Origin of the sequence: uncultured Shewanella sp., from assembly GCF_947501225.1 — a bacterium.
Classification (GTDB): Bacteria; Pseudomonadota; Gammaproteobacteria; order Enterobacterales; family Shewanellaceae; genus Shewanella.
The window spans coordinates 288,358-453,756 of the sequence record NZ_CANMUW010000002.1; the positions used below are offsets into that span (position 1 = coordinate 288,358).

A 165,399-nucleotide genomic window follows, 5' to 3' on the forward strand; every position below is an offset into this window, starting at 1 on the left:
AAAATAGACATAGGACCCCAAATTAATATTTTGAGATCCGGCAACTGGAAAAGCGAGAAAGGTAGTACAAATACAGCTGTACTTATTGGCCCATTCCTACGCCGGTATTAGCCGGATCAGGTTCAAAGGGTTTGTCACAGGACATCTCAGACACAGCACTGGAAAATTTCAGCGCTGGATCACCCCTTGGCGCCGGCAAGTATACATGAGATAAACGAGTGATTGACATACTTATGTCATCATTAAGTGAATTTTCATAAAAAAACGTCAGCTATGCTGACGTTTTTTGTGAAATTTTTAACCGTTCGAGTACAATCGACAAATTACAATTGAGCTTAATTAGAGAAAGCCTTTCTCACATAAAGTTCATATCGTACCGCATTGGCATTGGGGGCAAGCGCCGTCACCTGCATGCGTTGCTTTCCGTGAAGCTTTAACGATTTCCAGGCACTCGCTTCATCCTCTATGGTAAATCCGCTGGCATCATACCAGGTGAATTTATATTGAAGACGAAGATCGGTGGCCACTTTACTCTGTATTATCCCGGCGCCCTGCAGCAGTTCTCCCTGCTGGCGAGCCTGTACCTGCTCGATACTCACTTCGCTGCCAAAGCTTCTGTTATCGACTCTCACCTCACCGGTGGAGCTTCCCATTATGCCCGAGGTATGGGGAGCACAGGCGGTGAATAGGAATGCGGCGGCCAATGCCAATATTGTTTTTCTCATCATTAATATCTCTCTGTCACAGAAGCAGTAGGACTCAGGTCGAAATTTTCAGTACCGATATCAGTCAATCAGGAAGTGGGCACGCGCCGTAGCGATCAGCTTCTTCCTGCTTGTTTGCCAACAATCTATGCTAACGTTAGCAACCCTGCGTCCCTGTCGCGTGATCTTACACTCAGCAAAGGTATCTTTATGATAACCCGCCCTTAGGTAATCGATTGAAAAATCCACCACCTTAGGTACCTTAGAGGTGTTCATAAATACCATAAGCTGCACTATGGCTGACATCTCCATAAATCCGGCAATCACCCCCCCATGAATAGCGGGCAGGGTTGGATTACCGATGTTGTCATCTTTCGATGGCAAGCGGAACACTAATTCGTCACCGAAACGCTCGACAGCCATACCGATAAAGTTGGTGTATGGCACGTGGGCTAACAGATGACTGAAATCATTGAGCTCGGTAGCCTGCTTAACGATTTGTTTAACATCCAATAATGCGGGACGTTCAGGAACTATGACCTCCGCCTGCTCAGCCCCCTTGGACGAAGAGGAAGCGGTATCGGTATAAGCTGTTCCCTTTCCTAACAGTACCTGACGAAAGTTATCACCTATCATCTCGGGGCTTATCCGCATAAATGAGCCAACCGCATGAGCTATCGGATCATCGATAGAGTCCTGATAGGCTATTGCGCGTGTAAAGGCCACACTCGATGATATTTTATAGCACTCGGCAAAGCCATAAACAGGCTTATTCGGCTCGGCAGGTTTCATGTAATCGACACGCAGGTCCAGGGTCGGTGACAACTCCAGGCTCTGATACTCCTCATAGATAGAGCAGACGACAGCACTACCGCTGGCCGTATCCATTAATGTTGTGATCACGCCACCATGGATGACGCCGGTATCGGGATAACCGATCAATTCACTGTTATAGGGTAACTCTATCAATACATGATGCTCACTCGCTTCATGAACCGTTAATTTAAGACGGCGGCATTGAGCAAGCTGATCGACAAAACGTGTCGCTATTTGCGTCAATGGAAAAAACTCAGGATTAACCTTCATGACTCCATACTCACCATTATCTGTCAGGATTTAACATGCGTCCCAAAGGTTCACCGCCAAGCAGGTGCATATGGATGTGAAACACCTCCTGTCCCGCGTGTTTATTACAGTTCATAATCAGACGATAGCCATCCTGAGCTATGCCCTCCTCCTCGGCAAGCTTGGCCGCTACCGTGACCATACGGCCCAATGCCTTCTCATCTGACGCTTTTACATCATTGACGGTCGGTATAAGGTGGTTGGGGATAATAAGGATATGGCTCGGTGCTTGAGCACTGATGTCACGAAAAGCGGTGACGAGATCATCCTGATATAAGATATCAGCCGGGATCTCACGACGAATAATTTTACTGAAAATGGTTTCTTCGGCCATTTTTATCTCCTCGAGTAAATGGGAATAGTTGAAGTATACCCATAATTTAGCGATTTATGTCCATATAGAACAATAGATTCCACATTATTAGGCTAAGCCGGATATTAGCCGCACTCATATCCGGTTAATTTTTCCCTTCACCGAAGGCTTAACGGTCCGTTTACCGCTCACATACTTACGAGTACAACAAAAAGCCAACAGTTATACAATTGTATATACATTTAAATTGACAATAGAACCAACAGGGCATTTAATGGAAAAAATTTTTCCACGGATAACGCCATGCTCACGGATAAAGAAACCGCACTGCTCGACGCCGCCACCGACTTAATTAAAGAACATGGAATGATCGCGCTGAACATGTCTGATGTTCATAAGAAAGCCGGTTATTCACGTGCGGCTCAATATCAATCTTTCAGCGATAAAAACTCTCTGCTCGCTGCGCTATGTATGCGTGAACTTGTGCAAAATATCACTGCAATTGAAGAGCAAAGGTATAAAGAGTTAACCGGTGACTTTACCGTGGTGCTCAGGCCCATAGTCTATAATTATCTGAAACTTGCCGACAGACTCATGATAGATTCCGCCTTCGAACAGATGCTAAAATCTGTGCAAAGTCTACCGGCTACTGATGAGTTTTCTTTTCTCAAGCAAGGTTTTGAATTCTTAAATACCGAGAGACACCAAAAAGCCTAGCATCCGTTTTTGGGGCACGCATCATGCTGTGCCCTTGCATACTTTACTTCCAAATGAATGGCACTAACCAAAAGCCTGCCACAAGGCTAAATCATAGCGTCTAACCCCTTTAGTTTGACTAAGATATGTTGGCACGCCGAACAGACATACCTGCCATCCAGGGTATTTTTGGTCTCATACTCATCACAGCACGAACATAGGCCAAAACTTTTGACCTTGATGATCTTAAGCCTGGCTTGAGCTTCCGTCCTGTCACCTCTTTCCTGGCTCACCGGCGCCGAATTATCAGCTATGGTAATCAAGGTTGTTGCCATGCCAAACAGCATGACCTTTATGATGTATAGGCTAAAAGATAGAGTCAGCAACGCTAAGATGCTCCACGCAGAATCCTGATAGCCATAGAGAGACAGTAGCGTAAATCCACCAGCAATGGTCAACACCGCCAACGACATAGTGAGCAGCGTATCCTGGGCCCCGAGAATACGCTTAAACTCATTGGTACTTTTCATCTAATACCAATCAGTATAAAGATGTGATCGCTCAGCGAGAGTTTAGCGCTTCTGAGGCAAGGCAACGAGTGAAGAGCATAGTTGTTCTACGTTTAAGCTCGTTAACATAGCATCAGAAGCGCTAAAACTCGCCTTTCAGGAGTGTTTTTGGCTGCCTAATTCTGCGTTGAATAGCTTCACAAGGGATCACCATTGCATCATCCATTCGCCTTGAATTTGTTTGCCAAAAAGAACTCTGAGTAGATCACTTTCTTATACTGATTGGTATAACTCCTAGGCTTTAATCAGATAAACAATGCCATCTTTTTCATATACATTACTGACCTCATCTCCCTCACCCAGTACCACAACCTGCTGACCCTTTTCCGTGACCGCATTACCCGCCGCATCCAATACAATAGCGATGCCCATTGCCGTCAACATGGGAGAGTGAAAGGAGTGATAATGTCTGTGCGTCTTAGGGACAACGATCACGGCGCCTCTCTTTACACGTTTAGGTCCCACATGTTGACACTTAACCCCGCCTGCACGTTCACAACCTACTGTAGCGGCATCAGATTCGGTAGATACCGATACCCCGAAACCGAGTATCAATGTGCTGCATATTGCCGTAAGTGATTTAATCACCTTCATAAAACCTCCTATTGGGCGGTGAAGTTCGCTCCTGAAGTAAACAGGAGCGTGCAAATATACAACACAACTACACACATGTATAGCGACATGCTCAGCCAACAGCCTACTCGACAGACAAGCACCATCTGCCAGCGGTTTTTTCAGAGAGCTTTCAATAACCAGAGGGCAACCCTACCTAAGTCAATTCAGCACAGCTTCTCCAGTTTCAAATACGCTTCAGACAAAAAAAGCAGGAGGGTCATCACCCTCCTGCCTTATTACCGATATAATTTTCAGCCCTGCTTATCTGTTACTACAATCCCATTACATATCCCACTGCGAACCTAGGGTATGTAAGGTTCATCAAACATGTACCTCATGGAGGTGTGTCTGAGCCCAGGCAATAGCCTGCCCCCTGCTTGACACGCCAATTTTTCTGAATGCACGATATAGATGAGTTTTTATAGTACTTTCACTGACAAACAGTTGATTGGCAATATCCACATTGGTACTACCTGAAAGCAGTGCTTGTAACACCTCACGCTCACGGATGGTCAGGCTCTCACTCTCTTCACTATTCTGTTCCTCTTCAATGCTTCCGACATTCAGCTCAGCCGGTATATAGGATCTCCCTCTGAGGATATTATTCAGCTCCTTGCCAATAACTTCGAGGGAAAGATCGTTATAGAAAACTCCAGCTGTCACCGCTGGGTTAATCAAAAACTTAATGTCTACCTGTTTAGGAAAGTGGATAAAAACCACTTTCAGCCCGGTGTATTCACGCTCGATATGCCGCTGCAGTTGATACGCCACCTGCACATCTATCGAAGCCAGGTCGAAGATGACCAGTGATGGTTGAATGTTTTTTAGCTGTCGCTCGAGTGACTCCGGCCGGCTACTGTACAACTTAACTAAAAACTCCTGCGGCCAGCGGGTTTCAAGCAGGTCATATAAGAATTGAGAACGGGAAACGACAACCCAATGGGTAACTTTGAACATTAATCGCACTCCATGCAACAAACCAAATGGTTAACAAGGGGTAAGCATACAGTTCACAACCTACATTAAGGCAGCATATCTCGCTACAACTTTCGCATAAAAAAGTAGAGATTTTGGCCACTGCCATCAATTTAACTATCAGTATCTCTTGAACAAAGTGCGACAACATCCACCGGGAGTATGAAACAAAGGTAATCGAAAGGAGCGTTCTGCATCCCAGGGCTAGACTAAAGCGCTATACCGAAAGAAGTAGTAAACAGCACAGATGGCAAATATTGACGTTTTAAAACAAGTGGATGAGTAATAAATCATTCGATAACACTCAGCCGGGCTCAACCATTAGCATGACCAGGAAAGGGCTCAGCCATTGTCTGAACCGGTACACTTGTTATGTCATATCTCTGTTGTCGTGCCTGATTGACTTAAGTTATTACGGCATGAATCAATCTCGGTTTAACCAAGCCAGTTTGGCTTGATATAACCTCTGTTTTTCCGGTAACTCGGTATAAGATAATGCCATAGATAAAGAGGCTTTGGCCGCAGTCGACTCACCCAATGCATATTGTGCCTTAGCCAGATCGAAATAGGCCCTGTGGTAATAGGGGGTGTTTTTGAGAAACTTTTTCAGATAAATCTCGGCACTCTGGTTATCTCCCTCACCCAGAGCCTCCTTTCCCATCAGGTACCAACCATAAGGAGTGGAATCTTCCAGCGCCAACAGTTTCAACTTAATCCGGTGTGCAGCCTCCTCCTCACCCTTCACACTTAACAGATAGTGATAATTGTTAAGCAGAGTTATCTTAGATGACGCAACGTCCAACCCGTACCGATATAAACGTTCAGCCGTATCATCATCCCCAGCCCGGCGATGAATGATTGCCAGCATATTCAGCAGCGGCGCGTATTCCTGAGTGTACTGAGTTCCGGTTTTTAGCAGGGAATAGGCCCTATTTAGTTCACCATTGAGTAGCGCATCGGCTGCAAGATTTCGATAGAGCATACCGATAAATTGCGCCTCATCAATCTTCCTTCCCCCCCTGTCGTATCTATCCGGGAAATAATCCAAAATGACATAGCTACGCCCTGAAAAATAGAATCCCTGATTATCTGTATCATCTTCATAGAGAAAAGTACGAACATGGTCTGATGTGACAGCAAGATCTGAAGTTACCTCCAGTAACATAGGTGGAGTATGCATCACCTGAAACACTGATTTGACTCCGAGTTCCGTGGCGATCGCATAGGTCAGGAGCGCCAGTGACATACAGTTGCCACTCCCTTTTTCAAGCGCAACACTTGCAGAGTAGTTCTCCCCCTCATAATCAAAATTGACCAGCTTAGTGAGCAGATACTCACGTATCTGTTTATTTTTGGGTAATTGCGCGATATCGTCACGATCAACAAACCGATGAAGCTCCTCTATCTGCGCGGGTGTGAGCATCAATAAATGCTCAAGTGTGGGGACACTTTCCGCTATGAACAGAGTATCATTCAGTTGTGGCATGACAGTCCCGGCCGAGCCGGCAGATGAACTATGACTCGAACACCCTGTCATTATCATTAAACCGGCAATGACCGGAACGAGACGATGTAAACTCCATTTCATGGAAAACTCCTTATTCCATTTTCATACAAATGCTTTCCTCAAAGAGATGAGTGCTCACTCAAAGAAGCCACTGAGTGATTCAAATGCTTATAACCCGCAGGTAATAAAGCATCAGCTGATATTGCTTTTATTACAATATAGTAAAGCCGGTATCGATTCAAACCTGACCAGGCGCAGTTCGCTTATGGCTCTAAACGGCCATTAACCTCAACAGATCTCAACTATATTTAAATCAGACGATATCTGTTTCAACAAGCGAAAAGGACAATATGATGGGAAGTTGTTACAACAAGATAATGCTGGACGTTCCAATTCAAACCGTATGGAAAACTGTGTCTGATTTTCATGACATGTCCTGGGCACCGGAGGTGATCACTAAGGTCACGAAAGTCGGCGATAAGCGTGGAGATGAGGTAGGTGCCATGAGAGTGTTGAATGAGATGTTTCATGAAACATTAATGACTCTGGATGCCGGGGCGTTTACTTTCAGTTACCGTATCGACGATGGACCCGGCCCGGTATCTAAGGATTCGGTTGAGAGTTATATCGGTGTCGTAAAGCTTACAGAATCCGAAAGCGGAACATTAGTGGAATGGAGCTCGAGCTTCGAATCTGAAAACGAGAATGAAGTAGCCGATTTCTGTAACCCAATCTATGGCGCACTGCTGTCAGGCCTAAAGAAAACATTATCAACCAGTTAGAGACGACTTAGAGGCTTATCAGCCAAAATCAATTTTACACTCCGGCACCTCAGACAGGCATTACATGAGGTGCTATTTCCAAAATTATGCCTTATCACCTCTGCGCATTCTCGTGACGGTATCAAAGATTCTCGCGACTAAAGCCAGCTCCTACAGCCGTAGCTCGTAGCTCGTAGCTCGTAGCTCGTAAAACTCTACGTCAATAACAGCAACATACCGATAAAAGCCAAAAAACGATAGTCCCTGCCAGAATCTATGCGGATCTCTTTCGAACAGAGATACTCAAGGTTTGCTCTGTCACAGGGGCCATCGAGTGCGGAATCAGAGGATTGAGATCATAACAGGGAGTGTAGATTACATTATGATAGTCACGCCGGGTGCGACACTGAGCCAGCTCTCCAGGCATGAAACTCTCTATATAGGCGGCGTCATCTACATAGTTCACCTAGGGCGTTTAATACAAGCATATTCGCTCCCGGCTGACAGCGGAAACAAAAACGCCAGCTCCAGGCTGGCGTTTTAACAATGATTTTCAGTAGAAAAACTTAAGTGTATTACTTAAGTGTAGATTCTGCAGTACGGCCATCATCGTGACAGCTGTCACAACCAGGCTTGTCACCCACGTTCATGTCATGTGGAGCATGACAATCGGCACACATAAGGTTTCCTTCGTGTGGCTGATGAACGGCATCCATCTCTTCTAAAGTACCGTGACAGCTCTGGCACTGCTCGAACTCATATGCACCATCTGCTGAAGGCTCGCCATCGGCATGACATGCTTCACAACCATCCATCTCAGCGTGCATCTCTGCAAGCTCTTGTGACTCAGCCATAGCCGCCGGAGATAAAGCCAAAGCGGCTAAACCGGCACCAAATAACGCACTTAAAATTTTCTTGCTCACTATAAATATCCTCTTTAAGAGACAACATAGTGGAGTTTTATTCTTGATCTAACCCCATCTTGCTATCAAAAGTCTTAGCACGACCTTGCATAAAATAGCTAAGGAACTGCAAAACCGCAACTTTTTCTGCTTATAGTACTTTAGCAACTGGTGCCACAAGAAAATGTGCGCTCCATCAAATAACTCCTTGCTTAACCGAACAATAAGCCCATTAAGGTGACTTCGGTCACACTGGCATTATGCAATAGTGAATAGCGTTGAAACAGTTGTATTCCCCATAGAAATTCATCAAAAATCCAATAAATATTCAGAAATTGTCAAAGATGAAACTACTGTTCTCCCCTTTTTAAAGTGTATGGAAGCTTCGAGCAAGCAGTGAGGAAAGGTGATTATAGAGAACACACCTATTAAAAAATAAAAACGGGAGCCAAGGCTCCCGTTTTTCTCTATTCGCCAGACCTTAAGCCTGTACGATTGACTTAGCTAGTATCAATTAGCTAGCTCTTAATGCAGCGATACGCTTCTCAAGTGGTGCAAGTGAGATCCATCATCATCTCAACTCACATCAACTCACAAAGAGTTAGCTCGCTCTTAATGCAGCAATGCGCTTCTCAAGAGGTGGGTGGCTCATCATCATTTCCGCCATCGACTTCTTACCGTTAATACCAAAGGCCGCCATCTGAGCCGGCATAGCACCGGTTTCCGGTCCCTGACGCAGGCGATCCAGCGCTGCAATCATCTTCTCTTTACCCGCCAGACGAGCTCCGCCTTCATCCGCCTTAAACTCACGAATACGTGAGAAGTAGGCTACGATCATAGATGCGAGAATACCGAATAGCATATCCAACACGAACACCACGCCCATGTAAGCAAACATACCCAGACCTTCACCCTCTTCATCGTTACTGGCGACGAAGTTGTCGATGATACCGGCAACGACGCGCGCGGCGAAGATAACGAAGGTATTTACCACACCCTGTATCAGAGTCAGGGTCACCATATCACCGTTAGCAACATGGCTGACTTCATGGGCAAGAACAGCTTCGATCTCATCCTGGCTCATGCCATAGAGCAGACCACTACTGACAGCGACCAGCGAGTTATCTTTACTCGGACCGGTAGCAAAAGCGTTAAACTCGGGAGATTGATAGATAGCCACTTCCGGCATCTTGATACCCGCTTGCTCCGCTTGACGGGCAACGGTTTCAACTAACCAGCGCTCTGTGTTGTCACGTGGTGTTGCAATAACCTCACAACCCATGGTTTTCTTCGCCATCCACTTAGAGATAGCCAAACTGATAAATGCGCCACCAAAACCGAAGATAGCAGCAAACACCAGTAAGCCCCCCATGGTCGATGTGTTAACCCCCAGAATCGACATCACGATAGAGGCCACGAGTAAGATTGCTAAGTTAGTTGCAATCAATAAAAAAATTCGCTTCATTTAAGCTCCTGTAGAGTACCTGAGTACCAGATTTTGCGTTCTTTAAGACATAATATGTCTTAAAAGTGAGAATTCAAGGGGAGAAGAGTAAGAATATGTATAATCGAACAAATTCAACTCAATTCAGGCTCACGACAAAATCACTATTTTTAAAGAATGTGCAGTCTAGGAGGCTTACATTAAGCTAATCTTAAAAATAGAAGCCCTGTGCCGGCAGCAGGTGCAGATAGGCATTAATCTTTGTTAATATGGTTTTAATTTAGTTCACAAGGGATTGAATATGAGTATAAACGCCTTACTTCTCTCCAGCTCACGTGTTGGAGACACGCCATATCTTGCCCACGCCATCCCCTTTATTAAGCCCTTGATTGCCGAGTTGGCTAAACGCATAGAACCGCAAAACCAGAAATGGTTATTTATCCCTTATGCCGGCGTCAGCATCAGCCATGACGCCTACCTGACGAGGGTGATATCCAGTTTAGCCGAGCTCGATATTGAGATCAGCGGCATCCACCAATATGAAGATCCGAAACAGGCGGTTATGCAGGCCGACGGAATATTAGTGGGCGGCGGGAATACCTTTAACCTGTTACATAAGTTATATAAACACGACCTGGTTAAACTCATTACCAATCAGGTGAGTGAAGGCAAGCCCTACATAGGATGGAGTGCAGGTTCAAATATTGCCGGCCTCAGCATTCGCACCACCAATGATATGCCAATTGTTGAACCCAGCTCCTTCAATAGCCTGGGGCTACTCCCCTTCCAGCTCAATCCCCACTACACCAACTACCAGGCTCCGGGCCACAACGGCGAAACCCGCGCACAGCGCTTACTCGAGTTTACCTGTGTCGACCCTGACACTCCCGTCGTCGCCATCGAGGAGGGAAGCGCATTATGGAGACGGGGAGACAAGTTATCTCTTATCGGCGACAAGCAAGCCTATCTGTTTTGCGGCCTGCAACAGGAGATACCGATACCGGTTGGCAGTGAGCTTTCACACCTGTTGCATACTGAGTAGGACCCGAAAATGAAAAAGCGCATTCAAATGAATGCGCTTTTTATTATTCTGCAAGTAAATAAGATCCTATTTACTCTTTATCGCTCACCCTCGTCGACTCAAATGAAAGTGTCTCTAACACCTTCCTATGATCTGCATAATCGATGAGATTCGATGACGCGTAGAAAATGCCTAACGGGCTCGTTTCAGCGGGCCGATATCCAGATAAGCGGCGGCGGTCTCTACACTCGACTCCTGCAGATTAGGCACCACACCTAAACAGGGAGCACTCATCAAGGAGTGCAGGCTATCCAGGTTCTCCTCCAGACAGGCGGTATCGCCATCGACAATATTAGCAACCCAACCGGCTATCTCCAGGCCGTCGGCTTGAATGGCTTCTTGTGTGAGCACAGCATGATTCAGGCAACCTAGCTTAACCCCAACCACCAGAATAACAGGCACAGAAAGCTGCTGAACCACTTCTGAGAGAAAACGCCCCTCCCCTAAGGGTAAACGCCAGCCACCCGCGCCTTCGATGATACATAGCTCTTTTTCATCACGACCACTTAGTACGGCGCTCAACCGGTCCAGTATCGAGGCGGGAGAGATATCGGCACCGGTTTGACTTGCGGCTATATGCGGGGCGATCGCAGGCTCAAATGCTACAGGGTTAACGTCATTGTAATCGAGCTTAACGGTCGACTCAGCCATTAAACTCAGCGCGTCACCGTTTCTGAGCCCGTGGTCCGTTTCCTCACAGCCCGAAGCTATGGGCTTAAGGCCCAGAGTCTGAACACCACTCTCTTTGGCCCGATTAAGCAGCGCAGCACTGACAAATGTTTTACCGCAATCGGTATCGGTCCCCGTAACAAAGTAGATCATGATTTTCCTTTTATCGCTTCACTGCGCGAATGAGTGCTATCTGATAGGTCAATGGAATGCCCTGTGGCGTCCTCATCAGTTCCGCTTTCCCGATGAGTTTCATCCAGTCGCCTCGTCCGCGTATACCATGATGAACCATGGACCTGGACTGGCCTCTCACCTTAGCATCGGCATGAATCGAGGCCCCGACCCCCTTGATGGAATAGAGCAGGCTCTTGAGGTCATCAAAATATACCGTCATAGACTCGAGAGTGGATGATTGAACCTGCCACTCCTGCTTATCAAATTGCGAAGTAATCTCAGGCAAGGAGCGAAACTCATTAATCCTGAATCCCAGCTGAGTCAACTCGGGTAAACTGCCCTGCGCCACCATGGTCAGATGGTACTCTCCGGATGACCTAAGCGCTCTGGCAGTACTTTGAAAAGACTGCGACAGATCATCACACCACTGCAGGGCCAAATTTGAGTACACACTGTCGATACTGTTTTGTGGCAGTGGAATGGCTTTAGCGTCGGCACATACCGTCTCATAGTTCGGGTAGCTTTTCTTTAGCTGCTCAAGCATACCCGGGGCAATATCCAACGCGATCACAGAGGAGACATCTGCAAACCGGCTGAAATCGGTGCCCGGCCCCGCCCCGATATCGAGCAAGGTCCCACTTGGCTTCATACCATTTAACAGGGCTTCACAGGAGAGTTGCTGTAAGCAGTTATGGCGATGATAGCTCTTGGCCGCGGCAGAGAACCGCTCTGCAATTACACTCTCATCGGCCATAAGTTTTTCCCCATGATTCATGACTTCGGGTTTCATCAATCTACTCGCTCACTCTCATACAACTGTGATTATTCCATTTTCATCTTTTTTACTGTGATTCATTTGTCTGACTTACACTCTGACCTGACTAAGCAGCTGGCCTAAGGCACTGACAAGCCTGCCTATCTCATCACGTGTATGTGATGCCGTAATGGTTATCCGCAGTCGGGCGCTGCCCTTAGGCACCGTCGGTGGACGTATCGCGCCTACCCAGATCCCTGCCTGCTTTAACTGACGGGCAATCGACACCGTTTTATCGACGTCACCTATGATCAGCGGTTGAATGGGTGTCACCGACTCAGTCAGCTTGATACTTGCCAGCGAGCAGCTCCGTTTAAAGTATTCGATGTTATCCGCAAGGGCCTTTGCACGACTATCAGAGCCCCGGCTCAACTCTACCGCCGCCAACGCGACACAGGCATTAGCGGGAGACAGCGCCGTCGAATAGATATAGTCTCTGGCATTAGACACTAAGAAGTCGATTAACGCCTGACTGCCCAGAATCGCAGCCCCCTGGCACCCCAGTGCCTTACCGAAGGTCACCACCTGCACATCGGCAAGCTCGGCGCTGGCAGGAACATAATTGCCAAGAGCGGCCTGAATACCAAAACCATGGGCATCATCGACAATCAACCAAGTATTATTGCGCTTGCAGGAGCTTGATAGCGCCTCGAGCGGCGCCATATCACCATCCATGCTGAATATGCTCTCGGTGATAACGGCCTGGGGAGCGTATTTAGCGATTAATCGATCGGCGCTTTCAATATCGTTATGCAAAAAACGTTTAAATGTCGCTTTGCTGTCGCTCAAGCCGTCGATAATCGAAGCATGGATAAGCTTATCGGCAATCACGGTATCGCCGTGACCAAACAAAGTTTTCATCAATGCCGAATTGGCACTGAAGCCGGAGCAGAACAGCAGCCCAGCCTCATGTCCTGTTACCTGGCAAAGCGCCTTTTCTAACAGGGCATGGGCATCGCTGTAGCCCGTGACCAGAGGTGATGAGCCACTTCCGACGCCATATTTCCGGGCTCCGGCATTTAATGACTCGAGAAGCTGTGGTGCACGAGATAGCCCAAGATAATCATTGCTGCTGAAGTTAAGGTATTGCCGGCCATTCAGGGAAAAATCAGCCCCTCCCCCTTCAAGGGGAGATAAGGCTTGCCTGCACCGCAACAGGCCGGCATCGTTAAGCTCAGCCTGTCGTGTCGCAATCTTTTCGGACAGCGAGTGCTTTTGGGGTTCTTGTTCGGCACCAACAGTTGAGACAGTCACTTCAGCCCTTATGTTCAACTAACTCAGAGTGCGCCGGCATCGTAAAATGCACCGCTTTGTTTATCTTTAATGGCATTGGCCTTAGCACTCGCCTTAGCCATCACCTCTTTATCATCCTCAACGGTGGCGTACTTGCCCTGCTCAGGGTGCAGACCCAGACGCTTAAACAGGGTCATATCTTCGTTCTCCTCCGGGTTATTGGTGGTGAGTAGCTTACAGCCATAGAAGATAGAGTTGGCACCGGCGAAGAAGCACATGGCTTGCATCTCATCGGTCATCTTCTCACGACCCGCCGACAGGCGAACTCGGGAGAGAGGCATAATGATTCGGGCCACGGCGATGGTGCGAACAAACTCGAGCGGGTCGAGATCGTCTAAGTTCTCAAATGGTGTCCCGGCCACCTTTACTAACATATTGATAGGCACTGAATCGGGGTGCTGCTCCATATTGGCCAGTTGCTGCAACAGACCTGCGCGATCTGTAGCCTGCTCTCCCATGCCCACGATCCCGCCGGAGCAGACCTTCATGCCTGCGGCGCGAACATTGGAGAGGGTATCCAGCCTGTCCTGATAGGTACGGGTAGTGATGATGTCGCCGTAATACTCGGGCGAAGTATCCAGGTTATGGTTATAGTAATCGAGTCCGGCCTCGGCCAACTCTTCCGCCTGACTACCGGTCAGCATGCCCAGTGTCATACAGGTCTCCATCCCCATCGCCTTCACTTCACTCACCATATCTTTAAGATATGGCATATCACGTGCGTTAGGGTTTCGCCAGGCGGCGCCCATACAGAAACGTGAAGCGCCGGCGGCTTTGGCGCTACGGGCCTCGGTCAGCACCTTCTCGATCTCAATCAGGCGTTCTTTCTCCAGACCTGTATCGTATCGGGCACTTTGCGGACAGTACTTACAATCTTCCGGGCAAGCACCGGTTTTAATCGATAACAGTCGGCTGATCTGAACTTCGTTGGGATCGAAAACCTGACGATGCAATGAATGCGCCCTGAACAGGAGGTCATTCATAGGTAAAGCAAAGAGTGCTTCAATTTCATCACGCGTCCAGTCGTGGCGCAGCTGTATATCAGACATTTAACTTACCCTTATTACTCAATATCTCTTTTTATGTTGCTTAGGATACCCGTAGGTCGTAATCTGTCAACGCCAACCAGATAAACAGGTTTACTAACGGTTAAAATATGAACAAGAATAACGTATCAAAAAATCACGCTGAAACCGCATCTATCGACTTTGAATTTGATAAACAACATATCTGGCACCCCTATACCTCGATGACCCAAGCGCTGCCGACTTTCGGCGTCGTCTCGGCTCAGGGCTGTGAGCTCACACTTGACGACGGCAAGGTTCTGGTCGACGGCACCAGCTCATGGTGGGCCTGTGTACATGGATACAGTCACCCTGCCATTCTCGATACGATGCAGCATCAACTCTCTATCCTGAGCCATGTGATGTTCGGTGGGATCACCCACAGCCCCGCAGTGGAGCTATCTAAGAAGCTGGTCGGGATAACCAGTTCGAACCTGACAAAGGTCTTCCTGGCCGACTCGGGCTCTATCGCCGTTGAGGTCGCCCTTAAGATGGCGCTGCAGTATTGGCAGGGGCGGAATCAGAGTCAGAAGCAACGTATCCTCACGGTTAAGTGTGGCTACCACGGCGATACCTTCGCCGCCATGAGTGTCTGTGATCCCGAAGGCGGCATGCATACTATGTTTGGTGACAGCGTTACCCAACATGAATTTGTCTCGGCCCCCCAGAGCAGGTTTGACGAGCCGCTGTTGACTCATGATCTCGATGAGATGCGCGCCAAGCTCATCAATCACCACGATGAAATCGCCGCCGTGATAATAGAACCTATTCTTCAGGGTGCGGGCGGCATGCGCTTCTACAGCCCCGAGTATCTTATCGGCCTGCGCAAACTCTGTGATGAGTTCAATGTCCTGCTCATTCTCGATGAAATTGCCACCGGCTTTGGCCGCACCGGGAAACTGTTCGCCTACGAGCATGCCACTACCGGTGAAGCGCACGTAGAAGCCGATATTCTCTGCTTGGGTAAGGCCCTGACCGGAGGCTATATCTCACTGGCTGCGACCATGTGTAGTGATGAGGTCGCACAGGGGATCAGCGACTCCCCTGCCGGCGTGTTTATGCACGGTCCTACCTTTATGGGTAATCCGCTGGCCTGCGCCGCCGCCTGTGCCAGCCTGGATCTTCTGGCTACAGGGGATTGGCAGGAGCAGGTCAGACACATAGAGCGCCAGATGAAGATAGAGCTTAAGGACGCCATCGATTATCAGGAGGTCAAAGATGTGCGGGTGCTTGGTGCTATCGGCGTCATCGAAATGAACTCGACGGTCAATACAGCAGAGCTTCAGCAGGCATTTGTCGACCTGGGTGTTTGGATCAGGCCCTTTTCTAACCTCATCTATATCATGCCCCCCTATCTCATCACCTCGGCTCAGCTCACCAAGCTCACATCGGCGATGAAACGTGTTGCCAAAGGGATAACCGGTGGCAATAAGGAGACCGGCTTTATCAGTCATGGTTAAGGATTCACCGGTAACTGCTTAGCCGGGCTCTCATTGAGGCCCGGCAGTTTAAATACCGACGGCAGGCTGCAAACCGGAGTTAGCAAGCTTATCGGGACTGAGTTGCCACTAATGCTTCCGCCACTGCGCCCAATCAGATGCCTCCCCTGCCGCAAACATGTATCTTGCTGTGTTATATCACCTATAGCCAGAACAGTCCTCTGCATCGCCGCGCTATACATTTCGTTAACAGAATTCAACCAACTGTAGAAAAGCCCAACCCAGGTCACAAAAGTAGCTGGCTAAACCAATATTTTGTGCATAAGCACAAAAACCTCCCGAATAAAAAGATAAATTCCGTGAGCTGACACGAAGCCAGATTGTACATATCACAGGATAATAGCGTCAGCCTGAAATACCTTAGGGAAAAGCGCCTGTATTGCTCCTGAGTTAATACGCTGCTTCCTCTACATCATGGCCAATAGAACATAACTAATAATACCCAATACAGGGACACCCTATGAGCCAAGTCATCATATTGCTGGCAGTGATTCTTTTCATTGTCATCGCTACTTCAAAATTCAAACTACATCCGTTTCTCACCTTAATCCTCGCATCCTTTTTGACCGCCTTTGCCTACGGTCTGCCGAGCGCAAGCATAGCCAAAACCATCACCTCAGGTTTCGGCGGCATCCTGGGTTATATCGGTCTGGTTATCGTACTGGGTACGATCATCGGCACCATACTGGAAAAGAGCGGCGCCGCCATCACCATGGCTGATGTGGTGATAAAGGTGCTGGGAAAACGATTCCCGACACTCACCATGTCTATCATCGGCTACCTGGTCTCTATCCCGGTATTTTGCGACTCAGGCTTTGTCATTCTTAACTCGCTTAAACAGTCGATGGCAAACCGCATGCAGATATCGAGCGTCTCCATGAGCGTCGCACTGGCAACCGGTCTATACGCAACCCACACATTTGTGCCGCCGACACCCGGACCCATTGCAGCCGCGGGTAACTTAGGACTTGAATCTAATCTGGGTCTGGTTATCTTCGTCGGTATCTTTGTCGCGGCCACTGCGGCCCTGGCCGGAACGCTCTGGGCAAACCGATTCGCCAATACAGAACCTGATGGTGAAGGAGCTGAGGAGCTCAAGAGTAGCGTCGAAGACTTTGAGAAACTGAAAGACACCTACGGTGTACTACCCAGTGCCAAGCGCGCCTTCGCCCCGATATTCGTGCCAATTCTTTTAATCTGCCTGGGGTCAATCGCTAACTTCCCTACCTCTCCGTTAGGTGATGGCTTACTGTTCGAGTTGCTGGCTTTCCTGGGTCAACCTGTTAACGCCCTTATGATAGGTCTGTTACTGTCGCTTTCACTGCTTAAGAGCAATGATAAAATCAAAGAGTTCAGCGAGCGTATCAGCCAGGGACTTGTCGTTGCCGCACCAATCCTGTTGATCACAGGTGCCGGTGGTGCATTTGGTGCTGTCCTTAAGGCTACGGATATCGGTACCTTCCTGGGCACCTCGTTGTCGGCGTTAGGCATAGGTATCTTTATGCCATTTATCGTGGCTGCGGCACTGAAATCTGCTCAGGGCTCGTCGACCGTTGCACTGGTTGCAACCTCTGCGCTTGTCGCACCTATGTTAGGTGACATCGGCCTTGCCAGCGATATGGGACGAGTACTGACAGTGATGGCTATCGGCGCGGGCGCGATGACGGTATCTCACGCCAACGACAGCTTCTTCTGGGTTGTGACGCAGTTCAGCCGCATGAGTGTGAAGCAGGCGTACAAGGCACAAACCATGGCAACACTCATTCAGGGGCTGACGGCCATAACATTAGTGTATATTCTAAGCTTAATACTCCTGTAACGCATTTTTAAACCCCAAACCTGGTTTCTGAATATCGATACCGGTATTCAGAAACCACTGACATAACAGTCCTTCTTTTCGATATCGATCCACAAGCTCTTGATAGGAACGCCCATGAAAATAGTTATCGCCCCCGATTCGTTTAAAGAGAGCCTGAGTGCGATGGAGGTTGCCATTGAGATTGAACGCGGCTTCAGGTCAGTTATGCCCGACGCCGAATTCGTTAAGGTTCCCGTTGCCGATGGCGGTGAGGGAACGGTGCAATCTATGGTCGATGCGACACAGGGCGAGATCATCGAACTCGAGGTCACCGGCCCTCTCGGCAACAGAGTAAAAGCACACTATGGCATATTAGGAGATGGCATTCTGGGTGATGACAATTCAGATGACGTTTCGTCTCATAAAAAAACAGCCATCATAGAGATGGCCTCCGCCTCGGGTCTGCACCATGTCGGCCTTGAACACAGAGATCCACGACTCACCACCAGCTATGGCACCGGAGAGCTTATCTGCGATGCCCTCAACCGTGGTATTCAACGGATTATAATAGGCCTGGGTGGCAGCGCCACTAACGATGGGGGCGCCGGAATGGCCCAGGCTCTGGGCATCCATCTTCTGGACAGTAACAATAAGGTATTAAACGTGGGCGGCGCCGCGCTCAGCCAGCTACACAGCATAGATCTCACCGATCGCCACCCTTTGATTGAACAGTGTGAGTTCAAGGTCGCCTGCGATGTCAATAACCCGCTGTGCGGAGAAAAGGGGGCCTCCAGTGTATTCGGGCCTCAAAAAGGGGCGACACCCGAAATGATAGTCACTCTGGATAACGCACTATCACAATATGCCGATGTGATAGCACAGTCGGGTATAAGTGACAGAAGACACAGCCCTGGCGCCGGCGCTGCAGGCGGTATGGGGCTAGGTGTGATGGCATTTCTTAATGCGTCACTCAGACCCGGCATAGATATCGTCATGCAGACCGTCAGTCTGAATGAGAAACTCCAGGGCGCCGACTTAGTGATAACAGGTGAAGGACGACTCGACAGCCAAACCCTGCACGGTAAGACCCCTATGGGGGTTACCCGCCTCGCCAATAAGCAAGGCATTCCGGTCATCGCCATCGCCGGTTGCGTCAGTGATGATGCCAATGTGCTGCTGGAGCATGGAATGAAGGCGATTTTCTCCGTCACGCCCAGAGCCATGCCTATAGAGGATCTGCTGGCCAGCGCCAAACATAACCTCTACACAACGGCTCAAAATATTGCGGCCCTGTATGCCATGAATTTGTCAGATTAAAATTAAACATGTGGTTTCCTCAACATAGAGGAAACCACTACATAAGTTACATCCTCCAGCAGAAGATGAAATGGATTTCACTTTTCCCCTTGATGCGCTATAAATCATAAAGTAAAGTGACCTCCCATTTTGGCATTCGGCATTCAATAGATACGTCTATAGAACAAGCACGCTAGGTAAGAGACACACCCCCGATGACAGCAAGACAAGCACAAGCTTCCGAAGAGGCGTTACTACGTATTTTCACTGTCCCCGAAGCCCCGGGTTCCACCCTGAGCGTCATTGAACAAAACATCTCTGAAAACTTGATGGGATTCCTGCAAGAGAGCGTCGTGGCGGTCGAAAAGCCGTTAACCGAGATAGAACGCGATTTTCAGGAACATCAGATCCCCATGGCGCCTAAGTTCGTCTCCGATTACGCCGATGAGATGATGAAGACCTTAGTCGCGCACTCTGTGCATACCTCCGCTCCCAGCTTTATCGGTCATATGACCTCGGCACTGCCCTATTTTGTACTGCCACTATCCAAGATGATGGTGGGACTGAACCAAAACCTGGTAAAAATTGAAACCTCTAAGGCATTCACACCGCTGGAACGTCAGGTTTTAGGCATGATGCACCACCTCATCTATGATGAGAGTGACGCTTTCTATAAGAGCTGGATGCACAGTGCAAATGTCTCTCTCGGTGCATTCTGTTCCGGTGGAACAGTAGCCAACATCACGGCACTATGGACCGCACGTAACCAACTGTTAAAAGCCGATGGCGACTTTAAGGGGATTGCGACTCAGGGATTGATGAAGGGGCTGCGCCACTATGGATACGATGATCTGGCCATTTTAGTTTCAGAGCGTGGCCACTACTCTTTGAGTAAGACGGCCGACCTGCTCGGCATCGGCCGGGAAAACATCATCCAGATCCCCACATCCGCCGACAACCGGGTAGATGTGGATAAGATGCGTAACACGGCCCAGGCACTCGAACGCGATAAGATAAAGGTGATGGCGATTGTAGGCGTAGCCGGCACCACAGAGACAGGTAACATAGACCCCTTAGATAAGCTGGCCACGTTAGCCCAAGAGCTGAACTGTCACTTCCATGTCGATGCGGCCTGGGGCGGCGCCTCCCTGCTCTCTAAGAAATACCGTCACCTGCTCAAAGGGATCGAGCGCGCCGACTCGGTAACCATAGATGCCCATAAGCAGATGTATGTGCCCATGGGGGCCGGCATGGTGATATTTAAAGATCCGACCTTTGCCAATGCCATCAAGCATCACGCCGAATACATTCTGCGTAAAGGCTCGAAGGACTTAGGCAGCCAAACCCTCGAGGGGTCTCGTCCCGGCATTGCGATGTTAGTCCACGCCTGCTTACAGATCATAGGTCGCGACGGCTATGAGATACTGATCAATAACAGCCTGGAAAAAGCCCGTTACTTTGCCCAGCTCATCAAGGAGCAGGAGAACTTCGAACTGGTATCTGAACCCGAGCTGTGTCTGCTGACCTACCGATTTGTACCGCAGGCGGTACAGAAGGCGATGCATGAGGCGAGAGCGAACGGCGATACAGAGAGGTTGTTGCAGTTTAATCATCTGCTCGATGGATTAACTAAGTTTGTACAGAAGCGGCAACGTGAACAGGGGACCTCTTTCGTCTCCCGTACCCGAATTAATCCTGAAAATGCCTATGGCTCAGATATCGAACTGAAGTCGGTGGTATTTCGTGTTGTGCTGGCAAACCCTTTGACGACCAATGACATCCTGCAGCAGGTCCTTTCGGAGCAAACCCGGATCGCCTCACGAGATAAAAAGTTCCTGCCTCAGTTATTAGAGCTGGCAGACAGCTGATAGATACAGTAAAGCTGTGTTGATGAGTAACCGGGTTCACCGGCACTAAATCTGGCTAAACGGCCAAAGTTAGTGGCCGTACTGTTGGGGGGAGTCCCCCCCGACCCAAGAGGCGCTACAGCTTTGGCTTCATATGCTGATGCCTGTGTAACTGGTGGGCTGCAAACTCTTCGCTATTAATTTTGCCATCGCCATCGAGATCGATATCAGTAAAGGAGGGGGCGTGGCTCATGTTCTTCATCTGCCTCCCCTGCCGCCCCATCTGCTTCATGCGTTGCGACCTGGCCTCAGTAAACTCTGATTCGACGATGCTTCCGTCTCCGTCGATATCAAAGTCTGCAAAAGCGGGCATATTTTTGCCCATTCCCATACCTCTTCCCATTCCCTGCCCCATGCCTTTGCCCTGTCTCATCATCTCGCGGCGCGCTTGCATGTTCACATGTTGGCCATTCTCAAGCTCTTCCTTCGTAAGTTTTCCATCACCATCTTTATCTATCTGCGTAAATGAACACCTGCATGCTTTTCCATGCATCGGACGATTTTCACTGGCTTTCATCGCCATTCGTGCGTTTCGGGTAGCATCAAACTCCTCGGCGGTTATGAAACCACTGTTATCTCTATCGAAGACAGCAAATGGTATGGGCCCATTTACAGGTAGCTCTTCATGTTGCTCCGCCTGAATATCCGTGGCCATGACCTTAACAGGTACAATGGCTGCAATAACAGCAGCAATCAAAGCAAGGCGCATCGAGCCTGTGATAATTTCCATGATGAATCTCCATATGAATTTTCGCAATCGGCAGTGTTTGTAAACAAAAAATGTATGTGAGGGGGTCCGCCCACGATTTTTGCAGTGTGGTTTTTTTAATCAACAGGAATATATCACCCGGTACATGGCGTCATCGTGATACACAACACAAATTTAAGTTAAACGGGATCTTCAGCAAATGCTGAAATAGATAGGCCGGAGAGTATAACCATCGGCTGACACTGCACCGAATTTTTAAATTTCATGAAAGTAAGCGCTTGAACTAATCGCTCACTCTCTCAGCAAGAGCTGAGATAAACATACTTTAAAATTACAGTTCAGGATGTGAAAATCCTCACCAACAACTCCAAAGTTCGTCAACTAACACCCAGAAAATAATAGGCTTTAGTAATTAAAGCTGGTTTTACACTTCGCCTGCATAGAAATAACAAGTTCACACATCACAGATACAGAAGCCGACAATTGTGCAACCAGAAACAGCCAGATAGAATCCACTGCTTTTTTTATTTTCACCAGTCAAAACTGTGGGGGCAGAAGACACAATGAAAATGACCATAAAGGTAAAACTCATAACAACGGTTTGCGTTGCACTAATAGCCATCAGTGCATTTTTTATCACCAACCTGATAAATACCGAACTTGCGGTACTCGAGGAGCAGGAGATAAATGTCACAGATAAGGTCGAAGAGCTCGTCAACGATAAGCTCAAGGGCCAGGTAGACAGCATCACCCTTTCGATATCCGGCCTGTACGAACAATCTAAAGTCTCGAACATCAAATCGACCTTGCAAGGTGAACTGAAAACCTTCACAGACACCATTAAAAATATCTATAACAGCAGTGCTTCACATGAAGAAGCCGAAACAGCCATCTATGCCTTTATCAACGAATACCGCTGGGATAAGGGCCGTTATATCTTCGCCTATGACGCAGACACCGTAGATAATATGGCTAATGGTGCCGACAAAACTAAAGTGGGAACCAGCGCCTATAATGCCACCGACAAGAAGGGCAACCATTTTGCCCGGGAGATTGTCAGCGCGGCGAAGCGCCAGGAGTTTGGTTTTACCAGCTACTATTTCCTTAACCCTGCATCGGGCAAGGTTGAAGAGAAGATCTCGGTCTCCTTCTATTTCAAGCCCATGAACCTGGTCATAGCCACCGGCGAATATGTCAGCACCCTAAAGCAAGACAAGATCGAACAGGTGCTTAAGAATATTACCGCCTCTAAGTATGGTAAGAATGGTTACTTCTGGATCCAGGATAATCAAGGAAAGATCCTTGCTCATCCAAAGCAGGAGTTTGTCGGCAAAACGGTTGAGAGTACCAGGCAATCTGTAGCCAACCTCAGGGGTAAAGATGATGCGTTTGTACGCATGGAGTTTAACAACCCGCAGACAGGCAAGACGGAGCAGAAGATAGGCTATGTGCGCCGCATCCTGCCGGAATGGGGCTGGATTATCGGTACGGGCGCATACCTCAGCGATGTCACCGAGATCCAAGAAGGCCTGACCAATGCAACCGAAGAGATCTTTACCGAGAAGGTCATTGAGAGCATTATCTTTGCCGCCGTGCTGTTCATCTTTGCACTGGTGGCATCGGTATGGGTCGTCAGCCGCATCATCAAAGAGTTGGTGATACTCAAGGATAGAATCGATACCCTATCAACCGGTGAGGCAGACCTGACCTCGCGTCTGGATATTCACTCCAAAGATGAGGTGGGCGATATCAGCCAATCGGTCAACAACTTCATCGGCTACCTGCAATCTATGATGCTGGAGATCTCTCAGGCAACGGTTCAGATCACCGATGATATAATGCATCTAAACGCGCAATCTGAGCGTAACAGCGTCGCCCTGACCACCCACTCATCTGAGACCGAGCTTGCGGTTACCGCTATCACAGAGATGAGTTCGACCGCCGACACCGTAGCCCAGAGCGCGGTTGAAACCGCTTCAAACACCCAAAGTGCTAACGAAGAAGCCATGGCAGCGAAGCAGATCGTCTCCGATGCCTCAGACAGTGTGATGGCCCTTGTCAGTGAAGTCGATGAAGCATCTACCCGCATCCACACCATGAATACCAATACTCAGCAGATCGTATCTGTGCTTGGTGTGATTGGTGGCATCGCGGATCAGACCAACCTGCTGGCGCTTAATGCCGCAATCGAAGCCGCCCGGGCCGGAGAGCAGGGCCGCGGCTTTGCCGTAGTTGCTGACGAGGTACGCACCTTGGCGGCAAGAACTCAGGACAGCACCGCGGAGATCGATGTTATCCTATCGCGCCTGACTCAAGATGCCACCAGCGCCGTAGAGGTGATGGAGAGCACTAAAAACAGTTGTCAGGAGGCGGCAGAGAAGACCTCAAGAGTAACCGAAAGCCTGGATATCATGTCTGACTCTGTGGTTGTCATTAACGATCTCAGCTCACAGATAGCCACCGCGTCGGAAGAGCAGAGCTCGGTCACCGAAGAGATCAACCGCAACATGTGTACGATTCAGGCAACGGTACAGGAGCTAACCCAAAATGGTGTAGAAGCTGCCGAGAGTACCCGTAACCTGGCTGCGGCTAACGAGCAGCTCACGGCGCTGGTAGGAAAGTTTAAGCTGGTATAAGCTCGATCAAAGCACTGGCGGGTTGCTGTCATCAGGACACTCCCGCTGGAAATGCACAGGTAACAGATAAAAAAGGAGGAGGTGTGAGCCTCTTCCTTTTGTCTATCTGCCGTTAGCTCAGCTTTACTGGCGATACAAGGCCAACCCAAAGAGATGAGCAGGCACCACATTCTGTAAAATAGTGCCATTGACCCGCTAACTGTAGCAGTACAACTGATTTACAGAGCGAGACTCATCTTAAGCCACAACTTATTGCCCTCAGGTCTGTTTTTAACCCACATCTCCTCCTGATACTTGGCTTCTATGCTCAAACCGGCAAGGTCATATTTCACGCTCGGCCCCACGGCCAACACGTGGCCCTTGTTTCCGTCCGGGTCAATTACACCCGCCCCTGAATCTGAGGTGATCTGTTTGTAAACATAGCCACCGATACCCCATGTCCAGGGGCCTGAGTGATACGCCATGGCGTAATCGACATGAAACTCCTGTCCGGACCTGTAGTTGGTATCGCTATTTTCGGTGTTGAAGTCGTACATAAACTTACCCGACAACTCCAGGCCATAGTCAGTGATATAGGTCGCTGCAAAAACAGGCTCAACTGTCCAATAGTTTCGACCCAGATTGGCCAGCGTGTGCTTGTCATAATCTCCGGTTGGAACGACAAACTCCAGGCCTGTGGCAACATGCCAGTTTTTTGAATGCCAGGCGAGAACAAGCGGCGAAAATGCAATGTCACCCAAACCACTCTCAGTGCTGCTGATGATGCCGGCAGGTGAATGGGTATCGAGCTTTGCGCTGACATGGAGCAGTGGCACAACCATGTAGGTTCCGTAATCGGCACCGAACAGCTTATGTTCTGTCATATAAACAAAGCGGGACACGTTAGCTGTCGCATCGAGTTTCAGATCCACAGGCAGTTGCGCGCCATCGGCATCATAATGAGTCGAGTAGTTAACATAATAAAACCCCGGGGGCGGCAATGCGCCGGCCATGATGCCCTCTGCACCATTAGGGTAAGCGCCACCACCGCCTTCGGTGGCACAGGCGTCTCCACTTAACGCTCCCCCGATCCCGACACAGACAAGCAATACATTACTGATATTTTTAGCAAAATTGATATGCATTTTATTATTCCAGGAAAATATATTTAAGGGAGGGGAACTCCCCCCCTTGATGATGTGATTTGACGGTTTATTTAAGTGCTTTCAGTGCGCTCTCGCCGGCCATGCGTCCGGAATAGACGGCGAAGGCATAAGCATGGCCCGAAGCCCATAGGGTATAGGTATCGCCATACAGGCCCCCGACATCACAGCCACCGGCATAGAGCCCTGAAATGGCTTTGTTATCGTGTCCCAACACCTCCATCTGCGTATTCACGCTAAGCCCACCGATAGAGGTAAAGTGATATGGCATCATTTTGACCGCGTAGAGTTGACCTTGGTTAAGCGGAGTAAGCCATCTATGCTCTTTGACAAACTCAGGGTCATAGTGATTTTCAGCATAGCTGTTGTAGTTGTCATAAGTCTTCTTTAGCGCATCGACCGGCACGCCTATCTCTGTTGCAAGTGCCTCGATAGAGCTCGCCGTCTTAAACCCGTCGCTGTTTACAGCCAGTGCGTTTTTAATTTCATCTCTAAGCCCGGTTAACTTTGTGGTTACAGGCACAATGACACCGACCCCATTATCGACACCCTTGAGTGCAGCATGGTCGACGCTGGCATCATCGAAAATGGCCCAGGCCATATCGCCATACTCCCGCCCCACTGCATTAGCCGCCTGAGCAAAGCTGAAGGCTACCGCCTCATTAGTGAAACGCTCGCCGGAGCTGTTTACCCAGAGATTATTTGGCTGCCATGTCATGGTATTGATCCCCTGTAGCGGGATAATGCCTTTGCCTCTGGCTCCCAGGAATGGCATCAGAGTCTCGCCTTCGGTATCGGCGCCAACATCTTTTGCCATCTGTATGCCGTCGCCGGTCTTATTCAGCGGCAGTGCGGGTAAAAATGTCTCCGGGTTATATTCCGTCCACTTGGCAATTTTCTCCTTGCTGTTGCCAAAACCACCCGTGGCTATCACAACGGCCTTGGCATTTAGGGTGATCTTATTGCCCTTATGATCTACAGCCTCCACACCGGTTACTTTATGGTCTTTATAGATCAGACTCTTAGCCGGTGTACGCAACATAAACCGCACGCCCAGTTTTTTCGCTTTTTGCTGCAGTGTAGAGATGAGTACACCGCCATGAACAAACTGATCTTTTTCTTTGATGATATGCCAGACTCTGGGCTCTGTTGGTGAGATTTGAATAAGCTTGAAATCCACTCCCCGTTTATTTAACCAGTCGATATTGTCGGCAGAGTTATTGACAAAATCCCTGATCAACGGCGCATTGAGCTTGTAATGGTTGAACTCAACAATATGTTCAAATGCTTCATCCTTGGTTAACCCATAGGATGTCGCACGCTGATACTCGGACTCAACGGCAAACAGACCCTCGGCGAAATTTGAAGACCCTCCCAGATATGGATTTTTTTCAAGAACGACAACATTTGCCCCTCCCTCGGCAGCAGTTAACGCCGCCGAAAGCCCCGTTGAACCGCCACCCACTACGACGATGTCGGTGTTGATAAGCTTGTCGGCAGCATATGTGCCTGCAGACAGAGTAGAGAAAAGCATGAAAACGGTGTACGTCATCAATCTAGTACATTTTTTCACAGATTAGATTCCTTTTTGATGTTAGTTGTTACTTTGTTTCGTGTCTTGAAATTGGACCGTGACAGTCCTGACAGAAGTTTTGAATGGCATCATGTCCCTGATGGCATGAGGTACATTCAACATCCAGAAAGTGCGGACTCATGTGGGGATTGTGGTGCATGTCAGCAGTTTTTTTACTCAACTGGGAGTAGGAATCATGACAAGCCAGGCACTTCTCATTTTGGATAATTTCTTTTTTATCGTCCCCATGACAAGACCGACACTCCCCCCCCTGCTGCTTATGGGTCTGTTTAAAATTGTAAGCATAGAGCGGGCTGCTCAGGGTTAACGTGGAGATGAAAACCATTGAGCCTGCTATTAATACTTTTTGGTTTAAAAACTTTCGCGTTTTCTTCATTGATATCTCGCTTTGGCTAATACCTTTAAATGTATTGGTTGATGAAAATACTCATCGTTTGCCATAAAGCAGGTTATATGCCAACTACCCATAACTGGGTATCTTAGTGTTAACTAACTGATATTGTGTTTTTTTATCAAGTTCTAATATTGGGAGGTATTTTCTGAATTCTATTTTTTGTAAACTCAATTCCATTTTTTAGAAATCGATCCAAGTTTAAATCGTCACTATTAAGTAAGATTTACACATCTTCCCAGGTACTAAGTGGTCGCTAAATAAGGCGTTAATAATGAAAGCTTCGGAGTTGAATTTAGAACACGTTTTCTCCTTTAATCCCAAAGGAGGCAACATGCAGTTCATGGGACACAGAGCCCTGATATTGGACGCCATAGCCATGGGGCTGTTACGCAAAGAGCTCATAGAAAATATAGGGAGTTTCGCTGCACGCAATATTTTAACCAGAATGGGATATGCCCATGGATGGAGCACTGCAGATAGTCTTGACAGGGAATATAGCGATCTACTCAAAGATCCTGACTTTGGCCCCAGCCTGCATCAACTGCAGGGACTTGTGAATATCGCCAAATGCGATTGGACCTTTGAGCCCAAGTTTAACGCTGACATTTTTTGGGAAGACTCCTACGAGGCAGAGCAGCATACTTTGCACCTTGGTATGGCCCATGAGCCAGTTTGCTGGACCTTAACCGGCTATGTCAGCGGTTACTGCTCCCGCATGCTGGGTGAAGAGATCTACTGTATCGAACATCAGTGCCATGCCAAGGGAGACGCATTGTGTCATGCCCGGGCACGGACCAAAGATGAGTGGGGTGAGCAGATTGAGCCCTATCTACCCTATTTCCAGGCAGACACCATAGATAAAGTCCTTCACGAGGTCACAACCAAGCTAACCAGTGTCGAAAAGAAAATAAACTTACGTACAAGATTTGCTGAGAGTGAGAGTGCCGGCGGTATTGTTGCCAGAAGTAAGACAATGAGCAAGACTCTGGACTTTGCCAGACGCATCGCTAAGGTTGAGTCGGCTGTTATTATTTCCGGTGAAAGCGGCGCCGGTAAAGAAAAAATTGCCAGATTAATCCACGGTGAATCGGCGCGGGCACTGAGATCATTTGTAGCAATAAACTGCAGCGCAGTAACTGAAACCCTGCTTGAAAGTGAGTTTTTCGGTCATGCCAAAGGGGCATTTACCGGCGCGAACAAGGAGAGAATTGGCCTATTTGAAGCCGCAAATGGCGGAACCCTGTTTCTGGACGAGATAGGTGAGCTGTCTGCCGGTATGCAGGCAAAACTACTGCGTGTGCTACAGGAGAGGGAGATCAGAAGAGTCGGAGAGAATACTCCCCGAAAGGTGGATGTCAGAATCGTGGCCGCAACCAACCGAAACCTTGCTAAAGAGGTTAAAGAGGGTAATTTCAGGGAAGATCTCTATTATCGCCTCTGTGTATTCGAGCTTGTGGTGCCACCGCTTAGGGAGCGAGCCGAAGACATTTTAGTCTTAGCACGCCACTTCCTTGAACGCACATCAAACAAGATCGGCAAGGAGGTTATTGGTTTTTATCCTGAGGTCATCCAGCGATTGACTCAATTTGGCTGGCCCGGCAATGTCAGGCAGTTGGAAAATACCATAGAACATGCGGTAGTCATGTGTCAAAGAAAGCGGATCAAGCTTGAGGATCTCCCCAGAGGCCTGGAGATAGCGGACACCGTTTCGTCCACAAATTCAACCATCAGCCCCATGGAGGAGGTCGAAAAGGAGCAAATACTCAGGGCGCTAAAACTACTCGACGGAAATAAGCATGAAGCAGCCAAACGCTTAGGGATCAGTCTCTCCTCCCTGTACCAGAAGATTAAACGATATGGATACCAGAAAAAGGGCTAACACAAGAGAGAAGGAGGAAGGTTGACACCTTCCCCCATCTACCGACCGCTAATCCCTCCGATCATGGTGTAGCTTAAGCACCGACAATGAATCATGCTTTGCCGATGTCACCAGCAGGTAGCTGTCATCTTTCGAAAGATAGAGCGAGGATACTCCCTCCAAACCATTCCTCCCTGCGGCTGTCATATCGGTTGGAGCGCCGTCGGCTTCACTATTTATGAGTTTCGATTCCAGAAGTAAGCGGCCATCATCTTCTTTTTTAAAAACCAGTACACCGCTGTCGGCCTCAGCGGCAACAAAGAGCTTATTTCCATCTGCGCTTACGGCTAAACTGCCAACCCCTTTCAAGCCTCCGTCGACATCCTCATCAATGATAGTCTGGAACAGGGTGTATTCTCTATCCCCGGCCTCCGTCTCTATTCGATTAAATATAACGACGGCATTACTCCCCGCACAGGCGACATAGATGTGATCTCCGTCCGGCGAAAATCTGACGACTTGAGGATTAATCAGGTGATGGATCCCGCTCTCCCCTCCTATTAAGGTCTGACTTAACCTCAGCTCACCATCCGGTGTGCGGTTATACAGTGTCAACATATGCTCATCGAAACCTGTAACAGCAAGCAATGAGTTATCCGCCGACAAAGCCAGACCAACGGCGCCGCCTAACCCAACCTCATCTCCCTTGACCAGACTCGGTACCGGCCTGTCAGCCGAACTGTCGCTATTTGAAGCATCGAGCCCTGAAACATCAGGGTTAGCTACGTCAAGCTCTGGCACATCAAATACGGAGAGCCCATTACTCTTATAACCTGTAACATATATCTGCTGGCCATCATCAGATACGACGAGATCCCAGGCCCCCAATAACCCAATAGTATCTAAGGCCCCAACAGGCTCGGCACTGTTAAAAATTCGCTCAACACTCAAGCCGTCACTCACACTGCGCCTGAAGTTATATCGATTAGCTTCATCCCGGTCTAAGACCACCAGCGCACTATCATAGAAGCTGGCAACAAATAAGCTGTTCCCGTCGGGGAGAAAGGCGACCTGTGATGCTCCCTCCAGACCGGTAATGCCTGGGGTATTATTTTTAAATACCCGGTTAAAACTCAGGTTAAAATCATCGGAAATATCAAAAATTGCCAATGAATTATCGTCACCGCTGACAACGGCGACATGCGTGCCATCGGGAGAGACTCTTACAGACCTGGGATTATCCAGCCCATCGACGCCCGCTTCGTTATCTTTTAATACCTGAACCAGTGTCATAACCTTAGACGCTGTAAATTTATTCTCTGAATTGACTTCGTGAATACTATGGGAACATCCCGATAGTACGAGGCACATCAGCAGGGGCAAGATACTCGATATAAACTTTATTGATGGCATGGTCCCATCTCCTTTCCTCTACTTTCTCAATTGTGCCGATCAAATAATAGCCAGCTCAATACTCAAATTCAGACAGGCATCTACCGGATCCCCTCAACATCTCTGGCCCCCGAGAATTGCGCAGAATCGACTAACAAAACCTTTCCCAGCCAAGCGAACCACAAGATCTGACCTAAACCAAAAACCTCTGTCAGTATCTCGGCGGGATAGAGAGTAAGGATACCGACCAAGCCGATAAACATCCCAAGGTAATTAAGTATCTTAGGGAGTTCATTCGCTCTTAAGGCCGCAACACTCAACAGAAGTACCCAGAGCCCGCCAACAATTTCATTCCCGCCGCCCAGGGCCTCGACTATGGTGTTAATAATCAACAGGAGCGTCATAGCCTGTTCGGGATCCTTCGCAGAGATCTCAATCGCCGCTTCTAAACCGATATTTGCGATCATTCCGCTGGCTATGACTAAACCAACCCAAACTATGCCAAAAAGCGAAGCTAACTGTGCAAGAGTCGGAGCTCTATCTTTAACGCGCTGATAAAGCGCCAAGACCAGCACTGCCAGAAATATCCCGAAAAGAACATACATAGCCAAATTGAGCAGGGATAGGGTTAATTGGTTGTCGGAGAGAAAAGTAAACTCCTGTACTGCATTAACATTTGCAGGGTATTCCCATATAGCGCCAAAAAACACAAAAGCCGATATATAGATGACAGCCTCAAAAAGTGCTGCAACTCCCCCCATCTTCTGTAAATTATTCATCACTCAATTCCCTATGATTTGAAAACCTATCAAAGCTAACACGGAAATACGTAGTAAACCTTTATGTATATGTAACAAAACCTAACGTCTCGAGCCCAGGTGACGCTGGTCCGCTATTGACGAATAATGCACCTGCTTCGGACTTGAGCCTTAACAGAGTAACAACCAGTCAACCTTTCTAATAAACCTCTATTCTTCCTATACTCAATATTGATTGGGTTATACCAAAACCCTGCGGGGGAGCGCGCTATGGGTAAACTAGTATTTATGTTTATTACCCTTTTCATATTCGGGCAGCAGAGCCTTACGGCATCAGCCGCTGAGGATGCCGACAGATATCTGCGTGCCAGAGAGAATATGGTGCAAGAGCAGATCAGCATGCGTGGCATTAAAGACAAGAGAGTGCTGACGGCAATGAGAGAGGTCCCCAGACACCTCTTCGTACCGGGCCTGCTGACTTTCAGAGCATATACAGACTCTCCCCTGCCGATCGGTGAAGGACAGACCATTTCACAGCCCTACATTGTCGCCCTGATGACAGAGTTACTGGAACTCACCGGCAGTGAAATCGTGCTCGAGATTGGTACCGGCTCCGGATATCAGGCGGCGGTGCTTTCCAGGGTCGCCAAAGAGGTCTTCAGCATAGAGATCAAGGAGAAGCTCTGCAGTAGTTCCGGCAGACTTCTGGACTCGCTGGGTTATACCAATATTGAGACCCGCTGCGGTGACGGCTACTTCGGCTGGGAGAAACAGGCTCCCTTCGATGCAATTATGATCACCGCCGCCGTAGATCATGTCCCTCCTCCCCTCTTAGCGCAACTCAAAGACGGTGGACGACTGGTGCTTCCCCTGGGCAACCCTTTCAGTTATCAAAACCTGGTGCTTGTCACCAGGAAGGGAGACGATTATAGGGTTTGGCAGATCTCCGGCGTACTCTTCGTTCCCATGACCGGACATGCAATGAAGGACAGCGGGGAGAGATAATGGTTCTTGCGGCCGTCTTCCTGGTATCCCTCTCCTCTCTTGCCTTCGAGGTACTGCTGGCAAGGGCCTTCTCGATCAGCCAGTGGAATCATCTCTCCTTTATGGTGATAAGCATCGCGCTTTTCGGCTTTGCCGCCAGCGGCACACTGCTGAGCATTCTCGACTCAAAACAGAGAGAGTGGAGAAGACGGCTGGCCGCAGAGGAAGCGACATCGACTTTGGTGCTCCTCTATAGCTGCTCTACACTGCTGGCCTTCATCATTTTAACCAAACTTCCCCTCGACTACTTCAGGCTTTCACTGGAGCCTACTCAGGCCCTATATCTCTTTATCAGCTATACCCTGCTGGCTATTCCATTTTTCTTCACAGGTTTTATTGTACTGGCAGCCTATCTGCAGCGGCCGGAAAAGACCGGCATCATCTACTTTGCCAGCATGACAGGATCGGCGGTGGGAACCGTTATTCCCTCCCTGTTACTGCCTTTTATTACAGAGGGAAAACTCGTCGTCACCCTTGCATTAGTCCCCTTGTGTTATCTATCTGCAGCCGCTTGTATAAAGCGCAGAAAAGGCAGTCGCACCGACTTTAGCCCCGCAAGAGGGCTTATCCCGTTGCTAAGTGTCAGCACTATAGTGCTAACTTCCGCTCTGCTTCTTACCCCATGGGGCACAGAACAGGTGACCGTCGCCCCTTCACCCTATAAATCGATAAGCCAGCTGCTGCAGTTTCCCCACTCTACTGTCACCGGGTCGGTAAGCAGCATCACCGGCAGAGTAGATACCGTCACCAGCCCCTATATCCGTTACGCACCGGGATTGAGTCTCAAATACAGCGGTGGACAGCCCGTGCAGAAATCGATTTTCCGGGACGGAGACGAGCAGCTGGTGCTCTATGGAGAGAGGGGCAACGCTGAGGGGTTCACCTTTGCAGGCTTCACCTTGCCGGCGCTAGGCTATCAGCTTGTCGCTCAACCCCAAAGTGCACTGCTTATCCTCAAAGGCGGAGGAAGCAGCATACCCACCGCACTGTCAGCTAAGGTACCGGAGCTGACAGTGATTCATGAGAGCCAGGCAATAGCCCGGGCCATAGGCCAGCATTACAACCTGTCTGCAACGGCCGAAAATCCCCGCATATTTCTCAGTCAGTCGCAAAGGAAATACGACATCATCCATCTTGAGAGTTGGGGAACATCTCTGCCCGGATCTGCGGCGCTCAGCCAGGAGTACCTGTTCACCACACAGGCCTTCGACGAATACCTTAACCATCTCTCTGATAATGGAGTTATCATTATTTCGCGCAAGCTCCTTCTCCCCCCCTCCGACTCCCTCCGCCTCTTTGCCACTGCGATGCAAGCCCTGGTAGAGAGAGGCGTGACAAAACCACAGCAGCACCTGATGCTATTAAGAAACTGGGGGATCTTTACTCTGCTGATCAGTAAAAATCCCATTCAAAATGGGGAGGCTGCGATAGCGCTTGCTGAAAGGCTGAATTTCGACCTTGTCTATATCCGGGATATGCCACCGTCTGCTGCCAATCGCTTCAATATTTTTGAGCTCCCCCATCACTACCTTGCCGTCAGGCAACTGCTTCGGCATTACGGTGAGGGAAGCGAGCAGGATTATTTCGATGATTACCTGCTGGATACGGCCCCTCAGAGTGACCACCGGCCGTTTCCCGGTCGCTATATCAAGTGGGATCGATTGGAAGAGCTATATCTCAGCATGGGAAGCAGACCCTATTCAATGCTGCTTTCAGGCGAGGTCGTCGTGGCGGTAGTCTTTGTCGAGGCGCTGGCTGTCGCAGCCCTGCTTTTGATGCTTCCCAGGCTCCTTTCCGGAAGGAGGAAAGAGAGAGTCCCTACGGCGCAGAAGCTCTATTTCTTCTCCATCGGGGCGGGGTTCATGTTCGTGGAGATCTATTTTATCAAGGCTTATATCCTGATATTTTCCAGCCCGGTGATAAGTTTCACCCTGGTCCTGGCCGGTATTCTGCTCGCTTCCGGCATCGGAGGGTGGTGGTCTCAAAAAATGAGCAGAGACGCGGTTATCTACTCTCTTGTCGGCCTCTGTCCGTTGCTTCTTGGTATTGTAATCTTAATGGAGCCGCTGCTCACCCTCCTGCTGGGCTTACCTGTGCTGCTCCGCTATCTATTTGCGCTGCTTTTACTCATTCCACCAGGCATTTTAATGGGGATACCATTCGCTCTGGGGATGCGCAGCCTGCTTACGACCCCTCTGCAGCGGGCCTACGCCTGGGCTATGAACGGCTGTGCCTCCGTCCTCACCTCCATTGCCGCGGCAGGTCTCGCCCTCTATAGCGGCATCCCATCCGTCATGCTCTTCGGGGCGGCATTTTATCTGCTGGCGGCGGTTTGTTCGAAAGGGGCCGGAGCCTGCGATAGAGTAGAGACGTAACTTAAGAGAGTTAATTTTACCGCCGCGTGTAGATATAGCAGCTGAGCCACTTACGGCAAGCTAACCCTCACCCTCTTGGTTGTTAAGCAACCAACGCTCTTGTTTGAGTTCATATTTAAGCCACTCCTCACCCGATTCGATAAAGCTTGAATCAAGCTGCATGCCCAGCTTTTGAATCAACCGCTGTGACGCCAGGTTATTTTTCATGGCTCGGGCTATCACTGTGTCGACACCATAGCGGGTAAAGGCTAATTCCAATGACGCTTTTGCCGACTCTAACGCATATCCCCGGTGCCAGAATCTTCGCATCAGGCGAAAACCGATATCCACCTCACCGGTTTCGGGTGACTGTCTAAGCCCGCAAAAGCCAATATATTCACCTGAACTTTTCAGATACAGAGACCAGCGACCGAAGCCATACTTGTCATATTGGTCATATTCTTCAATAAACCTAACAACTTCACTGCGACTGCTGAACGGCTTATCGCCGGTAAACTTGAGCACCAGAGGGTCGAGGTTCAGCCCGTAGAAGCCGGCAACATCATCTAAAGAGAACCGCCTGAACAGTAACCGCTCTGTTTCTGTTTCAATTTTTGTTTCCTCTGTTTCCATTTCCATCCCCTCTCCTTGTGGTCCTGTATCAATAAAAGCTACCCAGCCCCTAACGGCATGGATTATGAGAGGCTCAAGCCTTTCCAGTAGTCATATAGCCCCTGAATATCCGACGAACAGATCAAGCCCATCGCTCTCTTAACCTGTTCATCACTCCACAGCCACCACTTCATCTCAAGCAGCTGAGCCACCTCATCTTCACCGAAACGAGAACGTATATGTCTGGCGGGATTTGAGCCCACAACCGAGTAGGGTTCGACATCTTTTGTCACAACTGCACGACTGGCAATGATGGCACCATCTCCCACTGTGACACCACTCATGATCATGGCTTCGCTGCCAATCCAGACATCGTTTCCTATGACGGTGTCGCCCGAGCGCTCGAAGCCATCTTTTGCATCAGCGAAGTTTTCATTATCCCGGTAAAAAAACGGAAAAGTGCTGACCCAAGAGTTTTGGTGCCCCTGGTTACCCGCCATCATAAACACGGCCCCGGACCCAATTGAGCAATAGCTGCCGATGATTAACTTATCGACATCGTCTCTGTCAGGCATTAAGTAGCGGGCACAGTCATCGAAGCTGTGATTGTGGTAATAGCCGGAATAATAGCTGTGATCACCCACTATGATATTCGGGTTTGTCACTTGCTCTTTCAGTGATTTGCCCTCGAAAGGACTGTCAAAATAGTTGTTCAATTTACATCCTCATGGGTTTATTGAGCCGACCGCAACTGCCATCTTTTGCTACACCCTGTAGTGTTCAGGGGATCCATAACCAGTTGCTGAAAAAATTTAAGCGCTATATTAATTTCATTTGACCCGTCTATAGGTTCAGGGTTATTCAGTGCCTCTACGCAATAGGAGTTACCTTCCCGAAAAACATTCAGCCCGGCCAGACCAGCAAGATCTTCATTGTCATGTTTTTGTCCTAGGAATATCTATTAAAGGCTATGCCTGGATATTACCGTTTTCCGCCGTAATTTCGGCCATTAGTTCATAATGAAACTTGTCAATCGGGTGCTTAAACTTCATTGAAACCTCGAACACACGCTTAATTGAGTTGGCGCGCAAATACCATAAGAGGTATTTGCTACCCTCGATTTCAACTTTAAACCAAGACTCTATCTGAACGTCTTCATCTTGCAACGTTGCCGCAGCTTCATCCAGGCGAGAAGAGATCGCGCTTTTCCACTCTTCAACTTTCCCCTCAGTTTCAGGTTTTAGTTTAATTAACCCAGATGCGTATTCCATGCTCTAATCCCTTGAAAAACATGCCTGATTATGGCGCATATTAACCTAGTCAAGAACAAACTCAGTTTAAGCTATTCCAGCCATGAAGCAGCGCCATGACGCACTCATTTAATTTCTTTTAACTCAATCACTTGCGCACTTAACTGACTGACCTGTTTTATATGCCTTACTTAAAAATGAAGCAATCTATCGATAAGTAAAACAATATGTTTGTAATCATTGTTTGATACAATTTCTGCCCTAAGAACAATTAACTCATGAACTAAATCATTAGACTGCTCAGATTCAATGCGGGGGTCACTCTAGTATTTTTTCGAAGATTAGATTTAGCTGTGGGAATCTTTCATCTTGAGAAATAAGATCGAACATACCTTCTTTCCAGTGTTCAATCGATGCCCTCTCATCCTTGATGTATAGACCGAATGCCATATATCTCCCGAAATGTAACGCCCGGTTATTTGGCGGTTTAAGCTAGGCTAAAATTAGCAAATAATGGGCAAAAGCCAAGCGTTATTCTTCCTTTTGAGTTATTTGTGTGGCGTTGGCCGAGTCGGGTCTCTACTTAACTCCAAAAACATCCGGCTCCCCCAAAGTCCTCATGCGCAATCTCGACATCCGTAGGGTGCAGACCATCAATCATCCGAGCGTTGATACCCATAGCCGGGTATTTTTCATTCAAGGGCAACCAATGGGTAACGCAACCACAAATCTTGCAACGGTGAAATTCAAGTGTTTTATCGCCCCAGGCATACGTTGATGTTGCACCTTGCGCATAGAAGAGCGAAACATCTTCAACAGCACAGTAAATCCATAGGGCACCAAGTCTTCTACAAATAGAGCAATTGCACTCGGTGACCTTCTCGGGTACACCGGGAAACTCAACAACAATTGCGCCACAGTGACATGTAGCTTTAGATCTCACTCTAGATTGATCGCATTTCTTCACAGCTGTCATCCTGACGTCTAACGCCCCAATAAGAGTACGGATAATGCTTGGCTAAACCATCAAACGAAGTGGCACTGAGCCAAGCCTAGCAGCCCCTCACTTTACTGGCTCTGCCAGCTCTACTTTACGCGATAAAATCTGTAGTGGGCAATGTGACTTGGCCACTACACCGGGCTCATATCATCCTTAATCCTTAATCCTTAATCCTTAATCCTTAATCCTTAATCCTTAATCCTTAATCCTTAATCCTTAATCCTTAATCCTTAACTTTAACCCTTAATCTATATAGCAATACGATTAGTAATAATATCCAATAAAAACTAATTGCACCGCCTCCACTAGTTTTTGAAGAAGGCTGAGTAACAATAACAGTAACGATTCCATGAGCAGTTCCTCCAACACCATCACTAACCAGATACTCAATAGTATCAGTACCTATAAAAGTATCTGATGAAGTATAATTCAATGTTTGATCTTCATTAATACTGACTGAGCCAAACTCAGCGGTAGCTGAAAGTATTGTGAGTTGATCACTATCCGTATCAGTATCATTTGCCAAAACATTAACAGTTATCGTTACCCCAGGTTTTGTATAAACAGATTCATTGTTGACTATTGGCGTTCTGTTTCGTATTAGAACAACAACCTTAGCACTGTCATTGCCACCATTATTATCAGAAATAACATAGCTAAGTTCATCATCGCCTAAATAGCCTTCAGGAGCCGAATAGATTAATGCATTGTTACTAATTTCCACATTACCATGCTGAGCTATTGCACTCAGTATACTCAACATATCACCATCATTATCAGTATCATTTTCAAGTACTTCTATAGTAACCGTTTCATTCTTGCCAATTTCTACCGTATCATCATTAGCAATAGGGAAACTGTTAGCGGAAGTATAAATAACAACCCCTCCAGGATCTCTGATCTCACCATTTGCAACACCATCTGCATCATTAGGCCCACCATCTTCTAACATCAAACGAACACACCAGAACCCCTCAGTTAAACCAAGTTGGTACTTTTCACTGTCAGGTGAAGGGCAATACCCCTCTTCACCTTGAGTGCTGGCTATTTGGTTATTGGCATCTTCGACAAAATTAGTCCAGCCAATATCGGGAAGGTACTTTCTATAAATAGCATCGGTGGGAATTGGTTGTAACTGCGGCAAAGTAATAAGGTATACCTGCCCTTTGGCTATTTGAGAAATAGTAAAATCAAAAATGCCTCCAATATTAGTTGTCTCGCTATCTTCGGGAATCGAATTACTTTGTGCGCTGCCATCGTACAGAGTGGCTCCACCACTTTCTCCTCCCATAGCAGTCGCACCCAAAGATAAGCAGCCACTGAGCTCTCCCTCTATTAAGAAGCTTGAGTTTTTATCAACTTGCTCTAGCAAGATATTACAAGCTGCAATATTATCCAGGTAATCAGGGATACCATCGGCATCAACATCTCCAAAACCTTCGATAACATCTTGAATACCATCTCCGTCAGAGTCATCATTGGTCAATACTGGCAAGCTGTCTACAACTTCAATAAACATGCTAGTTTCATTGCTTAGTGGCTGTACTCCATCATCACTGACTAAAAGTCTGACTTCATAGGTCCCCCCGTTTAATTCGAGAGGAGAAAAGGTAAAGCTTCGCTCATCCGTATCTAAATCTATTAACTCTTCCGAAACGCCACTCCAGTCGTATATATGATTATCATTTTTATTACCATCAAACAGTGTCGAAGTAACAACTACGTCTCCTCCGCTTTTTAAAAGTAATATACTTGAGTCACCACCCTGCTGAATATCAAGTGAAATAATAGGGGCAATATTCTTCTCAGTAATGATGACATTATGAGTTGGCGAGTTTGAATTAAGTAACGGATCTAAAGTCAGTTGTAATAATTCATCCCCTTCTGAAACACCATCATCCAGAGTACTGAATTCAATACGCCCCTCAATGCCAGATTCAATAACCAAAACCGTATCGGTTAAATCGTGGTCATTGGTACCCGCACTACCCGATAAACTGTAATTGATCTCTAAAGGGTAATCTGGAGAGCTTCCATTAAGAAGAACATCGACTCTAACACTTTGACCTTCTGCAACCGTTTGTTCCTGAGACAAATGAATCAACGGGTTTACTTTTACCGTTTGTGTGGCTGTCACACTGTTTCCATGAACATCAACGGCCTGCCAATATATAAAATGCCTACCTGGAGTAAAGTAGTCGTTGTCATCCAGTAAAGTCACAGGAACTGGGTTCCCACTGCTATCAACAGCAACGGCTACCCCCAAGTCAACCTGAGTTTGGAATCCGCTGGCATTAATTTCAATATTCTCTGGTAGAGTGATAACAGGAAGGCTTTCATCATTCATAGCCAATACATGGATCAATATTTCTGCCGTTCCGCTACCATCATTTCCATCGGTAATTCCGTATTGAACGACTGTATCACCTACAAACCCGGCTAATGATTGATATAAAACGGTACTCTTATTTTGGACCGTAGCAACACCTAGATCAGCTGAAGATACAACAACTGTTAATGTGTCCCCGTCAGCATCGGTATCATTGTCTAACACCGATATCTCTATCGATTCACCTGACTGTATGGTGACCTCATCATCAAGAGCCACCGGGTCATCATTATTATTTCTGACAGTGATGCTTACTGTTCCGTTATTGGAATCCAATTTGCCATCGAAGGCTTTATAGGTAAAGCTATCTTCGCCGGCAAAATCCATATTCGGTGTATAGGTTAAACTGGGAGCTTTACCGCTGAGTACACCACCAGACGGTTGAGTAACAACAGAATAAGTTAAAGCATCACCGTCAGCATCGGTTCCCGATAATATAACAGCCAACGCCACCTCTTCATCAGTACCTACAGCTTGATCAATAACAACTGGCGCATCATTAGCATTGTTGATAGCAATACTAATTGTTCCTATGCCGGAATCAACAGAGCCATCATTGGCTTTATATGTGAAACTGTCTACACCGGCATAATCTGCATTAGGCGTATAGGTTAAACTGGGAGCATTACCGCTAAGAACACCATGAGATGGTTGACTAACAACAGAGAAAGTTAAAGTGTCACCATCTGCATCGGTACCTGTTAATGTAATCGCCAGTGCTACATCCTCATCAGTACTCACTGCTTGAGCAATAACAACCGGTATATCATTCGAAGGAGCGATAGCAACATTGACAGTAATATCATCACTCAGGCCATTGCCATCATCTACCCTTACAACAAAACTGTCACTACCGTTAAAATCTCGATTTGGGATGTAACCGATATTTTTAGATGTCCCCGTACCTGAAGCACTTGCTGTACCATTAATCGCCGGAGTCGTAATGCTCCATGTTAAGGTATCTCCTTGATCATCGGTTGCATTTAAACTAAGAGAAAAGCTGGTAGGGCTGCCATCTTCATCCATATTTACGAGTGTTGAAATGCCTTGAGTTATTACTGGTGCGGTATTATTAGTAGAAACCGTAACTAAGCCACTTTCCACATTTAAGCTCGTTGAATTTGCATCAATATTGATTGCTGCAATGGCGCTATAGGTCAAATTCGCCCAGGAGACTTGTCCTGCCGTCGCGGCAACAGCAAGACTGTTGCCGTTAGAAGTCGTCGACAGCGTGCCCGGCGCATCTGTCTCTGCCCCCTGATTCTCATCGGTTAACGTTATGATCTCAATGAAATCGGTATCGACATTGCCCGCCGCATCCTGAGCCTGCAGAGTAACGGGTCCCATATTGGCACCTTGAATCACTGCAGTTAGAGGTTGAATCGTAAACACCAGCTGAGTCGCAGTGACGGCAACCGTTGTCCCACTGCCATTGTTTACGGCCGTGGTTGCCCCCATGGTGGTTCCTCCGCCGCTGGTGACATCGGTATCACCGTCAACCGACAGAATATAAGTTTGCCCCTCCGTTAAACCGGTATTGTCTCCGTAATACGCATTAACCGTATAGATCTCAGAGAGACCGTCGGCGACGGATATCGCCAGGCCACTGAAGGTGATGGTATCCACACCAACGCTGCCGACCACATTGGTTGCATCCGGGCCGTTTAAACGAAATACCACTTTATTTTCGTCACCGGTTCCGGTGACATTGACCACGATTTGGCTGATATCCATCGCCAAGGCGTCACTGCTGCCACCATCGGTTAAAGTAAAGTCAAAGATATCAACCGCCGCCCCAGTGGTAGTGGCTGTCGTCGGCAAAGCGACCGGCTCGGTTACGCCGGCGCTGGCCGTTAAATCCCCATCGGTATTGCCCGTAACCGCAACGTTACTACTTTCAACATTGAAGCTCGTTGAATTTGCATCAATATTGATTGCTGCAATAACGTCATAAGTCAAATTGGCCCAGGAGACTTGACCCGCCGTCGCGGCAACAGCAAGACTGCTGCCGTTAGAGGTCGTCGACAGCGTGCCCGGTGCATCTGTCTCTGCCCCCTGATTCTCATCGGTTAACGTTATGATCTCAGCGAAATCGGTATCGACATTGCCCGCCGCATCCTGAGCCTGCAGAGTAACGGGCCCCATATTGACGCTGGTCGCCACAGTCGCACCGGGTTGAGCACTAAACACCAGCTGAGTCGCAGTGACGGCAACCGTTGTACCACTGCCATTGTTTACGGCCGTGGTTGCCCCCATGGTAGTTCCTCCGCCGCTGGTGACATCGGTATCACCGTCAACCGACAGAATATATGTTTGCCCCTCCGTTAAACCGGTATTGTCTCCGTAATACGCATTAACCGTATAGATCTCCGAGAGACCGTCGGCGACGGATATCGCCAGGCCACTGAAGGTGATGGTATCCACACCAACACTGCCGACCACATTGGTTGCATCCGGACCGTTTAAACGAAATACCACTTTATTTTCGTCACCGGTTCCGGTGACATTGACCACGATTTGACTGATATCCATCGCCAAGGCGTCACTGCTGCCGCCATCGGTTAAAGTAAAGTCAAAGATATCAACCGCCGCCCCAGTGGTAGTGGCTGTCGTCGGCAAAGCGACCGGCTCGGTTACGCCGGCGCTGGCCGTTAAATCCCCATCGGTATTGCCCGTAACCGCAACGTTACTACTTTCAACATTGAAGCTCGTTGAATTTGCATCAATATTGATTGCCGCAATAACGTCATAGGTCAAATTAGCCCAGGAGACTTGACCCGCCGTCGCGGCAACAGCAAGACTGCTGCCGTTAGAGGTCGTCGACAGCGTGCCCGGCGCATCTGTCTCTGCCCCCTGATTCTCATCGGTTAAGGTAATGATCTCAACGAAATCGGTATCGACATTGCCCGCCGCATCCTGAGCCTGCAGAGTAACGGGCCCCATGTTGACGCTGGTCGCCACAGTCGCACCGGGTTGAGCACTAAACACCAGCTGAGTCGCAGTGACGGCAACCGTTGTCCCACTGCCATTGTTCACGGCCGTGGTTGCCCCCATGGCGGTACCTCCGCCGCTGGTGACATCGGTATCACCATCAACCGACAGAATATAAGTTTGTCCCTCCGTTAAACCGGTATTGTCTCCGTAATACGCATTAACCGTATAGATCTCCGAGAGACCGTCGGCGACGGATATCGCCAGGCCACTGAAGGTGATGGTATCCACACCAACGCTGCCGACCACATTGGTTGCATCCGGGCCGTTTAAACGAAATACCACTTTATTTTCGTCACCGGTTCCGGTGACATTGACCACAATTTGGCTGATATCCATCGCCAAGGCGTCACCGCCGCCGCCATCGGTTAAAGTAAAGTCAAAGATATCAACCGCCGCCCCAGTGGTAGTGGCAGTAGTCGGCAAAGCAACCGGCTCGGTTACGCCGGCGCTGGCCGTTAAATCCCCATCGGTATTGCCCGTAACTGCAATATTACTACTTTCGACATTGAAGCTCGTTGAATTTGCATCAATATTGATTGCCGCAATAACATCATAGGTCAAATTGGCCCAGGAGACTTGACCCGCCGTCGCGGCAACAGCAAGACTGCTGCCGTTAGAGGTCGTCGACAGCGTGCCCGTCGCATCTGTCTCTGCCCCCTGATTCTCATCGGTTAACGTTATGAGCTCAGTGAAATCGGTATCGACATTGCCCGCCGCATCCTGAGCCTGCAGAGTAACGGGCCCCATGTTGGTATTGGTTACCACAGTCGCACCGGGTTGAGCACTAAACACCAGCTGAGTCGCAGTGACGGCAACCGTTGTCCCACTGCCATTGTTTACGGCCGTGGTTGCCCCCATAGTAGTTCCTCCGCCGCTGGTGACATCGGTATCACCATCAACCGACAGAATATAAGTTTGCCCCTCCGTTAAACCGGTATTGTCTCCGTAATACGCATTAACCGTATAGATCTCCGAGAGACCGTCGGCGACGGATATCGCCAGGCCACTGAAGGTGATGGTATTCACACCAACGCTGCCGACCACATTGGTTACATCCGGGCCGTTTAAACGAAATACCACTTTATTTTCGTCACCGGTTCCGGTGACATTGACCACAATTTGGCTGATATCCATCGCCAAGGCGTCACCGCCGCCGCCATCAGTTAAAGTAAAGTCAAAGATATCAACCGCCGCCCCAGTGGTAGTGGCAGTCGTCGGCAAAGCAACCGGCTCGGTTACGCCTGCGCTGGCCGTTAAGTTACCATCGGCATCAGCTAACACAGCCCCATGTACCACCAAAGAAGAAGTAATTATGAATGTCTTAAGTAACCAATCGAACGATCTGTTTTCTTTAAGGAATGAGCTAAAAAACAACATGATGAGATACCTGACCGACTTTGTGTTTTATCTAACATTAGTTCAATTATTCCGCTTATCAACATTATTCTCTGGGAATTGATTATCTCCCTATAGAATCAGGGTAATTCGTTGATAACACCGAAATTCAAAAGCAGCTCTTAAGACCCTAAATCATAACTTTGACAACTCATTTATCTGAGTCGTACTACACCATGAGTTTTCACTTCCCATTGGAGCATCCCGTAGAGCAATAGTTACAGGTGATCTACCTACACTCTTCCACCTTCTTGGCGGGTATCGCAATTGGCTTTCTCTACTTGCGGTCAAACACCATAATTTCAGCCCCTGAGCCGATAATTTATCTCTACCGAAACAGGAGCAGGAGAAGCCCATAGTTACACATTTTACTCAAAAAACAATGGCATATTAACAGTTGAATTTACCAACCAACTCAAGTTCGGTGCCTTCGACTTTTGCAGGCACAAATTTATATGGATGCAACTGACCATAAAGTCAGACTCAAAAAAAATTTAAAATAATTAACCCCTTTTCATTTTTGTGTCGTTTATAGGGTTATCGAAACAGAAACACAGATACAATTTTTTGGAGCATTCATGAATTCATTCACATCAAGAACCGCCAAGCACGCATTCTCGGCAACCGCATTAGCACTCTCACTTCTTTCATTTAATGCACTGGCAACCAGCCCTGCGCACCCAAACGGACATAATCAGAATATGATCTCCAACCAGGTCTTCTCGGCGACAAATTATCAGCGCCTGGACGCGACAAAGATGTTCCCTATCCCGGCCGAAGGCATGGAACAGCACATACTTACCCTGCCAAGGCTCAGCGACGAGTCAAACTACATGGTTGAGATCCAGATAGGGCAAACCAAGATGCTAGATTGTAATAAGCAGATGCTAACGGGTGAACTGAAGCAGCACTCGGTCAAAGGTTGGGGCTACAACTATTACCAGGTAGACAGCATCACTGAAGGTCCCAGCACACGCATGGCTTGCATACATAAAGCTGAGCACGCTGAGGCATTTGTGCAGATAAGAGACGAGCTGAAGCTTAGCTATGATAGCCGTCTGGCCAAGGTGTTCTATCTGCCCCAAGGGAGTGAGCTAAGATACCGGGTGTGGAAAGTAGAGAGCCAGTTTAGCTATTCAAAATCGGCAGTCGCCGGCAACAGCTAACTTTCAATAATTCACTTTTTAAGCTCATGCTCTAAGCCAGAGCATCGGCAAGTTATCGACGTGCGGTGACTAAAAAGGACAAAGCGCTTTCCTTAGGCTTTGTCCTTGCTATCAAACAATCACTTCGGGTGAGATCAGCTCACCTTCTTCAGCCTGGTTTCCTCACGATGATAGTGCCTTAACGCGTGCTCCTTCTGCCTTGGCTCACTGAAACTGGTGACTCTCTTGAGGTAGCCAATCACCCGTGTAGCCCAATCGATATCCTGACTGTTACAGACGCTACAGGCGTGTAAGGTTCGCTTATCTATGTGATTACAGGTGTTGCAGATGGTCACCTTCACGTTAGTGGTCCAGTAGTTACACCCTGTCCTTGCTGCTATCTGGTATATCTTGAAATACTGCTCTGGATCCGGACTCTCATCCAGGTTCAGATGCAGCGCCGAGCCTCCGTCCAGGAACTGGGTCAGCTCTTTGCCATGAAGCACAAATTTATCCACCAGGTTTATCGATTCATCCTCTACCGGATAGAAGTAGGAGTTATAGCAATCCCTGTTAACCTTAAGCCCGGACTTTCTGTCCCACTTGGCGTTCTTGACGCCTAAGTTTTCGGCCGGCACAAATTCGGTATTAAACTTATAGCCCCAGCGACGGCTCGCATCTTTATTTGCCTGGTAGATGATCTTCAGCTGGCGTTCAACGAATGCCTTATAGTCACTGTTATTGCCTGCCACAATGCCTTGAGACTCAGCAGCCTCGACCATGCCGTTGATGCCTATGGTCAAAAACTGCTTATCGAGATGAATAAAGCCGGCATCGTACACAGGAAGCATGCCACACGCCTGATAGTGCTCCATCAGCTTCCTGTAAGCCACCTGATACTTTTGAATCTTTTCAATCTCGCCACGCAGATCTTTACCCTGCTGAATGACACGACTCAGATTCAGCGTGATAACGTTAATAGAGCCCGTAGCAACGCCGCCCGCACCTAAGGTGTAGGAGAAGCTATTGTCGGCAATTTCGTTACGCAGGCGACAGCAGGATGCCAGGGAGTCGGCGCTGTCCGACATATAGACGAAGAAGCTATTCCCTTGTGACATCTGATCACTACAGAACTCGGCAAACTCCACATCTGCCACCTGCCCCTGGTTAGTCAACATAGCCGCGGTAACAACGGGGTATGTCAGCAGGGCTATCTCCCGCTCCTTACCAAACCAGTCCATGAAGAACTTCTGCAGTTTATTTATCGATGCCCAGTTAGGTGCGTCGCCATCGGGGAACACAAAGTTTTCAAACATGGCATTGAGGAAGTTCTCCGAAAACAGGGAGATATTCCAGAATACCGATTGATATCCACGAGCCGCGGCGGGTTGGTTAAGGCTGTAGACCACGTGCTGCAGGTGCGCCTCAATCTTATCTTTAGCAGTGACCGTATAGTCATCGCCGTAGTCTTTACGGGCAAAATGGTCGAAATAGGTCAGAAACTCAACCGTCGCGACCGCACCGGCAAACTGGGCGCTGACGGCAAACACTAAATTAACGAAACAACCGCAAAAAGATTCTAAATGAAGGGGAGCTAACGACTCTCCACCGAGCTTAGTCAACCCATCGAGCAACATGGGATAGAGAGAGAGACTCACACAGTAGGGCTTGAGTGAACTCTCGTCGTGGGCATAGATCAGGTGCTCATTGATACTCCCCTCATACTCCTCGGCCAGAGACGAACCGAACAAGCTTGCGATCTGGCTCTTCATCAGATGCCTGTTTACCGCAATATTGATATCCTTATTCAGTTCGGTCTCGAGTGTCGCCAGGTTTTTAGTACTGACATTGGCGTTGGCATCATACTTAGACCCATCTGCAGCATTAGCCGCATCGATGTAATCTTGTATAAACTGCACTTTCTCTTCGATTAGCGCCGAGGGTATGTGTTCCATTATTTGATATCCTTAATCTTTAATGAATTTATAGTTAATTATTTTATTTTGAGCTAAATCGTAAAACTTCTGATTTGTATCAGGACTATCCAGCCCGCCAACTTGATCATCGAACTCACCTGTTTTAAGGAAATCCAGTTGAGCACGGATCTCTGCATCGACATGTTCTCGTCCGGTATAAAGACAGGTTTTAAACCCCATCTTCTTAGCGATTACCAGATACCCGATCAACACCTTCGGCTGCCACTCTCCACCGAAAAACAAGATACAGCTGACAAAGCCGTGATATTGATTGAGGTAGTTGCTATAGCGTTCCTCATTCAGTGGCTCGCCATACTCCTCATTCCAGAGCTCTGTCGAATGGCATCCTCTGCAACCTACATCACAACCGGTAATACTAAACAGCAAGGAGATCTCACCGGGAACCTCTTGCATGACCACTTGAGCGGGTAGAGAGTTAAACATGCTTACACCTATATATAGTGCTTAAACAAAAAACATACACAAGATATAGTAAACTGTGAACATGCAATGTGGTGAACTCTTGATATTGGTCAAACTTCAGGCAACTATTTTAATTTTGGTAAATTCGACGCTGAGATCGGCTTGCAGTCAGGTAAAAAAGCATCTAGGGAGGACAAAAACACCGAGGCGAAAATAGCCGTTTAGGCGTTTAAATCTTACTTTAGCAGCAGCTTGGTTAAGGCTATTGCTTCAACACGGGACAAATCGGCCCCCGGGTGGGTGCCATTTATTCAGATTGGTATTAGTATGTGAGTCTGTTCGGTAAATGCTCTCCTGCACTGCAACTCATGCACGCACAGAGAAGCAGAGATAGAAGCAGTCACTATGACTAAAAGGAAGCTTACAATGGAAGTGATTATCAGACATACAGAGCCCGGGGATTTTGTCGGAATACAAGCCCTTTATGCTCAAGCGGGTGCCTATTCGGGTACACTGCAACTGCCGCACCCTTCTCAACATTTGTGGCAGCAGAGGCTCGCGGCTCCCGGCCCTGACAGCTACAGCCTGGTCGCCGAAGCTAACGGCATCATAGTTGGCCAGATTGGCATGGATCTCATGAGCTCTCCACGGCGCAGACATGTCGGTAACATAGGAATGGCCGTCTGCAGCAACCAACAAAACCGGGGGATCGGCGCGCAACTTTTGGCGGCTATGCTCGACCTTGCCAACAACTGGCTGGCCGTGACACGGATCGAGCTCGAGGTATACACAGATAATGAGGCCGCTATCGCCCTGTATGAAAAGTACGGCTTTGTTAAGGAGGGAACGGCAAAAAACTATGCGTTTCGCGATGGCCGCTATGTGGATGCCTATCTTATGGCCAGAGTCTCTCTCTAAGCGAGAAGGGAAATATACTCAGGGAGTTAGCAATATTTAAGCTTCAGCGGTGCAAGGATTGGGAGTGATGGCAAGATTTACCATTAGCAGGTTGGATACGACTCAAGGCACCTTCCGCTTAACGGGCGAATGGACCCGGCCCGGCGATGATCACACCCGGACAAATAGTGACCTCACCATTCATACTCTGGATATCATGGGAACAGATGGTTGGCTTGGCTTAAAGCCAGAGAGAAATGCAACGCTTATCGATACGCTTAAAGCTGAGATAAAGTCTCATCTGCGAGCGAAGCGGCAGAAGTCAGGCTGAAACTATGTTGTGGCTTAGTTACGCCCCTCCCGCCAGACAACACCCGGTTAATCAGCTACAGATAGACTAAAACGGCTCGAACAGACCCGCCATCCTTTTTATCTGCTCCAGGGGAACACCATGACTATTACGTGCTGCGCACAAGAGCTGGTGCTCCTCATCCCGGGGCTCGCCAATTAACACATAACGGACCCGGTAGCCAAGCGCCTTGGCCGCAGCTTCATACGCCATCGACTCCCAGCGGGCCAGGTTGGTATTATCGCAGATGACGATAGGTACTGAAGCTGATAAGGCTTGAATGAAGCAGGTCAGATTACGTTGATGGTACTCGGAGAGGCGCGTGTTGTCGAAACAGTACTCTCCCGACCGGTAAAACTGGCTATCGGTCGAAAAGTGTCCTGAGCGGCGAATCAAGTCGGCAACCTCACGGGGCTGAGCGGAGATAAACTCATCGACCCAGCGGGACTTACCGCTTCCCGGCAGCCCCCGCATGATGATGGCTAAGCGGCTGTTCATGGTCTCAGGCTGCAAAGTATCATTAATAGCTTGTTGCATCAGGTCGCTTCACTAATCAGGGGCGGTGCGCACTGACCCGCCAGATCCTTGATAATGGTTCCTGACAAAATATTATCGACTAACGCAGGCACGACCTCACTGGCCTTGCCCTGTAGGTGATATTGGAACTGACTATGGCGATCGGCTGCAACCAGGTTAACTTCAACCGTTTGTGCGCCATGGTGGTTGGCGGTATCGACAAAACCTGCGGCCGGATAGACAGAACCAGAGGTGCCTATAGCGATAAAGAGATCGCAGCTATCAAGTGCGTGCTGAATTCTGTCCAGACCTATCGGCATCTCGCCGAACCAAACAACATGGGGTCTAAGCCTCTGCGCCGGAATACAACAGGTACAGGTGTGATTCGGCCCAAAAGGATCGCGCAGCAAAAAAGTTTGTCTTGAACGGGGACAACGACCCTTAGAAAGCTCACCATGCATATGCAATAAGCGTCGGGATCCGGCTCGCTCATGGAGATCGTCGATGTTTTGGGTGACCACCAACAGCTCACCTTCAAAATCCTGCTCGAGCCGCGCAAGCGCCGTATGAGCCATATTGGGTTCAACATCTCCACTGTGAAGCTGTTGCCAGCGGTTATTATAAAACCGCTCAACCAACTCGGGATCCGCCGCATAACCTTCCGGGGTGGCGACATCTTCTATCTTATGCTCTTCCCATAGCCCATCCTGGTCTCTGAATGTTCTCAGGCCCGATTCAGCTGAAATTCCAGCACCTGTTAATATCACTATCTGCCGATACATCTTCAGTCCTTCTAATTATCATCATTGATACTTCTAACGGCACTCACCTTATTACCATAGCAAGACCCGACAACAAAACAGATCTGACCCGTTAGTCTAAGGTATAGCGAGCCGATACACGCAAATTTCCGGCCCGTTTACGATAATCACAGCAATTTTGCCTAAAGTTCCCTCTGTAGGATATTGGTCATTAGTATAAAACCAATAATAACAATACAAAAAGTAAGCCTAAAAAACAGGTTTTATCGCGATTATGAGGGAGTTTTAGGCGATTTATTTATTTATGCAGTCATAAAGCAAGATCAAAGGTTTATGTTTTCAATTTGTGCACATATAATAGATTCCAGTATTCACAAATGAACCGATATTGGCTTGGCTAATGGTTCTGCAATCAAGAGATTAGTAATGACAGATGGAAATCTAGCGCTAAAGAAGGCGGGTTTGAAAGTTACCTTACCACGAGTCAAGATCCTAGAACTGATGCAAGGACCGGAAAACCAACACATCAGTGCAGAAGATCTGTATAAGACTTTACTCGATTTAGGTGAAGAGATTGGCCTTGCAACCGTATACCGGGTACTTAACCAGTTTGATGATGCGGGTATCGTCACGCGTCACCATTTCGAGAGTGGTAAAGCAGTATTTGAGCTTGCTACCCAACACCATCATGATCATCTGGTTTGCTTATCTTGCGGTAAGGTGATCGAGTTTTCTGATGATGTTATCGAAGCGCGCCAGGATGAGATCGCGATGAAGCACAACATTAAGCTGACCAACCATAGTCTATACCTCTATGGCGTTTGCACTAATGATGAGTGCGATCACGGCGACGCCTGATACCCGAAGCCCGACCCAGTTTCAGCAGTCCCGGTGACTGCAATCTAAAAACCAGCTCTATGCTGGTTTTTTTATACCTGAGATTTTTCAATCCCCCCTTCTTATAACAGTACCCACAACCAGAAGCTAAAGCTGAACACCGAAAGTATGGTCGACAAAACGACCGTACTGGCCAGAGTCGATTGTTGTGACTTTAACTGGGTCGCGACAAGGTAGGCATTTACTCCCAAAGGAGATGCACTCATCAACACCACCAGCGACACCTGTTGATGATTGAGAGCCAACAGATAGTTTCCACACAGATAAACCAGAGCCGGTAAGAGCAGTAGCTTAAAAATGCTGGCGAACATAGATGCCAACCAATTATCGCCGATACGATAGAAGCTTAAGTTTGCCCCCAAGACAAACAGGGCACAGGCTAAGGCTGGCTCGGAGATGAGCGTTAGCGCGGCGATGAGTTCCCGGTGAACAGGCACACCGATAGCATTGCAGACCAGTCCAGCCGTGATACTGAGTACCACAGGATTAATCACCAGTGTTCTGCCAAAGGTTCGCCACGAAAAACCATCGATAGAGTGTCTGGCCGCCAATAAGAAAGTTAATGCAAACAGGATGGCGCTGTGAAACGTGATGATGGCGAAGACACTCCCCATCATCTGCTCGCCAAGCGCCGCGATAATCACCGGCAGGCCTATCAGAATCGTATTGGAGTAACTGCAGCCTAAGGCAAACACGCTGCTGCCGGCACCTGTGCCCCTCCCCCTTTCCATCAGATAGCGGTTAAACAGGAAACCCAGCAGGTAAATACCGAGCACAGGAAGATAGAAAGCCGCTAGCATATTAATATCAAAGCTTTTCTCCAAATGTGCCAGGTACATATTTAAAAACAGGAAGACGGGAATACAGAGATTAAAGGCAAACTTACTGATCCCTCCTATCTGCGACTTACTGAAAAATTGAAAATGGGTCACCCAGTAACCAAGGAGTACCATGCATAGAAGCGGAAAGGTGATAGAGATAATTGTCATTGAGTTGCCGGGTAGATCGCTAAGAATTGAAGTGGCTAAGGACAGGAGTCAGCCTCGGCTAACAAAAAAGGCGCCAATGGCGCCTTTTGTAACGAGCGATAAAGATTACCAGCCCGTCTTAGTGCGTAGTGCAGTACCAATTTCGGCAAGTGAGCGTACTGTCGTCACGCCTGCAGCTTCAAGCGCAGCAAACTTGTCTTCAGCCGTACCCTTACCGCCGGCGATGATAGCACCGGCATGGCCCATACGCTTACCGGCAGGAGCAGTAACACCCGCAATGTATGAAACCACAGGCTTAGTCACATTAGCCTTGATATACTCAGCCGCTTCCTCTTCAGCTGTACCACCAATTTCACCAATCATTACGATGGCTTCTGTCAGCGGATCGTTTTGGAACATCTCCAACACGTCGATGAAGTTAGTACCCGGAATTGGGTCACCGCCGATACCAACACATGTTGATTGGCCGAAACCTTCATCGGTAGTCTGCTTAACCGCTTCGTAGGTCAGTGTACCTGAACGGGAAACGATACCGACTTTACCCGGCTTGTGGATGTGACCCGGCATGATACCAATTTTACACTCACCGGGAGTGATAACACCCGGACAGTTTGGACCGATCATGCGAACGCCGGTCTCTTCAAGCTTAACTTTAACTTCAAGCATATCCAGAGTAGGAATACCTTCAGTAATGCATACGATTAGCTCGATGCCACCGTCGATAGCTTCAAGAATTGCATCTTTACAGAAAGGTGCAGGTACGTAGATAACAGTCGCAGTCGCGCCGGTTTCAGCCACGGCATCTTTAACAGTGTTAAAAACCGGAAGACCTAGATGAACCTGACCGCCTTTTCCTGGTGATACACCGCCGACCATCTGAGTGCCATACGCGATAGCTTGCTCAGAGTGGAAAGTACCTTGACCACCGGTGAACCCCTGACAGATAACTTTGGTATCTTTATTAATTAATACAGACATTATTTGCCCTCCGCTGCAGCAACAACTTTAACAGCAGCATCAGTCAGTGACTCGGCTGCGATAATGTCAAGACCAGAACTGGCCAATACATCACGACCCAGATCGGCATTAGTACCTTCGAGACGAACAACAACCGGCACTTCAACACCCACCTCTTTTACAGCGCCGATAATACCTTCGGCGATCATGTCACAACGTACGATACCGCCAAAGATGTTCACAAGAACCGCTTTAACATTATCGTCAGACAGGATGATCTTAAACGCTTCGGCTACACGCTCTTTGGTCGCACCGCCACCAACATCGAGGAAGTTAGCCGGCTTGCCGCCGTGCAGGTTTACGATATCCATCGTACCCATGGCAAGGCCAGCACCGTTAACCATACAGCCTACGTTACCGTCCAGTGCAACATAGTTCAGCTCAAACTTAGCCGCATGCGCTTCACGTGCATCATCTTGTGATGGGTCGTGCATATCACGGATCTTTGGTTGACGGAATAAAGCGTTACCATCGATACCAATCTTACCGTCCAGACAGTGAATGTTGCCCTCTTCGGTGATTACCAGAGGGTTAATCTCCAAAAGTGCAAAATCGTGATCATTGAACATGTTCGCCAGACCCATAAAGACCTTAGTGAACTGCTTCATCTGTGTTGGAGTCAGACCCAACTTGAAGCCAAGGTCACGCGCCTGGTATGGCTGAGGGCCTGTCAAAGGATCGATAATCGCTTTATGGATCAACTCCGGCGTCTCTTCTGCAACAGTCTCAATCTCAACACCACCTTCGGTCGACGCCATAAATACGACACGACGGGTAGCACGATCGACAACGGCACCAAGATAAAGCTCATTAGCGATATCTGTGCAGCTCTCAACTAAGATCTTTGCAACAGGCTGACCTTTCTCATCGGTCTGGTAAGTAACCAGGTTCTTACCTAACCAATGTTCAGCGAAAGCTCTGATCTCTTCTTTATCGCCGGTAACTTTAACGCCACCTGCTTTACCACGGCCGCCTGCGTGTACTTGACACTTAACAACCCACATATCTCCGCCAATATGGCCGGCAGCTTCTACAGCTTCTTGAGCCGTATCACATGCAAAACCTTCTGACACTGGTAAACCATATTCGGCAAATAGGGCTTTTGCCTGATACTCATGCAAATTCATGATGATCTATCCGTATACTTCTTATCAAATCCAACTGGCCTCTTGGGGCCAGTAACGAGGGTGTTACTCACTACCTCAATGAGGCAGTGAGTACGATGTCACTGCGCTATTATTATAAATCAAGCAGTAAACGAGTTGGGTCTTCCAGGAAGTCCTTAATGGCAACCAGGAATCCAACAGACTCACGACCATCGACAATACGATGATCGTAAGATAGTGCCAGGTACATCATAGGCAGGATTTCAACCTGTCCATTGACTGCCATAGGGCGATCTTTGATGGCATGCATGCCTAAGATTGCACTTTGTGGCAGGTTCAAAATTGGTGTAGACATTAGTGAGCCAAATACACCACCGTTAGTCACGGTGAAATTACCACCGGTCATATCATCAACGGTGAGCTTACCGTCACGACCTTTGATGGCTAATTCACGAACGTTACGTTCGATATCGGCAAGACTCATAGTATCGGTATCGCGAAGCACCGGTGTTACCAGGCCGCGTGGCGTAGAAACTGCGATACTCACGTCGAAGTAGTTGTGATAAACCAGATCATCGCCATCGATAGAAGCGTTAACTTCCGGGTAGCGCTTCAATGCTTCGGTTACAGCCTTAACATAGAAAGACATGAAGCCAAGGCGAATGCCATGACGCTTCTCGAAGATCTCCTGATATTGCTTACGGATATCCATGATAGGCTTCATGTTAACTTCGTTAAACGTCGTCAGCATGGCCGTTGAGTTTTTAGCCTCAAGCAGGCGATTAGCGATTGTCTTACGAAGACGTGTCATAGGTACACGCTTCTCGCTACGCTCGGCCATAGGGGCTACGGCTTGTGGAGCGCTTACAGGTGCGGGTGCCGCTTTAGCATCTTTAACGAAGGCTTCAACATCTTCTTTAGTGATACGACCACCAACACCTGTACCTTTTACTTGAGCGGCATCGACATTGTGCTCGGCAATTAAGCGGCGAACAGACGGGCTGAGTGCATCATTTGACTCTTCTGCAGCCTCAGGAACGACAGCTTCGGCTTCCGCCTTAGTGACCTCCTGGCCTGCCACAGCGCCGGCAACAAATTTAGCGATAACAGCTTCGGCAAGGACTGTGTCCCCCTCTTCGGCTAAGAACTCAGCGATTTGACCATCTTCAGGGGCCACAACTTCGAGTACAACTTTATCAGTTTCGATATCTACTAAGTTTTGATCGCGAGAAACTTGTTCACCAGCTTGGACGTGCCAAGTAGCAATCGTTGCATCGGCAACTGATTCTGGCAATACGGGTACCTTAATTTCGATACTCATGGGGAGCTATCCTTTTAATTATCTGTTACTACAGTTTTAACGCACTATTAATCAAAGATTCTTGTTGTTGAGCATGCAATGCCGGGTAACCACATGCAGGCGCAGCAGAGGCTTCGCGTCCGGCATAAGTTAACTGTGCACCTGCTGGAATCGATGTCCAGAAATGATGCTGGCTGCAGTACCAGGCGCCTTGGTTCTGAGGTTCTTCCTGGCACCAGACAAAATCTTTAACGTGCTGGTAATCGGCTAAAATCGTGTCGATATCGTCATGTGGGAACGGATAGAGCTGTTCCACACGAACGAGAGCCACATTGGTGATATTCTCTTTACGACGTTTTTCTAATAGTTCGAAGTAGACTTTACCACTACAGAAAACAACACGGTCTACCTTAGCATTATCTAAGCTATCCATCTCGGGGATAATATTCTGGAAACTGCCTTCGGCGAGCTCTTCCATGCTGGATACTGCTAACGGATGACGTAACAACGATTTAGGAGACATCACTACCAGCGGACGACGCATAGGCCTGACGACCTGGCGACGTAACATGTGATAGACCTGTGCCGGTGTTGACGGCACACAGACCTGCATATTGTGGTTCGCACAAAGCTGCAGGAATCGCTCCAGACGGGCACTGGAGTGCTCGGGCCCCTGCCCCTCATAGCCGTGAGGCAGTAGCATTGTCAGGCCACACAGTCGGCCCCACTTCTGCTCACCCGATGAGAGGAACTGGTCGATCACCACCTGAGCACAGTTGGCAAAGTCACCAAATTGCGCTTCCCAGAGCGTGAGTCCACCCGGCTCCGCAGTAGCGTAACCATATTCGAATGCCAGCACGGATGCCTCAGACAGCACCGAATCTGTAATATCGATAGGCCCTTGATCATCGGCGATGTTGCGAAGCGGCATATAAGCTGTCGCATCATTTTGATTGTGCAGAACTGCATGACGATGGAAGAAGGTACCACGCCCGGAATCCTGGCCTGTGATGCGGACACGCTGCTTATCTTCAAGAATCGACGCATACGCCAGCGTCTCGGCAAAGCCCCAGTCCAGCAGTTTTTCACCACTGGCCATCAGGGCCCTGTCTTTGTAGATTTTACCCACACGTGACTGAAGCTTGTGACTCTCAGGCACATAACTGATCTTTTCAGCCAGGTGCTTGATGCGTTCCATCGGTAACTGTGCCGGATAGGCATCATCCCACTCTTTGTTGATATATGGAGACCAGTCAACCGAATGCAAGGTCATAGGACGCCACTCTGGCACCACACAGTCACCGTGATCCAGTGCATCACGATAATCGTTGATCATCGAAGTGACATCATCGGCCCCTAAGGTGCTTTCAGCAATCAACTTGTCGGCATAGATCTTACGTGGTGTCGGGTGTTTCTTGATTTTCGCGTACATCAAGGGCTGAGTCGCGCTGGGCTCATCGGCTTCGTTATGACCATGGCGACGGTAACAAACCAGGTCGATAACCACATCACGCTTAAATTCATTGCGATAATCGACGGCAAGCTGAGATACGAAGGCCACGGCCTCGGGATCGTCTGCATTGACGTGGAAGATGGGTGCCTGCACCATCTTAGCGATATCGGTACAATATTCAGTCGAACGGACGTCTTCGGTCAGGTTAGTGGTAAAACCAACCTGATTATTCACTACGATTCGAATGCTGCCACCGACTCTAAAACCACGGGTCTGAGACATGTTAAATGTCTCTTGTACGATACCTTGCCCTGTGATGGCTGAATCGCCATGAACCGTGATAGGCAGAACCTGCAGACCATCTTCGCAGCCTCGGCGATCGAGTCGGGCACGTACCGAGCCCATAACCACGGGATTGACGATCTCAAGGTGCGATGGGTTAAACGCCAATGCGAGGTGAACATTACCACCCGGCGTTTCAAAATCTGATGAGAACCCTTGGTGATATTTAACGTCACCTGAACCGTTAAGTGCATCGCTGTGCTTACCGGCAAACTCATCAAACAGTTCAGATGGCTTTTTACCTAAGATATTAATCAATAAGTTAAGACGGCCACGGTGAGCCATGCCAACAACGACCTCTTTCGTCCCGGCTTCCCCGGCACGATAGATGATCTCGCGCATCATAGGTACTAATGCATCGCCACCTTCCAGCGAGAAGCGTTTAGCCCCGGGGAATTTTGCCCCCAGATACTTTTCCATACCTTCGGCAGCATTTAAGCCCTCTAAGATACGGGTTTTAACAGGTTTGTCGTAATTAGCTCTACCTAGAGAGGGCTCCAACCTTTGTTGAATCCAGCGCTTCTCGTCTGTATCGGTAATGTGCATGTATTCAGCACCGATAGAGCCACAATATGTCGCTTTAAGGGCTTTAATCAGGTCTGAAAGCTGCATGGTTTCACCACCATGAGCAAATGAACCTGTATTGAATTCACGCTGCATATCTTCGCCAGTCAGGCCATGGAAGGCCGGGTCCAGTTCAGAGACAGGTTCGCGCTTCCACAGCTCCAGAGGGTCTAAATTAGCATTCTGGTGACCGCGGAATCGATGAGCATTGATCATCTGCAGGACTTTAACTTGCTTAGCATCGACTTCAGGATCTGTCACACGGGCAGAACCCTTCTGACGACCTTCAAGCGCTAAACTACGAAAATAATCACGTACTTTAGAGTGTGCGGCTTCCGGTACATCTTTAGATGCGCCATCCGCGTAAGGGAGGTTATCAAACACCACTTGCCAGTCCTGGGAAACAGACTGAGGGTCTTCTTGATAGGCTTCATACATCTCTTCTACATAGGTCGAATTGGCACCACTTAGATGTGATGATTCGAGCCAGGCTTTCATGATGCCTTGGTGCATTTCTATTCCTTTCAAACTTTATACACTGTTTAGCCAAAGTCTTAAGTGTCTATCTCTTTGTATTCGCAACAAGAAATAGACAATCTGTGCCGCCCGAAAGCGATATACTGTAGTTCCTTTACATAAAAGAGCCACTTCCCAAATGAGAAGTGACTCCCTTCGAGCTATATTATTATTGCTTTTAGCTCTCTAATTTGCATTTACACTGCTCTCTTCAGCAACATGGACTTGATATGCCCGATTGCTTTTGTTGGATTCAGCCCTTTAGGACAAACATCCACACAGTTCATGATGCCATGGCAACGGAATACGCTGTACGCATCATCAAGCTCAGATAAACGCTCTTCAGTTGCTGTATCACGGCTATCGATCAGGAATCGATAAGCGTGCAGTAAGCCACTCGGCCCGATAAACTTATCCGGGTTCCACCAGAAAGATGGACAGGCGGTCGAACAACAAGCACACATGATACATTCATATAATCCATCTAAATGTTCACGCTCCTCCGGTGATTGCAGATGCTCACGCGCTGGCGTTTTTTCATCGTTAATCAGGTAAGGCTTGATCTTCTCATACTGCTTGTAGAACTGTGATAAGTCTACAATAACATCTCTGACAACGGGCATTCCAGGTAGTGGTCTGATCTCTAACTTTTTACCTTTAAAGGTAGAGATTGGCGTGATACACGCCAGACCGTTTTTACCATTCATGTTTAAGCCATCTGATCCACATACGCCTTCACGGCATGAGCGACGGAAAGCTAACGTTGGATCTTGCTCTTTCAGAAGCATCAACGCGTCCAGTACCATCATATCGGTCCCTTCGGCAACTTCCAATGTATAATCCTTCATGTAAGGCTTAGCGTCTACATCAGGATTATAGCGATAAACTGCGATATTCAAATTCATCTCAATTTCCTTAGTAAGTACGCTTAATCGGCGGGAATGCATCACGAAGCTTAGGCTCCATGTTCACATCACGCTTGGTCATCTGCTCGGTAACAGGGTCAAACAAGCTGTGGCACAACCAATTTTCATCGTCACGATCCAGGAAGTCTTCGCGGGAGTGCGCACCACGGCTTTCGGTACGATAGTTAGCCGCATAAGCTGTCGCAATCGCAGTTGCCATCAGGTTATCGAGCTCTAAGCACTCGATGCGCTGAGTATTAAACTCGGTCGAGTTATCTGACAGCTTGGCATTTTCCAGACGTTTACGTATCGCTTTAAGCTCCTTAAGGCCTTCAGCCATCGCATCACCGCTGCGAAACACTGAGAAGTTAAGCTGCATACAGAGCTGTAGATCTTTACGGATCTGTACAGGATCTTCGCCGTCTTTGTTGTTTTCCCAGCGATTCAGGCGCTCGAGTGATTTAGCGATCTCCGCTTCAGTAGCATCGACTGGTGTTGCAGTCTCATCCAGCGCCTTACCAAGGTGTTGACCCGCCGCGCGACCAAAGACCACCAGATCAAGTAGTGAGTTACCACCGAGGCGGTTAGCGCCGTGTACAGATACACAGGCAATCTCGCCGACAGCAAACAGACCAACGACGTCGCTCTCTGTGCCATCGGCATTCTTGCGCAGCACCTGACCGCTAACCTTAGCCGGCAAGCCACCCATCATATAATGACAGGTAGGAAGAACAGGGATAGGACCGTCGGCGGGATCGATATGAGCGAAGGTACGTGATAGTTCACATACACCCGGAAGGCGGGCTTCAAGTGTCTCTTTACCTAAGTGGTCAAGCTTCAACAGACAGTGAGGGCCTAGCGGGCCATCGAGGCCGCGCCCTTCACGGATCTCTGTCATCATAGAGCGGGCAACGACGTCACGGGAAGCCAGGTCCTTCGCATTCGGAGCATAACGCTCCATGAAACGCTCGCCATCTTTATTGAGCAGGTATCCGCCTTCACCACGACAACCTTCGGTCACAAGTACCCCCGCACCGGCGATACCGGTTGGGTGGAACTGCCACATCTCCATATCTTGCATCTGCACGCCGGCACGCATCGCCATACCAACACCGTCACCGGTATTGATGTGAGCATTGGTGGTGGAAGCGTAGATTCGCCCTGCACCACCGGTTGCCAGTACGGTAGCCTTAGCTTTGAAATAAACGATGTCGCCGCTTTCGATATCGATAGCAGTACAACCTACGATAGCGCCGTCTTCATTTTTCACCAGATCCAGTGCATACCACTCAGAGAAAACTTCTGTTTTATGTTTAACATTTTGCTGGTATAGGCAGTGTAGAAGCGCATGACCGGTACGGTCAGCCGCCGCTGCGGTACGCGCAGCCTGCTCACCACCAAAGTTTTTAGATTGTCCACCGAAAGGGCGCTGATAAATTTTACCATTTTCGAAACGAGAAAACGGAAGTCCCATCTGCTCAAGTTCGATCACTGCCTCTGGACCTGTTTTGCACATAAACTCGATGGCTTCCTGGTCACCGATAAAATCGGAGCCCTTGACCGTATCGTACATGTGCTGTTCCCAGTGATCTTCATGGGCATTACCTAGGGCAACTGTGATACCACCCTGTGCAGAAACCGTATGAGAACGTGTTGGGAATACTTTAGATAAAAGCGCGCAACTCTTACCCTCTTTAGAAATCTGTAATGCGGCTCGCATACCCGCGCCACCGGCGCCGATAACAATTGCATCAAACTCGCGAACTGGAATACTCACTTAAACACCCCACACTATCAAAATGCCTGCTGCCAAGTAAGAGAAGGCTGCTACGACAAAAACAAACTGAAGTACACCACGCAGAGCGAGTGGCTTGACATAGTCGGTAAGTACTTGCCAGATGCCGATCCAGGAGTGAACTAACACTGAAATCAGGGCAAGTAAGGTGAAGACTTTCATCGACAATGAGCTGAACAAGCCATGCCATGCCTCATAAGTCAGTGGAGAGCTAAAGGCAACGAATCCGACCAGGAAGATGGTGTAACAGGCCAGGATGATTGCACTTGCACGTATAAGAATAAAGTCATGGACACCGCTGCGACCAAGACTTGCTGCGTTAGTTACCATACCCAAATCCCCACTATGATTGAAAACACGATTGACAATGCAAACGCGGCTTTTGCCGAAGCTATGCCTGAGGCCAACTCTTCCCAACGCCCGCTATCCATTATCAGATGACGGACGCCAACGATAAGGTGATAACCAAGAGCCGTAAGAATTCCCCAAATGACAAACTTAACCAACAAATTATCAAAAAGAGATTGTGTCACTGCGAAACTCTCAGGAGATGCTAAAGATTCATTTAGCAACCAGATAAGAATACCGACAGCAAACAGCATGATGACACCGGAAACACGGTGAAGAATGGACGCAATCGCTGTTGCAGGAAAGCGAATGGTCTGCAGATCTAAATGGACAGGTCTTTGCTTTTTCACGTTCTGCTCACTCTGCTCAATTGAGCTATATTTTTGTTATACGAAACGCTTTCGTTCAATTTTTAACTGTGATGTAGGTCACAATCAAGGTCTGCGCAAAAGAAAAGTTTAAACACACCATTAACAATTTAGATCTCACTAATTAAGCATGTAAAAAAGTGTTAACTAAATAGCAATGAATGCAGCTCTGAAGAGCCGGGTCAAGTATACGCGGGGCAAATGTCAAATACAAACATCACATTATGCAAATTTTGTTTTTTTGGTAAAAAAATCTGCCAAGCTCCTGTTCTAACATGGAGTTTGTGCAAAATAAGACCATGGTCTAACGAATTTAAACACTTATTTAAATTGAAATGTGATCTAGATTCACTGTAAAGTATTGTCGTTTGATAAGCCGCACTCACATAAGAATGAAGTAAGGAGAACGGGTATGGCTGATAATATAGCCAAATTAGAACTACCAGGGAATGAATCAATCGATCTGCCAGTCAAAGAGGGCACGGCAGGATTTGATGTTATTGACATCAGTAAGCTAGGTAGTAAAGGTCACTTTACCTTCGATCCAGGATTTCTCGCAACAGCTTCCTGTGAATCAGCAATTACCTACATTGATGGCGCCCAGGGAATACTGCTTCACCGCGGTTACCCGATAGGTGAACTAGCCGTTGATTCAGATTATTTAGATCTTTGTTACTTGCTCCTATACGGAGAGTTACCATCTAAATCTCAGTATGAAAAGTTCTGTCATACTGTGAAAAACCATACCATGGTGAACGAACAACTGGCCGCCTTCTTCCGAGGTTTCAGACGTGACGCTCACCCAATGGCAATGCTTTGTGGTGTAACCGGAGCCTTATCTGCATTTTACCAGGACTCTTTAGATGTCAACGACGAGCGCCACCGCGAAATCGCTGCCTTCCGTCTGGTCTCTAAAATGCCGACTATCGCAGCCATGTGTTACAAATACTCTATCGGCCAACCATTCGTGTACCCACGCAATGATTTGAGCTATGCGGGTAACTTCCTCAGCATGATGTTTGCTGTTCCTTGCGAAGAGTACAAGGTTAACCCTATCGTTGAACGCGCTATGGATCGCATCTTTATTCTTCATGCCGATCATGAGCAAAACGCATCAACCTCTACCGTACGTCTTGCAGGCTCTTCGGGTGCAAACCCATTTGCATGTATTGCTGCGGGTATCGCATCACTGTGGGGACCCGCTCACGGTGGAGCAAATGAAGCATGTTTGAAGATGTTGGAAGAGATTGGCAGTGTCGATCGAATTCCGGAGTTCATCGCACGAGCCAAGGATAAAGAAGATCCTTTCCGCTTGATGGGCTTTGGACATCGTGTTTATAAGAACTTCGATCCACGTGCGAAGGTCATGCGTGAAACCTGTCATGAAGTCCTGGGTGAGTTAAAAGTTAACGACCCACTGCTGGATGTTGCTATGGAGTTGGAACGTATCGCACTTGAAGATGAGTATTTCGTCTCTAAGAAGCTTTACCCTAATGTTGATTTCTACTCAGGCATCATCATGAAGGCTATCGGTATTCCAACCAGCATGTTCACCGTTCTGTTCGCCCTGGCGCGTACGGTCGGTTGGATTGCTCACTGGAAAGAGATGCTGGATCAGCCTGGTCATAAGATCAGCCGCCCACGTCAGCTCTACACCGGTGAAGATGAGCGTAGCTTTATCCCTAAAGAGCATCGTGAATAAGCAGTTCTGACTTTCAGAATCTGCTAACAAAAAACGGCACTCCCTGAGTGCCTTTTTTATTACTCATCCATCTGCATGTTCACTCTGATATGGTTCGCCCTGGCGCGTACGGTCGGTTGGATTGCTCACTGGAAAGAGATGCTGGATCAGCCTGGTCATAAGATCAGCCGACCACGCCAGCTCTATACCGGTGAAGATGAACGTAGCTTCATCCCTAAAGAGCATCGTGAATAAGCAGTTCTGACATTCAAAATCTGCTAACAAAAAAGGGCACTTTCTGAGTGCCTTTTTTATTACTCATCCATCTGCATGTTCACTCTGATATGGTTCGCCCTGGCGCGTACGGTCGGTTGGATTGCTCACTGGAAAGAGATGCTGGATCAGCCTGGTCATAAGATCAGCCGGCCACGCCAGCTCTATACCGGTGAAGATGAACGTAGCTTCATCCCTAAAGAGCATCGTGAATAAGCAGTTCTGACGTTTAGAATCTGCTAACAAAAAAGGCACTTTCTGAGTGCCTTTTTTATTACTCATCCATCTTCATGTTCACTCTGATATGGTTCGCCCTTGCGCGTACGGTCGGATGGATTGCTCACTGGAAAGAGATGCTGGATCAGCCTGGTCATAAGATCAGCCGGCCACGTCAGCTCTATACCGGTGAAGATGAACGTAGCTTCATCCCTAAAGAGCATCGTGAATAAGCAGTTCTGACATTCAGAATCTGCTAACAAAAAAGGGCACTTTCTGAGTGCTTTTTTATTACTCATCAATCTGCATGTTCACTCTGATATGGTTCGCCCTGGCGCGTACGGTCGGTTGGATTGCTCACTGGAAAGAGAGTCATTAACATAAGTTTTCAGGTCTTAGAAACTAGATCCCAGGAGCTAGAGCCCAGAACCTGGAACCTGACGTTTAATCGCCGTTATGGTAACTGTCTGTCTACCTCTAAACAGCTATCTAAATCATTAAGGTCACAGCCCTTGTTGTACCATTTAGACTTCTCCTCTTCATCTTTAGCAAGTTTTCCGGCCATGCGGCAACCTGAAATATCACCCAGGTCACACGCCTTAGCGTAATAGAGGACGGCACCAGCCTTATCACCTAAACGCTCAACCCCTTTCCAGCCAAAGTCGTAACAGGCCTTTGCATCGCCTTCGCTGCAACATAGGGTATGGCTCTTTACCAGATGTGGTGGATATAGCCCTTCATCGATAGCACAAACCTCAGAGATCTTCCCAGGTTTGGGCAGCATTTTTCTTACCATAAAGTTCTGACTGATGAGCTCTCTGTCGCCATCGAATACTGCGACGGTCCACTTACCGGAAACCAGTTCCGCGTCGGTTTCGAAGTTCCAGACCACATAGTTCGGGCGCCCCATATAGAGCATATCTTTCCAGCTTGACTCTGTCATGACTTGACCATCGGTCGATACCATCTGAGGGTGCGTCACCACAACAGTTACCGGCATGCTCTTTTGAACCTTGGCTTTAACCTGTTTATTACTACCCTGTGTTTCAATAACATCGATACCAGCAGAAGCATTATAGCTAAAGCCAAAGGACTGACCTTTTACTGCCGGAATTATAAAGCTTGATTTAAAATCATATCCGCTGACTGCACCATTATGAAAATACGGCTTTGCCACACCTTTTTGATCCAGTGTTGCATTGATCTCAACAGTAAAATCCGGGCTCACCGATTCAGAATGAGTCTCACCTCTTTCCGCAACAAGCGTGCTACATCCCTGCGCATTGATCAACATACATGTTATTGCCATTAACCTTACAAACTTCATATTATTCATTAAGTTAGAAAAATGTGTGTGGATATTACCGGAGCAAAAACAGAGACACAACAGACAGCAGCTACAAATCAATAAGTTAGTGACTAAGATCGCCTCTCAATAAACAAATTTACATATCTGACCGGGAATCAAAAATCTACATGATTAAATTCTGAGCCGTAACTTGCGATATGCTGTTATTGCTCTTGTACATTTTGTTGCAATTAGACGTATTTCAGTCATCCATTTCACGGCCAACCTCTCTATAGTCAAAAACATCATTTTTTAAACATTTTCGCTACAAAATTTGTATTCGAGTAATTCCTCACTCAAAAAAAATACGTAACCATTTGAATCAAAAGATTTATCAACTTTGGCACAGCTTGTGCTTATTTGGTGTTAATTGGATCAAAAAAACATAGGTAAACTTACATGGACTCTCTAAACAAACGTGCTAATAACTGTTTCAAAGTCGCCCTTCCCCTACTATTAGCCGCCGTATTAAGTGCCTGTGGCGCAGAAGAGGAAGTTAAGGAGGAGGAGAAATATGCAGTTCCTGTCGAGACAACCACAGTCATTCAGGGAGATGTATCCTCATTTTACAGTACAACGGCAACGCTCGAAGCCCCCCAGGAAGCCAACGTCGTTACCCGTATCTCAGGTTTAATCGAGAGTATTGAGGTAGAAGAGGGAGACCGGGTCACCAAGGGGCAGCTCCTCGCGGTCATCGATGCCAAGCGGCAGAAATTTGAGCTTGCCCGTTCCCAGGCCGAGGTGGAAATTATTGAGCAAGAGCTTAATCGCCTCAAGAAGATGAACAATAAAGAGTTTTTCAGTGCCGATTCGATGGCCAAACTCGAGTACAACCTGCAGGCGGCTATCGCTAAACGCGATCTGGCAGCACTTCAGGTACAGGAGAGCCTGGTTCGCTCACCAATCGATGGGGTGATAGCAACACGTTTTGTTAAAGCCGGTAATATGGCTAAAGAGTTTGACGAACTGTTTTATGTTGTAGACCAGGATGAGTTATACGGCATCGTGCACCTGCCGGAGCAACAACTTCAGAGCCTTCGTCTGGGCCAGGACGCGCAAATTTTTGCCAACAAGCACACAGATGAAACTGTGCATGCCAAGGTACTTCGTATCAGTCCGGTTGTCGATGCCCAAAGTGGCACCTTCAAAGTCACCCTGTCAGTGCCAAATCAAAATGCAACACTCAAGGCGGGCATGTTTACTCGGGTTGAGCTCAGGTATGACACCCACAATAATGTCATTACGGTGCCATACAATGCCGTTGTTAATCAGGATAACGAGTTTGCCCTATATGTGATAGATGGTGATAACGCGACACGTCGTGCGGTTTCCTTAGGTTACCGTGAGGCCGATACCGTTGAGATCGTCGACGGCCTGCAGCCTGGTGAACAGATTGTCATCAGAGGGCATCAGAACCTTAAAGATCAATCTCTTGTCGAAGTGATTGGCTCACTAGACTTAGCTTCTGCTGCTAAATAACGGAGCCGGGTCTATGTCAATAATAAAAACATCAGTAAACCGACCGGTCACCGTTTGGATGTTCATGTTCGCGGTGATCTTGTTTGGTATGGTTGGCTTCTCTCGTCTGGCAATCAAGTTATTGCCGGACTTGAGCTATCCTACAATCACGATCCGAACCCAATATATCGGTGCGGCCCCTGTCGAGGTAGAACAGCTGGTTTCTAAGCCTATCGAAGAGTCAGCCGGTATCGTAAAAGGGCTTCGTAAAATAAGCTCCATCTCCCGCTCCGGCATGTCAGATGTCGTACTCGAGTTCGAGTGGGGAACGGATATGGATATGGCGAGTCTTGATGTAAGGGAGAAGATCGATACCATCGAACTGCCTCTGGATGTGAAGAAACCCCTGCTGCTGCGCTTTAACCCCAATCTGGATCCCATCGTTCGTCTGGCTTTATCGGTCCCGGATGCCAGCGATAGCGAACTCAAGCAGATGCGAACCTATGCCGAGGAGGAGCTCAAGCGTCAACTGGAGTCATTGAGCGGCGTTGCTGCAGTCAGGTTGTCCGGTGGCTTACAGCAAGAGGTTCATATACAACTTAATCAGGCCAAACTCACTCAACTTAACCTGAATGCGGAGCTTATCCGTAACCGTATCGCCGAAGAGAACATTAACCTCTCGGCGGGTAAGGTGATCCAGGGAGATAAAGAGTATCTGGTCAGAACCCTGAACCAGTTTAACTCGCTCGAAGAGTTAGGTCAGATCATCGTTTATCGCGATGCCCAGACGCTGGTTCGTCTGTTTGAAGTCGCGGAGATTGTTGATGCACACAAAGAGCGTAATGATATCACGCGCATAGGCGATCAGGAGTCTATCGAGCTCGCTATTTATAAAGAGGGGGACGCCAATACCGTAGCCGTCGCCCGTAAGGTCACCGCCGCGCTCGATAAGTTAAATGAACAGGGCAACAAGTCTGAGCTTAAGGTTATCTACGACCAGTCTGAGTTTATCGAGAGTGCGGTCAGTGAAGTGACCTCTGCAGCCCTGTTAGGTAGTTTGCTGTCGATGTTGATAATCTATCTGTTTTTAAGAGATATCATTCCGACCCTGATCATCTCAATCTCGATCCCCTTCTCGGTGATTGCCACCTTTAACATGATGTACTTTGCCGACATCAGTTTGAATATCATGTCACTGGGGGGAATAGCCCTTGCGGTTGGTCTGTTGGTTGATAACGCGATCGTTGTGCTGGAAAACATCGACAGGTGCCGCTCCCTGGGAATGAATAAACTCGATGCGGCCGTCACCGGCACCAAAGAGGTCGCCGGTGCCATCTTCGCCTCGACGCTTACGACGCTGGCGGTATTCGTTCCGCTGGTATTCGTCGATGGAGTCGCCGGGGCGCTATTTTCCGATCAGGCATTGACCGTCACCTTCGCCCTGTTAGCCTCACTGCTTGTGGCGCTGACCACCATACCTATGCTTGCTTCAAGGGAAGGGTTTAAGGCGCTGCCGCCTCTGGTAGAAAAAGCGGAAAAGCCTAAGCCGGAGACCCGGGTCGCCAAACTTAAATACTATAGCGCTACCGTCTTCTCTTTCCCGTTTGTTTTGCTTTTCAGCTATCTTCCCAGCGCTCTGCTGACCTTGGCGTTACTCATAGGTCGCCTGCTGTCCTGGTTAGCGGGTCTGTTTATGCGTCCGCTAAGCTTCAGCTTCAACTGGGTCTACCATAGATTAGAGCGGTTCTATCACCTTCTTCTTGCTCAGGCGCTGAAGTTTAAACTGCTAACCATAAGCATAGCAATTCTGGTCACACTGGGCGCGGCCTCCCTGATTCCTAAGTTAGGCATGGAATTAATCCCTCCTATGAACCAGGGTGAGTTTTATGTTGAAGTGTTACTGCCCCCGGGGACTGAGGTCTCTGAAACGGATAAGGTACTGCGCAAGCTAGCTCTCTCAATCAAAGACAGGGATGATGTTAAGCACGCCTACAGTCAGGCGGGAAGTGGCGGCTTGATGACCTCTGACACCTCCCGTGGCGGAGAGAACTGGGGTCGCCTGCAGGTCGTGCTTTCCGATCACAGCGCCTTCAATGCGGTAGCCTCAATCTTACGCACCACGGCTATGCGGATCCCCGAGCTTGAGGCTCAAATCCAACACCCTGAGCTGTTCAGCTTCAAGACACCGCTGGAGATAGAGTTAATCGGTTACGACCTGGCTCAACTTAAAGAGACAGCCGACAACCTGGTCGATGCACTGTCCGATTCAGACAGATATGCCGATATCAATACCAGCCTGCGTGACGGCCAACCGGAGCTTAGCATTCGTTTTGACCATGAACGTTTAGCCGCCCTGGGAATGGATGCCCCTACGGTTGCAAACCGAATCGCTCAACGCATCGGTGGTACCATTGCCAGCCAGTATACGGTTAGAGATCGTAAGGTTGACATCCTTGTAAGAAGCGAGCTCGACGAGCGCGATCAGATAAGCGACATCGACTCCATGATAGTCAATCCCGACAGTAGCCATCCGATAGCTCTGAGCGCCGTGGCAGATGTCACCCTGAAGTTAGGTCCATCGGCTATCAACCGTATCAGTCAACAGAGAGTCGCTATTGTCTCAGCCAATCTGGCCTATGGCGATCTCAATGAAGCGGTATCTGAGGCTAGGGAGATATTGGCCGGGCAGACGCTACCCACATCGATTCAAGCTCGATTCGGTGGACAAAATGAGGAGATGGAACATTCTTTCCAGTCTCTGCAGGTTGCGCTCATCCTGGCCGTGTTCTTAGTGTATCTTGTCATGGCGAGTCAGTTTGAATCGCTACTGCACCCACTGCTTATTCTTATCGCTGTGCCTATGGCTGTGGGTGGTAGTGTGTTCGGACTCTACATCACCCAGACCCATTTGAGTGTCGTGGTGTTTATCGGACTTATCATGCTGGCGGGAATAGTGGTTAACAATGCCATCGTTCTGGTCGACCGGATCAACCAGCTACGTCATGAGGGGCTGGAGAAGATACAGGCCGTATCTGAAGCGGCAAAATCGCGCCTGCGCCCGATTATCATGACGACACTCACCACTGCCCTGGGTCTATCGCCTATGGCTCTGGGCCTTGGCGATGGCTCTGAGGTGCGCGCGCCTATGGCCATTACCGTTATCTTTGGTTTAACCCTATCAACCTTGCTCACCTTAGTGGTGATACCGGTTCTCTACGCCCTTTTCGATCGTAAAGAGTTCAAGTCAAAACAAGATGACAGTCACTCAGAGGTGGCAACTGTGGGAGGTCAGCTATGAACTTAACCCGCTTAGCCATTAAGAGACCCGTAACCACCAGCATGTTCTTCATCGCTATCTTGCTGTTTGGCCTGGCGTCCAGTCGATTACTGCCACTGGAGATGTTTCCCGGTATCGACATCCCTCAGGTCAATATTGAGGTGCCCTATAAAGGTTCGACTCCGGCCGAAGTTGAACGTGACATTACCAGCGTGCTGGAGGAGTCTCTTGCTACCATGGGTGGAATCGAAGAGCTGAGATCCAGCTCTTCACAAAACGGTTCTGAGATCGAGCTGAGAATGAAATGGGGGCAAAACGTCGCCACCAAAAGCCTGGAGGCGAGAGAGAAGATAGATGCCGTGAGGCACCTGCTACCCAAAGACGTGGAGCGGGTCTTCATCAGGCAGTTTTCTACCGCCGACATGCCGGTGCTGAACTTAAGGATATCCAGTGACCGGGAGCTTTCCGGAGCCTTCGATCTACTCGATAAGCAGCTGAAACGCCCCCTTGAACGTGTCGAAGGCGTATCTCAGGTTACCCTCTATGGTGTCGAGCAGAAGCAGATAGAGATCAGGGTTAACGCAGACAAGTTATCTGCCAGTAATATCTCCATTCAAACGCTCCAGCGCCGCCTGCAGCAGGAAAACTTTGTCGTCAGCGCCGGAGTATTGAGAACCGGTTCACGGGTTTATCAGGTCTCGCCCAAGGGAGAGTTCAGAAACCTGGATGAGATAAACAACTTAGTTCTCACTCCGGGCGTGACCTTAGGCGATATTGCCACGGTCAGCTTCTCGTTGCCGGAGCGCCTGGATGGCCGTCACTTAGATCAAAACTATGCCGTCGGCCTCGATGTGTTTAAAGAATCCGGAGCCAACCTGGTCGAAGTTTCGAAACGGGTGATGAAAGTCATCGAAAAAGCGAAAAAAGATCAGCAATTTCAAGGCATCAAACTATATGTCATGGAAGATCAGGCCTTCGGTGTCACCTCATCACTTGAAGACCTGCTCACCGCGGGCCTCATAGGTGCCCTGCTCTCTTTTGCCGTGCTCTATCTGTTTTTACGCAACCTGAAGATGACCTTAGTTGTCGTGACCTCAGTACCAATTGCGATCTGCATGACGCTCGCGGCCATGTACCTGCTTGGCTACAGCCTGAACATTCTCTCTATGATGGGATTACTGCTGGCAGTTGGTATGTTGATCGATAATGCCGTAGTGGTGACAGAGAGTGTGCTGCAGGAGAAACAGGCGCAAGCGGTAGAGTCCGGCACCGACATCTCAGATGACAAGAGTGATAATGCGGTATTGACCGGTGTCGATAAGGTTTCGCTTGCGGTGCTCGCCGGCACACTCACCACGGCTATCGTATTTCTTCCCAATATCTTCGGTGTTAAGGTCGAGCTGACCATCTTCCTCGAGCATGTCGCTATCTCCATCTGTATCTCGCTTGCCGCCTCGCTGTTGGTGGCTAAAACCCTGCTGCCGCTCATGCTCAGCCGTATGAACTTCGAGATAGATACTCAGGAGAAGAAGAGTAAGCTGCAACATTACTATCAGCGCAGCCTGAAGTGGATTCTCTCCCGCCCGCGTACTTCAGGCGTCATAGCCCTGTTGATGCTCGCTTCGACCGCGCTGCCGCTCACTATGGTTAAGCAAGATCAATCCGACGGTGAAGGTAACAACAAGCTCTACATCAACTACCAGGTCGAGGGACGACACAGTCTTGAAGTTACCGAAGCCATGATAAGTAAGATGGAGGAGTACCTCTATGCCAATAAAGAGAGGTTTCAGATCGACTCGGTTTACAGCTACTTCTCGGCCGACCGAGGCCAATCTACCCTGATCCTCAATGATGATACCGAGATCGACATGAAGGCGTTGAAGGAAACCATACGTGAAGGCTTCCCGAAATTTTCAATCGCTAAGCCACAATTTGGCTGGGGGAGTGACAACAATGGCCTCAGGATATCATTGACGGGCCGCTCAACCAGCGATCTGATCATGCTGAGTGAGCAGATCATCCCGTTGTTATCTTCCATTGATGGCTTAACCGATGTCAGATCTGAGCTCAGCGGGGCACAGCAGGAGGTGGTGATTCGAATTGACCGTGAGATGGCTGCCCGCCTCGACCTTAAACTTAATGAGGTCGCCTCGAGTATCTCCATGGCACTTCGCGGCACCCCGTTACGCTCATTTCGTCATGACCCCAGTGGTGAGCTTCGTATCGAGATGTCCTACGAGCAGAAATGGCGTCTGTCACTGGAAAAACTTAAACAACTTCCGGTGATCAGAATCAATAACCGTGTTTATACCCTGGAGAGCCTGGCAAAAATTGATATTCAACCCAGATTTGACACCATCAGACACTATGACAGACAGACGGCGCTATCGATCGGTGCCAATGCCGGTGACTTAACCACAGAGGAAGCACAGGAGAAGATCACTCAGGTGATGGAGACGATCAACTTCCCGGCCGGATATGGTTACTCACTGAGAGGCGGTTTCCAGAAGCAGGATGAAGATGAGGCCGTGATGGCGACCAATATGCTGCTCGCCATCGCCATGATCTACATAGTGATGGCGGCGCTGTTCGAATCTCTGCTGCTGCCTACCGCGATTATCACATCGATTCTGTTTTCGATAACCGGTGTCTTTTGGGCCCTGCTGTTTACCGGCACACCTATGTCCATTATGGCTATGATAGGTATCCTCATATTGATGGGCATTGTCGTCAATAACGGCATAGTTCTGGTCGACCAGATCAACCAGCTTTCACCGGATCTGGAAAGGCTGTCTGCGACCATAGCCGGGGTCTGTCTCTCGCGCCTGCGCCCGGTGCTGATGACAGTCGGAACCACGGTTCTGGGACTGGTGCCTCTGGCAATGGGAGATACACAGCTCGGTGGCGGTGGCCCCTCCTATTCTCCCATGGCCATAGCGATTATAGGCGGACTGACCTTCTCAACAGTGACCAGCTTATATCTGGTTCCCCTGTGTTATCAGGCACTATATCGAATGCGCTATGGTGCGGCAGTAAAACTGGGACAGGCCGATCGTGTATCCAGGCGCTTATTACCCTGGGCGCACTAGTGCCGAAAAGAGAAACATAAGCGATAAAAGGCTGCCTTTGCAGCCTTTTATATTGCTATACATCTGTTAGTTTATTGTTATCCAAAACTATATTTAATGGTAAGCTGATTGCAAAAGCGTCACTCAAGGCTGAGACAATGAACACAAAAATACTGACATTGCTATCGATAACCTGTTTACTTTCCCCCCTGGTGCTTGCCGATGATGACAGATTTAAAGATGTCGCCATCACGCCACAGCAACTCACCCCCACCAGTTATATGTTTAGCGGTGCCGGCGGTAATATCGGCGTCTCGGCGGGTAAAGATGGCATCCTCATCATCGATAATCAATTTGCACCTCTGGCAGATAAGATCTCCGCGGCGCTATCGAAAATTCAAGCCGGGGCACCTAAGTATGTGGTTAATACTCACTATCATGGCGATCATACCGGAGGAAATGATCACTTCGGCATGAGTGGCATTATTCTCGCCCATCACAACGTACTCAAACGCCTCTCCTCTAACACAAACTATACACACTCGGCGCTTCCCAGCATCACCTACCATGAGGGCACCACAATCCATATCAATGATGACAGCCTGCAGTTGCTGCATATGGGGCCGGGACATACCGACGGAGACAGCGTTGTGCTGTGGGACGACCAAAGCGTCGTCCATATGGGGGATCTCTTCTTTAAGGACAGATATCCCTATATCGACCTCAAAGCCGGTGGTTCGGTAGAGGGCTACAGAGATAATGTGGCAACTATCATCGACAAGATAGGCCCGAAGACGAAAGTGATCCCGGGGCATGGCGAACTTGCAAACAGAAACGATCTTGTACGATTTAAGCAGATGCTTGACGGCTCAATAGCATGGATGGAGCGTCAGTTATCCGATGGATTAACATTGGAGCAGATACAGGAAAAGAGGCTTCCCAAACAGTGGCAAGGTTGGGGCTGGTCATTTATCTCTGAGGAGAAGTGGATCGCCACTCTCTATAAAGGACTCAAGGGCTAGTCCGACAGGCATAAAAAACGCCACTTAGATGGCGTTTTTTCTGTCCTGTAAACTAAGTCTAAGCCGCGATGACCAACCTGAACTCGGCTAATTCCAGTCAGGCAGAGCCTCTAGGCTTCGGCTTCCTGCCAACGCTCGGCCTTGTTTTCCAGCAACACAGGGATCCCATCATTAATAGGATAAGCTAAATGGTCGGCCTTACAGATGAGTCGCTGTGATGACTTCTCATAATCAAGCTTCCCCTTACACACAGGGCAAGCCACGATCTCCAGTAATTTTTTATCAAACGCCATTGTTATTCCTTTTGGTATAAGTATTAGGACCGCTGCTCTTTTAGTTTATCCAGTATCAGCCGATCGAAATTTGAAGATAGCTTCGCATCAACAGGAAGATACCACCAGTTTTGTTTTGCAAAATCGCGACATTTAACCGCATCTTTCTCGGTCATGATGATGGGAAGGTCGCCCGCCACAGCCATAAGGTCGGCTTCGTTATAAACCTGATGGTCTTCAAATGGCTCTGCATGAGCCAGGTTAAATCCGGCATCGCTCAGAGAGGTGAAAAAGCGTTGAGGATTACCGATACCGGCTATGGCAACGACGGCATCACTCAGCTTCGGCGCTTGCACAGCAGAAGCCACAACGGGCTTAAGCGCCCCCTGAAGCAGAGTCATCGAGTGTTCACCTTCGAAGCGCTGTCCACCATTGACCACCAGGGCATCGACCTGCTTAGCACGCCATAACCCTTCACGCAGCGGACCCGATGGCAGCAGCGCACCGTTTCCGAAGCGTCTCTCACCATCGAGAATCAACAACTCAATATCGCGCCCCATGGCGTAATGTTGCAGCCCGTCATCGCTGATAATCACGTCTACATCGAAGTGAGAGAGTAGATGGGTCCCCGCATCGATTCGGTTACGACCGATCACCATAGGAACGCCGGTGCGGCCAACAATCATGGCCGGCTCATCTCCCACTTCGATGGCAGGCAGAGAGGGGAGTACAGCCCTTACCCCATCGAAATTGACGCCATAGCCGCGACTGATCACCCCGGGCTTGTACCCATGGGCTCTGAGTAACTCGACCAGATAGATAACCGTAGGCGTCTTACCACTGCCACCGACTGTGATATTACCGACCACAATGACGGGAACCGGTAACCTTGACTGTTTCTTTATCCCAAGCTTAAACAGAGCCCGGCGCAATAAAGTAACCAGAGCAAACAGGAGGGAAAGTGGCCACAACAGCAGCTGGATTAACCTGAAAAGCAGCGAAAGGCCTTTAGACTCAGTGTCTGAAAAACCTTTCGGATACCATAGGCGGTTGACAAATTCCTGCATCTAGCTGCCAAACTGCATCTGATAAAGTTTTGCATACATGCCATCGAGTTCCAGCAGGGACTGGTGGGTACCACGCTCGAGGATCCGGCCCTGATCTATGACCAGGATCTGGTCGGCACTTTCGATGGTCGAGAGACGGTGAGCGATCACGATCGAGGTGCGGTTATGCCTTAAGTTATCCAGACCGAGTTGAATCGCTTTCTCAGACTCGGTATCCAGCGCCGATGTCGCCTCATCCAGAATGAGTACCGGAGAGTTACGTAAGATGGCTCTGGCGATAGCGATACGCTGTCTCTGCCCGCCGGACAGCATCACACCATCTTCACCGATTTCGGTATCTAAGCCTTCGGGCAGCAGTTCGATAAACTCCATGGCATGGGCCAGGGTCGCCGCCTCGATAATCTGCTCACGGCTCGCTTCCCCGGGATAGGCATAGGCGATGTTGTTGGCTATGGAGTCGTTAAACAGGGTGACCTGCTGGGACACTAATGCGACTTGATCCCGCAAACAGGTAAGGCTGTAATCATCGATATTGACGCCATCTAAGGTTATCTTGCCTTCGCTGAGCCCGGTGTAGAAACGGGTAACCAAATTAGCAATCGTCGACTTTCCTGAACCGGATCTCCCCACCAGAGCGATGGTTTTGCCCTGCTCTACGGTAAAGTTAATATCCTCTAGCGCTGGCTTGTCCTGCCCCGGATAACTGAAGTTAACCTGATTGAAGCTGAGATCTCCTTTGACCCTATCAACCTGATAGGTTCCCTCATCGACCTCGGGAGCCGTGTCTAACAGCTCAAAAACGGTTGTACAGGCCGCAATACCACGCTGGAACTCGGCATTGACCCGAGTTAAGTTCTTAATGGGCTGCAGCATGGCTAACATGGCACCGAGAATGGTCGCAAAAGTACCGGCCGTCAACTCCTCTTTGAGGCTATCTATGCTGGCCGCATACAGGACAAATGCCAAGGCAAAAGAGCCGATGATCATCACCAGTGGTTGGCTTATCGACTGTGCCATGGCGAGCTTCATCGTCTGGTATCGATTTTGATCATTGACCTTCCAAAAACGGTCGGCTTCGGTTTTTTGGCCGCCGAACGAAAGTACATTCTTGTGCCCCTTTAGCATCTGCTCTGTTGCCGCGGTAACATTCCCCATCGCAGCCTGAATGTTCTTCGATACCTTCCGAAAGCGCTTACTGACCTTAGAGATCACATAACCGATTATCGGGCCGATGATTAAGATACACAGAGAGAGCTTCCAGGAGTAATAGAACATGATCCCCAACATCCCGATCACAGTGATGCTGTCCCGGACGATGGATATCATCGCACTGCCTGTGGCACGGGCTATCTGCTCCGTGTCATAGGTCACTCTCGAGATGAGATTGCCGGTATTCTCACTATCCATATAGCTGACGGGGAGCGTAAGGTAATGTTCAAAAACTTGCTGACGCATATCCATGATGAGCCTGGCGCTCATATATGAAATACTGTAGGTCGAAACAAAGTTGGCCAGTCCCCGCAGCGTAAAGAGACCAATCACGACAAATGGTGCATAGAAGAGCACATCGTTGTCGGCATTAAATCCCTCGCTGGTACCTAAGTCGAAACTATTTAGATTCGAGGTCGCTTGTCCGGCCTGACCACCGAAGCCCTCATCGATAAAGGGTTTTATGACAGCAATGAATGTGGCATCAACAAGTGCATATGTTGCCAGACCAAGTATGGCCAAAACAAAGACGGCCTTCAGTGGCTTCAGGTAACCGAGTAATCGCTTAAAAACGGTCCAAACTTCACTTTTAGTTGATTTTGTCATTGATGCTTCTATAGAAGTGGAAAACGAGCATTCTACTCCGGATCGGCCATCTCGCCAAACCTAAACAATCTGTTATACCAAAATGGCGCAAGATCTGACCGATATGACTTAATTTCCCGCGCCTCCTGTTTAAAAATCACGCTGATCTGTCCCTCAGTTCCCGAGGTTAGTACCTCACTTCCACTCAGTGTATATCGATTAACCACATCCTGCCTGGGAAAACCATAGCGATTATTAAACCCCGAAGCGAATAACACCAACTGCGGGGAGACGCGGTTAATAAACGCCTGAGTAGAAGAGGTCTGGCTTCCATGGTGAGGGGCGACTAAGACCTCACTTTGCAAGGGTATGCCTTGCTTCATCAAGGTCCACTCGCCTCTCATCTCAATATCACCGGGCAGCAGCACCCGATGATAGCGATCGCTTACACTCACGACACAAGAGCCATCATTGCCCCCTTTCATCTGTGCGGGTGCCAGTATCTCAATATCGAGTCCATACCAGCTAAGTGCCTTGGGTCGACAATCTATATCAGAAAACTGAGAGAGATCGGTAATCACTTTAAGCCCCGGAAATACCGAGATCACTTTTTCTGCTCCTCCTGCATGATCGTTGTCACCATGACTCAATACAAGATAATCGACCTCGGTTATCCCTCTGGCGTAGAGGAAGGGAAGTATGACCCGCTCCGCATAGCTGAAACTATCGCCATAGGCCGCTCCGGTATCGTATATCCATGCCCTACCGGCTTTTTCAATCACTACAGAGAGTCCCTGTCCGACATCCAACAGATGAAGCCGCCACTCATGCTCTGTCGCGGGCACAAGTCGTCCCCAAATGGTTAATAGCAGAGGCAGGATGAACACTAAAGTGGCGCACCTCCAGCTCCCTTTAGATATGTTTTTAAGCAAAAACAGACCGATAAAACAAAAGCTGAGCGCCACAATCATCTGGCTTGAAACTGGAACCCAGGCCGCCGGCAATTGCTCAACAATGGTGAAAGCATGAAGCACTGGGGCCAGGCCGAGCTCGACAAGAGAAAAGACTCCGCTCAAATCCAAACCGATCACTAACCCTACGCCCCAGACGATTAAACTCAGGATAGATAGCGGAATCACCAGGAGACTGAACCAGGGCACAAACAGAAAGTTAAACACCAGGCCATAAGCCGACATGCCACCGAAAAACAGGGCTTGTAGCAAGCCTAAGCCCAAACTGAGTCGCCACTGTATCGACCAGAAAAGAGACAGTTTCTTCCTGAATCTCAGCCAGTTCGACGGTTCATCATCCATATCAGAGATGGTGCCTTGACTATGGGTTATCGTCAGCAAAATAATGGATAAAGCTGAAAATGAGAGCCAGAAACCTGCACTCAGGCAGCTGAATGGGTCCAACAGCAATAACAGAAACATGGCTGTCAGGAGGCGTTCCCATGGTGAGGAGAACCGTTTTATCATACTCAATAACAGCAGGAGGAGCAGCATTACCAAGGCTCGTTGAGTAGGCAGGGCAAAACCGGCAAGGTAGGCATAGATAGAGCAAGTTAACGCCGACAAGATAGCCGCCAACAGTAAGTTACGTCTGCCAGGCTGAGGCGAACAGTGACTGAGCAGGAAAGTGGTCATAACAAAGATCCAGGCCCCTACGACAGAAAGATGCAACCCGGATATGGCGACGAGATGGCCCGCTCCGGTGACCCTCAGGGAGTGCCATCGCTCACTATCGATAAGACTCTTGTCCCCCAACAGTAAGGCTAATATCAGATCCCCCCCTTCCAGCGGCCTGAGGTGTGGTGTAACTGCACTTATGATTTCAGACCTGAGTGAGAAACCCTTGGTTAACCTTTTCCCCCCCTTCACACTGCCCCGCGCGACTATGTGTCGGCTCAACAAAGAACGCTGTTGATTATATCCCCCCTGATTCAATACACTCGTTATCGGTTTAGCTTTAATCTCCAGCTCCCAGATCTCTCCGGCCTCAACTTTTGGTGCATTGTTCCAGCTCAAACGTAAGTTTTTGGACAGAATCTCACTCGAATTTGATCTTAGCAACCGAATATCCACATTAATCCAGTCGCTGTTTCGACTAACTAGTGATATGATTTCGCCCTTCACAACGAGATTCTGTTCCGGGTTTGGCGCTTCCCATGTCAGTAGTTGCTGGGCATAGATAGTCACCCAGCCAACGGCCAGCAATCCTCCGGCGATAAGAGGCTCACGCCTGAACAAGATGGCTGCGCTCAACACAAATATTGGCAGCAGTGACACAGGTGGCAGAGATGGCCATAACATCGCGGAGAGAATTGCGGCATTGAAGCCAAACATGAATCGGTTCATACTGAATAAGTTAAGACAGCAATAACAAGTTATGCCAAAAAAAATCATTAAAAGGTTTATGCCAAAACCCGAGACACTGCAAAACCATAAACATCTGCAGATGTTTGGTAAGTGGCTACATAAACCCAACCTATGGGCGCTAAACAGACGCTCTGCACCGCCTGCATTTGCGATCGGTTTGTTTGTAGCCTGGATACCTATGCCATTTCAGATGGTTCTCGCCGCTGCCTTGGCTATCATCTTTAACTGCAACATCCCTGTTGCAGTGGCTTTGGTTTGGATAACTAACCCATTTACTATGCCGTTTATGTTCTATGCCGCTTACCTGTTAGGTGCTAAGCTCCTGAACCACCCCACACAGGAGTTTGCTTTCGAAGCCACCTGGCAGTGGATAGAAGCCTCGGTCTCAACCATCGGCCCCCCTTTCCTCTTAGGTTGCCTGGTGCTGGGCAGTATTTTCTCAATCATAAGTTACTTCCTGATTAAAACGCTCTGGAAATACTCAGTGCTGTTTAAGTGGAGCAGCCGCAAAGGCTAAGTTTGTCGACTCTCCGATAATTGATATCGTGTTCAGCTTCCGCCCAGTCGGCGGTAGCTGTTCAGTCCCCTATTTTCCCGTCTTAAGACAAGCATAATGAGTCGCGCACAGAATATTGGCCTCGCTATTCAGCGGCTTCAGCCGCGGCCGGAAAAAGGTTCGAGCAACGACAAGGGGAGTTCAGAGTTGAAGATTGAGAGTTGAGAAGGGAGAACGGGAACATCATGTCGTTACGATGCTCCCGAATGTTTCGCTCTTAGCGGCACTAAGGTGTAACCTGCGCTCTATCTGCCCGCCAGCGCCCTGGCAGGAGAAGTTTGGCTGGCTTTCCACGCTGGATAGAGCGTGGCGATAAGGCTCATAACAAAAGCCAGTGTCAGCACCAGGGCAACATCGAACAGGTGTAACTGAGAGGGCAGAAAATCGATAAAGTAGACATCAGCAGAGAGCAGCTGAATGCCTAAAACATCTTCGATTGTCTTGGCTATGACACTGAGGTTTTCGGCAATAATGATGCCGAGACCACCACCGATAATACAACCGAGAAGACCGTTGAGCGCCCCCTGCACGATAAAGATGTTCATGATTGAAAGCCGTTTCATCCCCATGGTTAGCATGATGGCAATCTCCGACTGTTTATCGCGTACAGCCATAACTAAGGTAGAGACAATGTTGAAGCAGGCAACCGCGATCACCAGTGCCAGAACCAGATACATAACACCACGAACCAATTGAATATCCTGATATAGATTTCCCTGAGTTCGGGTCCAGTCGTTGAGATACATATATTGCTGCTGGCTATACCCCAGCTCTCTGATTAATCTTGGGGCATCGAATACCTGTTCGGTCCTGATTCTGACACCTGAAACATCGTCTCCCATCTTGAGTATTGAAGCCGCATACTGCATGGGTATATAGGCCGTTGTGAGATCCAGTGAACCACCGAGTTCAAACACTCCAGCAACGGTAAAGCGGTAGCTCTTTGCGGCACCGATCCGGGAGCCATTTCTGCTTTTACCACTGATATCGGGCATATATAAACTTAATGAGTCACCTATCTCCAACTTCAGTGACTCCGCCAGGCTCTTGCCAAGCACTATGTTGTTGGTGTCACCTCTCGCTAAGTTAGACCAGGCTTCGGCCGACATAAACTGAGAAATCTTTGATACCTTCCTCTCCTCGACGGTATCGACTCCGAGAATGGTCAAACCTTGAAAACCACCGGGCTTCTGAACTAAGCCCTGCAACCTGATAAAGGGGGCCGCCGCGACGATACCGGGGATCTTGTTTGCATCTTGTGCTATGGCCTGCCAACCATGGATTGGCTCATTGACTCCGCTCAGCTCGGCATGGGCCACGACGCCCAGTAAGCGGTTCTCCAACTCACTCTCAAACCCGTTCATCGCCGAGAGCACGATAATCAATACCGCAACCCCTAAGGCGATCCCCGCGGTCGAGGCGAAGGAGATAAAACTGATAAAACGGTTTGATTGACGCGCAAGATAGAAACGCCAGCCAACCCAGAAAGAGAGCAATCTACCCATCAAGCGTGTCCTTCATCAAGCAGGGAGCCATCTTTCATCTGAAGCTGCCTGTCCATTCTCGCGGCGAGCTTGGCATCATGGGTCACCACCACAAAAGCTGTGCCTAATTGATTGGCGAGCTCCTGAATCAATTGGTAAACGGCTTCACCACTGCTGGCATCGAGATTACCGGTAGGCTCGTCGGCAAGCACCAACTTCGGCTTATTGATCAAGGCTCTGGCGATAGCCGTACGCTGCCTCTCACCTCCGGACATCTCTGACGGAGTATGCGCTAAGCGATGCCCCAGCCCAACCCTTTCAAGCAGCTCTCTGGCCTGTGATTCGACCTCCTTCTTGTTTCTCCCCTGTATCAGAGCCGGCATAGACACATTTTCCAGCGCGGTAAACTCCGGCAGAAGATGGTGAAACTGATAGATAAAGCCCAGATCTTGGTTACGAACCTCGGATTGACGACGGGGAGAGAGTGCGTACAGATCTTCACCTAACATACTGACACTGCCACTCGTGGGCCGGTCTAATGTGCCCATGATATGCAGTAACGTACTCTTACCCGAACCTGACGTACCCACGATGGCCAACTGCTCACCCTTATATACTTTCAGATCCACAGCGTTGAGTACTTGAGTATCGACACTCCCTTCGTGATACCTTTTACTCACATCTTTGACTTCTAACAGCAGCTCTTGCATATTTTATTACTCATCTAATCCTGTCTGACGCACTGTCAACATGGCCAATTGCCAGCACGGAGTGTTCTCTTTTGATATTGCCTATTCGTATCTTAATGCGCTGGCAGGTTGTACTCCCGCGGCTCTCAGTGCCGGATATACCGTGGCGATAAAGGTGATAATCAAGGTCCCGACCACAATCCATCCCAACTGGATCCACTCTATCTGTACCGGCAATGCCTGTCCCGCCCCTAATACCGAGATCCCAAGGGTGTTGAGAATGCTATTGAGATTCAGCGATAGGCCGATACCGATAACCAAACCGGATATCAGTCCCAGGATGGCATTCAAGGAGCCCTGAATCATAAATATTCCCATCACGGTCAACGTAGAGAGGCCCTGTGTCTTTAACACCGCCACATCTGTGGTTTTATCTACGACCATCATCACCAGTGCTGATACTATATTAAAAGCCGCAACGGCGATAATGAGGCTCAACATCAATGACATCATATTCTTTTCCATCTTAACGGCACTGAAAAGGTGACCATAGGACTCCCGCCAGTCAGATGTCGTAACCTGAATGCCTTCACTTTCAAATTGAGTCACAACTTTCGCGTTCAATTTTGCGGCGTTAAAGGGATCGGTCAGATAGAGCCTGAGATGCTTAACCTCTTTAGGTGTTTGCCGCATAAGACGCTGCGCATCTTCATAGTGAATGTAGGCAAGATTGGCATCAACCTGAGATCCCATCTCAAATACGCCTCCTACAACAAACTTTCTCTGACTCGGCACCGGCCCCAGCGGTGAATACACCACCCCCTCACCGCTAAGTAGCCTCACGGTATCACCGGCAACCACATCTAGTCGTCTCGCTAACTCAGCCCCCAGGATGACCCGATATTTTCTGGCTTGTAACTTATCGAAACTACCGTTGAAGCTTCGTTTCATGGTTCGTAACAACTCCTGCTCGAAGGCCGGATAGATACCATATACCTGAACGGCGCTGATATTACTCTGTGATTGAACCATGGCCTGGGTAGAGATACTGGGCGTCGCCCCCAATACGCCGGGTAGGCGAGTTAATTCTTCGACCCGCTTCTCCCAGTCGAGTAAAGGCTGGCTGGCATGTACAGTTAATTGCGGAACCGCACCTAATATCCGCTGCTTTAATTGACCTTCCAGTCCATTCATAACAGAGCTGACGATAATGAGCGCTGCCACGCCGAGTAAGATACCCGAAACGGCAAAGAAGGTGATGAAGGAGGCGAAGGTATTGGACTTTCTTGCTCGCCAATAACGAAAGCCAATATGTGCAGATAACGCAAAATTCATAGTTGCCCAAAGACTCATTAACTATAGAGCCTTGCTAAATCATTAAGATGCGCACGATAATAGGGGTAATAGCTATCAAAAAACAAGAGGAAATCCCTTGTTCAACGATTCAACGCCCTATTTTAGTGTGATGCATGACTTTACCGTCTATCTGACCCCGTGGCCAAAAGACACCCCACTGCCATCGGAGAGCGAACTGAAGTTTATGTTGCCCACCGGCCTGCTGCTGATTAGTGACGTAAAAGCACTCGAAGCCGACTGTTTAATGCAGCTCAGACACTTCGATGATGAAGCGAAATCCATTGTCGATTACCTGAAGCTTCAATCGAGAAAGATCGACCTGGTTTTGCAACATGTGATAGAGCAGGAGCAACACGAGGGAGAGAAACATCGTGGACTTTCCTTCGGCGGCAGTGGTATTCGAATTATCGGAGATACTCAGCTTGAGGTCGGCAGCCAGTACAAGATAACCCTACATATCAAAGAGGAGTTAATTGCACTGCTTTGTTTTGTTCGAGTCAGCGCCAGTCAACCCGCCGATGGCGATGAAAACAGAGATAAGGCCCAATATATTGCCGACTTAGAGTTTACTCAGATACTCGATACCGATGTCGAGCAATTGGTTAAGGCCAGCCTCAGCGTTCAGCAGAAACACCTTAAACAGCGAAAGTTAGCTAAGAGGACCCCATGAGGCTCGGCCCGGGTCTGTATTGAAATAAGATACCCAAACAGCGCCTCCAGAGATGCTTACGCCAGAGTAAAGCCTGGTGCCTTTCGCCACTGCACAAGCACTACGGGATACCAGCCCCTTCGCAATAGTTGGGGAAAACGCACTTGAAAGGTTAACAGCCTCTAGCACTGGCGAGTGTAAGCCACTACAATAACAGGCATCTTTGTCGTTAATTTTTGCCTGTTCTTAATGAAACCTTTTTCAGTATTGACTCCACCAGCAGTAAAAAGCGCAACCAGAGCACAAACACTATTTACTTTAGGTGGCGCTTCACAAGCCATCACGTTATCGAATCTGGTCCAGAAACATGAGGGTTTAACCTTAGCGGTTACCAACGACACCCCCACGGCGTTGCTGTTAGAAACGGAACTGAGCTATCTGTTAAAGGATAAAGGTATCCCGGTATGGATCTTTCCGGACCGGGAGACCTTACCCTATGATAACTTCTCACCACATCAGGACCTGGTCTCCCAGAGACTCGAGACTCTCTCCCGGATCCCGAATGCAAAACAGGCTCTGGTGATCGTACCGATAAATACTCTGATGGTACGACTGCCGCCAAAATCATTTTTGGCGGGTAACGTACTGCTGTTAACTAAAGGCGATAACTACTGCCTGCAGGACGTTAAACAGCAGCTGGTCGATACAGGTTATCATCTGGTGGAGCAGGTATATGAGCACGGTGAGTTTGCCGTTAGGGGCTCGATTATCGATCTGTTCCCTATGGGTTCAACGCAACCCTACCGCATAGAGCTGTTTGACGACGAAGTGGAGTCTATTCGCTTCTTTGACCCTGAGACTCAGCGCTCCAGTGGCACCATAGATTCGATACGATTACTACCTGCAAAGGAATTCCCGACCAACGATGCGGCAATAGAGGGATTCAGGCAAAGATACCGCCGCCGATTCGACGTTCTGGTAAAGGAACCTGAGTCAGTCTATCAAATGGTCAGCAGGAAATTGCTTCCTGCTGGAATAGAAAACTACCTTCCCCTCTTCTTCGATGACACGGCCAGCCTGTTCGATTATCTTCCCGATAATGCTCAACTGGTCAACGTTGGGGATCTGGAGCAGGCTGCGAAGTCACACCTGGCGGAGATTGAACTTCGCTACGAAGACAGACGTGTCGACCCCCTGCGCCCACTACTGGCTCCCAAAGAGCTCTATCTGCTAACAGAGCAAATTTTTGCCGAGTTTAAGCAGCGCCCCAGAACCTTGTTAAAGATAGGCGAGGCTCAGGGGTCAGGCCACCCGGCAAAACTCGAAGCTTTGCCGGAGCTGACCGCTAATCACAAGCTTAAACAGCCTTTGAGCTTGTTGCAGGAGTTTAGCAAGCATGACGGCAAGATCCTCTTCAGCGCCGAGTCAGAGGGAAGACGAGAGGCCTTGCTTGAGCTGCTGAGCAAGATCGACATCAAGCCCAAACTGTTCGGCCATTTCGATGAGTTTGTACAGTCTAATGCCAAACTCGGTTTGATCGTATCCCCGTTATCTAAAGGGTGTATCGTCGAAAAACCGCGTGGAGCGGCATTCAGTATTGTCTGTGAAACGGAGCTCTTCGGACATAAAATTTCGCAGAAGCGTCGGCGTGATAAGCAAAGACAGATCAGCAGCGACGCTCTGGTCAAGAACCTGGCTGAGCTGAAAGTGGGTCAACCCATAGTTCACCTCGATCATGGTGTCGCCAGGTATCAGGGGTTGGAAACCTTAGATACCGGGGGATTGGTTGCCGAATATCTGATGTTGGAATATTCCGGTGGCGACAAACTCTATGTTCCCGTCTCCTCTCTTCACCTTATCAGTCGATATAGCGTCGGACCCGACGAGGAAGCCAGTCTCAATAAGCTAGGTAACGATAGCTGGGCGAAAGCGAAGCGCAAAGCGGTAGAGAAGATCCGAGACGTTGCTGCTGAGTTACTCGATGTCTATGCCAGAAGACAGGCCAGACCGGGCGAAGCATGTAAGGTTGTCGAGGAGGAGTACGCACAATTTGCTGAAAGCTTCCCCTTCGAAGAAACCGTCGATCAGGAGACCTCTATCAATGCCGTCATGACCGATATGTGCTCTCCGATAGCCATGGACAGGCTGGTATGCGGTGATGTGGGGTTCGGCAAGACCGAAGTGGCGATGCGCGCCGCTTTTGTCGCCGTCAATGACGGTAAACAGGTTGCCATATTGGTACCGACGACGCTGCTGGCTCAACAACATTATGAAAACTTCAAAGACAGGTTTGCTGACTGGCCGGTGAAGATAGAGGTGATGTCACGATTCAAGACAGCCAAAGAGCAGAAACATGTCATGGATGAGCTGGCCGGGGGCAAGATCGATATCGTTGTCGGCACCCATAAGCTGCTTCAATCCGATGCTAAGTTCGAAAACCTGGGGTTATTAGTGATCGATGAGGAGCACAGATTCGGCGTAAGGCAGAAGGAGAAAATTAAGGCCTTGAGGGCCAATGTCGACATCTTAACCCTGACTGCGACTCCAATTCCCAGAACGCTCAATATGGCGATGTCCGGAATGCGGGATCTCTCCATTATCGCAACTCCTCCGGCGAAACGACTGTCGGTTAAAACGTTCGTCAGGGAGTACGACGATACGGCCGTGCGAGAAGCGTTACAGCGCGAGATCTTACGTGGCGGACAAGTTTATTTCTTGCATAACAATGTCGAATCAATCGAGAAGCGAGCCCATGAGATCAGTGAGCTATTGCCTGAGGCGCGTGTGGTCACGGCCCATGGCCAGATGCGCGAACGTGAACTCGAAAAGGTGATGTCCGACTTTTACCATCAAAAATTTAATGTATTAGTCTGCACAACCATTATCGAAACAGGGATCGATGTTCCCTCTGCTAACACCATTATCATAGAACGTGCCGACAAATTCGGTCTGGCACAACTACATCAACTCAGAGGTCGTGTAGGACGCTCACACCACCAGGCCTATGCCTACCTGATGACCCCTCACCCTAAGCGCATGACAAAAGACTCAGTCAAGAGGCTTGAGGCGATTGGTGCCCTGGAAGATCTGGGAGCCGGTTTTTTGTTGGCAACCCAAGATCTGGAGATCCGTGGTGCCGGGGAGCTGTTGGGAGATGAACAGAGCGGCCATATTTCAAAAATCGGCTTCACTCTCTATATGGAGATGTTGGAAGATGCGGTTAAGTCGCTCAAGGAGGGAAGAGAACCCTCACTGGATCAGATGCTGAGGCATCAATGTGAAATAGACCTTCGTATTCCCGCCCTGCTGCCGGATGATTTTGTTCACGATGTCAACATCAGGCTGTCACTCTACAAGCGGATTGCCAACTGTGAAACCGAACAGTCGCTGGACGAGCTGAGAGTCGAACTGATCGACCGTTTCGGTTTACTCCCCGATGCCACTAAGAACTTGATGGAGTTAACCCTATATAAACATCAAGCTACGGCGCTAGGCATAAAAAAACTCGAGATGCACGCAAAGGGAGGAAGCCTTGAATTTAATGATGATCATAAGGTAGATCCCGGCTTTATCATCGGATTACTCCAAAGCCAGCCACAAAACTATCGAATGGATGGTCCTAGTAAGTTAAAATTCCTCATTCCTGCTGAGTCCCACTCTGACAGGCTGGCTCTGGTTAAGTTATTACTGGGGCAACTATCACAACATCGTCTTGGAGAATAATGTGTTAAGACAAACTCTTTTAATGCTGCTCGGCTTTATTTCTATTACCGAGCTCGCCTATGCCCAAGATGAACGCTGGTTTGAGGTAGAGGTTTATCTGTTTGAACGGGAAAATGTAACTTCACAGGAGCAGGCTCCCCAGCAGGTCAATCTCCCCAAGACCAATAAGGCCGTCGATCTGATTTCACCACTGTTCAGCACCAATATAACAGGGGCAAGCATTGGTCTTGATGGATGCTCGTCACACGATTGGGCCACCAACTCTGATGAATGTAATCAACAGCTTAAGTCGAGCCAGGTCAACCACTTGTCACAAATTCCGAGCAGTATCTATGCCGCCGAGCCTCAATATGGTGTTCCTGGAGGCCCCGCGGTATTGCTCTCGAGCAGCCAGAGCCAGTTTCAGGAGATTATCGATAAGTTAGCCAGAGAGCCGGGTAACAGGAGTCTGCTTCATATGACATGGCAGCAATCTATGCAGCCCAGGCATAAGGCTAAGCCTGTGCGACTTTTTTCAGGTCAGGATTATGCATCACGCTTTGAAGCAAATGGCCAGGCTATCCAGTCTCATCAAGTTGAGTCTGTTATTCCTCAATTCGATTTTTTCGGTGACACTCTCGACAGTGATTCCCACAAGCCGGTATGGAAACTCGATGGCACACTGAACATCTATCTGAACCATTACCTGTACGTAGAGACGGCATTAAACCTCCGGGAGGAAGGGGTTAAGACCTTGGGGATAATGCAAGATAACACTCACCTGAATGAAACGCTCGAATCGGTTACCAGCCCATTTCTCTTCGCTATCCCGCTCACCCAAAACCGAAGGGTGAGAAGTGATGAAATACACTACTTCGATCACCCCAATATGGGGATGATTCTGCAGATCCGCAAGATGGAGCAACCCATAGACAGAGTCGAACAGCCTGCTGTGGTTGAAGTTAATTAGCTGAGCCGATACGTGAACAGAATACTCAGTGAACGCAAATGAGTAAAAGTAAGTTAAGAAAATCAGTTAGCGAAACCAGGGAACTGATCAAGACTGTACAATAGAGAAGTCGAGGTAGATCTCATCTGCCTCATCCTCTTCGACAAGGACTCTGGTCACCTCGGCCTGAGGCGAGCCTGTGTGGCACCAATCGATAAGGGTATCTACCGCCGGAAACGCCCCCTGAGCCAGAATGGTCACCGATCCATCCTCGATATTAGATACATAACCGGTCAAGCCCAGCTCCTGAGCTTTAGATAAGGCAAACCGTCTGAAGCACACACCTTGTACCTTGCCATTTACATTGATCAGTACTCTTTTCATCTTGAGCTCCTCATATCACCTCTTTTGAAGATAACGCAAAGCTGAGAAATGGGCAAAAAATAGGCGAAAAATAGGCAAAAAAAACAGCTAACTAAGAGTTTGTTAGCTGCATCGGGCGACATACGCAAACTGGTTAGGTCTGAGAGAGAACATAACGATTATGTATCATCTTGTATCACTCCAGAACTTTGAAAGTCACTTTACACTGCCAATATCAAGATGCAAGTAACAATCAGTTTTTTACGCTAAAAAAGTCTCTTTTTCAGATTTTAACCATATATTACACCCCAAGAAATAGTATCTTATACTGATGTACCAGTTACATCTGAAGTCGGAAGCCTAATGTTCCGGGCTAATCCGGGTCATTTAGGAAAATTAAGCTAAAGCGGAGGAAAGTTGAGAGGAAGCGGAGAAAGGGAAGCCGACCATGTCCCGGATCCTTGACTGGGCATAACCCGGTATGAACCTAAGATTTGCAACACTACGCCGTACCTTTCACGGCGTAGTGGCAGTTGCAGTTCAGGCTTGTTTAAATTGTTGGATCTGAGGAAGATGGCTCGCCAAAACAGGGAATTTATGAGGTTGCTCCTCATCCCAGCAGATTTTGTAATACTCACCGAGTTGCTCACTCACGGCTTGATTGTCATTGACCTGATCCTTTCGAGATAGAATCACCAGTGCCCTTCCCCGGTTTTTCACTCTGAACTGAGACACACATTTACCGGCAATATCAGCGTACTCCTCTGGCCTGTCTATCTTGCCGGCCATGTTATCTTGCGGGTTCAAATTAGGGTTAATGAGTACCGAACGTAAGCCATTTAAAAAACCGATACGTTCGGCCCAATATGCCCCTAAGCCTACACCTAAGATGATGGGCTCGGAGTCATCGGACTGCTGTAACTGTCTGCTGACTTCATTGAGCAGATGCTGCATATCATGCTTTGGATGTAATGTACTATAACTGACTAAGCGTACATCTTTGTCAATGAACTGCAATTGACGCATTTTTTCGTGGTTACCTGGACTTGTCGCATCAAAACCATGTAGATAGAGGATCATCTGGCCACCTATAAATCAAACTAGAAGATTAAATTATCTAATTTACTGAAGTTGAATATTGAGCTGCATCAATAATTAATAACCTTAAAAATTAATTATTTGAAAATTTTGCGGCAATCTCTTTCGCTTTTTCCCATCGGCTGTTATCTTCCAATGCCCGACAGACCCGGCTGACATCCGGTTTTAATAGGTTTGCCGGCCTGGAGGGTAGCGTAGAGGGCCAAGTTAACTCGTTGAGCACCTCTGTCGCACCAGCTGCATCATTACAGACTAAAATCATGTTACAACCAGCCTCAAGTGCCGCTTGGGCCCGCGCCTTATAGCCTCCAACCACGCCCGCACCTTTCATTCCCAGGTCGTCAGAAAAGATAACCCCATCAAATGCAAGCTCAGTTCTCAGCACCTTCTTCAACCAGTGCTTAGAAAAGCCTGCGGGGTTAGGATCAATACTAGGATAAATAACATGAGCGGGCATCACTCCATGCAGCTTTTTTTGCTCGATAAGTGCTTTAAATGGAAGCATATCGAACTCGGCTATCTGTTGCCAGGTTCGATTGTCCACCGGCTCAGCCACATGTGAATCTGCCTCGACACTGCCGTGCCCCGGAAAGTGCTTCCCCACGGCAGCCATGCCAGCCTGATGCATTCCGTCGATGAAACTACCTGCCAGTTCAATCACTGCCTCGGGCTCACTACTGAAAGCCCTCTTACCGATCACCCGGCTAATCCCGTTTAGATCCAGAACCGGAGCAAAACTTAAATCGATATCACAGGCAAGGAGTTCGATAGCCATCAGGTAGCCCAACTCGACGGCCCAGCGCCTGGCCAATGCCATATCTCCTTTTGCCCGGGGCAAAATATCGCCCATGGCCGGGATATGAGTAAAGCCCTCTCTAAACCTCTGAACTCTGCCACCTTCATGATCGACAGCAATAAGTATCTCGGGCCTGACACCACGGATCTGTTTTATCAAGGCCGTTAGCTGAGTACGATCACGATAGTTACGACTAAATAAGATCACGCCACCGACCATAGGGTGTTGCAGTTGTGACAACTCCGCCGGTGTCGCTTGTGTCGATAACAGATCAAGCATTAAATAACTCACTAAAACTCCCTAAAATTACGGAAACAGAAACGGCCAATCTATGGCCGGCATAAGAAAAACAGAGGGGGTTAAATCAACTCCGGTTAACCCTGCGACTAGCCCTAGCTTAACTAATCTGAAAGCGTTAATTAAAAAATCTCATGATAAAGCATGAGGAAAAGTATGGGATACTTTCAGATTCAAGGGCCATGCAAGCTGATTAGATTAACACACCATGGCAATTTTCCCCTTAATTTTAATACTGTAGGGAAATTTAATCTAATATGAATAGTGTTAGCAGAACAATAACAAACAAGGTTTCATCATGATAAGCGTTTTCGACATGTTCAAGATTGGCATAGGACCTTCCAGCTCACATACCGTGGGCCCGATGAAGGCCGGCAATATCTTTATTAATGATCTTGATAAAAAAGGACTTCTTGAGTCTACCGATGAGTTAAGATCTGAGCTGTTTGGCTCTTTAGGCCAAACAGGTAAGGGCCACGGCACAGGCAAAGCGGTGATCCTTGGACTCATGGGCGAAGCCCCGGATACCGTCGACACCGATATCATAGATAGTGTCCTCAAAGAGGTCAGCGATACTCAACAGTTGCAGATGGCCAATGGTACCAGAGTCATCTTCAGTCGCGAGTCGGGTGTGGTCTACCATAGGCGCAAAAGCTTACCCGCACATGCCAACGCCATGACACTATACGCCTACTCGAAAGGTGAGTGTATCTATGAGAGAACATATTACTCGGTTGGTGGTGGCTTTATCTTAGATGAAGATGAAATCAAGGCACAGGATGCATCTCCGGCAGCACAGATTCAATCTGCCCCCTATGACTTTAACAGCGCCAGCGAACTACTTTCGGCGTGTATTGAAAATGGGTTAAGCATCTCTTCACTCATGATGGCCAATGAACTGAGCGTCGCTCCCGAGAGCCAGGTGAAAGAGCAACTTTGGCACATCTGGCAGACAATGAAAAACTGTGTCGAACGAGGTTACCAGAAAGAGGGAATTCTGCCGGGGGGATTAAAATTAAGACGACGTGCTCCGGCCATGTATCGCAGATTGAAAGCGGAAGGTAAGAATAATATCGACCCCTTAACCGCCTTGGATTGGGTCGACCTGTTTGCACTGTCGGTAAATGAGCAAAATGCGGCTGGTGACAGAGTCGTGACCGCGCCAACGAACGGAGCCGCTGGGATTATTCCCGCCGTGCTCTGTTACTACGATACTTTCGTAGAGGAGGTTGACATTGAAGTTTGCTGTCGTTACCTGTTAACGGCTGCCGCCATCGGCATCCTCTACAAGAAAAATGCTTCAATATCCGGCGCAGAGGTTGGGTGTCAGGGGGAAGTCGGCGTGGCCTGCTCTATGGCCGCTGCGGCGCTGACCGAAATAATGGGAGGCACCATAGAGCACGTTGAAAATGCAGCTGAGATCGGCATGGAGCACAACTTAGGCCTGACCTGTGATCCCGTCGGTGGCTTGGTACAGGTGCCCTGTATCGAACGAAATGCCATGGGGGCCGTAAAGGCCATCAACGCGTCAAGAATGGCACTGCGTGGCGATGGCAATCATAAGGTATCACTGGATAAAGTGATCAAGACCATGATGGATACCGGAAAGGATATGAGAAGCAAATACAAGGAAACCGCTAAGGGTGGTCTGGCTGTCAATATCGTAGAGTGCTAGTTTTAAGGAGTTGAGCCTCAACGTTGAAAGTAAAAACTCGCCATATGGCGAGTTTTTTTGTCACACTCATATCATTTTACCGGTAGCTCAACATCGGTAAACATATTCTCTATCAGTTGAGGATCCCTCAGGCCGACAGCCTTCTCAACCACCTCTTTGGTCAGGTGAGGGGCGAAGTGCTCGATAAATTCGTACATGTAGGTTCTTAAGAAGTTGCCTTTCCTGAAGCCTATCTTAGTCGTACTGTGGCTAAACAGGTGACTCGCATCGATTGCCACCAGATCCCGGTCCATATTTGGATCGATAGCCATAGAAGCTATCACTCCGACGCCGAGCCCAAGCCTCACATATGTCTTCAATACATCGGCACTGGTGGCACTGAAAACCACTCTCGGCTCAAGTCCCGCACGATTAAATGACTTTTCAATTTCCGATTCTCGATCGAAACCAAATACATAGGTCACCAAGGGGAAACGGCCCAGATCTTCGATACTGATATTGCTGCGCGACGCTAAGGGGTGATCCCTTGTCACTACGATGGAACGGTTCCAGTGATAACAGGGCAACATGATCAGATCCGAATAGAGATGCATCCCCTCTGTAGCTATCGCAAAGTCGGCATCACCTCTGGCCGCTAACTCACTAATTTGAGAGGGCGTGCCCTGGTGCATATGCAGGTTTACCTTGGGATAACGTTCGATGAAACTACGGATGATGTTGGGTAAGGCATATCTGGCCTGAGTATCGGTAGTGGCAATATTGAGCTCGCCTTGATCGGGCTTAGTGTACTCTTCAGCAACTTTCTTGATGCTCTCAACTTTGCCTAAGATATTATTTGCTATACTTATTACCTGTTCGCCGGCAGGGGTCACATGAGTTAAGTGTTTACCACTACGGCCAAAGATTTGAATACCCAACTCGTCTTCAAGCATTCGTACCTGTTTACTGATCCCGGGTTGAGATGTGTAAAGGTTTTCCGCGGTTGCTGACACGTTAAGGTTATGATTAACCACCTCTGCAATATATCTGAGTTGCTGCAGCTTCATCTTTTGTCCTTGAGTTCGACCTTTAGTTACTACACTTTCTCGGGTCTAAAATGGGAGAGTAAGTATAATAATTAGTTATAGTACAACGTAAAAATTAAATCAATCTGGAATATAACATAGTGTTAAACTCAAACACACGACATTAGTCAATTACTGAACTAAGATAACTATGCTAGTGTGTTGATTTATAGTAGCATTAACAGAATTGCATAATTAACGGTAGACCTATGATATTTACTTTGGTTCTGATCCTTATCGGTGCGCTATTATTACTCGTTATCGGAATTAATGTCATACAGCAGCAGAAAGAACGCGCTGAAGCTGAGCGCAGGACAGAGCTGGCACGGCAACGGGCAATAATCGACGAAACTGAAGAGGTGTTATCTCACACAGGCATGTTCCCCTGCTCTTCTCAGATCGTGCTGGTGTTATATAAACGTGTCGAAGATGCATTAGGTCTAGCCGTCAAAAATGCCGCCAATCAGGCGGCCGATTATCAACGCAGAGCCGTCGATATCCGAGCCCAGATAGAAGCGTTACAATCTTCCCCCAAGACCTCACCGGCCATCGAAGGATTTCGTCTGCCGGATGATGATAAGCAGATCCTTACTCTGGTGCAGGTACTGAAAAAGCTTAAAGCGATACTGAGAGCCGAACACAACAAAGGGAAAGTTGACCCGACCGTCTTTTCTGAAGAGGAGGGGCGAATCGATAGCCTTCAATTACGAATTAATGTCGATTCAATGCTATCCAGAGGCAGGGCAGCCTGCTTTATGAAGCAATATGGCTCCGCTAAACAGATGGTGACTAAAGCGCTCTCTACGTTACATGCCATTAAGGCTCAGACGCCAAACGACCCCTTCATTGCCCGTAAGGTCGATGAGGCCAAAGCCATGTTAGATGAGATCACCGGTGCCCAGAAACAGGCATCTCCTGTGGTAAAACAGGAGAAAGACGAAGAGGATATCGATGTCCTGTTTCAGCCGAAGAAGAAGTGGTAAAGCGATTAACCAGCTTTCATAAAAAACCAGCTATTATGCTGGTTTTTTTATGGATTAAACCCTTGGGCCTCAAAAGCTCCACACCTTTCGCGGCTAAAGCCGTTCCTAACAGGACATCGGCAGAAGCCCTATTAGCAGATCTCAACAGATTTGCGCCTAAAGCCGCTCCTACACAGACCATCGACTGAAATTCTTTTACCAGATCCCAACAGATTCGGGGCTGAAGCGGCTCCTGCATGAAAAAGCCCCGATGTATATCGGGGCTTTTGGCAATCAACATCAGAGATGCAAGTATAGCGGCTTACTTCTTCGCTTTCGGCTTGGCCTTAGCTTTAGGCTTGGCTTTCTTCTTGGACTCAGTCACCCACTTGCCGTCGATAAACTTAGATGTCCAGCCTGTTGCCTTGCCATCGACATCGGTCGCAACATACTGCTCCTTCGTCTTACGGCTGAATCGAACAGTCGCCTTGTTGCCGTCATCGTCGGTAACAGGCGCATCGGCCAGATAGGCATACTTAGGCCATAACAGTTCACGATACTTGACCAACTCCTCCACTAACGGAGCACGGGTCTCACGTGACTTAGGGAAAGTACTTGCAGCCATGAAGATCCCTGCCGCACCATCTCTGAGTACGAAATAACCATCAGACTTGGTACACTTCAACTCAGGAAGGTGGATAGGGTCTTCCTTCGGCGGAGCAGCTTCACCGCTCTTAAGTAACTTACGGGTATTCTTACAATCGGCATTAGTACAACCAAAATACTTACCGAAGCGACCATTTTTAAGCTCCATATCGTTACCACAACGATCGCACTCAATAATCGGCCCTTCATAACCTTTGATCTTAAACTGACCCAGCTCGACCTCATAACCATTACAGATAGGGTTATTACCACAGACATGAAGTTTACGCTTCTCATCGATAAGGTAACTATCCATCGCCGTACCACACACACCACAACGGTGCTTGGCTCTCAGCGCATCTGTCTCTGCATCTTCGCTGTTTTCACTCACGGCCTCTTCGCCGGGAGTCAGGTTCATCGTCGTCTTGCAACGCTCCTTAGGTGGCAATGCATATCCGGAGCAGCCTAGGAAGACGCCTGTGGTTCCGGTGCGAATTCCCATAGGTCTCTCACAGGTTGGACACTTGATGTCCGTCAGCACCATCTCATTAGGGCGCATGCCGCCCTCCTCCGGTGCTAACTCGGCCTGCTCGATCTGCTTGGTCAGATCTTTATAGAAGCCATCGAGAACCTTCTTCCACTCCAACTCCCCCTGAGCCACATCATCAAGAGTCTGCTCCATGCTGGCGGTAAAGTCATAACTCATCAACTCTTTGAAACTACCGATGAGGCTCTCACTGACGATCTCGCCCATCTTCTCGGCATAGAAACGACGGTTCTCAACCTTCACATAACCGCGATCCTGAATCGTCGAGATGATGGTCGCATAGGTCGAAGGACGTCCGATACCACGTTTCTCGAGCTCTTTTACCAGCGATGCTTCACCATATCTTGCCGGCGGCTTGGTAAAGTGCTGCTTAGGCAGTAACTCCTGCAAATTCAGCTTATCGCCCTTGGCAACGACAGGAAGCGTATTATCCTCTTCATTTTTCTTCTTCACTACAGTCTGGACGCGAGTCCAGCCGTCGAAACGTAGTGTGCGCCCGGTTGCCTTAAGTTCAAAATCGCCGGCTTCAACCGTCAATCGGGTCGCATCATATTTAGCCGGTGTCATCTGACAAGCCACAAACTGGCGCCAGATCAACTCATATAAGCGCTGTGCATCCCTCTCCATATCCTTCATGGATGCGGCCTGCACTTTCACATCTGAGGGACGAATCGCCTCGTGCGCTTCCTGAGCTCCATCTTTGCTGCCATAACGAATGGGGGCATCCGGCAGGTATCTGTCGCCGAACTCCTTACCGATCATCTCCCGTACACCATCGAGTGCTTCCTGGCTCAAATTGGTCGAGTCGGTACGCATATAGGTGATATGACCGGCCTCATAGAGACGTTGTGCCATCATCATGGTCTTCTTAACACCAAACCCTAAGCGGGTACTCGCGGCCTGTTGCAAGGTAGAGGTGATATAGGGCGCCGACGGCTTGCTGGATGTCGCCCGGTCTTCACGAGCCGCGACAACAAAACTTGATTGAGACAGTGCCGCCGTAGCAGTTTGAGCCTCAGATTCAGTAACCGGGTTAAACGCCTTCCCCTGAAACTTAACCACCTGCATCTTTAATGCATCATGCTTCTGTGTTTCAAGTTGAGCGTGAATATCCCAGAACTCTTCAGGGACAAAGGCTTTAATCTCGCTCTCTTTTTCGACAACCAGCCTGGTCGCCACCGATTGCACACGGCCCGCGGAGAGTCCGCGAGCCACTTTTTTCCACAGTAGCGGAGAAACCATAAAGCCAACGACACGATCGAGGAAACGCCTCGCCTGTTGCGCGTTGACCATGTTGGTATCTAAGCTGGATGGATTACTGAATGCATCCTGAATCGCAGATTTGGTGATCTCATTAAACACCACACGTTGATAACGAGAAGCATCACCACCGATCACCTCCTGAAGGTGCCACGCAATGGCCTCTCCCTCTCTATCCAAATCGGTTGCGAGAAAGATTTGGTCGGCGGATTCGGCTAAGGTTTGCAGCTCTTTAACTACCTTCTCTTTACCCGGAAGCGTCTGATACTTGGCTTTCCAGCCCTTATCAGGATCGACCCCCATACGAGCTACAAGTGCTTGTTTGGCTTTCATGCTCTTGTAGATAGCTTTCTCTTCAGGAGCCATTTTTCGTACTTCTGCCGGCGTTTTGGTTGCCACTTTTGCATCTGGACTGGATGATGTTGGCAGGTCACGAATATGACCCACACTCGATTTCACGATGTAATCTTTGCCGAGATATTTGTTAATAGTCTTGGCTTTGGCCGGTGATTCGACAATAACTAGCGATTTACCCATAGAATGATCTGCGCCAAAAAAGTCTCAAAATTTGTCAATTGGCTCCATATATAGAGGGTTGTCACGATACTTTCAAGCTTATCCCTCTTTTATTTGTATCGTTGAGCCAATAATTAACCGTTTTGAAACTATTTCTAAAATAAGTGTGAAAAAAATAATTGCGTAATTAAAAACTAATATTTCATTATTAGTCATCTAGCAAGTAATTGTTGTGCATTTCGATGCAAAAATCACAAAATACCTATTTTCGCCTACCTTGTTAACCTTAAAACCTCAAGTATACTGGGCAAAAAATTTGGTAAAAAAAGTAATAATTCAATCGAATTTACGCAATGATAGCCATTTATCTCAGGTTCTGCACCCCCGGTTATTCGGCGCTAAGTCACTTTAAGATAAAAACAAATAAAATTATCAGGAAATTTGGGGAGATCGTCGGCAGGTTCAAATTCCACTTGTTGATGCAGATATAAACATATGACCCATTTTACTTCAACAGATAAAAAAGGTATTGCTACCCTAAAAAGGAAAAATAATGAAGCATTTTGAAGCGAATTTTGATGGACTGGTTGGACCGACTCACAACTATGCCGGGCTCTCTTTCGGTAATGTTGCCTCTCTTAATAATGCAACCGCGATTTCAGATCCACGAGCTGCGGCCAAACAGGGGCTAAAAAAAGCAAAGGCTCTCGCTGATATGGGACTAGTCCAGGGTATGTTAGCCCCTCAGGAGCGCCCAGATCTTCATACACTGCGTAGAATTGGTTTTTCCGGTACAGATGCTGAAGTTTTAAAAAAAGCAGCCAAGCAGGCTCCAGCACTCCTAAGAGCATGTTGCAGTGCATCGAGCATGTGGACAGCCAATGCGGCGACCGTATCCCCAAGCGCCGACACCCATGATGGCAAGTTACACTTTACCCCCGCAAACCTGGTTGATAAGTTACACCGTAGCATCGAGCCTGTCACTACGGGCAATATTCTTGCCGCGACATTCAGCAATTCACGCCACTTCACCCACCACCAGCATCTTCCTGAGCACAACAGCTTTGGTGATGAGGGAGCGGCCAACCATACCCGCTTGTGTAAAGATTATGGCAACGCAGGTGTCGAGCTGTTTGTCTATGGTCAGGAGGCGACCAATCCGGCGGCACCTAAACCATCTAAGTTTCCCGCCAGGCAGACCCTGGAAGCCTCACAGGCGATAGCACGCCTTCACCAACTCGATGAAGAGAATACCGTATTTATCTCGCAAAACCCGGACGTCATCGATCAGGGGGTGTTTCACAACGATGTGATTGCCGTCGGTAACCAGAATGTCCTCTTCTACCACGAGCAGGCCTTTGTCGATACCAAGAACAAACTCGATGAGATAAAACGTAAGTTCGGCGACAGCGAACTTCACTTCATCGAAGTGCCTACAACTAAAGTTTCGATACAGGACGCGGTGAAGAGTTATCTGTTCAATACTCAGATCATCACCCTGCCATCGGGTGAGATGGCCATCATAGCCCCGACCAACTGTCAGGAAAATGAAGCCGTTCACGCCTATCTCAAAGAGGTCGTCACCTTAGGCACTCCAATTAAACAGGTTAGCTATTTCGATGTTAAGCAGAGCATGCAAAATGGTGGCGGGCCTGCGTGTCTGAGGCTACGTGTCGCCATGAACGATATGGAGCTGGCCGCGGTCAATCAGCACACCCTGATGAGTGATGCCCTGTTTACCCGCCTGAACGCCTGGGTAGATAAGCATTACCGTGACCGTCTCAGCGTCGACGATTTAGCCGACCCGCAGGTACTCATAGAGTCGCGAACTGCGCTTGATGAGCTGACACAGATAATGAAGTTGGGCAGTGTGTATCAGTTCCAGAAGTAGGAACAATCGCAAAGAACGATTTAAACTCCCCCAAAAAAAACCCAAGGTCTTACCTTGGGTTTTTTATTAAGTCTTAGCTTTTACTCAATCACTATTCCGATAGAAACAACCTCTGTCACTAACCCATTTGGGCTCTCAACATGAACTAAGAACACGCCCGAATTAGGTTCATCCTCCCCCTTGATTGTGACAGCAAAATCGCGACCGCCATTATAGTTGCTGCTTGGCCAGATAAACTCATTACCACTTACTACAGAGCCTGCCGTAGCCGTGAAAGTCACCTTGCTTCCTGCCGGCATCTGCTGGTTATGAAGATCTGAGATAGTAAAGTATACACTGGCAGCCCCTTTACCAACTATGGTTATCACTCCAGGGTTATGCACCCCATCCTTATCGTCGATAACAATATCTGCATGCCTGGTCGCCACAGCACCGCTTCCTGACATCACCATGGTCAGGCTTCTGCGTACATATAACGACTTAGAGTCATTAATGCCATCGGCACAACCTGCGTGAGCGGGAGAAGAGCAGAGTACGCCGTTGTACAAGCCATCTTTGAAATCAAATACGTTATTTGAGTTAAAATCGACTAACTCCTCTAAAGCGCCACCTTCGAGACCGATTAACTGTCCACTAGGTTGCGGGTTAAAGACAGTATCTTCGTTATAATCGTTAAATGCATCATCAAGATCGAAGGACTCACCGGTAACATCTTTGCCGGTCAAGAACTCACTCATCTCACTGGCATCGAAACGACCATTACCATTGAGATCCGGGAAGGTCTCCTCACCGATCGCCGTCGCCGTTATCGTCGCCCGGCCACCATATTTCTGCCCATAGAAGTTACCGTAGACGCGGGTTTGCGCATCGTTGGTAATATCACAAACAGCCGAGTCACTCTCATTCACTTTCAGCACATAGCAGGCTAACTCAGCGGTTGGGTTACGGATCTGAACTCCTCGCTCATCGAACAGTGACTGTCCCTCGGGTCTTGCCAACTGACTGGTCCAGGTAACACTGCAGGCACCGTTCTGAGTTTGACATGCATCCTCAATTGCCCCGCCCTCGGTTGTAAAAGAAACCGTCGTTCCATCGGGCACCGGGTTGTTGAAGGCATCGGCCATTCGTGCGGTGACTTCTACTGTTGTCCCGTCAATATCCCAACCCTCGGCATTGAGCACTACGGCAGAGAGTGAGAAGCTATCCTGATCCGGAATACCGGTTGAGATGATCAGCTGCTTAGACTGACTGGAAATAACCGGGTTAGAGTTATCGTCCACGGTAGCCGTCACTCTGACAGAGGTCGCCACAGTACCCGTTGTCACGACCGTTTGAACTATACCTTCATTATTGGTCGTCGCAGAAACCGGGCTGATATCTACACCACCTACGTTAGTATTGAGTTCAAACAGTACATTCTGATTACTGACCGGATTACTGTTCTTATCGAGCACCTGAAACTTAACCGTTGAGGACTCGACGCCTCCGGTTCCTAAGATACCGATATTTTCCGGTTCGGCCGAGACAAAGATAATACTGCCCACATCGGCCTGAAGCACGTTGATGATACCGACAGCCGATAGGCTGATGCCACCGGCATTGGCGGTGACATTTATCTGATCCTCACCTACACACCCTTGCGCCAGATAGGTCGAAGTGGCAATACCATTACTTGAAGATACCGGCGAGCTTATCTCAGCCTGTGCCGGATTTTTAGTGGCACAAGTTGATGAGAAGTTTACATCGACAGGCTGGGTAAAGGGCGTGCCCTGATCGTCCTGAATAAGGACTGAGATGGTTGCCGTGCCACCGGCAGACAAATTAGCGGTGCTAACCTCGGCGACCCCCTCTTCGAAGGGGCTGCCGCTTCCCATCACAACGTTGGTTGCGCCAACCACGACAATCGTTTTACCAACCTCATTTGTCGACAAACTTGCAGTGACTTCACCTGCGCCCAGGGAGCTTCCCGCATAGATATCGACGGTAGCCTTACCATCAGAATCGGTTACCGCACTTTTAATGGGAAGATCGCCGATAGGGCTGTCAAACGTTACGATTACCGGTTTATTTATCCCGGTTACCGTAGCCGTTAATTTACCAGGCGATAATGTACTAATCGTTTGAATTGGGTTGCCGGCACCATCTGTCAACACCAAAGAGACTTGAGCACCACCTCCGGCTTCACCGCCATCACCTACCATAGTGACATTCAAAGAGGCTGACTCTCCGGAGGAGATAGTAGCAGTAACTGTTGCTCCGGTATTTATCTCCGCTGTATTGAGTTGAATGGTCGCGACACCATCTGAATTGGTCGCAACTTCACCGGTACCGGGAGCGAAAGTTCCGTAGCTTTCATTATTTAAGGTAAAGGAAACTAAGGTACTGACCGGAGCCCCGCTGGAAGTTTTCACCGTTGCGGTAATCGTTGCGGGCTCTGCAACGGATACTTGGGTGTTATCGACTGCTAACTCAACCGTAATGGCCGCCGGAGGTGTCGTTCCTCCACCACTACCGTCATCAACAATATCCCCTCCGCCACTACAGGCTACGAGAAAAAACGACCAGATAAATGCGACAAAAACTTGATAAGCTGACTTCATGCCAGACTCCCTGTTACTCAGAATGTAATTTTAAGCAAAGCGCTTATTACTTATAGCCCAACATTACATAATTTTCCCGCTACTTTTCCATAACTATCTTATTTTATTTCGTTAAAAGAGCGAAAAACTTTAACTATCTGCCCATTTCATCGCCAGAACTTTCTTGCTAGGCTTATTGTGCAAATTGAAAAGCATAAAAATTATACAGGAAGCACTATGGCTTTAACTAAAGCAAGAAAGCTCGGCTTAACGGGCAAAATTCTTATCGGTATGGGAGCCGGTATACTCTTCGGATTACTTCTTAGAAATCTTTTTCCCGAGAGCACTTTCATCGAAAACTATGTCACCGAGGGATTCTTAAACGTTATCGGGACAATTTTTGTATCAGGCCTGAAGATGATTGTCGTACCTCTGGTTTTCATCTCTCTCGTCTGCGGAACCTGCTCCTTAAGCGATCCGTCCAAGTTGGGGCGTCTGGGTGGCAAGACTATCGCCTTCTACCTTTTCACCACCGCCATAGCCCTCTCGGTGGCTATCTCAGTTGCCATACTTATTCATCCCGGCAGCGCTTCCCTGGTCAGCGATGGCTTAGTGTTTAACGCAAAGGAGGCCCCAAGTCTGTCTCAGGTACTGATCAACATAGTGCCGACAAACCCACTACAGGCTATGAGTGAAGGCAATATGCTGCAGATCATCCTGTTTGCGGTGATCTTCGGTTTCGCTATCTCTCATATCGGTGAACGGGGAAGACGGGTCGCGGCGCTGTTCAATGACCTTAATGAGGTTATCATGCGCGTGGTGACGCTCATCATGCAGCTTGCGCCTTATGGTGTCTTCGCGCTGATGGCCAAGCTCGCCCTGACTCTGGGTATAGAGACATTCGGCAGTGTAGTTAAGTATTTCTTTGTGGTGCTGACTGTGTTACTACTGCATGCATTTGTGGTCTACCCCTCTCTGCTGAAGCTTCTAGCCGGACTCAACCCTTTCACCTTCATCCGCAAGATGAGAGACGTTCAGCTGTTTGCCTTCAGTACCGCCAGCTCAAACGCAACACTGCCGGTAACCATAGAAACGGCCGAGCACAGACTTGGGGTCGATAACAAGGTCGCCTCATTCACTCTGCCGCTGGGAGCAACCATCAACATGGATGGCACCGCGATTATGCAGGGCGTAGCGACCGTGTTTATCGCTCAGGTCTATGGCATAGACCTGACTATCACTGATTACGCCATGGTGGTTATCACAGCGACTCTGGCGTCTATCGGTACGGCCGGTGTACCGGGTGTAGGACTCATCATGCTAGCCATGGTACTCAATCAGGTTGGACTCCCGGTAGAGGGGATCGCATTGATCATAGGTGTGGACAGGCTACTCGATATGGTGCGCACGGCAGTCAATGTTACCGGTGATACGGTGGCGACTGTGGTCATTGCCAAGTCAGAAAAGGAGTTCAATGAGGTGACGTTCAATGACAGCCAGGCGGGTAAGGCCGCCAGCAGCTTCAACGATCAACTTAATGCTAAATAATGGCAATCTGTATAATATTGATGGTCAAAAAAGTCGGTAGCTGATACGAGGTCGTATCAGCTAAGCATAAAAAATAGCGTCCAAACGGACGCCATTTTTGTTCTTTACTACATACAATTTTTTACTGCAAAACATATTTAAACTGAGTCAGAGACTTCAAGCTTATCTTTCCCAGTATGCCTCTTCCAGACTGTCTTCACGCTCAGGCAGGCCGCGAGAGAGACGTGGACTATGCTGAGCCAGCACTTCATAGGCGACACGGTTAGCATATTTACACACCTGAGAAAACGATGAATAACACAGACCATCACGCTTATGTTTACTCGAGCCCGGAACGTTTGCCTTATGGAAGGTGTTAGATGCCAGATCATGCAGTAACGCCGCCAGCGCACCATCTCCGGCACCATTGGTATTACGGATCTTCTCCGGACCGCCCATATATGGAGAGATATGGGCGTAGACTTTAATCGGTGTATCACAGGCTGACTTTAACTTAGGACGAGAAAACTCGTAACGGTTAAACTCCGGGATCATCCCGGGCAGAAGCGTATGACTGGTTTCTCTCTTCTCCGAGTCCTCAGTGTAACCCGCCATATAGAGTCCGAGAGGGCCGGCCGTTGTCAGCACCAGATCACACAGTTCAAGCGCGGCTTCGCTGGCCAATAAAGGATCCTTCAATCCGGTAAGCGCTTCCCCTTCATCTTCGTTCATCGCCAAAATGGTGACATTGTCTTTGATAAATCTCTTCCACCAGCTTGGGTCTTCCTCAATCAAAAAACGAGTTCCCAATGTCAATACAACCGGTACTTCCGCCTCTTTGGCATACTCTATCGCCTTAAGCGCAGCATCGGTAATTTGATCGCCATCGCTGGCTCTCATCAGATATGCAGTCAAGATCAAAGCCGAAGCTCCCTGCACTATCTCTTTATCGATATACTCGGGTGTCAGCTTATCCATGGAACCTTTGCTAATAGCGAAGGTTCGCTCGCCACATTCAGAGATAAGCGTGAAACAGCGCCCTATCGGACCCGCCACCGGCTGTAGGTAGTTTAGATCGACTTTAGAAGAGGTATTACAAAGGTAGCGATAAGCATAGCTGCCCACCTCGATGTTATTGCTCATCACTCCAAAGAGTACCGACCTGTCATCGGCAAGAATAGAGTAGTTGTGTACAGTATTGCCTATGGTACCGCCGGCAAACTCATCACTGACTAACTGGTTAGATTTGAGCTCGGAATAAAGAGCATGCGCCTTTTCATCATCAATAAGTGTAGAGTTACCTTTCGGCAGTTCATACCGCTCGAGCAGCTCGTCACCAACTTTGGCCTCAATATCCACCAGAGTCTGATCGATACCCGTAATATAAGTAGGAAAACGCTGAGGCTGCTGCGTCATTTGCGCCAAAAGTGGGTCACGATTTTTTACGGGGAAATAGTGCTTGGACTTTCGCTGACCTGGAAACTTCATTTTATGATCTCGTTAATTGGCAACAATGGATATTGGCGAATGTGAGCCTTGCCTTAAGAGGCAACACAACCACTATATTGGCCCACAGAGTGCTGAGGGCCAATATAAATGGCGGCAGATCCTAACATACACAGTGAATTTCACCAGTAATCAGGTCAAGTTTTTTGCATCAAACTTAATTTAACCTTAAACCCATTGTGATGATTGTTCACTAATGAGTTTAGTTAACAGTTCAATATGAAGATCATTATCATTGAGACAGGGGATAAAGCGATAACTTTCTCCGCCTGATTCAATAAAGCTCTCCTTGCCACCGATAGAGATCTCTTCCAGCGTCTCCAGGCAATCGGCCGCGAATGCCGGACACATAATATCCACCGATTTAACGCCCTCTTTCGGAAGCGATTCCAGTAATTTATCAGTATAAGGCGTTAACCACTCCTCTTTACCAAACTGTGACTGAAAACATAATCGCCACTGTTTCTCCTCTAAACCGAGCGCCTGTGCGAGTAGCTGTGCAGTTTGCTGGCACTGCTCCTGGTAGGGGTCTCCCTCGGTAACATACCGCACCGGAACACCATGAAAAGACATTAAGAGAACATCGGCCTGACCATGCTGTTGCCAGTGAGACCTGACCGAAGCCGCCAGAGCCTGGATATAATCCGGGTGCTGATAATACTCCTTATTAAAGCGGAAATCAGGGATATCTCTCCACCCCTTAAACTCCTGAGCAATAGCGTCAAAAACCGGTGCAACCGTAGAGCAGGAGTATTGCGGGTAGAGCGGAAGAATAACAATTCGCTTCACTCCCTGTTGTTTCAGCTTATCTAAACCACTCGCCAGAGAGGGGTTGCCATAACTCATTCCTAATTCAACCGGAATAGGGTTGCCAAATTGCTTCTGCAACTTGTTGGCTAGCTTATCCCGCTGACGTTGACTTATCACCATTAGAGGCGAGCCCTCATCAGACCATATGGCTTGATATAGCTTTGCTACTTTAGCGGGTCGGGTATTAAGGATAATTCCATTTAAAATCGGCTTCCAAATCAAGGGGTTCAGATCGACAACCCTGGGATCACTTAAAAACTGCTTTAGGAAACGTTTTACATCACTCGCACTCGGTGAATCGGGGGTCCCCAAATTAACCAGAAGCACACCAAATGCCGGGGGGGTCTCGCTCATCATTGCATTCATTAAAAAATACCAATTGTACTAAATCGTTAATTGTCCTACCGGTCGAAACCACCAATAGCAGCGAAAATTATGTTCAGAATTGTGCCTGCAGGAGCACAGAGGACAGGCAGGACGCAGACCAATTATGATAACAATCTATAATCACAATTATGTCTTTGTCAGTAATGCGTTACTCTTAAGTTTCTGGCCTTGAGAGAGAGTAGCCATACAGATACCTGCCCATCAAACACATCTAGGCTAGCATTCAAAAAACCATAAAAAAAGCCCACTTAAGTGAGCTTTTTTAAATATGAGAACTAGCTCATTTACCAATGGCTGCCACTCATATGACGTTATTTCGCTTAGCTTAACGCTTCTACGATCTGTTCACTGACAGCTGCAACACTTTGGGTGCCATCAAACTTACTGTATTTAGCGTGGCCCGCTGCTGCAACCTTGCCATAATATTCAATAAGCGGCTTAGTCTGCTCATGATAGATACCAAGACGCTTACGAACCGTAGCCTCTTCATCATCCGGACGAATAGCAAGATCTTCACCGGTCACATCATCCTTTCCTTCAACTTTTGGTTGATTGAAAACGATATGGTAAACACGACCGGAACCTGGGTGAACACGACGGCCGCCCATACGCTTAACTATCTCTTCATCAGGCACATCGATCTCTACAACGTGATCGATTTTAATTCCACTCGCAGCCATAGCATCGGCTTGAGGAATAGTGCGCGGGAAGCCGTCAAGCAGGAATCCTTTTGCACAATCATCTTGAGCTACACGCTCTTTAACTAAACCAATGATCAGCTCATCTGAGACCAACTGGCCGGCATCCATCACTTTCTTAGCTTCTAAACCCAGAGGTGTTCCAGCTTTAACCGCTGCACGTAACATATCACCTGTTGAAATTTGCGGGATACCGTACTTTTCCATGATGAACTGGGCCTGGGTACCTTTACCGGCACCTGGGGCACCTAATAACATGATGCGCATCTCGAGAGTCCTCTTATTTCACATAGTTTTTATCATTGGGCGGCGATCTTCGCACAATTGGCCGCCCATTTGAAGGGTTTTGCATGAGTTTTAGACTGGATTTAGTTAGACTTTAGCCGGATAGACATCAATTTTTAATCAATAAAAATAGTGAACTGGCCATTGTGTCGAACTTTTGCTCTAAAACCGATACAACTTACTTAATAGAGCAGGCTGTAGAGTTTGCGTCGATATTGATTCGCCAGCGCATTTCCCTGCCCAAGCGCAGTCAAAATTTCTAAAAACAGCTTCTTTGCCTCGCCGTTTTCTGCTGAGATATCTTTCGACAGTGGAGTGAATAACAGCTCCAACGCTTCATCGTTTCGCTTAGCCTGATGTAACGCCTTTACCAATTTCATCAATACCGTAATATCTGACGGATCGCTATCGAAAGTTTGCTGTAACAGCCGGATCTCAGGAGTATCGGCCGCATCCAGTGCTAACGTAAGCTTTGCCTTCAGGCTCTGATAGTAACCATCCTGATCCGCAAGCCCGATACTATCGAGGAGCACTTTAGCGGCGCTGAGGTCGCCGGCCATAAGTTGTGCATCTGCATAAACCAGAGCCACTTCAGCATTGGGGGACTCGGCATATGCCTGCTTTAACAATACCAGTGCGGGCTCAAACTCATGTGATGCCAGATGAGTTTTCGCCTGATTAAGTTGCAACTCCCACTCGGCCGGAAGGTGCTTGTCCAGCATAGTCGCTATCTGTGCCTCCTCCTGAACACCGGCAAAACCATCGATTGGCTTTCCTTCACTCAGAATGAGAGTCGTTGGTAGATTTTGAATTTGGAAATAGTTGGCGATCTCCATCTCACTGTCGCAATCGACCTTAGCCAACACAAAACGACCAGCTTGTTTCTGAGCCATCGAGGTCAACGTCTGACATAAGCCGACACTTTCAGGGCTCTGTTGAGACCAGAAGGACAAGACAACAATCTGTTTCATAGAAACATCTACTATCTGTTGAATATTCTCTTTAGTCAGTTCCAAAACGGTTTCCATAATGATCCTTGAAATAAGCCTTAATAACTCACGATTTCAGCTATAAAAAAGAGGCAGAACCTTGTCTATACACTCAGGTATCAGACGTCCTGCCTCATATTACTGTGATTACTCCCCGTCTACGGGAATATTACTTAAGTTTAGCCAACAGCATCTCGTTCATCAGCTTAATGAAGGCCGATGGATCAGCTAAGCTACCTTTTTCAGACAACTGAGCCTGTTGCAGCAGAAGATCGCTCCACTGGGCGAACATAGCTTCATCCTGCTCATCATTCAGACGAGCCACCAGCGGATGCTCAGGATTGATCTCAAATGTTGGTTTGCTTTCGGGTACTGATTGCCCCGCAGCTTCCATTAACTTAATCATCTGAGTAGACATCTCACCTTCACCGGCTACGACACAGGCCGGAGTATCGGTCAGACGGGTCGTGACCTTAACAGCAGAGACCTTCTCACCCAGCGAGTCTTTCATACGCTTAACTAAACCTTCAGATTCAGTTTCAAGCTTCTCCTGCGCTTCTTTCTCGCCGGCATCTTCCAGATCGCCAAGTTCAAGATCGCCACGAGTCACCGAGTGCATCTGCTTACCGTCAAACTCAGTAAGATGGTTAATTAACCACTCATCGATACGCTCAGACATCAATATCACTTCGATCCCCTTCTTACGAAGAAGTTCCAGGTGCGGGCTGTTTGCCGCCGCTTCATGACTGTCGGCAACGATATAGTAGATCTTGCTCTGACCTTCCTTCATACGGCTCACATAATCGGCCAGCGAAACCGTAGGGGCCGCGTCTTGAGTATGAGTCGATGCGAAGCGTAGTAAACCGGCAATACGCTCTTTGTTCACCATATCTTCGGCAGGGCCCTCTTTGAGAACCTGACCAAACTCAGCCCAGAAACTCTGATACTTCTCAGCATCATTCTTAGCCAGTTTTTCTAACATACCAAGTACGCGCTTAGTCACAGCTGTACGCAGCGCTGTTGTTATCTTGTTGTCCTGCAGGATTTCACGGGATACGTTCAGTGGCAGATCGTTAGAGTCGATAAGACCCTGAACGAAACGAAGATAACTAGGCATAAACTGCTCAGCATCGTCCATCACAAAAACACGCTGAACAAATAACTTCAGGCCGTGTTTACGATCACGGTTCCACAAGTCCCACGGTGCCTTCGAAGGGATATAGAGCAAGCTGGTGTACTCCTGCTTACCTTCGACTCGGTTATGGCTCCACAGAAGAGGATCGGTAAAATCATGGGAGATATGCTTGTAAAACTCCTCATACTCCTCCTTAGACACATCACTCTTGTTTCGCGTCCAAAGGGCTGTCGCCTTATTCATCGCTTTCCATGAACCTTCGGTTGCCGCTACCGCTTCCTGCTCTTCAGAAGCTTCGATTGCAGGCGTCCCCTCCTCCCACATCTCTACCGGTACCGAGATATGATCTGAGTACTTAGTGATAATCGAACGTAAACGGTAATCGTCTGCAAACTCTTTCTCTTCTTCGCGCAGATGCAACACAATCTCCGTACCACGGTTTTCCTTAACTATGGTATCAACGGTAAAGTCACCTTCACCCGCCGACTCCCACTGCACACCTTCATCTTTGGCATGTCCGGCGGCGCGGCTACGAACCGTAACCTTGTCGGCAACAATGAACGAAGAGTAGAAACCGACACCAAACTGACCGATTAACTGAGAATCTTTTGACTCATCACCGGATAAATTTCTAAAGAAGTCTGCAGTGCCTGACTTTGCGATAGTGCCCAGGTGTTCGATAACACCATCTCGGGTCATACCGATACCATTATCTTCGATCGTCACCGTACCTTTCTCTTTATCGGTACTGATACGAACTCGTAATTCACCGTCACCTTCATAGAGGGCATCGTTAGTTAATGCTTCATAACGCAGCTTATCGGCCGCATCGGCAGCGTTAGAGACCAATTCACGCAAGAAAATCTCTTTATTTGAATATAAAGAGTGGATCATCAAGTTCAGGAGTTGCTTGACTTCAGTTTGAAAGCCATGAGTTTCTTGTTGTGACATGAATTATTCCTTCTGTATTTCACAAAGCGTATTTCTTTATGAAAGTAGAGATGGGGCTGGAATTTCGCTTTTCAAGGGAAATATTTCCGGAAATTCAAAAAACGGCGTAGAGAAAAGAAAAAGCCAGTGTCTGTATAATAAACACTGGCTTTGCAACTCGCGTATCTCAAAAAAATAGGTGGTTTGGCTCATGCCTGGTTAAATCGGCAAACGCCCATTGAAAGAGAGGGCTAATGTCGTACTGTCGACATACTCAAGCTCACCACCAACGGGCACACCATGGGCGATACGGCTTACTGAAACGTCATGAGCTTTTGCCATATCTGCAATAAAGTGAGCCGTGGCATCTCCCTCAACCGTTGGGTTGGTCGCCAGAATAAGCTCTGTGACTCCCCCGGAACTGAGCTGCTCTTCGAGCAGTGACAAGCCTAACTCATCGGGCCCGACGCCATCGAGTGGGGACAGGTGACCCAACAGCACGAAGTAGCGACCACTAAAGTGTCCACCGGCTTCAATTGCCAACACATCGGCTGGCGTCTCCACCACACAGATCTGTTCAGATTTCCCCCGCTTATTGCTGGCACAAATAGGGCAATAAGTCTCCTCGGTAAAGGTACGACAAGCACGACAATGCCCGACATCACTCATCGCCGAAGATAAAGCCTGTGCCAGAGTCTGACCGGCCTTACGATCGCGCTCCAGCAACTGAAACGCCATGCGCTGCGCAGATTTGGGGCCAACTCCGGGGAGGCACTTCAAAGACTGAATAAGTTCATCGACAAGAGGGCTAAATTTCATTTGTTATCCGGGTATAAATGGCATCTTCATGCCTGATAATTTTAGAGTGATGAGCAGTGCCGATGATTGGTGAAAACACCGTCATATGCCCTTCATGTAAATTCAGAACAGAAGAGTAGCATACAGAACAGATAATTTGACCCCTCTATGAACCCAAAGACTCCTTTACCGCTCGTACGCACGCAGCCTAACTACAGCAGCTAACCCATTACGAGACAGTCCAGAGGCTGAATTGAATATCTTTCTCAACTATTAAGTCTTTTTTTGAGCTTTATGGTGATCGTTGGTGGATAGATGTAAATTCAAATGGCGCGATGGCTGAAGATGATGTTTACTTCATGTGCACCTTATTTGGTGCCGGGCAGAATGGAGCCTTAATCCTGTAAATTTCAATGTTGTGGTCATAGTTATGCTCATTACACGCTAACCAAGATCCCAGACCACAAAAAATGGACCTAGGGGTAACCCTAAGTCCATTTTGTCCCCTATTTGATCCCAAGCAATTCTGGGAGTCCCGAAAGGGTTGCTACATCGGTACTTCTAGATTAGAACGGCATCTTCATGCCTGGTGGCAGCTGCATGCCTCCGGTCACTTCAGCCATTTTCTCTTTCTGACTCTCTTCAACACGACGTGCCGCATCATTGCAGGCTGCTGCGATAAGATCTTCCAGCATCTCTTTGTCGTCTTCCAGCAGGCTCGAATCGATATCTACCTTACGTACACTGTGAGAACCTGTCATGGTAACTTTTACAAGACCGGCACCGGCTTCACCGGTCACTTCCATACGTGCAATCTCTTCCTGCACCTTGGCCATTTTATCTTGCATCTGCTGGGCCTGTTTCATCAGGTTACCCATACCGCCTTTTCCAAACATATCTATTTCTCTTCAATTAAGGGTCGATAAAAGTCGGCCCATCTTACTAAAATAATACCGAGAATCAATTAAAGTCGAATAAAGTTATGACTCAGTTAATGTCTTAAAGTTCGACTTATCGATAAGCTCAATGATATTTCCCTTTGAACTCAACAGCTCCGGATTATAGCTTAAGCTATCGTTTTCAAACTCTGCATCCATCTGTTCCATTAGCCATTGAATATTGCTGTCACTCATCATTCCTTGATGCGCCTGGCTCAGCAGCTCTCTGTGGAAGCGTTGACGTATCTCCAGCGGAGTTTCACGCACATCGTCAAGCCCCACTTCAATCGTCACGGTCATCTCCTCACCGAGAGCGCGGCTCAAGGCTTGCTCTAACTGGACTATGGCCACATCTGCTGCCAGATGCTTTTGATTTGGCTTCAGTAACAATGGCATTGGTACAACAAAGTCATGACAAACAGAGTTTACCGCGAGCTGCCTGACCCGCCCGCCGACATCGAGTGCCGACATCAAACGATACCACTTCAGATCGATATCATGACCCGTCACCTCTCCCGAACCCAATACCACACCTTGAGCCGACTTAAGCACTGTTCTATCGGCCAGGGCTCCACTTGGTTCGGTAACCAGCTTTGTTGCATCACCTTGCGCCGGGTGTTGATGAGCAACATCGGCCTCCAGCGGCTCTCTGCCGTTACTAACACCATCATCGACTTGAATCGAGCGCTTCGTTTCAGCCTCAGAATCATCTTTTAATGAGGCCGGATGAGGCTGTTCCTCCCACGGCGGTCGGTCTTCGAGCTGACTGTCCGTCACTTCTCTGTTATCGCCCTGAGGAGGTTGCGCTGCAGAGCCTGTCTCACCAACATTACCGTCCGGCTCGCCCCGTTGAGGCTGTTCAGCATCAACAACTGTGGCAGGCTTTCTGCTTGGCGGCACAAAGCTCTGACGTTCCGCTTCAGGCTTTTTTCCACCACTCTCCTTAGGTTCACTCTCAACCAATTCTGTTAACAGTGAGTCTCGTGCAGCCAAGACAGCATCTAAAATATCGTCTTCACCACCATCGGAGATCGAGGGTGAGTCGACGCCGCTCTGACTATGAACCTGCTGAGTCCCTGGCACACTGCCGTTTGTATCAGGTGCCCCCTGAGCTAAAGAGTCGAAAGGAAGGTAATCATCCATCGACTGGGGATAGTCGTCATAGCCGTCGACTTGTGCATCCAGTTGTGCAGCCTGAGCGGCGTAATATTCATCAGGCATCTGATCCTTCTGCGTCTCATAAGAGTTTGGCATAACAGGCTCGGGCACAGTTTTCAGAATATCTCTGCCACTAATATTACCCGATGGATTATCGGCAACATGGGAGTTATCCGCTTGCACTTCACTGACATTGAGCTCAGGCGAAACTTTAGTGTCTCTGTCCGACTCAGATTCAGGTTCGGAAGCAGCAGAACCCTTCTTTGCAGTGAGCTCTCCCCCAGGCGCAACAGCAAGATCCTGCTCCATTCCCTGACTGGCAGCCTGGCTCAATATCAGAGCCTGTTCACTGTTTAAGCTGTTAAGTAAATCCGGGTCACCCAAAGAATCATCGTCTTGTTTATCAACAACCGCAGCGGTCTCATCATGCAGTTCACTTTCACTCTTAACTGCTGGTGTAGCGAACTCTGCAGCAGTGTTTTGTATGTGGGCCGAATCGTCCGGCAGCGGAACTTTCACCGCCTGCTCCGGCGCAGACTCTGCGGGTCTGGACTCAGGTGAAGCATGAACACCTGAATTATCCGACATATGTTCAGAAGCCGGTTTCACTTCCGGTATTGAGATATCTGCAGGCTTATCTACCGCCCAGCGTTTAACCGGCACCTCAGGTACAAATGCTACCGCTCTTAACAGTGCCATCTCGAGTCCCGACTTAGGGTCCGGAGCATGAGGAAGATCTTTACGCCCGGTCAGTAACAGTTGGTAATAGAGCTGAACCTGCTCGGGACTTAACTGCTGTGCGAAAGCGGTGATCTGTTCACTGTAAATTGACAGTTGGGCCGCAGCAGGTGCGAACTGGCTTAAGGTGATTTGATGCAATAACTCCAGCAAACTTCGAAGGAGTTCCAGTGGGTCTGCGCCAAAGGAGAGCACCTTTGCCGTCTCCTGCATCAGGTTTTCGATTTCGCCCCTAATTAACGCACTGAGCAGGACGATGACATGTTGTTCATCGATACTGCCCAGCATCGTCTGCACCAAAGAGAGCTTAACTTCACCCGCACCAAAGGCTATCGCCTGATCGGTAAGACTCAAAGCATCACGCATACTACCATTAGCTGACTTAGCCAACAGTTTCAAAGCCTGAGGTTCGAAACTCAACTGCTCCTGAGATAGTACATGAGTTAGCTGCTGTTCGATCTCATCAAGGGTTAAGCTCTTTAAATTAAATTGCAGACAGCGAGACAGTACTGTTACCGGAAGCCTTTGTGGATCTGTTGTTGCCAGCAGGAACTTTACATGCTCCGGTGGCTCCTCGAGCGTCTTTAACAGTGCATTAAAACTGCTTCTGGAGAGCATATGGACTTCGTCGATCAGGTAGACCTTGTAACGCCCCCGGCTGGGACGATACTGAACATTGTCCAGTAGTTCACGGGTATCATCGACCTTGGTTCTCGAAGCTGCATCGACCTCAATGAGATCGACAAAGCGTCCCTCGGAGATCTCCACACAACTGGAACATTGACCGCAAGGAGAAGCTGTCACGCCTCTCTCACAGTTCAGACCTTTCGCGAATAGGCGCGCTAAGCTGGTTTTACCAACACCACGGGTACCTGAAAAAAGATAGGCATGGTGTAATCTTTGCTGAGAAAGAGCATTAGTTAGTGCATGTAAAACATGCGACTGGCCAACCATTTGCTCGAATGTAGCAGGGCGCCATTTTCTGGCCAACACCTGATATGACATGGAACTCCCCAAAGTGTCATTTTATCAATTTCGGGAGCATGCTCCTCGGATACTGGCACAATAACATGCCATGCAAAAACTCGCTACCGAGGAACATTTTTACGGATGATTATTCGCCGTCAAACTCACACAGTTTAACAAGCTCAAGATCCATCGCGTGAAGGCGCTTCTCGCCACCGAGATCCGGCAGAGAGATAACAAATGCGGCGTGGTTTACCTTACCACCCAGCTTTCTGATCAATTTAACAGTGGCTTCGATTGTGCCACCGGTTGCCAATAGATCATCGATAACCAACACTTTATCGTTCTCATTGATGGCATCGACATGCATCTCTAATACATCGTGCCCATATTCAAGCTCATAGCTTTCAGAAATCGTCTCACGCGGCAGCTTGCCAGGCTTACGGACGGGAACAAAACCCAGACCCAGTTCGAGAGCTAAAGGGGCACCAAACAGAAAACCACGCGCTTCGGTACCGACAACCTTTGTGAAACCTTGGTCCTTATATTTCTCAACCAAGATATCCATTGTCGCCTTATAAGCGGTATGATCTTCCAGCAAGCTTGTCACATCTCGGAAAAGGATCCCAGGTTTCGGATAATCTGGAATGGTTTTAATGCTCTGTTTTATCACTGCTAAGGTGTCGTTATTCATCGATATCATCTTTTGGTTTCGCCCGCTCTGAGAGCTGACTTGTAAAAAAATCGGGGTAAAGCTTAAGCCGCTTTAACATGAGTTGCAACAAACTCTCTCGCTAATACCAACAAGAATGGCAGGATAAAGTCACACTTTGACAAATTTTATGAGTAAATTTTCAGAGGATGAATTAAAGCTTTTGCACAGGAAAAGCACCCACAAAAAATCAAAACTAAGGTGTTCTCAATCCTCTAGTTCAGGAATATTTCTGAGGAATAGCCCAAGCGCAATAGCAAAGAAAAGGAGCATAAACTTAACCCAAACCAGAGGAACGAGAGCGATACTCAACGCAAAACTTAGCCCACTGACAATATAGGCTTTTCTTTTGAGTCCTTTGCGAATGGCACGCTCACTTTCCCAGTGGCTCAGCGCATCACTAAACCAGGGATGCGCCATTAACCACCTATGTAAGGTCTCGCTGGAACGGGCAAAGCAAAAAGCAGCTAAAAGAATGAAGGGAACTGTAGGTAAAACGGGCAGGGGGATCCCGAGCAAACCGAGTGCTAAACTACATAACCCACAAATTAAATATGCCCCACGCTTTAATGCCATTATTTTTCTCAATCCACCGGTGAAACCACATAATACCCGAATGCGTTATGAGTGAATACCCAAATTATAATCAATGGCCGGGGTAGCGGAGCAGATAAGATGAAGCATTTTCTCACCTCAAGGGTGAAGATTTTGAGCTCATTGTCATCCCTGACACTGAGAACCGGACTAAGTAATAACGCTGATATAAATTAGAGTAAATTAGTCAATTTTAACCAAGATAATGTGGCCGGTAGTGTTGGTATCAATAAAACTAGAATAAAACCAATGAAATAAACAAAATTAAATGGATCTTTAAATGGCTGGCTCATACTTCCTCACTCACGATAACGGTGTTTTTATTGATCTAGATCAATTTTCGAGCCATTATAGAGTGATGCCAGCCCGATAGAAAGTAGATTTCCAATATTTCCGTGATATCTGTCGCCGCCATCCAAAGTTTCCGCGCCTATAGTTACCCTTTAATCTCCTTGATGACTCCCTTACCTGCAAACTCTTCAAGCATCTGCAGACATCCATCGGTCAAGGTAGCCTCATCGATATCCGGGTAATTGGCTTGCAACCAGGCCATCACCTCATCAAAGTTAACCCCTTCAGATTGGGAGAGGTAACCCAATACCTGTGCTGTAAGCGGGTTAAGCTGCAAAAAAACAACCTCTTCATCACAATCACGGTAAAGGCAAAAATACTGAGGTGTCTCAGCCGGAGTTTCTGGTCGATACAAGTCTGATATGTGTGATACATCATAGGAATACTGCAGAACTTTAGCCGTGTCAGACAGACAAAGAGAACCGCTGCAAACGCTCCCGGTAATCTCTGTCTGAAGTGGATTATCCCTGGCTATGGCAACAACCAACTCCATATACTCGTAATGCGCGAGCTCCAGTAAGAATGAGGGATCCTGCTCATTAGGCTGATATTCAGATTGTAGAAAGGTAACAAACTCATTGGCAATTTCGACAAAAATTGGCGACTGGCAATCATGAATAACAAAGAACTGCTGAATCAACGCCCGCCAGTCCTCCTCACTATAGAGACTCTTGAGAACGGGAAATCCAGTGGAGATAAAGTTTTCCATGTTATTAAAAAACAGATCTCTGTATATCTTCATCCGTCTCGAGTCCGTACCTGATGGCAGTTTTCGAGATGGCTCTTTTATATAATCGATAAACGACTGTTGGACCTTAGTAAAACTCATTATGCGCTCCTCGACAGTAAAGCGGAGGCATCATGTTGATATTGATGGATCTGCGCTATCTCATTCAATAACAGCGACGTCGGAGGAATATTGAAATCTCTCTCCAGTAATGTTGGGTACACCCCATGGACTTCATAGCACTCCCTGAGCAACTGCCACACAGGGGAGATGATATCGGCCCCATGGGTGTCGACGATCAGATCTTCTGCTTCCTCAAAGTGACCGGCAATATGCAGATATGCGATTCGTTCGGTTGGCATCGCCCTTAAAAATTGACTCGCATCGTAGTTATGATTAATCGAATTGACATAGATATTGTTCACATCAAGCAGCAACTTACAATCCGCTTCACTTAGCACCGCATCGATAAATTCAAGCTCGGTCATCTCGGCTCCCGGGGCCGCATAGAAGGAGACATTTTCGAGTATCAAGGGCCTTTCAAGAATATCCTCAACCAGCTTGACTCTGTTTACAACATGTCTGACCGCCTCTTGCGTAAAGGGGATAGGCATAAGGTCATACATATGACCGCTACCGGAGCAATAACTTAAATGCTCTGAATAAGTTGTAATATTATGCAGATCCATAAAGGCTTTTATATCTCTCACAAACTGAACATCAATCGGTAACGGTCCACCGATTGATAGAGATAAGCCATGACAATAAAAAGGTTTTCTCTCTGCAAGCAGTTTAAACTGGCGCTCAAACTTGCCTCCCAGAGTCATCCAGTTCTCGGGGGCCACCTCGAAAAAATCGATCGCTTCCGGAATAGATTCACAAAATTCATCTAACATCTCACGCCTAAGGCCGAGGCCGACTCTGGCTTGCTCACTCATAACGACTCCCCACTGCGCTTACTTCATCCATAACAAAAATTATTAAGGCCAGTAAATACCGGCCTTAAAAACACCAATAAGCGTCACCGATACGCACCAAAGGTTGAGGTGGTAACACTAAGTGAGCTATTTTTAGTCGGGCTTACTTGCCTCCACCACATTTACCTTCGCCACACTTGCCTTCCTTACCTTTCTTCATCCCTTCACCGCACTTACCTTCCTTACCTTTCTTCATCCCTTCGCCGCACTTGCCTTCACCACACTTGCCTTCCTTGCCTTTCTTCATCCCTTCGCCGCACTTGCCTTCACCACACTTGCCCTCCTTGCCTTTCTTCATCCCTTCGCCGCATTTTCCTTCACCACACTTTCCTTCCTTGCCTTTCTTCATCCCTTCGCCGCATTTTCCTTCACCACACTTGCCCTCCTTGCCTTTCTTCATCCCTTCGCCGCACTTACCTTCACCACACTTGCCTTCTTTGCCTTTCTTCATATCGCCACCACACTTGCCTTCACCATCAACAAGCTGGTAACCCGCTTCCATCTGGCTGTATCCGAATGGGTTAGCTTGCACCTCAGCAGCAAATGCAGAACCGATAACAACAGTGCCTAAGGCTGCAGCGACAGCGGTTTTTTTAACTAAATTCATAATGTCTTCCTTTCAGATTAAAAATATTAGATTTAGGTTACCAACCACAATGTTGTTAGCTGGCTCGCACTAATAGACCCGACGCACAACAAATTTATTGCAAAAATTTTACCCCGGTCACACTTACGGCGAACTATTAGCATAAACGCAACCTCAGGATTTTGCCTAACTAACCATCGCTTTAAGAGAAAAAATCCCGAGTTCTACCTCTTTATAGTCAAGTTTTGTATCGCCGGCACGCTTGGGGTAGAATGCTCGCCCGTTTGTGGGAGCGTGACGTTTCGGTGTCCTTGTCTAGCAGGCCTATTTATAGCCGCAGCGGGAATACCGACAGACAACGGGCAACGCCCTTCATAGAATTGTTAATCATAGAAAGAGTCACATAATGCGCGTAATACTTGCTCCGATGGAAGGGGTGGCCGATGCACCGATGCGATCGCTACTCACCAGTGTCGGTGGATACGATCTGGTCATCAGTGAATTTATTCGCGTCGTCGATCAACTGCTACCTGAGAAGGTCTTTCATCGATTATGTGCCGAATTGGCTAACAATAGTCAGACCAAGGCTGGAACACCTGTTCGACTGCAACTATTGGGGCAACATCCTAACTGGATGGCTGAAAATGCCCTTCGCGCGGTTGAGCTGGGTTCTCGTGGCGTCGACATTAATTTTGGTTGCCCTGCTCCTATGGTCAACCGCAGTAATGGCGGGGCAGCTTTGCTAAAAGAGCCTGATACCATCTATCGTGTAACCCATACGGTTAGGGACGCAGTAACTGATACCCACCCCGTATCGGCTAAGATAAGGTTAGGCTGGGATGATAAGAGTCGATGTGTCGAGATTGCTCAGGCTATTGAAGCAGCCGGTGCCACCGAGCTTACAGTACACGCCCGTACTAAAGAGGAGGGATACAGGCCCCCGGCTCATTGGGAGTATATTCATCAGATCAGAGAAGCTATCTCTATTCCTGTCATCGCCAACGGCGAGGTTTGGAACAGAGATGACTACCAAAGGTGCCGTACAGTCAGTGGTTGCAGTGATGTGATGGTGGGCCGTGGAGCATTGGCCGTTCCCAACCTGGCCCATGTAATAAAAGGGACACAAAATAAGATGCCCTGGAGTGAAGTAAAGCAACTGCTGATTCAATACTCTGAATATGAGATCGTCAGTGCAAAGGAGAAGTATTATCCGGCACGAATAAAACAGTGGCTGAGGTTTATCGTCCATCAATATGATGAAGCCGAGCTCCTGTTCAGACAGCTTAGGGTCATGAAACAAACAGCCGACATTTTATCGTTACTGAAGAGTTAAGTATAAGAATCATACAGTGAGTGAAAGCGGCATTCAGGCTGCAGCATACCCAAGCTCTTCTTTGATATAGGACAATTTATCCCAACTTCAGAGGTCAGATCTGTTCCGTTAAGGGATTTTCATGGAGAAAATATGACTGAGTTTTGATCTTAGTCATAGTCACACAGCCTCACCTGTTTAGACTAAATGTCTGTAAGTCAATAACTAGGCATATTTTCGTGAGCATATCCCATATCAGACATGAACTGTCGCAGCTCGAAACACATCTCAGGAAAGAGATTGGTGCGCTTGCCGAAATCAATCAGGTATCCCTGGACACGGAAGCATCATCTCTTTGCGAAATCATAGAGGTACTGACCAAAGCCAACTTATGTGATCATCCGCTATTTTTCAAATTGACGAAACTCGATGCAGCAATTTGTCAGTTGGATATAGGTCTCTATGGTTTGTGCTCCGATTGTGAAAGTGAGATAGAGCCAGAACGTTTAGCAAAAGACCCCATAGAGCAGAGATGTTCACATTGTGCCGAACAACATGAGCACGAACATAGACAAGAGCTTAGGCTGACCCATTAACCTAGCCTGATATCAGTTTAAAGATTCAAAAAAACCTCCGACTTGCGGAGGTTTTTTATATCCAGTCTGAAGTAGACTTAGAACTTCTGGTTAATACGCAAGTAGAAAGTACGGCCTAACACATCATATAAACCAGTATTTACATCACGGTAACCGGCATAATCATACCAGGTTGGTGCTTCTTCATCGAAGAGGTTATTAACACCAACGGTGACCGTACCATTCCAGTCATGGGTATAACCTACCTGGAAGTTATGCTTGAAGTAGTGTGGTGTATCTACGATATAGTCGTATCCCAACTCTCTCCAATATTCGCCTGACTGACTACCGATATAAACTGTGGTCCATGCAGCATTGAAGTCATTGTAATACCAGGCGGCAGCAAAGTTACCACGCCACTCCGGGTAATCCTGCAAACCTGCAAGGTCTATCTTCTCAGACGTTTCATCGGCCTGCTCTTTAAACTCAAGAATATGAGTCATATCAAGCTTCAGGTTAAAATCACCGAAATCAGTTTCCAGGTTATATGAGGTCGCGAAATCAAAACCTGAGGTTTCGACTGAAGACATATTGATATACCCACTTTCAATATACTCAATCTTACCGTCCGGACCGCGAGTAACGAGATCTGAGCCGCCATTAATCTTCTCATCACGGATCACATCATCGGCACCCACCGCTTCGATCTTATTATCATAGGTAATTGAGTAGTAAGATAGCTCAAGACTCCAGGCATCGGTGACATTCCACACACCACCAAGTGTTAAAGAGTTCCCCTCCTCCGCTTCCAGATCAGGGTTACCGCCAAACCAGGTCTTATGCTGATTACCCGACGCACAGTAATTTGTATCCGAGTCATTATTCGCTTCACACCAGACCGAATCATAAGCCTTTTCGAAACTCAGCGACTGAGATGAGAACATCTCGCCCATATTCGGTGCACGGAATGAGTCGCCATAACTTGCTCGAAGCAATAGTGAATCGACAGGACGCCAACTTAGCCCAAGCTTGGGCACCACTGCATCAAATGTAGAAGAGTTAGTCACCTGACCTTCGGCCCCGGTTAAGGTACCTTCCTGGTCATAACGTTCATAACGAAGCGCAGCAGACACCTCAAAGTTAGCTGGTAAAGCCATCTGCACTTCGGTGTAAGCCGACTTACGAGTGCGCTCAGCATCTACATCATCACCACCGGAGCCACCAGAGATGATGCCGGAAGCCGACTCAGGGTCAGATGTTTGTTTAAAGTTGATCATCTCATATTCAAGACCACCAACGATAGCGACAGAGAAGTCACCCTCTTCATAGAGAAGGGTACTGGCAAGGCCATCGATCTGAGTACTATCAAATTTACCCTGATATACCCCGGTGTGATTTGCCGCATCATAAAGTTGGGTCATCTGTTGATCCCACTCGGCATAGCTCATACCAGACGTATTGAAGATATCATAGATGTTGTTGCCATCTTCATCTACACGATCCAATTCACTTTGAATGATATTGTCGTTAATCAGATTATAATTGAAAGCATTTGTTGTTGACGCGGCATGCTGCGCATTGATTTCCCAGTCGATACCATTACCAACATCGGCAAATCCAACAAAACCGCCCAATATGTCAAAGCTATTGGTCTCGGTTAAGGTGTCTCGTTCACCGATCTGTACCGAGCGCATGTAGAGCGTCATATCTTCGCCGGTCGGATTATAGGTATTATCAGCACTCATCACCGGATAGTTTGTCGATACCGGCGTCCCCGCATAACGAGTCTCAGTATCACTCAAAGATGCGGTACCTCGGCCACGGAACTGGATATTATCGGTGATCTCATAATTAAAGTTGGTCATAAACGAGTTTCGGGTCATATCACCGAATAATTTAGTGACTTCACCATAACTATAGAAGCAGCGCCCATTGTTCTCGCCATCGGTTCCATCAGACACGTTTTGAGTTTGCTCGCACATATCAGAATTTGAATAGAAAGCGTAGATATCATCACCATCAGCATCCTTTTCACCCGTATTGTAGTATCCATTGGGTACCGAGCTAAATGAGCTGTAATCACCATAGGTTGGATCATCCATCTTCCATATATCTCTATCCATTACCGCTTTAGTATCATAATACTCATAGGTAAATGTCACGTTACCTTTATCTGTATTGAAACCGGTAGCGATAGAGAAACGGTTAGCGTCGCCTCCCTCTACAGAGGGTTGCTCCAGGCTATAGTCTAACTGGAAACCATCAAACTCTTTCTTGGTAATAATGTTAATCACACCGGCAACCGCATCTGAACCATAAACCGCAGAAGCACCGTCACGTAGAATCTCGATACGCTCAACAATAGCGATTGGGATTTGAGATGTATCGGCTGTTGCACCTGAACTTGAAGAGGTACCCGGCATGCGACGACCATCGAGCAGAACAAGTGTAGCCTGCGAGCCCAAACCGCGCATATTTACAGTCGATGTAGCACTCGCTCCAGAGCCATAACCCGAAGTTCCACGCCATGAACCAAAGGCGTTAATTGATGAGTTGTTCAACACATCTGCGACGGTCTTTTCACCGGTCAGTGCAATATCTGCAGCACTGAGCACGGTAACAGGAGATGAGGTCTCCATATCGACCTGCTTAATTCGAGAACCGGTGACTTCAATTCTTTCAACTTTAGCACTATCGCTCTGCTCTTCAGCAAACGCAAAACCAGAAAACGCAACACTGGTTGCGGCTGCTGCGATGAGACTGGTGCGTACGGCTTTTGCTGTTAAGGTCAAAGTGTTCATATTTCCTCCCTTATTATCGACACTCTAAATTCAAGTGAGCAACAATTAATTAATAGTTATTATTTTATTTTTATTGATATTCAAACCAAAAGTTAACCAACTCCATTTAAATACTGTTTAAACAGAGCAATTAAGTCAACAGGTGTCACAATTAAATAACCTTAGTGAAAACATTTGATACAAACAAACATAAATCAACAAAACAATAAATCACAAGCCAGAATGAAAACCAACTTAGAAACAATCATTTAGACAGCAACACAAAAAAAGATGAACGAATATACAACGTGAAAAACATTGATTGGAACAACGATTACAAATAGATACACCTGTATGACAAAGGTTAATCAAAAATCTTTATCAAACACAGTCAATATATTTAATTCCCAACCAATAAAAAGGAATGGGCAAAATATAATATGCTTAGACAACCAAAACCAAATATAAATAAACAGGTATTGTTCAAAATAAAGAATAAAAACTGAACAGCGGCAACAGTTCGAAGCAGGAAGGCGGTTAACGACTTATTAACAGGTGATACAAAATCATTGTTCACAGCTTATGTTCACCCCTTCTCTTTCGAGAGGATGTGATGGCTGCTGACAGCCAATTTATTAAGACGACTTTTCACCGAATCAGTGACTCGAGGTATTACCGGAGTCGGAGATTGGCTTTCCAAGCGATAATCGGGAACTTAAATAAATCTTTGGGGGAGCAAACCAGCCCTACCTGTCTACTTGACTCAAATGGAGAGAAGATAGGCTGATATTGAGATTAATTATGAAACCGTAACAGAGGCTGACAACTGCAACGGTTGCCATACACAAACTCAAAAATAACAATAAAAGGAGTCACTCCCCTGTCGGCAGGCAAAAAAAAGAAGCCATTCGGCTTCTTTTTTCTCACAACATTCGAATTAACGAGTGCGCGGGCATAACTCTTCAGTGCTGAAGAAATAAGCAATCTCACGCTCGGCAGAAGCAACTGCATCTGAGCCGTGAACCGCATTCTCATCGATGCTGTCAGCGAAATCACTACGGATAGTACCACGTGCAGCTTCAGCCGGGTTAGTAGCGCCCATGATTTCACGGTTTGCAAGAACAGCATTCTCACCTTCAAGAACCTGAACACAGATAGGGCCAGAAGTCATGAACTCAACCAGTGCACCGAAGAAAGGACGCTCGCTATGCTCAGCGTAGAAACCTTCAGCTTGCTCTTTGCTCAGGTGAAGCATTTTAGAAGCGATGATTTTCAGGCCAGCAGTTTCAAAACGGTTGTAGATAGCACCAATGTGGTTTTTAGCAACTGCATCAGGCTTGATGATAGAAAAAGTACGTTCGATAGCCATGTCTAGCTTCCTTTTTTATAAACAGGTTTTTTAATTTGCGCGGATTATACGAGATTTATCGGGGAAATCCTACCTTTAAAGTTGAAGCTGTGAGACATACATCAAAGAGTGAACCGGAGCAAGCGGAGCGAAGACACATTTCACTCAAAAAACAACCGGCAGAGCTCAAAAATAACACGATCATTGACCTAAGGCTCCCTGACAACAAACAAGGTGTGTCACAGGGAGCAGAGCAAACTGTAAGGTAGGCTCGCTATCTTCCGTTAAACTGGTATCGGACTTATCATTCAACTTTCGGCAATCCAGCAGGCTTGTACGGCCTCTAAGATACGCTCATTGCAGTGAGCAGGATCGTCATCAAACGCTTCAAGCTCTAATATCCACTCCCTAAGGTCGGTAAAGCGGATCGTTTCAGGATCCACCTCCGGATATTTCTCTAATAGATCCAAAGCAATATCCAGTGAGTCTATCCATTTTAATGGCATACTAACCTCCAGCTTTCTGTATTTAGTAAAAGTATAGACAGCTTCTTAGCAGACGAATACCAATCGCTATAAAGATGTGATCGCTGAGCATATATTCAACATTCCAGCGTCGGGTAATTAATTGCTCAAGCTAAAATAAAAAAAGGACAATAACATAAGATTGCTATTGCCCTTTTAAAACTCAATGCTGTCAACTAGTGCTCTTCACTCACCATGTTGATAGTGTACTTAGGAATATCGACGACTAAGTCACAGTTAGGGACTTTGGTCTGACAGGAAAGGCGACTCTCAGGCTCCAGCCCCCATGCCTTATCCAACATGTCGTCTTCCAGCTCGTCGCTCTCCTCGAGTTCATCGAACCCTTCGCGAATCACAACATGACAGGTAGTACATGCACAAACTTTCTCACAAGCATGCTCAATATGAATGCCATTTTTCAGAGCAACATCTAAAACCGTTTCACCTTCATTGGCTTCAATAACGGCCCCATCGGGGCACAACTCTTCATGGGGTAAAAATACAATTTGCGGCATTGGGTTACCTATTTAATCTAAATACTGTCAACTGACTGGCCTTTGAGAGCCAGCTTAATTGAATTATCCATACGCTTAGCCGCAAAGTCCTGCGTGCTAGCATCTAATGCTTCGATGGCTTTCTCTATCGCATCGGCATCGTCCAGAGCGCCGACTTCAACCAACACAGCCATGCTCTGTTCAATCGCATTGCGTTCGTCAGCCGTTAACAGCTCACCATCCTTCGCTAAGGCGGCACTTAACGTCTCCAGCACCCTTGCCGCTTCAACTTGCTGCTCTGCAAGCATACGACGAGTGATATCTTCCTTTGCATGCGCCATCGAATCTTTCAACATAGACCCGATCTCTTCATCGGTTAAACCAAACGAGGGCTTAACCTGAATACTGGATTGTACGCCGGTGGACTTCTCCATCGCCGTTACACTCAATAACCCATCGGCATCGACCTGGAAAGTCACTCGAATATGTGCGGCACCCGCAGCCAATGGGGGGATCCCTTTGAGGGTAAACCGTGCAAGGGAACGGCAATCATCAACGAGTTCACGTTCCCCCTGAACGACATGAAATGCCATCGCAGTTTGGCCATCTTTAAAGGTAGTAAACTCTTGCGCTTTAGCCACAGGAATAGTCGTATTCCGGGAAACGACTTTTTCGACTAAACCCCCCATGGTCTCGATCCCCAGTGATAGGGGAAGAACATCGAGCAGTAACAGATCTGATTCAGGCTTGTTTCCAACCAAGATGTCAGCCTGAATAGCGGCGCCTATAGCCACAACTCTATCTGGATCGATAGAGGTCAGTGGCGCTTTGCCAAAGAAGCCTTCAACCATCTCTCTGACCAGTGGTACCCGTGTCGAGCCACCAACTAGTACTGTCTCCAGTACTTCATCGGCTTTGATACCGGCATCTCGAAGGGCACGGCGACAACTCGCGACCGTCTTCTTGACCAGTCCGGCAATAAGAGAATCGAACTCAGCTTTGGTGACAACCTGATTGAGCTCGGTTCCATCCTCTAACTGCAGAGTTGCCGTAACCTCACTTCCACCGGTTAACGCTTCCTTGACTCTTCTGGCTTCGATCAGTAGCTGGCGACTTACAGAGGCTGAAGGCTCATCGAGCTGCCACACTTTCAGAAGGTGATGATGCAATAGGTGATCAAAATCATCGCCGCCCAGCGCCGAATCACCGCCGGTTGCCAGCACTTCGAATACCCCTTTATGGAGCCTCAAAATTGAGATATCAAACGTGCCGCCCCCAAGGTCATAGATGGCGATAACGCCCTCCTGCCCGGAGTCAAGCCCGTAAGCGATCGCTGCAGCCGTCGGTTCATTCAATAAACGTAATACTTTTACACCAAGTAGGGCTGCTGCATCTTTAGTCCCTTGACGCTGAGCATCATCGAAATACGCTGGAACAGTGATAACAATGCCTTCCAGATCGCCACCCAATGTACTTTCAGCCCTTGCGATTAAAGGCCTTAATATCTCGGCAGACACCTGAACCGGATTAACGTTGCCCTGCTCGGTAACAAACAGAGGTAAGCCATTCTCACTGGCTTTAAAACGGTAGGGAAGATCTTGTATACCCGATTGTATATCAGCAAGACTTCGGCCCATAAAGCGTTTCACAGACACGATAGTATTATGGGGGTCTTTGGCTGAGTGGGCCTCAGCCTCAAAACCCGCTTCGATGCCGGCCTCTGTATAACGAACGATTGAAGGCAATGAGTGTTGAGCGTTCTCATCCGGCAAGGTGTTAGCGACACCGCTGCGCACCGCAGCAACCAGCGAGTTTGTGGTGCCTAAGTCTATACCGACAGCTAATCTGTGTTGATGAGGCGCTGCAGTCTGTCCAGGTTCTGCAATTTGCAATAGGGCCATAAAAATTCCAACTTATGTATTAGCCAATATGGTGCAAAAGCTAATCAAATATAATTTACAAACTGAAAAATATGACTAATCAAACAGAACATCTTCCGCACGTTCAAGTTCGATCTGTAATTTTGCCATAAACTTCAATTTTCGAATAAGATCCGCAGCTTCAGACTGCTCCTCTTCAGCGTCGCTTTGAAGCAACTGAGCTAAATTCTGCTCAATCTCTCTAGCGTAAACTGAAAATGATTCGTGTAGCTCGGCGATCAACTCATCAGGTTCGCTACTGTGGGCGATATCCTCCAGGGCCTCTCTCCACTCCATCTGCTGCATCAAAAAATGAGTATCTTTGACAGTCGTTGCCTCGTGTAGAAGATCAAACCCATTCAAAACAAGAATATGCTCGGCTCTTGTTATTGGATTTTTCAACGTCGAGAAGCCGTCGTTAATCTGTGCAGTACGTTGGACGGCAATACGTTTATCTTGCTCACTGGAGTTAGCAAACTTATCGGGATGAACCGCCCTTTGCAGTTCGCGATAGCGCTCTGCAAGTAAGGCGGTGTCTATTTCGTAGGAAGGCGTAAAACTAAACAGCTCAAAATAGTTCATGAATCAATTCTTTTGACGGTTAGACTGTGAAACTCTCACCACAGCCACACTCCCCTTTTGCATTAGGGTTGTTAAACTGAAAGCCTTCATTGAGCCCCTCTTTTACGAAGTCGAGCTCGATACCCTGGAGGTAGATGAAGCTCTTGGCATCAATGATAATTTTTACATCGCCTATCTCATAAACTTCATCATCATCGTTCAACTCATCAACAAACTCTAGTATATATGCCATACCAGAGCATCCTGACGTCTTGAGCCCCAAGCGCAATCCAATCCCCTTGCCGCGACTCTCGAGAAAGCTTTTTACACGTTCTGCAGCCGCGGGAGTCATTGTTATAGCCATCTTAACTCCGGAAATTACTTAGTTTGCTTTGACTTATAATCGTCGATTGCAGCCTTGATTGCATCTTCAGCCAAAATTGAGCAATGGATTTTTACCGGAGGCAATGCTAGTTCTTCAGCAATATCGGTATTCTTAATCGCTGCAGCTTCTTCAATCGTTTTCCCTTTAACCCATTCGGTTACCAGAGAGCTAGATGCGATTGCGCTTCCGCAACCATAAGTTTTAAACTTAGCATCTTCAATCAGACCATCGTCATCGATCTTCAGCTGTAGCTTCATCACATCACCACACGCTGGTGCACCGACCATACCGGTCACGACCGACGGATCATTTTTATCGAAAGAACCTACGTTTCTGGGGTTCTCATAATGTTCTAGTACTTTTTCGCTGTAAGCCATGGTACTGCTCCAATCTCTATATTCGTTTTAACCGGATTAATGGTGAGCCCACTGAACCTTGTCCAGATCTACACCATCTTGAAACATCTCCCAAAGTGGAGACATCTCCCGTAAGTCGCCAATAGACTTGTTAATAGTCTCAATTGCATGATCGATCTCCTCTTCAGTCGTAAAACGACCGATAGAGAAACGAATTGAGCTATGTGCCATCTCATCATTCAAACCCAGTGCTCTGAGCACATAGCTTGGTTCTAAACTTGCGGATGTACATGCCGAGCCTGATGATACGGCGAGGTCTTTAAGCGCCATCATCAATGACTCACCTTCGACGAAGTTAAAGCTGACGTTAAGGCTACCGCAGTAGCTCTGCTCGAAGTCACCATTGATGTAGGTTTCTTCAATGCCTTTAACACCATTCCACAATCTGTCTCTTAACTTGCGAATACGTGCATTGTCAGTTGTCATCTCAGCTTTGGCTATCGCGGCGGCTTCACCCATACCCACAATTTGGTGAGTGGCGAGTGTACCACTGCGCATACCACGCTCATGGCCTCCACCATGCATGGTTGCCTCAAGACGGATACGTGGTTTACGGCGCACATAGAGTGCTCCGATACCTTTAGGGCCATACATCTTGTGAGCAGAGATGGAGATCAGGTCGACTTTCATTGACTGAACATCGATAGGCAGCTTACCTGCGCTCTGCGCGGCATCCACATGGAAAACGATCTTCTTACTACGGCATAAGTCACCGATAGCAGCGATATCATGAATAACACCGATCTCATTATTCACATGCATGATGCTCACAAGAATCGTATCTTCACGCATCGCAGCTTCGATTGTCTCAAGCGGGATTAGACCATTAGACTCTGGGGCAAGGTAGGTGACTTCGAAACCCTCACGCTCAAGCTGGCGACAAGTGTCGAGAACAGCTTTATGTTCAGTCTTACTGGTGATGATGTGCTTGCCTTTCTTATGGTAGAAATGAGCCACACCTTTAATAGCCAAGTTGTCTGATTCAGTTGCACCCGAAGTAAAAACAATTTCTCGCGGATCGGCGTTGATCAGGTCTGCAACTTGATTACGGGCAATATCGACTGCCTCTTCGGCTTGCCAACCATAACGGTGAGAACGAGACGCCGGGTTACCAAATATGCCGTCCATAGTCATGCACTGCATCATTTTTTCTGCAACACGAGGGTCAACCGGCGTTGTCGCAGCATAATCTAAATAGATAGGAAGCTTCATCACACACTCCGTACTTACAGCCCATGAAAGGACTCAGCAAAGTACAAAAAATTATTTAATAATAACAAAGTTAACTTATAGCGTTACTCTTTGTTCCTGTTGCAATTCATCTTGCTTAATCGAGATAAACTGAACGTCACGTTTATCCATTAAGCCGGCAAGGCTAATTCCATTTAAGAAATCAGATATCTGTTTACTCAAATCACCCCATAAAGAGTGAGTCAGACAGCGCGTACCACTTTGACAGTTACCTTGCCCCTGACAACGTGTTGCATCGACAGATTCATCGACGGCACGTACGACCATACCCACAGAGATCTCATCAGCATCGGCACCAAGGCGATAACCACCACCAGGTCCTCTGACACTCGAAACCAATCCATGTTTTCTCAGTTTTGCGAAAAGTTGTTCAAGATAAGAAAGAGAGATCCCTTGGCGCTCAGAAATATCGGCCAACGGCACTGGACCCGATGTAGAATGCATAGCAACATCTAACATGGCTGTCACAGCATAACGACCTTTCGATGTAAGTTTCATAGCAACCCGCTCCCATAAATGCATAAGGGAATTCAAACATACCCGACTATTTTAGTCAAGTATTAGACCTTATAATTTACTCAAGTATTCGGTCTATATCCAAACTGAGTGTAAACGGGATTTTTCAGCAGAAAATACCCTGTCACTTTGGTGGGGTATTTAACCTGTTTCTCTTAAAAGATTCAATGAATGTTTACAACTTAGCGCACTAAAAGATCAGATTATGGGATCAAACTCATCAATTGACTGCTTACGCTTCTGCGCAGCGGCTAATTCGGCATCAATGAACTCATCCACCTCCAGTTCCGGCAGCTTGTCAGTACACACACTTCCACCCATAGATTGAACGGCCTGGCATACCTCCTGCACCTTTGAGTCCATCAGGTGCATGTGATCCAGCATCTGACCTATGGCATTAGCTACCGGGTCCGGATTATCAGGCGAAACAGCATAGGCATCGAAGCCATACTTTTTAGCCATCTCAGTGCGTCGTTTGGACTTCTCTTTATTGGCCTCATTCGGCGTTGACACCACCCGACCGGGGATCCCTACAACTGTCGTATCTTTAGGTACATCTTTAACCACCACAGAGTTAGAACCGACTCTGGCTCCGTCATTCATGGTGATCGGACCTAAAACTTTAGCCCCTGCGCCAATAACGACGTTGTTACCCAATGTAGGGTGCCGTTTGCCGGACTGCCAGGTTGTCCCACCTAAGGTTACACCGTGGTATAGAGTACAATCATGGCCGATTTCGGCAGTTTCACCAATCACAACTCCCATACCGTGATCGATGAAAAAACGATCACCGATAGTCGCCCCGGGATGGATCTCTATTCCGGTCATCCAACGGGCAAATGTCGAGAGACAACGGGAAGTTAAACGCCACTTTCGCTTCCATAGCTTATGGCTCACTCTATGGATCCAGATAGCGTGCATACCCGGATAGTTCAGTAACACTTCGAACGTACCGTGTGCAGCAGGGTCCCGATGATAGATAGACGCGATATCATCTTTAAGTCGAGCGATAACTCCCATATGTATCTCGTTCCTTATGCTTCGTTATTGTCTTTTGATGCCAGTTTCTTGTCGATAGAGGTTAACATCCCTCTCAGGATATTCATCTCCTGCCTCTCCAATCTAGCTCGACTAAACAGACGGCGTAACTTAATCATCACCTGGCCGGGGTGCTGCTTAACAATAAAGCCGGTAGACAACATGGTTTTCTCCAGATGCTCAAAGAAGTTTTCACGCTCTTTGGCAAACGGGTATTCGTTCACAGGTTCAACATAGCCTTCAGGCTTGGCGTTTTCAAAATCACGCTGAACCTGAGCAAGGTGAGCCACCCTTGCCTCATAACAGATGATCTGCACCGCTTGAGCCAGGTTTAATGAAGTATATTCAGGGTTTGCCGGTATCGCGACGTGGAAGTTACACTTCTGTAACTCCTCGTTAGTTAACCCGTTATTTTCACGGCCAAAAACAATCGCAACCGGGCCATCCAGAGCAGATTGAACTAACTTCTCTCCCGCCTCTCTCGGCTCAAGCATGGGCCAATCCAGTGTTCGACTACGAGCACTTGTCGCGATAACCAGGCTACAGTCAGCGATAGCTTCAGCCACACTATCGACAGTGACCGCATGTTTAAGGATATCTGACGCCCCGGCTGCTAAGGCCACTGAATGTCCATCGGGTTCAACACGAGGTTCGGCAAGATAGAGTGTGGAGAGCCCCATGGTTTTCATTGCACGGGCAGTGGAACCTATGTTCCCCGGGTGAGATGTACCTACGAGTACGACGCGAATATTGCTGAGCATGAAACTTCTTACTTTAATAAAAGAACATAACGCGCAATATTATCACAGCCGGTGACGATTCTTTAATACAAAAATGGTATTTGCCCGATCATAAAGTTTCCTTGTAACTGAGGTAATACCTGTACAAAATGACACCGACGCAGCTTAATAGCTACAAAGAGTCCTCTAAAAGCTGAATTTCATCTAAAGCGACGACTTCCATCTTATACAGATCCCCCCCGCCTTCAGTTAAAAGCGCCACTAACAAGTCGTCCGGTTTTCAAGGTTCAATATGGTACCGGTAGCAGCTATGGGCTCAGGGGCAGCCTGTCTGCATACAGGCCTTGCACTTTACGGCGATGGGCGTATAATGCGCTGCGATTATTTATATCTGTTCTTTAAAATCCAGGGGATTGTAATGCATCCGATGCAGACTATTGCTGTGCGCGCTGCCCGCGCCGCCGGCCAAACGATTATACGTGCCTTCACAGAACTCGACAAAGTTGAGGTCACTGCGAAAGGTATTAATGACTACGTAACAAACGTAGATAAAGAAGCAGAAGCTGCCATTACCTATCAGATCCGTAAATCTTACCCCGACCACACCATCGTTGGTGAAGAGTCTGGTGAGAACAGAGGCGAAAGCAGTGATTTCGTCTGGATTGTCGATCCTCTGGATGGCACTAACAACTTTGTTAGAGGCATTCCACACTTCGCGGTTTCTATCGCAGTTCAACATAAAGGCAAGACCGAAGTTGCCGTTGTTTATGACCCTATTCGCGACGAACTATTTACCGCCGTTCGTGGTAAAGGTGCAAAACTAAACGATTTCCGTATCCGTGTTTCTAAGCATAACGATCTTAGCAATTCAATTATTGCTACAGGCTTCCCTTTTAAGGCCAAACAGCATACTGAAACCTACATGAAAATTTTCAGCGAAATTTTCACTCAATGTGCAGATGTTCGTCGTGCAGGTTCTGCAGCACTCGATCTCGCGTATGTTGCTGCCGGTCGCGTCGACGGCTTCTTCGAGATTGGCCTGAAACCTTGGGACATCGCAGCCGGTGAACTGATTGTTCGCGAAGCAGGCGGTACGGTAACCGACTTTACCGGCAACCATGGTTATATGAATTCGGGTAACATTATTGCAGGTGCGCCAAAAGCCACATCAATAATCGTAAAATCTGCTCGCCCGCTATTGAGTGATGCACTTAAGCGCTAAACCGCCAAGAACAGATTATTTAACTAAGAAGCCATCATTATTATGATGGCTTTTTTTCTCCCCTAAGTACAAATTTAATCTTAACTACTCACACATATTTACATGCATTACAAATAAATCTTATAATATCCGACATATTTACTAGGTTATTAGAGAGTGGCATGCTAAACATCGACGAACCGGCTCATTTACAACCAAAATTTGCACTTTTTAATTTAGGATTCAGGCCTTTCTTCCTCTTGGGAGCCCTGTTTAGCCTTATCTCCATCGGTATCTGGGGGGGATTCTTCTTTGGCCATTTTCAGTTTTCCCCACATGGCGACCCCATATGGTGGCATGGCCATGAGATGATATTTGGCTTCGTGATGGCCATTATCGCAGGCTTCCTGCTAACTGCAGTACAAAACTGGACCGGACAGCCCGGCATCAAAGGCATCGCCCTTATGGGACTGGCTGTTGTTTGGCTGTTACCTCGAATTTTACTGCTTAATAACGGTTGGCTTCCACTGCAGACCGTTATGGCACTCGATCTGGCTTTCGCACCGTTAACAGCGCTTTTTTTGGCAAGATCGGTATTAAAGGTTAAACAATGGCGCAACTTAATCTTCGTACCTATCCTTTTGATGCTGACGTTCGTCAATGGAATGAGCTATTACGGTTTGCTGATTAATGCTCCCGAACTGACTAAAACGGCATTATATTGTGCAATATTGCTGATGGTCACAGTCGTTGCCCTGATAGGCGGAAGAGTGATCCCATTCTTTACCGACAGAGCATCCGAATGGGAGCGTAAACCCAACATAATGTTACTTGAGGTTTCGAGCTTCGTAAGCCTGGCTCTTCTTATTGTTACCGTGTTATTTCAACAACCCATACTCATCCAAATTGCTTCCGCAGTCGCGGGGCTCCTTCTCCTTATCAGGTGGTCACGCTGGGGGGGAAGATACACACTACAGGTGCCTCTGTTATGGTCGCTGCATATCAGCTACCTTTTCATTCCGCTGGGGTTACTACTTATCGCAACCGGCAACCACTTTTCGGCTGGCCTTCACGGTATCACTCTGGGTGGATTAGGAGGCATGATTTTAGCCATGATGGCCAGAGTCTCTCTGGGTCATACAGGAAGAAAACTCTCTCCGCCAAGGCTAATCACAATTGCATTCATGTTAATTATTTCGGCTACGATTTTCAGAATGTTGGCAGGGCTGATGCCCGGTCATTACTTACCGCTTCTCAAGGTAGCCATCGGCAGCTGGCTTCTCTCCTTTGCCATTTTCCTGTATCACTACGCCCCTATCTTATTCAAAGCAAGGGTCGATGGCAGGCCCGGTTAAGACAAGCAGAGCGCCTGTTTACAAGTAGGCGCTCTGTTCATTTTAATAGGTTTTCCAATACTGAAATCTCAACGCCTCCTCTTTTTTGGATTTATCTGCTTAATAATTAGGCGCGCCTACCTAAGTTATAATAGTATTAATGTGAATAACATCACACAGATAGAGTAGCGTAGTCCTGAATACTTGATACCATTGCAAAAAAAACGCGAAGAGGTCTTTATGGGAAAGCGATACATTCAATATGGTTCAAAAAGTATCAAGACAGTTGAGCATTTTGTCCTGTTCATCATTGCAATAGCGACTATTGTTGCCATCGGTCAAGAGATATTCCATATCTTCAAAGTCGGAAAAGTTGCACTGGCCGATCTGCTGTTACTATTTATCTATTTAGAGGTGTTGGCCATGGTGGCCAACTATGCCGAGTCAGGAAAACTCCCTGTCCGCATGCCCCTTTATATTGCCATTGTAGCCTTAGCTCGCTACCTCATCCTGGATATGAAAGCGATGGACGACTGGCGTATTCTTGCTATTTCAATATCCACGCTGATATTAGCCTCTACTGTCATAGTGATTCGCTGGGGTCAATTAAAGCTCCCCTACCCTAAGAGTGAAGAGAACCTGTAACACCTGCCAGTATTACAAACTCAGCCGATTCAGGCTGAGTTTTTTTATCTTATTCAACAAGCTTTTCTTGCCTGATTTTTTGTTTGTACAAGATTTATTATGCTACTTTTAAAGAGGTTAGTTTTACTTCAGTGAGAAGGGATCTTAAATGAGCGATAATGTTGAAGACTTAGATGAACGACGTACCTCTTTGAGGCTGGACATGGAAGCAGAAAGAATCGTGCTCACCTGGCACGATAAAAAGGGCATTTTGAATACCGATGAAGGGATCTGTATCGATCTGGCTCGGCGAGGCGCACTGATTGATTATAAAGAGGGGTTCGAGTTGGGTGAGTTACTCAATATCACATTCAACCCTGACAATGACAAAGCACATACAGTAAAAGGCCAGGTGTGCAGAACGACACAGTGTAATCCCAATAGTTTTCATATCGCACTTCAACTGATCACAACGGATAAATAGTACGCATTCCTGGTTTTCAGCAGTATCAGGGAGTCTGTTCTATACTTAACGTACTTAATAACCTAGGGTAATTCGTGCGAAAGGATATGGAGATATTTTTATGATATTGCTTGTTGGCGGTGAAAAGGGTGGCGCGGGTAAGAGCTGTTTGGCCCAAAATCTGGCTGTTCATATAACCCAAAAATTTCAAGCTAACGTACTGATGGTCGATTGCGATCCCCAGAGAACGACCTCAGATTGGATCCAGGCACGTAATGAAGACCCAAGCCTTCCAACCATCAACTGCATCCAGCTCTATGGTAAAATTCGTAATGACTTACTGAGTCAGGATGAAAGGTTTGACTATGTCATTGTTGATTGCGGCGGTCAGGATAACCTCGCAATGCGCGCTGCGATGTCTGTTGCGACCTATGTCGTATTACCGCTACGGCCTAAGCGTCGAGACCTGAAGACACTTCCGCATATGGAAGATATGTTGAGTACCTGTAAGATGGTTAACCCCAAGATGGTAGCGACAATCGTCATGACTCAGTGCCCCTCCCTCCCCAGCCAATTTAAACGTATCCTGGAAGCTAAGGAAGTAGTACAGTCCTTTGGTTTGAGAGTGTTAAATGCTGTCACTTTCAGTCGAAATATCTACGATGATAGTGAAGAGCAAGGCTCCTCTGTCATTGAGATTGAGCCAGAAGGGAAAGCGGCAACGGAGATCCGCGCCATTGCGGATGAACTTTTTGCTATAGAGCCTGAAAATTGTTATGAGCTTAACTGACCTGAAGCGAAGGAAGAAGAAAGCCCCTCGTAAGAATGTCTCAGTCGAGGATTTTATCGAAGACGCAAATAACTATGCCTTCGGTCAACCCAGTGTCGTCAGCCGCAATAGAAAGAAACGAACAAGTATCAAACATAAAGGGTTAGATAAACACTCAACAAAGATCTATAAACACGCCACTTTTTCGTTAACCGAAGAATCTATCGGGATTTTAGATCGACTGGCTAGCCGCTCAAAGATAGCAAAATCACGCCTCATCCGTATCCTGATCTATGAGTTTTCCAACAGGAGCGAAATCGAACAGGACACGATTATTGCCAAAAACCACGATCATTAGCTTAATCAGCAAGAATATGGCCATATTGAGATAACAGTTCACAGCGTGACTAACCGCCGTGAACTGTTTTGTTAATATTTAATGATTACAGATGCGATCTGCCGCAGTTTCTATCCCCTGCTGCGACTCGATAAACTTTCCCTTCTTATCTAAAAATTCAATAAGCTCTGCAGCACTCATCTCACTCGCGGAACAGGTATGATAACAGGTGTCCTCTCCGAACCTTTCATGCATAAGGCCTTTCAACTCCTCTTTGCTAATCGCCCTTCCCAGAGTTAACATTAATTCCATGACTTGATGACCGTGTACCGACTTCGACATTGATTGCCTCTTATAAGATCTAAATTATTTATCCCTTTATAAATGATTTTCGAAAACTAAACTTTGATCTTACACTCACAGATAGACTTCAATCATAATTTGCATTGATATTCTGCCCTGCTTGCTATTGAATGCCAACAATGACTCATTGGGATACTTATTCATGTCGTTAATTTTACTCTTAACCCAACAGATGAGCCTCTACTTAGTACTGGTCTATCTGGTCAGTAAAACTCCCTTGTTCAAGTTCTTTGCTGAAGCCGCCACACGACTCCCTCACAAAATTTTCATCTACCTGATCTTTTCGGGTTTTTGCATAATGGCGACCTACTTCGGTGAACAGACCAACGACGCCATCGCCAATACCCGCGCCATGGGCGCCGTCTTAGGCGGTCTTTTAGGCGGCCCCGTCACCGGTTTCCTGGTGGGACTCACCGGAGGCCTGCACAGATACAGCATGGGCGGCTTTACCGATCTCGCCTGTGCCATATCCACGACACTGGAAGGACTTTCAGCGGGCATAGTCAGCCTCTATTTACGAAGACAGGATAAGAGTGAGTTGATATATGCCCCCTTACTCGTCTGCTTAATCACCTTTAGCGCAGAGATGCTTCAGATGGGGATCATCCTGCTAGTGGCTCAACCTCTTTCAGATGCCTGGGAGCTGGTAAAACAGATCGCCCTGCCTATGCTACTGGTAAACTCAGTTGGCGCGGCGCTGTTTATGAGCATGGTCAGAGATCAAAAAACCATGTTTGACAAGCTGTCATCGGCCTTCTCGACTCAGGCCCTGAAGATTGCCGAACGAAGCGTTGGTGTCTTATCTAAAGGGTTCGATCAAGAGAGCAGCAGCCAGGTCGCCCAGATCATCAAAGAGGAAACCCATGTAGGAGCCGTAGCCATAACCGACAGAGAGCACCTGTTGGCCTTTATCGGTACGGGTGCCGATCACCATATTCCCGGAACTCCTATATCGTCAAAGATGACGATGGATGCTATCGATAATGATTGTGTGATGTTTGCCGATGGTGTCAACATGGCATACTCCTGCTCTATCTCCCCCCAGTGTCGATTAGGCTCCAGCTTAGTGATCCCGCTACGCTGTGAAAATGAGGTGATCGGCACAATTAAACTTTATGAGCCAAAGAATAAGCTATTTCTCAACATTAACCGCACCCTCGGCGAGGGAATAGGCCGTTTGCTGTCTAACCAAATTTTATTCGGCCGTTTCGAGCGCCAGCAAAACCTGCTCACTCAGGCTGAATTAAAGCTGTTGCAGGCGCAAGTTAACCCACACTTTCTCTTCAATGCACTCAACACCATAGCTGCGATCATCAAACGGGACCCGCTAAAAGCCAGGCAACTCATTCAACAACTATCTCAATTTTTAAGAATTAACCTTAAGCGCACCACCGGGCTTGTGACACTTTCGGACGAGCTGGAGCATATCGACTCCTACCTCACCATAGAAAAGGCAAGGTTTATCGATAAACTACAGGTCGAAATCGAAATCCCGGAGCGGCTACTCACATTTCGGCTTCCCGCATTTACTCTGCAACCTATTATCGAAAATGCGGTAAAACACGGCACAAGCCACATGCTGGAGCCCGGACTGATAAGAGTCACTGGCAAGGTACGTGATGATTTATTAATATTAGAGGTAATTGATAATGCCGGGCTATACAGGGCTGAAGATAATTCGGAGGGGCTGGGGATGAACTTAGTGCACAAACGGATTCAAAACCAGTTCGGTTCAGAGTTCGGCATCAGCATTGATTGCCACAAAGATGAATACACCAGAGTTAGCATTAAGCTGCCATATACGGAAACCCAAGCGTGATAACATCACTAATTATCGATGATGAATTATTTGCTCGTGAAGAGCTGGCAGACCTGCTTAGTGAAAATGCAGACATAGAGATTGTCGGCCAATGCAGTAACGCAATCGAAGCACTGCAGATGATCACAAAGCTTAAGCCGCAGCTGATCTTTCTGGATATCCAGATGCCAAAGATCACTGGTATAGAGCTTATTGGCATGTTGGATCCCGAGATCATGCCCCGTATCGTTTTCGTCACCGCCTATGATGAGTATGCTATCAAGGCCTTCGATAACCACGCCTTCGATTACCTGTTAAAGCCCATAGATGAAAAAAGGCTACAGCAAACATTGAACCGGGTAAGAAAAGATCTACAACCAAAGCCTGTCAATGACATCGCCCCACAGCAATTGGCCCACCTGCCATGTTATACCGGAAACAGGCTTAAGGTCGTTCCTATTAAAGAGGTGGAGTTTGTATTCAGCGACCTTGGAGGTGTTCATGTTGCAACAGACAAGGAGCAGGCACATACTCACCTGACCTTAAAGGTGCTGGAGGAGAAATCGCCACTGCTGAAATGCCATCGACAGTACCTCATCAGCCCCGAAGCGATATCTGAAATAGAGGTTCAGGATACAGGCGGCGAAATTACGACTGTCTCCGGCGCCAAAGTCCCGGTTTCGAGACGTTACTTAAAACCACTGAAACAGGTCTTCGGTTTTCTCTGAGCAAACAGCAATACTACACTTGCCAGAAAAGAGGGAACTTGCCGACATAGTGCAAACATTAGTGCAAACATAGGAACGACTATTTTCATTTTACTGCGCCCTGGAATTAACATTTCATCAAACAAACGCGCATAAATGCAACAAGACAAAACCTCTCAGGGGCGATATCAAACCGTTCACCCCCTTCATTCGACCACTCACCTTTTTTCTAAGTTCGCTCCCTTACAGTTCGCATTACAATAAGCGCAACTCAAAATGGGAGATAGTAATTATGATGTGGTTTTTAATGTGTGTCGGCCTGCTTATCGGGGGATACTTTTTCTATGGCGCTTTCGTAGAGAAGGTCTTCGGTATCAATGCTCAACGTCAAACTCCGGCATTTACTAAAACAGACGGTGTTGATTTCGTGCCTATGTCTAAGGGTAAGGTATACCTTATTCAACTGCTCAATATCGCAGGTGTGGGCCCTATCTTTGGCCCTATTCTCGGTGCCCTCTATGGTCCGGCCGCCATGCTCTGGATCGTCTTAGGCTGTATTTTTGCCGGTGCGGTTCACGATTACTTCTCGGGAATGCTGTCCGTTCGTAACAACGGTCAGTCAGTTCCTAACCTTGCGGGTAAATACCTTGGTAAAGGCGCGAAGCACTTTATGAATGTATTCGCCATCATCTTATTACTGCTTGTCGGCGTGGTATTTATCTCGGCTCCGGCAGGTCTGCTGGGTAAACTTACCGGTTGGGATGTATCGATCTTCCTGGGTGTTATTTTTGCCTACTACCTTATCGCAACAATTGTACCTGTAGATAAGATCATCGGCAGACTCTACCCGTTCTTCGGTGCACTTCTGCTCTTCATGTCTATCGGTTTAACTATTGCCATCGTTGTCTCCAGCGAGCATACACTGTTACCAGGCTTTGTAGCCGGTGACTTCCTGACTAACCTTAACCCTAATGATATGCCTCTGTGGCCAGCACTATTTATTACCATCGCATGTGGTGCAGTTTCAGGCTTCCATGCGACTCAGTCTCCCTTGATGGCCAGATGTGTCGAAAATGAATCAAACGGTCGCTTCGTTTTCTACGGTGCTATGATAGGCGAAGGTGTCATCGCTCTAATCTGGTGTGCGATTGCCCTCTCCTTCTTCGGTGGCATTGAAGGCCTTAACGAAGGAATGGCCGGTAACCCTGCCAACGTTGTATATGAAGCATCAACAGGGCTTCTTGGGGCAGTGGGTGGTTTCATGGCTATCTTAGGTGTTATTGTTCTGCCAATCACCTCCGGCGATACCGCCTTCCGTTCGGCTCGTTTAATCCTGTCTGAATTTTTCAAGATGCCGCAGACTCAGTTACCTAAGCGTTTAATGCTGGCTATACCTCTGTTCATCATGGGGGCAATCCTGACTCAGGTTGACTTCGGTGTTATCTGGCGCTACTTCGGTGTAGCAAACCAGACAACAGCAGTAATGATGCTATGGACCGCCTCGGCATACCTGCTCAGGCACAACAAGTTCCATTGGATCTGTACTGTGCCAGCCATGTTTATGACGACTGTAGTGATTAGCTTCCTGCTGAGTTCACAAACCTTAGGTGCGGGCCTGCCTATCACGGTTTCTACCATAGCAGGTATTGTGTCAACAACTGTCCTTGCCGCATTGATTATCATCAAGACAAAGGGCAAAGGTGAGGAAGGGTTAGCCGAAGAGGCTTAATCTTTGATGTTGCTCATCCCATTAAAAAGCCAGTCTGATGACTGGCTTTTTGCTAAATGAGCTAAGGGCTACTCTTTTAAGAGTTCAGGCTCAACCAGCACACTGCCACTGTCATTTGAGACCCAGATCTGTCCCTCACTGATGTTATACTGAAGCGTCATACTCCGACTGACTAACGCTCCCATCTCCTTGACCGCATCCTCTGGGATATTCCACACCTTGAGGTTTTTATAACGCTCAAATGCTTGTTGATTTTGCTGCCACCAGATAGGCACGCTGCGTCCCCCATAGGCGAATAGCTGAACCTGCCCGGAACGACCACTGGCCTTTCTCAGCCACTTCTCATCACTCTGGCCGAACTCGATCCAGAGCTCAATATCGCCGGAGAGTGACTTCTCCCAAAGTTCAGGCTCATCTTCGACACAAAGGCCCTTACTGAACTCGAGTGTATCACTGGCATTCATCGCAAACGCCAGCAGGCGGACCATCATTCTGGAATCTGTTTCAGAGGGGTGCTGCGCCAGCGTTAAATGGTGATCATGATAGTAACCACGATCCATATCGGCGACTTGAAGGTGAACTTTATAAACCGTTGCTTTAGGTGCCATAACTTCTATTTCTTTCAAATGATTGGCGCTAGTGTACCGCAAATGCCCGCCATATGTTGAAAGAATACCGATAAAGCACATATAGGTTTGAAACTGCAGAGAGGCATCGCCGACTCATTCGCTGCTCACAACTCAACGAGTCGGGGTACAGATCGAGTCAAAACCGAAAATGCCGAGCTGAATGGAAAAACAGTCTGTGACTCAACCAGAAAATTAAAGTGAGCCCGCTTTGAGATGTTTTGCCATAGGGAAATGCGCTTTGAGCTGAGCTAACTTTGCTGTGTCGGTAAAGATCAAACACCTTTTACCCTTTTCGAACTGCATAGCCAGCTCGCTCAAGGGAGGAAGCGGAGCACGACTGGCATCTCTCCTCAATAACTCATTTAGCTCAAACGGGAGCTCCTCGACAGTAAAGATATGGTCTAACCTCTGCAGTAAGGGCATAGCGGCGATCGGTAGCAATGAAACTTGAGTCTCATCGTCTAACAGCAGTATCTCCCCCCCCATCGAGAGGTTTTGAAATGCGTTGTCATAATGAACCTGAGTTTGCGCATCAAATTTATCACCGTTAGTTTTAAAAAACTGTTCCCAGAAAAGCTTTCTCTGTTTAAATGCGGGTAACCTTTGCTGCACCTCTTGACGACGTTCAGCCACAAAATCGAACAGCGCAGTCAATGACCCCGGCAGCCAGGACTCCAGGCGGGATCTTAACTCCCGGGCAAACACCGGCGCCGCTCCGGCAGTACTGATAGCTATCTGTAAACGCCCGCGGTCTACGATAGATGGGGTGATGAAGCGACATAACGCCGGACTATCGACGACATTCACCCATATACCACGGCTTTTGGCCACACCGGCCAGTTCACCATTTAACGTTTCATCCGAAGTTGCAAGATAGACCAGATCTACAGCCTCAATATCATCGGCTGTAGCTGATCGCATCACGAGCGAAATCCGCCCACTGTCGGCGTAAGCCTGAACCTCTGCAGAGATATCGGAAGCGATAACTTTAATATCAGCCTCGGTCCTGGTCAGGAGATCGAGTTTACGGCTCGCAACCTCACCGGCACCAATCAGTAACACCTTTAAACCGGATGTATCGACAAACAATGGAAAATACTGCATTAAAGTTCGGCCCCTAAAAACCAGCTCTGTGAAAATTCCTAGTCTTGCACCAAAGGCAGCTGCCTCTGTACCCAGGCTTTATAACCCCCGGTCAAAGATGCTACATGGGTATACCCCATCAACTGGAGGTTCATCGCGGCCAGCGCAGAGCGGTAGCCTCCGCCACAGTAAAGCAATAGAGGTGTTGATTTATCCGGATATCGCACTTCGATGTCGCGCTCTATGATCCCACGGCCAAGGTGTGCTGCCGCAGGCAGATGATCTTTCAACCATTCGTGATCCTCCCGGACATCGATGAGCTGCCAGATATCATCATTTTGATACTCCTCAACAGTGATCTCAGATATCTGAGGCAGGATACTGTTAACCAAAGCTAAAAATGCTGAACTGTGTTGCATACTGCTTACTCCGGGGGATTGGATAGTTAAGATAAGTTTAGATTATTAGGCGATAAAAGAGTGTTAATTATGCTGAACACACCGCTCCGCACCACAGTGCCAACAAAGCTCAAAACTAGCTTCGTTCATCTCATGGCAGCTTACACATTGCCAACTCGGACCGTCGGCATTGATAGACTCAAGCTGCGTCTTAGCCTGATCATATTGTGACTCGCAGACCCAGAGTTCCACATTTTGCAGATCGACGGGTAACTCACCGACTCCACCTAAAAGGGCTTCTCCTTTCAGTTCCACCTCAATCCCGTTACTTTCCAAAAGGCCTTTCCAGGTATGCGCTTGCAGTAAGTTTCCACCGGCAACCAAACGACGACGCTCTTCCATTTTATTCTCCCAACGACTATTGCTCTTCTGGCAAATTTTGGCACCTCCTCATCTAAAAAGGTAGGCTGCAGAACATCCTACTGCCAAACAGGCAAGGCTGTCGAGCCCAATTATGGGCAACAGGGGGGAAAATTATCGAATGTGTTGGCTGACTGCTCCCCCGGAACATGGTCGCAAGGCAAGACTCATATCCAATGAAACTCACCGGCACCGCAGCTGTGATATCAGCTTTCCCCAAACCGCTGCGCCCCACTTCACTATCAATCATCTCTTAAGGCGCGAACTCCTGATATAAAAAAACCACCCGAAGGTGGTTTTTACATGTCAGCGTAGAACGTTAAGGCATCAGCGCTTCTTGATCTGCGCCCTCTTTTTCAATCTCTACAGGCATCATATGTTCACGGTTGATCCCAAGCTTAATAGCCAGGAAACTCGCAACATAGATTGAGGAGAAAGTACCGACAAATATTCCCATCAACAAGGCTGTTGCAAAACCATGGATCATAGTGCCTCCCTTAAGGAATAGCGCAACAACCACGACTAGCGTAGTACCGGTAGTGATAATCGTACGGCTCATAGTCTGAGTAATTGACGCATTCACAACCTCTTCAGGCTCGCCCTTACGTATCTTAAGGAAGTTTTCACGAATTCGGTCGAACACCACGATAGTATCGTTAAGTGAGTAACCAACTACCGTCAAGACACCCGCAAGTACCGTAAGATCGAAGTCCAGCTGAAGTACCGAGAAAACCCCCAGAGTAATGATCACGTCGTGAGCAAGTGCCGCGACGGAACCCAGGGCTAAACGCCACTCAAATCGGAAAGAGACATAGATTAAGATACAGATAAGTGCGACTAATACCGCTAAGCCACCTTGTTCAGCAAGCTCTTTACCTATCTGCGGGCCGACAACCTCGACACGCTTCTGAACCACTTGAGGGTCCAGCTTAAGCGCACCATCCATAACATGGCTAACCTGAGTATCAGTCGAAACGCCCTCCTTGACAGGCAGACGAGCAAGCACATCACGGCTTGAGCCGAAGTTTTGGACCACGGCGCCGTCCGTCTCAACACTGCTCAGTTCAGCACGTAGCGCTTCTAAATCTGCAGGAGAGGAGAACTCAAGCTCTACAACTGTACCACCGGTAAAATCCAGTCCCCAATTAATTCCATTGGTCGCTAACGAAGTTAATGACCCTAAAACCAGTACCAAAGAGAGCATACTGATAGGAACCGCATGGCGAAGGAAGTTGATAGTGCCTTTTATAGATATAATCTGAAACATAATCAACGACCCTTATATAGACAGTTTCTTCACGCGTTTACCACCCCAAATAGCATTAACTATCGAGCGGGTACCCACGATTGCAGTGAACATAGAGGTTGCGATACCTATCATCAGCGTTACAGCAAACCCTTTAACGGCACCTGTACCTACAGCAAACAGGATAAGTGCTGTCATAAATGTAGTGATGTTCGCATCGGCAATAGTCGAAAATGCGTTACCATAACCTTCATGAATAGCTTGTTGCACGCTACGACCGTTACGCAACTCCTCACGAATACGCTCGTAGATGAGTACGTTACCGTCGACCGCCATACCAACAGTCAGTACCATACCCGCAATACCCGGCAGCGTTAGTACGGCACCCGGGATCATTGACATGACACCGACAACCATCACGAGGTTAGCCGTCAATGCTAAGTTAGCGATAAGGCCGAAACCACGGTAGTAAACCAACATAAAGATTAGGACAACAGCCATACCCCAAACCATTGCCTGCATACCATTTTGGATATTCTCAGCACCTAAGCTCGGGCCAATGGTACGCTCCTCTACGATAGTTACCGGAGCAATCAAGGCACCGGCACGCAGTAGAAGGGCCAGGTTTTGAGCTTCAGCATGTTCCAGACCAGTGATAACAAAGTTGCGACCCAGACGCGCCTGAATTGTTGCAACCGAGATAACTTCCTCGATCTTCTGCATCTTCACGCTACCATCAGGGTTCTTATCGCCGTTATCTTTATACTCGATGAACAGAGTTGCCATCGGCTTACCGATGTTATCCTTAGTTACATTCGAGAAGATCGAACCACCTTTAGAGTCGAGGTTAATGCTCACCTGTGGACGACTATATTCATCGAAACTCGGTTGAGCACCTTGAATATGATCACCGGTCAACATAACAGCCTTGTGTAGCACAACCTGTCCACCCTGGCGGCGATTGTAAACTTGCGAGCTAGGTGAAACCCGACCGCTGGCTGCCGCCGCTGCATCAGCTTTCTCATCCACCATATGGAATTCGATAGACGCCGTTGCACCTAAGATATCTTTAGCGCGAGCTGTGTCCTGAACACCCGGAAGCTCGACGATAATACGCTCAGCCCCCTGACGCTGAACGACAGGTTCTGCAACACCCAGTTCATTCACACGATTACGGATCGTTGTGATGTTTTGCTGCAGCGCTTCCTCTTTGATCTGCTTAAGGTAGACTTCACTTAAGTTAGCCAACAAGAAGTAGCTGTCACCCGATGAGATATCGGTGAACACCATGTCATTGCCGCGGGTCTTAAGAAAACGTTCTGCTTTAGCCAGATTTTCAGCATCACGGAACTTAATCTCGATCCCTTTAGCGCTATTACGAATACCGGCATAGCGAATTTTCTCACCGCGAAGATCGGTTCTGAAGTCAGAAATTTTTGCTTCTGTCATCTTACGAATCGCTTCACCCATGTCCACCTCCATCAGGAAGTGCACACCACCACGCAGGTCGAGGCCCAGCTTCATAGGGCTACCGCCAACTGACTCGAGCCAGTTTGGTGTCGCAGGAGCTAAGTTTAAGGCGACGATGTATTTATCACCTAGTGAGTCTGCAATCGCCTCTTTCGCTAACAATTGCTGATCGGCATTAGTCACTCGAACCAATAATTGACCATTTTCAAGCTCAGAACGCTTAACTGTAATATTCTTGCTTGCAAGAACATCATTTACGGTCGACTGAGTCGTTGCCGTAACCTCTGCACCACGGGTAGCAACTACCTGAACCGCATAGTCTTCCCCGAAGAGGTTTGGAATCGCATAGAAAGCACCAACGGCGATGATTATCATCACCATCAGGTTTTTCCACATTGGGTATTTATTTAACACACCATCGCCCTCTTGGCTTAAAGTGACTTAATAGAGCCTTTAGGCAATACAGCCGAAATGTAATCCTTTTTAATAGTGATTTCAGTTGTTTCACTGATCGTCAGCAAGACATAGTCGTTGTCGTCACTGATCTTTGCAATCTTCCCTAAAATGCCACCACTGGTAAGTACCTCATCGCCTTTACCTAATGAGCTCATCAGGTTCTTGTGCTCTTTCACACGCTTAGATTGCGGACGGAAAATCATGAAATAGAAAATCAGGCCAAAAATAACTAGCATGAAAATCAGTTCCATGGTGCCACCGGCGCCATTTACGGGTGCATCAGCAGCAAACGCATTTGAAATCAACATAATGTTCTCTTCTTATTTTCAGTTAAAATTAATCGGTTAATTCTGGAACTTCAGGAACTTCGCGTCCTTGACTGGTATAGAACTCTTCGACGAAGGCGTCTAATGTACCTGTCTCGATCGCGCCGCGCAAACCTTCCATCAACCTTTGGTAGTACCTAAGGTTATGAATGGTGTTTAAACGAGCACCTAAAATTTCATTACAACGATCTAAATGGTATAGATATGCCCGAGAATAGTTCTTACAGGTATAACAATCACATTTATCGTCGAGTGGTGAAGTGTCATCACGATGACGTGCATTACGTATCTTGATAACGCCTTCAGTGGTAAACAGATGACCATTTCTGGCATTACGCGTTGGCATCACACAGTCGAACATGTCGACACCGCGACGCACACCTTCAACCAGGTCTTCAGGTTTACCGACCCCCATCAAGTAACGTGGCTTATCCGCCGGGATTTGAGGACATGTATGCTCAAGAATACGATGCATGTCTTCTTTTGGCTCACCCACTGCCAATCCACCAACGGCGTAACCATCAAAACCAATATCTACAAGGCCTTTAAGGCTCTCATCACGCAGATCTTCGTAAACCCCTCCCTGAATGATACCAAACAGAGCGTTAGGGTTTCCAAGCTTATCAAACTCATCACGTGAGCGTTGTGCCCAGCGAAGCGACATCTGCATCGATTTACGCGCTTCATCTTCCGTCGCCGGATAAGGGGTACACTCATCAAAAATCATCACGACATCAGAACCGAGTGAGTTTTGGATCTGCATAGACTTTTCAGGGTCCAGGAAGATCTTCTCACCGTTGATCGGTGAGCGGAAATGGACCCCCTCTTCCGTAATTTTCCGGATGTCTCCGAGACTGAATACCTGGAACCCGCCTGAGTCGGTCAGAATAGGTCTTTGCCAGTTCATGAAATCATGAAGATCACCATGTTTGCGCATGATCTCTTCACCCGGACGTAACCACAAATGGAATGTGTTACCCAGCAGGATATCAGCGCCGGTTTCACGTACCTCTTCAGGTGTCATCCCTTTAACGGTACCGTAGGTGCCGACAGGCATGAAAGCAGGTGTTTCCACCGTACCACGCTCAAAGACTAAACGACCACGACGCGCGCGGCCTTGAGTTGTATCTAATTCAAATTTCATTGTATACCTCGCCAGAGAAACAGTCTGACCCATAAATGTTTGTACACAGTACAAAGCTATCGTTAAATCTAGAGATAAGGGCAAACAATCGAGTATCAACCCTTAGCAAAAAATTGAAGCTAAAAAAAACCCACCTCATCGATGGGTGGGTATTTTAAACCATATTTAGCCGTTAGTTCGCTTTTTTAGTCACAAACATGGCATCACCATAGCTAAAGAAGCGGTATTTTTGAGCAATCGCATGTTGATAGGCGTTTTTTACTTCATCGAAGCCGGCAAATGCACTGAGCAGCATGATCAAGGTTGACTCAGGCAGGTGAAAATTGGTCACCATGGCATCGACAACTTCAAACTGATAACCCGGATAGATAAAGATATCGGTATCGCTACAAAACGGCTCCAACTCACCTTCGCTGGCTTTAGCCGCACTTTCCAAGGAGCGTACCGAAGTTGTCCCTACGGCAATCACACGCTTACCATTCGCTTTTGTCAGAGCAATCTTATCGACAACCTCTTGCGTGACTTCGGCCCACTCCGAATGCATCTGGTGTTCGAGAATATTATCGACTCTTACGGGCTGAAACGTCCCGGCGCCAACATGCAAGGTAACAAAAGCGGTATCCACCCCTTTGTCACTTAATGCTTTTAACAGACCGTCATCGAAATGCAGACCGGCCGTTGGTGCCGCAACGGCACCTGGATTTTGGTTATAAACCGTCTGATAACGCTCTTTATCGGCATCCTCATCGGGGCGATCGATATAGGGAGGAAGCGGCATATGACCCACCTCCTCGAGCACTTCAAGCACAGTCTTTTCAGACTGAAGTTCCAGCTCAAATAACGCATCGTGTCGCCCCAGCATCTTCATCTCATAACCGTCATCCAGGCAGATAATAGAATCTACCTTAGGAGACTTCGAGCTTCTCACATGGGCTAAAATGCGTTTATCGTCGAGCATACGCTCAACCAGGATCTCCAGCTTACCGCCGGTACTTTTCTGGCCAAAGAGACGCGCAGGTATCACTCGGGTGTTGTTAAACACCATGAGATCCCCTGGGTTAACCATGTTCAGGATATCGGTGAACTGATTATCTGCAAGATCGCCGCTGTTTCCATCTAAAGAAAGTAATCTCGAAGATGTTCGGTTGGCCGTTGGATAACGAGCAATTAACTCGTCGGGAAGGTCAAATGAAAAATCAGTAACGCGCATGGTTAGTCTCTACTTAGCATCAATCGGGCGCTAGTCTATTTGTAGAGACCGAGAAGATCAAGGTGTATATACCCAAGCTACCTCAAGATGTTCGTTTCAGATCTCCCGTAGGATAGCTGAACAAGGCAGTGTTTGATAGAAGGGTTATTCCCTTGTTGATGTCACTAACGCAGTACAGATATTCTACGGGAACTCCTGAAGGGCAAGGCGAGAAGTAACATTTCTCTGAATTCTTTATTTATAAGAATAAATATTGAATTACGACTGCATGGATGCAGAAGGTAGGGCGAAGCAGGATGCCAGAGCCGAGAACAACTAGTCCTACTATTTCATGAAGACCACCACGGATGGTGGGAATGTCGTTAATGCAGGAGCAATTAACGACCTTGAACTCTGTCACTTCTCGTCATGCTGAATCCTGCATCTTGAAGTGGTTTGGGTATAAACTAGTTCCTGGTATTATCTTCATCCATGATCACGCTACTCTTATCGATGTCAAAATCTTCCTTTCGATAACTATGCTGCTCATAGGGGATATCGATTCGCACTCGTTTACGCTGCGACTGCTCTTGTTTACCAAAAATTTTAGACAACCAGCTCCACATCATCCTTGATCCTTAAACCGATAATTGATGAGAATATATTGAGTGATGCACATCCTTAAGAAAACCAGCACCTCAAATAAACCGGGAGAAAGGCTTTCTTAGCATCGATGCGCATGATAACGTGAAAACAGAGTTTTAACCAAGAAAATTAGCAAACCATCATGAACTTTCTTGCACACCTACATCTGGCCGATAATAGTAAAACTAGTCTGGCAGCCAATTTGGCCGGGGACTTCGCGAAAGGAAGCATAGAAAGATTTCCTAAACACCTCCAGCAAGGTATCTGGCTCCACAGGCAGATAGATCAACTCACCGATACCCACGAGATCGTCAAAGAGTTAGAGTCAAAATTTCCCGCGCGGCTCAAAAGAGCCGCGCCTATCCTTATCGACCTGGCCTTTGATCACATGTTGGCTAAGTACTGGGATGAGTACCACGAATCGAGCTTAAAACAGTTCGCGCTCAAAGCTTATGATGCGATCGATAGCTGTGAAGCGTTACCGGATACACTTCAGAGTCTCGCTCCGAGAATGAGAAGTGAGAACTGGCTCGTCGCCTATCAAAGCAGAGCCGGGCTTAACCAAGCTATAGATTCAGTATCCAAAAGAGTGTCAAAACCTGAAATTTTTAACGGTGCGACTGCTGCGGTAAAGTCTTTGGATATCGAGATAGAGATCGCCTTCAGAACATTTTACCCCCAGTTGATGGCATACAGTCGTATCTGGACACGAAACACACCAACCGAGTACTTATAGGCAACGGGCCCATCTATTGAGAGTAAGCCTAAAACAGCACACTTGCGCATTCTCAACATGCGCACTTTTTGCTAGAATTCGCCTTAACAGGAGAATTCATGCAGATATTTACTTATACCCCCCCTTCTATTCCTTGGTTAGATATTCGATACAAAGACAGAGACATCATTGTTATCAATAAACCCTCGGGTTTACTTTCAAATCCCGGGCGCGCAGCTAATACTTTTGATTGTGCCATCAACCGCCTGCTTCAGCGTTACCCTGAAGCAATATTGGTTCATAGGTTAGACTGTGCAACTTCGGGCATTATGGTGTTTGCACTTAACAAGAAAGCTGAGTCCAACATCAAGACGCAATTTCAAAACAGGATGAGTAAGAAGACCTATATTGCCGAGGTAGCGGGAGATTTAGTAGAAACGGAAGGTGTAATCGAACTTGCAATGAAAGCCGACCCACAGCGTCCTCCCCTACAGAAGATATCCCCAGAGGGTAAGCCATCTAAGACCTATTTCAAGGTGCTGGAGCGCAGAGAGAACAGCACATTGGTGGAGCTAAAGCCGGTTACAGGTCGAACGCACCAACTTCGCCTGCACATGTTAGCGATGGGCCACCCAATCTTGGGGGATGAGTTTTATGGTGATGATAAGGTGATAGCGGCATCTGACAGACTTTGCCTTCATGCCATGTCACTTAGCATCACTCACCCATACTCTGGCAAAGCCATGACCTTTAACAGCGCTCACCCATTTAGTTCATAGACTTAATAAGTCGTCCCGCTGACAATTACAGACATAGGACCAGGTCCAGCCTGGTCTCTGGGAACACTCAAGCTTTACGACTAAGCCGCTTTAGCTGTATAGAAGCACTCGTCTGAGTTACAAAACCTTAGATGATTTTCTGCCGATAGCAGGAAATACTCTCCAAAGATGTTACCGCCCTTATCCTCTAACTTAAGGCCCTCATCTGTTTGAGTGCTCATCATCTCATCTAAACTGTGGCAGCCATCGCTATACCAGGTCTCCAGATAAATTTTCTGATCAACGCGATAGAGAGTGATCTTATCACCCAAAGAGTGACGGTCATCAATCCAACGACCAACAACCTCACGATTTCCGCTATCCTTGCTCTGCCAACTTAAACGCTGTCGCTTTTCAACTACTGACATTTTAATCACCTCAAGTAATTCCCGACTTTCAGTTTGACTACACTGATCTTGTAAGACTTCGGTCATTGAACCCATTTTCAACTAAACTCCATCGAAATGCATTTTGTTAAATGTTTGTGACAGTTACAAGGCGTAACGGTGTTCGTTATTCATCAGTTACTAAGCTTGGCTCATGAAACTTTTGTTAACTGATTTAATGAAAGTGTAGCGCAAGCAAAAAATAAAAACGCGATCTAAATCACTTTTTATGCATTACTTTAGACAATGTGAATTAAATTACTTCATTCACCCGGCCAGTATAGGCCGATGATTTTTTCAAGACCGGTTTCCTGACAGCAAAAAGCAGAAAACCAGCTCAATACCGGGAGGGGGAGGTCATGTTCGCAGAGCGAAAATGGACGAAGGGTATAAGGGGATGAAATATTTTCAGGCTATAGATGGTCACTAGATACCACCAATCAAAACATAGAGACAAGCCACCCGAAGCCCAGCGTCGGGTGGCCTATAGCAATCAGGAGTAGAGTGACTCTTTTCTCTCTGCCGCCTCACAAGCTGCCGCGGTGAAAAGCACATCCGTAGAGCTATTCAGTCCCGTTTCAGCAGAGTCCTGAATGACACCTATGATGAAACCAACGGCAACCACCTGCATAGCGACATCGTTGGAGATCCCAAAGAGACTACATGCAAGAGGAATAAGCAGCAAAGAGCCTCCGGCAACACCGGAAGCACCGCAAGCTGAAACAGCTGCTACCACGCTGAGCAGGATAGCGGTAAGGATATCGACTTGAATACCCATGGTGTGAACGGCAGCCAGCGTCAGAACCGTAATAGTGATAGCCGCGCCTCCCATGTTTATCGTGGCACCAAGAGGGATAGAAACCGAATAGGTATCTTCATGCAGCTCCAGCTTTTCACAAAGTGCCATATTAACCGGAATATTGGCCGCGCTTGAACGAGTAAAGAATGCGGTAACACCACTTTCACGTAAGCAGGTCAAGACCAGAGGATAGGGATTACGTCTTATTTTCAGAAAAACGATCAATGGATTAACGATCAGAGCAATAATTGCCATGGCTCCCAAAAGTACCGCCAGTAACTGGCCATAACCGGCAATGGCTGAGAATCCGGTTTTCGCAAAAGTCGCAGCCACCAGTCCAAAAATACCAATTGGCGCCAAACGAATAATGAAGCGAACCATCTGCGAAATGCCGTGGCTCACATCGGCAAATACCTGCTTGGTTGAACTGCTGGCATGGTGTAACGCCAAGCCAAGGCCTACGCCCCAGGCTAAGATGCCGATATAGTTGCCGGTCATAACCGCATTCACCGGATTGTCCACTAATTTGAAGAGCAGAGTATGGATCACTTCACCGATCCCTTCCGGAGGCGTAGCTCCCTCGGCTCCCGTTGCCAGTACTAAGGTTATCGGAAATGTGAAGCTGAGCAATACAGCTGTTAATGCCGCGGCAAAAGTACCAAATAGATATAACACAACGATAGGGCGCATATTCGTCTTAGCATTTTTTTTCTGGTTCGCGATTGACGCCGCAACCAAGATAAAAACTAATATTGGCGCAATAGCCTTTAAGGCTCCGACAAAAAGCTCCCCCAAAAAAGCAACACTATGTGCGGCATCTTTTGAAACTGTCGCCAGTGAAATACCTGCGATTATCCCAAATAGGATCTGCAGCACTAAGCTGCCATTAGCCAGTTTAGCTAATAAAGATTGTTTTTGATTCATTGATTGGCCTGTCATTATTATAATGTGTTGCTTGTTAGTCTCAGGCCCCACGTAAGAGATGCCCTAAACTGATCGAAGAGAAAAGTGTAATTAATATTTCTTAACAAGATGTTTTAACGAAACTCACCTGAGATGTCTAGTAATAGAGGGGAAATAGCCGACTAAATTACCCGTTTGCAGCATAATGATAACATGGTATATACCCAAGCCTGCTCATTGGGCATTTCGCTACATATCCTAAAACAGCTTGGCACACAGTTTTTATTCTGTTTTATGGGGGGAAATAGCCTCTGCATCCCCCCTGTGACACTGACCTCGCCATAAAGCGTGTATGAGCCACGAAAAATATGGCTGCCGATTACACGCTCTGATGACAGAGCTCAGTAAAAGTCTGCCTACTCTTTGGTTTCCGCACCGCGTAACATGGCACTAATCAACTCGTGAGCATCAAATTTCGTCAAGGCTTCATTTGCCCCAACCTGATGTGCCTGGCTGACGCTGATCTCGCTCGAGAGAGAAGTATGCAAGATGATGTAAGCCGAGGCCAGTGCCGGCGTATTTTTCACTTCGAAAGCCAGTTCATAGCCGTCTAACCCCGGCATCTCAATATCGCTCACCAGTAGATCAACCGGAGCCCCCTCTTCGGCCGCTTTCTCCATTATAGAGAGCGCATCACGCCCATCAGAGGTTACCTGGTAAGGAATATTGATGCTATCCAGGGCATCTGAAAGCTGCTTACGAGCCACCTTGGAGTCATCAACCAACAGAATACTCAGGGGTTTAAGTTTCTCACGCTGAACATCGGTTAAGATTGCCCGATTCATCTCCGGGCTTGGAGGAAATACTTTCGACAGTAACAGCTCGACATCGAGTAGTTGTACCAGCTGTTCATCGAAGCGAGTCACCCCGGTCAAATAGGCATTAGGACCCAGATTATTAGGGGGAGACTCGATATCTCTCCAGTTACATTCAATAATCTTATCGATGGAGCGAACCAGAAAACCGATAACCATTCGCTGACAGTCGGTGATCACGATATAACTCTTCTTTACCTCTTCAGCCGTAAGAGAGGGGTAACCAACCGCAGCCGCCATATCGATAACAGGAATGGTATTTCCCCGAATAGTCGCCGCTCCCAGAATCGTCGGGTGGGACTGAGGAATAACACTTAAAGGCGTGTAGGGAACAAGTTCCCGAATCTTGAGCGTCCCCAGGGCAAATAGTTGTGTCTTAGACAGACGAAAAAGCAATAAGCCTTGGGATTGGTTGGCCTTACTCTTCATTTGCATACCAAATTAAATGAAAATAATAGTTGAAGTATAACCCTAACACAGTAAAAACAAGATGACGACGGTCAAAGGCTGAGTCAATTGTCACTAAAGTTGTGATTCAATAGGAAATAGTGAAATAAAATCGGCCATTAACTTACGCCAGAAACCGGCTCCGGGTTCGGAATGGAGCTTTAATCCCCTGGAATCATCGAACCAAACCAGCTCCCCCTCTTCCAGCTCCAATCGAAAAGCCGAATCTATGAGGCCTGCATCAATTCCCGCAGCAACCCCCGATGCAAATTCACTCTGGTGAAAAATCATTCCCATCTCTGTGTTTATCCATGCCGATCTAGGGTCGAAATTAAATGAGCCAACAAAGATTGACTCTCTATCCAAAATAAATGTCTTTGCATGTAGACTGGTTCGAGAACTCCCCATCCATCCTGACGATTTATGTCTGGGATCGGCTTTTACCTCAAATATCTTAACCCCGCCATCCAGCAGAGCCTCTCGGTACCCCTGATACCCGGCGTGAACGGCCAGCACATCGGTCGCGGCTAAACTGTTGGTTACTACAGTGACCTTTATGCCGCTTTGGGAAGCTGCGACCAACTCTGCAGCCCCCTTCTTCGTTGGGACAAAATAGGGCGATACGATGAACACTTCATCTTCAGCACCTTCTAGAAACGTAGATAGATCTGAAAGAAGCCAGAGCTTGTCATCTTGCTTTCTGGCTTTCTGAGGAGGATCGTATACCACTTCGGCCCTCCCCCAATACCACTGTAATTGTTGCTCTCTGAGATCGCCTAAGAAGCGGCTTAACTCCAGCCGCCCTATATAGGGATTTGAATCAAACTCACTACGCTCCGCGCGATAAGACTCGTCTGCATCCAGGAGTTCCTGCTCACTGAAGCTCGTATCCGACAGCGTCTCTATGGGTACTGCGACATCGGCATTCCAATACAGATCAAACTGATTAGACACTTCATCGACCGCCTCTCCTATTGCAAGCAGATCAAAATCACCAAAATCGACATCATCATTAGAGAAATATTCATTGCCTATGTTTCGCCCACCGACGATAGTCGCCAGGTTATCCACTGTCAGCGACTTGTTATGCATCCTTCGATTCATTCGGGAAAAACCGGTGACAAACTCTAAGCCTCTATATCCCCGGGAAGCGGCAGGATTGAAAAGGCGAATGCTTATGTTGGGATGATTTGATAGCAACTTCAAACCACGATCAAGCTCTTTGGTAGTCAAGTCATCAAGCAGTATTCTAACCCTGACACCGCGCTCGGCAGCATCAAGCAGGTGCCAAACAAGGAGTTTTCCCGTGTCGTCGGCTCGATAAATATAATACTGCAAGTCTACACTTGTAGTTGCGGCGGTAATGATCGCAAGTCTCGCAATAAAAGCATCGACCCCATCGACCAGCGGAACTACACCAGTCTGCCCGGGGTGGCTGGCGAGCAGAGGCGCGGTAAATTGAATCAGGTTGGCGTCCACAGGAACGGGGAGCTTATAACTAGGCTCTTTCTCACCAAAATCTGGTAGTGAACCACAGGCGGATAAGCACCCAAGAGAAAAAACAGCAATCCAAACTAAAACGGCTCTTTTTTTCATCCGGGCACCTATTGTTATCCTGCGCAATAAATGAAATTTATTGCCGAGTCATCTACTCTTGTAAAGCATATAGTACATCGAAAGCAAATTGATCCCAGCCTTCGGCACTGAACGCAATGTCCCTGACAGCGCGAACCTGGCTTACAGCATGTAAGGGCGCTGCACCGTTTTCCATCAGATAATATGCCATTATTAACGCTGTTCTGTCTTTGCCAGAACGACAATGGATCATCACTGGTAAAGCCTTGGCCTCACACTCCCGAATAAAGGCCAGAGCCTTAGGGAGCTGCTCCACACAAAAATCTAAATCTTCCTCTTTAGGCGGCACATTACTGGAAAATGGAATACAGGCATAATCCAGCTCAGCCCTGGCGAATTCATCCGGCTCACAGGCTTCACCGCCATTTACAGAGAGTATTGCACCAATACCAGAACTTTTTATCTCATTGAGATCCCACGCTTCCTTGTTAGGCCCACTGCGTCCGGCAATTTTGTCCTCAACTAACCAAAATAGATGCTGCATAATTCTACCTATAACAAATTGACTATTAGTGACATTTAAAAAAGTGTGACAGACGTAACCTAGTGCCGTCACCTGCGCCTACAAGACGAAATTATTACGATTTTTTAGCCCATAATTCGGCATTGACCTTAGGCAGCTTTTTCCGCTTTTTCTTCCCCATCCCTTCGGGAGCCGCCATAGGCTTAGCTTCTCTGGACGGACAATCCAGTGGTGCCTCTTCACTGGCTTCGAAACCTGGAACCTGCTCTCTGTCTAATCTGAATTTATTCTTTTTCTCGATAATTTTAAAATGGTGGTACTCATCATGGGAGATCAAAGACAGCGCCAAGCCCGCCTCTCCCGCTCGACCACTTCGACCGATTCGATGCATATAATCGGCCGGGCTTCTGGGTAACTCAAAGTTAATTACAACAGGAAGCTTCTCAATATCGATACCACGAGCCGCAATATCGGTAGCGATTAACACGCTGATGTCGCCACTTTTGAACCCTTCTAATACCTTGGTTCTGGCTCCCTGAGCCTTATCGCTATGAAAAACCTGCGCAGCAATACCCGCCTTTTCCAGTTTTTGCACTAAACGGTTACAGGTATTTTTTGCACTCGCAAAGACTAAAACTTGTCGCCACCCCCTCTCTTTGATTAAGTGCGCTAACAATGCCGTCTTTCGGTTCCTGTTAACCGTATAGACCTTTTGTGTCAGCGTACTCTCCTCTTCGCTTTGTAGCTGAATCTCTACAGGTGAAGATAACAGCTTAGCCGTTAATGTTTTGACCTCTTCAGGGAAAGTCGCCGAGAACAGCAAAGTCTGCTTTTTCTTAGGGAGTTTTGTCAGAATTTCAGCGAGCTCTTCCTCGAAGCCCAGACTCAACATTCTATCGGCTTCATCGAGAACTAAAGTGCTCACCTGTCCCAGATTAAGTGCATTGCTTGAAAGTAGATCGAGTAAACGGCCCGGTGTCGCAACTAGGAGATCTGCCCCGCCTCTCAACGCAAGCATCTGGGTATTTGCGGAAACCCCACCGAAAACGGCCTCAACTTTTACCCGCGGCTTAATCAGTTTCGCATAACTCTTAAAACTATCAGCAACCTGATTCGCTAACTCTCGAGTCGGAACGAGAACTAATGCCTTGATATAATTACCTTTACCTGATTTTAACTGCTGAGTTAACAATCTTTGCAATAATGGCAATGCAAATGCTGCTGTTTTTCCTGAGCCTGTCATCGCCCCAGCCAGCACATCTTTACCCTCCAACACCGCTGGTATCGTTCCGGACTGAACTAAGGTGGGAGTTAAGTACTCAAGCTCGGTTAAACGAGTCAATAATTCTGGGATTAGGCCTAACTTTTCGAAGGTGGCGCTTTGTGCTGCGGGTGAAGGCTGAGCTTGTGTCATAGGTTTGCGATGAGTGCCATAAAATAAATATGGCACATATTCTACGCTAAATTCGGCTACAAAGCTTATATTTTGCGGTTATCATGCAGGCTTGCTCAAGGTTCAATGCAAACATCTGATGTTCATTCTCGCTCCAGGATTAAAACTGGATAGATTTCTGTTCAAACTTATCCTCTAGCTCGAGCAATTTGCGCTTCATCTCTACGCCATAGGCATAGCCGGTGAGCTTGCCATTTTTCCCAATCACACGATGACAAGGGATAATGATGGCGATTCGGTTCGCGCCATTTGCAGCTCCAACAGCCCTGACCGCTTGGGGGCGATGAATCTTCTGTGCTATATCGCTGTAGCTGCAGACCTCGCCGTACTTAGTCTCAAGTAACGCTTGCCAAACCTGTTGCTGAAACTCCGTCCCCTGAGGCGCCAATGGCACAGTAAATGTCTCACGGATTCCGGCAAAGTATTGCCCGACCTCCCGCTCGGCCTGTAAAAGGTGCCTCATTGCATCCTGATGTAAAGAGTGGCAGCGATTTACCCATGATGCTTCCTTAGTCCCTGCCAAACTCAGATGGCTTAAGCCATGTTGATTGGCTTTAATGAGTAACTCACCCACCCCAGTCGTAAAGGTTTTTGTTGCCAGCGGCTCGAGTTCAGCCTTACCTGAAAGCAGTACGAGTCGAGGACCTTTATCAATGCCTTCAGCGAAATCATGACTTAATTCCACCTCAGCTTTAGTATCAATTACCACTGTCATGTCTGCTCCCACAGTTGAAAGGTTAAATAACTTCCCCATGGCGAGGACTGCCGGCGCAATGATTCAGTCAACACTGTATAATCCACAGGCTTAGCCGGCTGACCTGTATCTCTGTCAGCCTCGTACATCTTAAGCAGCCTCTTTTTCACCACCAGATCGCTGCATAGCAGGATATCAGGGTCACTTCTCCCCCGCATTTTCGCATACGCAACAGTCCAGGGGCCTATTCCTTTGATCGTTAACCATTGCTCAAGATCTGCATCCGGGGTAGTAGCCACATATTGGCTGAATGCCTTTATGGCCGCTTTTCTGGCAGCGGGCATCTTAAGTTCATCCAGGCTGGCGTTGGCAAGTTTATCCGGTGTGGGAAACATGCGTAGCCTTCTCCCGGACAGATAACGCAGCTCTCCATTTTCCTTGACCATGCTATTGAGCAACTTAGTGGCTTGATTAACACTGACCTGCTGGCCTAAAATCGCCCTGCATCCGGCTTCAAATGCTGACCATGTACCCGGTATTCTGATCCCCTCATGCAGGTGCTCACCTATAAAAGGGATTGATGATAGTGAGTCATGTATCTTATCCAGATCCGCATCGAGATCAAATAACCTGCGGATCTGCATTACGACGTCCCTAAGTAACGGCAGATCTTCGGCCCGAAATAGATGAATAGTCACATTGAACCGATTTTTCTCGTTCAGGTGTACAACTTCAAAAAAGCCCTCCACGGCACCCAGGCGAAATGTTCGCCCATAACTCGACGCGTCATCTTGCCACTCCATGCCCTCGACCATTCTCAATCGATAAAAACCTGAAAGGTGCTCCCAATTAAAAGGCGGACAATAGGATAATGTCAGAGACAAACAAACCCCTTCATCGGAACAAGTTTTACTCTTTGGAGCTCTGCAATGCTCACCCCCCTTCTTTCTGAGCTGAGTAGGTGTTAACCGTAATGTATCTTTGAATACTTCATTAAAACGCCTGACACTCCTATAACCCGCAACCAAACCGACTTGCGTTATTGACAAGTTAGTTTCATGAAGCAGTTGCTTCGCAAACATAAGCTGGCGGAACTGAGCATACTTTTTAGGAGAAGTGCCAAGCGCTTCAAAGAACAACTTTCGTAAATAGCGACTACCTATCCCCAATCTTTCCGACAGAGATTCTATACTCAATCCATTTTCTCCGGACATGACACCGGCATCAATTAACTTCAGAGCCCTCTCAACTGTCGTTTGGGTTCCTTTCCATGCGAATGAATCCGGTGCGCTATCAGGACGGCAGCGCAGGCATGGTCTCAAGCCCTCATTTATGGCCCGGATAGCAGAATCAAAATACCTGACATTTTTCTCTTGCGGTAAAACAGCGGGACATATGGGACGACAAAATATTCCCGTTGTGAGCACACCGATAAAAAACTGACCATCGAAACGAGGATCTCTTGAGAGTCTCGCTTTTCGGCAAGACTCGACGGTTAATGTTTTAAGGTTATGTTCCATTATTTAACAGACCCGTACTGAAAGGCAGAATTTGCCTAACTTTACTTAACAACGACCAGCTAAACTAGCGGAAAACGGAACTCGACGAAAGTTGAGAATGTTAAGCCAATGGTTAAATTTTGCTATATGCTAAAAACAAGTTTAGCTAAATAAATATAATCATTGAGAATATAGATGTTTAAAAGATTTGAATCTTGGGTCAACGCCCTCCCTTCAGAGGAGCCGATACAACCACCTAACGGGATATATGCCTTTTGCCGTCATTACACCCGAGGCTTTGAACGCCCTCTAATTCTTATGTCATTGGTAACTGCGACGTTAGCCATTCTTGAGGTCTCACTATTTGGCTTTATGGGTGAGTTGGTAGACATGCTGATAGCCAACGAACCTGAAACACTTTTTGAACAGGAAGGTAGGAAGCTGATAGGCATGACCCTATTGGTATTAGTCATTATTCCCACCTTGGTCCTGCTACATGCCCTGATTGTATACCAGGGGCTTCTCGGCAATTACCCTATGTCGATCCGCTGGCTCGCTCACAGATATCTGCTCAAACAAAGTGTCTCTTTCTACCAAAATGATTTTGCAGGAAGAATAGCTACCAAGGTTATGCAAACCTCTCTTGCAGTGAGAGAGACAGTGACAAAACTGTTAGATGTGTTGGTATATATTCTGGTTTACTTCACCTCTATGGTCGTCATGATAGCCAATGCAGATCTGAGACTAATGGCACCTATGCTGATCTGGTTATGCTTATACATAGGTCTTCAGTTTGTATTTTTACCAAAACTGAAGCGGGTCTCAACCGAACAAGCCGACGCCAGGTCAATCATGACAGGTCGCATTGTTGACAGCTATACCAATATCACAACCGTAAAGCTATTTTCCCACACACAAAAGGAAGCGGACTACGCTCAAGGTAGCATGAAGACCTTTCTCGATACTGTTTATCGTCAGATGCGTCTCGTTACCGGAATTAATGTCAGCGTCCAGGTCATCAACTATCTTTTGGCGTTTACCATCGCGGCAGTATCTATATGGCTATGGACAGGCAATGTGATTACCATAGGCGCAATTGCTATCGCCATAAGTCTGGCCCTTCGCCTCAACGGTATGTCGCAGTGGATAATGTGGGAGATCAGCTCGCTGTTTGAGAATATCGGCACCGTTGCTGACGGGATGAACACCCTGTCTAAGCCCACTGAAATCGAAGATATTAGCGATGCCAGACCAATCAAGGTCACTGAAGGATGCATAGACTTTACCGGCGTGAGTTTTCACTACGGGGAAGACAGCGGGATCATAGATAACCTCAACCTGCATATTCAAGCCGGTGAAAAAGTTGGCCTTGTGGGTCGCTCCGGTGCAGGAAAATCAACGCTTGTGAACTTGTTGATGCGTTTCTATGATGTCGAAAAGGGGGCGATTCAGATTGATAAGCAAGATATAAAAAAAGTACAACAGGACTCTCTGCGCGCCCATATAGGCATGGTGACTCAGGATACATCGCTTCTTCATCGCTCCGTTCGTGAAAACATTCTTTACGGTAACCCCGATGCGAGTGAAGAGGAACTGCTAGAAGCGATTAAGAACGCACAGGCCTATGAGTTTATTCAAACCTTGAGCGATCCCGATGGTAATCAGGGCTTAGATGCTCAGGTGGGAGAACGGGGGGTCAAGCTATCGGGTGGGCAACGCCAACGGATAGCCATAGCCCGTGTTTTACTCAAAAATGCTCCGATTCTCTTACTCGATGAGGCGACATCCGCACTGGATTCAGAAGTTGAGGCCGCCATCCAGGAAAGTCTGTATCAACTGATGGAAGGAAAAACAGTGATAGCTATCGCTCACCGCTTATCGACAATTGCAGCCATGGACAGGCTTATTGTGATAGATGAAGGAAAAATTGTCGAACAAGGCTCTCACCTGGAGTTAATTCAATCCGGTGGTATCTATGCTCAACTTTGGTCCCATCAAACAGGCGGTTTTTTGGGAGTCGATTAATCAGCCATTACTCATCGAATCTGAAAACCATCTTTAGGTGGTTTTCTTCAACTATCAACTTCATTACTCGGCGACTCAAAAGATCGGTCAATGATAATTGCTCTTGTTGCTATTGGTATCAATATCTACAGGAAGCAAAGCCACCCATTGCCTTCGCACTATCTCTTCTGTTTCTCTGTTAACAGATGAATGTACTGCTGAGTAGACAAATTTCGGGTACAAAAAAACCACCCTAAGGTGGTTTTAATGTCTCTTGTTAGTCTATAAAAAACTAACAATAAGAAAATGGTGGAGCCTAGCGGGATCGAACCGCTGACCTCAACACTGCCAGTGTTGCGCTCTCCCAGCTGAGCTAAGGC

At 47.7% G+C, this 165,399-nt stretch carries 137 protein-coding genes, 4 pseudogenes and 1 riboswitch (1 of these 142 only partly in view); of the genes and pseudogenes, 45 read left to right on the top strand and 96 right to left on the bottom strand.

The window, feature by feature from the left end; genetic code table 11:
• The 5 genes and pseudogenes from Q1B47_RS04880 to hinT form a co-directional block, all read right to left on the bottom strand.
• On the bottom strand, positions 1 to 11 hold the 5' portion of the coding sequence (locus Q1B47_RS04880; RefSeq protein WP_299789480.1) for a TonB-dependent receptor. It extends 2,185 nt beyond the left edge of the window; 11 of the gene's 2,196 nt are visible here — the first part of the coding sequence; the start codon lies at positions 9 to 11; its stop codon lies off the left edge, out of view.
• Positions 12 to 76: 65 nt separating this feature from the next.
• Positions 77 to 197, bottom strand: a riboswitch (TPP riboswitch).
• 138 nt (positions 198 to 335) lie between these two features.
• On the bottom strand, positions 336 to 725 hold the full coding sequence (locus Q1B47_RS04885; RefSeq protein ID WP_299789884.1) for a YcfL family protein: 390 nt from the start codon (positions 723 to 725) through the stop codon (positions 336 to 338).
• A gap of 60 nt (positions 726 to 785) precedes the next feature.
• The gene (locus Q1B47_RS22000) at positions 786 to 1,241 is read right to left on the bottom strand and encodes a PaaI family thioesterase (protein WP_366873149.1); all 456 of its coding nucleotides are present in this window, start codon (positions 1,239 to 1,241) and stop codon (positions 786 to 788) included.
• A 165-nt stretch (positions 1,242 to 1,406) separates the two neighbouring features.
• A pseudogene (locus Q1B47_RS22005) lies at positions 1,407 to 1,790 on the bottom strand (PaaI family thioesterase); the annotation flags it as partial.
• 16 nt (positions 1,791 to 1,806) lie between these two features.
• Positions 1,807 to 2,163, bottom strand: coding sequence for a purine nucleoside phosphoramidase (gene hinT, locus Q1B47_RS04895; protein WP_299789486.1), 357 nt, complete (start codon positions 2,161 to 2,163; stop codon positions 1,807 to 1,809).
• 282 nt (positions 2,164 to 2,445) lie between these two features.
• Between hinT and Q1B47_RS04900 the strand changes: the two genes are divergently transcribed.
• Positions 2,446 to 2,859 (top strand): TetR/AcrR family transcriptional regulator, encoded by a 414-nt coding sequence (locus Q1B47_RS04900; protein WP_299789489.1) that lies wholly within the window; start codon positions 2,446 to 2,448, stop codon positions 2,857 to 2,859.
• An 86-nt stretch (positions 2,860 to 2,945) separates the two neighbouring features.
• Here the strand turns inward: Q1B47_RS04900 and Q1B47_RS04905 are convergent, their stop codons facing one another.
• The 4 genes from Q1B47_RS04905 to Q1B47_RS04920 all read right to left on the bottom strand — a co-directional run bounded on the left by Q1B47_RS04905 (position 2,946) and on the right by Q1B47_RS04920 (position 6,585).
• Entirely contained in the window at positions 2,946 to 3,368 is a 423-nt protein-coding gene (locus tag Q1B47_RS04905; RefSeq protein ID WP_299789492.1) for a hypothetical protein, read from the bottom strand.
• A 273-nt stretch (positions 3,369 to 3,641) separates the two neighbouring features.
• Complete coding sequence (locus Q1B47_RS04910; protein WP_299789495.1) at positions 3,642 to 4,001, bottom strand: hypothetical protein; 360 nt, start codon at positions 3,999 to 4,001, stop codon at positions 3,642 to 3,644.
• 342 nt (positions 4,002 to 4,343) lie between these two features.
• Positions 4,344 to 4,979, bottom strand: a complete 636-nt coding sequence (locus tag Q1B47_RS04915) for a response regulator transcription factor (protein WP_299789498.1) — start codon at positions 4,977 to 4,979, stop codon at positions 4,344 to 4,346.
• A gap of 442 nt (positions 4,980 to 5,421) precedes the next feature.
• The gene (locus Q1B47_RS04920; RefSeq protein WP_299789501.1) at positions 5,422 to 6,585 is read right to left on the bottom strand and encodes a hypothetical protein; all 1,164 of its coding nucleotides are present in this window, start codon (positions 6,583 to 6,585) and stop codon (positions 5,422 to 5,424) included.
• 269 nt (positions 6,586 to 6,854) lie between these two features.
• Between Q1B47_RS04920 and Q1B47_RS04925 the strand changes: the two genes are divergently transcribed.
• A complete protein-coding gene (locus Q1B47_RS04925; protein ID WP_366873115.1) occupies positions 6,855 to 7,286 on the top strand; it encodes an SRPBCC family protein in 432 nt (143 codons plus the stop codon).
• Positions 7,287 to 7,840: 554 nt separating this feature from the next.
• On the opposite strand, the gene Q1B47_RS04930 is transcribed toward Q1B47_RS04925, so the two are convergent.
• Together Q1B47_RS04930 and htpX are read right to left on the bottom strand one after the other, a co-directional pair.
• Complete coding sequence (locus Q1B47_RS04930; RefSeq protein WP_299789504.1) at positions 7,841 to 8,188, bottom strand: cytochrome c3 family protein; 348 nt, start codon at positions 8,186 to 8,188, stop codon at positions 7,841 to 7,843.
• A 580-nt stretch (positions 8,189 to 8,768) separates the two neighbouring features.
• Positions 8,769 to 9,632, bottom strand: a complete 864-nt coding sequence (gene htpX / locus Q1B47_RS04935; RefSeq protein ID WP_299789507.1) for a protease HtpX — start codon at positions 9,630 to 9,632, stop codon at positions 8,769 to 8,771.
• Positions 9,633 to 9,912: 280 nt separating this feature from the next.
• Here htpX and pepE point away from each other — a divergent pair, with 280 nt between their 5' ends.
• On the top strand, positions 9,913 to 10,653 hold the full coding sequence (gene pepE / locus Q1B47_RS04940) for a dipeptidase PepE (protein WP_299789510.1): 741 nt from the start codon (positions 9,913 to 9,915) through the stop codon (positions 10,651 to 10,653).
• 171 nt (positions 10,654 to 10,824) lie between these two features.
• On the opposite strand, the gene bioD is transcribed toward pepE, so the two are convergent.
• The 4 genes from bioD to bioB form a co-directional block, all read right to left on the bottom strand.
• Positions 10,825 to 11,511 carry a dethiobiotin synthase gene (gene bioD / locus Q1B47_RS04945; RefSeq protein WP_299789890.1) on the bottom strand — a complete coding sequence of 229 codons (687 nt, stop codon included), beginning with the start codon at positions 11,509 to 11,511 and terminating at the stop codon, positions 10,825 to 10,827.
• A 13-nt stretch (positions 11,512 to 11,524) separates the two neighbouring features.
• Positions 11,525 to 12,325, bottom strand: a complete 801-nt coding sequence (locus Q1B47_RS04950; protein WP_299789512.1) for a methyltransferase domain-containing protein — start codon at positions 12,323 to 12,325, stop codon at positions 11,525 to 11,527.
• 75 nt (positions 12,326 to 12,400) lie between these two features.
• The gene (locus Q1B47_RS04955) at positions 12,401 to 13,603 is read right to left on the bottom strand and encodes an 8-amino-7-oxononanoate synthase (protein ID WP_299789515.1); all 1,203 of its coding nucleotides are present in this window, start codon (positions 13,601 to 13,603) and stop codon (positions 12,401 to 12,403) included.
• A 23-nt stretch (positions 13,604 to 13,626) separates the two neighbouring features.
• Entirely contained in the window at positions 13,627 to 14,691 is a 1,065-nt protein-coding gene (bioB, locus tag Q1B47_RS04960) for a biotin synthase BioB (RefSeq protein ID WP_299789518.1), read from the bottom strand.
• Positions 14,692 to 14,798: 107 nt separating this feature from the next.
• On the opposite strand from bioB, the gene bioA reads away from it, so the two are divergent.
• The 4 genes from bioA to panP all read left to right on the top strand — a co-directional run bounded on the left by bioA (position 14,799) and on the right by panP (position 21,167).
• The gene (gene bioA, locus Q1B47_RS04965; RefSeq protein ID WP_299789521.1) at positions 14,799 to 16,166 is read left to right on the top strand and encodes an adenosylmethionine--8-amino-7-oxononanoate transaminase; all 1,368 of its coding nucleotides are present in this window, start codon (positions 14,799 to 14,801) and stop codon (positions 16,164 to 16,166) included.
• Between the two features lie 499 nt (positions 16,167 to 16,665).
• Positions 16,666 to 18,024 carry a GntP family permease gene (locus tag Q1B47_RS04970; RefSeq protein ID WP_299789524.1) on the top strand — a complete coding sequence of 453 codons (1,359 nt, stop codon included), beginning with the start codon at positions 16,666 to 16,668 and terminating at the stop codon, positions 18,022 to 18,024.
• Between the two features lie 114 nt (positions 18,025 to 18,138).
• On the top strand, positions 18,139 to 19,320 hold the full coding sequence (locus Q1B47_RS04975) for a glycerate kinase (RefSeq protein WP_299789526.1): 1,182 nt from the start codon (positions 18,139 to 18,141) through the stop codon (positions 19,318 to 19,320).
• Positions 19,321 to 19,514: 194 nt separating this feature from the next.
• Complete coding sequence (gene panP, locus Q1B47_RS04980) at positions 19,515 to 21,167, top strand: pyridoxal-dependent aspartate 1-decarboxylase PanP (protein ID WP_299789529.1); 1,653 nt, start codon at positions 19,515 to 19,517, stop codon at positions 21,165 to 21,167.
• 115 nt (positions 21,168 to 21,282) lie between these two features.
• On the opposite strand, the gene Q1B47_RS04985 is transcribed toward panP, so the two are convergent.
• On the bottom strand, positions 21,283 to 21,936 hold the full coding sequence (locus Q1B47_RS04985) for an EF-hand domain-containing protein (RefSeq protein ID WP_299789532.1): 654 nt from the start codon (positions 21,934 to 21,936) through the stop codon (positions 21,283 to 21,285).
• Between the two features lie 542 nt (positions 21,937 to 22,478).
• Here Q1B47_RS04985 and Q1B47_RS04990 point away from each other — a divergent pair.
• The gene (locus tag Q1B47_RS04990) at positions 22,479 to 24,551 is read left to right on the top strand and encodes a methyl-accepting chemotaxis protein (RefSeq protein WP_299789535.1); all 2,073 of its coding nucleotides are present in this window, start codon (positions 22,479 to 22,481) and stop codon (positions 24,549 to 24,551) included.
• Between the two features lie 218 nt (positions 24,552 to 24,769).
• Here the strand turns inward: Q1B47_RS04990 and Q1B47_RS04995 are convergent, their stop codons facing one another.
• The 3 genes from Q1B47_RS04995 to Q1B47_RS05005 form a co-directional block, all read right to left on the bottom strand.
• Positions 24,770 to 25,675, bottom strand: coding sequence for a transporter (locus Q1B47_RS04995; protein WP_299789538.1), 906 nt, complete (start codon positions 25,673 to 25,675; stop codon positions 24,770 to 24,772).
• Between the two features lie 67 nt (positions 25,676 to 25,742).
• Positions 25,743 to 27,245, bottom strand: a complete 1,503-nt coding sequence (locus Q1B47_RS05000; RefSeq protein WP_299789541.1) for an FAD-dependent oxidoreductase — start codon at positions 27,243 to 27,245, stop codon at positions 25,743 to 25,745.
• A gap of 49 nt (positions 27,246 to 27,294) precedes the next feature.
• On the bottom strand, positions 27,295 to 27,612 hold the full coding sequence (locus Q1B47_RS05005) for a cytochrome c3 family protein (RefSeq protein WP_299789545.1): 318 nt from the start codon (positions 27,610 to 27,612) through the stop codon (positions 27,295 to 27,297).
• Between the two features lie 340 nt (positions 27,613 to 27,952).
• Between Q1B47_RS05005 and Q1B47_RS05010 the strand changes: the two genes are divergently transcribed.
• A complete protein-coding gene (locus Q1B47_RS05010; protein ID WP_299789548.1) occupies positions 27,953 to 29,560 on the top strand; it encodes a sigma-54-dependent Fis family transcriptional regulator in 1,608 nt (535 codons plus the stop codon).
• Positions 29,561 to 29,608: 48 nt separating this feature from the next.
• Here the strand turns inward: Q1B47_RS05010 and Q1B47_RS05015 are convergent, their stop codons facing one another.
• On the bottom strand, positions 29,609 to 30,952 hold the full coding sequence (locus tag Q1B47_RS05015; protein WP_299789551.1) for a beta-propeller fold lactonase family protein: 1,344 nt from the start codon (positions 30,950 to 30,952) through the stop codon (positions 29,609 to 29,611).
• Between the two features lie 80 nt (positions 30,953 to 31,032).
• Positions 31,033 to 31,710, bottom strand: coding sequence for a DUF4386 family protein (locus Q1B47_RS05020; RefSeq protein ID WP_299789554.1), 678 nt, complete (start codon positions 31,708 to 31,710; stop codon positions 31,033 to 31,035).
• 249 nt (positions 31,711 to 31,959) lie between these two features.
• On the opposite strand from Q1B47_RS05020, the gene Q1B47_RS05025 reads away from it, so the two are divergent.
• Positions 31,960 to 32,694 (top strand): protein-L-isoaspartate(D-aspartate) O-methyltransferase, encoded by a 735-nt coding sequence (locus Q1B47_RS05025; RefSeq protein WP_299789557.1) that lies wholly within the window; start codon positions 31,960 to 31,962, stop codon positions 32,692 to 32,694.
• Positions 32,694 to 35,108: a hypothetical protein gene (locus Q1B47_RS05030; protein WP_299789560.1), complete on the top strand. Its 2,415-nt coding sequence runs from the start codon at positions 32,694 to 32,696 to the stop codon at positions 35,106 to 35,108. The genes Q1B47_RS05025 and Q1B47_RS05030 overlap by 1 nt, the downstream gene beginning before the upstream one ends.
• A 60-nt stretch (positions 35,109 to 35,168) precedes the next feature.
• Here Q1B47_RS05030 and Q1B47_RS05035 read toward each other — a convergent pair whose 3' ends face one another.
• From Q1B47_RS05035 to Q1B47_RS05050, 4 genes are all read right to left on the bottom strand, one after another.
• Positions 35,169 to 35,726, bottom strand: coding sequence for a GNAT family N-acetyltransferase (locus Q1B47_RS05035; protein ID WP_299789563.1), 558 nt, complete (start codon positions 35,724 to 35,726; stop codon positions 35,169 to 35,171).
• Between the two features lie 56 nt (positions 35,727 to 35,782).
• A complete protein-coding gene (gene catB, locus Q1B47_RS05040) occupies positions 35,783 to 36,415 on the bottom strand; it encodes a type B chloramphenicol O-acetyltransferase (RefSeq protein ID WP_299789566.1) in 633 nt (210 codons plus the stop codon).
• Positions 36,416 to 36,667: 252 nt separating this feature from the next.
• The gene (locus Q1B47_RS05045) at positions 36,668 to 36,970 is read right to left on the bottom strand and encodes a DUF6176 family protein (protein WP_299789569.1); all 303 of its coding nucleotides are present in this window, start codon (positions 36,968 to 36,970) and stop codon (positions 36,668 to 36,670) included.
• A 1,202-nt stretch (positions 36,971 to 38,172) separates the two neighbouring features.
• Entirely contained in the window at positions 38,173 to 44,709 is a 6,537-nt protein-coding gene (locus Q1B47_RS05050) for an Ig-like domain-containing protein (RefSeq protein ID WP_299789572.1), read from the bottom strand.
• A gap of 596 nt (positions 44,710 to 45,305) precedes the next feature.
• Here Q1B47_RS05050 and eco point away from each other — a divergent pair.
• The gene (eco, locus tag Q1B47_RS05055; protein WP_299789575.1) at positions 45,306 to 45,893 is read left to right on the top strand and encodes a serine protease inhibitor ecotin; all 588 of its coding nucleotides are present in this window, start codon (positions 45,306 to 45,308) and stop codon (positions 45,891 to 45,893) included.
• Positions 45,894 to 46,027: 134 nt separating this feature from the next.
• Here the strand turns inward: eco and nrdD are convergent, their stop codons facing one another.
• Both nrdD and nrdG read right to left on the bottom strand, forming a co-directional pair.
• Positions 46,028 to 47,827, bottom strand: coding sequence for an anaerobic ribonucleoside-triphosphate reductase (gene nrdD / locus Q1B47_RS05060; RefSeq protein ID WP_299789578.1), 1,800 nt, complete (start codon positions 47,825 to 47,827; stop codon positions 46,028 to 46,030).
• A 12-nt stretch (positions 47,828 to 47,839) separates the two neighbouring features.
• Positions 47,840 to 48,292 carry an anaerobic ribonucleoside-triphosphate reductase activating protein gene (nrdG, locus tag Q1B47_RS05065; RefSeq protein WP_299789581.1) on the bottom strand — a complete coding sequence of 151 codons (453 nt, stop codon included), beginning with the start codon at positions 48,290 to 48,292 and terminating at the stop codon, positions 47,840 to 47,842.
• 405 nt (positions 48,293 to 48,697) lie between these two features.
• Between nrdG and Q1B47_RS05070 the strand changes: the two genes are divergently transcribed.
• A complete protein-coding gene (locus Q1B47_RS05070) occupies positions 48,698 to 49,189 on the top strand; it encodes a GNAT family N-acetyltransferase (RefSeq protein WP_299789584.1) in 492 nt (163 codons plus the stop codon).
• Positions 49,190 to 49,256: 67 nt separating this feature from the next.
• Positions 49,257 to 49,499 (top strand): hypothetical protein, encoded by a 243-nt coding sequence (locus tag Q1B47_RS05075; RefSeq protein ID WP_299789587.1) that lies wholly within the window; start codon positions 49,257 to 49,259, stop codon positions 49,497 to 49,499.
• A gap of 66 nt (positions 49,500 to 49,565) precedes the next feature.
• On the opposite strand, the gene Q1B47_RS05080 is transcribed toward Q1B47_RS05075, so the two are convergent.
• Together Q1B47_RS05080 and cobB are read right to left on the bottom strand one after the other, a co-directional pair.
• Positions 49,566 to 50,015 carry an ATP-binding protein gene (locus Q1B47_RS05080; protein WP_299789893.1) on the bottom strand — a complete coding sequence of 150 codons (450 nt, stop codon included), beginning with the start codon at positions 50,013 to 50,015 and terminating at the stop codon, positions 49,566 to 49,568.
• A gap of 38 nt (positions 50,016 to 50,053) precedes the next feature.
• The gene (cobB, locus tag Q1B47_RS05085; RefSeq protein ID WP_299789590.1) at positions 50,054 to 50,815 is read right to left on the bottom strand and encodes a Sir2 family NAD+-dependent deacetylase; all 762 of its coding nucleotides are present in this window, start codon (positions 50,813 to 50,815) and stop codon (positions 50,054 to 50,056) included.
• 405 nt (positions 50,816 to 51,220) lie between these two features.
• Between cobB and fur the strand changes: the two genes are divergently transcribed.
• Positions 51,221 to 51,652, top strand: a complete 432-nt coding sequence (gene fur, locus Q1B47_RS05090) for a ferric iron uptake transcriptional regulator (RefSeq protein WP_299789593.1) — start codon at positions 51,221 to 51,223, stop codon at positions 51,650 to 51,652.
• A 101-nt stretch (positions 51,653 to 51,753) separates the two neighbouring features.
• On the opposite strand, the gene Q1B47_RS05095 is transcribed toward fur, so the two are convergent.
• The 9 genes from Q1B47_RS05095 to sdhC form a co-directional block, all read right to left on the bottom strand.
• Positions 51,754 to 52,680, bottom strand: a complete 927-nt coding sequence (locus Q1B47_RS05095) for an AEC family transporter (protein WP_299789596.1) — start codon at positions 52,678 to 52,680, stop codon at positions 51,754 to 51,756.
• A 105-nt stretch (positions 52,681 to 52,785) separates the two neighbouring features.
• Positions 52,786 to 53,658, bottom strand: coding sequence for a succinate--CoA ligase subunit alpha (sucD, locus tag Q1B47_RS05100; RefSeq protein ID WP_299789599.1), 873 nt, complete (start codon positions 53,656 to 53,658; stop codon positions 52,786 to 52,788).
• Positions 53,658 to 54,824 (bottom strand): ADP-forming succinate--CoA ligase subunit beta, encoded by a 1,167-nt coding sequence (sucC, locus tag Q1B47_RS05105; RefSeq protein ID WP_299789602.1) that lies wholly within the window; start codon positions 54,822 to 54,824, stop codon positions 53,658 to 53,660. The genes sucD and sucC overlap by 1 nt, the downstream gene beginning before the upstream one ends.
• Before the next feature lie 112 nt (positions 54,825 to 54,936).
• Positions 54,937 to 56,124 (bottom strand): 2-oxoglutarate dehydrogenase complex dihydrolipoyllysine-residue succinyltransferase, encoded by a 1,188-nt coding sequence (gene odhB / locus Q1B47_RS05110; RefSeq protein WP_299789605.1) that lies wholly within the window; start codon positions 56,122 to 56,124, stop codon positions 54,937 to 54,939.
• A 28-nt stretch (positions 56,125 to 56,152) separates the two neighbouring features.
• Entirely contained in the window at positions 56,153 to 58,975 is a 2,823-nt protein-coding gene (gene sucA, locus Q1B47_RS05115; protein ID WP_299789608.1) for a 2-oxoglutarate dehydrogenase E1 component, read from the bottom strand.
• 200 nt (positions 58,976 to 59,175) lie between these two features.
• Complete coding sequence (locus Q1B47_RS05120) at positions 59,176 to 59,883, bottom strand: succinate dehydrogenase iron-sulfur subunit (protein ID WP_299789611.1); 708 nt, start codon at positions 59,881 to 59,883, stop codon at positions 59,176 to 59,178.
• A 10-nt stretch (positions 59,884 to 59,893) separates the two neighbouring features.
• Positions 59,894 to 61,660, bottom strand: coding sequence for a succinate dehydrogenase flavoprotein subunit (sdhA, locus tag Q1B47_RS05125; protein WP_299789614.1), 1,767 nt, complete (start codon positions 61,658 to 61,660; stop codon positions 59,894 to 59,896).
• On the bottom strand, positions 61,661 to 62,008 hold the full coding sequence (gene sdhD / locus Q1B47_RS05130) for a succinate dehydrogenase, hydrophobic membrane anchor protein (protein WP_299789617.1): 348 nt from the start codon (positions 62,006 to 62,008) through the stop codon (positions 61,661 to 61,663).
• Positions 62,002 to 62,397 carry a succinate dehydrogenase cytochrome b556 subunit gene (sdhC, locus tag Q1B47_RS05135; RefSeq protein ID WP_299789896.1) on the bottom strand — a complete coding sequence of 132 codons (396 nt, stop codon included), beginning with the start codon at positions 62,395 to 62,397 and terminating at the stop codon, positions 62,002 to 62,004. The genes sdhD and sdhC overlap by 7 nt, the downstream gene beginning before the upstream one ends.
• Positions 62,398 to 62,806: 409 nt before the next feature.
• Between sdhC and Q1B47_RS05140 the strand changes: the two genes are divergently transcribed.
• The 4 genes and pseudogenes from Q1B47_RS05140 to Q1B47_RS05155 all read left to right on the top strand — a co-directional run.
• Positions 62,807 to 64,096 carry a citrate synthase gene (locus tag Q1B47_RS05140; protein WP_299789621.1) on the top strand — a complete coding sequence of 430 codons (1,290 nt, stop codon included), beginning with the start codon at positions 62,807 to 62,809 and terminating at the stop codon, positions 64,094 to 64,096.
• 75 nt (positions 64,097 to 64,171) lie between these two features.
• Positions 64,172 to 64,330, top strand: a pseudogene (locus tag Q1B47_RS05145) (citrate/2-methylcitrate synthase); the annotation flags it as partial.
• Positions 64,331 to 64,405: 75 nt separating this feature from the next.
• Positions 64,406 to 64,564, top strand: a pseudogene (locus Q1B47_RS05150) (citrate/2-methylcitrate synthase); the annotation flags it as partial.
• Between the two features lie 74 nt (positions 64,565 to 64,638).
• Positions 64,639 to 64,797: pseudogene (locus tag Q1B47_RS05155) on the top strand (citrate/2-methylcitrate synthase); the annotation flags it as partial.
• 221 nt (positions 64,798 to 65,018) lie between these two features.
• Here Q1B47_RS05155 and Q1B47_RS05160 read toward each other — a convergent pair.
• A complete protein-coding gene (locus Q1B47_RS05160; RefSeq protein WP_299789624.1) occupies positions 65,019 to 65,873 on the bottom strand; it encodes a DUF3859 domain-containing protein in 855 nt (284 codons plus the stop codon).
• Positions 65,874 to 66,311: 438 nt separating this feature from the next.
• On the opposite strand from Q1B47_RS05160, the gene Q1B47_RS05165 reads away from it, so the two are divergent.
• From Q1B47_RS05165 to Q1B47_RS05180, 4 genes are all read left to right on the top strand, one after another.
• Positions 66,312 to 67,391: an efflux RND transporter periplasmic adaptor subunit gene (locus Q1B47_RS05165; RefSeq protein WP_299789627.1), complete on the top strand. Its 1,080-nt coding sequence runs from the start codon at positions 66,312 to 66,314 to the stop codon at positions 67,389 to 67,391.
• Between the two features lie 13 nt (positions 67,392 to 67,404).
• Positions 67,405 to 70,668, top strand: coding sequence for an efflux RND transporter permease subunit (locus tag Q1B47_RS05170; RefSeq protein ID WP_299789630.1), 3,264 nt, complete (start codon positions 67,405 to 67,407; stop codon positions 70,666 to 70,668).
• Positions 70,665 to 73,736: an efflux RND transporter permease subunit gene (locus tag Q1B47_RS05175; RefSeq protein ID WP_299789633.1), complete on the top strand. Its 3,072-nt coding sequence runs from the start codon at positions 70,665 to 70,667 to the stop codon at positions 73,734 to 73,736. Before Q1B47_RS05170 ends, Q1B47_RS05175 begins: the two co-directional genes overlap by 4 nt.
• A gap of 137 nt (positions 73,737 to 73,873) precedes the next feature.
• Positions 73,874 to 74,737: an MBL fold metallo-hydrolase gene (locus Q1B47_RS05180; protein WP_299789636.1), complete on the top strand. Its 864-nt coding sequence runs from the start codon at positions 73,874 to 73,876 to the stop codon at positions 74,735 to 74,737.
• A gap of 110 nt (positions 74,738 to 74,847) precedes the next feature.
• On the opposite strand, the gene Q1B47_RS05185 is transcribed toward Q1B47_RS05180, so the two are convergent.
• The 4 genes from Q1B47_RS05185 to Q1B47_RS05200 are packed head-to-tail and all read right to left on the bottom strand — an operon-like array spanning position 74,848 to position 80,227.
• On the bottom strand, positions 74,848 to 75,030 hold the full coding sequence (locus tag Q1B47_RS05185; protein WP_299789639.1) for a Trm112 family protein: 183 nt from the start codon (positions 75,028 to 75,030) through the stop codon (positions 74,848 to 74,850).
• A gap of 23 nt (positions 75,031 to 75,053) precedes the next feature.
• Entirely contained in the window at positions 75,054 to 76,076 is a 1,023-nt protein-coding gene (gene lpxK, locus Q1B47_RS05190; protein WP_299789642.1) for a tetraacyldisaccharide 4'-kinase, read from the bottom strand.
• A complete protein-coding gene (gene msbA, locus Q1B47_RS05195) occupies positions 76,077 to 77,891 on the bottom strand; it encodes a lipid A export permease/ATP-binding protein MsbA (protein ID WP_299789645.1) in 1,815 nt (604 codons plus the stop codon).
• Positions 77,892 to 77,923: 32 nt separating this feature from the next.
• Entirely contained in the window at positions 77,924 to 80,227 is a 2,304-nt protein-coding gene (locus tag Q1B47_RS05200) for a DNA internalization-related competence protein ComEC/Rec2 (RefSeq protein ID WP_299789648.1), read from the bottom strand.
• 31 nt (positions 80,228 to 80,258) lie between these two features.
• Here Q1B47_RS05200 and Q1B47_RS05205 point away from each other — a divergent pair, with 31 nt between their 5' ends.
• Positions 80,259 to 80,765 (top strand): DUF2062 domain-containing protein, encoded by a 507-nt coding sequence (locus tag Q1B47_RS05205; RefSeq protein WP_299789651.1) that lies wholly within the window; start codon positions 80,259 to 80,261, stop codon positions 80,763 to 80,765.
• A 284-nt stretch (positions 80,766 to 81,049) separates the two neighbouring features.
• Here Q1B47_RS05205 and lolE read toward each other — a convergent pair whose 3' ends face one another.
• The 3 genes from lolE to Q1B47_RS05220 all read right to left on the bottom strand — a co-directional run bounded on the left by lolE (position 81,050) and on the right by Q1B47_RS05220 (position 84,312).
• Complete coding sequence (lolE, locus tag Q1B47_RS05210; protein ID WP_299789654.1) at positions 81,050 to 82,309, bottom strand: lipoprotein-releasing ABC transporter permease subunit LolE; 1,260 nt, start codon at positions 82,307 to 82,309, stop codon at positions 81,050 to 81,052.
• Entirely contained in the window at positions 82,309 to 82,998 is a 690-nt protein-coding gene (gene lolD, locus Q1B47_RS05215; protein ID WP_299789657.1) for a lipoprotein-releasing ABC transporter ATP-binding protein LolD, read from the bottom strand. Before lolD ends, lolE begins: the two co-directional genes overlap by 1 nt.
• Positions 82,999 to 83,079: 81 nt before the next feature.
• Positions 83,080 to 84,312: a lipoprotein-releasing ABC transporter permease subunit gene (locus Q1B47_RS05220; RefSeq protein WP_299789899.1), complete on the bottom strand. Its 1,233-nt coding sequence runs from the start codon at positions 84,310 to 84,312 to the stop codon at positions 83,080 to 83,082.
• A gap of 97 nt (positions 84,313 to 84,409) precedes the next feature.
• Here Q1B47_RS05220 and Q1B47_RS05225 point away from each other — a divergent pair, with 97 nt between their 5' ends.
• The 3 genes from Q1B47_RS05225 (at position 84,410) to Q1B47_RS05235 (ending at position 89,654) form a co-directional block, all read left to right on the top strand.
• Positions 84,410 to 85,003: a hypothetical protein gene (locus Q1B47_RS05225; protein WP_299789660.1), complete on the top strand. Its 594-nt coding sequence runs from the start codon at positions 84,410 to 84,412 to the stop codon at positions 85,001 to 85,003.
• A gap of 228 nt (positions 85,004 to 85,231) precedes the next feature.
• Positions 85,232 to 88,705: a transcription-repair coupling factor gene (mfd, locus tag Q1B47_RS05230; protein ID WP_299789664.1), complete on the top strand. Its 3,474-nt coding sequence runs from the start codon at positions 85,232 to 85,234 to the stop codon at positions 88,703 to 88,705.
• 1 nt (position 88,706) lies between these two features.
• Entirely contained in the window at positions 88,707 to 89,654 is a 948-nt protein-coding gene (locus Q1B47_RS05235; protein ID WP_299789667.1) for a peptidoglycan binding protein CsiV, read from the top strand.
• Between the two features lie 87 nt (positions 89,655 to 89,741).
• On the opposite strand, the gene Q1B47_RS05240 is transcribed toward Q1B47_RS05235, so the two are convergent.
• The 3 genes from Q1B47_RS05240 to nagZ form a co-directional block, all read right to left on the bottom strand.
• Entirely contained in the window at positions 89,742 to 90,017 is a 276-nt protein-coding gene (locus Q1B47_RS05240) for an acylphosphatase (protein ID WP_299789670.1), read from the bottom strand.
• Between the two features lie 519 nt (positions 90,018 to 90,536).
• Entirely contained in the window at positions 90,537 to 91,076 is a 540-nt protein-coding gene (gene ycfP / locus Q1B47_RS05245) for an alpha/beta hydrolase YcfP (protein ID WP_299789673.1), read from the bottom strand.
• Between the two features lie 91 nt (positions 91,077 to 91,167).
• Positions 91,168 to 92,181: a beta-N-acetylhexosaminidase gene (nagZ, locus tag Q1B47_RS05250; RefSeq protein ID WP_299789676.1), complete on the bottom strand. Its 1,014-nt coding sequence runs from the start codon at positions 92,179 to 92,181 to the stop codon at positions 91,168 to 91,170.
• Between the two features lie 304 nt (positions 92,182 to 92,485).
• On the opposite strand from nagZ, the gene Q1B47_RS05255 reads away from it, so the two are divergent.
• Positions 92,486 to 93,862, top strand: coding sequence for an L-serine ammonia-lyase (locus Q1B47_RS05255; RefSeq protein WP_299789679.1), 1,377 nt, complete (start codon positions 92,486 to 92,488; stop codon positions 93,860 to 93,862).
• A 71-nt stretch (positions 93,863 to 93,933) separates the two neighbouring features.
• Here Q1B47_RS05255 and cysB read toward each other — a convergent pair whose 3' ends face one another.
• The gene (gene cysB / locus Q1B47_RS05260) at positions 93,934 to 94,908 is read right to left on the bottom strand and encodes an HTH-type transcriptional regulator CysB (protein WP_299789682.1); all 975 of its coding nucleotides are present in this window, start codon (positions 94,906 to 94,908) and stop codon (positions 93,934 to 93,936) included.
• A 227-nt stretch (positions 94,909 to 95,135) separates the two neighbouring features.
• Between cysB and Q1B47_RS05265 the strand changes: the two genes are divergently transcribed.
• Entirely contained in the window at positions 95,136 to 95,909 is a 774-nt protein-coding gene (locus tag Q1B47_RS05265) for a hypothetical protein (RefSeq protein ID WP_299789685.1), read from the top strand.
• 301 nt (positions 95,910 to 96,210) lie between these two features.
• On the opposite strand, the gene topA is transcribed toward Q1B47_RS05265, so the two are convergent.
• Positions 96,211 to 98,877, bottom strand: coding sequence for a type I DNA topoisomerase (topA, locus tag Q1B47_RS05270; protein WP_299789688.1), 2,667 nt, complete (start codon positions 98,875 to 98,877; stop codon positions 96,211 to 96,213).
• Between the two features lie 532 nt (positions 98,878 to 99,409).
• Here topA and astB point away from each other — a divergent pair.
• Positions 99,410 to 100,747, top strand: a complete 1,338-nt coding sequence (gene astB, locus Q1B47_RS05275) for an N-succinylarginine dihydrolase (RefSeq protein WP_299789691.1) — start codon at positions 99,410 to 99,412, stop codon at positions 100,745 to 100,747.
• An 80-nt stretch (positions 100,748 to 100,827) separates the two neighbouring features.
• On the opposite strand, the gene Q1B47_RS05280 is transcribed toward astB, so the two are convergent.
• Positions 100,828 to 103,347, bottom strand: coding sequence for a hypothetical protein (locus tag Q1B47_RS05280; protein ID WP_299789694.1), 2,520 nt, complete (start codon positions 103,345 to 103,347; stop codon positions 100,828 to 100,830).
• Positions 103,348 to 103,563: 216 nt separating this feature from the next.
• Between Q1B47_RS05280 and Q1B47_RS05285 the strand changes: the two genes are divergently transcribed.
• The gene (locus Q1B47_RS05285) at positions 103,564 to 104,874 is read left to right on the top strand and encodes a dicarboxylate/amino acid:cation symporter (RefSeq protein WP_299789697.1); all 1,311 of its coding nucleotides are present in this window, start codon (positions 103,564 to 103,566) and stop codon (positions 104,872 to 104,874) included.
• Positions 104,875 to 105,036: 162 nt separating this feature from the next.
• On the opposite strand, the gene Q1B47_RS05290 is transcribed toward Q1B47_RS05285, so the two are convergent.
• From Q1B47_RS05290 to Q1B47_RS05350, 13 genes are all read right to left on the bottom strand, one after another.
• Entirely contained in the window at positions 105,037 to 106,341 is a 1,305-nt protein-coding gene (locus Q1B47_RS05290) for an inosine/guanosine kinase (RefSeq protein ID WP_299789700.1), read from the bottom strand.
• Between the two features lie 186 nt (positions 106,342 to 106,527).
• Positions 106,528 to 107,535 carry a ferrochelatase gene (gene hemH / locus Q1B47_RS05295; protein ID WP_299789703.1) on the bottom strand — a complete coding sequence of 336 codons (1,008 nt, stop codon included), beginning with the start codon at positions 107,533 to 107,535 and terminating at the stop codon, positions 106,528 to 106,530.
• 341 nt (positions 107,536 to 107,876) lie between these two features.
• Positions 107,877 to 108,521: an adenylate kinase gene (gene adk, locus Q1B47_RS05300; RefSeq protein WP_299789705.1), complete on the bottom strand. Its 645-nt coding sequence runs from the start codon at positions 108,519 to 108,521 to the stop codon at positions 107,877 to 107,879.
• 200 nt (positions 108,522 to 108,721) lie between these two features.
• A complete protein-coding gene (locus Q1B47_RS05305) occupies positions 108,722 to 109,567 on the bottom strand; it encodes a tetratricopeptide repeat protein (RefSeq protein WP_299789707.1) in 846 nt (281 codons plus the stop codon).
• 130 nt (positions 109,568 to 109,697) lie between these two features.
• Positions 109,698 to 111,614, bottom strand: coding sequence for a molecular chaperone HtpG (gene htpG, locus Q1B47_RS05310; protein WP_299789710.1), 1,917 nt, complete (start codon positions 111,612 to 111,614; stop codon positions 109,698 to 109,700).
• Between the two features lie 198 nt (positions 111,615 to 111,812).
• Positions 111,813 to 112,412 (bottom strand): recombination mediator RecR, encoded by a 600-nt coding sequence (gene recR, locus Q1B47_RS05315; protein WP_299789712.1) that lies wholly within the window; start codon positions 112,410 to 112,412, stop codon positions 111,813 to 111,815.
• Positions 112,413 to 112,957: 545 nt separating this feature from the next.
• Entirely contained in the window at positions 112,958 to 113,287 is a 330-nt protein-coding gene (locus tag Q1B47_RS05320) for a YbaB/EbfC family nucleoid-associated protein (RefSeq protein WP_299789714.1), read from the bottom strand.
• A gap of 84 nt (positions 113,288 to 113,371) precedes the next feature.
• Positions 113,372 to 116,230, bottom strand: a complete 2,859-nt coding sequence (gene dnaX, locus Q1B47_RS05325) for a DNA polymerase III subunit gamma/tau (RefSeq protein WP_299789716.1) — start codon at positions 116,228 to 116,230, stop codon at positions 113,372 to 113,374.
• Between the two features lie 109 nt (positions 116,231 to 116,339).
• Positions 116,340 to 116,891, bottom strand: a complete 552-nt coding sequence (gene apt / locus Q1B47_RS05330) for an adenine phosphoribosyltransferase (protein WP_299789902.1) — start codon at positions 116,889 to 116,891, stop codon at positions 116,340 to 116,342.
• 219 nt (positions 116,892 to 117,110) lie between these two features.
• Positions 117,111 to 117,479: a YbaN family protein gene (locus Q1B47_RS05335; protein WP_299789718.1), complete on the bottom strand. Its 369-nt coding sequence runs from the start codon at positions 117,477 to 117,479 to the stop codon at positions 117,111 to 117,113.
• A gap of 454 nt (positions 117,480 to 117,933) precedes the next feature.
• Positions 117,934 to 118,677: a putative DNA-binding domain-containing protein gene (locus Q1B47_RS05340; protein WP_299789719.1), complete on the bottom strand. Its 744-nt coding sequence runs from the start codon at positions 118,675 to 118,677 to the stop codon at positions 117,934 to 117,936.
• Entirely contained in the window at positions 118,677 to 119,513 is an 837-nt protein-coding gene (locus Q1B47_RS05345) for a DUF692 domain-containing protein (protein ID WP_299789721.1), read from the bottom strand. The genes Q1B47_RS05340 and Q1B47_RS05345 overlap by 1 nt, the downstream gene beginning before the upstream one ends.
• Before the next feature lie 142 nt (positions 119,514 to 119,655).
• On the bottom strand, positions 119,656 to 120,159 hold the full coding sequence (locus Q1B47_RS05350) for a hypothetical protein (RefSeq protein ID WP_299789723.1): 504 nt from the start codon (positions 120,157 to 120,159) through the stop codon (positions 119,656 to 119,658).
• Between the two features lie 385 nt (positions 120,160 to 120,544).
• On the opposite strand from Q1B47_RS05350, the gene dusC reads away from it, so the two are divergent.
• Together dusC and Q1B47_RS05360 are read left to right on the top strand one after the other, a co-directional pair.
• Positions 120,545 to 121,471, top strand: a complete 927-nt coding sequence (gene dusC, locus Q1B47_RS05355; RefSeq protein WP_299789725.1) for a tRNA dihydrouridine(16) synthase DusC — start codon at positions 120,545 to 120,547, stop codon at positions 121,469 to 121,471.
• A 218-nt stretch (positions 121,472 to 121,689) separates the two neighbouring features.
• On the top strand, positions 121,690 to 122,046 hold the full coding sequence (locus tag Q1B47_RS05360; protein WP_299789727.1) for a TraR/DksA C4-type zinc finger protein: 357 nt from the start codon (positions 121,690 to 121,692) through the stop codon (positions 122,044 to 122,046).
• A gap of 77 nt (positions 122,047 to 122,123) precedes the next feature.
• Here Q1B47_RS05360 and Q1B47_RS05365 read toward each other — a convergent pair whose 3' ends face one another.
• From Q1B47_RS05365 to trmJ, 12 genes are all read right to left on the bottom strand, one after another.
• Positions 122,124 to 124,826: a TonB-dependent receptor gene (locus Q1B47_RS05365; RefSeq protein WP_299789729.1), complete on the bottom strand. Its 2,703-nt coding sequence runs from the start codon at positions 124,824 to 124,826 to the stop codon at positions 122,124 to 122,126.
• A gap of 916 nt (positions 124,827 to 125,742) precedes the next feature.
• Positions 125,743 to 126,174 carry a nucleoside-diphosphate kinase gene (ndk, locus tag Q1B47_RS05370; RefSeq protein ID WP_012143199.1) on the bottom strand — a complete coding sequence of 144 codons (432 nt, stop codon included), beginning with the start codon at positions 126,172 to 126,174 and terminating at the stop codon, positions 125,743 to 125,745.
• A gap of 287 nt (positions 126,175 to 126,461) precedes the next feature.
• Complete coding sequence (gene iscX / locus Q1B47_RS05375) at positions 126,462 to 126,659, bottom strand: Fe-S cluster assembly protein IscX (protein WP_299789736.1); 198 nt, start codon at positions 126,657 to 126,659, stop codon at positions 126,462 to 126,464.
• 194 nt (positions 126,660 to 126,853) lie between these two features.
• Positions 126,854 to 127,192 (bottom strand): ISC system 2Fe-2S type ferredoxin, encoded by a 339-nt coding sequence (gene fdx, locus Q1B47_RS05380; RefSeq protein ID WP_299789740.1) that lies wholly within the window; start codon positions 127,190 to 127,192, stop codon positions 126,854 to 126,856.
• A gap of 17 nt (positions 127,193 to 127,209) precedes the next feature.
• A complete protein-coding gene (hscA, locus tag Q1B47_RS05385) occupies positions 127,210 to 129,072 on the bottom strand; it encodes a Fe-S protein assembly chaperone HscA (protein WP_299789743.1) in 1,863 nt (620 codons plus the stop codon).
• A gap of 75 nt (positions 129,073 to 129,147) precedes the next feature.
• Positions 129,148 to 129,672: a co-chaperone HscB gene (gene hscB / locus Q1B47_RS05390; RefSeq protein WP_299789746.1), complete on the bottom strand. Its 525-nt coding sequence runs from the start codon at positions 129,670 to 129,672 to the stop codon at positions 129,148 to 129,150.
• A 19-nt stretch (positions 129,673 to 129,691) separates the two neighbouring features.
• Positions 129,692 to 130,015, bottom strand: a complete 324-nt coding sequence (gene iscA / locus Q1B47_RS05395; protein ID WP_299789749.1) for an iron-sulfur cluster assembly protein IscA — start codon at positions 130,013 to 130,015, stop codon at positions 129,692 to 129,694.
• A 14-nt stretch (positions 130,016 to 130,029) separates the two neighbouring features.
• Complete coding sequence (gene iscU / locus Q1B47_RS05400) at positions 130,030 to 130,413, bottom strand: Fe-S cluster assembly scaffold IscU (protein ID WP_299789752.1); 384 nt, start codon at positions 130,411 to 130,413, stop codon at positions 130,030 to 130,032.
• A gap of 36 nt (positions 130,414 to 130,449) precedes the next feature.
• Positions 130,450 to 131,664, bottom strand: a complete 1,215-nt coding sequence (locus Q1B47_RS05405) for an IscS subfamily cysteine desulfurase (RefSeq protein ID WP_299789755.1) — start codon at positions 131,662 to 131,664, stop codon at positions 130,450 to 130,452.
• A 75-nt stretch (positions 131,665 to 131,739) separates the two neighbouring features.
• Entirely contained in the window at positions 131,740 to 132,201 is a 462-nt protein-coding gene (gene iscR / locus Q1B47_RS05410; protein ID WP_299789758.1) for a Fe-S cluster assembly transcriptional regulator IscR, read from the bottom strand.
• Positions 132,202 to 132,417: 216 nt separating this feature from the next.
• Positions 132,418 to 133,239, bottom strand: a complete 822-nt coding sequence (cysE, locus tag Q1B47_RS05415) for a serine O-acetyltransferase (RefSeq protein WP_299789761.1) — start codon at positions 133,237 to 133,239, stop codon at positions 132,418 to 132,420.
• A 14-nt stretch (positions 133,240 to 133,253) separates the two neighbouring features.
• Entirely contained in the window at positions 133,254 to 134,018 is a 765-nt protein-coding gene (gene trmJ / locus Q1B47_RS05420) for a tRNA (cytosine(32)/uridine(32)-2'-O)-methyltransferase TrmJ (protein ID WP_299789764.1), read from the bottom strand.
• Positions 134,019 to 134,415: 397 nt separating this feature from the next.
• On the opposite strand from trmJ, the gene suhB reads away from it, so the two are divergent.
• From suhB to Q1B47_RS05450, 6 genes are all read left to right on the top strand, one after another.
• Complete coding sequence (gene suhB / locus Q1B47_RS05425) at positions 134,416 to 135,219, top strand: inositol-1-monophosphatase (protein ID WP_299789767.1); 804 nt, start codon at positions 134,416 to 134,418, stop codon at positions 135,217 to 135,219.
• Positions 135,220 to 135,380: 161 nt separating this feature from the next.
• On the top strand, positions 135,381 to 136,553 hold the full coding sequence (locus tag Q1B47_RS05430; protein WP_299789770.1) for an NnrS family protein: 1,173 nt from the start codon (positions 135,381 to 135,383) through the stop codon (positions 136,551 to 136,553).
• Between the two features lie 219 nt (positions 136,554 to 136,772).
• Positions 136,773 to 137,177 (top strand): phosphate-starvation-inducible PsiE family protein, encoded by a 405-nt coding sequence (locus tag Q1B47_RS05435; RefSeq protein WP_299789773.1) that lies wholly within the window; start codon positions 136,773 to 136,775, stop codon positions 137,175 to 137,177.
• A 148-nt stretch (positions 137,178 to 137,325) separates the two neighbouring features.
• The gene (locus Q1B47_RS05440; RefSeq protein ID WP_299789777.1) at positions 137,326 to 137,640 is read left to right on the top strand and encodes a PilZ domain-containing protein; all 315 of its coding nucleotides are present in this window, start codon (positions 137,326 to 137,328) and stop codon (positions 137,638 to 137,640) included.
• A gap of 100 nt (positions 137,641 to 137,740) precedes the next feature.
• Positions 137,741 to 138,409 (top strand): AAA family ATPase, encoded by a 669-nt coding sequence (locus Q1B47_RS05445; protein ID WP_299789780.1) that lies wholly within the window; start codon positions 137,741 to 137,743, stop codon positions 138,407 to 138,409.
• Positions 138,396 to 138,746 (top strand): replication protein RepA, encoded by a 351-nt coding sequence (locus Q1B47_RS05450; protein WP_299789784.1) that lies wholly within the window; start codon positions 138,396 to 138,398, stop codon positions 138,744 to 138,746. Before Q1B47_RS05445 ends, Q1B47_RS05450 begins: the two co-directional genes overlap by 14 nt.
• A gap of 78 nt (positions 138,747 to 138,824) precedes the next feature.
• Here Q1B47_RS05450 and Q1B47_RS05455 read toward each other — a convergent pair whose 3' ends face one another.
• On the bottom strand, positions 138,825 to 139,067 hold the full coding sequence (locus Q1B47_RS05455; protein WP_299789787.1) for a YecH family metal-binding protein: 243 nt from the start codon (positions 139,065 to 139,067) through the stop codon (positions 138,825 to 138,827).
• Between the two features lie 163 nt (positions 139,068 to 139,230).
• On the opposite strand from Q1B47_RS05455, the gene Q1B47_RS05460 reads away from it, so the two are divergent.
• The 3 genes from Q1B47_RS05460 to Q1B47_RS05470 all read left to right on the top strand — a co-directional run bounded on the left by Q1B47_RS05460 (position 139,231) and on the right by Q1B47_RS05470 (position 143,322).
• Positions 139,231 to 140,907: a sensor histidine kinase gene (locus tag Q1B47_RS05460; protein WP_299789790.1), complete on the top strand. Its 1,677-nt coding sequence runs from the start codon at positions 139,231 to 139,233 to the stop codon at positions 140,905 to 140,907.
• Entirely contained in the window at positions 140,904 to 141,614 is a 711-nt protein-coding gene (btsR, locus tag Q1B47_RS05465) for a two-component system response regulator BtsR (RefSeq protein ID WP_299789793.1), read from the top strand. Before Q1B47_RS05460 ends, btsR begins: the two co-directional genes overlap by 4 nt.
• Positions 141,615 to 141,885: 271 nt before the next feature.
• Positions 141,886 to 143,322, top strand: a complete 1,437-nt coding sequence (locus Q1B47_RS05470; protein ID WP_299789796.1) for a carbon starvation protein A — start codon at positions 141,886 to 141,888, stop codon at positions 143,320 to 143,322.
• A 68-nt stretch (positions 143,323 to 143,390) separates the two neighbouring features.
• On the opposite strand, the gene Q1B47_RS05475 is transcribed toward Q1B47_RS05470, so the two are convergent.
• From Q1B47_RS05475 to Q1B47_RS05520, 10 genes are all read right to left on the bottom strand, one after another.
• The gene (locus Q1B47_RS05475; RefSeq protein ID WP_299789799.1) at positions 143,391 to 143,930 is read right to left on the bottom strand and encodes a YaeQ family protein; all 540 of its coding nucleotides are present in this window, start codon (positions 143,928 to 143,930) and stop codon (positions 143,391 to 143,393) included.
• 213 nt (positions 143,931 to 144,143) lie between these two features.
• The gene (locus Q1B47_RS05480; protein ID WP_299789802.1) at positions 144,144 to 145,055 is read right to left on the bottom strand and encodes a bifunctional precorrin-2 dehydrogenase/sirohydrochlorin ferrochelatase; all 912 of its coding nucleotides are present in this window, start codon (positions 145,053 to 145,055) and stop codon (positions 144,144 to 144,146) included.
• 38 nt (positions 145,056 to 145,093) lie between these two features.
• The gene (locus Q1B47_RS05485; protein ID WP_299789804.1) at positions 145,094 to 145,453 is read right to left on the bottom strand and encodes a rhodanese-like domain-containing protein; all 360 of its coding nucleotides are present in this window, start codon (positions 145,451 to 145,453) and stop codon (positions 145,094 to 145,096) included.
• A gap of 63 nt (positions 145,454 to 145,516) precedes the next feature.
• A complete protein-coding gene (locus Q1B47_RS05490; protein ID WP_299789807.1) occupies positions 145,517 to 145,834 on the bottom strand; it encodes a DUF2007 domain-containing protein in 318 nt (105 codons plus the stop codon).
• A gap of 337 nt (positions 145,835 to 146,171) precedes the next feature.
• Positions 146,172 to 147,119, bottom strand: a complete 948-nt coding sequence (gene secF / locus Q1B47_RS05495; RefSeq protein ID WP_299789809.1) for a protein translocase subunit SecF — start codon at positions 147,117 to 147,119, stop codon at positions 146,172 to 146,174.
• Positions 147,120 to 147,131: 12 nt separating this feature from the next.
• The gene (secD, locus tag Q1B47_RS05500; RefSeq protein ID WP_299789811.1) at positions 147,132 to 148,982 is read right to left on the bottom strand and encodes a protein translocase subunit SecD; all 1,851 of its coding nucleotides are present in this window, start codon (positions 148,980 to 148,982) and stop codon (positions 147,132 to 147,134) included.
• Between the two features lie 17 nt (positions 148,983 to 148,999).
• Positions 149,000 to 149,332 (bottom strand): preprotein translocase subunit YajC, encoded by a 333-nt coding sequence (yajC, locus tag Q1B47_RS05505; RefSeq protein ID WP_299789814.1) that lies wholly within the window; start codon positions 149,330 to 149,332, stop codon positions 149,000 to 149,002.
• 28 nt (positions 149,333 to 149,360) lie between these two features.
• Entirely contained in the window at positions 149,361 to 150,494 is a 1,134-nt protein-coding gene (tgt, locus tag Q1B47_RS05510) for a tRNA guanosine(34) transglycosylase Tgt (protein WP_299789817.1), read from the bottom strand.
• Between the two features lie 172 nt (positions 150,495 to 150,666).
• Entirely contained in the window at positions 150,667 to 151,704 is a 1,038-nt protein-coding gene (gene queA, locus Q1B47_RS05515; protein ID WP_299789820.1) for a tRNA preQ1(34) S-adenosylmethionine ribosyltransferase-isomerase QueA, read from the bottom strand.
• 446 nt (positions 151,705 to 152,150) lie between these two features.
• Positions 152,151 to 152,297: a hypothetical protein gene (locus Q1B47_RS05520; RefSeq protein WP_299789823.1), complete on the bottom strand. Its 147-nt coding sequence runs from the start codon at positions 152,295 to 152,297 to the stop codon at positions 152,151 to 152,153.
• Positions 152,298 to 152,470: 173 nt separating this feature from the next.
• Between Q1B47_RS05520 and Q1B47_RS05525 the strand changes: the two genes are divergently transcribed.
• The gene (locus Q1B47_RS05525; RefSeq protein WP_299789826.1) at positions 152,471 to 153,064 is read left to right on the top strand and encodes an ACP phosphodiesterase; all 594 of its coding nucleotides are present in this window, start codon (positions 152,471 to 152,473) and stop codon (positions 153,062 to 153,064) included.
• Between the two features lie 98 nt (positions 153,065 to 153,162).
• Complete coding sequence (locus Q1B47_RS05530) at positions 153,163 to 153,822, top strand: RluA family pseudouridine synthase (protein ID WP_299789829.1); 660 nt, start codon at positions 153,163 to 153,165, stop codon at positions 153,820 to 153,822.
• 80 nt (positions 153,823 to 153,902) lie between these two features.
• On the opposite strand, the gene Q1B47_RS05535 is transcribed toward Q1B47_RS05530, so the two are convergent.
• From Q1B47_RS05535 to Q1B47_RS05570, 8 genes are all read right to left on the bottom strand, one after another.
• A complete protein-coding gene (locus Q1B47_RS05535; protein WP_299789905.1) occupies positions 153,903 to 154,304 on the bottom strand; it encodes a hypothetical protein in 402 nt (133 codons plus the stop codon).
• A gap of 436 nt (positions 154,305 to 154,740) precedes the next feature.
• Positions 154,741 to 155,970 (bottom strand): serine/threonine transporter SstT, encoded by a 1,230-nt coding sequence (gene sstT, locus Q1B47_RS05540; RefSeq protein WP_299789831.1) that lies wholly within the window; start codon positions 155,968 to 155,970, stop codon positions 154,741 to 154,743.
• Positions 155,971 to 156,365: 395 nt separating this feature from the next.
• A complete protein-coding gene (locus Q1B47_RS05545) occupies positions 156,366 to 157,253 on the bottom strand; it encodes a chemotaxis protein CheV (RefSeq protein WP_299789834.1) in 888 nt (295 codons plus the stop codon).
• Between the two features lie 93 nt (positions 157,254 to 157,346).
• Positions 157,347 to 158,867: a phospholipase D family protein gene (locus Q1B47_RS05550; protein WP_299789837.1), complete on the bottom strand. Its 1,521-nt coding sequence runs from the start codon at positions 158,865 to 158,867 to the stop codon at positions 157,347 to 157,349.
• A 52-nt stretch (positions 158,868 to 158,919) separates the two neighbouring features.
• Positions 158,920 to 159,390: a dual specificity protein phosphatase family protein gene (locus Q1B47_RS05555; RefSeq protein WP_299789840.1), complete on the bottom strand. Its 471-nt coding sequence runs from the start codon at positions 159,388 to 159,390 to the stop codon at positions 158,920 to 158,922.
• Between the two features lie 94 nt (positions 159,391 to 159,484).
• Positions 159,485 to 160,783, bottom strand: coding sequence for a DEAD/DEAH box helicase (locus Q1B47_RS05560; RefSeq protein ID WP_299789843.1), 1,299 nt, complete (start codon positions 160,781 to 160,783; stop codon positions 159,485 to 159,487).
• A 139-nt stretch (positions 160,784 to 160,922) separates the two neighbouring features.
• Positions 160,923 to 161,537, bottom strand: a complete 615-nt coding sequence (locus Q1B47_RS05565) for a methylated-DNA--[protein]-cysteine S-methyltransferase (RefSeq protein WP_299789845.1) — start codon at positions 161,535 to 161,537, stop codon at positions 160,923 to 160,925.
• Entirely contained in the window at positions 161,534 to 163,036 is a 1,503-nt protein-coding gene (locus tag Q1B47_RS05570; protein ID WP_299789848.1) for an AlkA N-terminal domain-containing protein, read from the bottom strand. Before Q1B47_RS05570 ends, Q1B47_RS05565 begins: the two co-directional genes overlap by 4 nt.
• 174 nt (positions 163,037 to 163,210) lie before the next feature.
• On the opposite strand from Q1B47_RS05570, the gene Q1B47_RS05575 reads away from it, so the two are divergent.
• Positions 163,211 to 165,040 carry an ABC transporter ATP-binding protein gene (locus tag Q1B47_RS05575; protein ID WP_299789850.1) on the top strand — a complete coding sequence of 610 codons (1,830 nt, stop codon included), beginning with the start codon at positions 163,211 to 163,213 and terminating at the stop codon, positions 165,038 to 165,040.
• Positions 165,041 to 165,399: the final 359 nt, after the last annotated feature.

Bases quoted from the DNA above. Each gene is read 5' to 3' on its own strand.
- Q1B47_RS04885 (WP_299789884.1), bottom strand. From the start codon at position 725: ATGAGAAAAACAATATTGGCATTGGCCGCCGCATTCCTATTCACCGCC.
- hinT (WP_299789486.1), bottom strand. From the start codon at position 2,163: ATGGCCGAAGAAACCATTTTCAGTAAAATTATTCGTCGTGAGATCCCG.
- Q1B47_RS04900 (WP_299789489.1), top strand. From the start codon at position 2,446: ATGCTCACGGATAAAGAAACCGCACTGCTCGACGCCGCCACCGACTTA.
- Q1B47_RS04905 (WP_299789492.1), bottom strand. From the start codon at position 3,368: ATGAAAAGTACCAATGAGTTTAAGCGTATTCTCGGGGCCCAGGATACG.
- Q1B47_RS04910 (WP_299789495.1), bottom strand. From the start codon at position 4,001: ATGAAGGTGATTAAATCACTTACGGCAATATGCAGCACATTGATACTC.
- Q1B47_RS04915 (WP_299789498.1), bottom strand. From the start codon at position 4,979: ATGTTCAAAGTTACCCATTGGGTTGTCGTTTCCCGTTCTCAATTCTTA.
- Q1B47_RS04920 (WP_299789501.1), bottom strand. From the start codon at position 6,585: ATGAAATGGAGTTTACATCGTCTCGTTCCGGTCATTGCCGGTTTAATG.
- Q1B47_RS04925 (WP_366873115.1), top strand. From the start codon at position 6,855: ATGATGGGAAGTTGTTACAACAAGATAATGCTGGACGTTCCAATTCAA.
- htpX (WP_299789507.1), bottom strand. From the start codon at position 9,632: ATGAAGCGAATTTTTTTATTGATTGCAACTAACTTAGCAATCTTACTC.
- pepE (WP_299789510.1), top strand. From the start codon at position 9,913: ATGAGTATAAACGCCTTACTTCTCTCCAGCTCACGTGTTGGAGACACG.
- Q1B47_RS04950 (WP_299789512.1), bottom strand. From the start codon at position 12,325: ATGAAACCCGAAGTCATGAATCATGGGGAAAAACTTATGGCCGATGAG.
- bioB (WP_299789518.1), bottom strand. From the start codon at position 14,691: ATGTCTGATATACAGCTGCGCCACGACTGGACGCGTGATGAAATTGAA.
- bioA (WP_299789521.1), top strand. From the start codon at position 14,799: ATGAACAAGAATAACGTATCAAAAAATCACGCTGAAACCGCATCTATC.
- Q1B47_RS04970 (WP_299789524.1), top strand. From the start codon at position 16,666: ATGAGCCAAGTCATCATATTGCTGGCAGTGATTCTTTTCATTGTCATC.
- Q1B47_RS04975 (WP_299789526.1), top strand. From the start codon at position 18,139: ATGAAAATAGTTATCGCCCCCGATTCGTTTAAAGAGAGCCTGAGTGCG.
- panP (WP_299789529.1), top strand. From the start codon at position 19,515: ATGACAGCAAGACAAGCACAAGCTTCCGAAGAGGCGTTACTACGTATT.
- Q1B47_RS04985 (WP_299789532.1), bottom strand. From the start codon at position 21,936: ATGGAAATTATCACAGGCTCGATGCGCCTTGCTTTGATTGCTGCTGTT.
- Q1B47_RS04990 (WP_299789535.1), top strand. From the start codon at position 22,479: ATGAAAATGACCATAAAGGTAAAACTCATAACAACGGTTTGCGTTGCA.
- Q1B47_RS04995 (WP_299789538.1), bottom strand. From the start codon at position 25,675: ATGCATATCAATTTTGCTAAAAATATCAGTAATGTATTGCTTGTCTGT.
- Q1B47_RS05000 (WP_299789541.1), bottom strand. From the start codon at position 27,245: ATGACGTACACCGTTTTCATGCTTTTCTCTACTCTGTCTGCAGGCACA.
- Q1B47_RS05005 (WP_299789545.1), bottom strand. From the start codon at position 27,612: ATGGTTTTCATCTCCACGTTAACCCTGAGCAGCCCGCTCTATGCTTAC.
- Q1B47_RS05010 (WP_299789548.1), top strand. From the start codon at position 27,953: ATGAAAGCTTCGGAGTTGAATTTAGAACACGTTTTCTCCTTTAATCCC.
- Q1B47_RS05015 (WP_299789551.1), bottom strand. From the start codon at position 30,952: ATGCCATCAATAAAGTTTATATCGAGTATCTTGCCCCTGCTGATGTGC.
- Q1B47_RS05020 (WP_299789554.1), bottom strand. From the start codon at position 31,710: ATGAATAATTTACAGAAGATGGGGGGAGTTGCAGCACTTTTTGAGGCT.
- Q1B47_RS05025 (WP_299789557.1), top strand. From the start codon at position 31,960: ATGGGTAAACTAGTATTTATGTTTATTACCCTTTTCATATTCGGGCAG.
- Q1B47_RS05030 (WP_299789560.1), top strand. From the start codon at position 32,694: ATGGTTCTTGCGGCCGTCTTCCTGGTATCCCTCTCCTCTCTTGCCTTC.
- Q1B47_RS05035 (WP_299789563.1), bottom strand. From the start codon at position 35,726: ATGGAAATGGAAACAGAGGAAACAAAAATTGAAACAGAAACAGAGCGG.
- Q1B47_RS05045 (WP_299789569.1), bottom strand. From the start codon at position 36,970: ATGGAATACGCATCTGGGTTAATTAAACTAAAACCTGAAACTGAGGGG.
- Q1B47_RS05050 (WP_299789572.1), bottom strand. From the start codon at position 44,709: ATGTTGTTTTTTAGCTCATTCCTTAAAGAAAACAGATCGTTCGATTGG.
- eco (WP_299789575.1), top strand. From the start codon at position 45,306: ATGAATTCATTCACATCAAGAACCGCCAAGCACGCATTCTCGGCAACC.
- nrdD (WP_299789578.1), bottom strand. From the start codon at position 47,827: ATGGAACACATACCCTCGGCGCTAATCGAAGAGAAAGTGCAGTTTATA.
- nrdG (WP_299789581.1), bottom strand. From the start codon at position 48,292: ATGTTTAACTCTCTACCCGCTCAAGTGGTCATGCAAGAGGTTCCCGGT.
- Q1B47_RS05070 (WP_299789584.1), top strand. From the start codon at position 48,698: ATGGAAGTGATTATCAGACATACAGAGCCCGGGGATTTTGTCGGAATA.
- Q1B47_RS05075 (WP_299789587.1), top strand. From the start codon at position 49,257: ATGGCAAGATTTACCATTAGCAGGTTGGATACGACTCAAGGCACCTTC.
- Q1B47_RS05080 (WP_299789893.1), bottom strand. From the start codon at position 50,015: ATGAACAGCCGCTTAGCCATCATCATGCGGGGGCTGCCGGGAAGCGGT.
- cobB (WP_299789590.1), bottom strand. From the start codon at position 50,815: ATGTATCGGCAGATAGTGATATTAACAGGTGCTGGAATTTCAGCTGAA.
- fur (WP_299789593.1), top strand. From the start codon at position 51,221: ATGACAGATGGAAATCTAGCGCTAAAGAAGGCGGGTTTGAAAGTTACC.
- Q1B47_RS05095 (WP_299789596.1), bottom strand. From the start codon at position 52,680: ATGACAATTATCTCTATCACCTTTCCGCTTCTATGCATGGTACTCCTT.
- sucD (WP_299789599.1), bottom strand. From the start codon at position 53,658: ATGTCTGTATTAATTAATAAAGATACCAAAGTTATCTGTCAGGGGTTC.
- sucC (WP_299789602.1), bottom strand. From the start codon at position 54,824: ATGAATTTGCATGAGTATCAGGCAAAAGCCCTATTTGCCGAATATGGT.
- odhB (WP_299789605.1), bottom strand. From the start codon at position 56,124: ATGAGTATCGAAATTAAGGTACCCGTATTGCCAGAATCAGTTGCCGAT.
- sucA (WP_299789608.1), bottom strand. From the start codon at position 58,975: ATGCACCAAGGCATCATGAAAGCCTGGCTCGAATCATCACATCTAAGT.
- Q1B47_RS05120 (WP_299789611.1), bottom strand. From the start codon at position 59,883: ATGAATTTGAATATCGCAGTTTATCGCTATAATCCTGATGTAGACGCT.
- sdhD (WP_299789617.1), bottom strand. From the start codon at position 62,008: ATGGTAACTAACGCAGCAAGTCTTGGTCGCAGCGGTGTCCATGACTTT.
- Q1B47_RS05140 (WP_299789621.1), top strand. From the start codon at position 62,807: ATGGCTGATAATATAGCCAAATTAGAACTACCAGGGAATGAATCAATC.
- Q1B47_RS05160 (WP_299789624.1), bottom strand. From the start codon at position 65,873: ATGGCAATAACATGTATGTTGATCAATGCGCAGGGATGTAGCACGCTT.
- Q1B47_RS05165 (WP_299789627.1), top strand. From the start codon at position 66,312: ATGGACTCTCTAAACAAACGTGCTAATAACTGTTTCAAAGTCGCCCTT.
- Q1B47_RS05170 (WP_299789630.1), top strand. From the start codon at position 67,405: ATGTCAATAATAAAAACATCAGTAAACCGACCGGTCACCGTTTGGATG.
- Q1B47_RS05175 (WP_299789633.1), top strand. From the start codon at position 70,665: ATGAACTTAACCCGCTTAGCCATTAAGAGACCCGTAACCACCAGCATG.
- Q1B47_RS05180 (WP_299789636.1), top strand. From the start codon at position 73,874: ATGAACACAAAAATACTGACATTGCTATCGATAACCTGTTTACTTTCC.
- Q1B47_RS05185 (WP_299789639.1), bottom strand. From the start codon at position 75,030: ATGGCGTTTGATAAAAAATTACTGGAGATCGTGGCTTGCCCTGTGTGT.
- lpxK (WP_299789642.1), bottom strand. From the start codon at position 76,076: ATGCAGGAATTTGTCAACCGCCTATGGTATCCGAAAGGTTTTTCAGAC.
- msbA (WP_299789645.1), bottom strand. From the start codon at position 77,891: ATGACAAAATCAACTAAAAGTGAAGTTTGGACCGTTTTTAAGCGATTA.
- Q1B47_RS05200 (WP_299789648.1), bottom strand. From the start codon at position 80,227: ATGAACCGATTCATGTTTGGCTTCAATGCCGCAATTCTCTCCGCGATG.
- Q1B47_RS05205 (WP_299789651.1), top strand. From the start codon at position 80,259: ATGCCAAAAAAAATCATTAAAAGGTTTATGCCAAAACCCGAGACACTG.
- lolE (WP_299789654.1), bottom strand. From the start codon at position 82,309: ATGGGTAGATTGCTCTCTTTCTGGGTTGGCTGGCGTTTCTATCTTGCG.
- lolD (WP_299789657.1), bottom strand. From the start codon at position 82,998: ATGCAAGAGCTGCTGTTAGAAGTCAAAGATGTGAGTAAAAGGTATCAC.
- Q1B47_RS05220 (WP_299789899.1), bottom strand. From the start codon at position 84,312: ATGAATTTTGCGTTATCTGCACATATTGGCTTTCGTTATTGGCGAGCA.
- mfd (WP_299789664.1), top strand. From the start codon at position 85,232: ATGAAACCTTTTTCAGTATTGACTCCACCAGCAGTAAAAAGCGCAACC.
- Q1B47_RS05240 (WP_299789670.1), bottom strand. From the start codon at position 90,017: ATGAAAAGAGTACTGATCAATGTAAATGGCAAGGTACAAGGTGTGTGC.
- ycfP (WP_299789673.1), bottom strand. From the start codon at position 91,076: ATGATCCTCTATCTACATGGTTTTGATGCGACAAGTCCAGGTAACCAC.
- Q1B47_RS05255 (WP_299789679.1), top strand. From the start codon at position 92,486: ATGATAAGCGTTTTCGACATGTTCAAGATTGGCATAGGACCTTCCAGC.
- cysB (WP_299789682.1), bottom strand. From the start codon at position 94,908: ATGAAGCTGCAGCAACTCAGATATATTGCAGAGGTGGTTAATCATAAC.
- Q1B47_RS05265 (WP_299789685.1), top strand. From the start codon at position 95,136: ATGATATTTACTTTGGTTCTGATCCTTATCGGTGCGCTATTATTACTC.
- topA (WP_299789688.1), bottom strand. From the start codon at position 98,877: ATGGGTAAATCGCTAGTTATTGTCGAATCACCGGCCAAAGCCAAGACT.
- astB (WP_299789691.1), top strand. From the start codon at position 99,410: ATGAAGCATTTTGAAGCGAATTTTGATGGACTGGTTGGACCGACTCAC.
- Q1B47_RS05280 (WP_299789694.1), bottom strand. From the start codon at position 103,347: ATGAAGTCAGCTTATCAAGTTTTTGTCGCATTTATCTGGTCGTTTTTT.
- Q1B47_RS05285 (WP_299789697.1), top strand. From the start codon at position 103,564: ATGGCTTTAACTAAAGCAAGAAAGCTCGGCTTAACGGGCAAAATTCTT.
- Q1B47_RS05290 (WP_299789700.1), bottom strand. From the start codon at position 106,341: ATGAAGTTTCCAGGTCAGCGAAAGTCCAAGCACTATTTCCCCGTAAAA.
- hemH (WP_299789703.1), bottom strand. From the start codon at position 107,535: ATGAATGCAATGATGAGCGAGACCCCCCCGGCATTTGGTGTGCTTCTG.
- adk (WP_299789705.1), bottom strand. From the start codon at position 108,521: ATGCGCATCATGTTATTAGGTGCCCCAGGTGCCGGTAAAGGTACCCAG.
- Q1B47_RS05305 (WP_299789707.1), bottom strand. From the start codon at position 109,567: ATGGAAACCGTTTTGGAACTGACTAAAGAGAATATTCAACAGATAGTA.
- htpG (WP_299789710.1), bottom strand. From the start codon at position 111,614: ATGTCACAACAAGAAACTCATGGCTTTCAAACTGAAGTCAAGCAACTC.
- recR (WP_299789712.1), bottom strand. From the start codon at position 112,412: ATGAAATTTAGCCCTCTTGTCGATGAACTTATTCAGTCTTTGAAGTGC.
- Q1B47_RS05320 (WP_299789714.1), bottom strand. From the start codon at position 113,287: ATGTTTGGAAAAGGCGGTATGGGTAACCTGATGAAACAGGCCCAGCAG.
- dnaX (WP_299789716.1), bottom strand. From the start codon at position 116,230: ATGTCATATCAGGTGTTGGCCAGAAAATGGCGCCCTGCTACATTCGAG.
- Q1B47_RS05335 (WP_299789718.1), bottom strand. From the start codon at position 117,479: ATGGCATTAAAGCGTGGGGCATATTTAATTTGTGGGTTATGTAGTTTA.
- Q1B47_RS05340 (WP_299789719.1), bottom strand. From the start codon at position 118,677: ATGAGTTTTACTAAGGTCCAACAGTCGTTTATCGATTATATAAAAGAG.
- Q1B47_RS05345 (WP_299789721.1), bottom strand. From the start codon at position 119,513: ATGAGTGAGCAAGCCAGAGTCGGCCTCGGCCTTAGGCGTGAGATGTTA.
- Q1B47_RS05350 (WP_299789723.1), bottom strand. From the start codon at position 120,159: ATGAATTTAGTTAAAAAAACCGCTGTCGCTGCAGCCTTAGGCACTGTT.
- dusC (WP_299789725.1), top strand. From the start codon at position 120,545: ATGCGCGTAATACTTGCTCCGATGGAAGGGGTGGCCGATGCACCGATG.
- Q1B47_RS05365 (WP_299789729.1), bottom strand. From the start codon at position 124,826: ATGAACACTTTGACCTTAACAGCAAAAGCCGTACGCACCAGTCTCATC.
- ndk (WP_012143199.1), bottom strand. From the start codon at position 126,174: ATGGCTATCGAACGTACTTTTTCTATCATCAAGCCTGATGCAGTTGCT.
- iscX (WP_299789736.1), bottom strand. From the start codon at position 126,659: ATGCCATTAAAATGGATAGACTCACTGGATATTGCTTTGGATCTATTA.
- fdx (WP_299789740.1), bottom strand. From the start codon at position 127,192: ATGCCGCAAATTGTATTTTTACCCCATGAAGAGTTGTGCCCCGATGGG.
- hscA (WP_299789743.1), bottom strand. From the start codon at position 129,072: ATGGCCCTATTGCAAATTGCAGAACCTGGACAGACTGCAGCGCCTCAT.
- hscB (WP_299789746.1), bottom strand. From the start codon at position 129,672: ATGAACTATTTTGAGCTGTTTAGTTTTACGCCTTCCTACGAAATAGAC.
- iscA (WP_299789749.1), bottom strand. From the start codon at position 130,015: ATGGCTATAACAATGACTCCCGCGGCTGCAGAACGTGTAAAAAGCTTT.
- iscU (WP_299789752.1), bottom strand. From the start codon at position 130,413: ATGGCTTACAGCGAAAAAGTACTAGAACATTATGAGAACCCCAGAAAC.
- Q1B47_RS05405 (WP_299789755.1), bottom strand. From the start codon at position 131,664: ATGAAGCTTCCTATCTATTTAGATTATGCTGCGACAACGCCGGTTGAC.
- iscR (WP_299789758.1), bottom strand. From the start codon at position 132,201: ATGAAACTTACATCGAAAGGTCGTTATGCTGTGACAGCCATGTTAGAT.
- cysE (WP_299789761.1), bottom strand. From the start codon at position 133,239: ATGGGAGTTATCGCTCGACTTAAAGATGATATCGCGTCTATCTATCAT.
- trmJ (WP_299789764.1), bottom strand. From the start codon at position 134,018: ATGCTCAGCAATATTCGCGTCGTACTCGTAGGTACATCTCACCCGGGG.
- suhB (WP_299789767.1), top strand. From the start codon at position 134,416: ATGCATCCGATGCAGACTATTGCTGTGCGCGCTGCCCGCGCCGCCGGC.
- Q1B47_RS05430 (WP_299789770.1), top strand. From the start codon at position 135,381: ATGCTAAACATCGACGAACCGGCTCATTTACAACCAAAATTTGCACTT.
- Q1B47_RS05435 (WP_299789773.1), top strand. From the start codon at position 136,773: ATGGGAAAGCGATACATTCAATATGGTTCAAAAAGTATCAAGACAGTT.
- Q1B47_RS05440 (WP_299789777.1), top strand. From the start codon at position 137,326: ATGAGCGATAATGTTGAAGACTTAGATGAACGACGTACCTCTTTGAGG.
- Q1B47_RS05445 (WP_299789780.1), top strand. From the start codon at position 137,741: ATGATATTGCTTGTTGGCGGTGAAAAGGGTGGCGCGGGTAAGAGCTGT.
- Q1B47_RS05450 (WP_299789784.1), top strand. From the start codon at position 138,396: ATGAGCTTAACTGACCTGAAGCGAAGGAAGAAGAAAGCCCCTCGTAAG.
- Q1B47_RS05455 (WP_299789787.1), bottom strand. From the start codon at position 139,067: ATGTCGAAGTCGGTACACGGTCATCAAGTCATGGAATTAATGTTAACT.
- Q1B47_RS05460 (WP_299789790.1), top strand. From the start codon at position 139,231: ATGTCGTTAATTTTACTCTTAACCCAACAGATGAGCCTCTACTTAGTA.
- Q1B47_RS05470 (WP_299789796.1), top strand. From the start codon at position 141,886: ATGATGTGGTTTTTAATGTGTGTCGGCCTGCTTATCGGGGGATACTTT.
- Q1B47_RS05475 (WP_299789799.1), bottom strand. From the start codon at position 143,930: ATGGCACCTAAAGCAACGGTTTATAAAGTTCACCTTCAAGTCGCCGAT.
- Q1B47_RS05480 (WP_299789802.1), bottom strand. From the start codon at position 145,055: ATGCAGTATTTTCCATTGTTTGTCGATACATCCGGTTTAAAGGTGTTA.
- Q1B47_RS05485 (WP_299789804.1), bottom strand. From the start codon at position 145,453: ATGCAACACAGTTCAGCATTTTTAGCTTTGGTTAACAGTATCCTGCCT.
- Q1B47_RS05490 (WP_299789807.1), bottom strand. From the start codon at position 145,834: ATGGAAGAGCGTCGTCGTTTGGTTGCCGGTGGAAACTTACTGCAAGCG.
- secF (WP_299789809.1), bottom strand. From the start codon at position 147,119: ATGTTTCAGATTATATCTATAAAAGGCACTATCAACTTCCTTCGCCAT.
- yajC (WP_299789814.1), bottom strand. From the start codon at position 149,332: ATGTTGATTTCAAATGCGTTTGCTGCTGATGCACCCGTAAATGGCGCC.
- tgt (WP_299789817.1), bottom strand. From the start codon at position 150,494: ATGAAATTTGAATTAGATACAACTCAAGGCCGCGCGCGTCGTGGTCGT.
- queA (WP_299789820.1), bottom strand. From the start codon at position 151,704: ATGCGCGTTACTGATTTTTCATTTGACCTTCCCGACGAGTTAATTGCT.
- Q1B47_RS05525 (WP_299789826.1), top strand. From the start codon at position 152,471: ATGAACTTTCTTGCACACCTACATCTGGCCGATAATAGTAAAACTAGT.
- Q1B47_RS05530 (WP_299789829.1), top strand. From the start codon at position 153,163: ATGCAGATATTTACTTATACCCCCCCTTCTATTCCTTGGTTAGATATT.
- Q1B47_RS05535 (WP_299789905.1), bottom strand. From the start codon at position 154,304: ATGGGTTCAATGACCGAAGTCTTACAAGATCAGTGTAGTCAAACTGAA.
- sstT (WP_299789831.1), bottom strand. From the start codon at position 155,970: ATGAATCAAAAACAATCTTTATTAGCTAAACTGGCTAATGGCAGCTTA.
- Q1B47_RS05545 (WP_299789834.1), bottom strand. From the start codon at position 157,253: ATGAAGAGTAAGGCCAACCAATCCCAAGGCTTATTGCTTTTTCGTCTG.
- Q1B47_RS05550 (WP_299789837.1), bottom strand. From the start codon at position 158,867: ATGAAAAAAAGAGCCGTTTTAGTTTGGATTGCTGTTTTTTCTCTTGGG.
- Q1B47_RS05555 (WP_299789840.1), bottom strand. From the start codon at position 159,390: ATGCAGCATCTATTTTGGTTAGTTGAGGACAAAATTGCCGGACGCAGT.
- Q1B47_RS05560 (WP_299789843.1), bottom strand. From the start codon at position 160,783: ATGACACAAGCTCAGCCTTCACCCGCAGCACAAAGCGCCACCTTCGAA.
- Q1B47_RS05565 (WP_299789845.1), bottom strand. From the start codon at position 161,537: ATGACAGTGGTAATTGATACTAAAGCTGAGGTGGAATTAAGTCATGAT.
- Q1B47_RS05570 (WP_299789848.1), bottom strand. From the start codon at position 163,036: ATGGAACATAACCTTAAAACATTAACCGTCGAGTCTTGCCGAAAAGCG.
- Q1B47_RS05575 (WP_299789850.1), top strand. From the start codon at position 163,211: ATGTTTAAAAGATTTGAATCTTGGGTCAACGCCCTCCCTTCAGAGGAG.